The 223,538-nt window shown below is 68.8% G+C and carries 222 protein-coding genes, 3 tRNA genes, 1 other RNA gene, 4 pseudogenes and 2 riboswitches (2 of these 232 cut by a window edge); of the genes and pseudogenes, 122 read left to right on the forward strand and 108 right to left on the reverse strand.

The annotated features are described in order from the left end of the window. Positions 1-57 carry the final stretch of a cytochrome P450 gene (locus RCP80_RS01020; RefSeq protein WP_308480572.1) on the forward strand. Its footprint begins 1,167 nt before the window's first position, so the window shows 57 of its 1,224 coding nt (coding positions 1,168-1,224); its start codon lies beyond the left edge, outside the window; its stop codon occupies positions 55-57. Between the two features lies 1 nt (position 58). On the opposite strand, the gene RCP80_RS01025 is transcribed toward RCP80_RS01020, so the two are convergent. The 5 genes from RCP80_RS01025 to RCP80_RS01045 all read right to left on the reverse strand — a co-directional run bounded on the left by RCP80_RS01025 (position 59) and on the right by RCP80_RS01045 (position 5,416). After that, positions 59-1,429, reverse strand: a complete 1,371-nt coding sequence (locus tag RCP80_RS01025) for a flavin monoamine oxidase family protein (protein WP_308480573.1) — start codon at positions 1,427-1,429, stop codon at positions 59-61. A gap of 138 nt (positions 1,430-1,567) precedes the next feature. Continuing rightward, a complete protein-coding gene (locus RCP80_RS01030) occupies positions 1,568-2,335 on the reverse strand; it encodes an amino acid ABC transporter ATP-binding protein (RefSeq protein WP_308480574.1) in 768 nt (255 codons plus the stop codon). Beyond that, entirely contained in the window at positions 2,332-3,819 is a 1,488-nt protein-coding gene (locus tag RCP80_RS01035) for an ABC transporter permease subunit (protein WP_308480575.1), read from the reverse strand. Before RCP80_RS01035 ends, RCP80_RS01030 begins: the two co-directional genes overlap by 4 nt. 54 nt (positions 3,820-3,873) lie before the next feature. Beyond that, entirely contained in the window at positions 3,874-4,755 is an 882-nt protein-coding gene (gene gluQRS / locus RCP80_RS01040) for a tRNA glutamyl-Q(34) synthetase GluQRS (RefSeq protein WP_308480576.1), read from the reverse strand. 10 nt (positions 4,756-4,765) lie between these two features. Further along, positions 4,766-5,416, reverse strand: a complete 651-nt coding sequence (locus RCP80_RS01045; protein WP_308480577.1) for an MBL fold metallo-hydrolase — start codon at positions 5,414-5,416, stop codon at positions 4,766-4,768. A gap of 138 nt (positions 5,417-5,554) precedes the next feature. Here RCP80_RS01045 and RCP80_RS01050 point away from each other — a divergent pair, with 138 nt between their 5' ends. Together RCP80_RS01050 and ligD are read left to right on the forward strand one after the other, a co-directional pair. Beyond that, positions 5,555-6,613, forward strand: coding sequence for an ATP-dependent DNA ligase (locus RCP80_RS01050; RefSeq protein ID WP_308480578.1), 1,059 nt, complete (start codon positions 5,555-5,557; stop codon positions 6,611-6,613). Beyond that, a complete protein-coding gene (gene ligD / locus RCP80_RS01055; RefSeq protein WP_308480579.1) occupies positions 6,613-7,674 on the forward strand; it encodes a non-homologous end-joining DNA ligase in 1,062 nt (353 codons plus the stop codon). Before RCP80_RS01050 ends, ligD begins: the two co-directional genes overlap by 1 nt. Positions 7,675-7,707: 33 nt before the next feature. Here the strand turns inward: ligD and RCP80_RS01060 are convergent, their stop codons facing one another. The 3 genes from RCP80_RS01060 to RCP80_RS01070 form a co-directional block, all read right to left on the reverse strand. Then, positions 7,708-8,820, reverse strand: coding sequence for a DmpA family aminopeptidase (locus RCP80_RS01060; RefSeq protein ID WP_308480580.1), 1,113 nt, complete (start codon positions 8,818-8,820; stop codon positions 7,708-7,710). Positions 8,821-8,897: 77 nt separating this feature from the next. Then, the gene (locus RCP80_RS01065) at positions 8,898-9,953 is read right to left on the reverse strand and encodes a S1C family serine protease (protein ID WP_308480581.1); all 1,056 of its coding nucleotides are present in this window, start codon (positions 9,951-9,953) and stop codon (positions 8,898-8,900) included. Positions 9,954-10,027: 74 nt separating this feature from the next. Continuing rightward, positions 10,028-11,092: an NAD(P)H-dependent amine dehydrogenase family protein gene (locus tag RCP80_RS01070; protein WP_308480582.1), complete on the reverse strand. Its 1,065-nt coding sequence runs from the start codon at positions 11,090-11,092 to the stop codon at positions 10,028-10,030. A gap of 227 nt (positions 11,093-11,319) precedes the next feature. Here RCP80_RS01070 and RCP80_RS01075 point away from each other — a divergent pair, with 227 nt between their 5' ends. Then, a complete protein-coding gene (locus RCP80_RS01075) occupies positions 11,320-12,021 on the forward strand; it encodes a TetR/AcrR family transcriptional regulator (RefSeq protein WP_308480583.1) in 702 nt (233 codons plus the stop codon). Between the two features lie 105 nt (positions 12,022-12,126). On the opposite strand, the gene RCP80_RS01080 is transcribed toward RCP80_RS01075, so the two are convergent. After that, the gene (locus RCP80_RS01080) at positions 12,127-12,825 is read right to left on the reverse strand and encodes a lipid uptake coordinator LucA (protein WP_308480584.1); all 699 of its coding nucleotides are present in this window, start codon (positions 12,823-12,825) and stop codon (positions 12,127-12,129) included. A gap of 60 nt (positions 12,826-12,885) precedes the next feature. After that, positions 12,886-12,971, reverse strand: a tRNA-Ser gene (locus RCP80_RS01085). A 93-nt stretch (positions 12,972-13,064) separates the two neighbouring features. Between RCP80_RS01085 and ffs the strand changes: the two genes are divergently transcribed. The 3 genes from ffs to RCP80_RS01100 all read left to right on the forward strand — a co-directional run bounded on the left by ffs (position 13,065) and on the right by RCP80_RS01100 (position 16,485). Further along, positions 13,065-13,159, forward strand: an RNA gene (ffs, locus tag RCP80_RS01090) — signal recognition particle sRNA small type. 30 nt (positions 13,160-13,189) lie between these two features. Then, complete coding sequence (locus tag RCP80_RS01095; protein WP_308480585.1) at positions 13,190-14,491, forward strand: aspartate aminotransferase type Ic; 1,302 nt, start codon at positions 13,190-13,192, stop codon at positions 14,489-14,491. Between the two features lie 38 nt (positions 14,492-14,529). After that, positions 14,530-16,485, forward strand: coding sequence for a DNA polymerase III subunits gamma/tau (locus RCP80_RS01100; RefSeq protein WP_308480586.1), 1,956 nt, complete (start codon positions 14,530-14,532; stop codon positions 16,483-16,485). Positions 16,486-16,492: 7 nt separating this feature from the next. On the opposite strand, the gene RCP80_RS01105 is transcribed toward RCP80_RS01100, so the two are convergent. The 3 genes from RCP80_RS01105 to RCP80_RS01115 all read right to left on the reverse strand — a co-directional run bounded on the left by RCP80_RS01105 (position 16,493) and on the right by RCP80_RS01115 (position 19,669). Beyond that, positions 16,493-16,810, reverse strand: a complete 318-nt coding sequence (locus RCP80_RS01105; RefSeq protein ID WP_308480587.1) for a DMT family transporter — start codon at positions 16,808-16,810, stop codon at positions 16,493-16,495. Between the two features lie 11 nt (positions 16,811-16,821). Beyond that, positions 16,822-16,887, reverse strand: a riboswitch (guanidine-III (ykkC-III) riboswitch). An 86-nt stretch (positions 16,888-16,973) separates the two neighbouring features. Next, the gene (locus tag RCP80_RS01110; protein ID WP_308480588.1) at positions 16,974-18,293 is read right to left on the reverse strand and encodes a class I SAM-dependent methyltransferase; all 1,320 of its coding nucleotides are present in this window, start codon (positions 18,291-18,293) and stop codon (positions 16,974-16,976) included. Next, on the reverse strand, positions 18,290-19,669 hold the full coding sequence (locus tag RCP80_RS01115; RefSeq protein WP_308480589.1) for an FAD-binding oxidoreductase: 1,380 nt from the start codon (positions 19,667-19,669) through the stop codon (positions 18,290-18,292). Before RCP80_RS01115 ends, RCP80_RS01110 begins: the two co-directional genes overlap by 4 nt. 87 nt (positions 19,670-19,756) lie before the next feature. Between RCP80_RS01115 and RCP80_RS01120 the strand changes: the two genes are divergently transcribed. After that, on the forward strand, positions 19,757-20,194 hold the full coding sequence (locus tag RCP80_RS01120; protein WP_308480590.1) for an SRPBCC family protein: 438 nt from the start codon (positions 19,757-19,759) through the stop codon (positions 20,192-20,194). 75 nt (positions 20,195-20,269) lie between these two features. Here the strand turns inward: RCP80_RS01120 and RCP80_RS01125 are convergent, their stop codons facing one another. Then, positions 20,270-21,040: an Rv3717 family N-acetylmuramoyl-L-alanine amidase gene (locus RCP80_RS01125; protein ID WP_308480591.1), complete on the reverse strand. Its 771-nt coding sequence runs from the start codon at positions 21,038-21,040 to the stop codon at positions 20,270-20,272. A 110-nt stretch (positions 21,041-21,150) separates the two neighbouring features. On the opposite strand from RCP80_RS01125, the gene RCP80_RS01130 reads away from it, so the two are divergent. Further along, complete coding sequence (locus RCP80_RS01130) at positions 21,151-21,489, forward strand: YbaB/EbfC family nucleoid-associated protein (RefSeq protein ID WP_308480592.1); 339 nt, start codon at positions 21,151-21,153, stop codon at positions 21,487-21,489. A 12-nt stretch (positions 21,490-21,501) separates the two neighbouring features. Beyond that, positions 21,502-22,113 carry a recombination mediator RecR gene (recR, locus tag RCP80_RS01135; protein ID WP_308480593.1) on the forward strand — a complete coding sequence of 204 codons (612 nt, stop codon included), beginning with the start codon at positions 21,502-21,504 and terminating at the stop codon, positions 22,111-22,113. Positions 22,114-22,122: 9 nt separating this feature from the next. On the opposite strand, the gene RCP80_RS01140 is transcribed toward recR, so the two are convergent. Then, positions 22,123-22,830, reverse strand: coding sequence for a type 1 glutamine amidotransferase (locus RCP80_RS01140; RefSeq protein ID WP_308480594.1), 708 nt, complete (start codon positions 22,828-22,830; stop codon positions 22,123-22,125). After that, positions 22,827-24,053: a Mur ligase family protein gene (locus RCP80_RS01145; protein WP_308480595.1), complete on the reverse strand. Its 1,227-nt coding sequence runs from the start codon at positions 24,051-24,053 to the stop codon at positions 22,827-22,829. Before RCP80_RS01145 ends, RCP80_RS01140 begins: the two co-directional genes overlap by 4 nt. 99 nt (positions 24,054-24,152) lie before the next feature. Here RCP80_RS01145 and RCP80_RS01150 point away from each other — a divergent pair, with 99 nt between their 5' ends. After that, positions 24,153-25,139, forward strand: a complete 987-nt coding sequence (locus tag RCP80_RS01150) for a DEDDh family exonuclease (protein ID WP_308480596.1) — start codon at positions 24,153-24,155, stop codon at positions 25,137-25,139. On the opposite strand, the gene RCP80_RS01155 is transcribed toward RCP80_RS01150, so the two are convergent. Together RCP80_RS01155 and leuA are read right to left on the reverse strand one after the other, a co-directional pair. Next, on the reverse strand, positions 25,136-25,528 hold the full coding sequence (locus RCP80_RS01155; RefSeq protein ID WP_308480597.1) for a PLDc N-terminal domain-containing protein: 393 nt from the start codon (positions 25,526-25,528) through the stop codon (positions 25,136-25,138). The two genes, RCP80_RS01150 and RCP80_RS01155, sit on opposite strands and share 4 nt — an antisense overlap. A gap of 114 nt (positions 25,529-25,642) precedes the next feature. Then, entirely contained in the window at positions 25,643-27,496 is a 1,854-nt protein-coding gene (leuA, locus tag RCP80_RS01160) for a 2-isopropylmalate synthase (protein ID WP_308480598.1), read from the reverse strand. Between the two features lie 323 nt (positions 27,497-27,819). On the opposite strand from leuA, the gene RCP80_RS01165 reads away from it, so the two are divergent. From RCP80_RS01165 to RCP80_RS01195, 7 genes are all read left to right on the forward strand, one after another. Then, the gene (locus RCP80_RS01165; RefSeq protein ID WP_308480599.1) at positions 27,820-28,419 is read left to right on the forward strand and encodes an LppA family lipoprotein; all 600 of its coding nucleotides are present in this window, start codon (positions 27,820-27,822) and stop codon (positions 28,417-28,419) included. Between the two features lie 19 nt (positions 28,420-28,438). After that, entirely contained in the window at positions 28,439-30,259 is a 1,821-nt protein-coding gene (locus tag RCP80_RS01170; protein ID WP_308480600.1) for an alpha/beta hydrolase, read from the forward strand. A gap of 60 nt (positions 30,260-30,319) precedes the next feature. Beyond that, positions 30,320-30,769 (forward strand): hypothetical protein, encoded by a 450-nt coding sequence (locus RCP80_RS01175; protein ID WP_308480601.1) that lies wholly within the window; start codon positions 30,320-30,322, stop codon positions 30,767-30,769. Between the two features lie 108 nt (positions 30,770-30,877). Continuing rightward, entirely contained in the window at positions 30,878-32,143 is a 1,266-nt protein-coding gene (locus RCP80_RS01180; RefSeq protein WP_308480602.1) for an aspartate kinase, read from the forward strand. A gap of 6 nt (positions 32,144-32,149) precedes the next feature. Next, positions 32,150-33,196 (forward strand): aspartate-semialdehyde dehydrogenase, encoded by a 1,047-nt coding sequence (locus RCP80_RS01185; RefSeq protein ID WP_308480603.1) that lies wholly within the window; start codon positions 32,150-32,152, stop codon positions 33,194-33,196. A gap of 81 nt (positions 33,197-33,277) precedes the next feature. Next, on the forward strand, positions 33,278-34,372 hold the full coding sequence (locus RCP80_RS01190) for a DUF4185 domain-containing protein (RefSeq protein WP_373693497.1): 1,095 nt from the start codon (positions 33,278-33,280) through the stop codon (positions 34,370-34,372). A 601-nt stretch (positions 34,373-34,973) separates the two neighbouring features. After that, complete coding sequence (locus tag RCP80_RS01195) at positions 34,974-35,372, forward strand: hypothetical protein (protein ID WP_308480605.1); 399 nt, start codon at positions 34,974-34,976, stop codon at positions 35,370-35,372. Positions 35,373-35,386: 14 nt separating this feature from the next. Here RCP80_RS01195 and RCP80_RS01200 read toward each other — a convergent pair whose 3' ends face one another. Both RCP80_RS01200 and RCP80_RS01205 read right to left on the reverse strand, forming a co-directional pair. Next, positions 35,387-35,869, reverse strand: a complete 483-nt coding sequence (locus RCP80_RS01200) for a hypothetical protein (protein WP_308480607.1) — start codon at positions 35,867-35,869, stop codon at positions 35,387-35,389. After that, complete coding sequence (locus RCP80_RS01205; RefSeq protein WP_308480608.1) at positions 35,866-38,274, reverse strand: molybdopterin oxidoreductase family protein; 2,409 nt, start codon at positions 38,272-38,274, stop codon at positions 35,866-35,868. Before RCP80_RS01205 ends, RCP80_RS01200 begins: the two co-directional genes overlap by 4 nt. Positions 38,275-38,411: 137 nt before the next feature. Here RCP80_RS01205 and RCP80_RS01210 point away from each other — a divergent pair, with 137 nt between their 5' ends. The 9 genes from RCP80_RS01210 to RCP80_RS01250 all read left to right on the forward strand — a co-directional run bounded on the left by RCP80_RS01210 (position 38,412) and on the right by RCP80_RS01250 (position 47,351). Next, entirely contained in the window at positions 38,412-39,239 is an 828-nt protein-coding gene (locus tag RCP80_RS01210) for an LLM class F420-dependent oxidoreductase (protein WP_308480610.1), read from the forward strand. Positions 39,240-39,329: 90 nt separating this feature from the next. Beyond that, entirely contained in the window at positions 39,330-39,758 is a 429-nt protein-coding gene (locus RCP80_RS01215) for an organic hydroperoxide resistance protein (RefSeq protein WP_308480611.1), read from the forward strand. Positions 39,759-39,761: 3 nt separating this feature from the next. After that, positions 39,762-40,421: a sensor domain-containing protein gene (locus tag RCP80_RS01220; protein WP_373693428.1), complete on the forward strand. Its 660-nt coding sequence runs from the start codon at positions 39,762-39,764 to the stop codon at positions 40,419-40,421. A 73-nt stretch (positions 40,422-40,494) separates the two neighbouring features. Then, on the forward strand, positions 40,495-41,775 hold the full coding sequence (gene egtA, locus RCP80_RS01225; RefSeq protein WP_308480612.1) for an ergothioneine biosynthesis glutamate--cysteine ligase EgtA: 1,281 nt from the start codon (positions 40,495-40,497) through the stop codon (positions 41,773-41,775). After that, complete coding sequence (gene egtB, locus RCP80_RS01230; protein WP_308480613.1) at positions 41,772-43,043, forward strand: ergothioneine biosynthesis protein EgtB; 1,272 nt, start codon at positions 41,772-41,774, stop codon at positions 43,041-43,043. Before egtA ends, egtB begins: the two co-directional genes overlap by 4 nt. Next, the gene (gene egtC, locus RCP80_RS01235) at positions 43,043-43,744 is read left to right on the forward strand and encodes an ergothioneine biosynthesis protein EgtC (RefSeq protein WP_308480614.1); all 702 of its coding nucleotides are present in this window, start codon (positions 43,043-43,045) and stop codon (positions 43,742-43,744) included. Before egtB ends, egtC begins: the two co-directional genes overlap by 1 nt. Continuing rightward, complete coding sequence (gene egtD, locus RCP80_RS01240; protein WP_308480615.1) at positions 43,741-44,706, forward strand: L-histidine N(alpha)-methyltransferase; 966 nt, start codon at positions 43,741-43,743, stop codon at positions 44,704-44,706. Before egtC ends, egtD begins: the two co-directional genes overlap by 4 nt. A gap of 44 nt (positions 44,707-44,750) precedes the next feature. Beyond that, the gene (egtE, locus tag RCP80_RS01245; RefSeq protein WP_373693498.1) at positions 44,751-45,863 is read left to right on the forward strand and encodes an ergothioneine biosynthesis PLP-dependent enzyme EgtE; all 1,113 of its coding nucleotides are present in this window, start codon (positions 44,751-44,753) and stop codon (positions 45,861-45,863) included. Positions 45,864-45,944: 81 nt separating this feature from the next. Next, positions 45,945-47,351, forward strand: a complete 1,407-nt coding sequence (locus tag RCP80_RS01250; protein ID WP_308480617.1) for a WS/DGAT/MGAT family O-acyltransferase — start codon at positions 45,945-45,947, stop codon at positions 47,349-47,351. On the opposite strand, the gene RCP80_RS01255 is transcribed toward RCP80_RS01250, so the two are convergent. Both RCP80_RS01255 and RCP80_RS01260 read right to left on the reverse strand, forming a co-directional pair. Continuing rightward, positions 47,341-48,003 (reverse strand): class I SAM-dependent methyltransferase, encoded by a 663-nt coding sequence (locus RCP80_RS01255; RefSeq protein ID WP_308482653.1) that lies wholly within the window; start codon positions 48,001-48,003, stop codon positions 47,341-47,343. The genes RCP80_RS01250 and RCP80_RS01255 overlap by 11 nt on opposite strands. Before the next feature lie 25 nt (positions 48,004-48,028). Further along, positions 48,029-49,513, reverse strand: a complete 1,485-nt coding sequence (locus RCP80_RS01260; protein WP_308480618.1) for a glutamate-cysteine ligase family protein — start codon at positions 49,511-49,513, stop codon at positions 48,029-48,031. A 94-nt stretch (positions 49,514-49,607) separates the two neighbouring features. Here RCP80_RS01260 and glpK point away from each other — a divergent pair, with 94 nt between their 5' ends. Next, a complete protein-coding gene (gene glpK / locus RCP80_RS01265) occupies positions 49,608-51,125 on the forward strand; it encodes a glycerol kinase GlpK (RefSeq protein ID WP_308480619.1) in 1,518 nt (505 codons plus the stop codon). Positions 51,126-51,170: 45 nt separating this feature from the next. Here glpK and lfrA read toward each other — a convergent pair whose 3' ends face one another. Genes lfrA through RCP80_RS01280 form a run of 3 tightly spaced genes read right to left on the reverse strand, consistent with a single transcriptional unit; the run spans position 51,171 to position 54,292 of the window. Next, positions 51,171-52,691 (reverse strand): efflux MFS transporter LfrA, encoded by a 1,521-nt coding sequence (gene lfrA / locus RCP80_RS01270; protein ID WP_308480620.1) that lies wholly within the window; start codon positions 52,689-52,691, stop codon positions 51,171-51,173. Positions 52,692-52,726: 35 nt separating this feature from the next. Next, on the reverse strand, positions 52,727-53,287 hold the full coding sequence (locus tag RCP80_RS01275) for a TetR/AcrR family transcriptional regulator (protein WP_308480621.1): 561 nt from the start codon (positions 53,285-53,287) through the stop codon (positions 52,727-52,729). A gap of 12 nt (positions 53,288-53,299) precedes the next feature. Continuing rightward, complete coding sequence (locus tag RCP80_RS01280; RefSeq protein ID WP_308480622.1) at positions 53,300-54,292, reverse strand: RDD family protein; 993 nt, start codon at positions 54,290-54,292, stop codon at positions 53,300-53,302. A gap of 27 nt (positions 54,293-54,319) precedes the next feature. Between RCP80_RS01280 and RCP80_RS01285 the strand changes: the two genes are divergently transcribed. Beyond that, complete coding sequence (locus tag RCP80_RS01285) at positions 54,320-55,312, forward strand: stage II sporulation protein M (RefSeq protein WP_308480623.1); 993 nt, start codon at positions 54,320-54,322, stop codon at positions 55,310-55,312. A 13-nt stretch (positions 55,313-55,325) separates the two neighbouring features. Here the strand turns inward: RCP80_RS01285 and RCP80_RS01290 are convergent, their stop codons facing one another. Genes RCP80_RS01290 through RCP80_RS01310 form a run of 5 tightly spaced genes read right to left on the reverse strand, consistent with a single transcriptional unit; the run spans position 55,326 to position 60,588 of the window. Next, positions 55,326-56,648 carry a DUF58 domain-containing protein gene (locus tag RCP80_RS01290; RefSeq protein ID WP_308480624.1) on the reverse strand — a complete coding sequence of 441 codons (1,323 nt, stop codon included), beginning with the start codon at positions 56,646-56,648 and terminating at the stop codon, positions 55,326-55,328. Next, positions 56,648-57,631, reverse strand: coding sequence for an AAA family ATPase (locus RCP80_RS01295; RefSeq protein WP_308480625.1), 984 nt, complete (start codon positions 57,629-57,631; stop codon positions 56,648-56,650). The genes RCP80_RS01290 and RCP80_RS01295 overlap by 1 nt, the downstream gene beginning before the upstream one ends. Beyond that, entirely contained in the window at positions 57,628-58,782 is a 1,155-nt protein-coding gene (locus RCP80_RS01300; RefSeq protein WP_308480626.1) for a DUF4350 domain-containing protein, read from the reverse strand. The genes RCP80_RS01295 and RCP80_RS01300 overlap by 4 nt, the downstream gene beginning before the upstream one ends. Then, positions 58,779-59,432 (reverse strand): DUF4129 domain-containing protein, encoded by a 654-nt coding sequence (locus RCP80_RS01305; protein WP_308480627.1) that lies wholly within the window; start codon positions 59,430-59,432, stop codon positions 58,779-58,781. Before RCP80_RS01305 ends, RCP80_RS01300 begins: the two co-directional genes overlap by 4 nt. A 10-nt stretch (positions 59,433-59,442) precedes the next feature. Next, a complete protein-coding gene (locus RCP80_RS01310; RefSeq protein ID WP_416223201.1) occupies positions 59,443-60,588 on the reverse strand; it encodes a DUF7847 domain-containing protein in 1,146 nt (381 codons plus the stop codon). A 109-nt stretch (positions 60,589-60,697) separates the two neighbouring features. Here RCP80_RS01310 and RCP80_RS01315 point away from each other — a divergent pair, with 109 nt between their 5' ends. Further along, positions 60,698-61,162 (forward strand): GatB/YqeY domain-containing protein, encoded by a 465-nt coding sequence (locus RCP80_RS01315; RefSeq protein WP_308480629.1) that lies wholly within the window; start codon positions 60,698-60,700, stop codon positions 61,160-61,162. Between the two features lie 17 nt (positions 61,163-61,179). Here the strand turns inward: RCP80_RS01315 and RCP80_RS01320 are convergent, their stop codons facing one another. Together RCP80_RS01320 and RCP80_RS01325 are read right to left on the reverse strand one after the other, a co-directional pair. Further along, positions 61,180-61,380 (reverse strand): three-helix bundle dimerization domain-containing protein, encoded by a 201-nt coding sequence (locus RCP80_RS01320; RefSeq protein ID WP_308480630.1) that lies wholly within the window; start codon positions 61,378-61,380, stop codon positions 61,180-61,182. Positions 61,381-61,432: 52 nt separating this feature from the next. Beyond that, on the reverse strand, positions 61,433-62,227 hold the full coding sequence (locus RCP80_RS01325) for an acyl-CoA thioesterase (protein WP_308480631.1): 795 nt from the start codon (positions 62,225-62,227) through the stop codon (positions 61,433-61,435). A 56-nt stretch (positions 62,228-62,283) separates the two neighbouring features. Here RCP80_RS01325 and RCP80_RS01330 point away from each other — a divergent pair, with 56 nt between their 5' ends. Both RCP80_RS01330 and RCP80_RS01335 read left to right on the forward strand, forming a co-directional pair. Further along, positions 62,284-62,622, forward strand: a complete 339-nt coding sequence (locus tag RCP80_RS01330) for a hypothetical protein (protein WP_308480633.1) — start codon at positions 62,284-62,286, stop codon at positions 62,620-62,622. Continuing rightward, entirely contained in the window at positions 62,619-62,924 is a 306-nt protein-coding gene (locus RCP80_RS01335; protein WP_308480634.1) for a hypothetical protein, read from the forward strand. Before RCP80_RS01330 ends, RCP80_RS01335 begins: the two co-directional genes overlap by 4 nt. On the opposite strand, the gene RCP80_RS01340 is transcribed toward RCP80_RS01335, so the two are convergent. Then, positions 62,896-64,497 (reverse strand): FAD-dependent oxidoreductase, encoded by a 1,602-nt coding sequence (locus RCP80_RS01340; protein WP_308480635.1) that lies wholly within the window; start codon positions 64,495-64,497, stop codon positions 62,896-62,898. The two genes, RCP80_RS01335 and RCP80_RS01340, sit on opposite strands and share 29 nt — an antisense overlap. 139 nt (positions 64,498-64,636) lie before the next feature. Here RCP80_RS01340 and RCP80_RS01345 point away from each other — a divergent pair, with 139 nt between their 5' ends. After that, a complete protein-coding gene (locus RCP80_RS01345) occupies positions 64,637-64,930 on the forward strand; it encodes a hypothetical protein (RefSeq protein ID WP_308480636.1) in 294 nt (97 codons plus the stop codon). 258 nt (positions 64,931-65,188) lie between these two features. Here the strand turns inward: RCP80_RS01345 and RCP80_RS01350 are convergent, their stop codons facing one another. The 11 genes from RCP80_RS01350 to RCP80_RS01400 form a co-directional block, all read right to left on the reverse strand. Beyond that, the gene (locus RCP80_RS01350) at positions 65,189-65,494 is read right to left on the reverse strand and encodes a hypothetical protein (protein WP_308480637.1); all 306 of its coding nucleotides are present in this window, start codon (positions 65,492-65,494) and stop codon (positions 65,189-65,191) included. Positions 65,495-66,236: 742 nt separating this feature from the next. Further along, the gene (locus RCP80_RS01355; RefSeq protein ID WP_308480638.1) at positions 66,237-67,076 is read right to left on the reverse strand and encodes a phage major capsid protein; all 840 of its coding nucleotides are present in this window, start codon (positions 67,074-67,076) and stop codon (positions 66,237-66,239) included. Positions 67,077-67,203: 127 nt separating this feature from the next. Next, positions 67,204-67,725 carry a hypothetical protein gene (locus tag RCP80_RS01360; protein WP_308480639.1) on the reverse strand — a complete coding sequence of 174 codons (522 nt, stop codon included), beginning with the start codon at positions 67,723-67,725 and terminating at the stop codon, positions 67,204-67,206. 2 nt (positions 67,726-67,727) lie between these two features. Continuing rightward, positions 67,728-67,991: a hypothetical protein gene (locus tag RCP80_RS01365; RefSeq protein ID WP_308480640.1), complete on the reverse strand. Its 264-nt coding sequence runs from the start codon at positions 67,989-67,991 to the stop codon at positions 67,728-67,730. Further along, positions 67,988-68,191, reverse strand: coding sequence for a hypothetical protein (locus RCP80_RS01370; RefSeq protein ID WP_308480641.1), 204 nt, complete (start codon positions 68,189-68,191; stop codon positions 67,988-67,990). The genes RCP80_RS01365 and RCP80_RS01370 overlap by 4 nt, the downstream gene beginning before the upstream one ends. A gap of 283 nt (positions 68,192-68,474) precedes the next feature. Then, positions 68,475-69,923: a hypothetical protein gene (locus RCP80_RS01375; protein ID WP_308480643.1), complete on the reverse strand. Its 1,449-nt coding sequence runs from the start codon at positions 69,921-69,923 to the stop codon at positions 68,475-68,477. 170 nt (positions 69,924-70,093) lie between these two features. Then, on the reverse strand, positions 70,094-70,396 hold the full coding sequence (locus RCP80_RS01380; RefSeq protein WP_308480644.1) for a DUF2742 domain-containing protein: 303 nt from the start codon (positions 70,394-70,396) through the stop codon (positions 70,094-70,096). Between the two features lie 170 nt (positions 70,397-70,566). Continuing rightward, positions 70,567-71,040 (reverse strand): hypothetical protein, encoded by a 474-nt coding sequence (locus tag RCP80_RS01385; RefSeq protein WP_308480645.1) that lies wholly within the window; start codon positions 71,038-71,040, stop codon positions 70,567-70,569. Beyond that, on the reverse strand, positions 71,037-71,498 hold the full coding sequence (locus RCP80_RS01390; protein WP_308480646.1) for a hypothetical protein: 462 nt from the start codon (positions 71,496-71,498) through the stop codon (positions 71,037-71,039). The genes RCP80_RS01385 and RCP80_RS01390 overlap by 4 nt, the downstream gene beginning before the upstream one ends. Positions 71,499-71,500: 2 nt before the next feature. Next, the gene (locus RCP80_RS01395) at positions 71,501-71,662 is read right to left on the reverse strand and encodes a hypothetical protein (RefSeq protein WP_308480647.1); all 162 of its coding nucleotides are present in this window, start codon (positions 71,660-71,662) and stop codon (positions 71,501-71,503) included. Then, complete coding sequence (locus RCP80_RS01400) at positions 71,662-71,874, reverse strand: helix-turn-helix transcriptional regulator (protein WP_308480648.1); 213 nt, start codon at positions 71,872-71,874, stop codon at positions 71,662-71,664. The genes RCP80_RS01395 and RCP80_RS01400 overlap by 1 nt, the downstream gene beginning before the upstream one ends. Positions 71,875-71,967: 93 nt before the next feature. Here RCP80_RS01400 and RCP80_RS01405 point away from each other — a divergent pair, with 93 nt between their 5' ends. Both RCP80_RS01405 and RCP80_RS01410 read left to right on the forward strand, forming a co-directional pair. Continuing rightward, positions 71,968-72,573, forward strand: coding sequence for a helix-turn-helix domain-containing protein (locus tag RCP80_RS01405; RefSeq protein WP_308480649.1), 606 nt, complete (start codon positions 71,968-71,970; stop codon positions 72,571-72,573). Beyond that, positions 72,560-73,783: a tyrosine-type recombinase/integrase gene (locus tag RCP80_RS01410; RefSeq protein WP_308480650.1), complete on the forward strand. Its 1,224-nt coding sequence runs from the start codon at positions 72,560-72,562 to the stop codon at positions 73,781-73,783. The genes RCP80_RS01405 and RCP80_RS01410 overlap by 14 nt, the downstream gene beginning before the upstream one ends. Before the next feature lie 51 nt (positions 73,784-73,834). Here RCP80_RS01410 and RCP80_RS01415 read toward each other — a convergent pair. The 4 genes from RCP80_RS01415 to ponA2 form a co-directional block, all read right to left on the reverse strand. Further along, positions 73,835-73,908 (reverse strand) — tRNA-Pro (locus RCP80_RS01415). Between the two features lie 237 nt (positions 73,909-74,145). Further along, positions 74,146-75,240, reverse strand: coding sequence for an L-cysteine desulfhydrase Cds1 (gene cds1, locus RCP80_RS01420; RefSeq protein WP_308480651.1), 1,095 nt, complete (start codon positions 75,238-75,240; stop codon positions 74,146-74,148). Positions 75,241-75,244: 4 nt separating this feature from the next. Beyond that, positions 75,245-76,204, reverse strand: a complete 960-nt coding sequence (locus RCP80_RS01425; RefSeq protein ID WP_308480652.1) for a metallophosphoesterase — start codon at positions 76,202-76,204, stop codon at positions 75,245-75,247. A 27-nt stretch (positions 76,205-76,231) separates the two neighbouring features. After that, positions 76,232-78,658 carry a transglycosylase/D,D-transpeptidase PonA2 gene (gene ponA2, locus RCP80_RS01430; protein ID WP_308480653.1) on the reverse strand — a complete coding sequence of 809 codons (2,427 nt, stop codon included), beginning with the start codon at positions 78,656-78,658 and terminating at the stop codon, positions 76,232-76,234. A 278-nt stretch (positions 78,659-78,936) separates the two neighbouring features. Here ponA2 and RCP80_RS01435 point away from each other — a divergent pair, with 278 nt between their 5' ends. Beyond that, a complete protein-coding gene (locus RCP80_RS01435) occupies positions 78,937-79,290 on the forward strand; it encodes a WhiB family transcriptional regulator (RefSeq protein ID WP_373693429.1) in 354 nt (117 codons plus the stop codon). A 69-nt stretch (positions 79,291-79,359) separates the two neighbouring features. Here RCP80_RS01435 and bagB read toward each other — a convergent pair whose 3' ends face one another. Together bagB and bagA are read right to left on the reverse strand one after the other, a co-directional pair. Continuing rightward, positions 79,360-80,475, reverse strand: a complete 1,116-nt coding sequence (bagB, locus tag RCP80_RS01440; RefSeq protein WP_308480654.1) for an ATPase BagB — start codon at positions 80,473-80,475, stop codon at positions 79,360-79,362. Then, positions 80,475-81,494 carry an ATPase BagA gene (gene bagA / locus RCP80_RS01445; RefSeq protein ID WP_308480655.1) on the reverse strand — a complete coding sequence of 340 codons (1,020 nt, stop codon included), beginning with the start codon at positions 81,492-81,494 and terminating at the stop codon, positions 80,475-80,477. Before bagA ends, bagB begins: the two co-directional genes overlap by 1 nt. A gap of 49 nt (positions 81,495-81,543) precedes the next feature. Here bagA and RCP80_RS01450 point away from each other — a divergent pair, with 49 nt between their 5' ends. The 3 genes from RCP80_RS01450 to RCP80_RS01460 are packed head-to-tail and all read left to right on the forward strand — an operon-like array spanning position 81,544 to position 82,968. Beyond that, positions 81,544-81,705 (forward strand): Sp36 family protein, encoded by a 162-nt coding sequence (locus RCP80_RS01450; protein ID WP_293004278.1) that lies wholly within the window; start codon positions 81,544-81,546, stop codon positions 81,703-81,705. Further along, positions 81,702-82,157 (forward strand): RidA family protein, encoded by a 456-nt coding sequence (locus tag RCP80_RS01455; protein WP_308480656.1) that lies wholly within the window; start codon positions 81,702-81,704, stop codon positions 82,155-82,157. The genes RCP80_RS01450 and RCP80_RS01455 overlap by 4 nt, the downstream gene beginning before the upstream one ends. A 40-nt stretch (positions 82,158-82,197) precedes the next feature. Continuing rightward, on the forward strand, positions 82,198-82,968 hold the full coding sequence (locus RCP80_RS01460) for an MBL fold metallo-hydrolase (RefSeq protein ID WP_308482655.1): 771 nt from the start codon (positions 82,198-82,200) through the stop codon (positions 82,966-82,968). Positions 82,969-83,020: 52 nt separating this feature from the next. On the opposite strand, the gene crp is transcribed toward RCP80_RS01460, so the two are convergent. Continuing rightward, complete coding sequence (gene crp, locus RCP80_RS01465; RefSeq protein WP_308480657.1) at positions 83,021-83,695, reverse strand: cAMP-activated global transcriptional regulator CRP; 675 nt, start codon at positions 83,693-83,695, stop codon at positions 83,021-83,023. A 101-nt stretch (positions 83,696-83,796) separates the two neighbouring features. Continuing rightward, positions 83,797-84,099 carry a hypothetical protein gene (locus tag RCP80_RS01470; RefSeq protein ID WP_308480658.1) on the reverse strand — a complete coding sequence of 101 codons (303 nt, stop codon included), beginning with the start codon at positions 84,097-84,099 and terminating at the stop codon, positions 83,797-83,799. Positions 84,100-84,247: 148 nt separating this feature from the next. Between RCP80_RS01470 and nth the strand changes: the two genes are divergently transcribed. The 4 genes from nth to marP are packed head-to-tail and all read left to right on the forward strand — an operon-like array spanning position 84,248 to position 87,549. Beyond that, positions 84,248-84,928, forward strand: coding sequence for an endonuclease III (nth, locus tag RCP80_RS01475; protein WP_308482656.1), 681 nt, complete (start codon positions 84,248-84,250; stop codon positions 84,926-84,928). Between the two features lie 8 nt (positions 84,929-84,936). Beyond that, a complete protein-coding gene (locus tag RCP80_RS01480; protein WP_308480659.1) occupies positions 84,937-85,590 on the forward strand; it encodes a TlpA family protein disulfide reductase in 654 nt (217 codons plus the stop codon). A 13-nt stretch (positions 85,591-85,603) separates the two neighbouring features. Next, on the forward strand, positions 85,604-86,365 hold the full coding sequence (locus RCP80_RS01485) for an NUDIX hydrolase (protein WP_308480660.1): 762 nt from the start codon (positions 85,604-85,606) through the stop codon (positions 86,363-86,365). Continuing rightward, the gene (gene marP, locus RCP80_RS01490; RefSeq protein ID WP_308480661.1) at positions 86,362-87,549 is read left to right on the forward strand and encodes an acid resistance serine protease MarP; all 1,188 of its coding nucleotides are present in this window, start codon (positions 86,362-86,364) and stop codon (positions 87,547-87,549) included. Before RCP80_RS01485 ends, marP begins: the two co-directional genes overlap by 4 nt. Before the next feature lie 122 nt (positions 87,550-87,671). Here marP and RCP80_RS01495 read toward each other — a convergent pair whose 3' ends face one another. Genes RCP80_RS01495 through RCP80_RS01505 form a run of 3 tightly spaced genes read right to left on the reverse strand, consistent with a single transcriptional unit; the run spans position 87,672 to position 90,130 of the window. Beyond that, a complete protein-coding gene (locus RCP80_RS01495) occupies positions 87,672-88,655 on the reverse strand; it encodes a bile salt hydrolase (RefSeq protein WP_308480662.1) in 984 nt (327 codons plus the stop codon). A gap of 10 nt (positions 88,656-88,665) precedes the next feature. Next, the gene (locus RCP80_RS01500) at positions 88,666-89,616 is read right to left on the reverse strand and encodes an alpha/beta fold hydrolase (RefSeq protein WP_308480663.1); all 951 of its coding nucleotides are present in this window, start codon (positions 89,614-89,616) and stop codon (positions 88,666-88,668) included. Between the two features lie 7 nt (positions 89,617-89,623). Next, positions 89,624-90,130, reverse strand: coding sequence for a phage holin family protein (locus RCP80_RS01505; RefSeq protein ID WP_308480664.1), 507 nt, complete (start codon positions 90,128-90,130; stop codon positions 89,624-89,626). Between the two features lie 142 nt (positions 90,131-90,272). Between RCP80_RS01505 and RCP80_RS01510 the strand changes: the two genes are divergently transcribed. Next, entirely contained in the window at positions 90,273-90,944 is a 672-nt protein-coding gene (locus RCP80_RS01510) for a S1 family peptidase (protein ID WP_373693499.1), read from the forward strand. Positions 90,945-91,024: 80 nt separating this feature from the next. Here RCP80_RS01510 and acs read toward each other — a convergent pair whose 3' ends face one another. Then, complete coding sequence (acs, locus tag RCP80_RS01515) at positions 91,025-92,989, reverse strand: acetate--CoA ligase (RefSeq protein ID WP_308480665.1); 1,965 nt, start codon at positions 92,987-92,989, stop codon at positions 91,025-91,027. A gap of 82 nt (positions 92,990-93,071) precedes the next feature. Here acs and RCP80_RS01520 point away from each other — a divergent pair, with 82 nt between their 5' ends. Both RCP80_RS01520 and RCP80_RS01525 read left to right on the forward strand, forming a co-directional pair. Beyond that, entirely contained in the window at positions 93,072-94,715 is a 1,644-nt protein-coding gene (locus tag RCP80_RS01520) for a peptide ABC transporter substrate-binding protein (protein ID WP_308480666.1), read from the forward strand. Between the two features lie 44 nt (positions 94,716-94,759). After that, positions 94,760-95,530, forward strand: coding sequence for a Fic family protein (locus tag RCP80_RS01525; protein WP_308480667.1), 771 nt, complete (start codon positions 94,760-94,762; stop codon positions 95,528-95,530). Between the two features lie 465 nt (positions 95,531-95,995). Here RCP80_RS01525 and RCP80_RS01530 read toward each other — a convergent pair whose 3' ends face one another. Next, positions 95,996-96,856 carry an HAD-IB family hydrolase gene (locus RCP80_RS01530; RefSeq protein ID WP_373693430.1) on the reverse strand — a complete coding sequence of 287 codons (861 nt, stop codon included), beginning with the start codon at positions 96,854-96,856 and terminating at the stop codon, positions 95,996-95,998. Between the two features lie 432 nt (positions 96,857-97,288). Between RCP80_RS01530 and ssd the strand changes: the two genes are divergently transcribed. The 7 genes and pseudogenes from ssd to RCP80_RS01565 all read left to right on the forward strand — a co-directional run. Further along, positions 97,289-98,365 carry a septum site-determining protein Ssd gene (gene ssd / locus RCP80_RS01535; protein ID WP_373693500.1) on the forward strand — a complete coding sequence of 359 codons (1,077 nt, stop codon included), beginning with the start codon at positions 97,289-97,291 and terminating at the stop codon, positions 98,363-98,365. Beyond that, entirely contained in the window at positions 98,362-99,528 is a 1,167-nt protein-coding gene (locus RCP80_RS01540) for a TadA family conjugal transfer-associated ATPase (protein WP_308480669.1), read from the forward strand. Before ssd ends, RCP80_RS01540 begins: the two co-directional genes overlap by 4 nt. Continuing rightward, a complete protein-coding gene (locus RCP80_RS01545; protein ID WP_308480670.1) occupies positions 99,525-100,313 on the forward strand; it encodes a type II secretion system F family protein in 789 nt (262 codons plus the stop codon). Before RCP80_RS01540 ends, RCP80_RS01545 begins: the two co-directional genes overlap by 4 nt. Next, on the forward strand, positions 100,310-100,882 hold the full coding sequence (locus RCP80_RS01550) for a type II secretion system F family protein (RefSeq protein WP_308480671.1): 573 nt from the start codon (positions 100,310-100,312) through the stop codon (positions 100,880-100,882). Before RCP80_RS01545 ends, RCP80_RS01550 begins: the two co-directional genes overlap by 4 nt. 24 nt (positions 100,883-100,906) lie before the next feature. Then, positions 100,907-101,110 (forward strand): DUF4244 domain-containing protein, encoded by a 204-nt coding sequence (locus tag RCP80_RS01555; RefSeq protein WP_308480672.1) that lies wholly within the window; start codon positions 100,907-100,909, stop codon positions 101,108-101,110. Positions 101,111-101,163: 53 nt separating this feature from the next. Beyond that, positions 101,164-101,445, forward strand: a complete 282-nt coding sequence (locus RCP80_RS01560) for a TadE family type IV pilus minor pilin (RefSeq protein ID WP_308480673.1) — start codon at positions 101,164-101,166, stop codon at positions 101,443-101,445. Positions 101,446-101,455: 10 nt separating this feature from the next. Next, positions 101,456-101,788: pseudogene (locus RCP80_RS01565) on the forward strand (Rv3654c family TadE-like protein); the annotation flags it as partial. Here the strand turns inward: RCP80_RS01565 and RCP80_RS01570 are convergent. Further along, a pseudogene (locus tag RCP80_RS01570) lies at positions 101,778-102,413 on the reverse strand (PAS domain-containing protein); the annotation flags it as partial. The pseudogenes RCP80_RS01565 and RCP80_RS01570 sit on opposite strands and share 11 nt — an antisense overlap. A 256-nt stretch (positions 102,414-102,669) precedes the next feature. After that, positions 102,670-105,006 carry a DNA 3'-5' helicase SftH gene (locus RCP80_RS01575; RefSeq protein ID WP_308480674.1) on the reverse strand — a complete coding sequence of 779 codons (2,337 nt, stop codon included), beginning with the start codon at positions 105,004-105,006 and terminating at the stop codon, positions 102,670-102,672. Between the two features lie 217 nt (positions 105,007-105,223). Here RCP80_RS01575 and RCP80_RS01580 point away from each other — a divergent pair, with 217 nt between their 5' ends. From RCP80_RS01580 to topA, 3 genes are all read left to right on the forward strand, one after another. Further along, positions 105,224-105,427, forward strand: coding sequence for a cold-shock protein (locus RCP80_RS01580; protein ID WP_005138711.1), 204 nt, complete (start codon positions 105,224-105,226; stop codon positions 105,425-105,427). A 71-nt stretch (positions 105,428-105,498) separates the two neighbouring features. After that, on the forward strand, positions 105,499-106,089 hold the full coding sequence (locus RCP80_RS01585) for a hypothetical protein (RefSeq protein WP_308480675.1): 591 nt from the start codon (positions 105,499-105,501) through the stop codon (positions 106,087-106,089). Positions 106,090-106,202: 113 nt separating this feature from the next. Further along, positions 106,203-109,019 carry a type I DNA topoisomerase gene (gene topA / locus RCP80_RS01590; protein ID WP_308480676.1) on the forward strand — a complete coding sequence of 939 codons (2,817 nt, stop codon included), beginning with the start codon at positions 106,203-106,205 and terminating at the stop codon, positions 109,017-109,019. On the opposite strand, the gene RCP80_RS01595 is transcribed toward topA, so the two are convergent. After that, positions 109,016-110,575 carry an adenylate/guanylate cyclase domain-containing protein gene (locus tag RCP80_RS01595; protein ID WP_308480677.1) on the reverse strand — a complete coding sequence of 520 codons (1,560 nt, stop codon included), beginning with the start codon at positions 110,573-110,575 and terminating at the stop codon, positions 109,016-109,018. The genes topA and RCP80_RS01595 overlap by 4 nt on opposite strands. A gap of 135 nt (positions 110,576-110,710) precedes the next feature. On the opposite strand from RCP80_RS01595, the gene RCP80_RS01600 reads away from it, so the two are divergent. Together RCP80_RS01600 and RCP80_RS01605 are read left to right on the forward strand one after the other, a co-directional pair. Beyond that, a complete protein-coding gene (locus RCP80_RS01600) occupies positions 110,711-111,925 on the forward strand; it encodes a DNA polymerase III subunit delta' (protein WP_308480678.1) in 1,215 nt (404 codons plus the stop codon). Positions 111,926-111,953: 28 nt separating this feature from the next. Further along, positions 111,954-112,029, forward strand: a tRNA-Thr gene (locus RCP80_RS01605). A gap of 12 nt (positions 112,030-112,041) precedes the next feature. On the opposite strand, the gene RCP80_RS01610 is transcribed toward RCP80_RS01605, so the two are convergent. The 6 genes from RCP80_RS01610 to RCP80_RS01635 are packed head-to-tail and all read right to left on the reverse strand — an operon-like array spanning position 112,042 to position 121,734. Further along, positions 112,042-112,431: a carboxymuconolactone decarboxylase family protein gene (locus tag RCP80_RS01610; RefSeq protein ID WP_308480679.1), complete on the reverse strand. Its 390-nt coding sequence runs from the start codon at positions 112,429-112,431 to the stop codon at positions 112,042-112,044. Positions 112,432-112,452: 21 nt separating this feature from the next. After that, the gene (locus RCP80_RS01615) at positions 112,453-114,240 is read right to left on the reverse strand and encodes a hypothetical protein (RefSeq protein WP_308482659.1); all 1,788 of its coding nucleotides are present in this window, start codon (positions 114,238-114,240) and stop codon (positions 112,453-112,455) included. Then, positions 114,230-115,207: a UDP-glucose 4-epimerase GalE gene (gene galE, locus RCP80_RS01620; RefSeq protein ID WP_308480680.1), complete on the reverse strand. Its 978-nt coding sequence runs from the start codon at positions 115,205-115,207 to the stop codon at positions 114,230-114,232. Before galE ends, RCP80_RS01615 begins: the two co-directional genes overlap by 11 nt. Before the next feature lie 25 nt (positions 115,208-115,232). Then, positions 115,233-116,486 (reverse strand): polysaccharide biosynthesis protein, encoded by a 1,254-nt coding sequence (locus RCP80_RS01625; RefSeq protein ID WP_308482660.1) that lies wholly within the window; start codon positions 116,484-116,486, stop codon positions 115,233-115,235. After that, positions 116,483-117,829 carry a M1 family metallopeptidase gene (locus RCP80_RS01630; protein WP_308480681.1) on the reverse strand — a complete coding sequence of 449 codons (1,347 nt, stop codon included), beginning with the start codon at positions 117,827-117,829 and terminating at the stop codon, positions 116,483-116,485. The genes RCP80_RS01625 and RCP80_RS01630 overlap by 4 nt, the downstream gene beginning before the upstream one ends. Then, on the reverse strand, positions 117,826-121,734 hold the full coding sequence (locus tag RCP80_RS01635) for a Pls/PosA family non-ribosomal peptide synthetase (RefSeq protein WP_308480682.1): 3,909 nt from the start codon (positions 121,732-121,734) through the stop codon (positions 117,826-117,828). The genes RCP80_RS01630 and RCP80_RS01635 overlap by 4 nt, the downstream gene beginning before the upstream one ends. Positions 121,735-121,970: 236 nt before the next feature. On the opposite strand from RCP80_RS01635, the gene RCP80_RS01640 reads away from it, so the two are divergent. Both RCP80_RS01640 and RCP80_RS01645 read left to right on the forward strand, forming a co-directional pair. Next, entirely contained in the window at positions 121,971-122,945 is a 975-nt protein-coding gene (locus RCP80_RS01640; protein ID WP_308480683.1) for a TerC family protein, read from the forward strand. 59 nt (positions 122,946-123,004) lie between these two features. Then, on the forward strand, positions 123,005-123,433 hold the full coding sequence (locus RCP80_RS01645; protein WP_308480684.1) for a hypothetical protein: 429 nt from the start codon (positions 123,005-123,007) through the stop codon (positions 123,431-123,433). Positions 123,434-123,462: 29 nt separating this feature from the next. On the opposite strand, the gene RCP80_RS01650 is transcribed toward RCP80_RS01645, so the two are convergent. The 4 genes from RCP80_RS01650 to RCP80_RS01665 form a co-directional block, all read right to left on the reverse strand. Continuing rightward, on the reverse strand, positions 123,463-124,566 hold the full coding sequence (locus RCP80_RS01650; protein WP_308480685.1) for a PDR/VanB family oxidoreductase: 1,104 nt from the start codon (positions 124,564-124,566) through the stop codon (positions 123,463-123,465). Between the two features lie 2 nt (positions 124,567-124,568). Next, entirely contained in the window at positions 124,569-125,468 is a 900-nt protein-coding gene (locus RCP80_RS01655) for a metal-dependent hydrolase (protein WP_308480686.1), read from the reverse strand. A 75-nt stretch (positions 125,469-125,543) separates the two neighbouring features. Next, positions 125,544-126,059 carry a 2-oxo-4-hydroxy-4-carboxy-5-ureidoimidazoline decarboxylase gene (locus RCP80_RS01660; protein WP_308482661.1) on the reverse strand — a complete coding sequence of 172 codons (516 nt, stop codon included), beginning with the start codon at positions 126,057-126,059 and terminating at the stop codon, positions 125,544-125,546. A gap of 66 nt (positions 126,060-126,125) precedes the next feature. Further along, positions 126,126-126,614 (reverse strand): inorganic diphosphatase, encoded by a 489-nt coding sequence (locus RCP80_RS01665; RefSeq protein WP_308480687.1) that lies wholly within the window; start codon positions 126,612-126,614, stop codon positions 126,126-126,128. Positions 126,615-126,707: 93 nt separating this feature from the next. Between RCP80_RS01665 and dacB the strand changes: the two genes are divergently transcribed. The 5 genes from dacB to RCP80_RS01690 are packed head-to-tail and all read left to right on the forward strand — an operon-like array spanning position 126,708 to position 132,867. Next, positions 126,708-128,093, forward strand: coding sequence for a D-alanyl-D-alanine carboxypeptidase/D-alanyl-D-alanine endopeptidase (gene dacB, locus RCP80_RS01670; RefSeq protein WP_308480688.1), 1,386 nt, complete (start codon positions 126,708-126,710; stop codon positions 128,091-128,093). Then, the gene (locus RCP80_RS01675; RefSeq protein ID WP_308480689.1) at positions 128,090-129,100 is read left to right on the forward strand and encodes an Rv3626c family coenzyme F420 biosynthesis-associated protein; all 1,011 of its coding nucleotides are present in this window, start codon (positions 128,090-128,092) and stop codon (positions 129,098-129,100) included. The genes dacB and RCP80_RS01675 overlap by 4 nt, the downstream gene beginning before the upstream one ends. After that, positions 129,079-130,053, forward strand: coding sequence for a tRNA lysidine(34) synthetase TilS (gene tilS, locus RCP80_RS01680; RefSeq protein ID WP_308480690.1), 975 nt, complete (start codon positions 129,079-129,081; stop codon positions 130,051-130,053). The genes RCP80_RS01675 and tilS overlap by 22 nt, the downstream gene beginning before the upstream one ends. Before the next feature lie 44 nt (positions 130,054-130,097). Next, positions 130,098-130,667 (forward strand): hypoxanthine phosphoribosyltransferase, encoded by a 570-nt coding sequence (hpt, locus tag RCP80_RS01685; protein ID WP_308480691.1) that lies wholly within the window; start codon positions 130,098-130,100, stop codon positions 130,665-130,667. Positions 130,668-130,686: 19 nt separating this feature from the next. Further along, entirely contained in the window at positions 130,687-132,867 is a 2,181-nt protein-coding gene (locus tag RCP80_RS01690) for a molybdopterin-dependent oxidoreductase (RefSeq protein ID WP_308480692.1), read from the forward strand. 239 nt (positions 132,868-133,106) lie between these two features. Here RCP80_RS01690 and RCP80_RS01695 read toward each other — a convergent pair whose 3' ends face one another. After that, positions 133,107-133,844 (reverse strand): SIMPL domain-containing protein, encoded by a 738-nt coding sequence (locus RCP80_RS01695; protein WP_308480693.1) that lies wholly within the window; start codon positions 133,842-133,844, stop codon positions 133,107-133,109. Positions 133,845-133,990: 146 nt separating this feature from the next. Here RCP80_RS01695 and RCP80_RS01700 point away from each other — a divergent pair, with 146 nt between their 5' ends. Beyond that, on the forward strand, positions 133,991-134,221 hold the full coding sequence (locus RCP80_RS01700; RefSeq protein ID WP_308480694.1) for a hypothetical protein: 231 nt from the start codon (positions 133,991-133,993) through the stop codon (positions 134,219-134,221). A 12-nt stretch (positions 134,222-134,233) separates the two neighbouring features. On the opposite strand, the gene RCP80_RS01705 is transcribed toward RCP80_RS01700, so the two are convergent. Then, positions 134,234-135,136, reverse strand: a complete 903-nt coding sequence (locus RCP80_RS01705) for an alpha/beta fold hydrolase (RefSeq protein WP_308480695.1) — start codon at positions 135,134-135,136, stop codon at positions 134,234-134,236. A 132-nt stretch (positions 135,137-135,268) separates the two neighbouring features. On the opposite strand from RCP80_RS01705, the gene ftsH reads away from it, so the two are divergent. The 13 genes and pseudogenes from ftsH (at position 135,269) to lsr2 (ending at position 147,238) form a co-directional block, all read left to right on the forward strand. Then, positions 135,269-137,572, forward strand: a complete 2,304-nt coding sequence (gene ftsH / locus RCP80_RS01710) for an ATP-dependent zinc metalloprotease FtsH (RefSeq protein ID WP_308480696.1) — start codon at positions 135,269-135,271, stop codon at positions 137,570-137,572. Between the two features lie 18 nt (positions 137,573-137,590). After that, positions 137,591-138,199 carry a GTP cyclohydrolase I FolE gene (gene folE / locus RCP80_RS01715; protein WP_308480697.1) on the forward strand — a complete coding sequence of 203 codons (609 nt, stop codon included), beginning with the start codon at positions 137,591-137,593 and terminating at the stop codon, positions 138,197-138,199. Beyond that, positions 138,196-139,047 (forward strand): dihydropteroate synthase, encoded by an 852-nt coding sequence (gene folP, locus RCP80_RS01720; protein WP_308480698.1) that lies wholly within the window; start codon positions 138,196-138,198, stop codon positions 139,045-139,047. Before folE ends, folP begins: the two co-directional genes overlap by 4 nt. Continuing rightward, positions 139,040-139,405: pseudogene (gene folB / locus RCP80_RS01725) on the forward strand (dihydroneopterin aldolase); the annotation flags it as partial. The gene folP and the pseudogene folB, both read left to right, overlap by 8 nt. A 95-nt stretch (positions 139,406-139,500) precedes the next feature. Further along, positions 139,501-140,043: a 2-amino-4-hydroxy-6-hydroxymethyldihydropteridine diphosphokinase gene (folK, locus tag RCP80_RS01730; protein ID WP_308480699.1), complete on the forward strand. Its 543-nt coding sequence runs from the start codon at positions 139,501-139,503 to the stop codon at positions 140,041-140,043. Continuing rightward, positions 140,021-140,512, forward strand: coding sequence for a DUF3180 domain-containing protein (locus RCP80_RS01735; protein WP_308480700.1), 492 nt, complete (start codon positions 140,021-140,023; stop codon positions 140,510-140,512). Before folK ends, RCP80_RS01735 begins: the two co-directional genes overlap by 23 nt. Positions 140,513-140,566: 54 nt before the next feature. Next, positions 140,567-141,994 carry a DUF6779 domain-containing protein gene (locus RCP80_RS01740; protein WP_308480701.1) on the forward strand — a complete coding sequence of 476 codons (1,428 nt, stop codon included), beginning with the start codon at positions 140,567-140,569 and terminating at the stop codon, positions 141,992-141,994. Positions 141,995-142,103: 109 nt separating this feature from the next. Then, positions 142,104-143,024, forward strand: coding sequence for a Rossmann-like and DUF2520 domain-containing protein (locus RCP80_RS01745; protein WP_308480702.1), 921 nt, complete (start codon positions 142,104-142,106; stop codon positions 143,022-143,024). After that, on the forward strand, positions 143,021-143,956 hold the full coding sequence (panC, locus tag RCP80_RS01750; RefSeq protein ID WP_308480703.1) for a pantoate--beta-alanine ligase: 936 nt from the start codon (positions 143,021-143,023) through the stop codon (positions 143,954-143,956). The genes RCP80_RS01745 and panC overlap by 4 nt, the downstream gene beginning before the upstream one ends. After that, positions 143,956-144,381, forward strand: a complete 426-nt coding sequence (gene panD / locus RCP80_RS01755) for an aspartate 1-decarboxylase (protein ID WP_308482662.1) — start codon at positions 143,956-143,958, stop codon at positions 144,379-144,381. Before panC ends, panD begins: the two co-directional genes overlap by 1 nt. Further along, a complete protein-coding gene (locus tag RCP80_RS01760) occupies positions 144,381-145,196 on the forward strand; it encodes a type III pantothenate kinase (protein ID WP_308480704.1) in 816 nt (271 codons plus the stop codon). Before panD ends, RCP80_RS01760 begins: the two co-directional genes overlap by 1 nt. Before the next feature lie 87 nt (positions 145,197-145,283). After that, positions 145,284-146,777 (forward strand): lysine--tRNA ligase, encoded by a 1,494-nt coding sequence (lysS, locus tag RCP80_RS01765; RefSeq protein WP_308480705.1) that lies wholly within the window; start codon positions 145,284-145,286, stop codon positions 146,775-146,777. 122 nt (positions 146,778-146,899) lie between these two features. Next, positions 146,900-147,238: a histone-like nucleoid-structuring protein Lsr2 gene (gene lsr2, locus RCP80_RS01770; RefSeq protein WP_308480706.1), complete on the forward strand. Its 339-nt coding sequence runs from the start codon at positions 146,900-146,902 to the stop codon at positions 147,236-147,238. 27 nt (positions 147,239-147,265) lie between these two features. Here the strand turns inward: lsr2 and RCP80_RS01775 are convergent, their stop codons facing one another. From RCP80_RS01775 to RCP80_RS01790, 4 genes are read right to left on the reverse strand one after another with little or no spacing between them, the layout of a single operon-like run. Continuing rightward, positions 147,266-147,913 carry a TetR/AcrR family transcriptional regulator gene (locus RCP80_RS01775; protein WP_308480707.1) on the reverse strand — a complete coding sequence of 216 codons (648 nt, stop codon included), beginning with the start codon at positions 147,911-147,913 and terminating at the stop codon, positions 147,266-147,268. 11 nt (positions 147,914-147,924) lie between these two features. Next, a complete protein-coding gene (locus RCP80_RS01780; protein WP_308480708.1) occupies positions 147,925-148,704 on the reverse strand; it encodes an SDR family NAD(P)-dependent oxidoreductase in 780 nt (259 codons plus the stop codon). Beyond that, the gene (locus tag RCP80_RS01785; protein WP_308480709.1) at positions 148,701-150,011 is read right to left on the reverse strand and encodes an acyl-CoA dehydrogenase family protein; all 1,311 of its coding nucleotides are present in this window, start codon (positions 150,009-150,011) and stop codon (positions 148,701-148,703) included. Before RCP80_RS01785 ends, RCP80_RS01780 begins: the two co-directional genes overlap by 4 nt. A 36-nt stretch (positions 150,012-150,047) precedes the next feature. Beyond that, the gene (locus RCP80_RS01790; protein ID WP_308480710.1) at positions 150,048-150,815 is read right to left on the reverse strand and encodes an SDR family NAD(P)-dependent oxidoreductase; all 768 of its coding nucleotides are present in this window, start codon (positions 150,813-150,815) and stop codon (positions 150,048-150,050) included. A gap of 289 nt (positions 150,816-151,104) precedes the next feature. On the opposite strand from RCP80_RS01790, the gene RCP80_RS01795 reads away from it, so the two are divergent. The 8 genes from RCP80_RS01795 to RCP80_RS01830 all read left to right on the forward strand — a co-directional run bounded on the left by RCP80_RS01795 (position 151,105) and on the right by RCP80_RS01830 (position 159,090). Next, the gene (locus RCP80_RS01795) at positions 151,105-153,654 is read left to right on the forward strand and encodes an ATP-dependent Clp protease ATP-binding subunit (protein WP_308480711.1); all 2,550 of its coding nucleotides are present in this window, start codon (positions 151,105-151,107) and stop codon (positions 153,652-153,654) included. A gap of 255 nt (positions 153,655-153,909) precedes the next feature. Then, complete coding sequence (locus RCP80_RS01800; RefSeq protein WP_308480712.1) at positions 153,910-154,125, forward strand: CbtB domain-containing protein; 216 nt, start codon at positions 153,910-153,912, stop codon at positions 154,123-154,125. A gap of 30 nt (positions 154,126-154,155) precedes the next feature. Then, complete coding sequence (locus RCP80_RS01805; RefSeq protein WP_308480713.1) at positions 154,156-154,977, forward strand: CbtA family protein; 822 nt, start codon at positions 154,156-154,158, stop codon at positions 154,975-154,977. Between the two features lie 18 nt (positions 154,978-154,995). After that, entirely contained in the window at positions 154,996-155,541 is a 546-nt protein-coding gene (locus RCP80_RS01810; protein ID WP_308480714.1) for a histidine phosphatase family protein, read from the forward strand. Between the two features lie 43 nt (positions 155,542-155,584). Then, a riboswitch (TPP riboswitch) is annotated at positions 155,585-155,696 on the forward strand. Next, positions 155,690-156,328: an ECF transporter S component gene (locus tag RCP80_RS01815; RefSeq protein ID WP_308480715.1), complete on the forward strand. Its 639-nt coding sequence runs from the start codon at positions 155,690-155,692 to the stop codon at positions 156,326-156,328. Its footprint overlaps the riboswitch before it by 7 nt. Then, positions 156,325-157,803, forward strand: a complete 1,479-nt coding sequence (locus RCP80_RS01820) for an ABC transporter ATP-binding protein (protein WP_308480716.1) — start codon at positions 156,325-156,327, stop codon at positions 157,801-157,803. Before RCP80_RS01815 ends, RCP80_RS01820 begins: the two co-directional genes overlap by 4 nt. Then, positions 157,800-158,579, forward strand: a complete 780-nt coding sequence (locus RCP80_RS01825) for an energy-coupling factor transporter transmembrane component T family protein (protein ID WP_308480717.1) — start codon at positions 157,800-157,802, stop codon at positions 158,577-158,579. The genes RCP80_RS01820 and RCP80_RS01825 overlap by 4 nt, the downstream gene beginning before the upstream one ends. Then, positions 158,566-159,090, forward strand: coding sequence for a nucleoside/nucleotide kinase family protein (locus RCP80_RS01830; RefSeq protein WP_308480718.1), 525 nt, complete (start codon positions 158,566-158,568; stop codon positions 159,088-159,090). Before RCP80_RS01825 ends, RCP80_RS01830 begins: the two co-directional genes overlap by 14 nt. A 13-nt stretch (positions 159,091-159,103) precedes the next feature. Here the strand turns inward: RCP80_RS01830 and RCP80_RS01835 are convergent, their stop codons facing one another. After that, entirely contained in the window at positions 159,104-160,465 is a 1,362-nt protein-coding gene (locus RCP80_RS01835) for a serine hydrolase (RefSeq protein ID WP_373693432.1), read from the reverse strand. After that, positions 160,428-160,745: a mycobilin-forming heme oxygenase MhuD gene (gene mhuD, locus RCP80_RS01840; RefSeq protein WP_308480720.1), complete on the reverse strand. Its 318-nt coding sequence runs from the start codon at positions 160,743-160,745 to the stop codon at positions 160,428-160,430. The genes RCP80_RS01835 and mhuD overlap by 38 nt, the downstream gene beginning before the upstream one ends. Before the next feature lie 21 nt (positions 160,746-160,766). On the opposite strand from mhuD, the gene RCP80_RS01845 reads away from it, so the two are divergent. Beyond that, positions 160,767-161,528 carry an alpha/beta fold hydrolase gene (locus RCP80_RS01845; RefSeq protein WP_308480721.1) on the forward strand — a complete coding sequence of 254 codons (762 nt, stop codon included), beginning with the start codon at positions 160,767-160,769 and terminating at the stop codon, positions 161,526-161,528. On the opposite strand, the gene RCP80_RS01850 is transcribed toward RCP80_RS01845, so the two are convergent. Next, entirely contained in the window at positions 161,525-161,755 is a 231-nt protein-coding gene (locus RCP80_RS01850) for a hypothetical protein (RefSeq protein ID WP_308480722.1), read from the reverse strand. The two genes, RCP80_RS01845 and RCP80_RS01850, sit on opposite strands and share 4 nt — an antisense overlap. 71 nt (positions 161,756-161,826) lie before the next feature. Between RCP80_RS01850 and RCP80_RS01855 the strand changes: the two genes are divergently transcribed. Beyond that, positions 161,827-162,795 carry a GlxA family transcriptional regulator gene (locus RCP80_RS01855; RefSeq protein ID WP_308480723.1) on the forward strand — a complete coding sequence of 323 codons (969 nt, stop codon included), beginning with the start codon at positions 161,827-161,829 and terminating at the stop codon, positions 162,793-162,795. Positions 162,796-162,876: 81 nt separating this feature from the next. On the opposite strand, the gene RCP80_RS01860 is transcribed toward RCP80_RS01855, so the two are convergent. After that, positions 162,877-163,767: an iron-sulfur binding domain-containing protein gene (locus RCP80_RS01860; RefSeq protein ID WP_308480724.1), complete on the reverse strand. Its 891-nt coding sequence runs from the start codon at positions 163,765-163,767 to the stop codon at positions 162,877-162,879. A 25-nt stretch (positions 163,768-163,792) separates the two neighbouring features. Here RCP80_RS01860 and RCP80_RS01865 point away from each other — a divergent pair, with 25 nt between their 5' ends. Continuing rightward, on the forward strand, positions 163,793-164,455 hold the full coding sequence (locus RCP80_RS01865; protein ID WP_308480725.1) for a carbonic anhydrase: 663 nt from the start codon (positions 163,793-163,795) through the stop codon (positions 164,453-164,455). A gap of 82 nt (positions 164,456-164,537) precedes the next feature. Then, on the forward strand, positions 164,538-165,311 hold the full coding sequence (locus RCP80_RS01870) for a hypothetical protein (RefSeq protein WP_308480726.1): 774 nt from the start codon (positions 164,538-164,540) through the stop codon (positions 165,309-165,311). A gap of 10 nt (positions 165,312-165,321) precedes the next feature. Here RCP80_RS01870 and disA read toward each other — a convergent pair whose 3' ends face one another. From disA to RCP80_RS01885, 3 genes are read right to left on the reverse strand one after another with little or no spacing between them, the layout of a single operon-like run. Continuing rightward, positions 165,322-166,428, reverse strand: a complete 1,107-nt coding sequence (disA, locus tag RCP80_RS01875; protein WP_308480727.1) for a DNA integrity scanning diadenylate cyclase DisA — start codon at positions 166,426-166,428, stop codon at positions 165,322-165,324. Beyond that, the gene (gene radA / locus RCP80_RS01880) at positions 166,425-167,915 is read right to left on the reverse strand and encodes a DNA repair protein RadA (protein ID WP_308480728.1); all 1,491 of its coding nucleotides are present in this window, start codon (positions 167,913-167,915) and stop codon (positions 166,425-166,427) included. The genes disA and radA overlap by 4 nt, the downstream gene beginning before the upstream one ends. Before the next feature lie 59 nt (positions 167,916-167,974). Further along, positions 167,975-168,547 (reverse strand): copper chaperone PCu(A)C domain-containing protein, encoded by a 573-nt coding sequence (locus RCP80_RS01885; RefSeq protein WP_308480729.1) that lies wholly within the window; start codon positions 168,545-168,547, stop codon positions 167,975-167,977. A gap of 309 nt (positions 168,548-168,856) precedes the next feature. Here RCP80_RS01885 and carD point away from each other — a divergent pair, with 309 nt between their 5' ends. From carD to rlmB, 5 genes are read left to right on the forward strand one after another with little or no spacing between them, the layout of a single operon-like run. Further along, entirely contained in the window at positions 168,857-169,345 is a 489-nt protein-coding gene (carD, locus tag RCP80_RS01890) for an RNA polymerase-binding transcription factor CarD (RefSeq protein WP_308482663.1), read from the forward strand. Between the two features lie 5 nt (positions 169,346-169,350). Then, the gene (gene ispD, locus RCP80_RS01895) at positions 169,351-170,016 is read left to right on the forward strand and encodes a 2-C-methyl-D-erythritol 4-phosphate cytidylyltransferase (RefSeq protein WP_308480730.1); all 666 of its coding nucleotides are present in this window, start codon (positions 169,351-169,353) and stop codon (positions 170,014-170,016) included. Next, entirely contained in the window at positions 170,013-170,495 is a 483-nt protein-coding gene (gene ispF, locus RCP80_RS01900; protein ID WP_308480731.1) for a 2-C-methyl-D-erythritol 2,4-cyclodiphosphate synthase, read from the forward strand. Before ispD ends, ispF begins: the two co-directional genes overlap by 4 nt. 38 nt (positions 170,496-170,533) lie before the next feature. Beyond that, complete coding sequence (gene cysS / locus RCP80_RS01905; RefSeq protein WP_308480732.1) at positions 170,534-171,952, forward strand: cysteine--tRNA ligase; 1,419 nt, start codon at positions 170,534-170,536, stop codon at positions 171,950-171,952. After that, complete coding sequence (rlmB, locus tag RCP80_RS01910) at positions 171,952-172,896, forward strand: 23S rRNA (guanosine(2251)-2'-O)-methyltransferase RlmB (RefSeq protein WP_308480733.1); 945 nt, start codon at positions 171,952-171,954, stop codon at positions 172,894-172,896. Before cysS ends, rlmB begins: the two co-directional genes overlap by 1 nt. A 4-nt stretch (positions 172,897-172,900) precedes the next feature. Here the strand turns inward: rlmB and RCP80_RS01915 are convergent, their stop codons facing one another. Both RCP80_RS01915 and RCP80_RS01920 read right to left on the reverse strand, forming a co-directional pair. Further along, a complete protein-coding gene (locus tag RCP80_RS01915) occupies positions 172,901-173,821 on the reverse strand; it encodes an MBL fold metallo-hydrolase (protein ID WP_308480734.1) in 921 nt (306 codons plus the stop codon). Then, the gene (locus tag RCP80_RS01920; protein ID WP_308480735.1) at positions 173,821-174,579 is read right to left on the reverse strand and encodes a LamB/YcsF family protein; all 759 of its coding nucleotides are present in this window, start codon (positions 174,577-174,579) and stop codon (positions 173,821-173,823) included. Before RCP80_RS01920 ends, RCP80_RS01915 begins: the two co-directional genes overlap by 1 nt. An 85-nt stretch (positions 174,580-174,664) precedes the next feature. Here RCP80_RS01920 and RCP80_RS01925 point away from each other — a divergent pair, with 85 nt between their 5' ends. The 4 genes from RCP80_RS01925 to RCP80_RS01940 are packed head-to-tail and all read left to right on the forward strand — an operon-like array spanning position 174,665 to position 178,434. After that, a complete protein-coding gene (locus tag RCP80_RS01925; protein ID WP_308482664.1) occupies positions 174,665-175,639 on the forward strand; it encodes a metal ABC transporter solute-binding protein, Zn/Mn family in 975 nt (324 codons plus the stop codon). Then, positions 175,626-176,417 carry a metal ABC transporter ATP-binding protein gene (locus tag RCP80_RS01930; RefSeq protein ID WP_308480736.1) on the forward strand — a complete coding sequence of 264 codons (792 nt, stop codon included), beginning with the start codon at positions 175,626-175,628 and terminating at the stop codon, positions 176,415-176,417. The genes RCP80_RS01925 and RCP80_RS01930 overlap by 14 nt, the downstream gene beginning before the upstream one ends. Continuing rightward, on the forward strand, positions 176,414-177,319 hold the full coding sequence (locus RCP80_RS01935) for a metal ABC transporter permease (protein WP_308480737.1): 906 nt from the start codon (positions 176,414-176,416) through the stop codon (positions 177,317-177,319). Before RCP80_RS01930 ends, RCP80_RS01935 begins: the two co-directional genes overlap by 4 nt. Before the next feature lie 11 nt (positions 177,320-177,330). Continuing rightward, entirely contained in the window at positions 177,331-178,434 is a 1,104-nt protein-coding gene (locus RCP80_RS01940) for an Rv3575c family transcriptional regulator (RefSeq protein WP_308480738.1), read from the forward strand. Here RCP80_RS01940 and otsB read toward each other — a convergent pair. Both otsB and kstR read right to left on the reverse strand, forming a co-directional pair. Further along, on the reverse strand, positions 178,431-179,186 hold the full coding sequence (otsB, locus tag RCP80_RS01945; protein ID WP_308480739.1) for a trehalose-phosphatase: 756 nt from the start codon (positions 179,184-179,186) through the stop codon (positions 178,431-178,433). The genes RCP80_RS01940 and otsB overlap by 4 nt on opposite strands. A gap of 5 nt (positions 179,187-179,191) precedes the next feature. Continuing rightward, complete coding sequence (kstR, locus tag RCP80_RS01950) at positions 179,192-179,863, reverse strand: cholesterol catabolism transcriptional regulator KstR (protein ID WP_308480740.1); 672 nt, start codon at positions 179,861-179,863, stop codon at positions 179,192-179,194. 218 nt (positions 179,864-180,081) lie between these two features. Between kstR and RCP80_RS01955 the strand changes: the two genes are divergently transcribed. Then, complete coding sequence (locus RCP80_RS01955) at positions 180,082-182,211, forward strand: acyl-CoA dehydrogenase family protein (RefSeq protein WP_308480741.1); 2,130 nt, start codon at positions 180,082-180,084, stop codon at positions 182,209-182,211. A gap of 118 nt (positions 182,212-182,329) precedes the next feature. On the opposite strand, the gene RCP80_RS01960 is transcribed toward RCP80_RS01955, so the two are convergent. Then, entirely contained in the window at positions 182,330-182,908 is a 579-nt protein-coding gene (locus tag RCP80_RS01960) for a hypothetical protein (RefSeq protein WP_308480742.1), read from the reverse strand. 24 nt (positions 182,909-182,932) lie between these two features. Further along, the gene (locus tag RCP80_RS01965) at positions 182,933-184,003 is read right to left on the reverse strand and encodes a ferredoxin--NADP reductase (RefSeq protein ID WP_308480743.1); all 1,071 of its coding nucleotides are present in this window, start codon (positions 184,001-184,003) and stop codon (positions 182,933-182,935) included. 218 nt (positions 184,004-184,221) lie between these two features. Between RCP80_RS01965 and hsaA the strand changes: the two genes are divergently transcribed. The 5 genes from hsaA to RCP80_RS01990 all read left to right on the forward strand — a co-directional run bounded on the left by hsaA (position 184,222) and on the right by RCP80_RS01990 (position 188,716). After that, positions 184,222-185,412 (forward strand): 3-hydroxy-9,10-secoandrosta-1,3,5(10)-triene-9,17-dione monooxygenase oxygenase subunit, encoded by a 1,191-nt coding sequence (gene hsaA, locus RCP80_RS01970; RefSeq protein ID WP_308480744.1) that lies wholly within the window; start codon positions 184,222-184,224, stop codon positions 185,410-185,412. Beyond that, positions 185,412-186,299 carry a 4,5:9,10-diseco-3-hydroxy-5,9,17-trioxoandrosta-1(10),2-diene-4-oate hydrolase gene (hsaD, locus tag RCP80_RS01975; protein ID WP_308480745.1) on the forward strand — a complete coding sequence of 296 codons (888 nt, stop codon included), beginning with the start codon at positions 185,412-185,414 and terminating at the stop codon, positions 186,297-186,299. The genes hsaA and hsaD overlap by 1 nt, the downstream gene beginning before the upstream one ends. Then, entirely contained in the window at positions 186,299-187,201 is a 903-nt protein-coding gene (hsaC, locus tag RCP80_RS01980; protein WP_308480746.1) for an iron-dependent extradiol dioxygenase HsaC, read from the forward strand. The genes hsaD and hsaC overlap by 1 nt, the downstream gene beginning before the upstream one ends. 3 nt (positions 187,202-187,204) lie before the next feature. Next, complete coding sequence (hsaB, locus tag RCP80_RS01985) at positions 187,205-187,771, forward strand: 3-hydroxy-9,10-secoandrosta-1,3,5(10)-triene-9,17-dione monooxygenase reductase subunit (RefSeq protein WP_308480747.1); 567 nt, start codon at positions 187,205-187,207, stop codon at positions 187,769-187,771. 126 nt (positions 187,772-187,897) lie between these two features. Next, positions 187,898-188,716 carry a DUF4344 domain-containing metallopeptidase gene (locus tag RCP80_RS01990; protein ID WP_373693501.1) on the forward strand — a complete coding sequence of 273 codons (819 nt, stop codon included), beginning with the start codon at positions 187,898-187,900 and terminating at the stop codon, positions 188,714-188,716. 525 nt (positions 188,717-189,241) lie between these two features. Here RCP80_RS01990 and RCP80_RS01995 read toward each other — a convergent pair. From RCP80_RS01995 to fadD3, 6 genes and pseudogenes are all read right to left on the reverse strand, one after another. Continuing rightward, positions 189,242-189,481, reverse strand: a pseudogene (locus tag RCP80_RS01995) (alpha/beta hydrolase); the annotation flags it as partial. A gap of 136 nt (positions 189,482-189,617) precedes the next feature. Beyond that, a complete protein-coding gene (locus RCP80_RS02000; RefSeq protein WP_308482665.1) occupies positions 189,618-190,736 on the reverse strand; it encodes a pyridoxal phosphate-dependent aminotransferase in 1,119 nt (372 codons plus the stop codon). A 44-nt stretch (positions 190,737-190,780) separates the two neighbouring features. Further along, complete coding sequence (ipdE2, locus tag RCP80_RS02005; protein ID WP_308480750.1) at positions 190,781-191,749, reverse strand: acyl-CoA dehydrogenase IpdE2; 969 nt, start codon at positions 191,747-191,749, stop codon at positions 190,781-190,783. Continuing rightward, positions 191,746-192,705: an acyl-CoA dehydrogenase family protein gene (locus RCP80_RS02010; RefSeq protein WP_308480751.1), complete on the reverse strand. Its 960-nt coding sequence runs from the start codon at positions 192,703-192,705 to the stop codon at positions 191,746-191,748. The genes ipdE2 and RCP80_RS02010 overlap by 4 nt, the downstream gene beginning before the upstream one ends. Continuing rightward, entirely contained in the window at positions 192,702-193,847 is a 1,146-nt protein-coding gene (locus RCP80_RS02015; RefSeq protein WP_308480752.1) for an acyl-CoA dehydrogenase family protein, read from the reverse strand. The genes RCP80_RS02010 and RCP80_RS02015 overlap by 4 nt, the downstream gene beginning before the upstream one ends. Beyond that, the gene (fadD3, locus tag RCP80_RS02020; protein ID WP_308480753.1) at positions 193,847-195,430 is read right to left on the reverse strand and encodes a 3-((3aS,4S,7aS)-7a-methyl-1,5-dioxo-octahydro-1H-inden-4-yl)propanoate--CoA ligase FadD3; all 1,584 of its coding nucleotides are present in this window, start codon (positions 195,428-195,430) and stop codon (positions 193,847-193,849) included. Before fadD3 ends, RCP80_RS02015 begins: the two co-directional genes overlap by 1 nt. A 103-nt stretch (positions 195,431-195,533) precedes the next feature. Here fadD3 and ipdE1 point away from each other — a divergent pair, with 103 nt between their 5' ends. The 3 genes from ipdE1 to RCP80_RS02035 all read left to right on the forward strand — a co-directional run bounded on the left by ipdE1 (position 195,534) and on the right by RCP80_RS02035 (position 198,749). Next, positions 195,534-196,700, forward strand: a complete 1,167-nt coding sequence (ipdE1, locus tag RCP80_RS02025) for an acyl-CoA dehydrogenase IpdE1 (RefSeq protein WP_308480754.1) — start codon at positions 195,534-195,536, stop codon at positions 196,698-196,700. Between the two features lie 11 nt (positions 196,701-196,711). Then, positions 196,712-197,500: a (5R,7aS)-5-hydroxy-7a-methyl-1-oxo-2,3,5,6,7,7a-hexahydro-1H-indene-carboxyl-CoA reductase gene (ipdF, locus tag RCP80_RS02030; protein ID WP_308480755.1), complete on the forward strand. Its 789-nt coding sequence runs from the start codon at positions 196,712-196,714 to the stop codon at positions 197,498-197,500. A gap of 67 nt (positions 197,501-197,567) precedes the next feature. Continuing rightward, the gene (locus RCP80_RS02035) at positions 197,568-198,749 is read left to right on the forward strand and encodes a zinc-dependent alcohol dehydrogenase (RefSeq protein ID WP_308480756.1); all 1,182 of its coding nucleotides are present in this window, start codon (positions 197,568-197,570) and stop codon (positions 198,747-198,749) included. Between the two features lie 59 nt (positions 198,750-198,808). On the opposite strand, the gene RCP80_RS02040 is transcribed toward RCP80_RS02035, so the two are convergent. Continuing rightward, the gene (locus RCP80_RS02040) at positions 198,809-200,179 is read right to left on the reverse strand and encodes a hypothetical protein (RefSeq protein WP_308480757.1); all 1,371 of its coding nucleotides are present in this window, start codon (positions 200,177-200,179) and stop codon (positions 198,809-198,811) included. 692 nt (positions 200,180-200,871) lie between these two features. On the opposite strand from RCP80_RS02040, the gene RCP80_RS02045 reads away from it, so the two are divergent. The 3 genes from RCP80_RS02045 (at position 200,872) to fadA6 (ending at position 203,211) form a co-directional block, all read left to right on the forward strand. Beyond that, complete coding sequence (locus RCP80_RS02045; protein ID WP_308480758.1) at positions 200,872-201,258, forward strand: hypothetical protein; 387 nt, start codon at positions 200,872-200,874, stop codon at positions 201,256-201,258. A 146-nt stretch (positions 201,259-201,404) separates the two neighbouring features. Continuing rightward, positions 201,405-202,043, forward strand: coding sequence for a TetR family transcriptional regulator KstR2 (gene kstR2, locus RCP80_RS02050; protein ID WP_308480759.1), 639 nt, complete (start codon positions 201,405-201,407; stop codon positions 202,041-202,043). Between the two features lies 1 nt (position 202,044). Continuing rightward, entirely contained in the window at positions 202,045-203,211 is a 1,167-nt protein-coding gene (fadA6, locus tag RCP80_RS02055) for a steroid 3-ketoacyl-CoA thiolase FadA6 (protein WP_308480760.1), read from the forward strand. 73 nt (positions 203,212-203,284) lie between these two features. Here fadA6 and RCP80_RS02060 read toward each other — a convergent pair whose 3' ends face one another. The 7 genes from RCP80_RS02060 to echA20 all read right to left on the reverse strand — a co-directional run bounded on the left by RCP80_RS02060 (position 203,285) and on the right by echA20 (position 209,401). Beyond that, positions 203,285-204,400, reverse strand: coding sequence for an NDMA-dependent alcohol dehydrogenase (locus tag RCP80_RS02060; protein ID WP_308480761.1), 1,116 nt, complete (start codon positions 204,398-204,400; stop codon positions 203,285-203,287). A 76-nt stretch (positions 204,401-204,476) separates the two neighbouring features. Further along, on the reverse strand, positions 204,477-205,208 hold the full coding sequence (locus tag RCP80_RS02065; protein WP_308480762.1) for a hypothetical protein: 732 nt from the start codon (positions 205,206-205,208) through the stop codon (positions 204,477-204,479). Further along, positions 205,205-205,855 (reverse strand): SatD family protein, encoded by a 651-nt coding sequence (locus RCP80_RS02070; RefSeq protein WP_308480763.1) that lies wholly within the window; start codon positions 205,853-205,855, stop codon positions 205,205-205,207. The genes RCP80_RS02065 and RCP80_RS02070 overlap by 4 nt, the downstream gene beginning before the upstream one ends. Before the next feature lie 43 nt (positions 205,856-205,898). Then, positions 205,899-206,972, reverse strand: coding sequence for a (3aS,4S,5R,7aS)-5-hydroxy-7a-methyl-1-oxo-octahydro-1H-indene-4-carboxyl-CoA dehydrogenase (gene ipdC / locus RCP80_RS02075; protein ID WP_308480764.1), 1,074 nt, complete (start codon positions 206,970-206,972; stop codon positions 205,899-205,901). A gap of 31 nt (positions 206,973-207,003) precedes the next feature. Beyond that, a complete protein-coding gene (ipdB, locus tag RCP80_RS02080) occupies positions 207,004-207,750 on the reverse strand; it encodes a cholesterol ring-cleaving hydrolase subunit IpdB (protein ID WP_308480765.1) in 747 nt (248 codons plus the stop codon). Next, on the reverse strand, positions 207,747-208,649 hold the full coding sequence (gene ipdA / locus RCP80_RS02085) for a cholesterol ring-cleaving hydrolase subunit IpdA (RefSeq protein WP_308480766.1): 903 nt from the start codon (positions 208,647-208,649) through the stop codon (positions 207,747-207,749). The genes ipdB and ipdA overlap by 4 nt, the downstream gene beginning before the upstream one ends. After that, positions 208,646-209,401, reverse strand: coding sequence for a (7aS)-7a-methyl-1,5-dioxo-2,3,5,6,7,7a-hexahydro-1H-indene-carboxyl-CoA hydrolase (gene echA20, locus RCP80_RS02090; protein ID WP_308480767.1), 756 nt, complete (start codon positions 209,399-209,401; stop codon positions 208,646-208,648). The genes ipdA and echA20 overlap by 4 nt, the downstream gene beginning before the upstream one ends. Positions 209,402-209,471: 70 nt before the next feature. Here echA20 and RCP80_RS02095 point away from each other — a divergent pair, with 70 nt between their 5' ends. Further along, positions 209,472-210,251: an SDR family oxidoreductase gene (locus RCP80_RS02095; RefSeq protein WP_308480768.1), complete on the forward strand. Its 780-nt coding sequence runs from the start codon at positions 209,472-209,474 to the stop codon at positions 210,249-210,251. A gap of 29 nt (positions 210,252-210,280) precedes the next feature. Beyond that, positions 210,281-211,186, forward strand: a complete 906-nt coding sequence (locus RCP80_RS02100) for an SDR family oxidoreductase (RefSeq protein WP_308480769.1) — start codon at positions 210,281-210,283, stop codon at positions 211,184-211,186. Positions 211,187-211,390: 204 nt separating this feature from the next. On the opposite strand, the gene RCP80_RS02105 is transcribed toward RCP80_RS02100, so the two are convergent. Genes RCP80_RS02105 through RCP80_RS02115 form a run of 3 tightly spaced genes read right to left on the reverse strand, consistent with a single transcriptional unit; the run spans position 211,391 to position 213,432 of the window. Beyond that, complete coding sequence (locus RCP80_RS02105) at positions 211,391-211,870, reverse strand: nitroreductase family deazaflavin-dependent oxidoreductase (protein ID WP_308480770.1); 480 nt, start codon at positions 211,868-211,870, stop codon at positions 211,391-211,393. A gap of 9 nt (positions 211,871-211,879) precedes the next feature. Then, positions 211,880-212,269 carry a DUF8021 domain-containing protein gene (locus RCP80_RS02110; RefSeq protein WP_308480771.1) on the reverse strand — a complete coding sequence of 130 codons (390 nt, stop codon included), beginning with the start codon at positions 212,267-212,269 and terminating at the stop codon, positions 211,880-211,882. Next, positions 212,269-213,432: a steroid 3-ketoacyl-CoA thiolase gene (locus RCP80_RS02115; RefSeq protein WP_308480772.1), complete on the reverse strand. Its 1,164-nt coding sequence runs from the start codon at positions 213,430-213,432 to the stop codon at positions 212,269-212,271. Before RCP80_RS02115 ends, RCP80_RS02110 begins: the two co-directional genes overlap by 1 nt. A 177-nt stretch (positions 213,433-213,609) precedes the next feature. Between RCP80_RS02115 and RCP80_RS02120 the strand changes: the two genes are divergently transcribed. From RCP80_RS02120 to RCP80_RS02150, 7 genes are all read left to right on the forward strand, one after another. Beyond that, positions 213,610-214,860: a cytochrome P450 gene (locus RCP80_RS02120; protein ID WP_308480773.1), complete on the forward strand. Its 1,251-nt coding sequence runs from the start codon at positions 213,610-213,612 to the stop codon at positions 214,858-214,860. 53 nt (positions 214,861-214,913) lie between these two features. Continuing rightward, entirely contained in the window at positions 214,914-215,918 is a 1,005-nt protein-coding gene (locus tag RCP80_RS02125; RefSeq protein ID WP_308480774.1) for an acyl-CoA dehydrogenase family protein, read from the forward strand. Further along, on the forward strand, positions 215,919-217,082 hold the full coding sequence (gene fadE29 / locus RCP80_RS02130; protein WP_308480775.1) for an acyl-CoA dehydrogenase FadE29: 1,164 nt from the start codon (positions 215,919-215,921) through the stop codon (positions 217,080-217,082). A 28-nt stretch (positions 217,083-217,110) separates the two neighbouring features. After that, positions 217,111-218,058: a bifunctional MaoC family dehydratase N-terminal/OB-fold nucleic acid binding domain-containing protein gene (locus RCP80_RS02135; protein ID WP_308480776.1), complete on the forward strand. Its 948-nt coding sequence runs from the start codon at positions 217,111-217,113 to the stop codon at positions 218,056-218,058. Further along, the gene (locus RCP80_RS02140) at positions 218,040-218,450 is read left to right on the forward strand and encodes a MaoC family dehydratase (RefSeq protein ID WP_308480777.1); all 411 of its coding nucleotides are present in this window, start codon (positions 218,040-218,042) and stop codon (positions 218,448-218,450) included. Before RCP80_RS02135 ends, RCP80_RS02140 begins: the two co-directional genes overlap by 19 nt. Then, complete coding sequence (locus RCP80_RS02145; RefSeq protein ID WP_308480778.1) at positions 218,450-219,607, forward strand: 17-hydroxy-3-oxo-4-pregnene-20-carboxyl-CoA lyase; 1,158 nt, start codon at positions 218,450-218,452, stop codon at positions 219,605-219,607. Before RCP80_RS02140 ends, RCP80_RS02145 begins: the two co-directional genes overlap by 1 nt. A 180-nt stretch (positions 219,608-219,787) precedes the next feature. Further along, a complete protein-coding gene (locus RCP80_RS02150) occupies positions 219,788-220,624 on the forward strand; it encodes an endonuclease domain-containing protein (protein WP_308480779.1) in 837 nt (278 codons plus the stop codon). 75 nt (positions 220,625-220,699) lie between these two features. Here the strand turns inward: RCP80_RS02150 and RCP80_RS02155 are convergent, their stop codons facing one another. Beyond that, positions 220,700-221,560 carry an enoyl-CoA hydratase ChsH3 gene (locus RCP80_RS02155; protein ID WP_308480780.1) on the reverse strand — a complete coding sequence of 287 codons (861 nt, stop codon included), beginning with the start codon at positions 221,558-221,560 and terminating at the stop codon, positions 220,700-220,702. A gap of 1 nt (position 221,561) precedes the next feature. After that, positions 221,562-223,283: a 3-oxosteroid 1-dehydrogenase gene (gene kstD / locus RCP80_RS02160; RefSeq protein WP_308480781.1), complete on the reverse strand. Its 1,722-nt coding sequence runs from the start codon at positions 223,281-223,283 to the stop codon at positions 221,562-221,564. A gap of 71 nt (positions 223,284-223,354) precedes the next feature. Here kstD and RCP80_RS02165 point away from each other — a divergent pair, with 71 nt between their 5' ends. Beyond that, positions 223,355-223,538: the 5' portion of a 2-keto-4-pentenoate hydratase gene (locus RCP80_RS02165; RefSeq protein ID WP_308480782.1), read on the forward strand. It continues 602 nt past the right edge of the window; the window shows 184 of its 786 coding nt (coding positions 1-184); its start codon is at positions 223,355-223,357; its stop codon lies off the right edge, out of view.

Raw genomic sequence — 223,538 nt, forward strand, 5'->3', positions numbered from 1 at the left:
GCCTACAAGCCCAACGTGACGTTGCGGGGCATGTCGAGCCTGCCGCTGACGGTGTGAGTCAGGACAGCTCGGCGACGACGGCCCGGGCCGCCCGTTCGCCGGCCTCCACCGCCCCCTCCAGGTAGGCGCTCCACTGGGTGGCGGTATCGGTTGAGGCCCAATGGATCACCCCGATGGGTTCGGCCAGCGCCGGGCCGTAGCCGGTCCAGCCCAGCGGCCCGAAGTTGGCGTTGTAACAGCCGCGGGTCCACTGCCGCTCGGACCATTCGCCGTCGACGTAGCACTGCGGGTCGGCCGCCCGCGGGCCGAAATGCCGCACCAACTCCGCGGTCAGCGCCGCCCGCCGCTCGGCCTCGGGCCACGATCCGTACCGCCGGGCCTGCGCGCCCTCCAGGAACAACAGGATGACGCCATGGTCGGCGCCCGGGAGGCAGCTGTCGTTGGACATGCGGGCCGGGCCGAGGTCGGAGATCACCTGACCGTTGAGGCCCTCGGCCCGCCAGAACGGTTCGTCGTAGACGAAGAACGCCTTCATCGCGGCGCCGTTCGGCAGCCGCTGGGTCAGCTGATCGCGGCGGCCGGGCAGCGGCGGGTCGTACATGATGCGCCCGGCCAGCGCCGGCGAGATCGCGACGATGACCCGGCGCGCGCGGGCCACCAGGCCGCCGCGGCAGTGCACGGTGACACCGTCGGGCCCGTGCTCGATCAGTTGCACCGGCGCGCCCAGCACAATGTGCTCGCCGATCAGCGCCGCCAGCCGCCGCGGGATCTCGCCGGTGCCGCCGACAAACCGCGTCGTCTGCGCGCCGCCCTCGGATTCGGCGAACAGTTCGGCGCCCACCCCGCAGGTCTGGATCGTGAACAGCAGATGCAGAAAGGACACCTCGACGGTGGGGACGGACAGGATGCCGACCGTGCAGATTTCCAGCAGCGTGCGGGCCACCGGCGACAGCCCTTGCCCGTCGTACCAGGCCCCGGCGGTGATCGCGTCCCACTGCGCGGCCCGCGGCGCCAGCCAGGGCGCCTCCGGCGGCACCTCGGCGGCCAACTCGTCGAGCAACCGCAGCACCCGTTCCAGCTCGGCGAGTTCCGCGCCGAATCGCGCGTGAAAGTCCCTCTCCCGCAGCACACCCGAACCAACCAACTCGTAGGAGGTCTCGCCCTCGTCGTACTGCGGGAAGGTCGGCACCCCCAGCTCATCGGCCAGGGCGAACATCCGGTGGTGGGTGTCGCCGATCCACTGGGCCCCGATCTCGACCGACACCCCCGGCAGCGCCTCCTCGGTGAGGATGCGCCCACCCACCCGGTCGTCGGCCTCCAGCACCAGCGGGCGCAGCCCCGCCGCCAGCACCGTGCGGGCCGCGATCAACCCCGAAAGACCGGCCCCGACCACGACAACGTCCGCCTCGCGTGGCGTGGCACCTGTCATGAAAGACACTGTCGCACCCCACCCCCAACGCGAGCGTGCGAGTCCCCGCCCGACACGCCGACGAAATCGGCGGGACTGCGCACGCTCGGCGATGCAGTGAGGCTCGGGACTGCGCGCGCTCGGCGCGGCTGCGATCCGCTACAGCGGGTTGAGGATTCGCTGCAGGAACTGCCGGGTCCGCTCCTGCTGCGGATTGCCGATCACCTCCGCCGGCGACCCCTGCTCCAGGATCACCCCGCGGTCGGTGAACAGCACCTGATCGGAGACCTGCCGCGCGAACTGGATCTCGTGGGTCACCACCACCAGGGTCCAGCCGTCGACCGCGAGGTCCTTGATGACCGACAACACCTCGCCCACCAGTTCCGGATCGAGCGCGGAGGTGGGCTCGTCGAACAGCACCACCTTCGGCTTCATCGCCAGCGCCCGGGCGATCCCGACCCGTTGTTGTTGACCGCCGGACAGTTGGTAGGGGTATTGGTCGCGCTTGTCGGCCAGACCCACCTGGCGCAGCAGTTCGAGTCCCTCGGCTTCGGCCTCGGCGCGGGGACGCTTCTGCACGACCAGGGGCCCCTCGGTGACGTTCTCCAGCACCGTCTTGTGTGGGAACAGGTTGTGCGATTGGAACACCATGCCGCTCTGGGCCCGGTAACGGCGCAGCTGATCGGCCGAAATGGGTTGGGCGAAGTCCAGTTCGACGTCGCCGACCTGGATGGTGCCCTTCTCAGGCCGGTCGAGGGCGTTGAGCGCCCGCAGCAGCGTCGTCTTACCGGAACCGGAGGGGCCGATGATCGTCGTCACCGAACCCTGCGCCACGCTCAGCGAGACACCCTTGAGAACCTCGTTGTCGCCGAACGCCTTCCACACATCGTGGGCGGCCACCCGGATCTCGTTCGATGCAGTGCTCACTTGGCGATGAACCTTTCCAGTCGATGTTCGACTCGACCCTGACCGAAGGACAGCGCCAGGCAGATCACCCAGTAGTAGGCGGCGGCGGTGCCGTACAGCGCGAAGAACTCGAACGTGGGGGCCGCGGCGATCTGGGCGGTGCGCAGCAGTTCGGTCACCAGGATCGTCGAGGCCAGCGAGGTGTCCTTCACCAGGGAGATCAGCGTGTTCGACAGCGGCGGCACGGCCACCCGGGCGGCCTGCGGCAACACGATGCGCTGCAGGGTGGTCGAGTACCGCATGCCGATGGTCTCGGCGGCCTCCCACTGGCCCTTGGGGATGCTCTGGATGGCGGCCCGGATGATCTCGGCCGCATAACCGCCCACGTTGAGGCTGAACGCGATGATCGCGGCCGGAAACGGGCTGATCTTCACCCCCAGTTCGGGCAGCGCGTAGAACACGATGAACAACTGCACCAGCAGCGGGGTGCCCCGGATGATCGAGATGTAGAGCCGGGAAGCATTGCGCAGCAACCGGTTCGTCGAAAGCCGCGCCAGCGCGACCAGCAGCGCGAGCACCAGGCCGATGGCGAAGCTGATGATCGTCAGCGGAATCGTCATGGTGATGGCGGCCTTGGCCAGCGGCCACAGGTTGGCGCCGATCAGCTGCCACACCGACCGCGGCGCAGCGTCGGCCGCCGCTGCCGCTGCCGTCGTGGCGTCTGCGTTCAGATACTTCTGCGATATCGCGCTGAGCGTCCCGTCCGCGCGCAACTCGCTCAGCGCCGCGTTCAACTCCGGCAGCAGACCGCTGTCCTTGCGGGCGGCGAACCCCTGTTCGCTGGTCTCACCCGTGGTGGCGGCGATCTTGACCCCGGTGTCGCCGGTTTCGGCGAGGTAGGCGTACACCGCGATGCTGTCGTTGATCACCAGGTCGACCCGGCCCTGGCTGAGCAGCTTGATGGCCTGGGTGAACCCCTCCACGGCCTCCACCCGGGCGCCGTTGTCGCGGGCCACCTGCGCCCAGTTGCTGGTCACCGTCTCGCCGGCGAGCCTGCCCTCGATGTCCGCCAAGGACGTGATCGAGGCGTCGTCGGCTCGGGTGACGATCACGCCCTCGCCGACGGCGTAGGGCTCCGACAGGTCGTAGCGGGCTTGGCGCTCGGGTGTGATGGTGACCTGGTTGGCCACCACATCGAAGCGGTTGGCCTCCAGCGCGGCGAAGATCGAATCCCAGGGGGTCTCGACGAATTCGACGCGCACACCCAGGCGCTCGCCGACCGCCTGCGCCACCTCGACGTCGTAGCCGGCGAGCGCACCGGTGGCGGGATCGTGATAGCTGAACGGGGCGTAGACGCCCTCGGTGCCGACCCGCAGGACGCCGGCGGACGCGACGGGGTTGTCGCTGTTCGTCGGGGCGGACCCGCACCCGGCCAGCAGCGCGGTCAGGAGCGCGACGAGCACGACGATCGGCAGCAGCGCTGTTCGCCGCGCGGAGTAGCTCACGGGCGGACCGTAACAACCGGGGCCGACCGCGGGAAGGGTTCCGCGCAAGCAGAGTCAGCCGGGCCGGTAGATCCACGGTGCGCGCGGCAGCCGCCCCGGGTCGAATTCGGCCAGCATGTCCGGCAGCGTCGCGGCCCGGTATCCCAGCGAGTCGGCGATCTGGCGCAGCGCCCGCTCGACGCCGATGTCCGCGAGTGTCACGGCGCCGTCGCGTTTGGCCAGCCGCTTGCCCTCGTGGTTGAGGACCAGCGGGACGTGGGCGTAGCTGGGGGTCGAAAATCTCAGCAGCGCACCGAGATACGCCTGCCGCGGGGAGGACGACAGCAGATCGTCGCCGCGCACCACCTGATCGATGCCGTCGGCGGCGTCATCGACCACCACGGCCAGGTTGTAGGCCGGCACCCCGTCCCCGCGGCGCAGCACCAGATCGTCGACGACACCGGTGTAGCTACCGTGCAGCACGTCGGTGACGGTGTACTCGGTCACCGCGGCCCGCAGCCGCAGCGCCGGCGGCCGCCCCGCGGCCCGGCGCTGCTCGCGCTCGGCCGGCGTCAGCTCCCGGCAGGTGCCCGGATAGGCCCCGGCCGGGGCGTGCGGGGCCCGCGGCGCCGACTGGATGTCCCTTCGGCTGCAATAGCATTCGAAGGTCAGGCCGCGTTCGCTCAAGCCGGCGATCGCGTCGTCGTAGCGGCTCAGGTGAGCGCCCTGATACCGCGTCGGCCCGTCCCAGTCCAGCCCCACGGCTTCCAGGTCGGCCAGCTGCCGGCCGGCCACGTCCGCGGAAGCCCGGTCGTCGAGGTCCTCGACCCGCAGCACGAACCGCCGCCCCGTGGCGCGGGCGAACAGCCAGGCCAGCATCGCGGTGCGCAGGTTGCCGATGTGCAGGTCGGCCGACGGGCTCGGCGCGAACCGGCCCGCGCCGGGGGAGCGGGACACGCGGTGAAAGTTACCCGACCCGCGCGGCCGCCAGGCCCTCGAGCGCCTCCTCGACGCACTCGGTCCACCGCCGCTCGCCCAGTTCGTGTGCGCCGTCGGTGCCGGCGAACGCGCTGGAGATCACGACGTCGGGTGTCAGGGTCGCCAGCAGGCGCAGACTTTCGGCCAGCGGTTCGGCCTGGCTGACCGGGGCGATGAAGCCGGCGAACCACCGGCCGTCCGCGCCGAGCAGCACGGTGTCGCCGGTGAATAGGTAGCGGGCTCCGCCGGCGCCGGGGACCAGGTAGCAGGTGCTGCCCGGGGTGTGCCCCGGCGTCGGGATGACCTCGATGCCGTTGGCATCGACATGGCGGCTTGCCAGCGGCACCCCGATGCGCGCGTGCCGGCCGATGTCGGCCCGTTCGACGTCCGGGGCGTGCAGTTGCGCACCGAAGTGCTCGGCGATGGTGGCCAGCATGGGCCCGGCCTCGTCGCGGTGGGACAGGTATTGGTGGGCCGCCCCGCCGAGGCGGTCGATCTCGGCGAAGTCCGCATCGGTCAAAGTCGAGTAGAACAGCACGTTGCCGCTGGGGCCGCCGGTCCACAGATAGGCGTGGGTGGTGAGACCGGGAAACGGGGAGTCCGCGCGGGTTTCCCAGAGGTCAGGTCGAAGCTGTCGCATGGTTCCTCCTGGTGTTGGCGGTGTGCGATCCACCGTGGCACCTGAAGCAATGTTGAGGTCAAGAGGTCGATGACTTTCGCCGCGCGGCCGGGTCTGAATACGGCCGGGTCTTCTCAGACCGGGCCATTTCGATGGAGGATGGTTGGCGTGGACCTGCCCGTAGTAGCCCCCGTGGACCCGATGCTCGCCAAGGCCGTCACGTCGGTGCCCGACGACCCGGGCCGCTGGTCCTACGAGCCCAAGTGGGATGGCTTCCGCGCGCTGGTGTTCCGCGACGGCGACGACGTGGTGCTGCAGTCGCGCAACGGCAAGGACCTGGGACGCTACTTCCCGGAGCTGCTCGAGGCGCTGCGCGCCGAGGTCGCCCCGCGTTGCGTGCTGGACGGCGAGATCGTCGTCCCGCGCGAAATCGACGGCCGGACCCGGCTGGATTGGGACTCATTGTCGCAGCGCATCCACCCCGCGGCGAGCCGCATCGCGATGCTCGCCGAGCAGACGCCCGCGCACTTCATCGGTTTCGATGCGCTGGCCCTCGGGGACAGCTCCCTGATGAACCAGCCGTTCCGGGATCGTCGGGCAGCGCTCGTCGAAGCGGTCAAGCCCGCCGGGTGGTGCCATGTCACCCGCACCACCGAGGACCCCGAGCTGGCGACGCACTGGCTGACGACGTTCGAGGGGGCCGGCCTCGATGGGGTGATCGCCAAACGGCTCGACGGCGTCTACCTGCCGGGCAAGCGCGACATGGTCAAGGTCAAACACGCCCGCGACGCCGACTGCGTGGCCATCGGCTACCGCATCCACAAGAGCGGCGAGGGCGTGGGTTCCATTCTGCTGGGTCTCTATCGCGACGACGGCGAGTTGCAGATGGTGGGCGGGGCCGCGTCGTTCACCGCCAAGGCGCGGCTGGCGCTGCTCGCCGAACTCGAACCGCTGCGCAAGGCCGACGATCTGGTGTACGACGGCGAACCCAGCCGGTGGAACGCCGCGGCCGACAAGCGCTGGATCCCGATCCGGCCGGAGAAGGTCGCCGAGGTGGCCTATGACCAGATGGAGGGCAACACCGATGCCTGGCAACGCTTTCGGCACACCGTGAAGTTCGTCCGGTGGCGCCCGGACCGCGATCCGCGCAGCTGCACCTTCGATCAGCTCGACGTCCCGGTGCACTACGATCTGTACGACGTGTTGGAGTCCGTCTGATGGCCGGCAAGGCAACCGAACTCGACGTCGACGGGATCAAGGTCCGGGTCACCAGCCCGGACAAGCCGTTCTTCCCCAAGCTCGGCGCCGACGGCGTCAAGGGCCGGCTCGTCGACTACTACCGCACGGTGGCCCAGGGTCCGCTGCTGGATGCGCTGCGGGACCGACCCACCCATCTACAGCGCTTCCCGGACGGCATCGACGGCGAAGAGGTGTACCAGAAGCGTCTTCCGCAGAAGCGGCCCGACTACCTCGAATCCTGCACCGTCACTTTTCCTTCCGGACGCACCGCCGATGCGCTGAAGGTGACGCATCCGGCCGCGGTCGTGTGGGCGGCGCAGATGGGCACCGTGACGTTGCATCCGTGGCCGGTGCGTTGTCCGGACACCGAACATCCCGACGAGTTGCGCATCGACCTCGACCCACAGCCGGGTACCGGATTCGTGGAGGCCCGCACCGTGGCCGTCGACGTGCTCAAACCGCTGCTCGACGAGTTGGGTCTGGTCGGCTACCCGAAAAGCTCCGGCGGCCGCGGCGTGCACGTCTATCTGCCGATCACCCCGGACTGGGACTTCATCGCGGTCCGCCGGGCCGGCATCGCGCTGGCGCGCGAGATGGAGCGACGCGCTCCCGAGCAGGTCACCACGTCGTGGTGGAAGGAGGAGCGCGGCAGACGCATCTTCATCGACTTCAACCAGAACGCGCGGGACCGCACCATGGCCTCGCCGTACTCGGTGCGCCGCACCCCGATCGCGACGGTGTCGATGCCGCTGGCCTGGGACGAACTGCCCGACGCCGACCCCGACGACTTCACCATGCTGACCGTGCCCGACCTCGTCGCGGCGCGCGATGACCCGTGGGCCGACATCGGCGACCGCGCACAGTCGCTGCAACCGCTGCTGGACATGGTCGCCGCCGACGAGGAGCGCGGCCTCGGGGACCTGCCGTACCCCCCGAGCTACCCGAAGATGCCGGGCGAACCGCCGCGCGTGCAGCCCAGCAAAAAGGTGGCCGCGCACTGGGATTCCGACGGGAATCCGGTGGACGAACGCCAGGGGTGACCCGTCACGGGTTTGGCTACCGGCCGGTCGCGTTCATCGTTTCACGGCCGCATCCTCAGGCCGATGGCGTTGGACCAAGGCGGCGGCCTCCTCGCGTGGCAGCGCGGTCACCACGAATCCGTTGGGCCCTTCCATCGTCTCGGCGGCGAACATCGCGTTGATGATCGCCTCCTCCGTGGCTTCGATTGCGGCATAGAATAATCCGTCGATCAGACGGTTCGCCAGCACCCTCACCTCCGCCACGTCGGGCCCCGGTGTGGCCGCAAAGTCGCCGGTGATCCGGTTGCCCGTGGCGAAACAGAACGCGATGTCACCGCTGCCGTTCTCGCCGGCGCCGCCGGTGCGGGCGATGCCCAACGCCGCCCGGTGCGCCAACCGGGCACACTGCGTCGGGATCAGCGGGGCATCGGTGGCCACCACCACGATGATCGACCCGGTACCCTCCGGCGGCTGACCGGGCATGACCGCCGCTGCCGGCGGCGCCGGCAGCAACCGGCCGACCGGTACCCCGTCGATCACCAGGCGTGCCCTGGCCCCGTGATTGGCCTGCACCAGTACCCCGACGGTGTAGTCGCCGACCACCCGCGACGAGGTCCCGATACCGCCCTTGTAGCCGTGCGCGATCATGCCGGTACCGCCGCCGACCGCCCCCTCCGCGACCGGACCGTCGACAGCCGCCGCGATGGCTTCCTCGACGTGTTCGGGGCGAACGTGAAACCCGTTCAAATCATTGAGGATTCCATCGCAGGTCTCGCCGACCACCGGCAGGGAGAAGAAGAACTCGTCGCCGCGCACGCTCTTCTCGTGCGCAATCAGCGCGTCGCGCACCACCCCGACGCTGTGCGTGTTGGTCAGGCCGATGTAGCTGGTGAGCTGTCCGGCCTCGGCAACCCATTGTTGGCCGGTGAGTTCGCCGTTGCCGTTGAGCCGGTGCGCCGCGGCGAACATCGGCCGCTGCCACGGGGATTCACCCGGGATCACCACGGTGACGCCGGTGCGGACCGGCCCATTGCCGGGGTCGCGTGGGCCCGATCCCGAGACCAAGGTGGCGTGTCCGACGCGTACCCCGGCGACGTCGGTGATCGCGTTGAACGGGCCGGTCGGCAGGTCTCCGATCACAATGCCGTAGTCGCGCGCACGTCCCATGACAGCAGCTCCTCAGCTCCACGAGGGTCGGAACCGCCAAATGTAGCCGAGTTCTACCCGGGTAACAGCGGAATGCGTCAGGTCACCGGTCCGGGCACCAGCACCACCTTGCCGTTGCGCGGAATCCCGTTGGGCTCAAGCCAGTTCACATCGATGACATCGCCCGGATAGCGCGCATCCAACAGCCGCGTCAGCTCGGTGGCGGAGGTGATGGGCACCCCGTCGATGGTGACGATCAGGTCGCCGGCGCGCAGGCCGGCCTGCTCGGCGGGGCCGCCGCGCAGCAGTGACCGGATCGGCAGTCCGCGAGCGTTGCCGCGGCCGTTCGCGTCGACACCGATTCCCAGCATGGCCGACGGACCGATGTGCACCTCGGACGAGGCCATGCCGGAGCGGATCTGGTTGGCGATGTTTATGGCCCGGTTGATCGGGATCGCGAAGCCCTGTCCGCCGGGCGTGACCTCGCCGTCGAGTCGGAAGTTGACGGTGGCCGCGGCATTCATCCCGATGACCTGCCCGGCGCTGTTGACCAGGGCGCCGCCGGAATCCCCGGACCGCAGGTTGGTCGACGATTCGATCAGGCCGCCCAGCGCATGCGAGCTGCCGGTGAGTTCGTCCTCGGCTTCGATGGTTTTGGCCAGATCGGTGACCGCGCCTTCCTCGTGGGTCATCGGCGCGCCGGTGCCGTTGGCGTTGCCGATGGTCATCACCGGATCGCCGACCGACACGGTGTCGGAGTTCCCGACCGGGGCGACCGGCAGGCCCGCCGCGCCGCGCAGGCGCAGCAGCGCGACGTCGTCGTTGCGGTCGTAGCCGATCACGTCGGCGTCGAAGCCCTCCCCGGTGCCGGCGCTGGTGGCCCGGATGATGTTGGCGCCCTGCACCACGTGGTGATTGGTCAGCACGATGCCGTCGGAGCTCAGCACAATCCCGGTGCCGTTACCGATGACGCCCTGGAAGTCGTTCATCGTGGTGATCTGCACGAGCGACGGCTCCACCTGTGCGATCGCCAGCGCCGGGTCGAGCGGAGCTGCCTGGGCCGAGGTGGGGAGCGTCAGTGGCGCCACCAGTGCGAGCAGGAGTGCGCTCAATACGCACAGCACGGCTCGATGGGCGCGGCGGATAGCTGCCATGACTTGCCTCTCGGCTGAAGGGTCCCGTTCGTTACCCCTATCTTGCCTGGCCGAGCGGATTTCAAACGAAACGTTTACGCGGACGTCACTCCGCGCGGCAGGATCAGCGGCAGATCGTTGTAGGTGACGATGCCAGGCGCGGCGGCCACCACGGCCGGAATCGCGTTCAGCGGCGGGGTGGCGGTCATGATGTGTCCGAGCACCATGAACTCCTCCAGCGTGGTGGCCTCGAAGTCCGGCGGCGGCAGGAAACCGACCTTCATCGTGACCGTCGGCCGGCCCGCGACCTCGATCACCCAACCGTCCTGATCGATCTGCCAGTCCGGCTGCAGGGTTTGGCCCTTGCGCCAGCGCAGATTGATCTCGACGACGGTTTTGCCGTTGACCACGCCCTTCCAGCTGGCGTAGACGCCGGCCACACAGCCCGCCGGGATGGTCCAGGAGCCCAGGTCGAGGTCCTCGGTGGTCTCGGCGTATTCGGCGTCGCAGCGCACCTCGTCCAGGTCGACGCCCAGCGCATCGGCCATCAGACGGACCGCCTCGCCGAACACCCCGGTGCCGTGGGCGGTCATCGCCTGCAGGTCGGGGCTGTCGATGGGCTGGCCGAAGCCCACCGGCTTCTCGGTGGCGGGGGAGTCGTAGAACGTGGTGTCGGCGGCCTCGTGGATGGAGATCTTGTCGACGCGGTCGCAGATGCCGGCGGCCACCACCGCGAGTTGGTTGACGTAGCCGGGGCTGATTCCGGAGCCGAACATGCTCGAGCCACCCCGCCGGCAGGCGTCGACGATGCGATCGCGGCCGGCGCCCTGGTTGTGGCCGGTGATGAACGACGCGGTGGCGACGACGTTGATGCCGGCTTCCAGGATCCGGACGAGTTCGTCGACGTCGATCCACATCGGGTTGTAGACCACGACGTCGGGCTTGAGCGCCAACAGTTCGTCGATGTTGTTGGTGGCCGCCACCCCCAGCGGTGCGATGCCGGCCAGCTCGCCGACGTCGCGGCCGGCCTTGTCGGGCGACCAGGCGTAGCAGCCCACGATCTCGTAGTTGGGATTGGTCGCCAGCGCGGCCACCGAACTCTTGCCGACGTTGCCGGTGGTCCACTGGACGACGCGATAGGGCGAGGCGGCTTTCGACACAGGCAAGAACTCCTTTGAGGGATTTGTGGCGCAAACGGACACTTTTCCACGAACGTTGGAAACGTAACACGCCTGTGGTGCGCTTCACAAAGGTCCGCGGTGCGGGACTACCCAACATTCTCCGGTAGTCCTCACATCGGTCGTGCCCAACCCTCGAGGTGGGTTCGGCTGCGAACCCGCAGGCGCGCCGCGGGTCCATCGCGTCCAGGGCCGCTATCTTGGCGGTGGTGACACGACGACGGGACGACCCCGCTGCCCCGCATGCCGCCGCCACCGGCGGGGAGACGCGGCGTCGCGGTCGACCCCCCAAAATCGACCACGCCCAGATCGTCGCGGCGGCGCGCAGCATCGCGCCGGCCGATTTGACGATGAAGGCGGTCGCCGATGCCCTGGGCGTGGACCGCACCTCGCTGCACTACTACGTCGGCGATCGTGACGGACTGCTGGAGCTGGTGGTCGCCGACCTCTTCGAGACCGAGTTGGGCCGCACCGAACTGCCCGAGGACGGCAGCTGGCCGGATGTGGTGCGGGCCTACGCCAAGGCGATCCACCGGGGCGTGCTCAACGTGCACGCCACCGGCACCCACTTTCGGCTGCGTGGCACCGGCAGCCTGGCGCTGGCGGAGCGCGTGTTGCATGCGCTGACCGCGGCGGGCTTCGGTGTCGACGACGCCGGCCGCATCCTGACTCTGGTCTCCGGCATCGCCTTCTCGGCGGCGCACGACCTGCTGGGCGGGGAGCAGTCCAAGCTGCACCAGCATCCCGAGGTCGCGCGCGCGCTCAACGAGTTGGCCGACGCCGATTTCCCGCTGCTGGGTGCGGTGGTGGCGAATCGGGCCGCGCTGGAGGCGGCGGCCGACGACTTCGACTTCGGCCTGGACGTGGTGATCGCGGGACTGCAGCAGAAACTGGCCGCGAACCGGGGATAGCGCCCGTCCAGCGTCCGATGGCACGACGCTGGTGATGAAACTCGATGCGAATGGCGCCGAATGCAGGTGAGGGTCGTGGGACGCGGGCGGGCAGCCGGTGCGGCCTCAGCCCTCGGTGGCGGAAGCCCCGGAAGTCTTGCGGGGACGCCGGTTACGCAGGCCGGGCTTGGCGTCCTTGGATTCCGAATCCTCGGTGGCTGCCGCGGCGTCCGCCTCGGTTTCCTCGTCAGACTCGTCAGACTCGGCAGACTCGGTGGCCTCGTCAGACTCGTCCGCCTCGGAATCCTCGACGTCCGCCTCGGAATCCTCGTCCTCGATGGGAGCGACGGCGTTCTTGCGGCCGCGCTCACGCTTGGGCTTGAGCGGTTTCGGCGCTGGCGGGGGCAGTTCGGCGACATACGCGAGGTAGAACGCCGCGGCACCGAGCAGGGCGATGGCCGCGGCGGCACCGTAGACCGCGAACAACCCGCGACCGAAGGTGTCGAGGTCGAGCCAGATCTCGGTGATCGCGGTGATGACGATCAGGGCCCCGGCCGCGACGTGGCCGATGATCGACCAGTTCCGCAGGGTCAGCGCCAACTGCGGGGTGCCGAACTCCGGCTTGCGGGACTTGGCCAGCGTGAGCACCACCGGCAGGGCGGTCAGCGCGAACAGCAGGCCGGTCGCGACTCGCGCCGCGGTACCCACCCCGTGCGGCCAGCTGCCCAACAACTCCCACCAACGGGGCATCACGAAAACGAAGTACAGGGCCGCAGCGGCCAGGAATGACAACAAGTGCCATGTCACCGCAACGCTGCGCCGCATACCCCTCCTCGACCTGAACGGTCGGGGTGCCGGCGGACGGCCGGCACCCCGGACCGAGTGCGGAGGATAGGGGATTTGAACCCCTGAGGGCTATTAACCCAACCCGCGTTCCAGGCGAGCGCCATAGGCCACTAGGCGAATCCTCCGTCGGCAATGGTAACCGAGGACACCGGCAAGCCCGAACCGCCGCCGGTTTCCGCCGGGCAGCGAGCCCGCCGGGGCCGCGTACTACACTCGCCCGTGGACCCCGCGCGGCGTCTACCCTGTGAACTCCCCCAGGGCCGGAAGGCAGCAAGGGTCAACGGGCTCTGTCGGGTGCGCGGGGTCCCCTGAATTTCTGGCCCCGGCTTGCGAAAGGCGCAGCGTGTCGTTTTCCTCCCTCGGCCGCGCGGAACTGCAGGCGGAGCATGAGCAGCAGTCGCGCCGGTACGCCGAGCTGCAGGCCAAGGGGCTCAAGCTGGATCTGACGCGGGGCAAGCCCTCGCCCGAGCAGCTTGATCTGTCCAACGCCCTGCTGTCGTTGCCGGGCGACGAACCGAACTCCTACCGGGATGCCGAGGGCACCGACACCCGCAACTACGGCGGGTTGCACGGCCTCCCGGCGTTGCGGGAGATCTTCGGTGAGTTGCTGGGCGGGATTCCGGTGCAGAACCTGGTGGCGGGGAACAACGCCAGCCTGGAGATCATGCACGACATCGTGATGTTCTCGCTGCTGCACGGCGGGGTGGATTCGCCGCGGCCCTGGATTCAGGACCTGCGGGACGGCTCGGGGGTGAAGTTCCTCTGCCCGGCCCCGGGCTATGACCGCCACTTCGCGATCACCGAGACCATGGGGATCGAGATGATCACCGTCCCGCTGCTCGAGGACGGGCCCGACGTCGACCTGATCGAAGAACTCGTCGCGGCCGATCCCGCGATCAAGGGCATGTGGTGCATCCCGGCGTTCTCCAACCCCACCGGCACCGTCTACTCCTGGGAAAATGTCCGTCGCCTGGTGCAAATGCGTACGGCGGCAACGGATTTCCGATTGTTCTGGGATAACGCCTACGCCGTGCACACCCTCACCCACGACTTCCCGCGGCACGTCGACGTGCTGGGGCTGGCGGCAACCGCCGGCAATCCGAACCGTCCGTACGTGTTCGCGTCGACCTCGAAGATCACCTTCGCCGGTGCGGGCGTCAGCTTCTTCGGCGGATCACTGGGCAACATCGCGTGGTACCTGCAGTACCTCGGCAAGAAGACGATCGGGCCCGACAAGCTCAACCAGCTGCGGCACCTGCGGTTCTTGGGCGACGCCGACGGCGTGCGGCTGTTGATGCAGAAACACCAGCAACTGCTGGCGCCGAAGTTCGCGTTGGTCGCCGAGATCCTCGAGTCACGGCTGGGGGATTCGAAGGTGGCCTCCTGGTCGGACCCCAAGGGCGGCTACTTCGTCAGCCTCGATGTGCTGCCGGGCACCGCGAAGCGCACCGTGGCGCTCGCAAAGGACGCCGGCATCGCCGTCACCGAGGCCGGTGCGTCGTTCCCGTATCGAAAAGACCCCGAGGACAAGAACATTCGGATTGCGCCGTCGTTCCCCTCGGAGTCGGATCTGCGGGCAGCGATCGACGGTCTCGCGACGTGCACGCTGCTCGCGGCGGCCGAGTCGCTGCTGCAGGCCCACTAGCGCGCCGCGCTGTCCGAGTGAGTGGGTAACCTGCTGGCGTGGCTCTCTACCGCAAGTACCGACCGGCGACGTTCGCCGAAGTTGTGGGCCAGGAGCACGTCACCGAACCGTTGTCGACGGCGCTGCAGGCCAACCGCATCAACCACGCGTATCTGTTCTCCGGCCCGCGCGGTTGCGGTAAGACGTCCTCGGCGCGCATCCTGGCCCGCTCGCTCAACTGTGCGCAGGGGCCCACCCCGGACCCGTGCGGGGTCTGTGATTCGTGTGTGGCGTTAGCACCCAATGGCGGCGGCAGCGTCGACGTCACGGAATTGGACGCCGCGAGCCACGGCGGTGTGGACGACACCCGCGAACTGCGGGACCGGGCCTTCTACGCGCCGGCGCTCTCGCGCTACCGCATCTTCATCATCGACGAAGCGCACATGGTCACCACGGCCGGTTTCAACGCGCTGCTCAAGATCGTCGAGGAGCCGCCCGAACATCTGATCTTCGTCTTCGCGACCACCGAACCGGAGAAGGTGCTGCCGACCATCCGGTCGCGGACCCACCACTATCCGTTCCGGCTGCTGGCCCCGCGCACCATGCGGACGCTGATCGAGAAGATCACCGCCGCGGAGAACCTCAACGTCGACGACGCGGTGTATCCACTGGTGATCCGCGCCGGTGGCGGTTCGCCGCGCGACACCCTCAGCGTGCTCGACCAACTGCTTGCCGGAGCCGACGGCGACCACATCGGCTATCAACGCGCACTGGCGCTGCTCGGTGCCACCGACATCGCGCTGATCGACGACGCGGTGGAGGCGCTGGCCGCCGGCGACGCGGCAGCCCTGTTCGGCGCGGTCGAGGCCGTGATCGACGCCGGTCACGATCCGCGCCGCTTCGCCACCGACCTGCTCGAGCGCTTCCGCGACCTGCTGATCCTGCAGGCCGTGCCGGACGCCGTGACCAGCGGTGTGGTGGACGCGCCCCAGGACGAGCTGGAGAAGATGCTGGATCAGGCGAGCCGGATCGGGCCGGCCACCCTGACCCGCTACGCCGAGGTCGTGCACGCCGGTCTGGGCGAGATGCGCGGCGCCACCGCACCGCGCCTGCTGCTCGAGGTGGTGTGCTCGCGGCTGCTGCTGCCGTCGGCCAGCGATACCGAGTCGGCGTTGTTGCAACGCATCGAGCGCATCGAGACCCGACTCGACATCTCCATTCCGGCGGCGGAGGCCGGCGAGGGCGCCGCGGGGCGCGCGCCGCGACAGTTCGTCCGTCGCACCCAGCAATCCGGCCCGGACGTGTCCGCCGAGCCCGCTCCGGCAGCGCAGGCTCCGGCCGCGGCCGTGCCGGCTGCGCCCGCGGTCGCGCCCCCGGCGCAGCCCGCTCCGCCCGCAGCGGCGCCGCCGCCACCGTCCCCGCCGGCGTGGGAGCCCCCGCCGGAGCCCAGGCCCGCCCCCGAAGCGCCGGCCCCGCCGCCGCCCCCGGCCCCGCCGACGCAGCAGGCCCCCGCGGCCCAGCACCCCGCGCCGGCTCCGCCGGCTCCGACAGCCACGCCGGGTGAGCCCAACGCCACCGCGGTGCGCAGCATGTGGCCGACCGTTCGGGAGAAGGTCCGTAATCTGCGTCGGCCCACCGACGTCATGCTCGACGGCGCCACGGTGCGCGCCGTCGAGGGCGATCTGCTGATTCTCAGCCATCCGGCGGCACCGCTGGCCAAGCGCCTGAACGAGGACCGCAACGTCGAGATCATCCGCGAGGCGCTCAAGGATGCCCTCGGGGTGAACTGGCGGGTGCGCTGCGAAGCGGGCGGTGCCGAGACGCCGCCGCCGCCGGTGGTCGCGGCGGTCGACTCGGAGCCGGCGGCCCCGGCCGTCGATCAGCGTGCCGAAGAGGAGAGCATGCTCGCCGAGGCCGCGGCCGATGATTCCGACGCGGGCCCGCGCCGCGATCCCGAAGAAGTGGCGCTGGAGCTGTTGCAGACGGAGTTGGGCGCCCGCAGGATCGCGGACTGAGCGGCGCTCAGCTGCCGACGAGCTTCAGGCCGACCACGCAGCCGATGATGCCCAGGATCAGCAGAATCTTGACCAGCGAGACGCTTTCGGTGCCGGTGATCATCGCGTAGGCCACCGTCAGCGACGCGCCGATGGCCACCCACACCGCATAGCTCGTGCCGGTGGGTAGATCCCGCATCGCGATGGCGAGGCCGCCCATCGAAATCACCGCGCCGACGAAGAACACCAGCGTCGGCACCAATCGGGTGAATCCGTGTGACATGCCGAGCGCGGTAGCCCAGACCGCCTCGAAAACCGCTGAAACCACAAGAATCAACCAGGCCATGGCCCACCTCCGTGGCCCCGTCTTGTCGCTGGCCGGGTACGGAGGCCCCCTCGTCCGGTGTCACCTGCTGACGGCTTCCAGGCTAACACCGACGGGGTGGATCATTTGGTGAGCTTGGCCACCATCTGGTCGCCCACCGACTCTGGCCGTGGCACAGGCGATTTCAGGCTCGCCACCACGGACGCAGCGGAAGGCCGCCGTTGTTGCCACGGTTGTCGAGTTTGGCCGCCAACACCTGATGCAGCTGCACCACATTGGATTCGAAGCCCAACCGCGAGCCGGCCATGTACAGGCCCCACACCTTGGCGGTCGGCAGGCCCACCTCGGCGACAGCCTCGTCCCAGTGCTCGACGAGGTTGCGGCACCAGTCCCGCAGCGTCAGCGCATAATTCATCCGCAGGTTCTCCTCGTGCAGCACCTCCAGACCGCCGACGTCCTGCATCTCGGTGATGATGCGGCCGGAGCCGGTCAGCTCACCGTCCGGGAACACGTACCGGTCGATGAAACCGCCGGCCGTCGGCCCGGTGCGGTTGTTCGGACGCGTGATGCAGTGGTTGAGCAGCAGGCCGCCCGAGCGCAGCTTCGAAGTGAGGAAGCCGAAGTAGGCGGGGTAGTTGGCCACTCCGACATGCTCGGTCATGCCGATCGAGGACACCGCGTCGAATCCGGTTTCGAGCACGTCGCGGTAGTCGCTGTGGCGCACCTCGGCCAGCTCCGACAGGCCCTCGTCGCGGATCTTCTGCTGCGCCCAGGCGGCCTGCTCGGCCGACAGCGTCGCGCCGACGGTCCGGACGCCGCGACGCGCGGCATAGCGCACCATGCCGCCCCAGCCGCAGCCGACGTCGAGCAGCCGATCGCCCTCCTTGAGCCGCAGCTTCTCGAACACCAGCCGGTATTTGTTCTCCTGGGCCTCCTCGAGGGTGGCGTTGGGGTCCGGATAGCAGGCGCAGGTGTAGGTCATCGACGGGCCCAGCACCAGTTCGTAGAACCGGTTGGACACGTCGTAGTGGTGGTGGATGACCTCGGCGTCGCGAGTCTTGCTGTGCCGCAACCCCTCTGCGATGCGTCGCCAACGCGGCAGGGCCTCCTGCGGGGGTGGGGGAATGGGCTTGAGCCGTTCCACCCCGATCGACCGGATGATCTGGGCGAGCGTCCGCGCGGACGGCCGCCTGAAGTTCAGCTTGTGCGCCAACGCCGTGAGAAGGTCGTAGGGATCGCCCGGGTGCACGCCGTAGGCCTCTAGATCGCCGGAGACATAGGCGCGGGCCAGGCCCAGGTCGCCGGGCGCGGTGGCCAGATAGGTGGTGCCGCGGGGAGTCAGCAGCGTCAGGCCGACCGGGGCGTCGTCCGGACCGGCCGAGCTGCCGTCGTACGCGGTGAACCGCAACGGCAGGCCGTCGTCGCCCGCGGTGAAGATCTCCAGGATCTCCGCGAGTTTGAGCTTGCCGTTGCTGGTGGCCGGTTGCTCCTTGAACGTGGTCATCGCCGCTGTACCGCCTTTGCGTAGAGATCCAGTAGACGTGCGTCGGGGTCGTGGGTCTTCTTGACCGTCTTGTAGGTTTCGCCGCCGTACAGGTCGTCGAACTCCTCTGCGGAATAGTAGGAATCGGAATACAGCGACTTGTGTCCGTCGAGTTCGGTGATCTTGGTTTCGATCATGCGGTTGGTGTACCCGGGGCTGGGGCCCACCGGAACCGACGACCAGAAGCCGACGTTGACGTAGCTCAAATCGGGTTGGATCGGATACAGCGGCCAGCGATGCCGATCGCGTAACCGCAACGGGCACAACCAGATCGGATCGATCGGAATGGTATCCAAGAACCACTGCAGGAATTCGGCGGTCCGTTCGATGGGAACCTCGACGTCCTGGACCACCCGTTCGCGCGGCGGGCGGCCCTTGCGCTGCTCGATCCGGTCGGCGATGTTGAACCGTTGGTCGTAGCCGATCAGCTTCCAGTAGAAACTGCTGCGCCGCAGGCGGCGCGGCCAGAACCGCCGAATGCCGGGATGCTGTGCACCGAAGGCCCGCGAGCACCAGAACCAGTCGGTGTCCCAGCGCCACAGGTAGTCGTGGATGGTCAGCCGGTCGTGTTTGGTCTCGCCGTCGTGCTGGATCGAGCGGTAGTAGATCTGGCTGCCGGTGTAGTCGCTGACCGGGCCGGTGGTGGCGGTCTGGCGCCCCAGGCACAGGTAGGACTCGTCGGCGCTGAACACCACCCCGTCGAGGTAGTCCACCCGGGTCCCGTTGTGGCCGCCGGTCTCGATGATGCGGTCCAGCGCGGCGATGAGGTCGGCCAGCGACCGGAAGCGCAGATGCTCCAGCGCCACGAACGGTGCCACCGACTCCAGTTCGATCCGCAGCCGCACGGCGTAGCCCAGCGTGCCGTAGGAATTCGGGAAGCTGCGGAACAGGTCGCTGTGCTGCACCGGACTGGCGGTCACCACCTCTCCGGCGCCGGTGAGGATGTCCATTTCGAGCACCGATTCGTGCGGCAGGCCGTTGCGGAACGAGGTCGACTCGATCCCCATCCCGGTGACGGCGCCGCCCAGCGTGATCGTCTTGAGCTGCGGCACCACCAGCGGCGCCAGGCCGAACGGCAGCGTGGCGGCAACCAGATCCTCATAGGTGCACATGCCGGCCACGTCGGCGGTGCGGGCCGCGGCGTCGACGCTGATCACCCCGGTCAATCCCGACACGTCCAACCCGGGGGCGTCACTGCGGGCGCGGGCGCGGAACAGGTTGGAGGTGGGCTTGGCCAGCCGGACCGTGGCGCCCGGCGGGATGGCGCGGTAGCTCGCGAGAAGGCGTTCGACGCCGCTGGCATGGGCCGAGAGTGCGTCAGTTTCGGGAACGGACACACATATACGCTAGTCGCAGAGCGCGGTCGATGCGACCGCTCGGCGGGCGAGTCCCCCGGACAATCACTGGAGCGAGGAGTTTTTGCCATGGGACAGGTCAGTGCGACCAGCACGGTTCTGGTCAACGCCACCCCGGACGAGGTGCTGGCCGCCGTCGCCGACTACAACGAGGTGCGGCCCAAGATCCTGTCCTCGCAGTACAGCGACTATCAGGTGCTGCAGGGCGGGGTCGGCGCGGGCACCGTGGTCAAGTGGAAGCTGCAGGCCACCAAGTCGCGGGTCCGGGAAGTGCAGGCCAACGTCGACATCGCGGGGAAGACCGTGATCGAGAAGGACGCGAACTCCACGATGGTCACCAACTGGACCGTCGCCCCGGCCGGGCCCGGGGCCTCGGTCACCGTCAAGACCTCCTGGACCGGTGCCGGCGGCGTCAAGGGCATCTTCGAGGGCATCTTCGCGCCGCTCGGATTGAAGAAGATCCAGGCCGAGGTCCTGAAGAACCTCAAGAACCAGCTGGAGCGCTGACTTCGCGCGCCGAGTTGCTTTGTTCGCGGGGTTAGTCGCGAAACGGGTACAACAACCCAACTTTCGGCGGCCCGCTCAGGTCGTCGCCGGCTGGGTGGCCAGGTAGGCGACGATGCCGCGGACGACGGCACTCGCGTACTTCTGCCGCCCGGTGTCGGTGGTGATCAGGCCCGAGTCGGCCGGATTCTTCATATTGCCCAGCTCGACCAGGATCGCCGGGTACTGCGCCAGGTTGAGCCCGGCGATATCGGAGCGCGGGTTCAACCCGTTGGTGCCGATGTAGTTCGCGGCCGGGATGCCCGAGGCCACCAGTTGGTCGCGCATGGTCTGGGCCAGCCGCACCGCCGGGCCGGCCTGCGCCTGGTTCAGCGGCGGGTTCGAGTACAGGATGTGGAATCCGCGTCCCGAGGCCGGACCGCCGTCGGCGTGGATCGAGACGATGGCGTGCGGACGCACCGAGTTGGCCAGCGCGGCCCGCTGATCCACGCACGGCCCGGCCGAACTGTCGTCGCCGCGGGACATCGCGGTGCGCACGCCGTGGCGCATCAACTCGGCGCGGATGCGCAGCGTGGTGTCCCAGGTGAAGCTGTGTTCGGGGTAGCCGTCATTGGTGGCGCTGCCGCTGGCCTGGCAGTCCTTGGTGCCGCCGCGCCCGGTCGGGACCTGGCGGCTGTTGTGGGCCGACTCGTTGACCGCGTTGTGACCGGGATCGAGGAACACGATCTTGCCGGCGACCGACGGCACGGCCTGCGCGACCGGGGCAGTCTGCGGTGCGATGAGCGAGGACGCGAGGACGACGACGGCGGCCAGTGGGGCCCCGACACGCAGGCAGGCAGGTACGTGCACTGGGCCAACGTAGCCCGGCGCCGTCTACCCTTGAAGAGGCGAAAGCGTGAATCGCCGATGCGCAACCAAGTCGAGACCCAGCCGAAACAGATACGTGAAGGGGACCAGTCATGCAACCCGGTGAAGGCGCACCCGACATGTCGGCACTGCTGGCACAGGCTCAGCAGATGCAGCAGCAGTTGATGGAGGCGCAGGAACAGCTCGCGAACACCGAGGTGCACGGTCAGGCCGGCGGCGGGCTGGTGCAGGTCACCGTGAAGGGCAGTGGCGAGGTCGTCGGCGTGGCCATCGACCCGAAGGTGATCGATCCCGAGGATCCCGAAACCCTGCAGGACCTCATCGTCGGAGCGCTCGGCGACGCGGCCAAGCAAGTGACGATCATGGCGCAGTCGCGGCTGGGGCCGTTGGCCAGCGGCATGGGCAACGCTCTGGGAATGCCGGGATTCTGACCTTGGACCACCATGTTTGAGGGCCCCGTCCAGGATCTGATCGACGAGTTGGGCAAGCTGCCCGGCATCGGTCCGAAGAGCGCGCAGCGCATCGCGTTCTACCTGCTGTCGGTGGAGCCACCGGATATCGATCGGCTGACCGCGGCGCTGGGCCGGGTGCGCGACGGGGTGACGTTCTGCGAGGTGTGCGGCAACGTGTCCGACGCCGCGCGCTGCCGGATCTGCGGCGACCCCCGCCGCGACGGCACCCTGGTGTGCGTGGTCGAGGAGCCCAAGGACGTGCAGGCCGTCGAGCGCACCCGCGAGTTCCGCGGCCGCTACCACGTCCTCGGCGGCGCGCTGGATCCGCTGTCCGGGGTCGGACCGGAGCAGTTGCGAATCCGTGAGCTGCTCAACCGCATCGGCGAACGCGTCGACGGAGTGGACATCGCCGAGGTCATCATCGCGACCGACCCCAACACCGAGGGCGAGGCCACCGCGACCTACCTGGTGCGCATGCTGCGCGACATCCCCGGCCTGAGCGTCACCCGGATCGCGTCGGGCCTGCCGATGGGCGGCGACCTGGAATTCGCCGACGAGCTGACGCTGGGCCGCGCCCTGGTCGGCCGCCGCGCAATGGCCTGAGGGGGCGGCCTAGACGCGGCGGGGGGCGGCCAGGCGTTCGCGGCGCAACTGCTCCACCTCGGCCAGCTCCAACGGTGCCAGCGGGCCCACCACCTTCGCGAGCAGATGGTCGGCCAGCTCGGGGTTGCGGGCCAGGCAGCAGCCGTGCAGGTAGGTGGCCACCACGCTGCCCTGCACCGCGCCGTCGTACCCGTCGCCGGCGCGATTTCCGGCGCCCTTGGTGACCCGCGCCAACGGCTGCGAGGCGGCGCCCAGAACCGTTCCGCCGCGGTGGTTTTCGAATCCCGTCAACGGCTGGGTCAGACCGTCCACCAGGGGCGTCGCCGCCACCTCGCCGATGCTGCGGGTCTCCTGCGGGCTGGTGGTGACGTCGAGCATCCCCACGCCCTCGACCCGTTCCCCGGCCGAGGTCTCATACCAGTGCCCGAGCACCTGGATCGCCGCGCAGATCGCCAGCACCGGCGCCCCGCGCTCGGCGGCGCGCTGCAATCCCGGATAGCGGATCAGATGCTTGGTGGCCAGGCGCTGCGCGTAATCCTCGGCGCCACCCAGCGTGTAGAGATCCAGCGATTCTGGCACCGGGTCGGCCAGCGTGATCTCGACGATCTCGGCGTCGATGCCGCGCAGCCGCAACCGCTGCCGCAGCACCACCGCGTTTCCGCTGTCGCCGTAGGTGCCCATGACATCGGGCAGCACCAGCCCGATCTGCACGCTCATGCCAGCCGCCGATTCAACTGCAGCATCGCCGTGTAGTTGGCGACGACCTCGACGTGTCCGGGCGGGCACGAGGCGATCGCCGCCACCGTGTCGTGCACGAGGGTGTGCTCGACCCCGGCGTAACCGAGTCGGACCGCGAGGTCGGTGCCGCGCTCGCCGGCGGCCACCACGGGAAAGGCCGGGTCCACGAAATGCTCGAAGTTCACGTCCCACAACCAGGACAGGTCCTCGCCGTCGGGAACCTGCCCGTTGACCGCGATCACGACACCGGCCGCGGCGGAATCCACCATCGACAGCGCCTCCTGCCAGCCCGCGGGGTTCTTGGCCAGCAACACCCGTGCGGTGTGCTCGCCGACCCGCACCGTGCGGTAGCGCCCGGCCACCTCGTCGACACCGGAGACGGCGGCCACCGCGGCCACCGGATCGGCGCCGAGGGTCACGGCCGCGGCGACGGCCTGGGCCGCGTTGCCACGGTTGACCGCACCCGGCAGGGCCAGCGTCATCGGCACGGACAGGCCGTCGGGACCGTAGAGGTGGTCATCGTCGAACCACCATTGCGGACTCGGCCGCTTGAAGTCGACGCCGGTGGAGAACCAGTCGGTGCCTTCCCGCACGATGATCTCGCCGCTGCGCGGACAACTGACCGAGTCGCCCGACCAGCCCGCCCCGGCGGCCACCCACACCACGTTGGGGCAGTCGTAGGCGGCCGAGGTCATGAGCACGTCGTCGCAGTTGGCGACGACGACGGCGGCGGGATGGCGCGCCAGGCCCGCGCGCAGGGTGCGTTCGATGTGGTTGATCTCACCGACGCGGTCGAGCTGATCCCGCGACAGGTTCAGCAACACGATGACCTCGGCGGCCACGGCGTCCAGGACATGCGGGACGTGCATCTCGTCGACCTCGAGGGCCGCCAGCTCGGCGTCGTGCCCGGCGGCCAGGGCCGCGATCAGGCCCGCGTCCATGTTGGCGCCCTCGGCGTTGGTGGCGACCGGGCCCAGGGTCGCCAGTGCGGCCGCGACCATGCCGGTGGTGGTGGATTTGCCGTTCGTCCCGGTCACCACGACCGCACGCCGGTCCGCACCGAGTTGGCGCAGCAGCGACTTGTCCAGGGTCATCGCGACCAAACCGCCGATCATCGCCCCGGCGCCGCGGCCGGTGACGCGGGAGGCCCAGCGCGCGGCCGAGCCGGCGGCCAAGGCAAGACGTCCCCGGGTGGTGATCACCGCAAGAGTTTATGTCCTGTCCGGTGCGCCGTGTCGACACGGTTTTACACAGCGCCGCCAACGCCCGGGATTGTCACCGGTGCGTGCCATTCTGAGGTCGTGAGCCACTTCTGGGGTCGACCAGCTGCCGAATCCGGGCACGGGTGGGCGGTCGTCGACGTGGAGACGTCCGGATTCCGGCCGGGGCAGGCCCGGGTCCTCAGCATCGCGGTGCTGGCGCTGGGCCCGGACGGCCAGGTCGAACAGTCCCTGGCCAGCCTGCTGAACCCGTGTGTCGACCCGGGGCCCACACACGTGCACGGCATCACCGCCGAAATGCTGGAGGACCAGCCGACCTTCGCCGACATCGCCCCCGAGGTGGCGAACCTGCTCAACGGCCGCACCCTGGTCGCGCACAACGCGGCCTTCGACTACTCGTTCCTGGCGGCCGAGGCCGAACTGGCCGCCACGGCCCTGCCGATCGACACCGTGATGTGCACCGTGGAGCTGGCCCGCCGCCTCGAGCTGGGGCTGGACAACCTTCGGCTGGAGACGCTGGCGCGGCACTGGGGCGTGGCGCAGACCCGCCCGCACGACGCCTTCGACGACGCGCTGGTGCTGTCCCGGGTGTTGGCGCCGGCGCTGGCGCGGGCCCGCGACCGGGACGTGTGGATCCCGGTGCGTCCGGTGACCCGTCGCCGTTGGCCCAGCGGACGGATCACCCACGAGGAGCTGCGCCCGCTGAAGATGCTGGCCTCGCGGATGCCCTGCCCGTATCTGAACCCGGGCCGCTACGTGCGGGGAAAGCCGCTGGTCCAGGGCATGCGGGTGGCATTGTCGTCCGATTGCACGCGCACCCATGAGGAACTCGTCGAGCGGATCCTGCACGCCGGATTGGCGTACTGCGACAACGTCGATCCCGAGACCTCGCTGGTCATCTGCAACGAGACCGTGCCCGAACACGGTAAGGGCTACGCCGCGCGCGAACTCGGTGTGCCGGTGGTTCCCGACACCGAGTTCATGACGCATGTGCGCGACGTAGCCAGCGGTACCGGGATCGACGAGTTCGTCGACGCCGTCGACGGCGGCCAGTTCGCGCTGTTCTAGGCCAGCGCCTTGACCTTCAACGCGTCGAATTCCGCCTGGGTGATGGTGCCCGTTTCGAGCAGGTTCTTCGCGTCGGCGATCTCCTGCGCCGGGGACCGGCCGGCGGCCTGGCGGATGTAGTCCTCGGTCTGCCGTTGCGCCGACATCGCGGAGTCCCGGGCGCGTTCGGCCATGCCCTTGCCGCGGGAGATCAAGTACACCAGCGCGGTCAGGTACGGGAACACGATCAGGAAGATCACCCAGATCGCCTTCACCCAGCCCGAGGTTTTGTGGTCCCGCCAGAACAGGTCAACGATGATGTTGAACAGGATCAGCAGATACGCGATGAACGCGAAGATGACCAGCGAGTACCAGACCAGACCCCAAAACGAGTCCCAATCGAATTCCATGCGAAGCTCCTTGTCCCCGAGAGCGTCGAAATTGACGCCAGCGGGAGAGTAACCCCGGTCAGGGCCCGCTAGGGGGGCAACCGGCGGCGCTGTGGCCCAGTCGTGACGTGGTCGTTAGCTGGACCGGGCCGCCCGGTTGACCGCCGAGACCACCGCGCGCAGCGACGCCGTCGTGATGGAGGTGGCGATTCCCACGCCCCAGACGGTCTGGCCGCCGATCGAGGCCTCGACGTAGGCGGCGGCCTGGGCCTCCTCGCCCGCGGACATCGCATGCTCGGAGTAGTCCAGGACGTTGACGTCGTAGCCCACCGCGGCCAACGCGTCGATGAACGCGGCCAGCGGACCGTTGCCGGTCCCGACGATCTCGCGCTCGACGCCGTCGACCTTGACCACCGCGGTGACGGTGTCGGTGCCGCCGTCGACCTCGGCGGCGTCCACCTTCTGCCGGACCCGCTCCAGCGGTGTGACCGGCGCCAGATACTCGTCGAAGAAGGCGTCCCACATGACCTTGGGTGAGACCTCGCCGCCCTCGTCGCCCGCACCCTCGGCGATCGACTGGATCGCCCTGCTGAACTCGATCTGCAGTCGTCTCGGCAGCGCCAGCCCGTAATCGGCCTTCATGATGTAGGCGACGCCGCCCTTGCCGGACTGCGAATTCACCCGGATCACGGCCTCGTAGGTGCGGCCGACGTCCTTCGGGTCGATCGGCAGATACGGAACCTGCCACAGGATGTCGTCGACGTCAGCGTCGGCGGCGTCGGCCGCCACCTTCATCTGGTCCAGGCCCTTGTTGATGGCGTCCTGATGGCTGCCGGAGAACGCGGTGTACACCAGATCGCCGCCGTAGGGATGCCGCTCGGGAACCGGCAGCTGGTTGCAGTACTCCACCGTGCGGCGGATCTCGTCGATGTTGGAGAAATCGATCTGCGGGTTCACGCCCCGAGAGAACAGGTTCATGCCCAGCGTCACCAGGCACACGTTGCCGGTGCGTTCGCCGTTTCCGAACAGGCAGCCCTCGATCCGGTCGGCACCGGCCTGGAAGCCCAATTCCGCTGCGGCAACGGCAGTTCCGCGGTCGTTGTGCGGGTGCAGGCTCAGGATGATGGAGTCCCGACGCGCCAGGTTCCGGCTCATCCATTCGATCGAGTCGGCGTAGACGTTCGGGGTCGCCATCTCGACGGTGGCCGGCAGATTGATGATCAGCGGAGCTTCCGGCGTCGGCGCGATGACCTCGGAGACCGCGTCGCAGACCTGCTTGGCGTACTCCAGTTCGGTGCCGGTGTAGGACTCGGGCGAGTACTCGTAGCGCCAGAACGTGTCGGGGTACTTCTCGGCCTCGGCCAGGCACATCCGGGCCCCGTCGGTGGCGATCTTCTGCACCTCGTCACGCTCGGCGCGGAACACCACGCGGCGCTGCAGGATCGAGGTGGAGTTGTAGAAGTGCACGATCGCGCGGGGGGCGCCCTGGCAGGCCTGGAAGGTCTTTTCGATCAGCTCCGGGCGGCACTGGGTCAGCACCTGGATGGTGACGTCGTCGGGGATCGCGTGCTGCTCGATGATCTCCCGCACGAAGTCGTAGTCGGTCTGGCTCGCCGACGGGAAGCCGACCTCGATCTCCTTGTAGCCCATCCGGACCAGCAGGTCGAACATCCGGCGCTTGCGGGCCGGGCTCATCGGGTCGATCAGGGCCTGGTTGCCGTCGCGCAGGTCGACCGCGCCCCACAGCGGTGCGCGGTCGATGACCTTGTCCGGCCACGTGCGGTCGAACGGTGCGCCGGGCGCTCCGCCCGGTACTTCCAGCGCGAAGCTGCGGTAACGGTGCACTGGCATCGACGAGTTGCGCTGGGTGTTCCAGGCGGGCTGGTCGGCGGGGGACGGGTCCGACGGCGTAGTGATGGTGCGCCCGGTCGACGACCAGGAGAACGCGTCGGGAGAGTCCAGAGAAGAAGAGTCGGGATAGCTGGTCATGATGGTGGCTCCGAGGGTCTAGGGGAATTCAGACCGGCGCATCGCAAAAGACCCGCGACGGGAAGCCAGTCCGGATCAGACCCCGTCGCGGCGCCCGAGGAGGAGCACACGCTGCACGGCAGTCACTGTACTCCGGTGCGGTGGCGTGGCCAAAACCCGGTGGAAAGCCCGGCACCGGCGGCGACCGGTCGGAAGCACGGGCGCGCCGGCAGCGCCATTCCGGAGCCCGCCGTCGTTGCTCGGCATTTTTCCGCATCGAAGCTTGGTCGGAGGTCGATAGGATTTCGGGACGGTCGGCAGATGCCGGTGCAGAAGGGGGCGGGGTGGGTCGGAAGCGCAGCGCGACACGTCGGCCGGCCGTCGGGGTTCGGGTCCTGGCCGCCGTACTGGCCCTGGCGGTAGTGGGCGGCTGCCAGCAGCCGTCGTCCCGCCCGGAGATCTCGTTCGAGGAGAAGGCACCCACGATGGATCAGGCGCAGCTGCCGACGCTCAGGCAAACCCAGGCCCAGTTGCTCGAGTTGATCTTCGCGATCGAACGCGAGATCTCGCAGCTGGTGCCCGCCCTCAAGCCGTGGTGGTGGAACAACAAATACAGCACGCTGCGGTGCCCGGACGGGGAAAAAGGGATGGGGCTGGCGTTCCCCAGCCTGGTTTCCCGGCACGGCCTGTCGGATGCCGAGTGGGAGCTGCTCTATCCGGTGGTGCGACGGCTTGCCGCCGAGGCCGGGCTGACCTCGGCCGGCGCTTTCCAAAACAAGGCGGGCAACCACGATGTCCGGATCCACAGCGGCGACGGGCGGATGTTGATGTTCGGCAGCCGCGAGGCCACGCAGCTCACCGCCGACATCTCGTGCCGGCGTACTGACGACGGGCCGGTCTGGGTGGGCAACGAGATCCCGATGCCGCCGAACCCGCAGCCCTGACGCTGGCGAGGATCGGCACATGACGATGTGGCTCAGCCAGATCGAATCCTGGGACGTCGGGTCGTTGCGCACCATCGCCGACGAGCTCACCACCGAACTCGGGTCCGCCCGCCGCGCCGCCGATCAGCTCGGGCAGGTGGCGCTGCTGCCGGGCTGGGAATCACCGGCCGCCGATGTCGCCCGGGAGCGGGTGCGCACGGCCAGAGCGCATGTGCTCGACGACGCCGCGGTGCTCGGCGCGGTGCAGCAGTTGGCCGAGGAGACCGCCGCGGCGGTGACCAAGCTGCAGAACGATCTGGCCGCGATACGTGACGAGGTCGCGGCCTCCGACGGGTATCTGCGGTTGTCGGACTCCGGGCGCGTCACCATCATCGGCACCGCCAAGGAGATCGAACAGTGGCAGGGCAAAGCCGACGACATCGAGGCGCGCGCCCAGGCGCTGCTGCGACTCGCCGACGACATCGATGCCGACGGCCGGGAGGTGTTCGGCAACATCGAGGCCGGGAAGGTCACCGCCGCCGGTGCCCCGGATTACGACAGCGCCTACCGCGCCGGTGAGCAGCAGTCCGGGCTGTCGGCCCCCTACCCGCCCGAGGGGGACGGCACGCAGCCCCGCGACGTCACCGCGTGGTGGAATTCGTTGACGCCGGAGGAACAGGCGAAAGTCCAACTCGAGCACCCGGATTGGCTCGACCGCGACGGGGTGCCCGCCCCGATCCGGCACGGGACGAACCTGCCGGCGATGGAACGGGATCTGGCCGCGGCGCAGGCAGCGTTGGACGCCCATCCCAGCTTCGAGCAGTTCCGCGCCGCGCGTCCCGACCTCTCGGAAGAAGCGGCTCGGGCTGCGCATTCCACCTTGGTGTTGCCGGAAACCGAGCGGCTCAACGAGATCCGCGGCGTGCACACCGCCCTGCTCATGGACCCCGACCGCCCCGAACTCGGGTTTGACCCCGACAAGTTCCTGATGCACTACGAGCCCGGCGAACACGAGGTCCTCGCGGTCATCGCCACCGGAAACCCCGACGAGGCCACCCACGTCACGGTCGCCACCCCCGGGATGAACACCCACGCCGACAGCTTGCCGGCCATGGTCGGTGAGGCCGGGGCCCTCAAGACCGAGATGGAGCGCCAGTTGAACATGGCGGGCAAGTTCGGGGAGTCGGTGTCGACGATCGCCTGGTTCGGTTACGACCCGCCCGACACCAGCGACCTGAGCGTGTTCGGCGCGGCGAGCGAGGACCGCGCCAACGCCGGCGCCGTCGATTTGGCCAGCTTCTACCGCGGGATCAACGCCACCAACGTGCACGGGTCCGACGTGCACCTGTCGGCGTTCGGGCACTCCTACGGTTCCACGACCACCGCGCAGGCGCTCAACGAACTCGGCGAGAAGGGCGTCGTCGACGACGCGGTGTTCTACGGCTCGCCCGGGCTGGGCCACGCCAACGAGAAAATCCTCGGGGTTTTCGGCACCTTCATCAACGACGAGGACGACCTGTTCCTCGACCAGGGCCGCGGGTATGTGATGTCGGCCGACCAGGACTGGGTGTCGCAGGGCGGGACGCTGGGTGGGGTCCCGCTGCCCGGCCTGGCCGACGTCGGCACCCACGGGCCCAGAACGACCACGTTGCCGCTGGAACAGCTCAGCACCGCGGCCACCACCACTCCAGACGGGGTGGCCCGCGACGGTGCGGTGGGGCATTCGGAGTATCCGCGCACCTTCGAGGTGCAGCGCCCCGACGGCACCCAAGAGCAGCTCCTCCGCACCACCGGCTACAACCTGGCGATCGTCGGAGCGGGGTTGGCCGACGAACCCGATGACCTCTTGGTCCGCAAGTAGCGGCGGCCCCGCGACGGTTGCGGCGGCCACCGGCCGATACCCCGGCTACAGTTTCCGACGATGGGCTTCAAACGGCGCGTGTGGATATATCTCGCAGTGGTGGTGCTGGCGGTCGGCGCGCTGGTGTTGTCCGAGACGGTCTTCAACCAGACTTCCGAAGAATGCGTTCCGGTCCGTGAGCTGCTGGAGTTCAACCAGGCCCAGGCGAAGGAAATCGAGGAGCTCGAGGAAACCTCCGGGACCGATGCCGGCGTCATCGAATACCAGGAATGGGCCGACGGGTTGGCCCAGCGCGCCGGGAAGGTCACCGACCCCGAGCTGGTCTCCAGCGCGATCCGGGTGGCCCAACTCGCATCGCAGTTCGCCACCAAACTCCCCCAGCTGCGCGCCGAGACCGGCGAGGGCGCGGCCACCGGGCAGAAGACCCCGCCGATCGTCTACGAGATGTACTTGGTGAACGCGCAAATCACCGAGGAGATCAACAAATTGCTCCAGGCTTGCCCCGACTGAAACGGGCCGCCGCTCACGGGGCCCGGAAACCGCGTGCGTGTCTCCCCTATCCTTGACATGGCCGAATATTCGGGAATTGCCCGGAAAAACGTTCCGAAAGGGTTGACAGTGGCGCTCGTCGTGCAGAAATACGGCGGATCCTCGGTGAGTGACGCCGAGCGTATCCGGCGCGTCGCCGAGCGCATCGTCGAGACCAAGAAGGCCGGCCACGACGTCGTAGTGGTGGCCTCGGCCATGGGTGACACCACCGACGACCTGCTTGACCTCGCCCAACAGGTGTGCCCGTCGCCGCCGGCCCGCGAACTCGACATGCTGCTGACCGCCGGCGAACGCATCTCCAACGCGCTGCTGGCCATGGCGATCGAATCGATGGGGGCCAACGCGCGGTCGTTCACCGGATCGCAGGCCGGTGTCATCACGACCGGCACCCACGGCAACGCCAAGATCATGGATGTCACGCCGGGACGGCTGCGCACGGCCCTCGACGAGGGTCAGATCGTGCTGGTGGCCGGCTTCCAGGGCGTGAGCCAGGACACCAAGGACGTCACCACGCTGGGCCGGGGCGGCTCCGACACCACCGCGGTCGCCGTCGCCGCCGCCCTCGGCGCCGACGTGTGCGAGATCTACACCGACGTCGACGGCGTCTACACCGCCGACCCGCGCATCGTGCCGGACGCGCGCCGCCTCGAGACCATCTCGTTCGAGGAGATGCTCGAGATGGCCGCGGCCGGCACCAAGGTGCTCATGCTGCGCTGCGTGGAATACGCCAAGCGCTACAACCTGCCGATCCATGTCCGCTCCTCGTACACGGACAAGCCCGGCACCCTCGTCAAAGGATCGATGGAGGACATCCCCATGGAAGACGCCATCCTCACCGGAGTCGCGCACGACCGCAGCGAGGCCAAGGTCACCGTGACCGGCGTCCCCGACGTGCCGGGCTACGCCGCGCAGGTGTTCCGCGCGCTGGCCGACGTCGACGTCAACATCGACATGGTGTTGCAGAACATCTCGAAGGTCGAGGACGGCAAGACCGACATCACCTTCACCTGCTCGCGGGAGAGCGCACCCAGGGCGGTCGAGAAGCTGACCTCGCTGCAGGACAAGATCGGGTTCACCCGGGTGCTCTTCGACGACCTGATCGGCAAGGTGTCGCTGATCGGCGCCGGCATGCGCAGCCACCCGGGCGTGACCGCGACATTCTGTGAGGCGCTGGCCGAGGCCGGTATCAACATCGATCTGATCTCGACCTCCGAGATCCGGATCTCGGTGTTGATCAAGGACACGGAACTGGACCGGGCCGTCGCCGCGTTGCACGAGGCATTCAATCTGGGCGGCGAGGAGCAGGCCGTCGTCTACGCAGGAACAGGACGGTAGCGGGTCATGGTGAACATCGGTGTCGTCGGCGCGACCGGCCAGGTCGGCCAGGTCATGCGCGCAATGCTGGAGCAGCGCGACTTCCCGGCGACCAGCGTCCGGTTCTTCGCCTCCGCACGGTCCCAGGGCAAGAAGCTGCCGTTCCGCGGCCAGGAGATCGAGGTCGAGGACGCCGCGACCGCCGATCCCAGTGGTCTGGACATCGCGCTGTTCTCCGCGGGTGCCACCATGTCGCGGGTACAGGCGCCGCGGTTCGCCGCCGCCGGCGCGATCGTCGTCGACAACTCCTCGGCCTGGCGCAAGGATCCCGAGGTCCCGCTGGTGGTCAGCGAGGTCAACTTCGACTCCGAGGTTGCCGGCCGCGCCCGGTCGCTGCCCAAGGGCATCATCGCCAACCCGAACTGCACCACCATGGCCGCGATGCCGGCGCTGAAGGTGCTGCACGACGAGGCGCAGCTGGTCCGGATGATCGCCTCGACGTATCAGGCGGTCTCCGGTAGCGGGCTGGCCGGCGTGGCGGAACTCGCCGGGCAGGCGCGCGCGGTCATCGCCGGCGTGGAGCAGTTGGTGAGCGACGGTTCGGCGCTGGACTATCCGGCGCCCAACACCTATGTGGCGCCGATCGCGTTCAACGTGGTGCCGCTGGCCGGCGCGCTGGTCGACGACGACTCCGGCGAGACCGACGAGGATCAGAAGCTGCGCAACGAGAGCCGCAAGATCCTGGGCATCCCGGAGCTGGCGGTGTCGGGTACCTGCGTGCGGGTGCCGGTGTTCACCGGCCACTCGCTGTCGATCAATGCCGAGTTCGCGAGGCCGATTTCGGTGCAGCGCGCCGAGGAACTGCTGGCGTCGGCGGCCGGGGTGAAGCTGGTCGATGTGCCGACGCCGCTGGCGGCCGCGGGCATCGACGACGCGCTGGTGGGACGCGTCCGCCAGGATCCGGGCGTGCCGGACGGCCGCGGGCTGGCGCTGTTCATCTCGAGCGACAACCTGCGTAAGGGCGCGGCGCTCAACACGATTCAGATTGCCGAGCTGCTCATCGCCCAACTCTGACCCGCACCAATGCGCCGAAACGTGAGTTTGGGCCGCAAAGTGCGAGTGGGTTTCGGCATTCTGGCAATCTCGGCGCTGTGGTTGGCCGTGGTGTGCGCGCCGGGCGCGCATGCGACTCCTGATGTTCCGGTGCAGCCGCTGCAGCCCGGGCAGGTGATCCGTGTCGGTCCCATCGCCGGCACCGGGACGCCGACGCGCGATTACGGGATCGGCGCGACCGACCTGTGCGAATTCATGGAGTTCCCCACCGAACTGCTGCAGGTGTGCGGCGACAGCTTCGCCGGTCAGGGCGTGGGGTTGGGTCGGTGGTTCTCGCCGATTGCGATGCATGTGGACCGCGCGTCACTGGATGCCCCGGAGGGGATCCGCTACACCGGCGTCACCGGCGTGGACCAACCGCTACTGGCCGAGCCGACGCGGCCGGGCTTCTCGCAGTTGCCGTCGGGGGTGGTCGAGATCAACCGGCAGAATTACCTGCTGATCACCACCACGCACCGGTTGGTCCCGCAAGGGTCGCGGCTGGTGAAAGCCGAAGCCGCACAACACGGTTGGCAGACCGTCCCGGGCTCACAGCGCCCGGCCGACTACGCGGCGGGCCGGCAATCCCAAGTCAGCGGCTACTACGACCCGATCCCCACCGCGGACTCCGTCACGGGCTGGGTGTACATCGTCGCCAACAGTTTCGACCGCAGCGCCCCGGTGTCGCTGTATCGCGTGCCGCCGGCGGACTTCACCGACCGCGCCAAGTGGCAGGGCTGGTCGGGGTTACCGGGCGCCGACGGCGGCTGGGGTAAGCCCCCGACCCCACTGTGGCCCGATCTGGTGGGCGAGATGAGCATCCGGCAGATCGACGGCAAGACCGTGCTGTCCTACTTCAACGCCAGCACCGGCAACATGGAGGTGCGGGTCGCCGACAATCCGACGCAGTTGGGCAGCGCACCGGTGACCACCGTGGTGCGCGCCGACGTCTGGCCCGAACCGGCCGAACACCTGCCGGCGCCGGAGGACAACCGGCTGGCCCAGCCCTATGGCGGCTACCTTTCGCCGGCGTCGAGCCTCGAGGACGTCCGGGTGTTCGTCAGCCAGTGGAACACCGAGTCGCGGGACCGCTCGCCGTATCGGGTCATCCAGTTCGCGGTGCACCCGTTCAAGCCCTGGTCGGGCGGGTTTTTTTAGCCGTGCGTGACGGCGAGGCTCGCCGCAGTACATTCCGCAGCGCGATGCCGCGGAATTCACCAGTAACACGCGTTCGAGTGGGATTCCCCACGAGAGCTGCGGGCGTGTGCCCATGTGATATCCGGTTGCCACCGAAGTTTCTGCTTCGTATACCCACTGTGTGTCCAGAACGCGGTGTTCCCGGTCCAGTAGTAGTGCGAATGCGATTTGCCGTCGCACCGTGCATGCGCCGATGCCGGGCTCGCCACAACACCCACGTTCACGCCGACAAGCAGGCCTACCAAAACGACGCTCCCCGATGCCCGTGCCATCGCTACCCGCAACGAGCCACCCAGTTTCGGATGATGTGTGATGTTCATGGTCTTCGCCCTTTCCGTTGTTTGCTGGGAAGGAAAGCGTCGCTCAATGAGCGCCGCTCGACATGAGTAGTTGACTACGTGCAAATCGAGGCGCACCCCGGCCGCGCGCGCAGCTTCGCCGTTGAATACCTGGGGGCGTAGCCGGAACCGCACTTGCGCCGCTGGGGGCTACCCGTGCTTCACAGCGAATTCATAACCCCAACCCAGTCGAGGCATCGTCTGCGCCAGGGATCATGGTCGCTATGAGTGAAACCCCCGAACACGCCAACGAACCCACGGGTCCGCTGGACCCCGCGTCGCCACCTCGCCCACGCCCGCCGCAACCAGTCGTGGCGGCGGACCACCACCGACCCAACCGGCTCTACCAGGTCGCGGCGTGGGTCGCGATCGTGGCCGGTGTGCTGGTCATTGCCGGGACCGTCTTCTTCGCCGGCTTTGTTCTCGGCAGGGCCTCCGACGGCGGACACGGGCACTTTCGGCACCACCCGGGGATGATGATGCAGGACCGGGGCGGGCCGATGGCGCCGCCGATGCTGCGCCCGGACGGCGTCCGCGAAGGCCACATGTGGCCCGGGCCCGGAAACGCTCCCGGCGACCCGGCGCCCGGCGCAGGACCGAGCACCACCGCGCCGGGCCGCTGAGCGCACCCCGCACCTCAGGTGCTCAGAGCCTGGGGCGAAAGCTCCTTCAGCATCGCGTTGGACCACCGCATCTGACGCAGCGACTGCGGGTGGCAGCGTGCGGTCAGCGCCAACAACTCGTGGTTCTTGGTGGCCTGGGCGGCCTGACCGAGAAGCTCCCAATCCAGGGACACTCCCGCAGCCGCCCGGTGGATCCGGCGCAGATCGGCCAGTAACAACAGGGCCGGTTCCGGACGCCGACGCAACGCCGCGCTGATCCGCTCGGTGAATCCGGGGCTCAACCACAACCGGCGTCGGCGCGCCGACAAGCGCAGCCCGTAGTGGCGGCCGTGGTCGGCCAGTTCCTTGACGTGGTCGTCCGACCATGCCGCCAGGTCCTGGGCGAGATGGCTGATGTCCTGGTCGCTGTGATGGCGCGCGGCGGTGGCGCGCAACGCACGCGCCAGCACCCGCTCGCTGCGGTGCAACTCGGCGATGGCCAGGGCGACCTTGCTCATGATCCGTCGGTCCCCTCGACATCCTCGATCACCGCGGCCGTCGGGCCGCCGACGGGACCCGGTGCCGGTCCCCGCCCGGGCCCGACTCTGCGCAGTGCGGCCGCCGCAGTCTTGAACACCGGCTGCTTGGACACCGGATCCCAATCGGTGAGCGTGAGTTCGTTGGCGGCCCGGTGATGTCCACCCGCCTGGGAAGGACGGTCCCAGTAACCGTAGTGGAACGGCAGAAAGACCACGCCGGAACGGATTTCGGTGATCCGTGCCGCCGCCAGGACGCAACCGCGCGGAGTGCGAATCTCCACCAGATCGCTAGCGGCGATCCCGAGCCGCCGAGCATCGGCGCCTGAGATCTCGACCCAGACCTGCGGGGCGGCGGCGTTGAGTTCCGGTGTTCGGCCGGTCTTGGTGCGGGTGTGGAAGTGATACACGGTGCGCCCGGTGATCAGCGCAAACGGATACTCCGAAGACGGCCGCTCATGCGCCGGGACGTACTCGGCGGCCTTGATGATCGCCTTGCCGTGCGGATTCATCGCGCGGTATTCGGTGGGTTCCAACGGGGCCCCGGTGATCAGGTCCTTGCCGTAGGCCTCGCAGTAGTCCGGTGCGGCCCAGAACTTTCCGTCGGCATACAACCGTTCGGTACCGTCGGGATGTTCGTCGTTGCAGGGCCATTGGATGCCGCTGCCGCCGCGCAACTTTTCATAGCTCAGTCCGGTGTAGTCGCAGGGACGCCCCGCACTGCAGCGCTTCCACGCCTCGAAAGCCTCCTCTGCGCTGTTCCAGGCCGGTAGTGGGCCGCCGTCCTTGTCGCGAAAATCCATCCGGCGCGCGTAGTCCAGGAAGATCTCCAGATCGCTGCGCGCTTGACCCGGCGGGTCGATCGCCTGCTCCGAAATGTGCACGGTGCGATCGGTATTGGTGAAGGTGCCGGTCTTCTCGGCCCATGCCGCGGCGGGCAGCACCACATCGGCGAGTTCAGCGGTCTCGGTCAAGAAGATGTCCTGCACCACCAGGAACAGTCGCGGTTGGGCCAGGATGCGCCGGATCCGGGACAGTTCCGGAAGTGACACCGCGGGGTTCGTCGCGGTCACCCACAGCATGCGCAGCGTGCCCTCCTCGGCGTAACGCAGCATCTGCATGCAGTGCGTCGGCGGGCCGTAGTGCGGGATCTGGAGCGGCTCGAGGTTCCACAGCTCGGCCAGTTCCGCGATGTGGGAGTCATTGGCCCAATTCCGGAATCCCGCCAGGTCGCCATCGGCGCCGCATTCCCGGGTGTTCTCGGCGGTGGGCTGGCCGTTCATCTGCAGGATTCCACACCCGGGTTTGCCGAGCATCCCGCGCACCAGATGCACGTTGTTCACCTGGACGGCAGCGGCGGTGGCCTGGTGTGATTGGTAGAACCCCTGCAACACCGTCGAGAGCAACCGCTCGGCGGTGCCGATGATCTCGGCGGCGCGTTGTAGCTCGGCGGCCTCGATCCGGCAGATCCGCGCGACGCGCTCGGGCGGGAATTCCGCTACCCGCTTGCGCAGTTCGTGGTAGCCGACGGTGTGCGCCTCGACGTAGGCATGGTCCACCCAGTCGTGGCGAAGGATCTCGTGGAGCAGCCCGTTCATCAGAGCGACGTTGGTGCCGGGCAGCGGCGCCAGATGGACGGTGGCGCGCGCAGCGACGGGCGTGGGCCGCGGATCCACACAGACGATCGCCGGCGGATCGGTGCCCGCCAACCGGTCGAGCATGCGCATCCACAGCACGGTCTGTGTTTCGGCGACGTTGTGTCCGTAGAGCGCAATGACGTCGGCGTGGTCGACGTCGGCGTAGGAACCGGGTTGGCCGTCGCAGCCGAACGACTCTTTCAGTGCCTCGCCCGCGGTGGCGGTGCACAGCCGGGTATTGCCGTCGACGTGGTTGGTGCCGATCGCCCCGTGCGCGATGACACCCTGGGTGTAGTACTCCTCGAGGAACAACTGCCCAGAGGTGTAGAAGCCGATCGAGCTGGGCCCGTGCTCGCTCAGCAACCGTCGGCTGTGACCGACGATGTCGTTCATCGCGGTGTCCCAGTCGGATTCGACCAGCCGCCCGTCGCGGCGCACCAAGGGAGTGGTCAACCGGTCGCGCGCGGCGTTGGCCTGCCAGCCGAACAGGTCCTTCACGTCCACGCGGCCGTGGTTCACTCGGTCCACAGCGCGACCACGCACACCGACGATGCGGCCGTCGCGGACCGCGATGTCGATCCCGTCACCATTGGAATGCAGCACCGCCGCCGATTGCACCCACCGCTGCACCTGGTCCGGTCGGACGCCCTCCTGCAGATGGGTGTCGACCCGCTGCGGCCAGGTCTCACCTCTGCCATAGGGCGTTCGGCTGCCCCACGGTTCAACGATGCCGTCTCTGGTTTCCGTCATGCTGTTCCCACCGTGCGCTCGGATACCCGTGGCCCGGAATCACGAAACGCGGGATTAGCCTGGGTCCGGCGGGCGTTGCATCGTCGAGCACGCTGGCGGCCGCCACGGCAGACCACAGAACAGATGCGGGTGCACCCATGAAGTTCGGAATCTCCACGTTCGTCGCCGACGACGGAATCGACCCGGTATCGCTGGCCCGCGCGATCGAGGAGCGAGGCTTCACGGCGCTGTCGGTCGCCGAGCACACCCAGATCCCGGCGCGGCGGGAGTCGCCGTTCCCGGGCGGCGGCGAGATGCCCGCGAAGTACTACCGCAGCCTGGATCCGTTCGTCACGCTCGCGGCCGCGGCGGCGGTGACCTCCACGATCGAACTGATCACCGGCGTCGCGCTGCTCATCCAGCGCGACCCGATCATCACGGCGAAGGAGGCCGCCAGCATCGACCTGGTCTCCGGCGGCCGGTTCGTCCTCGGTGTGGGCGCCGGCTGGAACCTCGAGGAGATGCGCCAGCACGGCACGAATCCGAAGACGCGGGGTGCGCTCCTGGATGAACGGATCGAGGCGATCAAGGCGCTGTGGACCACCGAACCCGCCGAATATCACGGCAAGCACGTCGATTTCGAGCCGCTCTACATGCGGCCCAAGCCGGTCCGGCAACCACATCCGCCGATCTTCATCGGCGGTGGTTCCGACGCCACGGTCCGGCGGGTGATTCGCCATGGTGCCGGTTGGATTTCCAATCCGTTGCCGCCCGAGCGACTGGCCACGCTCATCGACGCGATGCGCGACGGCAGCGGTGGCGACGTGCCACTGGCCATGTTCGGCGCGCCGATCGATCCCGAATATTGGCGTGCCGCAGAGGAACTCGGATTCGATCAGCTGGGCCTGATGTTGCCGACCGTACCGCGGGATGAATCGCTGCGGCTGCTCGACGACTACGCCGCGCGGGTCGCGCAGTACCGCTGAGCGATCCCCCGCGGGGCCCTGCCACCGGACGTCGCGGCTGGCATGATCGGAAGCGGACACTCGTCGTCGACCACGAACAGGAGTGCACGCATGAGCATCGATGTCGTTTACACCGCGGAATCCACCGCGTCCGGCGGCGGGCGGGACGGCCACGTCAGATCCACCGACGGACAGATCGACCTGGACACCCGCGCGCCCAAGGAGATGGGCGGCAGCGGCGAGGGCGTCAACCCCGAACTGCTGTTCGCCGCGGGCTATGCGGCCTGCTTCCTGAGCGCGCTGCGCCTGGTGGCCAAGGGCGAGAAGGTCGCGCTCGACGATGCCAGCGGCATCACCGCCCGGATCGGCATCGGCAAGGACGCCGAGGGTGGCTTCGGGCTGACCGCCGAGCTGGTCGGCTACCTGCCCGGCCTGGAGCAGCAGCACGCCGACGAGCTGATGCGCAAGGCCCACGGCGTGTGTCCGTACTCCAAGGCCACCCGGGGCAACTTCGACGTCACGCTGCTGGCCAAGGTCTGATCGGTGCGGACCACCCTCCGGCGCGCCCTGACTCTGACCCTGGCCCCGGCGCTCGCGCTCGCCCTCACCCCGGCGGTGGCCGCGCACGCGCGCCCCTCCGATCCGGGCGTGGTGAACTACGCGGTCCTGGGCAAGGGATCGGTGAGCAACATCGTGGGCGGACCGATCCGGACCGAGTCGGTGTTCGGTGCGCCGTTCCAGGCCTTCTCCGTGGACGTCCCGGCCTGCAACAACTGGGCCGACATCGGCCTGCCCGAGGTCTACAACGACCCCGACCTCGCCTCGTTCAACGGCGCGACCGCGCAGACCTCGCCGACCGACGAGACCCACTTCGTCAAACAGGCCCTCGGTGTCTTCGCCAACTCGGACGCGGCGAATCGGGCCTACCACCGCGTCGTCGACCGCAGCGCCGGCTGCGACGGCCAGACCGCCACCATGCGACTGGACAACGGCGCGGTGCAGGTGTGGACCTTCAACGGGGCCACCGCGGGCGCCGCGGACACTGCCTGGGTCAAGCAGCTCGCCGGCGCCGATCGTCGCTGCTTCGTCCAAACCAGGCTGCGGGAGAACGTCGTGTTGCAGGCCAAGGTGTGCCAATCCGGCAACGCCGGCCCGGCCGTGAACGTGCTGGCCGGGGCCATGCAGAACAGCCTGGGCCAATAATTCGGGAAGCCCGCGCCCAGCTTTCCGTCGATAATGGCGGGCGCTTGTCGGTGCCATCGTCGAGGATGGACCCATGACGTTCGTCGTCGCACCGCCCGGCGAGGCACGCGACCGGCACGACGCATACGAGCTTGTGGGGTCGGCCGAGGCCGCGCAGTACATCAGCGCGGCCAGCCTCGTCGACGGGCAGGTCGGTCGGGTCGGCCTGGAGACCGAGGCGCACTGCATCGACCTGTCCGATCCGCAGCGCCGGCCGTCCTGGTCCGAGATCGGCGCCGTGATCGCCGACATCGGTCCGCTGCCGGGCCGAAGCCGGATCACCCTCGAACCGGGCGGGGCCGTGGAACTGTCCGGACCGCCGGCCGACGGACCGGTGGCCGCGATCGCCGCGATGAGCGCCGACCGCGCGGTGTTGCACGCGGCGTTCGCCGAGGCCGGGCTGGGCTTGCTGTTGCTGGGCGCGGACCCGTTGCGTCGCCCGCAGCGGATCAACCCGGGCGACCGCTACGCGGCCATGGAGCAGTTCTTCGCGGCCAGCGGTACCGCGGAGGCCGGCGACGCGATGATGACGTCCACGGCGTCGATCCAGGTCAACCTCGAGGCGGGCCCGCGTGAAGGCTGGGCCGGAAGAGTAAGGCTCGCGCACGCGTTGGGACCGACGATGATCGCGATCGCCGCCAACTCGCCGCTGCTGTCCGGGCGGTTCACCGGCTGGGCCTCCACCCGCCAACAGGTCTGGGGACGGCTGGACTCGGCGCGGTGCGGGCCGGTCCTCGGCGCCAGCGGGGTGGATCCGGCCACCGACTGGGCGCGCTACGCGCTGAAGGCGCCCGTGATGCTGGTGCGCGACCCCGCGGCGGTGCCCGTCGTGGACTGGGTGCCCTTCACCGACTGGGTCGACGGCCGGGTGCTGCTCGGAGGTCGCCGGCCCACCACCGCGGACCTGGACTACCACCTGACGACGCTGTTCCCGCCCGTGCGGCCCCGGGGCTGGCTGGAGATCCGCTATCTGGACGCGGTCCCCGATGCGCTGTGGCCCGCGGTGGTGTTCACCCTGACCACCCTGCTCGACGACCCCGACGCCGCCGCGGTGGCCGCCGAGGCGGTCGCGCCGGTCGCGACCGCCTGGGACACCGCGGCGCGCCTCGGGCTGCGGGACCGGCACATCTACGACGCCGCGGTGGCCTGCGTGGCGGCGGCGGCGGCGCTGGCGCCGCCGGAACTCGCCGGGGCGATGAACCTGCTCGTAGACGCCGTCGACCGCGGCCGCTGCCCTGCCGACGTCTTCGCCGACACCGCCGTCCAGATCGGCATCGGACCCGCCACCGTGGCACTGGCGCAAGGAGACCCGTGAGCACCCACCAGCATCTCGCCGACGGACTCACCCGGGCCCGGGACCGGACCCTGAGCCTGGCGCGCTTCGACGACGACGAACTGCACCGGCAGTACCACCCGTTGATGAGCCCGCTGGTGTGGGACCTCGCCCACATCGCCCAACAGGAGGAACTCTGGCTGCTGCGCGACGGCCGACCGGAGGTGCCGGGGTTGCTGGACCCCGGGATCGAGGGCCTCTACGACGCCTTCGTCCATCCCCGCGCCAGCCGTGCCGACCTGCCGCTGCTGACGCCGCGGCAGGCGCACTCGTATCTGAAGACCGTGCGGGAACAGGTTTTCGACGTTCTCGACCGGCTGCCCGAGGACGACCCGGCCTTCGACTTCGGCCTGGTGATCAGCCACGAGAACCAACACGACGAGACCATGCTACAGGCGCTGAATCTGCGCACGGGCGCGCCGATCCTGCCCGCGGGAGACCCGGTTCCGGGGGCCCGACCCGGAGTGGCCGGCACGTCGGTGCGGGTTCCCGGCGGACCGTTCGTGCTCGGCGTCGACGCCGCCGCGGAACCGCATTCGCTGGACAACGAACGGCCCGCGCACGTCGTCGACGTGCCGGCCTTCCGCATCGGTCGGGTGCCGGTCACCAACGCGGAATGGCAGCAGTTCATCGACGACGGCGGCTATCAGGAACCGCGGTGGTGGACGCCGCGCGGTTGGGCGCACCGCACCGAGGCGGGTCTGCGCGCGCCCCAGTTCTGGAGCGGCGGCCTGCGGACCCGGTTCGGTCACATCGAACCCATCCCCGCCGACGAACCCGTGCAGCACATCACGTATTTCGAGGCGCAGGCCTACGCCGCGTGGGCCGGTGCGCGGCTGCCCACCGAGGTGGAATGGGAGAAGGCCTGCGCGTGGGACCCGCACACCGCGACCCGGCGGCGCTACCCGTGGGGGGACGCAGCACCGGATGCGACGGTCGCCAACCTCGGTGGCGCGGCGCTGCGGCCGGCCCCGGTGGGCGCCTACCCGGGCGGGGCGTCGGCCTACGGGGCCGAGCAGATGCTGGGCGAGGTGTGGGAGTGGACCAGTTCGCCGCTGCGGCCGTGGCCGGGTTTCACCCCGATGGTCTACGAGCGCTACAGCCGGCCCTTCTTCGACGGCGACTACCGCGTGCTGCGCGGCGGGTCGTGGGCCGTCGCCGCCGACATCCTGCGACCGAGCTTCCGCAACTGGGACCATCCGATCCGGCGGCAGATCTTCGCCGGTGTGCGACTGGCCTGGGACAGCTGATGTGTCGGCATCTGGGCTGGCTGGGCGCGCCGGTGTCGGTGCATTCGCTGGTGCTGGAACCGCCCAACGGCCTGCTGGTGCAGTCGTATGCGCCGCGCCGGCAGAAGCACGGGCTGATGAACGCCGACGGCTGGGGCGTCGGGTTCTACTCACCCGACCTGCCCGCGGGCGGGCCGGCCCGGTGGCGCAGCGCCGCCCCGCTGTGGGGCGACGCGTCGTTCGCCTCGGTGGCGCCCGCGTTGTCGAGCGGCTGCGTGGTGGCCGCGGTGCGCTCGGCGACCATCGGCATGCCGATCGAATCCTGCGCCAGTGCCCCGTTCAGCGACGGCCGCTGGCTGTTGTCGCACAACGGGATCGTCGACCGCGCGGTGCTGCCGGCGTCCTCGGCCACCGAGTCGGTGGTCGACAGCGCGGTGCTGGCCGCGCACCTCTTCGCGCGCGGCCTGGACAATCTCGCCGACACCGTCGCGCAGGTCGGTGCCGACGATCCGAATGCGCGGCTGAACATCCTGGCCGCCGACGGCTCCCGCCTGCTGGCGACCACCTGGGGTGACACCCTCTCGGTGCTGCGGCGCCCCGATGGGGTGGTGCTGGCCAGCGAACCCTACGACGATCACCCGGATTGGACCGACGTCCCCGACCGCCACCTCGTCGAGGTTCACGACGGACAGGTGACGCTGACCGCGCTGAAGGGATCATGACGGTGCTGCTCTCCAATCACCTGCCCGCCGACCACGCCGCCCGCGAGCTACGCAACGATGTCCGCGACGGCCTGACCGGAACGCCGAAATCGTTGCCGCCCAAGTGGTTCTACGATGCGGCCGGCAGTGAGCTGTTCGACCGGATCACCCGGCTGCCCGAGTACTATCCCACCCGCACCGAGGCGGCGATCCTCGCCGAACGCGCGGCCGAAATCGCCGCGGTCAGCGGCGCGGACACCCTGGTCGAGCTGGGCAGCGGCACCTCGGAGAAGACCCGCATGCTGCTCGACGCGCTGCGGGCTGCCGGCACGCTGCGGCGCTTCGTCCCCTTCGACGTCGACGCCACGATCCTGGCGCAGGCCGGCGCATCGTTGCAGCAGGCGTATCCGGGACTGGAGATCAACGCCGTCTGCGGCGACTTCGAACGCCACCTCGACGAGATACCCACCGGCGGAACCAGATTGGTCGCCTTCCTGGGCTCGACCATCGGCAACCTCACCCCCGGTCCCCGGTCGGCGTTCCTGGCGGCGGTGGCCGAGAACCTGCGACCCGGCGAGCGGCTGCTGCTGGGCACCGATCTGGTCAAGGACACCGCGCGCCTGCTGCGCGCCTATGACGACAGCGCCGGGGTGACGGCGGCGTTCAACCGCAATGTGCTCGCCGTGATCAATCGCGAGTTGCGCGCCGATTTCGACCTCGCGGCCTTCCGGCACGTCACGCGCTGGAACGCGGCGGCCCGCCGGATCGAGATGTGGCTGCGGGCCGACCGCGCACAGCGGGTTCACATCGCGGAACTGGATCTCGCGGTCGACTTCGCGGCCGACGAAGAACTACTGACCGAGGTGTCCTGCAAGTTCACCGAGGACGGGATCGGCGCCGAACTGGCCGCCGCGGGCCTGACCCGGACCCATTGGTGGACCGATCCGGCCGGGGATTTCGGCTTGTCGCTGGCGGTCAAGTGAGCGAACAGGAGCTGCCGCGGAACTGGCGGGCGGCCCGGCCGGCGATGGCCGGCGTGCACCTGGACTCGGCCGCCTGCGCACGGCAATCGCATGCCGCCATCGAGGCGGCGGCCCAGCACGCCCGTCATGAGGCCGAGGTCGGCGGCTATGTGGCCGCCCAGGCCGCGGCGCCGGCGCTGGATGCCGGGCGCGCCGCGATCGGGGCGCTGACCGGGATGTCCGCGGCCGACGTCGTGTTCACCACCGGGTCCTGCCATGCGCTGGATCTGCTGCTGGCGGCCTGGCCGGGGCAGCGCACGCTGGCGTGCCTGCCCGGGGAGTTCGGGCCCAACCTGGCATTGATGGCCGCGCACGGCTTCACCATCCGTGCGCTCCCGGTCGAGCCGGACGGCCGACTGCGGGTGACCGAGCTGGCGGGGGAGCTGCGGCGCGATCCGCCGGCCCTGGTGCATCTGGACGGCGTGGCCAGCCATCGCGGCATCGCCCAGCCGATCGCCGAGGCGGCGCAGGTGTGCGCGGCGCACGGCGTCCCGCTGGTGATCGACGCCGCCCAAGCGCTGATCCAGCTGGACTGCGCCGTCGGTGCGGCCGCGGTGTATTCGTCGTCGCGCAAGTGGTCGGCCGGCCCGCGCGGGGTCGGATTCCTTGCCGTGACGCCCGAGCTCGCGCAGGCCCTGGTGCGGCGGGTCCCGCCGGCGGACTGGGACATCCCCGGCGGCGCGTGGGAGTCGTTCGAGCACGTCGAGGCCAATCTGGCTGCCCGGCTGGGGTTTTCGGTGGCCATCGGCGAGATCATGGCCGCCGGTCCGGCGGCGGTGCGGCGGCGCCTGGCCGCGGTGGGCGCGGCCACCCGTTCCGCGCTCGACGGCGTCGCCGGTTGGCGGGTGGTGGAACGCGCCGACGAGCCGACCGCCATCACCACGCTGCTCCCGCCCGACGGCCTCGACCCCGCCGCCATCCGCGCCGCGCTGATCGCCGAACACGGCATCGTCACCACCGCGGCCGAGGCGGCCCGGGCGCCGTTCGAGCTGACCGGACCCGTGCTACGGCTGTCCCCGCACGTCGATGCCACCGTCGAGGACCTCGAGCAGGTGGTCGCGGCGCTGACGGCGCTCACCCCGGGGAGCTCGGGCAATACACCAACGCCGCGCAGCTAGGGACTTCTGGCCCTGCCGCCGCGCCACCTCCGCGGCGGATGCTGGTACCGAACGTCACACATAGTTCGGAGGTGGTCGGCCATGAACACTTTGACGACCCTGGATGCGGGTTTCCTGCAAGCCGAGGACTCCGACCCGCACGTCAGTCTGGCCATCGGCGGCTTGGCCATTCTCGAGGGGCCGCTGCCCGATCCCGCGGCGCAGCTGGCGACGCTGGCCGAACGTATCCGCGCCTGTCCCCGATTCATGCAGCGGTTGCGTCGGTGGCCCTTCGACCTGCGCGCACCCGAGTGGGTGGACGACCCGGACTTCAACCTGGACAACCACGTCCGGCGCATCGCGGTGCCCGCGCCCGGCCGCGACCGGGAGCTGTACGACCTGGTCGCACAGGTGATGTCCTGGCGGCTGGACCGCAGCGGCCCGCTCTGGGAGATCTGGGTCATCGAAGGCCTGCGCGACAACCGCTGGGCGATGCTGATGAAGGTCCATCACTGCATCGCCGACGGCATCGCCACCGTGCACATGCTGACCGGCCTGTCCGACGGTGGTGTTCGCGACAGCTTCGCCGGCCGGCGCCGGGCCGCCGAGGAAACCTCGATGGCCGGGCTGCGGACGCCCGCCGACATCACCGCGCTGGCGTGGCTCGGCGGGATGTGGGGTGCGTCGGGAGCCCTGACCACCGCCGCGCTGCGAACGGTACGCGGCACCGCCGAACTCGCCACCGGCCTGCTGCGACCCAGCCCGTCGTCGTTGAACGGTCCGCTCTCGGGGCTGCGGCGCTACGGCGCGGCGCGGGTGGCGCTCGACGACGTCCGGCAGGTGTGCCAGGCCTTCGACGTCACGATCAACGATGTCGCGCTGGCGGCGCTCACCGAAAGCTATCGCGCCCTGCTGGTCCGCCGCGGCGAACAACCGGCGCCCGACTCGCTGCGCACCCTGGTGCCGGTGTCGCTGCGCGCGGCCGACGCGTTCGACCAGACCGACAACCGGGTCTCGCTGATGCTGCCGTTCCTGCCCGTCGACGAGGCCAACCCGGTCGAGCGGTTGCGCCAGGTGCATGCCAGGCTGACCCGGACGAAGAGCACCGGCCAGCGTCAGGCCGGCAGCGCCCTCACCGCGCTGGCCGACCGCGTCCCGTTCCCGCTGACCGCGTGGACGGTGCGGCTGCTGGCCCGATTGCCGCAACGCGGCGTGGCCGCGGTGGCGACCAACGTGCCCGGACCGCGTGAACCGCTACAGATCATGGGCCGCAAGGTGATCGGGGTGCTGCCGGTGCCGCCGATCGCGATGCAGTTGCGCACCGGGGTCGCGATGCTCAGCTACGCCGACCATCTGTATTTCGGCATCCTCGCGGACTTCGACGCGGTACCCGAACTCGACGAGTTCGCCCGTGGCGTGGAGGACGCGGTGGCCCGGCTGGTGGCCGGCAGCAAGCGGCCGCGGGCCGCCCGCGATCACCGCGGATTGTCGCTGGTGGTCAGCGGCTGACCGGCTTGTGCGCGCTGAGCAGGAACGCGGGCATCTGCACCCGGCCCTTGTCATCGCGCGGGAACGGCGGCACCGGCATGCCGGGGATGTCCGGCATGTTGGCGTGAATGGCGGCCGGCCGGATCTCGTCGATCTCCCAGTACTTTTCGACCGCAGCGCGTAGTTCGGCCTCGTCGACCTCGTTGGGCTTGGTCTCGACATCCGGCGGGAACGCGCCCTTGGCGAACACCAGGATGTAGTACCGGGCCCCCGGTGCGGCGGCCCGGTACACCGAGCGCTGATAACCGTCGCGGCCCTCGATGGGCAGCGAGTGGAACAGCGTGCTGTCGACGATCGTGTCGAACTTCTCGTCGAACCCGGTGAAGGTGGTGATGTCGTCCTGCACGAACGTGGCCGTCGTCAGCCCGCGCTCCTCGGCGGTCTTGCGGGCCGCGGCCACCGCCGTCGGGGTCAACTCGATGCCGACCACCGTCATCCCCCGCGCCGCCAGGTCCAGCGACAACTCGGCGTGGCCGCACCCGGCGTCCAGCACGGTGCCGGTGATCTTGCCCTGCTCGATGAGCGCGGCCAGCTCGGGCTGCGGTTCGCCGATGTTCCACGGCGGCGGTCCCGGAAAATCGCCCTCTTCGCGGTAGACGCTGTCCCAGTCCATGCCTTCCAAGGTCATGGATTCCACGTTACGCGGGGGCGGGCCCGTCCCAGGTGTGCACGGGAGCGTTGCTGTGCATGCGCTCGCAGTACAGCCGCAGCATCTCGGCCAGGGCCTGGGGCCGGGTCAGGCCGCGTTCCTGCAGGGCGCGCACCGTGGCCACCTGCCAATTGGCCCCGGTACGACCGGACTTGGCGCGCCCCTCGATGACACCCAGATAGCGATCCCGGACCTCGGCGGCCACCCCGCGGCGCCGCAGTCCTTCGTGCGCCATCGGCAACAGTTCCCGCAACACCAGTTCGTCCGCGGTCACCGACCCCAGTCCCGGCCAGTACAGTTGCGCGTCGATGCCGTCGCGGGCGCCGGCCACGAAATTCGCCTCCGCCGCAGCAAAACTCATCTTCGTCCAGATCGGGCGGTCTTCCTCGGACAGGGTCCGCAGCACGCCGTAGTAGAAGGCGGAGTTGGCCATCATGTCGATCACCGTCGGCCCGGCGGGCAGGACCCGGTTCTCGACCCGCAGGTGCGGGCGGCCGTTGACGACGTCATAGACCGGCCGGTTCCACCGGTACACGGTGCCGTTGTGCAGGCGCAGTTCCGACAGCGCGGGGGTGCGGCCCGCTTGCAGTTCGGCCAGCGGGTCCTCGTCGGAGACCTCGGGCAGCAGCGACGGGAAGTAGCGCACGTTCTCCTCGAACAGATCGAAGATCGAGGTGATCCAGCGTTCCCCGAACCAGACCCGGGGCCGCACGCCCTGCGCCTTGAGTTCGTCGGGCCGGGTGTCGGTGGCCTGGGCGAACAGCTCGATGCGGGTCTCGGCCCACAGCTGATGGCCGAAGAAGTACGGCGAATTGGAGCCCACCGCCAGCTGGGCGCCCGCCAGCGCCTGCGCGGCGTTCCAGTTGTCGGCGAAGCCGGACGGCGACACCTGCAGGTGCAGTTGCATGCTGGTGCAGGCGGATTCCGGCGCGATGGTCTCGGCGTGCACCGAGAGCCGCTCCGGACCGTCGATGTCGATCAGGATGTCCTCGCCGCGCGCGGTGAAGATCGAATCGTTGAGGGCCTGGTAGCGGGTCGACTCGCTCATCCAGCCCTGCGTCAGGTGCTCGGGCATCAGCGTGGGCAGGATGCCGATCATGACGATGTGTGCGCCGCTTCGGGCGGCCTTGGACTCCGCGGCGTTGAGGCTGGCACGGACCTCGTTCTCCAGCTCCAACGCGGATTGCCCGGGCAGCGGACGCGGCGGAACGTTGAATTCGATGTTGTAGGCGCCCAATTCGGTCTGATAGGCCGGATCGGCGATCGAGGCCAGCACATCGGTGTTGGTCATCGCGGGCTGGTAGTCGCCGTCGACCAGGTTGCACTCGATCTCCATCCCGGTCAGCGGCCGGTCGAATTCGAAACTCGACTGCGCAAGCATGGTTTCGAAGACGTCCAGGCACAGTTGCACCTTGCGCCGGTACTGCTGACGATGTGCGCGCGTGTAGTTCGCCTTCTTGACTTCTTCGCCCACACGTCGATGGTATGGGCTGATGTGATGGTTGCGGGCCATTCGAGGGCCCCGGTGGGCGATCATGGACCGGGCACCGACTGCGGTAGGAGAGATGTTGGCTGATTTTGTTGCGTCCATCGACCAGGGCACCACCAGCACCCGCGCGATGATCTTCGACCATTCCGGGCGCGAGGTCGGGCGGCACCAACTCGAACACGAGCAGCTGCTGCCGCGGGCCGGCTGGGTCGAACACAATCCGGTGGAGATCTGGGAACGCACCGCCTCGGTGTTGGCCACCGCGCTCAACAACACCAAGCTGCGGGCCCGGGACCTGGCCGCACTCGGGATCACCAACCAACGTGAGACCGCGCTGGTGTGGGACCGGCACACCGGACGCCCGCTGTACAACGCGATCGTCTGGCAGGACACCCGCACCGACCGCATCGCGACGGCGCTGGACCGGGACGGCCGCGGCGATGTGATCCGGCGCAAGGCCGGGCTGCCGCCGGCCACCTACTTCTCGGCCGGCAAGGTGCAGTGGATCCTGGAGAACGTCGACGGCGTCCGCGCCGCCGCCGAGCGCGGCGATGCGATCTTCGGGACACCGGACACCTGGGTGTTGTGGAACCTGACGGGTGGGCCGCGCGGCGGGGTGCACCTCACCGATGTCACCAACGCCAGCCGCACCATGCTGATGGATCTGGAGACCCTCGACTGGGACGACGAACTGTTGTCGTTCTTCGACATCCCGCGGCAGATGCTGCCCCGGATTGCGCCATCATCGTCGTCGGAGCCGTACGGCGTCACCCAGGGCGGCGGACCGCTGGCCAGCGAGATACCGATCACCGGCATCCTCGGCGATCAGCAGGCCGCGATGGTGGGGCAGGTGTGCCTGACCGCGGGGGAGGCCAAGAACACCTACGGCACCGGAAACTTCCTGCTGCTCAACACCGGCGAGAAGATCGTGCGGTCCGACAACGGTCTGCTCACCACGGTGTGTTACCAGTTCGGTGACGCCAAACCCGTTTACGCCCTGGAGGGTTCGATCGCCGTCACCGGTTCGGCCATCCAGTGGCTGCGCGACCAACTCGGCATCATCTCCGGCGCGGCCCAAAGCGAGGCGCTGGCCCGCCAGGTCGAGGACAACGGCGGCGTGTACTTCGTGCCGGCCTTCTCCGGGCTGTTCGCGCCGTACTGGCGCTCCGATGCCCGCGGCGCGATCGTCGGGCTGTCGCGATTCAACACCAACGCGCATCTGGCCCGCGCGGCGCTGGAGGCGATCTGCTATCAGAGCCGGGATGTGGTCGACGCCATGGCGGCCGACTCAGGGGTGCATCTGGAGGTGCTGAAGGTCGACGGCGGTATCACCGCCAACGATCTGTGCATGCAGATCCAGGCCGATGTGCTGGGCGTGGAGGTGGTGAAACCCGTTGTGGCGGAGACGACCGCGTTGGGCGCGGCGTATGCGGCCGGGCTCGGCGTGGGCTTCTGGTCCGATCCCGAAGAGTTGCGGGCCAACTGGCTGGAGGACAAGCGTTGGGCCCCGGCCTGGACCGACGAGCAGCGGGCTACCGGATACGCGGGCTGGCAGAAGGCCGTGCAACGCACCCTGGACTGGGTCGACGTGCAGTGATTTCGGTGCGCTGGGAGGCGCTGAGCGCCGCTGAGCGCACCGAAATCACTTGAAGGCGAACGCCACTGCGATCGCGGCCGCGGCGGTCAGTGCGGCGGCGATCGCCGCGGTGGGGGCGATGCCCGAGTCGAAGGCCACGCGGGCCGACTCCAGCAGTTGCTCGCCGAGGGCGGGCGGCAGTTCTTCGGCCACGGCCACCGCACCGCCGATGCTCTCGCCGGCGGCGTTGGTCTGGGCCGTCGACAGGTGTGCGGGCACGTCGACCTGGGCGCGGTAGAACGCGGTGAAGATGGTGCCCAGGGTGGCCATCCCGACCACCGCGCCCAGCTCGTAGGCGGTCTCCGAAACAGCCGACGCGGCACCGGATTTCGCGGCCGGGACCGAGCTGACGATGGTGTCGTTGGACACCGTCTGGGACACCCCGACGCCGAGTTCGAGCACCACGAACGACGCGATGACCGCCACCACCGTCAGGTCGTGCCGGAACAACAGGATCAGCAGGAAGCCGACCGAGACCAGCGTCAGCCCCGCGATGATCAACGTCTGCGGCGAGAAGTGCCGGGCCAGTCGCACCACGGCGAGGCCGCCGACCACCGACATCAGCGCGCCGGGCAGCGTGACCAGCCCGGCGGTCAGCGGCGAAAGCCCCAGGACCAGCTGCAGGTGCTGGGAGATGAAGAACAAAAAGCCGATCAGTCCGACGATGGATAGGAAGTTGGCCAGGATCGAGGAGCTGAACGGGCCGTAGCGGAACAGGCTCATGTCCAACATCGGTGTCTGGCTGCGGTTCTGCCTGCGCACGAACAGCGCACCCGAACCGATGCCGAGCACGAACGCGGCAGCGGCCGCGATCGACGGGCCGTCGTGGGCGAGGCTCTTGATGGCCCAGACGAACGGCAGCATGGCGGCGAAGGCCAGCGTCACGCTGAGCAGATCCAGCGGGCCCGGGTTGGGGTCCCGCGATTCGGGAACCACCCGCGGCGCGAAGATCAGCAGCGGCAACAGGATCGGGATCGCCACCAAAAACACTGCACCCCAGTGGAAATGCTCCAGCAGGGCGCCGCCGACAATCGGACCCAGCGCCGAGCCGGCGGTGAAGCAGGACGCCCAGATGGCGATGGCCAGGCGGCGGTCGGTGGCGTCGGTGAAGATGTTGCGGATCAGCGACAGGGTCGGCGGCATCAGCATGGCCCCGAACACGCCGAGCAGGGCGCGCGCGGCGACCAGCGCTTCGGCGGTGGGGGCGAAGGCGGCCACCGTCGAGGCGATCGCGAAGCCGGTGGCGCCCCACAGCAGCAGGCGACGTCGGCCGATCCGGTCCCCGAAGCTGCCCATCGGCACCAGCAGGGCGGCCAGCACCAGGGAGTAGACGTCGACGATCCAGAGCTGGGTGGTGGCCGGTGGCCGGAAGTCCTCGGCGATCGCCGGCAGCGCGAAGGCCAACACCGTGTTGTCGATCGCGACCAGCAGGACCGGCAGCATCAGCACCGCCAGCGCAAACCAGGCGGTGCGCGGGGTGGACGGCGGCGTTGCCGTGGGTTCGGTGGCCTTGAGCCGGGCGGACATGGAAAGGACTCCTGATTACAGCTGTGCCGGGGGGCTCAGCCGGGGTTGATGGCGCCCTCGGTGAGGGTGGCCATGATGGCGTCGACGATCTGGTGGCGGGGGGTGCCGTCCTGCTGGGCCGATTCGAAGCCGGCCTGCAGCAGCGCCCAGAAGGCGCGGCGCACCCATCCGGGCGGGGTGTTCGCGCGGTCGGCGCCGGCGCGTTCCAGCACTTCGATGACGGCCTCGTCGCCGGTTTCGAGGTGCGCGAGCAGGTCGGGGTCGCCGATGACGGTGGGGTCCACGTAGATGTAGGCGACGATCGGGCCCAGGTCGAGCTGGGATTCGACCACCCGGCGCAGGGCCGCCCCCGGTGGCCCGCTCGCGGGATCGGCGGCCGCGATCGCCGCATTGCTGATCGCATGGACGTGCAGCGCGAGGGCGCGGATCAGGTCGGCGCGTTCCGGAAAGTACCGGTGCACAGTGCTGCGGCCCACCTCGGCGGCGTCGGCGATGTCGGTCAGCGGGGCCGCGGGGTTTTCGGACAGCACTGACATCGCGGCGTCGAGGATGGCCTTCCTCGTGCGTCCGCGCACCCCGCTCTCCGTACCGATCACCGGGAAAATGTATCAGAATTGGGCCAAAATAGGACATTGGTGTCCCATTTCACGCCGGCGAGGGGCGCGCGCGGTCAGGACGGCGGGGTGAAACCGGTGGGCGGCGGGGTGGGGGCGCCGCGCTCCCCCGAGCGGCGCCGGCGGGCCGCCGTAGCCGTAGCCGGGCGCCGGCGGTGCGCCATACCCCGGACCGGGCGGCACGTGCGGTGCGCCGTACCCCGGCGCATTCGGCGGGCCGTATCCGGGCGCGCGAGCGGTCAGTCGGGCCAGTTCGCGGCGATGCCGCTCGGCCAGCACCGCGGCCAGCAGGTGCTGCGGCGGGGTGCCCGGCGGGGGCGGCGGCGAGATCCGGGCGGCGATCTCGCCGGCGATGCGGGCCGCCATCTGATCGCGCAGCATCGGCTCGAGCTGATTTGCCCGGGAAAGGAATTGGCGGGCCAGCTCGGCCTGTTCGGGACCGAGTCCGGACAGTTGCAGCGTGCTCGCCCACCAGGCCAGCTGGGGCGGCATCACCGGCGGCGGCGCCAGCTTGGGGCCGCGTTCGCTGATCACCACCGTCCCGGCGAAGATGTCCCCGATTCGTTTCCCTTTGGGGGACAACAGACTACAGATCACCGCCGGGGCGCCGGTGAACATCCAGATTTCCACGACGCTGGAGAGCGCGCGAAACAGCGCCTGCCGGAATCGTTCCGGGCCGCCGTCCTCGGACACCACGCGCAGCCCCATCGCCATCTTGCCCAGCGTCCGGCCCCGCGTCGCGGTCTCGAAGATCAGCGGGTAGCCCACCAGCACCAGCACCGTGAAGATGATCAACACCGACGCCGACAGCGCGGGGTCGAACTGCAGCAGCGTGACGGCCCACAGACCGACGCCGAGCAGATACCCGAGCATCATCACCGTGACGTCGATCAGCGTGCTGATCGCGCGCACCGGCAACTGCGCGACTTGCACGTCGAGGACCACCGCGTCACCGGTGACCACCGCGCCCGTAGGTGTGCCGACCATTGTCCCGACGCTACTAGACTTCGCCGGGTGGACGTCGACGCATTCGTGGTGGCACACCGCCCCACCTGGGATCGGCTCGAATACCTGGTCAAGCGTCGCAACAAGCTCTCCGGCGTCGAGGTCGACGAGTTGGTCGACCTGTATCAGCGGGTCTCCACGCACCTGTCGATGGTGCGGTCGTCGTCGTCGGATTCGGCTCTGGTCGGGCGGCTTTCGACGCTGGTGGCGCGGGCCCGGTCGGCGGTGACGGGCGCGCACGCGCCGCTGTGGAGCGAGTTCCTCCGATTCTGGACGGTGTCGTTTCCGGTGGTGGCCTACCGATGCTGGCGCTGGTGGCTGGGTTCGGCGGTGGGATTCCTCATCGTCGCGGTGGCGATCGGCATCTGGGTGGCGCACAACCCCGAGGTGCAGGCCACGATCGGCACCCCCAGCGATATCGAGCAGCTGGTCAACCACGACTTCGAGTCCTACTACAGCGAGAATCCGGCGGGTTCGTTCGCGCTGCGGGTGTGGGTGAACAACTCCTGGGTCGCCGCGCAGTGCATTGCCTTCGCGGTGCTGCTGGGTCTGCCGATTCCCTATGTGCTGTTCCAGAACGCGGCCAACGTGGGTGTCGCGGGCGGGTTGATGTTCGACGCCGGCAAGGGCGATCTGTTCCTGGGCCTGCTCGCCCCGCACGGCCTGCTGGAGTTGACGGCGGTGTTCCTGGCCGCGGCCGCGGGCATGCGGCTGGGCTGGTCGGTGATTTCACCGGGGGACCGGCCCCGCTCCCAAGTGCTGGCCGAGCAGGGCCGCGCCGTGGTCTCGGTGGCGGTCGGGCTGGTGGCGGTGCTGCTGGTGTCGGGGCTCATCGAGGCGCTGGTGACGCCCTCGCCGTTCCCGACGTGGGTGCGCATCGCGATCGGGGTGCTCGCCGAGGTGGCGTTCCTGGCCTACGTCGTGCACTTCGGTCGACGGGCGCTGGCCGCGGGCGAAACCGGCGACATCGCCGACGCCCCCGACTTCGTCCCCACCCGGTGACGCGAGCCGGAGCTCAGAGCCGGCCGCTGGCCTTCATCGCCAGGTAGCGGTCGGCCAGGGCGGGAGCCAGGTCCTCGGGGGCGGCGTCGACCACCTCGACGCCGCTGCGCCGCAGCCGCGCCGCCAGCGCACCGCGGTCGTTGCGGGACTTCTCCGCGGCCGCGGCGTCGTAGATCTGGGCGGCATCGGCGCGACCCTGCGCCAGGGCGTCGACGCGCGGATCGCTGACCGCGGCCACGATCAGCTGATGCTTGGCCGTCAGCTGGGGCAGCACCGGCAGCAGGCCCTCGTCCAGGGCCGAGGCGTTGAGGTCGGTCAACAACACCACCAGGGCCCGGCGCCGCACCCGGCGCTGTATCGCGGAAACCGTTGCCGTGAAATCGGATTCCACCAACGCGGGTTCCAGCGGTGCCATCGCCTGCACCAGTCGCGCCAACAACTCGGTGCGCGAGGCTCCGACGACCGCGGCGCGGCTGACCCGGTCGTGGGCTAGGAAGTCCACGTGGTCACCGGCGCGGGCGGCCAGCGCCGCCAGCAGCAGCGCGGCGTCCATGGACCAGTCCAGCCGGGGCCAGCCGCCCGGGTCGCCGGCGGTGGGATCGACCCCGACGCGCCCGGCCGAGGTGCGGCCGGTGTCCAGGACGATGACCACGCGCCGGTCCCGCTCGGGCCGCCAGGTGCGGACGACGACGTCGGCGCGGCGGGCGGTGGCCCGCCAGTCGATGGAGCGGACGTCGTCGCCGATGACATATTCACGCAGCGAATCGAATTCGGTGCCCTGCCCGCGGATCAACACCGGCACCATGCCGTCGAGTTCACGCAGCTTGGCCAGCCGCGACGGCAGGTGCTTACGAGACAGAAACGGCGGCAGGATCCGCACGGTCCACGGCGCCGGATGTGAGCGCTGCCGACCGGCCAGCCCCAGCGGGCCCAGTGCGCGCGCCGTCACCACCGCCGAGGTCTGATCCCCGCGCCGGACCGGACGCAGCCGGGTCTGTACGAGTTCGCTGTGCCCGGCCGCCATGTCGACCGCGCAGCGGGCCGGTTCGGCGCGCGCACTGGGCGGCCAGGCGTCGCGCACCCAGCCGCGGAACCGGCGGGCACCGCTGTTGTGGATCCGAAGCTCGACCGGTACCGGTTCGCCCAGGCGGGCCGAGGTATCGCCGCCGCGCGACAGCGTCAGCGCCCGGGGGCTGGCCGCCAACGCGACGTCGGCCACCACGGCGACCAGCAGACCCGCCAGCAGTACGACGAAAGCCGTTGCCGGCCAGGGGGACAACGCGATGGGCAGCACGCAGAGCAGTGCCACCAGGCCGGCGCGACCGGTCAGAATCACTAGCGTGGGACCGGGACGGCCGCCAAGATTCCGTCGAGGACACCGTCGGGTGTGGCGCCCTCGAGTTCGGATTCGGGCCGCAGCGCGATCCGGTGCCGCAGGGTGGGCCGGGCCATGGCCTTGACGTCGTCCGGGCTCACATAGTTGCGGCCGGACAGCCACGCCCAGGAGCGGGCGGTGTTGAGCAGTGCCGTCGCGCCGCGCGGCGAGACGCCCAGTTGCAGCGCCGGCGAGTGCCGGGTGGTGCCGACGATATCGACGATGTAGCCGAGGATTTCGTCGGCGACGTACACCTCGCGGACGGCTTCGCGGGCGGCGGCGAGGTCGGCCGGCCCGGCGACGGCACGCAGCGACGACAGGTCCCGCGGGTCGAAGCCCTGCGCGTGGCGGGTCAGGATGGCGACCTCCTGATCCCGCGGCGGCAGCGGCACATTGAGCTTCAGCAGGAACCGGTCCAGCTGGGCCTCGGGCAACTGATAGGTGCCCTCGTACTCGATGGGGTTCTGGGTGGCCGCGACGATGAACGGATCGGGCAGCAGCTGGGCCTCGCCGTCGACGCTGACCTGGCGCTCCTCCATGGCCTCGAGCAGCGCGGCCTGCGTCTTGGGTGGGGTCCGGTTGATCTCGTCGGCCAGCAGCAGGTTGGTGAACACCGGGCCGGGCCGGAAGGTGAACGCCGTGGTGCGGGCGTCGTAGATGACCGAGCCGGTGACATCGCCGGGCATCAGGTCGGGGGTGAACTGGACGCGCTTGAACTCCAGTTGCAGGGCCGCGGCCAGGGCGCGCACCAGCAGCGTCTTGGCGACCCCGGGCACGCCCTCGAGCAGGACGTGGCCGCGGCACAGCAGCGCGACCACCAGCCCGCTGACCACGGCGTCCTGCCCGACGACGGCCTTGGCGATTTCGGCGCGCAGATCCAGCAGCGCCGAGCGGGCGGATTCCGCGGCCGCGGACTGGGCGGGCGCCTGGGTGGGCTGTGTCACGAGTGTGCGACCTGCCTTTCGATGTCGTCGAGGGCGTGAGCCAGATGTACCAGATCTTCGTCGCCGGCCGGGACCGGCCCGAACAGCGCATGGTGGACCAACTGCGGATCCAGGCTCGTCGCGCGTCGGGCGGTGTGCTGCGCGATCGCGGCCACCAGCGCCGCGGGGTCGGTGCCGGGACCCAAACCCAGGCGTGGGGTCAGCCGCTGCAGCGTCGCGGTGCGCAGCGCGTGGGCGGCCTGACCGCGGGCCCGCCGGGACCGGTACAGCCGGCCGCGGCCCTCCACGGTTTCCGAGGCGCGGACCACCACGGGCAGCTTCTCGGCGACCAGCGGCCCCAGCCGGCGGCCCTGCCACAGTGCGACGAGGGCGACGACGAGGCACAGTTGCCAGACGATCCAGTGCACCCGGTCGGGGATCAGGTCGGTGATGCTGGCGGCGCCGCCGCCGTGCTCGCCCTCGGGTTGCTGCGGCGCGTACCACACCAACCGCGGATGCGCGCCGACCAAATTCATTGCCAGCGCGGCGTTGCCCTCGCGCAGCAGCGTCGAGTTCGTCATGAAGTCGGCGGTGCTCACGACGGTGATGGTGCGGTCCCCGTCGGCATAGCGCACCAGGGCGCCCTCGTAGCACCGGGTGAGGTCGACACCGCCGTCGGCGGCCGTATATACCGCGGTTGGACCGAGGCGCGCGGAGCCGGCCCGATTCGCCTCGCGCAGATCGCAATTCGGCTCACCGCTCAGGAACGACTCGGTGCCGGTCTCGATTCCCGGGGCCAGCGCTTCGCGGGTCCGCGAGGTGGGTTCGACCAGCAGCAGGTCGCCTCGGGCCTCGGCCAGCGTGTCCAACAGTGCGTCATCCCACAGGTAGTAGGTCTGCGCGACCAACAGCAGCGAATTCGGCCCGGCCAACTCGGCGGCCTCGGCCGCGGTGTCGGCGACCTCGATTCGCACGCCCTGCTCGCGCAGCAGCGTGATCAGGGCGTGCGCCCCGTCGGGTCCGGTGGCGTCCGGGTCCATCCGGCCACCCGCACGCGGCGCCGTCAGCCATGCGGTCAGGGCGGCGAGCACCACGATGGCCACGACGGCGAGCGCGATCCAACGCCAGGTGCGACCGCGCCGCGGCGGCGCCTCGGTGATGGTGGCGGTCATCGGATCTGGGCCCACGTCGGGTCGGCCGGCGCACCCGGCACCGGGCGGCGCGCACCGGCGGGCCGGGACCGAAGATGGTCGTCGAGGTCGGCGACCTGTCGGTAGGCCTCGGGGGTGCCGGGCCGCTCACCGAAGGTCACGTCGTTGAATGTGGTGGCCCCGTCGACGAATTCGCGGGACAGGTCGGGCATGGCCGATCCGGCGGCGCGCGCCAACTCGAGCGAGGTCCGTCCCGGTACGGCGTCGAGCACCCCGGTCTCTTCGAGGTGTCGGGCCACCGCGCGCAGCCGGTGCCGGATGGCCGCGGCCCAGTCCCCGCCCGCGGCGCACTGTTCGGCGGTCGCGCGGTGCTGATCGGCGCTCATTACGGTGGACCCGAACAGCGGCTGGTCCGCACTTCGATTGGTGGGCATGGTGTTTCGGGCGATACGCACGGCGACCACCACCGCCACGGCGACCAGGATCGCCAGCAGCGTGAGGGTGAACCAGCCGCCCGGAACGGTGGACCCCGCCGACACGATCCGATAGATCGCCTCGTCGAGCCAGTTGCTGAGTTGTTCGGACAGGGCGGGTTTGGGGTAGATCGGGCTGCTCAACTCGCGCTGGGCGAGCTCGTGTGCGGTGTCGCGGTCGATATCGATGGTGGGCACAGCGGACACCTCAGCGGCTCCACCAGAGGTGGTCGGTGGATTGCGGGTCGGCCGGGTTGGTGGTTGCGCCGGTGCGCAGCACCAGGTCGAAGGCCTCGGCCCGGATCCGGCGATCGGTGTAGAGCAGCACCGTGACGCCGGCGGTGAACGGCGTGGTGATGATCTGCCCGACGATCGCGCCCACGGTGGCCAGCAGCGCCGCGACGGTGATCGCCGTGCTCGAGGCGCCCACCAGGCCGCCGGCGATCACCGCCGCCAGCATGAACGGCACCGCGACGGCCATGGCCACCAGGTAGGTCACCACGCGGGTGAGCAGCCAGATGCCGAGCACCCGCCAGAAGTCGCCCCGGATCAGGGCGTAGGACCTGGCGAGCGACGCCAGGATCGGTTGCCGCTCCAGCACCACGATGACGGGGGCGAACGCGGTCACGACGGAGATCCACAGCATGGCCGCGACGGCCACCAACGCCAGCGGTATGCCGATGAGTGCCGCCGCCATGGTGCCGGCGGCCGCGGCCAGCGCGGCGATCACCACCACGGCGACCAGGATCAGCACCACGTAGGCGAGCGAGACGAGCAGCGTCACGCCGATCAGCGCCAGGATGCGGTCCCGGATGCGGTACCAGGTCTCCCCGATGCTGATGGGCGAGCCGAAAACGGCCCGGCCGACCACGACGGTCAGCATGCCGGTGAGCACGATCGCGGCCAGGGCGCTGATCAGCATGCCCGGTAGTTCGGTCCAGACGCTGTCCACGAAAGCGGTGCCGAAGGCGGTGCTTTCCGGGTCGGCGGTGGCCAGTTGTTGCATGGGCCCGAGTTGCAGGATCAGCGCGAGGGTCTGGGTGAGGATCACGACGATGGCGGTCAGGCCCAGGCTGGCCTTCGGGTTGGTGCGGATGAAGCCGACCGCACCGTTGTAGAGGTCGCTGAGGGTGAGCGGCCGCAGCGGGATGACGCCCGGTCGCAGTTCCATCGGCTGCTGCGGGTAACCCGGGGGTGGGCCGTAGTAAGGCGCTGGGCCGTACCCGGGAGGTGGGCCGTAGCCGGGTGGTGGGCCGTAGCCAGGGGGTGGGCCGTAGCCGGGAGACGGGCCGTACCCCGGCGGCACGCCCTGCGGAGGCTGCGGCGGCGGCCAACCCTCTCCGATAGGCGGCATGCTCACCGGGCTGTTCCCCTGTCGTCGTTCCTCGTTGGCGTTCCGACCAGTCTGGCATGCCGAGGCCAAGCCGGTCACAGCAAATGGTTCGGCGGCGTAGCGTCAGGGCATGGCCGAATTGAAGAGCCGGTTGCGCGCCGATCTGACCGACGCGATGAAGTCGCAGGACAAGCTGCGCACCGCAACCCTGCGAATGTTGTTGGCCGCGATCCAAACCGAGGAGGTCTCGGGGAAGCAATCGCGGGAGTTGACCGACGACGAAGTGATCAAGGTGTTGACGCGCGAGGCCCGCAAGCGCGGGGAAGCCGCGCAGATCTACGTCAGCAACGGGCGAGGCGAGCTGGCCGCCAACGAGCGCGCCGAGGCCAGCGTCATCGACGAGTACCTACCCACCCAACTCAACGACGACGAACTGGCGTATGTGGTCAACACGGCCATCGCTCAGGTGGCCGAGGCCAATGGTGATGCCCCGGGCGTGAAGCAGATGGGGCAGGTGATGAAGGCCGCCACGGCGATCGCCGATGGAAAGGCCGACGGCGGCCGCATCGCGGCGTTCGTCAAAGACCGCCTGTGATCGGCTGACCGGGCAGGTCAGGCCATCGCGTGCGACAGCTCGGCGACTGCCCGACGTTCGACCAGAAGTGGGACGAAGTCGCGGATCTTGCTGCCGGTGAAACGGTCCCGTGCCTGCCAGACCGCGGCGGAGACCACGTCGTCGGGGAGTTCGGAAAACTCGTTGGCAAGGCGCCGCTGAACCTCCGTCAGCAACTCTTCCTCGGTTCTTTTTGACACCTGCAAAGTATCGGTCACCGCGCGTGCAAGGACAAACATTTTGACCGGGGTGTCATGAACGCCACAACGCCTCCTGGGATGTCGTCGCGATCAACGCAGCGTCGGTGCTGTACAGGGCGCCGCGCACCAAACCCCGGGAGTCGCTGTTGTTCAGCGAGTGCACGTCGTAGCGATGCCACGCGCGCGGGTCGAACGGGCGGTGGAACCACACCGAGTGGTCCAGGCTCGCGGCGAATCCCGCACTCGGATCCGATGGCATGTCGGCTGGTCGCGCCACCGGCACCGGGCCGAAATCCGACATGAAGACCAGGGCGCAGCTGCGCACCAGCGGATCGTCTTCGATGACGTCGCGGGTCCGGATCCAAAACGGCGGAATGGCGAACTCCGAGGTGTCCCCGGGCATGGTCCGCATTTCGAAGCGGTCGGCGAACTCAACGCTGGGTTCCTTGACCACGGCGTCGTCGAGTCCGACGGTGACATCCGCCGGCGGGTGCCGGTCGGCGCCGGGTTCGGGCAGGTGAAATGAGGCGATCATCTCCAGGATCACCGCGCCGTTCTGGATCGCGGTGACCCGGCGGGTGTCGAAGGAGCGGCCGTCGCGGGTGCGTTCGACCTGGAATTCCACGTCCACGCTGTAGACGCCGCCGCGGACGAAGTACAGGTGCAGGGACTGGGGGTGCTTGGCGGGGTCGACGGTCGCGCCGGCGGCACCGAGCGCCTGGGCCGCGATCAGGCCGCCGAACAGCCGCTCGCCGGGCCCGGCGTGTGTCTGGGGTGGGACGAACGAGTCGCCGTCGCGCTCGAATTCCAGCAGCCGTGCGATCCAGCTCTTCTTGACACCTGTCACGCTGCGACCCTAGCGGGTGAATTGCGCGCCTGATCGTGCGCCATAGGCTTTGGCGGGTGGGGGAGATCCGGTTGACATCTTTCGCGATTCTGCGAAATCTCGACTCCGCATCCTGGCGTACCGCGACATGGGCCGCGCCATTCGCGGCCCAGCTCGTCTTGGGAATCGTCATCGTCGTCTATTGGCGGCTGGGGAAATCGCCCTTCGAGCTACGGGAATACCCGGCGCTTCTAGCTGGTGCCGCGGTTGCTCTACTTTTGTCGGCGGTGGTGATGTTCCCGTTGTTGAAGTCACGATCCCCGCGGCACCACGCACTCGCCTTGGCAATCGTCGGTTCCAACGTGGTGGTCCTTGTCGGAGGGATCCTCTTCGGGTGGGTGTACTTCCAGTGGTGAGCGAGACGGTGCCCGACCCAGCCGGACAGCGTTACAGCGCAGCGACTTTCCTGGCTTCGATGGGCAGCGTGCTGGTGGCGGGTGTCGGCGCTTGGACCTTTATCCCGTGGTGGCCGCTGGGGATATTGGGTTTGCCGCTACTGCTGATCGATCTCGTGGTAGGTGTCATTCTTGTGACCCGACCTGGCACATTGGGGCAAGTTGGACGTGGAATGCTGATCGGCTTGCTGGCTGCGCCGGTGACCCTGCTGATCTTCTTTCCCGGACTGATCGTCAGTGATCAGTTGGGCCTTCTGGGCTGACGATCGGCGGGCGTTCGTCATGGGATGCCGCCGGCGATCCAACAACCAACTGATGCGCCGCGATCGCGGATCGCAGCTGTGCTGAGTCAACCCCGCTGCCCCACAACGGAATCGATGCGGCAACGAATTGGTCGGGTCGGACGAGGTACAAGCGGTCGGAGCGCAGCCGGTGCTGCTCATCGGGGCCGAACGCGTGCGGGCCTTCGACCCAGGCCGGCACGTCGGGCCGCGCGACGTCGCCGGCGCGGTAGGTGTGCAGTTGCCAGGCCATGGTGTCGAGGGCCTGCTGATTGTCGGCGACCGGCGGCAACCGGCGACCCACTGCCGGGTCCTGCTCCCAAAGCGGGCGGTCGTCGGCAAAGTGGTAGTGGATGCGGTACTGCCCGACCAGGCCGCCCAATCGCCCGCCCAGCGCGGTTTTGCCGAGCAGCGGAATCGCCCGGGATCCGAAGGCGGCCATGCCTCTTCGCAGCAGCGCCGGGAACACGCTGCGGCGTCCGACGACGCCGAAGGCCCGGTCGGTCACATTGATCAGGGTCAGCGCCACCGGTCGGCGCTCGCGCTCGAAGCGGTCCAGCGCCCCGGCCGCCCTGCGACCCTGGATCACGTCGGCCAGCAGCATCGCCAGGTTGTGCGCGTCCTGCAGACCGGTGTTCATGCCCTGGCCGCCGACTGGGGAATGCACGTGCGCGGCGTCGCCGGCCAGAAACACCGAGCCGACGCGGAACTTGGTGGCCACCCGGTGGTGCACCCGGTAGGTCGCAAACCAGTCGACCGCGCCGTGGGTCAACCCGAAGTCGGCGTCGGCGGCCGCCAGCGCCTCTTCCTGGGTGATCGCGTCCTTGGGTGCCAGCGCCACCAGTCGGGTGTGACCGCCGGGCCCCAGCGGGAAGATGACCGCGAAGGTCGATTTGCCGATCCGTAGGTTCACCGCGCCCTCGGGCACCCCGTGCACGTCGTGCACGTCGGCAACCCAGAACGTGGCGTCGTCGGTCGTGCCCTCGAACGGCAGGTTGAGCTGCCGTCGCACCGCGGAGGAAGCGCCGTCGGCACCGATGCAGAAGCGTGCGCGCACCCGAAGCAGCCCGCCGCGGTCATCCTCGAGCAGGGCGTCCACCCGGCCGTCGGGTTCGGCGGTGCGGTCGACCAGATCGACCAGCCGGTGCCGCCAGCGGATGGCCCCGTCGCCCGCGGCCAGCGCCTCGTTGAGCAACTCCTCGTTGTGGCTCTGCTCGAAAATCTGCACCCCCGGGAATCGGGTGGCCCCGGTCTGCAGCAGCGAGATGTCGGCGCCATCGCCGCGGTCGGACGCGCCGACCTGGATGCGTGTCGCGGGGTTGGCGCGCGCCAGCACGGTCTCGGCCAGGCCCAGCTGGTCATAGATCTCCATGGAGCGCGCGTGCACCGCCAGCGCCCGGGACTCCCGGGTGGGACCGGCCTTGTGATCGACCACCACGGCGGCGACCCCCCGGCGGTTGAGGACCAGCCCCGCCATCAGTCCGGTGGGGCCCGCCCCGACGACCAAGACATCGGTGTCGAGTGCGGGCAGATCGGCGCGGGGAACGGCGTTCATCAGGGCATCCTCGGTTCCGGGGCACGGTCCACGGCGGTGAATGCCGCCCAACCTGCCTCTTTAGTAACGGAAGTCACAATCATCGCCGAATTCCCGCAAGTTCGATACCCGTCGGTAACAATGGCGTGACGGGTGTGGGATGGCTCAGGGGGTAGCCGTGAATATCAGTGAGGGTAGGCGCGTTGGTGCGCTCGATTCGACTTCGATCATCGACGGGCGAATCGACAGACTTCTGGCGTTGATCGCCGAACACAGTCTTGACCCGGTGATCAGCCAGCGAGCCCAGGAGTTGCGCCTGGGCCCCGAGCCGGAAGACGATGGGTCACAGCGGGCGCTGCAGGCCTTCCACGACATGGCGGTCTTTTTCAGCACGAGCAGCCCCCGCAACGCCCACGACGTCGAGCAGCAGCTGGGGAACGAAAAGACCCGCTGAGTGCGGTAGCCCGGAAAAGCAAGAAGGCCCTGAACTGGTGAACCAGTCAGGGCCTTGCTCACATTGTCGGGGTGACAGGATTTGAACCTGCGACCTCTTCGTCCCGAACTCCACGTACTGGACGTTTGTGTCTATTGACGGTGTTGGGCCGGACGAATAATGCGAGGTCAGATCGTTGGTGACGTTGACCGGCGAGGGCGGTTGGTGAACCTACTGCGGACGCACTGCGGACGCTTCGGTGGAGATCTGGTTGTACCGTTACGCCAACGCGAGTTTGCGCGTCGACAGGACCTCGTGGCCACCGGCAATGTCGGCATCAACGCCAACCGCTGCGAGCGCTGTCTGAAGGGCAGTCAAGCCCGCAATAAGTGCGCCTTCTGAACCATCGGACACGTCGATAGTGAACGTAGCTTCAAGTGCCGATGCCACCGCTGAGTAGTCGACGTCGAAGCCCTGCTTCGCGAACTCGTCAACTACTGCGTCGAGAAAATGCTCAAATCGAACGGGGTCTCTGTCGCCATCAGAGGCGAAGAACCGCATCTCGATTTCAACCATGCCTGCCATCGCTACTCACCTCCTTGGCTGTCCCAGCATGTCGCGCGTGAGAGCTGATTGCGCAACTGCTGCTCATAGTACGGATTCGACGGGCTGAGTTTTACCGTCTTGATGTGCAAACCGTCACAAGGGCATTTCATCTTAAAGTACCTGCTCGGCCGCTTTTCTACTCGCCAACCCTTTGCTTCCGCTTCGCGCAGGACTTTCTCTAGCTCCTTCGTTGGGTGTCTCGGCCGTGTCACCGAGCGGCCCATCCCTGCAGTTGCATAACGCAGCAACCTACCGTGTCCATCCCAGGCGATGCCCGCACTCGACACCTTTCGGGGGGTGGGTGGCAGTCGCGGGACTCACCCGCGACCTGACCCCTACCCCAGTCAGGACCCTCGGTCTGTACGGGGTCTGGGACCTTTGCCGATATATCGCTCAGCTCTCCAGGCGCGGTCAAAATCCCCCAGACCCGTACACATCGCGACTCTTGACTGGGGGCGGGGTCAGGTGGGGTGAGCGGGTGGGGGAGGCACCCAGGCCCCGGCTTCCGTCGCCCCTCGGGTCATAGGCAGCCCTCCCCCGAACACCCCCTCCCCCCAGTGGTCCCAAAAAGAAAAATGGAATGGGGGGTATCGCCTATGACCCGGAGGGGCGGGGTGGGCACCCGTTGGGGTACCTCCCCCACCCCCCAAACGCCGAGGTCAGCGTCGGTTTCAAACAGGGCTCGGTCGGCCGGGTCGATCATCACCGCCGGACATCAGTGTCAGCTGCCGAGTTCGAGGGTGCTGAGCTTGGCCACGCGGTCGGGGTGCATGACGTTCCAGCCCAGACGCCAGGTCAGCCGTACGCCGATTACGTCAGCAGAGAAATAGGCGTCTTCGGAGCGGGCCAGTCGGACGAGGGACTGTGCGGCGACGATGGCCGAGCGGTCGCCTACGAGGATTTCGTGGCTGGGCATATCGGGTGTCACGAACACCGGCAGGCTCAGCAGTGCGCGCTCAGCGGCCACAGTGCCCGCTCCCACCAAGCTCTCGTTGCTGGTATCGGCACGCTTGAGTTTGGACAGCGATGCCCACGCGTCGGGTGCGGCGATGATGTGGGTTGCCGTGCCACCTGCGGCTTCGATGCCGGCCACCGCGTCGACCACGGCGTCGAGGTCGGGTCCGATGACGCCGCCGTTGGTGATGCCCACGATATTGAGCAGGCCGGTCGGCCCGTCGGCAATGGCGGCGTTGCCGAGGTAGGCGGCGTTGGCCTTGCGGATGACGTTGCGGCTCAGCGACTCCACAACGAGGCGGGCGGCTTCTGGCTGTTGCAGCGTCTCGTAGCTGTACTTGCCCAGTGTGGCGATCTTGCCGGTGAGCACGACCACTTCGTCGAAGTCCTGATCGGCGTCGGGGATCGTTGCGCCCTCGGCGACGAATCCGACGGTGCCGTCGTTGGCGACGAACGGCACGCGCACGGCAGGCTCGTCGCCTTCGATGCTGCCGACCACGGTCGAGGTGGTGAGCAACAGTGCATCGGGGATGACATCGCCGGGCACGTAGGCGGTCTGGTCGGGCGCCCACGCTTTGGGGCTGGTCGGGGTGGTGTGTGTAGCCATGATTCCTCCAGGAGGTAACGGGGTGGTTGTTGTTCCGCTGGCCTACGAGGCTCGAGCGGTGGCCCTCCTGGGGCGGCGTGCGCCGGGGTGCTCCCGCGGGGAGTGTGGCCCCGGCGCACTGCCCAGTCTAATCGTTGCTGCCCATAACCGCGGCGGTCATGGCGTCACGGCCCGTCCGGCGTGCGGTCCTGGGGTTGCGGCCCTCTCCCGCGACGTGGTTGCGCCGCGGTGGTGGCACGCCGAGGGTTTCGCGTGCGGTCTCGACGGCCTGGGCGACAGCCTCGGTGGACACGGTGCCGTCCTCGGCCAGCAGGTCGTCGAGTTTGGCGGCGGCCCACAGTGCGGCGGGTTTGAGTTGGGCGGCTTGTGCTTGGCGTTCGATTTCGTTGCGCTGCATGGCTTCGAGGCGTTCGGCGAGCTGGTCGCGTTCGGCTTCGGCGGTGCGCAGCTTGCGCCGGTATTTGGCGGCGTCGCGGCCGCCGCGGTCCTCGGCGGGGTCGCTGTCGTTGTCGTCGTCCTCGGTGGCCTCGGGGTCAGATTCCAGATCGACTCCTGTTGGCTCGGTGGTCTCACTGGTGGCCTCGGTGTCGAGGTTGTCGACCGTGGTGGTGTCGACCTCGGTTGCGTCGGTGGTGGTTTCGTCGGTCATGGTTACTCCTTGTCGTCGTTCATGGTTTGCATCATGCGGGCCATGTCTTGCGGGGTGGCGTTGGCGGTGTCGAGGCAGGTCGCACCGAGTGCACGAACCTGGCTGATGGTCAGGGGTGCGACGATCTGGCCGAACTGTTCGGTGTCGAGTACCAGGGCGGTGCCCAGGGTTCTGTCGTCGAGTGGGTAGGCGATCAGTGAGACGTTGCGGCAGTCGAGGATTGCGGCCTCGGACAGGTTCAGCCGGGGATTGGGGGTGTCGGTCATGGGGTTTCCTTTCCGGTCACCTTCGGGTCGATCAGGTTTTCGACGGCGGGGATGTGTGGGCAGTTGGGGAATGTGGTGTCGTCGCAGTCGCACGACCACCCGGCGGTGGGGCGCCACCGCACGACGTGGTCATCGGCCACGGCGACGACGGCCGGCGATTGGGAGCGCTGCCCGAGGACGCGGAGGAACTGGATCTTCATGCGTGGGCCTTTCTTGGTCTGCCGCGGTGGGATTCGTTGATCTGTCCGGCGACGACACCGGCGGGGCGTTGCGTCGGGGGCAGCGAGTCGAACCACTGCGTGCATGACGCGAGGGCGGTGCAGTGTTGACACAGTCCGAGGGCCTGGGCGTGGCGCTGCTCGGCTACCTCGGCGGGTTCGTCGCGGCCGGCCTCGTCAAAGAGCACGCTTTTGCCGCGACATCTCGCACCGGGTAACGCTGGAGCACCAGCGAGAGCGGCCAGGAGATCCTGCATGGTGTTGCTCATGCGGTCTCCCGTGGTGTTTGCCGAGGCGGGTGTCCGTTGGGGGCTTGGAGGTGGTAACCGCTGCCGCCGAGGCCGCCGTCACGCTTGGCGATCTGGCCGCTGTGGACGACGTGCATCTGCCGCTCGGGTCGCTGCTTGGTCTTCGTGATCGGGGCTGGTGCGCCGTCGCAGTCGTCGCACAGTGCGCGTGTTGCAGCTGCGGGTAGGGCTACGTAGCAACGTGCACAGGCTGTCGGTCGGGGTAGCTTCATGGTGTCCTCGGGAGTCGGTAGCGGCGGCCGATGTTCGTCATCTGCCTGATGGTCGGAATCGTCTGACCTGGCGGTATCGACATCGTTGGCCATTGCAGAGTGGTCACCCTGACCAACGTGGTCGGGGTGGTTGACCTGCGCAAAGGCACCCTGACCGTCGTGGTCACCCTGACCACCTGTCCGATAGCGGGTGCCCTTCTGTAAACCAGGCATCGAAGTCACCAGACCGGCGGCTTCCAGCAAAACGATGGCTTGGTCGAATAGCTCGCGCTTCTCTTTGCGGCCGAGCCGAGAGCGGAGCACGTTGCCCTGCTGTTCTCCGTCGCGCTCCAGCATCCGCAGTATTGAGCGTTTGACGGTCTCCAGGCGACTGGCGTCGTAGAAGTCCTCGCCCGCTGCACGGATAGCCGCGCGCTCTCTGACCTTTGCTCGGGCTGCCTGTCGGTCGTACTCCAGCACAGACTGTCGGGTTGCGTCGGACTTCGCCATGACGACCTCAGACAGCTGCCAATCCAGGTCGGAGATGACCGAACGGTGGTCCACGATGGCGAGGGCTGCGGCGACCTTGAGCCGGGTCAAGGTCCGGTGACCGTCGATGGCGTCGAGCTCGCCGCGCTGGTTGGCCAGCAGCCCCGCCGCGACGTATTCAGCGATATCCGGGGTGCCGTACTGAATCAGCACCTGTTTGTCGGCCAGCGCCCACGTCGGCAGCTTCGTGTCCAGTACCCGGTCGGGTTCAGGGCCGGGCGTATCTGGAATGGAGGGGTCGGTGACCGATCCCCAGACCATGCGTTGGGGCGTTCCACCACTTACGTCATCGAGCAGTACTGCGGTGTGGCCGTATTGCGCGCTGATCGACAGACCCAGCCGGTAGGAGTCGGCCGGAACAGATCGCGTCGTGGCCGCGGACGCACCCTTGCTGCCCAACCGGTCACCGGTCAGTCCGGCCTTGAGGGCGGCGAGGGTGTTGTTCTCCCGGCCGGATGCCAGCGCGGCCATGTGGTCGATCTCGGAGACGGTGAACAGTGCGCGCGTGACCCGGTCGTCAGGGTCCTTCGTCTCCTTGAATAACTCGTGGATGCCCTGACCGGAACCAAGTCCTTCCTCGTGAATGGACGCGGGCCAGACGATGCGCGCCAGCTTGTCGGTGACGCCTTTACCGGAACCGGATCGGCCGATGAGCACGATGGCCATATTCAGGGAAGCTGGTGCTGGCGGGCCGGGCAGCATCACACGGTGACCGGTGGACACGATTGCCCGCAGTAGGACCGCAAGCAGCAGCGCCCACGGTGCTACGTACCTGGCGCGTGCCCATTGGTGGATCAGCTTGAGTTGGTCGGTGGCCGACCAGAATTCGTCTTCTGTCACGATGCCGCCTTTCGTCGTTCGATGTAGGCGCTGCTGCGGCCCTGCGCGACTCGCTGAGCGAGCGCAGACCACGGAGCGGCGCTGGAGATTTCGCGGCTGGATTCGGCCATCGCCTCTTGGCGGGTGTCCTCGGATAGGCACCACCAGATCGCGGCCCACAGCACGGCACGCCATTTGTCGGGATGGTCGTCGGGCAACAGTTGCCACGCTGGGGTTCCAGGCAGCACCGCCGGCTTGTCTCCGAGCTGGTGTCGCAGGAACTCATAGACGGTTACGTAGTTGATCTGACGGTTACCCATCGGCTGCCGCCCTAGCTCGGCACTTCGGCCCGATACGATCCCGCACGGAATCGTTCGCCACGACCCACGATCCGCAGACCTTGCAGCGGACTGCGACCCGAGATTCTTCGTCGCGGTCGAGCGGAGTGCCCGCCCCACGATCGGGGCGGGCCTCCTCCATCTCGTGCTGATCAGTCACCGGTACCGCCGAGCAGGTCGACCGCCGCGCGCAACACCTCGGCCAGCTCCAGGGCTTCGGAGGGGTACAGGCCGAGCATCGTTTCGCTCCATTTTTCGTTTTCGAATCGAGCGATGCCGAGATAGACCTTCCTGGTTCCGCTTTCCCACAGTTCCGCGAGGACGTTCACGTGCGCGGGGCTCATGAGGCCGTCCTTGTTGCGTGCGTCGGCGCAGCCTCGGGCCGTCACGACTGCGCGCTCAGAGCGGTAGGCCGTTCCGAATGGCGATTTGCCTATGTGATCGCTGTCTTCCACAGCCCACTCTGGCCGGGGGAATTCCAGCACCTTGGATGCATCGCCGTCGTGGCAGATCATCCAGTCCCGGTCAGCAAGTTCCTGCCAGCGCACCAGCGCCGGGTCCGGCGGGTCCAGCTCGACGGGCTGCAAGTCGACCTGCTCGACCTCGACCTTCTTCTTCGCGCTCATCGGGTCACCGCCTGGGCGGCGTCAGCGATGCTGTCCAGTGCGGCGATCACGTACGAGTCGGCGTTGCCGGGCAGCATCCGCACTGCGGCAAAGACCCGCTGCAGCTCGTCACGGGCACCGATCAGCAGCTCCTGCAGGTCGGGTTTCTTGCCAACCCACTGGTCCGCCAGATCCGCAGCCGTAGTGAGCGCCTGAGCCAGTGCCCGCGCGCTTTCGATCGAGTAGTCGGCGCCACCGAGGTAGATCAGCGGGCGGTCTTCCGGCTCGTCGACGATGCCGCCGTCGGTACGTTGGGACACGACAACACGAACGTCCTCGGCGGCCAACTCATCGGGTAGCGGCATCGGGTGCGACCAGACCAATCGGCAGGTGCACCCGTCGTGCGTTTCCCACGGGTTCACATCGGTGGTGTCCGCACCGGCCGGCAGCGGCGGGTAGACGGTTTCGGATACAGTCATCGCTAGAGCTCCTGTTCTTGGGTGAGTGGGTTGTTCTGATCGCCCTCGGCGGTGTTCGCGCACCAGCCGGGGGCATTTCTCTTTCCGGGCCGAAGATCCTCGGTCCGGTCCTGATCGGGCACCAGGCCCAGGTCGCAGTGATCCTGCTGCGGAAGCTCCCGCATTAGGCCGTCTCCCGGCCGCCGCGTTTCGTCGCTTGCTCCTGCTCCGAGAGCCAGCGTTCAACTTCGCTGCGCCGGTACACGACCCGGCCGCGATGACCGAGGGTGAACGAAGCCGGTCCTTGATCGGTGGACCGCCAGAACCTCAGCGTCCCCGCGTTGATCCCGTACTCCTGCTCCACCTGCTTCGTGTGAAGCAGCTCGTCGCCCGACATGAAAACTCCAATCTGGTTTGATGAGTAAGACGGATATAGATTAACACCGGATTGGATTGCGTCAAGACGACGATGCGGATTAATGTTGGCGGCGTGTCGCTAGATGAAGCGCGGTTCGCCGCCAACGTGAAGTCCGTCAGGGAGGCGCTAGGCATGACACAAGCCGGACTCGCCAAGGAGATGTCCGCCCGAGGCTTCCGATGGCACCAGGCGACCGTCTACAAGGTCGAAAACGGAGACCGCCAGATCCAGCTCGGCGAAGGGATCGAATTGGCGAAGCTACTCAAATCGAGCGTTGAAGAACTAGCCGGCAACCTTGATGCACCGGCCGATGCTGCCCGGCTGCGCAGAGAGTACGAACACGCTCAACAACTTCGGCGTAGCCTGCTGGAGCTGCTTCGGTTTTACATCATGGCCAGCGATTCTGTGACGCGCCTCGTCAGCGAGGCTGAGGACCGGCCCTCAATGCCAGGTCTGGACCAGATTGAGGCAGAAGCTGCTCGGTTCGCCACATTGCGACCACTGTTTGTCACTGTGTACGCATCCCTTCGCCCGGATTCAGATGCAGAGAATCTGACCCAGGAGGAACGGGACGACCTTGCGCAAACCCTCGCAGAGTTGTCGGCGGTAGCGGACGCCTTCTACAAGAGAAATTACTCCACGCCAGACATACCGCCGCCGAACTATGCAGACGCGTAACCGCCGCGCGGGTGTCGAGGACCGTTGGACAAAGACGGTCCGGCTCCCCGATGGCACAACTGAGACTGTCCCGTCCGCGGCACACGGCAAGGGGAAGCGTTGGCGGGCGAGGTATGTCGACGCCGACGGCCGGGAGATCGCCAAGGGTTTCGCGCGGAAAGCCGATGCCACCAAATGGCTTGAGGACATCACTTCGACGATCGTCACCGGCACCTATGTGGCACCCGGCGCCGGGGCGGTGACGGTCGGGGAGATGCACAAGCAGTGGCTCAAAACCCAAGCCCACGTGAAGGACTCGACCAAAGCGGCAAGGGCATCGGCCTGGACGGTTCACGTGGAGGACCGCTGGAAATCCGTTGCCGTCGCCGACGTACAGACCTCGGCGGTGCGCGCGTGGGTCGATGAGATGCACGAGGGCGGGTCGGAGGCCCCGACGATCGAGAATGCCCTCGGCGTGTTGCGGATGATCCTTGCGTTGGCCGTCGAGGATCGCCGGATCCCGCGGAACCCCTGCGATTCGGTGAAGGCGCCAAGGCGTAAGCACTCGCAGCGGGCCTACCTGACACACCAGCAGGTCGCCGAGCTGGCCGCCGCTATGGCCCGCGACGGCCTGGTGGTGATGTTCCTGGCCTACACCGGCCTGCGATACGGGGAGATGGCGGCGCTGAAGGTCCGCGACTTCGACATGCTGCGGCGTCGGGTCAACATCCGTGAGTCGGTCACCGAGGTCGTCGGCAAACTGACCTGGTCGACGCCGAAGAACCACGAACGTCGATCAGTGCCGTTCCCTCGGTTCCTTATCGAGGATCTCGCCGCCCAGATGCAGGGCAAGGGCCGCGACGATCTGGTGTTCACGGCGCCCGCCGGCGGGGTGCTCCGCATCGCCACCTTCCGTACCCGCGTGTTCAATCCGGCCGTCGACAGGCTGCGTGGCCTCGACGACGACGGCAAGGCGACTACCGACTGGCCCCGCCCGACGATGCATGATCTGCGGCACACCGCGGCCTCCTTGGCGATCAGTGCCGGGGCCAACGTCAAGGCAGTACAGACGATGCTCGGACACAAGTCCGCAGCACTGACCTTGGACACCTACGCCGACCTGTTCCCGGACGATCTGGAGGCCGTTGCGGACGCATTCGACGCGGCGGTTGCAGCCATGAGGAAATCTGCTGCGGACGCACTGCGGACGCAGGGCGGGCCGGCCTCGTAATGGAAAAAGGACCCGACCAGGTTATCCCTGGCCAGGGCCTTGCTCACATTGTCGGGGTGACAGGATTTGAACCTGCGACCTCTTCGTCCCGAACGAAGCACGCTACCAAGCTGCGCCACACCCCGCGATGAAGCCACGACAGCGTATCGCACCACGGGGCCGGGAAGCCAAACGAGTACCCCCGCCGGGGTCGGGATGAATATCGCGGGCCCGTGCGGTTGTACAGCCTGAACCGCCGGAAGCTGGAATGACGGGAGAGGCTCAACTATGACCGCGCTGGGTGCCGCCCTCTACGGAGGATTTTTCGGACTTGCCGCGCTGTGGCTGGTCCTCACCGGTGACGACGCCGTCGATACCGACGATCAGCGCGCCGGGCACGACCGCTCGAACTCCATCAACTGCGCGGCGGCCTCGGACAGGTCTAGTCCGATGCTGCTGACCCACGCGTCGCAGAAGTAGGTGTCCGCGTAGCGATCCCCGCTGTCGGCCAACAACGTCACCACCGAACCGCTGTGCCCCTGCGCGACCATCTCGGCCAGCAGATCGAACGCGCCCCAGATGTTGGTCCCCGTCGACGGGCCGACCCGCCGTCCCAGTACCGCGCTGACATGGCGGGCCGCCGCGACCGAGGCCGCGTCGGGCACCTGGATCATCCGGTCGACCACATCGGGCAGAAACGACGGCTCCACCCGCGGGCGGCCGATCCCCTCGATCCGTGAGGACTCGTCGATCACGACCTCGCGGCCCTGCTGATAGGACGGGTAGAACGCCGAGTTCTCGGGGTCGACGACACACAGCCGGGTCTGGTGGCGCCGGTAACGGATATACCGTCCGATCGTCGCGCTGGTGCCGCCGGTGCCCGCCCCGACGACGATCCACGCCGGCACCGGATGCGGCTCCTCGCTGAGCTGCGAAAAAATCGACTCGGCGATGTTGTTGTTGCCGCGCCAGTCGGTGGCGCGCTCGGCGTTGGTGAACTGATCGAGGTAGTGGCCGCCGGTCTCGGCGGCCAGCCGCTCCGCCTCGGCGTACACCTCGGCCGAGTTGTCGACGAAATGGCAACGGCCGCCCTGGGATTCGATCAGCGCGATCTTGGAGGGACTCGTCGACTCCGGCATCACCGCAATGAACGGAAGTCCTATCAGCGCGGCGAAATACGCCTCGGAGACCGCGGTCGATCCCGAGGACGCCTCGACCAGGGTGGTCCCCGGACCGATCCAGCCGTTGCACAAGCCGTAGAGGAACAACGAGCGCGCCAACCGGTGCTTGAGGCTGCCCGTGATGTGGGTGCTCTCGTCCTTCAGATACAGCTGGACGTCGTGCGCGTCGCTCCAGGCCGACGGCAACGGATAGCGCAAGAGATGCGTGTCGGCGCTGCGCCGGGCGTCGGCCTCGATCAGCCGCACCGCGTTGTCGACCCAGGCCCGGTCGGGGCTGCGGTCGCAGACCGGGCTCACCGCGTCAGTGCACTGCCGCGGTGGGATGCGAGTGGTCGATCTGGCGGCTCGGGTCGTGTCCACCGGTCGGCGCCGCGACCAACGTCAGCAGCGTGGCCTCGGGCCGGCAGCAGAACCGCACCGGCGCGAACGGCGACGTGCCCAGGCCCGCCGACACGTGCAGCGCCATGTCGGCACCCCACTTCGACACGCCCTTGGCGCGCGACGTGTCCAGATCGCAGTTGGTGACCAGCGCGCCCTTGAACGGCAGGCACAACTGGCCGCCGTGGGTGTGGCCCGCCATCACCAGCTGATAGCCGTCGGCGGCGAAGCGGTCCAGCACCCGGGTGTACGGCGCGTGCACCACGCCGAGGCGCAGGTTGGCCGCGGCGTTGGCGGGCCCGGCGATGGCGGTGTAGCGGTCCCGGTCGATGTGCGGGTCGTCGACGCCCGCGGCCGCGATGGTGACCCCGGCGACCTCGAGTTCGCGGCGGGTGTGGGTCATATCGAGCCAGCCGCGCTCGGTGAACGCCGCCCGCAGGTCCTGCCAGGGCAGTGGGTTCCCGTGCACGCGGTGGTCGCTGTCGGTGAGGTACTTCGCCGGGTTCTTCAACGTCGGTGCGAAGTAGTCGTTGCTGCCGAACACGAACAGGCCGGGCACCGACAACAGGTCGCCGAGCGCCTGGACGACCGCCGGGACCGCCTTCGGGTGCGACAGGTTGTCGCCGGTGTTGACCACCAGATCCGGCTCCCAGTGCGCCAACTCGCGCAACCAGGCCTGCTTGCGCCGCTGGGCCGGGCGCATGTGGAGGTCCGAGAGGTGCAGCACCCGCAGCGGCGAGGAACCGGGACTGAGCACCGGCATGGTCACTTCCCGCACCACGAACGCATTGCGCTCGATCAGTGACGCGTAACCGACCCCGGCGATGGCCGTGCCGAGCGTCACCGCGGCGGTGCGCTTCAGGACGGGCAGGACTGCAGACATATTGGCAGGATACTGCCCGTCCCTGGGTTAGGGAGGCGGAGGCGGTACGAGCACCGGCACCGTGATCGGGGGCAGACCGGGAATCTCAACGACGGTCTGCCCGAAGGCCGGCGGCGGCGGTAGTCCCGGCGGGCCCTCCGGCCGCGGCGGCGGCGCCGGCGCCACCCCGTTGCTCACCAGGATCGTGACGATCGAGCCGGGAATGGTCTGCCCGCTGGGGGAGGTGCCGACGACGGTGCCGTAGGACGAACTGCTGTTGACCGACGAGGCCTGTTCGGCGACCTGGAAGCCGGCCGCCGTGAGGCGCTGGCGGGCGCTGTCCTCCTTCAGGCCGGAAACGCTGGGGACCCGCGAGTTCGGGCCGCCGTCGACATACCGCGGATCGGTCGGCGGCAACACGACCTCGCCGAAGTTGGTGGCGATCGGCTTCATGGCCGCGAACCAGGTGCTGGCGGGCTCGTTACCGCCGTACAGGTTGCCCGATCCGCACTGCCGCAGCGGGAAGGAGCACAACTCGCTGGGCGCGTTGGAGTCGTCGTAGACGTAGCTGGCCGCGGCGAGTTGGTTGGTGAACCCCAGGAACCCCGACGAGCGGTTGGCCTCGGTGGTTCCGGTCTTGCCCGACATCGGCAGGTCCCAGCCGACCGAACCCGCCGCACCCGCCGCGGTGCCGGCCCCCTTGTCGTCCTCGCTCATCGCGTTGGCCAGCGTGTTGGCCAGTCCCTCCGGCACCACCTGCTCGCAGGTGGAGGTGGTCACCGCGATTTCCTTGCCATGCCGGTCGAAGACCTTGTCGATCGGGCTGGGCGGGCACCACACCCCGCCGGAGGCCAGGGTGGCCCCGACGTTGGACAACTCGAGCGCGTTGACCTCGATCGGCCCCAGCGTGAACGATCCGATGTTCTGCCGTTTGACGAAGTCGGCCAGGCTTTCGTTGCTCTCCGGGTGGTAGTCGCGGGCCGTGCCGGGCTCGGCGTAGGACCGCAGCCCCAGCTTGACCGCCATGTCCACCGTGCGCTGCACACCGACCTGGGAGATCAGCTTGGCGAACGCCGTGTTGGGAGACGTGGCCAGCGCGTCGGTGACGTTCATCGGGGAGCGGTAGCCGCTGACGTTCTGCACGCACCAGGTGTCCTTGGGGCAGCCGCGGGCGCCGCCGCTGCCCAGCCCCTTGGCCTCGAAGCGGTTCGGCACGTCGAGGTTCATGTTGATGCCCATGCCCATCTCGAGGGCGGCCGCGGTGGTGAAGATCTTGAACACCGACCCGGCACCGTTGCCCACCAGCGCGAACGGCTGCGGGTGCATGGTTTCACCGGCCTCGAGGTTCAGCCCGTAGGTCCGGTTGCTGGCCATCGCCAACACCGGGTGGCTCTCCTTGCCGGGCCGCACGACGCTCATCACGCTGGCGACGCCCGGGACATCCGGGCGGGCGTAGCGGTCGACGCCCTGTTTGACGGCCGCCTGGACGTCGGGGTCCAGCGTGGTGCGGATCAGGTAGCCGCCCTTGGCCACCTGCTCCTTGCTGATGCCCGCGCGCGCCAGGTACTCCTGGACGTAATCGCAGAAGAACGCGCGGTCGCCGGCCGCGATGCAGCCGCGGGGCAGTTCGTTGGGCACCGGCAGCACCCCGAGGGGCTGCTGCTTGGCGGCGCGCAGCACGTCGGCCCGGTCGGGCAGGTTCTCGATCATCGTGTCGAGCACGATGTTCCGGCGGGCCAGCGCACCCTCGGGATTGACGTAGGGGTCCAGCGCGCTGGTGGACTGGACCAGCCCGGCCAGCATGGCGGCCTGCTCCCAGTCCAGCTCGGAGGCGTCGACCCCGAAGTAGGTCTGCGCGGCGTCCTGGATGCCGTGCGCACCGTTGCCGAACGAGACCAGGTTGAGGTAGCGGGTCAGGATCTCCGCCTTGGTGAGCGTCTTGTCCAACGTCAGCGCCATCCGGATCTCGCGGAGCTTGCGCGCTGCCGTCGTCTCGATCGCGGCCCGCTTCTCGGCGTCGGTCTGGGCCACCACCAGGAACTGATAGTTCTTGACGTACTGCTGTTCGATGGTCGATCCGCCGCGGGTGTCGAGGTTCCCGGACAGGTAGCCGGACAGCCCGGTCAATGTTCCCTGCCAGTCCACACCGTTGTGTTCGGCAAACCGCTTGTCCTCGATCGAGACGATTGCCAACTTCATGGTGTCGGCGATCTGCTCGCTCGGCACCTCGAAGCGTCGCTGCGAGTACAGCCACGCGATCACGTTGCCTTTGGCGTCCACCATCGTGCTGACCGCCGGGATGTCGCCCTCCACCAGTTGGGCCGATCCGTTGGCGACGACGTCGGAGGCGCGGTTGGAGATCAGGCCGGCGCCGCCGACGATCGGGAACAGCAAGGCCGCGGCGAGGACGGCAGCGAGCAGGCAGCACCACGCCAGCTTGATGACCGTTACTGCAACCGGGGGGCGGTCTGACATGCGTACAGCGTAACGATGCCGCTGAGCGGGGCGAATACCGAGCGGGGCTGACGGGACACATCCGACGGCGCCAGTTCCGGCTGCCTTTCATGATCGGACTGCACGCCCGTCCCAAAATGATGAGCCGCCAAGTGTTGCGCAAATGGGACCTGACCACCTAACTTATACACACAGTGCGACGTAGGTAACACCTCTCGGAGCAATGTGGCGTAGATCGCAACAGGGTCTACACCGGAGGTCAGTGCCGCTGAAGCGGACCGAGCGAAGGGGAATCGCTGGTGTCAAGTACTCGGCTCGAGGAGCGTAGGACGATCACAGCACCGTTGGCTGCACCCGTACCGGGCGCAGAGGGGGAAGCTCGAATCGCATGGGTTTCCAAGGCGAGGTGCCGAGGCGCTGACCCCGATGAGTTGTTTGTCCGCGGAGCGGCCCAGCGCAAGGCCGCGGTGATCTGTCGGCACTGCCCGGTGATCGCGGAATGTGGCGCCGACGCGCTGGACAACCGGGTGGAGTTCGGGGTCTGGGGCGGCATGACCGAACGGCAGCGCCGTGCCCTGCTCAAGCAGCACCCCGAGGTGGTCTCCTGGGCGGATTTCTTCGCCGCGCAGCGCAAGCACCGCAGCGTTAGCTAATACTGCCGCAAACGTCAGTTCGTCGCTGAGGGTGTGGATGCCTGGGCATCCGCACCCTCAACCCATTTTTCAGGCCGTGATCTGATCGGCGATCGCGCGCAGCGCCTCGAGGTCCGCCACGTCGAACGGCAGCGACGGCACCCCGACGATCGGCACATCCGGATTGGCCCCGGTGAACCGCGACAACAACCGGACCTCGCGCTTGGCGGTCAACCCGCGATCGGCGTGCACTCGCAGCACCGCCGCGGTCAGGCTCTCGGGGTCTTCGGCCTCCAATTCCACCGCGCCGTCGACGGCGCGTTCCACCGTCAGTGGGCACAGCGGAGGATGGGTGCGGTTCAGGATGAGGCCGGCCAGCGGCATCTTCTCCTGAGAGAGCCGGTCGACGAAGAAGGCCGCTTCGCGCAGCGCGTCCGGCGCCGGCGCGGACACCACGACGAACTGCGTCCCGCGCCGCTTCAACAGCGCATAGGTGCGGTCCGCCTTTTCCCGGAACCCGCCGAACGTCGAATCCAGCGACTGCACGAATGCCGAGGCGTCGGAGAGCATCTGCGAGCCCAGGACGGTCGACAACGCCCGCATCGCCAAGCCGACGGCGCCGGTGACCAACTTGCCGATGCCGCGCCCCGGGGCCAGCAACAGCCGCCACAGTCGGCCGTCCATGAAGCTGCCGAGCCGCTTGGGTGCATCCAGGAAATCCAGCGCGTTGCGCGACGGCGGGGTGTCCACCACGATCAGGTCCCAGCGATCCTGAGACAGCAGCTGTCCCAGCTTCTCCATCGCCATGTACTCCTGCGTGCCGGCCAACGACGTCGCCACCGTCTGATAGAACTGGTTGTCCAAAATCGCTTGCGCGCGTGCAGGATCCGAGTTCTCGATGACCATCTCGTCGAAGGTGCGGCGCATGTCGAGCATCATCGCGTGCAGCTCACCGGTGACCTCTGGATCCAGCGGCACCCGCTGCGGGGTGTTGCCGAGGTCCTTGATTCCCAACGCCTGGGCCAGCCGACGGGCCGGGTCGATGGTCAGCACCACCACGGTGCGGCCGTACTCCGCGGCCCGCAGCGCCATGGCCGCGGCCGTCGTGGTCTTGCCGACCCCGCCGGCGCCGCAACACACCACGACGCGGTTGGAGGTGTCTTGCAGAATCGACGCCATATCGAGCGCCGGGGGTTTGGTGCTCATCAGCGGACTCCCTGGTGGGCAAGCGCATCGGCGAGTTCGTAGAGACTGCCGAGGTCGATGCCGTCGTTGATGGATGGCAGTTCCAGCCGGGGCACATGAATCTCGTCGAGCCGCTCGGCCGTTTCGGCCCGGGACGTCACCCGGGTGGCGTGTTGGATGGTCTCGGTGAGCAGACCCGCGAAATCGCTGTCGGGCATGGTGATTCCGATCCTGTCCAGATCCGCCCGGATCGCGTCGGCGTCGATGTCGCCCTCGGCGGCCTTGGCCAGATCGTCGGCCGGCAGGAAATTCGGGATGTTGCGGTTGACGATCACGGCGCCGATCGGCAGGCCGATCTCCTCGAGTTCCTCGATGGCCTCGACCGTCTCCTGGATGGGCAGCGACTCCAGCAGCGTCACCAGGTGGATCGCGGTTTGATCGGACCGCAGGATGTTGACCACGCCCTCGGCCTGGGAGTGCACCGGTCCGCCCTTGGCCAGATCCGACACCGCGCGCGTGACGTCCAGGAACCGGGCGATCCGGCCGGTGGGGGGTGAATCGACGACGATCGCGTCATAGACCGGCTGCTTGTTGCGGTCGACGCGGATCACCGCCTCCTTGATCTTCCCGGTGAGCAGCACGTCGCGCAGGCCCGGTGCGATCGTGGTGGCGAACTCGACCGCCCCGATGCGTTTCATCGCCCGGCCGGCCAGACCCAGGTTGTAGAACATGTCGAGGTACTCCATGAACGCGGCCTCGATGTCGATGGCCAGCGCGTTGACCTGCCCACCCCGCTCGGCCGTGGCGATCTTGAGTTCCTCATAGGGCAGCGGCGGTACGTCGAAAAGCTGCGCAATCCCTTGCCGCTCTTCGACTTCCACCAACAGAACTTTGCGGCCACCGGCGGCCAGCGTCAGCGCCAGGGCGGCGGCCACCGTGGACTTGCCGGTACCCCCCTTGCCGGTGACGAAATGAAGTCGGGCCTTGGCCAAACGGGAGGGCCAGCCGACGGTTCGTCCGCCGCTCGGTGTGGTCGCCATGAACTGATGCTAACGAACGCCTTGAGCCGACCGACTAAGCTCTTCACGTATGAGTCAACCCACCACCTGGGAGTACGCCACCGTGCCGCTGCTCACCCACGCCACCAAGCAGATCCTCGATCAATGGGGCGCAGATGGATGGGAGTTGGTTTCGGTCTTGCAGGGGCCCACGGGCGAACAGCACGTGGCGTACCTGAAACGACCCAAGTGAGCGCTACCGCGCGCCTGGCCGAGCTGGGGCTGACCCTGCCCGCCGTCGTCACTCCGCTGGCGGCCTACGTGCCGGCCGTGCGGACCGGTGACCTGGTCTACACCTCCGGACAGCTGCCGATCGCCGACGGCGAGCTCAAGGGCCGCGGCAAGGTCGGCGATGCCGTCAGCCCCGAGGACGGCCGGGAGCTGGCCCGGCTGTGCGCGCTGAACGCGCTGGCCGCGGTCGACGCGCTGGTTGGCCTCGACAACGTCGCCAGGATCGTCAAGGTCGTCGGATTCGTGGCCTCGGCCCCGGGATTCAACGGTCAACCCGAGGTCGTCAACGGCGCCTCGGAATTGCTCGGCGAGGTGTTCGGCGCGGCCGGCACCCATGCGCGCTCGGCCGTAGGCGTCGCCGAACTGCCGCGGGACGCCCCGGTCGAGGTCGAACTCATCGTCGAGGTGAACTGAGCTGAGCGACGCGGGCCGGGCATCCGAGGCGGGGAAGGTGATCAGCCACCCCGCCTACGGGCTGCTGCGGCCCGTCACCGCCACCGCGTCGGTGTTGCTGTGCGACAACCCCGGCATCATGACCCTCGACGGCACCAACACCTGGGTGCTGCGCGGGCGCGGGTCCGACGAACTCGTGGTCGTCGACCCCGGTCCCGACGACGACGCGCACCTGGAGCGGGTGGCCGACCTCGGCAAGATCTCGTTGATCCTGATCAGTCACCGCCATGGCGACCACACCGACGGCATCGACCAACTCGTCGACCGCACCGGTGCGGTGGTCCGATCGGTGGGTAGTGGCTTCCAGCGCGGCCTGGGCGGACCGCTGGTCGACGGCGAGGTCATCGACGCCGCGGGGCTGGCGATCACCGTCATGGCCACTCCGGGCCACACCGCGGACTCGGTGTGCTTCCTGGTCGACGACGCGGTCCTGACCGCCGACACGGTGCTGGGCCGCGGGACCGCCGTCATCGACAAGGAGGACGGCAGCCTGCGGGACTACCTCGACTCGCTGCGCCGGCTCCGGGGTCTCGGTTCGCGACGTGTGCTGCCGGGACACGGCCCGGACCTCGGCGACCTGCACGACATCAGCGAGATGTACCTGGCGCACCGCGAGCAGCGGTTGGATCAGGTCCGGGCAGCGCTGCGCGAGCTCGGGGACGATGCCACCGCGCGGCAGATCGTCGAGCACGTCTACACCGACGTCGACGAGAAGCTGTGGGAGGCCGCCGAGTCGTCGGTGCAGGCCCAACTCGACTATCTCCGGCAGTGATTTCGGTGCGCCTGGCGGCGCTGGGCGCCTCCGAACGCACCGAAATCGCTGGCTAGCGGGCCCGGCGGGCCAGCCGTTCGCTGTCGCTGATCAGCACGCTCTTGCCCTCGAGGCGGATCCATCCACGGTGGGCGAAGTCGGCCAGCGCCTTGTTCACCGTCTCGCGGGAGGCGCCGACGAGCTGCGCGATCTCCTCCTGAGTCAGGTCGTGCGTGACGCGCAGCGCCCCGCCTTCCTGGGTGCCGAAGCGCTGGGCCAGCTGCAGCAACTGCTTGGCGACCCGGCCCGGAACGTCGGTGAAGATCAGGTCGGCGAGGTTGTTGTTGGTCCGGCGGAGCCGCCGTGCCAACACCCGCAACAACTGGTCGGCGATCTCGGGGCGGTCCTTGATCCACGCCTTGAGCGCGTCACGGTCCATCGAGACCGCACGCACCTCGGTGATGGTGGTCGCGCTCGAGGTCCGCGGACCCGGGTCGAAGATCGACAGCTCGCCGAACATGTCGGACGGGCCCATGATCGTCAGCAGGTTCTCCCGGCCGTCCGGGGACCGCCGACCGATCTTCACTTTGCCCGAAATAATGATGTACAGGCGGTCACCGGGTTCGCCCTCAGCGAACACCGTGTGCCCACGCGGGAAGTCGACCGGCTGTAGCTGCTTGGTGAGTGCAGATACGGCACTGGGTTCGACTCCCTGGAAGATTCCGGCCCTGGCCAGGATCTCGTCCACGTTGCCCCTCTTAATTCTTTAATGGTCTGATGCGCGCTGACCAGCCTCTATACGGTTAGCGTGATTAGTCTAGAGGTAGACCCATCCGCGACAGGCCAACGCTACACACGATTGACGTGGCGAGTCGGCTGAAATTGCGGATTCGGATTGAGCGTTTGGCAGATTCGGGTCGGCAAATCAGGCTCGTCGTCGAGATTGATCGGCAGGATCGGCGATGGCGCCGAAACCCGGACGCGCGTCCGGTCGGTGCGGGCCCGCGCGCTGTCGGAGGCGACCCGATCGATCAATGCCGCCAGGGCGTCGTCGTCGGCCGTCGGCTCGTCGATCGCCGTTTCGAGTCGCTCCAGCCCGAACGTTGCCATCATGAGCAACGCGGGAATGGAAACTGCCAACAACCAGGCCACACGACGAAGTAAACACGGACAAGGTCTCAGCGGGATCACGAATTGCCATCCGCTACGCGGCTACCCTGTGGGGGTGGCGGGCAAGCGGAAACGAAACCGTAATTGGGATGAGGAAACTCAGTTGGGGCTGGTTCGTCGTGCCCGCCGGATGAACCGGACGTTGGCGACGGCGTTCCCCAACGTCTACTGCGAATTGGACTTCACCAACCCGCTGGAACTCACCGTGGCGACCATCCTGTCGGCGCAGAGCACCGACAAGCGGGTCAATCTCACCACCCCGGCGCTGTTCGTCAAGTACCGCACCGCGGCCGACTACGCCCACGCCGACCGCACGGAACTCGAGGAACTGATCCGGCCCACCGGGTTCTACCGCAACAAGACCACGGCGCTGATCGGCCTGGGTCAGGCGCTGGTCGAACGCTTCGACGGCAAGGTCCCGGCCACGCTGGAGGAACTGGTGACGTTGCCCGGCATCGGCCGCAAGACCGCCAACGTGGTGCTCGGCAACGCCTTCGACATCCCGGGCATCACGGTCGACACGCACTTCGGCCGTCTGGTCCGGCGCTGGCGCTGGACCGACGAGGAGGACCCGGTCAAGGTCGAGAAGGTCGTCGGCGACCTGATCGAACGCAAGGAGTGGACGCTGCTGAGCCACCGGGTGATCTTCCACGGCCGCCGGGTCTGCCATGCCCGACGGCCCGCCTGCGGGGTGTGCGTGCTCGCCGACGACTGCCCGTCGTTCGGTCTCGGCCCCACCGAACCGCTGCTGGCGGCTCCGCTGGTGCGGGGCCCGGAAACCGAACATCTGCTGGCGTTGGCGGGACTATAGCCGCGCGGATGACCAGATCAGCGAAATGGACGCTGGTGATCGCGGCGGCCATCGCCGTGGTCCTCGGCGGCTTCGTCGTCGAACTGCGCGGTGCCGGCCCCGACGAACCCGCGGCGCAGCAGTCCGGCGGCGCGCTCGACGACACCGCGCGGGACCGTCGCGCCGCCGACACCGCCGAGGCGCTCGCCGGTCCGCGCCGGCTGGCCGATCTGCGGCCGTGCCCGACCGGCGGCGACGCGCCCGGTCCCGAGGCGCTGCGCTCGGTGGTCCTCGAATGCGCGTCGGACGGCGTCCCGGTCGACGTGGCGCGCGCGGTCGCCGGCCGGCCGGCCGTGCTCAACCTGTGGGCCTATTGGTGCGGACCGTGTACTGACGAACTGCCGGCAATGCAGGAGTATCAGCGTCGGGTCGGCCCGGACGTGACGGTGCTGACCGTGCATCAGGACGCCAACGAGGAGGCCGCTCTGTTGCGGCTCGCCGACCTGGGCGTGCGGCTGCCGACCCTGCAGGACGGCCGGCGCCGGGTGGCCTCGGCGCTGCGGGTGCCGAACGTGATGCCAGCGACGGTTGTGCTGCGTGCGGACGGTAGCGTGGCCAAAATCCTGCCGCGGGCATTCGCCGACGCCGACGAGATCGAGGTGGCGGTGGGTGACCTGCGATGAGAGGGGAGCCGTAGTGAGCGCAGCGGTACCGCTCACGCCGGAGGCGGGCCCCCCGTGGTTACGGCCCCTGCTCGACAATGTCGATGAACTCCGCGGGATCTACCGCCGCCACGTTCCCCCCGAGATCCTGGCCACGATCAGCGACGCCAATACGCACGCCGCGGCGACCGGGACCCGACGGGATGCCGCGGTGCTCGTGTTGTTTTCCGGGCCGCAGCACGCCGCCGCCGACGGCCTGCCCGACGAGGCGCGGTTGTTGGTGACGGTGCGCGCCTCCACCCTGCGGCATCACGCCGGTCAGGCCGCGTTCCCCGGTGGCGCCAGCGATCCCGGCGACGCCGGCCCCGTGGGCACCGCGCTGCGGGAAGCGTGGGAGGAGACCGGCATCGAGACCTCCCGGCTGCAACCGCTGGTGACGCTCGAGCGGATGTTCATCCCGCCGTCGAACTTTCATGTCGTCCCCGTGCTGGCCTACTCGCCGGATCCGGGTCCGGTCACTGTGGTCGACGAGGCCGAGACCGCCCTGGTGACGCACGTGCCGGTGCGGGCGTTCGTCAACCCGGAGAATCGGCTGACGGTCTACCGGGCCGAGCGCGGTCGCCGCTACGCCGGCCCGGCGTTTCTGCTCAATCAGATGCTGGTGTGGGGCTTCACCGGGCAGGTGATCTCGGCAATGCTCGATGTTGCCGGCTGGGCTCAGCGGTGGAACAGCGACAATGTCGTGGAACTGGATGAGGCGATGGCCATGGTGCCGACGACGGGTGGGGGATTATGAGTTCGTCGCAGTGGCTGGACATCGCAATCGTGGCGATCGCGTTCGTGGCGGCCGTGTCCGGATGGCGTTCCGGCGCGCTGGGTTCGCTGATGTCGTTCGTCGGGGTGGTGCTCGGCGCGGTCGCGGGCGTGCTGCTCTCGCCGCACCTGGTGGACCGCATCGATGGGGCGCGCACCAAGCTGTTCGTGGCGCTGTTCTTGATCCTGGCCCTGGTGGTGATCGGCGAGATCGCCGGCGTCGTGCTCGGCCGCGCGGTGCGCAGCGCGATCCGAAGTCCCGGACTGCGTTTCGTCGATTCCATCATCGGGGTGTGCACGCAGGTACTGGTGGTGCTGATCGCCGCGTGGATGCTGGCCACGCCGCTGACCTCCTCCGATCAGCCGAATCTCGCTGCCGCCGTGAAGGGTTCGAAGGTGGTCAGCGAGGTCGACGGGTACGCCCCGGAGTGGCTGCGGGCGGTGCCCAAACGCCTGTCCGCGCTGCTGGACACCTCCGGCCTGCCCGATGTGCTGCAGCCGTTCGGCCGGACGCCGATCGTCGCGGTGGACCCCCCGGATGCGACGTTGGCGAACTCCACCGTGGTGGAGGCGGTGCGGCCGAGCGTGGTGAAGATCCGCGGGGTGGCACCGGGTTGCCAGAAGGTGCTGGAGGGCACGGGATTTGTCGTCGCCCCCAACCGGGTGATGTCCAACGCGCACGTGGTCGCCGGATCGGACAGCGTCACGGTCGAATCCGACGGGCAGACCTACGAGGCCACCGTGGTCTCCTACGACCCGAACGCCGACATCTCGGTCCTGCAGGTGCCCGATCTACCGGCCCAGGCGCTGCCGTTCGCCGAAGAGCCCGCCATCAGCGGGACCGACGTGTTGGTGGTCGGCTACCCCGGCGGCGGCGAGTTCGCCGCGACCCCGGCGCGCATCCGCGAGATCATCGAACTCAACGGCCCCGACATCTACCGGACCACCACCGTCATGCGCGAGGTGTACACGATCAGAGGGACCGTGCGGCAGGGTAATTCGGGTGGTCCGCTGATCAACCGCAGCGGTCAGGTGCTCGGGGTGATCTTCGGCGCGGCGGTCGACGACACCGATACCGGCTTCGTGCTCACCGCCAACGAGGTCTCCGCGCAGTTCGCCAAGGTCGGCAACACCGAACGGGCGCCGACGGGTTCCTGCGTTACCTAGCTCGCCGGGCTATGCTCCTCCGCGGTTCGCTACGCAAGCTCCGCGAACCGCTGCGTCATCCGACGGGACCCGATGGTCGGACTCCTCCGCGGTTCGCTACGCAAGCTCCGCGAACCGCTGCGTCATCCGACGGCGAGGAACGGGAACGGATCGGCCGCCCGGAACTGGCCGCTGGCATCTCCGGCGTAGACCGTTTTCTCGCCTTCGCCGAGTTCGAGCTTCAGCGTCGGGGCGCCCGCGCTGAAGTCGAGTTTGTCCAGGTTGACCCAGAAGGTGTTGGGCGCCAACGCCGATTCGAAGAAGTAGCGGCGGTCCTTGTGGTCAACCGCGGTGCGCCAGCGCGTCGAGGAGATGTTCGGCTCGTCGGCGGTGGTGATGCCGTAGGGGACCGAGGCGTTGCGAATGACGCTGAGCACCGCGGCCACCGAGACCTGACGATCATCGGTCTTGGGAATGGCGTTGACGTAGAACGACGCCCGCACAAAACGGTCGGCGGCGCGATTGGTGCCGGGCAACATCACGACGCCGCCGATCTGGTGCCAGTACTCGTTGATGGCCAACTGCTTGTCGAAGGTCGGCGAGTTGGTCATCACCTGATAGTCGCGCCCGTGGTGGATGACCTGCGCACCGTCGATGTACTCGATGATGGCGCTGTCGCCGGTGGGATCCGACATCGACAGGTGCAGCGTGGCCAGCCGGCCCTCGCCGGGCACCTCGGCGGTCACCACCCGGATCGGGTTGGCGGACAACGCCGTTACCGCCTCGGCGACGGTCGCGAAGTTGTCCAGCACGTACTGGCCCCACAGCGCCAGCGAGATGCCGGGCCGGTCGTCGACGCTCTGGGCGTACTCGGACTCGGCCAACCACAGCAGGTTCATCGCCAGCCCGGCCTCGTTGAGACCGTCGGTGGTGCAGATGTCATAACCGGTCGCGACGACGCTGCCGTACTTCGAGGTCCATGTCGCCGAGCCGGCGCCGGCCAGGCCGGTGCGCTCGACTCCGCGCGGCAACGACCACAGGTTGGTGCCGATTTCGGCCTTCCAGTCCATCGAACGACCCGTGATGATGCGATCGCCACTGCCCAGGTATACGACGCGGGTGCACATGGGCTAGAGGTTAGCCGTTGGCCTGCTCGAAGAAGCGCATCAGGTGTTCATTGACCGCCGTCGGTGCCTCTTCGTGACCGAAATGGCCTGCCCCGGGCAGCGATACGAACCGACCGTGCGGCACATAGGGCTGGGTGCGGGCCACCGGGTCGGCCAGCACGTAGGGGTCGGCGTCGCCATGCAGGTGCAGCACCGGAATGCCCAGCGGACGGTCCATCGCGCGCATGAAGCGACGGCCCTCCGAACGGAACTGGCTGCGCACCGCCCACCGCTGGTATTCCAGGGCACAGTGTGCCGCGCCCGGAATCCGGAAGGCCTGTCGCAGATGACCGATGCTCTCCGAGAAGTCCTCGGAGGCCAACCACTTGTCGGAGGCCCGGCTGCGGATCACGGCCTCCAGGGCCGCGGCGTCGTGGCGGGTGAGGGCACGTTCGGGTCGCATCGGAACCTGATACGACAGCAGCGACGGCAGCAGCGCGCGCGCCTGCTCGCGGTGCGTCAGCGCCGAACGGCGCAACGCGATCGGATGCGGTGAGCTCACCAGGCCGATGGCCCGCACCAGCCGCGGATGCAGCACCGAGGTCGCCCAGCACACCAGCCCGCCGTCGGCGTGACCGATCAGCGTCGCCGAGCGGTGCCCGAGCGCCCGGATCAGGCCCGCGGTGTCGCCGGCCAGGGTCCACCCGTCGTAGCCGCGGGGCGGTTTGTCGCTGCCGCCGTAGCCGCGCAGGTCCATGGCCACCACGCGGGCCCCGCTCAGGCCGCGCAGTTGGTGGCGCCAGGACCACCAGAACGATCCGAAGCCGTGCAGCAGGATCACCAGCGGGCGGTCGGTGGCCGGTGCGTCGTTGGGTTTCGAATGCGCCTCCACCACCTGGAAGCGAATGCCGTTGGCGTGCACATCGAGGTGCCGCCAGGGCCCGGCGATGCGCGTTACGGACGGGTCGGGCCCGGCCGCCATCAGGCCATCACCACCCCGACGGGTCGGGCACCGCTGCCTTGTCCGCGGTGCCGGGGGCGCCGTGGTGATCGCCGCCGGTGAGCGCCGAGCGGGTTTCCTTGACGGATTCGATGGTCTTCTGCGGTCCGCGGATGCGGCGGACCTTGAGATAGCCGATCAACGCGAGCACCGCGGTGACCACCACCATGATCCCGAAGACGATCAGGTAGGCCACCCAGCTCCACAGCCAGGTGTCGAGCAACTCGGCCAGGAAGAAGAAGAAAAAGAACGTCGAATAGAACAACACCACCAGTGCGGCGATGAAGAAGATGCTGCCGGTCACGCCCTTCTTGACGTCCCGGGTGATCTCCGCTCGCGCCAGCTCGACTTCGGCCCGCACCAGCGTCGACACCTGCGAGGTGGCGTCCTTGACGAGGTCGCCGATGGAGGCGTTGGCGGGCACGGCGTGCGGGTCGACCAGCGGGATCGAGGTCACGGTGGCTGGGACGCCGTTCTTCTGATCACCTTTGCTCACGGCAGCCATGTTGCCATGTCTGCCATGGCCAGCACGACCCGATGATGCCGGTGTTGCTGATGAGGTGTGGATAGACTTGCCCGACGAGTCGGGGCTCGAGCAGCTAGGAGACCTATTGATGACCGGGCACCGCTGGCGGGGGATGGTGGCAGGAGTCTGCGCGGCGCTCGGGTTGTCGATGCTCCTCGCCGGTCCCGCCGTCGCTGCGCCGGTCACCCTGGGCGGTGGCGCGGGCATCGTCGTCAATGGCGAGTCGTTTTGCACGCTGACGGCGATCGGCACCGACAACCGCGGCGATCTGGTCGGCTTCACCTCGGCGCACTGCGGCGGACCCGGGGCGACGGTGGCCGCCGAGGGCGCCGAAGCGGCCGGCCCGGTGGGCACCATGGTCGCGGGTAACGACGAACTGGACTATGCCGTCATCCGCTTCGACCCGGCCAAGGTCACGCCGACCAACACCGTCAAGGGATTCGTGATCAACGGCCTGGCGCCGGACCCGGCGTTCGGCGACGTCGCCTGCAAGCTGGGCCGCACCACCGGCTATTCCTGCGGGGTCACCTGGGGGCCGGGCAAGGATCCGGGCACCATCGTCAACCAGGTTTGCGGTCAGCCCGGTGATTCGGGCGCGCCGGTGACGGTCGACAACAAGCTGGTCGGCATGCTGCACGGCGCCTTCACCGAAGGGCTGCCGACCTGCGTCATCAAGTTCATTCCGCTGCACACCCCGGCGGTGACCATGTCGTTCAACACCCAGCTGGCCGATATCGTCGCCAAGAACCGCCCGGGCAGTGGTTTCGTCCCGTTCGGGGCCTGACCAACCAACGCGAGCGCTCACCCCGGTACGCCGCCGCCCGGCGTGTCGGGTACCCACGTGGCCGCTCGCGCGGCGGCGGGCTACTTGGTGGCGCGGATCGCCTCGAACACCCCGGGGTCCACCAGGGTCGAGGTGTCGCCGAGTTCGCGGCCCTCGGCCACGTCGCGCAGCAACCGGCGCATGATCTTGCCGCTGCGGGTCTTCGGCAGCTCCGGCACCACATGGATCTCGCGCGGCTTGGCGATCGGCGAGATCTCCCGGGACACCTCGGCGCGCAGGGCTTCGACCATCTGCTCCTGCGAGATCTTGGCCGCGTGGGCCTTGAGGATCACGAACGCGCAGATCGCCTGCCCGGTCTGATCGTCGGTGGCGCCGACGACGGCAGCCTCGGCCACCCCGGAGTGTCCGACCAGCGCCGATTCCACCTCCGCGGTCGAGATCCGGTGACCGGAGATGTTCATCACGTCGTCGATGCGGCCCAGCACCCAGGTTTCGCCGTCGCTGCCGTAGCGGGCGCCGTCACCGGCGAAGTACCAGCCCTTGTCGGCGAATCGGGACCAGTAGGTGTCCCGGTAGCGCTCCGGGTCGCCCCAGATGCCGCGCAGCATCGCCGGCCACGGCTTGTCGATCACCAGGTAGCCGGTGGTCTGCTCGCCGTGCTCGGAGGCGGGCTCGAGTTCGTTGCCGTCGTCGTCGACGACCTTGGCCGAGATCCCGGGCAGCGCGCGCATGGCCGAGCCCGGCTTGGCCTCGGAGACCCCGGGCAGCGGGGAGATCATGATGGCCCCGGTCTCGGTCTGCCACCAGGTGTCGACGACGGGGGTGCGGTCGGCGCCGAACACCAGCCGGTACCACCGCCACGCCTCCGGGTTGATGGGCTCGCCCACCGAGCCGAGCAGGCGCAGGCTGGACAGATCGTGCTGGAAGGCCAGCTCGCGGCCCCACTTCATGAACGTGCGGATCAACGTGGGGGCGGTGTAATAGATTGTGACACCGTACTTTTCGATGATCTGGAAGTGCCGGTGCTCGTCCGGCGAGGCCGGGGTGCCCTCGTAGACCACCTGCGTGACGCCGTTGGACAGTGGCCCGTAGACGATGTAGGTGTGTCCGGTGACCCAGCCGATGTCGGCGGTGCACCAGTACACGTCGGTCTCGGGTTTGATGTCGAACACGTAGTGGTGGGTATAGGACGCCTGGGTCAGAAACCCACCGGTGCTGTGGATGATGCCCTTGGGCTTGCCCGTGGTGCCGGAGGTGTAGAGCAGGAACAGCGGATGTTCCGAGTCGAACGCCTCGGGGGTGTGCTCGGTCGAGGCCTTCGACACGACCTCGTGCCACCACAGGTCGCGGCCCGCGGTCCAGGGCACCTCGATCCCGGTGCGCTGCACCACGAGCACGTGCTCGACGGGACTGTCGGCACCGAGGCCTTCGATCGCCTCGTCCACGCCGGTCTTCAACGACACCGCGGTGCCGCGGCGGTACTGCCCGTCGGTGGTGATGACGACCTTGGCCTTGGCGTCGTCGATCCGGGCCCGCAGGGCCGAGGCGGAGAACCCGGCGAACACCACGCTGTGCATGACACCCAGGCGCGCGCAGGCCAGCATCGCCACGATCGCCTCGGGCACCATCGGCATGTAGATCGCGACCCGGTCGCCGGCGCTCAGACCCAGCTCGGTCAGCGTGTTGGCGGCCCGGCAGACCTCGTCCTTGAGTTCGGCGTAGGTGATGTCGCGGGCATCCCCGACGGGTTCGCCCTCCCAGTGGATCGCCACCCGGTCGCCGTTGCCCGCCTCGACGTGGCGGTCCACGCAGTTGTAGGCGACGTTGAGCTTGCCGCCCACGAACCATTTCGCGAACGGGGCCTCGGACCAGTCCAGCACCTCGGTGAACGGGGTCTCCCAGGACAACCGTTCGGCTTGTTTGGCCCAGAACGCGAGGCGGTCGGCCTCGGCCTCGTCATACAGCGCTGCGGTCGCGTTGGCCTGCGCGGCGAACTCCGCCGACGGCGGATAGCATGACGGAACTTCAACATGCGTCTCAGTCATGGAAGTGAGCCTAGTCACCAACGGTGGCACCGCAATTGTCAACCCACACACGATTCGGCAGACGGCTGTCAAGGAGGCTGGTTTGGATCGGATCCGCGTTGCGGTGACCCGATTGACGGCCCTCCTGGTGCTCGGCACGTTGGTGCCGGCCTGCGGCGGCCCGGGCGGTTCCCCCAGCGGCGGCGGCCTGGTCGCCGTCAACGCCGGCGAGCCGCAGAACCTCCTGATCACCACCGATAGCGACGGGACCGACGGTGCCCGGATCCTGGACCGGTTGTTCGCCGGGTTGATGTCCTATGACGCCGACGGCATGCCGACGCCGGAGGTGGCCGAGTCCATCGACACCATCGACAATCGGACGTACCGGATCACACTCGAGCCGGGGTGGACGTTCACCGACGGCTCACCGGTGACCGCCCGGTCGTTCGTCGACGCCTGGAACTACGGCGCCTTGAGTACCAACGCCCAGGCGCTGCGGGGTTTCTTCGCCCCCATCGAGGGTTATGACGCGCTGGCCGCGGCCGAGCCCACCGCCGCGGCGATGTCGGGACTGGAGATCCACAGCGACACCGAGTTCACCGTGCGCCTCAAGGCACCCAGCATCGATTTCATCCAGCGACTCGGATTCACGCCGTTCTATCCGCTGCCGCCGGTGGCGTTCGAGGACATGGCGGCGTTCGGCGCGCATCCGATCGGCAACGGCCCCTACGTGCTGGCCGCCGGCCCCGGCGGCGGTCCGCCGTGGCGGCGCGGCGTGGGCATCGACGTGGTGCCCAACCCGGACTACCGCGGTAACCGCATCCCCGCAAACCGGGGCCTGCGCTTCGTGTTCTACGACGACCCGGAGCGGGCCTACCGGGACCTGTTGGCCGACGAACTCGACGTGCTCGACACCATCCCGACCGGGAAGCTGCCGGCCACGTTCAAAGAGGACCTCGGCGACCGGGCGCTGGCCGGGCTGGTGCCGCAGAATCAGACGCTGAGCACGCCGCTGTGGTTGCCGCACTTCGGCGGCGAAGAAGGCCGGCTGCGTCGACTGGCGCTCTCGGCGGCGATCGACCGAGACCGGATCTGCGAGCTGAGATTCGCCTCAACGTGTTCTCCGGCAAGGGATTTCACTGCTGGGTCGATGCCCGGGTTCGATGCGGAACTGCCAGGCAGCCGGGCACTGGAGTACAACCCGCCGCTGGCCCGGCAACTGTGGGCGCGCGCCGATGCCATCTCGAAGTGGCGGGGTGGGTACCCGATCGCCTACAACGCCGACGGCGGGCACCGAAACTGGGTGGCGGCGGTGGCCGAGAGCATCAGCGACGCGCTGGGGCTCGAGGCCCAGGCGGTGGCCGTGCCGACGTTCGCCCGATTGCGCACCGAGGTCGCCGACCGCGCCGTGGACTCCGCGTTTCGGGCCGGGTGGCAGGCGGACTATCCCTCGATGCTGGCGTTTCTGGAACCGGTCTTCGTCACGGGCGCCCGCGGCAACGACGTCGGCTACTCGAACCGGGACTTCGACGGTGCCCTCGCCGTGGCGCAGTCCGCGCCGACGTTGGCGGAGTCGTACGCGTTGACCAACGCCGCGCAACGCATTCTGCTGCGCGATATGCCGGTGATTCCGTTGTGGAGCTATCTGGTGGCCGGCGGTCACTCCACCAAGGTGGGCGAGGTTGCGATCGGCTGGAACGGGCTGCCGGACTACGAGCGGATCACCAAGGACCAGCGCACCGCCTGAGCAACTGGCCGGTGGGCGCGGGCGCCACTGTAAGGTGAGCCGCCGTGGCCGCCGATCCGCTTGCTCCGTTGCTGGCGCTGCCCGGCGTGGCCGTGGCAGCCGAAGAGACGCGGGAGGCGCTGGGGCGTGCGCACCGCCATCGCGCCAACCTGCGCGGCTGGCCCGTCACCGCGGCCGAAGCCTCGCTGCGCGCGGCCCGCGCGTCCTCGGTGCTCGACGGCGGGATTTTGCAACTCGACGAGAACGCCGGCAGCGATCCGGTGTTCGCGGGGGCGCTGCGGGTGGCCCAGGAGTTGGAGGGTGGCACCGGCACCCTGATCGGGGTGTGGCGCCGCGCCCCATTGCAGGCGCTCGCGCGTTTGCATTCGCTGGCCGCCGCGGACCTGGTCGAGGACGACCGGCTGGGCCGACCACGCGCGACCCCGGAGATCTCGGCTCGTTTGGACCTGGTGACCAGGTTGGTCACCGGCACCTCCTCGGTACCGGCGCCGATCTTGGCCGCGGTGGCGCACGGCGAGATGCTGGCCCTGTCGCCGTTCGGCAGCGCCGACGGGGTGGTGAGCCGCGCGGTCTCCCGACTGGTGTCGATCGCCACCGGATTGGACCCGCGCGGCCTGGCAGTGCCGGAGGTGTACTGGATGCGCCGGGCCGCCGACTACCGCAGCGCCGCGGCCGGCTTCGCCGCGGGCACCGAGCGAGGATTGACCGATTGGCTGCTGTTGAGCTGTCGGGCCATGCAGGAGGGCGCGCGGGAAGCGCTCGCCATCGCCGACGCCAAAGACCAGGCCGGCAAGTCCAAACCGGCGGACGACTAGATCGGTCATTTGTTCGGAAGGGCCGCCGGCGCAAGGCCTTACACGGCAAAGCGGGCGGCGTTCCGATTCCTCGGATCGCCGCCCGCTAGCACGGAACTCGGTTACCAAGCGTGCAACGGTGGGCTGCGTGGGTTGGCCTCGGCGTATCTGCGCTGCGTTACGGTGGCGACCCCACCCAAAGGGTTGCGATCCGTCCGCTCTTCGCAAATTCCGCAGGCCCGCAACACTTCTGCCAATATCGCGGCTGTAGCTCCGCGTGGGTGCCGGGTGCCGTGCTGGGTTGCCCGCTTCGGGAGATCGAACCCTTCTCTTCCGAGTCGATCTTGGCCTCGTGGGCTTCCGTGCCTCCTTTGTACTACGTGATCTCGATCACAGCAAGTCCGAACCGCCGAGAAGTGCCCAACTCGACCTCGGATCGTGATCGGCGACGGCCCGCAGGCGTCAAAACCGCTGTCAAAGTTGGGCTTAACGCAGCACGAAGCGGCGCAACAGCGAGAACGTCAGGGCGCCCGCGCTCAGCGCCGTGATGCCGACCGCGGCCGTGGTGGCGATCGCGGCGCCCGACGGTGCGGAGAACCGGTCGCGCAGCGACACCGGCTTGGAAAAGGTCAGCACCGGCCAGTTGCGGGCGACGGCTTCCTTGCGGAAGTTCCGGTCCGGGTTGACCACCGCGGGATGGCCGACCAGTTCGAGCATCGGCAGATCGGTCATCGAGTCGGAGTAGGCGTAGCAGTGCTCCAGCAGGTAGCCCTCGCGGGCCGCCAGTTCGCGAATGGCCTCGGCCTTGCCCTCGCCGAAGCAGTAGAACGCGATGTCGCCGGTGTACTTGCCGTCCTCGACGACCATGCGGGTCGCCATCGCGTGGGTGGCCCCGAGCGCGCGGGCGATCGGCGCCACGACCTCCTCGCCGGACGCCGAGACGATCACCACGTCGCGGCCGCACAGCTTGTGGTCGGTGATCAGCGTCGCCGCCTCGGCGAACACCAGTGGGCTCACGATCTCGTGCAGGGTTTCCTCCACGACGGACTTGACCTGTTCGACGTCCCAGCCCGTGCACATGCTCGTCACATACGAGCGCATGCGGTCCATCTGGTCGTAGTCGGCCCCGGACATCAGGAATACGAACTGGGCATAGCTGGATTTCAGGACGGTGCGGCGGTTGAGCAGTCCCTGCGCGAAGAAGGGTTTGCTGAAGGCCAGCGTGCTGGACTTGGCGATGACCGTCTTGTCGAGGTCGAAGAAGGCCGCGGTGCGTGGGGGTCCGTCGGGCGCCGGCGCCAGCCGAGCGTTCGTGGGTGCGGCGTCATCCGGAACGGGGGCGGTCACCCAGCCAGGATAGGTCGCCCGTGACACCTGTCGGCGAACTGTTCAAAATGGCAGTTCAAGCCAGGTGTCGCAGACTGCAATTCTGCAGTCCGGGACGGCCTCTGGCATTCGTGTCGACACTTGCACCGGGGCGCTCCGTCGTGTGTATAGTGAGTATTACTCGGCTTATGCCGGGTGTGCATCAGCCCGACCCCCCGGGGCTGATACACGACGACCTCCGCCTCCTCCCCCCCTGGCGGGGGTCGTCTTTTTTGTGGGGAAAGTCGGCTGCGCCTTCGCTGGCGAATCGGTATGCGCCGGAATCACATTCTCGAAGGCCGTCCGTCCGTCCACAGTCCAGCGCCGATCCACAGTTCGGGTCTATCGCGGTGGCGTAGCCCGTGCGGTCTGCCGCACGGTGAACCCGTGACCGAACACTCTGGATTGCTGGCGCTGCTCGCCGACTCGGCGCTGCGCGATGAGGTCGACCGGATCGCGGCTGCGGTCGGAACCGGGGTGGTGCGGCTGTCGTCGCCGACGGCGTTGGGCCGCACGGCCTGGTCGGCGGCGCTGGCGGTGGTGGTCGACGAGGGCGGCGCGGCGCGTTGTGCGGCCATGGGGCTGCCGCGGCGCCGGGCGGTCTTCGTGCTGGCCCCCGCCGAACCGACGGCGACCACGTTCCACGCCGCGATGGCGGTGGGAGCCCAGTCGGTCCTGATGCTGCCGGCCCAGGCCGACGAGCTGGTGCGGGCGTTGACCGCGGCGCTCGAGGACGGCCGCGGCGAAGCTCGCAGCGGCGCCCCGGGCGGTGCCGTGGTCGCGGTGATCGGGGGACGCGGGGGCGCCGGCGCCTCGGTGCTGGCCGCCGCGCTGGCCCTGCGGGCGCCGGAGTCGCTGCTGATGGACCTGGACTCGTTCGGTGGCGGCATCGACCTGCTGCTCGGGGCGGAATCCTCGACCGGCCTGCGCTGGTCGGACATCGCGGTCCGCAGCGGCCGGCTCAACTGGGCGGATCTGCGCCAGGCGTTACCCGCCCACGGCGGGGTCACGGTGTTGTCGGGTGACCGACGCGGCTTCGAAATCGACTGCGGAGCAGCCGAAGTCATCCTCGATGCGGCCCGCCAGGGCGGCGCGACGGTGGTGTGCGACCTGCCTCGGGGATTGACCGACGCCGCCGTGGTGGCCCTGGAACAGGCCGATCTGGCCGCGGTGGTGTGTCCCAGCGACGTCCGGTCGTGCGCGGCCACCGCGGCGCTGGCGCCGACGCTCAACGCGGTGAACCCCAACGTGGGCCTGGTGGTGCGGGGGCCGTCGCCGGGCGGGTTGCGCGCCGTCGATGTCGCCGAAATCGTGGAGTTGCCACTGCTGGCGGCGATGCGCCCCGAACCCATGCTCAGCGAGCACTTGGAGCGCGGCGGTGTGCGGCTGCGCCCCCGCTCCCCGTTGGCGCTCGCGGCGACCGCGGTGCTGGACCTGCTCGGGCGCCGGCCGGGGCGCGGCGTGGGTCGCCACCCCGGGGCGGCGGCATGAACGCATCGTTGATCGACCGCGTCCGGGAACGCCTTGCCACCGAATCGGGCCCGCTGCGTGCCAGCCTGGTCGCCGAGGCCATCCGGGCCGAATCCGGCGGGGTGCTCGGCGACACCGAGGTGCTCACGACCCTGCGGGTGCTGCAGACCGAGCTGACCGGCGCCGGGCCGCTCGACCCGTTGCTGCGGATCCCGGAGGTCACCGACGTCCTGGTGGTTGGGCCGGATTCGGTGTGGAGTGACTCGGGAACGGGCTTGCAGCGCAGCGCCATCCGGTTTCCCGACGACGCCGCGGTGCGCCGGCTGGCGCAACGGCTGGCGTTGGCGGCCGGCCGGCGCCTCGACGACTCCCAGCCATGGGTCGACGGGGTGTTGCCGGGATTGGCGGCCGGCGCCGCCGCGGTGCGACTGCACGCCGTGTTGCCGCCGGTCGCGGTCGGTGGGACCTGCATCTCGCTGCGGCTGCTGCGCCCGGCGACCCAAACCCTGGCCGGTCTGGTGACGATCGGGGCCATCGCGCCGGCGGCGGAACAGCTGCTGCGCGATGTGGTCGCGGCCCGGCTGGCCTTCCTGGTCTCGGGCGGTACCGGCGCCGGTAAGACCACCCTCCTGGCGGCGCTGCTCGGTGCCGTCGAGCCCGGCGAACGCATTGTGTGCGTCGAGGATGCCGCCGAACTCCGGCCGGCCCATCCGCACGTCGTGCGCCTGGTGGCGCGCGGCGCCAACGTCGAAGGGACGGGCGAGATCACGCTGCGCCAGCTGGTGCGGCAGGCCCTGCGGATGCGTCCGGACCGCATCGCGGTCGGCGAGGTCCGCGGCGCCGAGGTGGTGGACCTGCTGGCGGCACTGAACACCGGTCACGACGGCGGCGCCGGCACCGTGCACGCCAACAGCACCGCCGAGGTGCCGGCGCGGCTGGAGGCGTTGGCGGCCACCGGGGGACTGGACCGCAACGCACTGCACAGTCAACTCGGCGCGGCGGTGCAGGTCCTGCTGCACGTCGACCGGGCGCCCGGACATCGTCGCCTCGCCGAGGTGGCCGTCCTGCGTCGGGCGGGTGCCTCGGGGCTGTGCGAGCCGGTCCCGGTCTGGCAGGCCGACCGCGGCTTCGACGGTGGAATGGCCGAATTCCGCGATCTGCTGGCGCGCAGGCGCACCGCGTGAGCGCCCTGACCGGGGCGGCGCTGAGCCTGGCCGCCGCGCTGGTGATAGCGCCCGACTCGCCGCGGCGCCGCTTGGCGCCGCACCGCGCTCGGACCGCCCTGCGCCGCGCCGGGCGCGTGGTGGTGCCGGTGTCGGCGGGCGCGGTGCTGGTCTGGGCCGGGCCGTTCATCGCGGTGGCGGCCGCGCTGCTCGGTGGCACCCTGTGGATCCGGCGTCGGCGCCGCAGCGCCCAGCGGCGGTATCTGCGGGACGGCACGGCGATGGCCGAGGCGCTGGAAATGCTCACCGCCGAACTGCGGGTGGGCAGCCACCCCGTCCAGGGGTTTGCCGCGGTGGCCCGCGAGGCGGCCGGTCAGGTAGGCGCGGGCTTTCAGGCGGTGGCTGCCCGGGCGCTGCTCGGGGCCGACGTCAGCGCGGGATTACGTGCCGCCGCGCAGCATTCGGCGCGCGGGCGGGACTGGGAACGGATGGCGGTGTTCTGGGCGTTGGCCGCCGATCACGGCCTGGCGGTCGCCGCCCTGATGCGGGCGGCCCAGCGCGACATCATCGAGCGGCAACGGTTCGACGCTCGGGTCGAGGCCGGGATGGCCGGAGCGCGGGCCACCACGGCGATCCTGGCCGGGTTGCCGGTCGTCGGGATCCTGCTCGGTCAGGCGATGGGCGCGGCGCCGGTGGCCTTCCTGATCGGCGGCGGCGCCGGGGGTTGGCTGCTGGTCGGCGGCGTGGTGTTGGCGTGTTGCGGGTTGCTGTGGGCCGACCACATCACCAGCGGAGCCGTGGCATGACGGTCGCGGCGGTGGCGTTGGCGCTGGCCTTGCTGCTGAATCCGGCTGCGGCAGTGCGTCGATCACGCGTTGTCGGCCCGGTGCTGCGGCCGAGCGAACGGGGCCCGCGGGCCGATGACCCGTTGGCCACCGCCTCGAGCCTGGATGTGCTGGCGGTCTGCCTGAGCGCGGGGATGTCGGTGGCGGCCGCGGCGCGGGCGACGGCGGCTTCGGCGCCCCCGGAGTTGGCGGGGTTGCTCGGGCGGGCCGCGGACCTGATTGCGCTGGGGGCGGATCCGGGCACCGCGTGGGCGGCCACCGCGGAGGTCACCGACGAGCACTGCATCGCATTCCTGCGCCTGGCCCGGCGGTCCGCGGTCTCGGGCGCCGCGCTGGCGCAAGGTGTCACCGAACTGGCCGAGCAATCCAGGCAGGCCGCGGTCCATCGCGCCGAGGCGACGGCCGAGCGCGCCGCGGTCGTGATCGCCGGCCCGCTGGGGCTGTGCTTCTTGCCGGCGTTCGTGTGCCTGGGTGTGGTGCCGGTCGTCGCGGGCCTCGCGGCCGAGGTGCTGGGTCCGGGGTTGCTGTGAAATCACCGAGGAAAGGGAAACATCATGTTGGACAGGCTGTTACCGACGATACGGACCCGGCTGACGCTGCTCGTGGTGGACGAGTCCGGGATGTCGACGGTCGAATACGCGATCGGTACGGTGGCCGCTGCGGCCTTCGGGGCGATTCTCTACAGCGTCGTCACCGGCGATTCCATCGTGGGGGCGTTGACCAACATCATCAACCGGGCGCTGAACACGGGCGCCTGAGCGGCGATGCGGGCATCGGCACGGTCGAGACCGCGCTGGCCCTGGTCACCCTGGTGGCGGTCCTGGTGTTGTGCGTCGGCGGACTGGCCGCTGTCATGGCGTCGGTGCGCTGCACCGACGCCGCCCGCGAGGCGGCCCGGTTGGCCGCCCGCGGGGACCAGGCCGCGGCCGCCGCGGTGGTGGGGGCCGTGGCGCCGGCCGGGGCGGAACTGCGGTTGCGCAGCGAGGGCGGCTTCGTCATCGCCACGGTCAGCACCGCCGTCCGGACGCTGCCGGGGATCACGATCAGCGCGCGGGCCGTCGCGGCGCTCGAACCCGCCTCGGCTTCGGGGTGACGCGGGGGCGGCGACGGTGCTGGCCGCGGCCATGGTGCTCGCATTGCTGCTGATCATGGCGGCAGTGCTGCGCGTCGGCGCCGCCGTGGTGGCGCGTCATCAGGCCCAGAGCGCGGCCGATCTGGCGGCGCTGGCGGCGGCCGCCGCGCTGCCGGCCGGCCGCGAGGCGGCGTGTGGCCGGGCCCGGGAACTGGGCACGGCGATGCGGGCGGAGGTCGTCGGCTGCGACGTCGACGGCCTCGACATCACGGTCCGGACCACGGTGCGGGTCGTCATCGGCGCCGCGAGCGCCGCCGCGCGGGCCGGTCCGGTGCGCGCCGGCGGGGCTAATCCGCCGGGGTGACCGGTTCGCTGCGCCAGTTCATGGCACGGGCGATGACATGGTCACGCCCGCCGCCGGCCGGTTCCAGGCCCACCCGGGTGACGAAACCGATCGCGATCGGTTCGCCACGCCAGTCGTTGACCTCCCAGGTCGCGCAGTAGGTGGTCCCGGGCTCGGCCTGCGCGGCACGGGCCAGCACGCGGCTTTCCCGGCTGCTCAGGTCCCGCCCCGGCAGGTCGTCGGCGAAGGCCCGACCCGCCGTGACCCCGACGTCCGGGTCCAGTCCGCTGTTGAGTAGTGACTCCGGCGTGTCGACGGCCACGCCGGTGCTGAGGTCCCAGAACAGCGGCCCGGGGATCATCCGTTCGGGCGGTTCGGATTTCGCCGACCCCACCCACACGTGCACGCCGTGCACGACGCCGTCGGTCATCCGCACGGGTTCGGTCCGGATCACCCGATTGCCCTTGGGCGCCAGGCTCACCAGGCTGCTGGCGGTGCTGACCGTCTCGGTGATCGCGGTTCGGATCGCCGCCAAATGCGGGCTGCGGCGACAGAATGCGCTGACCGGGACGAAGTCCTTCGGTTCCCGACCGTCCGCGACGACGACGGGTTCCGCGCCCAACGTCTCTACCAGCAGCCACTGCATGTGCGCTGATTCTAGTGAGCACCGGCCCGAGAGGCCATTTGCTGGTGAATGCGAACCCGCACAGAATTGACACCCTGTCAGGGTGAGACGGTTCGCCCGTTGCGTTCAATCCGGTTGCGTGACCCCCTCGCGCGGGGTAATTTTCCGGTGCGCCCGACCGCCGGGAGGGGAGCGGATTCCCTGTAGTGGACCGGTTCTCGGCAGGGGGCGTCGTTGGCCGCCCACCTGGGAGGTCGACCGTTCGAGGGGTCGGTCGTCACCCCAGTCTGGCCAGCACGGTGCGCAACACCGTCACGGCGCCTGCCTTGTCCAGCGGATCGTTGCCGTTGCCGCACTTCGGCGACTGCACGCACGACGGGCATCCGTGCGGGCATTCGCAAGCCTGGATCGCCGCGGCCGTCGCACCCAACCACTGTGCTGCGCGGTGGAAGCCACGTTCGGCAAACCCGGCCCCGCCGGGATGGCCGTCGTAGACGAACACCGTGGGCAGACCGTTCTCCGGGCCCGCCGCGGTCGAGACCCCGCCGATGTCGCCGCGATCGCAACTGGCCACCAGCGGCAGCAACCCGATCGCGGCGTGCTCGGCGGCGTGCAGCGCGCCGGGAATCCGGAGTGTGTCAATGCCGTTGGCAATCAACAACTCCGGAGGCAGCGAGTACATCACGGCGGTGGTCGCCAAGGTCTGGGTCGGCAGGTCGAGCTCGATGAAGTCGATGACCTCGCCGGCCAGCGTGCGACGCAGATACCCCACCACGGTGTGCGACACCGCGACCGGGACGAACCCCAGGGTGACCTGATCCGGTTCGGTCCCCAGCTCCATCCGCTCGCCCGGCCCGGTCACCGTGATGTCGGTCAACTCTCGCGAAAACGTGGTGTAGCCGGGATCCTCGGCGTGCACGAACGCGACGCCGTCGTCCAACTGCAACGCGTCGACCAGATAGGTCTCGCCCTGATGCAGATACACCGCGCCGGGGTGCACGGTGGCGGGCGCCTGCCCCGCGCCCACCCCGCCGAGCAGCCGACCCGTCTCGCTTTCGACGATCGAGACCTGCCCGCCGATCGCGCCGCGAATATCCACCGCCTGGTGCGGGTTGAGCCCCGGCGCCGGAAAGTACCGGCCGGCCCGGCGCCGCAGCAGCCCGTCGTCGATCAGGGCGGCGGCCACCGACTCCGCGCCCCAGCCGCGTACCTCGGCCTCCTCGACGGGCAGTTCGGTGGCCGCGCAGAGCAACTGCGGCCCCAGCACATACGGGTTGGTGGGGTCGATGACCACCCGCTCGATCGGCTTGTCCAGCAGCGCCTCGGGATGGTGCACCAGGTAGGTGTCCAGGGGGTCGTCGCGCGCGATCAGCACCACCAGCGCGCTCTGCCCCCGCCGCCCGGACCGCCCGGCCTGCTGCCAGAACGAGGTCACCGTGCCCGGAAAACCGGCCAGCACGACCGCGTCGAGGCCGGCGATGTCGACGCCGAGTTCGAGCGCGTTGGTGGTCGCCAGGCCCAGCAGCCGGCCGTCGGCCAGGGCCCGCTCCAGCTCGCGGCGGTCCTCGGCCAGATATCCGGCCCGGTAGGACGCCACCTTGTCGACGAGGTGCGGCGCGATGTCGCTCAGCCGGGCGCGCGCGCCGAGCGCGGTCAGTTCGGCACCGCGGCGCGACCGCACGAACGTCAGCGTCCGGGCCCCCTCGACCATCAGATCGGCCATCAACCGGGCAGCCTCGGTGCCCGCGGCACGGCGCACCGGTGCGCCGTGCTCCCCGGTGACGTCGGTGCGCATCGCCGGTTCCCACAGCGCCACGGTGCGCGCGCCCTGCGGGGAGCCGTCCTCGGTCACCTCGAGCACCGTCTGCCCGATCAGCTCGGCGGCGGTCTCGCCGGGCGCGGCGGTGGTGGCGCTGGCGAAGATCACGGTGGGCTGCCGGGCCTCGGCCGCGGCATACCGCTGGGCCAGCCGCAGCAGCCGGCGCAGCACCATCGCCACATTCGAACCGAACACACCGCGGTAGTAGTGGCATTCGTCGACCACGATGTAGCGCAGGCCGCGCAGGAACACCGCCCAGCGGGCATGGTTGCGCAGCATCGACAGGTGAATCATGTCCGGGTTGGAGAACAGCCAGCGCGACCGTTCCCGTGCGAAGCGGCGCACTTCGGTGGGGCTGTCCCCGTCGTAGGCGGCGGGTGCGACGTCGGCCAACCGCGGCACCGCCGCGGTCAACGCGTGCGCCGCGCGCAGCTGATCGTGACCCAACGCCTTGGTCGGCGACAGGTAGAGGACCCGGGCGCGGGGGTCGGCGGCCAGCGTCGCCAGCACCGGCAGCTGATAGGCCAGCGACTTGCCCGACGCCGTCCCGGTGCTGATGACGACATGGCGGCCGTCGTACGCGTACTGCGCGGCGCGCACCTGATGGCGCCACGGGGTGGCCACGCCGCGCTCGGTGAACGCGTGCACGACGTCGGCGTCGGCCCAGTCGGGCCAGCGGTCCGGAACCCCGGTACGGGCCGGCAGTTCGGCAACGTGACGAACCGGGTGCTCGGCGCCGTCATGGTCGCCCGCGAGGGCAGCGGAGAGCAGCTCACTGCCAAAATTCGTCTTCACAGAGGCAATTGTTCACGAGTTCGTAGCAACGAGACTGTCGCTAACCGTCCGATCATGATTGGATGTGGGTGGTCGCAGCTTCTGTGTGGTGTCAAAGCTTTCGCAGGATCGACGTTGCGGTCGCGGTTCCTGCGAAGGATGTGCGGTCACAACGGGCCCGGTGCACTGCAACGGTGGTGTACCGCACCCGGTAGGAAAAGTAAGGAAAGATCGAAAGATGCCACAGGGAACTGTGAAGTGGTTCAACGCGGAAAAGGGCTTCGGTTTTATTGCGCCGGAGGATGGCTCCGCGGATGTGTTCGTCCACTACACGGAAATTCAGGGGTCCGGATTCCGCACCCTCGAGGAAAATCAGCGTGTGGAGTTCGAGGTCGGCCAGAGCCCCAAGGGCCCCCAGGCCACCGGCGTTCGCGCCGTCTGAGAATTCATTGACATAAACGCCCCGGGTGGTCTTGCCGCCCGGGGCGTTTTGTCTGGCTTACTGTCGGTGTCGTGAGCCAGCTGTCCTTTTTCTCCGCGGAAGCCATACCGCCCGCGGCATCCGACCTGACCGGGCTGCTGGCCACGTCGGGTCAGGTGGTGCTGGTGGGCTCACCGGAGGTGGTCGGCGCCCGGCTGTCGGTGGTCGTCGACCGGCCGTGGCGCGCGCAGGCACTGGCCACCATGATCGAGGAGTCCGGATTGCAGCCGGAGATCAGCCGCACCGACGAAGACACCCCGCTGGTCCGCACGGCCGTCGACCTCCGCCTGGTCGCTGTTGCCGCCCAGTGGACGCGTGGGGCGGTCAAGACGGTGCCCGCACAGTGGCTGCCCGGGCCGCGCGAACTGCGCGCCTGGACGCTGGCGGCCGGCTACGCCGACGGCGACCGCTACCTGCTGGGTTTGGACCCACACGCGCCTGACACGCACTCGCCGCTCGCATCGGCGTTGATGCGGGTGGGAATCGCACCTACCCTCATCGGCACCCGCGGCACCCGTCCGGCCCTGCGAATCAACGGCCGCAGACGGCTATCACGGCTGGTAGAGAACGTCGGGGAGCCCCCCGATGACGTCGAGGCGCAGGCGCAGTGGCCCCGTGTCTGACAGCACATCGGATGCGGTCCAGTTTGCTTCGGTGGGTACACAATGCAAAATTGGCAGTTGCTCGCAGGCACGATGTCCTGTGAGAGCAATGAAGAAGTGGAGCGTAACCCCAGTTGGCTGGCGATAACGGCAAAGCAGGCGTCCGGCGACTCGTCATCGTCGAGTCGCCGACCAAGGCGCGCAAGATCGCGGGCTACCTCGGCTCCAACTACATTGTCGAGTCCTCCCGCGGCCACATCCGTGACCTGCCGCGCGCCGCCGCCGACGTGCCGGCCAAGTACAAATCCGAGCCGTGGGCCCGACTCGGGGTCAACGTGGACGCCGACTTCGAGCCGCTCTACATCGTCAGCCCCGAGAAGAAGGCCACCGTCACCGAGCTCAAGGGCCTGCTCAAGGACGTCGACGAGCTCTACCTCGCGACGGACGGTGACCGCGAGGGTGAGGCCATCGCCTGGCACCTGCTCGAGACGCTCAAGCCCCGCATCCCGGTCAAACGGATGGTGTTCCACGAGATCACCGAGCCGGCGATCCGCGCCGCCGCCGAAAACCCGCGCGAACTGGACATCGATCTGGTCGACGCCCAGGAGACCCGGCGCATCCTGGACCGGCTCTACGGCTACGAGGTCTCGCCCGTGCTGTGGAAGAAGGTGGCGCCGAAGCTGAGCGCCGGCCGCGTCCAGTCGGTCGCCACGCGCATCATCGTGCAGCGCGAACGCGAGCGGATGGCGTTCCGCAGCGCCACCTACTGGGACATCGTCGCCGAACTCGACGCCAGCGTGTCCGATCCGAACGCGCATCCGCCGGTGTTCAACGCGCGGCTGGTCAACGTCGACGGTCAGCGCGTGGCCACCGGCCGCGACTTCGACTCGCTGGGCACCGTCAAGAAGCCCACCGAGGTGGTGGTGCTCGACGAGGCCGGTGCCGGCAACCTGGTGGAGGGCCTCAGCGGTGCCTCCCTGGCGGTCTCCTCGGTCGAGGAGAAGCCCTACACCCGCCGGCCGTACCCGCCGTTCATGACCTCCACGCTGCAGCAGGAGGCCGGCCGCAAGCTGCGCTTCTCCTCCGAGCGGACCATGAGCATCGCGCAGCGCCTCTACGAAAACGGCTACATCACCTACATGCGTACCGACTCGACGACGCTGTCGGCGTCGGCGATCAACGCCGCGCGCAACCAGGCCGCCCAGCTCTACGGCGAGGAATCCGTCTACCCGACGGCGCGGCAGTACACCCGCAAGGTCAAGAACGCGCAGGAGGCCCACGAGGCGATCCGGCCCGCCGGCGACACCTTCGCCACCCCCGACGCGGTGCGTCGCGAACTCGAATCCGACGAGTTCCGGCTCTACGAGCTGATCTGGCAGCGCACGGTCGCCTCGCAGATGGCCGATGCCCGGGGCACCACGCTGAGCCTGCGGATCACCGGCGAATCCGCCGGCACCGACGGCGTCGGCCGCGCCGTCACCTTCGCGGCCAGCGGCCGGACCCTGACCTTCCCGGGTTTCTTGAAGGCCTACGTCGAGACCGTCGACGAACTCGCCGGCGGTGAGGCCGACGACGCCGAGCGGCGGCTGCCGAACCTCACGCAGGGCCAGCAGGTCCGGGCGCAGAAGCTGACGCCGGACGGCCACGCCACCAACCCGCCGGCCCGCTACACCGAGGCCTCGCTGATCAAGGCGCTCGAAGAGCTCGGCATCGGTCGCCCGTCGACCTATTCGTCGATCATCAAGACGATCCAGGACCGCGGCTACGTGCACAAGAAGGGCAGCGCCTTGGTGCCGTCCTGGGTGGCGTTCGCCGTGATCGGGCTGCTGGAACAGCATTTCGCGCGGCTGGTCGACTATGACTTCACCGCGGCCATGGAAGACGAGCTCGACGGCATCGCCGCGGGCACCGAGCAGCGCAGCAACTGGCTGTCCAACTTCTACTTCGGCGGCGAGGACGGCGTCGAGGGGTCGATCGCGCGGTCCGGCGGCCTCAAGAAGCTGGTGGGTGGCAACCTCGAAGGCATCGACGCGCGAGAAGTCAACTCGATCAAGCTCTTTGACGACGAAGAGGGCCGGGCCGTCAACGTCCGGGTCGGCCGCAACGGCGCCTACCTGGAGCGGATGGTCCTCGGCGAGGACGGTGAGCTGACCCCGCAGCGGGCCAACCTCAACGACGAACTGACCCCCGACGAGTTGACCCTCGAATTGGCGGAGAAGCTGTTCGCCACCCCGCAGGGCGGCCGCAGCCTCGGCATCGATCCCGCCACCGGCCACGAAATCGTGGCCAAGGACGGGCGTTTCGGCCCCTACGTCACCGAGGTGCTGCCCGAGCCGGAAACCCCCGACGACGACGGCACCGCCGGAACGCCGGCGAAGAAGGGCAAGAAGCCGACGGGTCCCAAGCCGCGCACCGGTTCGCTGCTGCGCAGCATGGACCTGGAGACCGTGACCCTCGAGGACGCGCTGCGGCTGCTGTCGCTGCCACGGGTGGTCGGGGTGGACCCGGCCTCCGGCGAGGAGATCACCGCGCAGAACGGTCGTTACGGCCCATATCTGAAGCGCGGCACCGACTCTCGCTCGCTGGCCACCGAGGAGCAGATGTTCACCATCGACCTCGACGAGGCGCTGAAGATCTACGCCGAGCCGAAACGGCGGGGCCGCCAGGGCGCCGCCACGCCGCCGCTGCGGGAGTTGGGTGTCGACCCGGTGTCGGAGAAGCCGATGGTGATCAAGGACGGCCGCTTCGGCCCGTATGTCACCGACGGTGAAACCAACGCGAGCCTGCGCAAGGGTGACGACGTGCTGTCGATCACCGACGAGCGGGCCTCGGAGTTGTTGGCCGACCGGCGCGCGCGAGGCCCGGTGAAGAAGAAGGCCGCCGCCAAGAAGGCGCCGGCCAAGAAGGCCGCGAAGAAGGCCCCGGCCAAGAAGGCCGCGAAGAAGGCTTAGCCCGCGGCGGCGTCCGCCGGCTCCGGGGTCTCGGCCAGCTTGATCGGCCGCGCCAGCTGCGTCGGTGCGACGCGCCCGCGCAGTTCCACGATCTCGCCGACGTTCCAGGCCAGCGCCTCGGAGTCCAGCGCGCCGCTGACCGCCTGCGCGGAGGCCAGCACGCGGCCCTCCTCGTGCTTGGCCAGTTCGGTCAGCCGCGCGGCCTCGTTGACCGGGTCGCCGATCACGGTGTACTCGAAGCGGGCCCGGGCGCCGATGTGTCCGGCGATCGCGCGGCCCGCGGAGACCCCGATGCCGAATTCGGCGCTGCCGAGGACCGGCAGCAACTCGTCGTGCAGGCCGCGCGCGGCGGCCAGCGCGGCGCCGTAGGCGTCGGGATGCTCGATCGGCGCGCCGAAGATGCACAACGCCGCGTCACCCTGGAACTTGTTGACGAAGCCGCCGTGCTTGGCGACCGTGCCCACCACCACGCGGAAGAACTCGTTGAGCAGGTTCACCACCTCGCTGGGTGGACGGGTCGAGGCCAGCTGCGTCGATCCCACCAGGTCGACGAACAGGACCGCGACATCGCGTTCCTGACCGCCCAGTTCGGTGCCGCGCTCCAGGGCGCGCCGCGCCACGTCCTCGCCGACGTAGCGGCCGAACAGGTCGCGCAGCCGCTGGCGTTCGGACAGGTCGCGGACCATGTCGTTGAATCCGGCCTGCAGCAGCCCGAGTTCGCTGGCGTCGTAGATCTGCATGTGCGCGTTGTAGTTACCGCGCTGCACCTCGCCGAGCGCCCACCGCAGCTGCCGCAGCGGGTCGGCGATCGACATGGCGGCCAGGACGGTGCCGGCCAGCCCGATTCCCAGCGCGGCCAGCGCCATCAGCAGGATCGGGGTGAACAACTGATCGGCGGAGGTCTGCAGGATCGCGAACTTGCTCGCGACGATGGACAGCACGATCGCCAGCAGCGGCACCCCGGTGCCGAGCGCCCACGTCAGCAGCAGCCGCAGGATGACCCCGGGCGCCCGGAAGTTCTCGGGCGATCCGCTGCGCAACGCGGCCACGGCGACGGGCCGCAGGGTCCGTTCGGACTGCAGGTAGCCGATGATCGCCGTCGCGGCGGCACCCAACCCGGTCGCGACCGCCAGCACCGGGGCCGAGTGGCCGGCCACCGGCCAGGCGGCGGCGATGAACACGACGCCCCCCAGGCACCAGTTGGTCAGGCTGATCGCGGTGCGGTAGATCGGCATCCGCAGCGCGCGCACCCGCGCCAGGTCGGTGGCCACCGGGTCGGAGTCCGACAGCAGGCCGTCCCGGCGCTGCCACCGGAACACCGGCACCAGCAGTCGCAGGCTGACGTAGGCGCCGATGCCGAACGAGATCAAGAGGTAGCCCACGAAGATCGCGAGATTGAGCTGCGGCAGGTCCTGCAGCTGGATGCGGTCCTGCGTGGGCAGGCCGAACCGCAGGAAACTCAGGACGAACAGGGCGCCGATGATGTCGGCCTGCACCATCCCGAGCGTGAAGACCGGCCATGGGGTGCGCACGACCCAACGGACGAATGCACCCATTCGCCCGGGCGTTACCTCCCCAGTGGTCACCCGTTCACCGTATCCGGCAAGGGCGGCCAATCCGAACCGTTGCCGTGGCCGGTTCTGTGACCGCGAAGTCGGCGATGTCGCCGGTGAGCACTAGTCTTGCCGGTGATGTCCGGGGTTTTTGCACGCTTGGTGGGCCAACACACGGTCGAAGCCGAACTCGTCGCGGCCGCGCGGGCCGCGCGGGGTGACGCGATTCACAGCGCTGCGAGCGGTCCGTCGATGACACACGCGTGGTTGTTCACCGGTCCGCCCGGGTCGGGGCGCTCGGTGGCGGCGCTGTGCTTCGCCGCCGCGCTGCAGTGCACCGGCGAGGGGGTGCCGGGCTGCGGCGAGTGCCGGGACTGTACGACGGCGATGGCCGGCACGCACGCCGATGTCCGGCGGGTGATCCCGGAGGGGCTGTCGATCGGGGTGAGCGAGATGCGGGCGATCGTGCAGATCGCCTCGCGGCGACCGAGCACCGCGCGCTGGCAGATCGTGGTGATCGAGGACGCGGACCGACTCACCGAAGGCGCGGCCAACGCGCTGCTGAAGGTGGTCGAAGAACCGCCGCCGTCGACGGTGTTCCTGCTGTGCGCGCCCTCGGTGGATCCCGAGGACATCGCGATCACGCTGCGCTCACGGTGCCGCCACGTCGCGCTGGTGACCCCGGGGGTCGACGCGATCGCCCAGGTCCTGATGGACTCCGACGGGCTGGGCGCCGACGACGCCCGCTGGGCCGCCTCGGTCAGCGGCGGTCACGTGGGGCGCGCGCGCCGGTTGGCCACCGATCCGGAGGCCCGGGAGCGCCGCAAGCGCGCGCTCGGCCTGGCGCGCGACGCCGCGACCCCGTCGCGGGCCTACGCCGCGGCCGAGGAACTGGTCGCCGCCGCCGAGGCCGAGGCCAAGGCGCTGACCGAAGACCGCAACGAAGTCGAAACCGACGAACTGCGCACCGCGTTGGGCGCCGGTGGCACGGGCAAGGGCACCGCGGGCACCATGCGCGGCGCCGCCGGTGCCATCAAGGAACTGGAAAAGCGGCAGAAGTCCCGTCACACCCGGGCCTCGCGCGATGCGCTGGATCGCGCCCTGATCGACCTGGCGAGCTATTTTCGCGATGCGCTGCTGGTGTCGACCGGCAGCGGCGGGGTCACGCCGAATCATCCGGACATGGCCGAGCGGATCGCGGCGATGGCCGCCCACGCGTCCCCGGACCGGTTGTTGCGTTGCATCGAGGCGGTGCTGCAATGCCGCGAGGCCCTGGCGGTCAACGTGAAGCCGAAATTCGCGGTCGATGCCATGGTGGCCTCGGTGGGTCAGGCACTGCGTAGCGACCTGTAGACTCTCCTGCGCCCGGGCAACCGGGCACGCCGCCCTAGCTCAGTCGGTAGAGCAATTCACTCGTAATGAATAGGTCAGGAGTTCGATTCTCCTGGGCGGCTCCACGTGAACGTGCCTCAGATCTGATGTTCTCGGCTGAAGGCCTTCAGCGCCGCGTGCTTGGCGGTGTTGGCCGCCGGGAAGCCGGCGTAGCCGGAGCTGTGGTAGACGACCTCGGCCAGTTCGTCCTCGGTCAGGCCGTTCTGCAGGGCGATCTGGAAGTGTGACTCCAGCTCCTGCTCGGCGCCCAGCGCGATCAGGATGCCCAGGGTGAGCAGGCTGCGGTCCCGTCGGGACAGTCCCTCGCGGCTCCACAGTCGACCGAAGATGCCCTCGATGCCGATTTCCATCAACTCGGAGGCGAAGCCGGTGCCGAAGCTGACCTTCTCATTAGGCAGGTTCTCCGGCAGGACGCCGGGCAGCATTTCGCGGAACACGTTCAGGCCCTCGTCGCGCAAGTTAGTCATACGAACTACTCTGACACAGCCTCAGCGCCTGGGCGCGAGGTGGCCCACCGGCCCCGAGGCCAGGCACACCGACAGCGCGGCGGTCTGCGCCTGCGCCGTGATGGACCCGCCGGCGCCGGATAGCCGCACGTAGACGCGGTTGAGGCCCGGTCGCACCGGCACCCGCACCTCGGTGCCCTCATCGAGGGTCATGGTCATCGAGCCGTCGCTGTTGGCCAGGTAGTTGATCTCGGCGGTCCATTCCGCGGGCAACAACGGCCCGTCCAGCGGCATCTGCACCGGCTGGTCGGGCTGGGTGAGATATCCGCAGTGCGGGGTGGGGCCGGGTAGCACCGTTCGCACCCAGGTGACGTTCGCGTCGACGACGTGTCCGCCGGCATCCAGCATGCGTAATTCCGTTGTGGAGGAGTCGAATTCGGGTCGGTCCGGCAACAGCGCGAACATGTGGCTGGCCAGGTTCTCCGGCCAGGCCATCCGCTGCAGAATCAGTGGATCGACCTCCTGATCCAGCAGCGGTGCCGACGACTCCGATTGCGCGACAGCCAGACTCGCCCGAGCGGTCTGCAGATAGGACTTGGTCGGATTGTCGCGCCAGCTGGTGAGGAAGGTCGCCGTCGAGTACAGGCTGCTGGCGACGAACAGCACCGCCGCGGCGGCCGTCGCGATGCTGCGCGTCCTGGAGGCGTCCAACCAGGCCGCGCCGGGACGATTCGGCGCGCTCAGTCCGACCGCGGCCAACAGGGCCGCCACCACCACCAGATCCGGCAGATAGCGCAGCGTCTGCGCCAGTTCCAGCGCCGTGAACTGTGAGGACCGCATCAGGTAGATCGGGATCTGGCAGGCCACCGCGTAACCGAGGGCGACCGCCCACACCGGGCCGATCCGTTGTTTACGGATCAGCGAGACCGCCAGCACGACGGCCAGCGCCACCCAGCCCAGCGCCATCACCGTCGTCGGCGGGACCCCCCAGGGGGAGGCCGGGGCCCACCGCTGCCATTCCCACGGGCCACCCACCAGGCCCGGCACGATGCCGTGCGTGAATGAGCGCCGCAGCAGATCCCACGTCATGGCCAGATCGGAACTCCACCGCTGCTGGTCGACCACCACCAGGTACAGCCCGACCCAGGCCGCGGTCAACGCCAGGGCGGCCGCCCACAACCGCAGGCCGCGGCGCCAGACCGTGCGGATCGGCTGGTGCTCGCCCTGGACGTGCGCCAGCAGCACCGCGACGGTGAACGCCACGAACGGGATGACGGCGGCCTTCTCGAAGAACAGCAGACCGCCGAGGAACATCGCGGCTCCGGTGACCGCATACCGTTGCCGTCCGGTGCGTACCAACAGGATCGCGTCCGCGCACACCCAGGCGAGCGCGGCCAGCATCGGCAGGGAGTTCAACCCGGCCGCCCACCAGGCGTAGCCCGGCACGCCCAGCGGCGTGAACAGTGCGAAGGTCAGCGGGATCAACAGCACCGGCCGCCAACCCAGGATCACCCGCAGCGCCCGCAGCAGCGCCAGCGAGGCCAGTACCTGCAACAGCACCAGCGACAGGGCCGGTCCGAACCAGTTCAGCGGGGCCAACCGGGTGATCAGGCCCCCCAGTAGGAACCCGCCCGGCATCACGTGGCCGTCGTGGTCGTCGAAGAGGTAGCCCGGCGACAGCAGGTGCTGGGTGCCGGCGCGTCCCACCAGGATCAGATCGTCCCAATAGAAGTAGCCGCCGAACGCCAGCACCGCCCGGACCGCAAGCGCCACCCCGATCAGGGCGACTGCGACCAGGGCGACGCGGGACTGCGCAGCGTTAGCCCGGATACGCGTCTCCGGCCTGCCGGCGAGCCTGCCACGCGGAGGCCACCATGTCGGTGATGGTGTGGCGCATCTGCCAGTCCAGGTCGCGGGCGGCCAACTCCCCGGCGGCGACAATCCGCGCGGGGTCCCCGGGCCGCCGGTCGGCGACCTCCGGTTCGAAGTCGACGCCGGTGACCGAGCGGATGGCGGTCATGATCTCGCGGACCGACGTCCCGGCCCCGCTGCCGAGGTTGTAGACCGGCTCGACCGGCAGACCCTCGTCCAGTCGGCGGGCGGCCGCGACGTGGGCCAGCGCCAGATCGGCGACGTGGACGTAGTCGCGCACGCAGGTGCCGTCCGCGGTCGGATAGTCCGCGCCGTTGATGCGCGGCGTCTGGCCGCGGTGCAACATCTCGAACACCTTGGGGAACAGGTTGAATGGGCTGACGTCGAACAGTTCGCTGGAGCCGGACCCGACCACGTTGAAGTATCGCAGGCTGGTGTGGCGCAGCCCGGTGGCGGCACCGACGTCGCGCAGCAGCCATTCGCCGATCAGTTTGCTTTCGCCGTACGGCGACTCCGGCGCGGTGGGGGTGGTCTCGTCGACGAGGTCGGTGTCCGGGGTGCCGTAGGTGGCGGCGCTGGACGAGAAAACGAACTTGTCGATCCCGGCGGCTGTCACTTCCTCCAGCAGGGTGACCATCGCCGACACGTTCTGGCGGTAGGTGTGCAGCGGCCGGCGCACGGATTCGCCGGCGTACTTGTATCCGGCGATGTGGATGACCCCGGTCACCCGATGGAATTCGAGTATCAAGCGCACGGTGTCGGCGTCGAGCAGATTCGCCGGCACCAGCGGGACGTCGCCGGGCAGGAACTGGGCCAGGCCGGTGGACAGATCGTCGATCACGACCACGGCTACGTCGGCCTCCCGTAATGCGCGCACCACATGGGAGCCGATGTAGCCGGCGCCGCCAGTCACAAGCCAGGTCATGACCGCCGATGCTACCGATGGGCACTCAGCCCCGGCTGCCCGCCGCCAGCGCGAACAGGTGCACGGCGATGCCGACCACCGGCCCGCACAGCAGCGCGATGACCGTGCGTGTTTCCAGCGGCAGCGGCAACGTCAGCACCCCGGCGGCGACGACGGTCGCCCCCACCCACCCCACCGAGTAGGCGCGATGCAGCGCCGCCGCCACGGTCGCGGCGCCGGTGACGGTCAGCACCGCGATCGCCACGGCGCCCGCGGTCAGCCAGGCGAGCAGCCCGCCGGTGGTGACGTAGTCGGGTCCGAAGCCGACCCGCAGCAGCCACGGCCCGGCGCCCCACGCGAGCCCGACGCCCACCGCACCGATCACCGTGACGATCGCGATGGGCGCCAGCAGGGCCCGGAGCCGGCGTTGCCGCTGGTCGACGAAGTACGCGATCAGGTTGCCCTGCATCGCGGTCAGCGGGACCAACAGCGGCGCGCGGGTAAGGGTGACCGCCAGGATCACCACGCCGCCGGTGGCGCCGAGGTCACCCGAGGTGGCCTGCAGCAGCACCGGGAAGCCCATGACCAGGATGGCGCTGGCGCCCGCGGCGGCGATCGCGTGCGAGGCGCCGCGCAGGAAGCTGCCGGTGTCCTGGTGGGCGACCAGGGCCGCGGTGGCCCGGGCCACGGGCGAGGCCGCGAGCAGCAGCAGCCAAGCCATCGCGCCGCCCACGGTGGCCCACAGGAAGCCGACCAGGCCCCAGCCCACCAGCACGGTGGCCCCGGCGATCAGCACCCGGGTCACCGCGTCGGTCACCATCAGGGCGCCGTATTGCGACCAGTGGTTGGCGCCGGCGAGCATGCCCAGCAGGGTGGCGTGCAGGCAGAACCCGGCCAGTCCGACCGCGAGCAGAATCACGGAGAGCCAACGGGATTCCACGAAGACATGCGAGGACCACAGCGTCGCGGTGGCGACGATCGCCGCCGCCGACAACACCCCGACGATGGCGGCCACCCGCAGCGGCCGCGTGATCGGACGGTGCTCGGGCAGCACCGTGCGCGCCATCCGGATCTCGCGGGTGCTCTGCTGCAACAACCCGTTGGCCGCGCCGGTCACCAGCCCGAACGCGCCCCAGAACACGGCGAACACCGAGAAGCCGGCCGGGTCCAGATCGCTCGCGGCCAGGTACAGCACCGCGTACCCGCACACCGCGGTGACGGCGGTCGCGACACCCACCCGGGCCACCCCACTGCGGGCGATGGGCCCGGCGGGCCCGGTGGGTACCGCGGCGTCGGTCACAACTCCGGGACCGCGGTCGAGTACAGCCACGCCTGCCACAGCGGACGCAGCGAGACCTCGGCATACTGCGCCGCCAACCCGGTGAAGTCGTCGGTGACGACCGTGGCGTGCCGGTACCGCGCGGCCCAATCACGAAGCAGTTCAAAGAATTTCTTGTCGCCGAGCGCGGCGCGCAGCGCATGCAGGGTCAGCGCGCCGCGCTTGTAGACGCGGTCGTCGAACATGTCCTTGGGGCCCGGATCGGCCAACAGTAGATCCTGCGGCGAATTGCGCAACCGATCGTGGTAATGCCGTGCCCACTGCTCGGTGCTGCGCCCGCCGGCCGCTTCCGACCACAGCCATTCGGCGTAGCAGGCGAAGCCCTCGTGCAGCCAGATGTCGCGCCAGCGCCGCGCCGTGACGCTGTTGCCGAACCACTGGTGTGCCAATTCGTGGGCGATCAACCGCTCGGAGCTGCCCGTGCCGTCGCAGTGGTTGGCGCCGAATATCGAAATCCCCTGCGCCTCCAAGGGAATCTCGAGTTCGTCGTCGGTGACGACAACGGTGTAGCCGCCGGCCAACGGGTAGGGGCCGAACAGCTTCTCGAACAGCTTCATCATCTGCGGTTGCTTGGCGAAGTCGTGGTCGAAGTTGCTCTTCAGCCGTTCGGGCAGCGCCGCCTGCATCGGCACGTCGGACTTGGGGAGGTGGTGCACCGAGTAGTCACCGATCTGCAGGGTGGCCAGGTACGTCGAGGTCGGCTCGGGCAACTCGTAGGTCCACGTGGTCATGCCGGCGCGGACGCGGCGAGACAGCAACTCGCCGTTGGCAATCGCGCGGTAGGGGCTGTCGGTGCTGACCTGGATCCGGTAGCTTGCCTTCGAGCTGGGGTGATCGTCGCAGGGGAACCAGGAGGTCGCCCCGTTGGGCTGGCCGGCCACCAGCACACCGTTGGTGAGTTCCTCGAAACCGACTTCGCCCCAAGGGGTTCGGATGGGCCTGGGATTACCGCCGTAGCGGACGGCGATGTGCAGGGCCGCACCGGCCGGCAGCACGTCGCCCAGCGTGATGTCGAGCTTGCCCTTGGACCGGCTGAAGCCCCGCGGGCGCCGGCCGTTGACGGTGACCTTCGAGACGGTCAGGGCGTCGGAGAGGTCGAGGGAGAACGTGCGCAGCGCAGCCAGGGTGGCCGCGGTGATCGTCGCCGATCCGGCCAGTCGGTTGGCCGCGACCTTGTACTCGAGATCGAGTTCGTAGCGCGATACCCGATAGCCGAAGTTGCCGGAGCCGGGCAGATAGGGATCGATCACCGGCGGTGTGGCCGGGGCCCGCCGTTTGCCGTTGCTGTTCTTGGCCTTCGTCATGAGCGCCGACCCTTCTTGCGTGGAACCGGCCACGGCGCAATGGGATTGCCCTGCCACCGGGTCGACGCCGGAACCTCGTCTCCGCGCATCACCAGCGACGCCGGGCCCACGGTGGCGCCGGCGCCCACCCGGGCGGCGGGCAGCGCCACACAGTGTGGGCCCAGGGTGGCGCCGTCCTCCAGGACCACGGTGTCCATCCGCATGATGCGGTCGTGGAACAGGTGGGTCTGCACCACGCAACCGCGGTTGACGGTGCTGCCGCGTTCCAAGGTCACCAGGTCGGCCTCGGGCAGCCAATAGGTTTCGCACCAGACCCCGCGGCCGATGTCGGCGCCCAGGCCCCGCAGCCAGATGTTCATCACCGGTGTGCCGCTGGCCGAGCGCGCGAACCAGGGTGCGGCCACGGTCTCGACGAACGTGTCGGACACCTCGTTGCGCCACACGAACGACGACCACAGCGGATGCTCGACGGCCCGGATGCGGCCCACCACAACCCATTTCGCGATCACCGAAACGGTGCCGGCCACCGCGCCGGCGGCCAGCAGCACCAGGCCAGCGGCCAGGGCCGCCCACCCCCAGCCCAGGTGCAGCACCAGCGCCTGCAGGGCGCCGAGCACCGCCACCCCGATCGCGAACGTCACCATCACCGGGATCAGCCGGCAGGTCTCGACGATGCCGCGCATGATCTTCAGCGCCACCGACGGCGCGAAGGTGCGCTGCGCGTCGGCCGCAGCGGCCTGGCGGCGCAGGCGAACCGGCGGGCTGCCCAACCAGGACGAGCCGCGCTTGGCCTTGCGTGGGGTCGCCGACAGGACCGCAACCAGACCGTCCTCGGGCACCCGACGGCCGGGCTGCGTGATGCCGGAGTTGCCGAGGAACGCCCGCTTTCCGACGGTCGCCGTGGCCACGTGGATCCAGCCGCCGCCCAGTTCGTAGCTGGCGACCATGGTGTCGTCGGCCAGGAAGGCGCCGTCCTCGATGACCGTGAACTTCGGCGTGAGCAGGGCCGTGGAAATCTCGGTGCCCTTGCCGACCTTCGCCCCGAGCAACCGCAGCCACCACGGCGTCAACAGGCTGGCATAGACCGGGAACAGGTAGTTGCGGGCGCCGTCCATCAACCGTTCGGTGGCCCACAGCTGCCACCCGATCCGGCTGCGCACCGGGTGATAGCCCTCCCGCAGGCCGATCGCCAGCAGTCGCACCAGCACCGCGGTCAGCACCGCGTACACCGCCAGCGCCACCAGGGTGGCGACCGGCAACCAGATCAACGCCGGCACCACGGCCTGCGACAGCGAGGCGGTCCCGCGCGTCGCGTAGGCGATCACGGCGAGCCCGGCACCCAGGGCGGCCAGCGGCAGCGCGCCCAACAGCAGTGACGTCAGCCCATAGGTCAGCACCCAGGCCGGCGCGCGCGGCGGCCGGTGGTCGGGCCACGGGTGGCGGGCCTTACCGGATTTCACCGCCGGCGAACCCTTCCAGTACTGCTTGTTCTTGACCCTGCCGACCACCCCGGACCCGGCCGCGACATCGGCGTTCTTGCCCACCACCGCTCCCGGCAGCAGCGTGGTGCGGGCGCCCACGGTGGCATCGTTGCCGATCGAGATGGAACCGACGTGGAAGATGTCGCCGTCGATCCAGTGCCCGGACAGATCGACCTCCGGCTCGATGGAACTGCGATGGCCCAGCGTCAGCATCCCCGTCACCGGGGGTGCCGAGTGCAGGTCGACGCCCTTGCCGACCCTGTTACCCAGCGCGCGGGCGTAGTACACCAGCCACGGTGCGCCGGCCAGATTCTCCGCGCCGCTGGCCTCCGACAACCGTTCGGCCAGCCAGACCCGCAGATGCTCGCCACCGCCGCGGCGATAGCTGCCCGGCTGCAGATTCGACAGCAGCATTCGCGCGCACAGCACCGCGACGCCCATCCGGCCCAGCGGCGTGACGAACACCAGGACTGCCGCGATCACCCACCACCAACTGGTCGGCGCCAGCCAGGCCGGTGCCAGCGTCGCCGGCAGCAGCGCTGCCGCGACGTTGTTGGCCACGGCCAGCCAGGTCACCCATTGCGCTGCGGCCAGGGTGGCCAGCGGCAGCGAGAGCAGCACCTGCAGCGCCTGCGCCCCCACCGGCGTCGGCTCCACGCGGCGCGGTTCGACCTTGGCGGTCGGGTCCAGCTCGTCGAGGTAGCCGGCCAGCGATCCCAGCCGCGGGTGGTCGTAGAGCTGCGCGACGGTCAGCTGCGGGTAGCGCTCGCGCAGCGCGACCACGAGCTGGGCCGCGGACAGGGATCCGCCGCCGAGCGCGAAGAAGTCCGCCTCGGGGCCGTCGATCTGCGCGCCGAGCACGTCCCGCCACAGGGTGGCCAGCCAGCCCATGGTGCCCTCGAGCGTGGTCTCCTCGGTCGGGTCCGCGCCCGGCGGTGGCCACGGCAGCGCATCGCGGTCGACCTTCCCGGAGGTACGGGTGGGCAGCTCGTCGACCAGCACCAGCCGCGGGATCAGCGCCGCGGGCAGCGACGCGGCCAGGGCGGCACGGGCCACGTTCACGTCGAAGTCGGGGTCCGCGCTGGCCAGATAGCCCACCAGCAGCGGGGTTCCGGTGGCCGTCTTGCGCACCGCCGCGGCCGCGCCGGCTACCCCGGGCAGGTTGACCAGCGCGGTGTCGACCTCGCCCAGCTCGATCCGCCGGCCACCCACCTTGACCTGGTCGTCAGCCCGGCCCTGGAAATACAGTCCGTCCGGTTCCAGCCGAACCAGGTCACCGCTGCGGTAGGCACGCTGCCAGCGCCCGGCCGGCTCCAGCAGCGGCATCGGCGCGTATTTCTCGGCGTCCTTCTCGGGGTCGAGGTATCGGGCCAGTCCGACGCCGCCGATCACCAGTTCGCCGGTTTCGCCGTAGCCGACCTGACGCCCCTGGCTGTCCACGACGGCCAGATCCCAGCCGGGCAGCGGCAACCCGATGCTGACCGGGCCGGTGCCGTCGAGTTCGGCCAGGCACGCCACCACGGTGGCCTCGGTGGGGCCGTAGGTGTTCCACACCTCGCGACCCTCGACCGCCAGGCGTTCGACGAGTTCGGGCGGGCAGGCCTCGCCGCCGAAGATCAGCAGCCGCACCTGTTCGAGCGCCTCGGCCGGCCACAGCGCCGCCAGCGTGGGCACGGTGGAGACCACCGAGATGTCCCGGGACACCAACCACGGACCCAGGTCCATCCCGCTGCGCACCAGCGATCTCGGCGCGGGGACCAGGCACGCGCCGTGCCGCCAGGCCAGCCACATTTCTTCACAGGACGCGTCGAAGGCCACCGACAACCCGGCCAGCACCCGGTCATCGGGTCCAATCGGATTGTCCTGCAAGAACATCTGCGCTTCGGCGTCGACGAACGCGGCGGCGTTGCGATGCGTGACGGCCACGCCCTTGGGGGTTCCGGTCGAGCCCGAGGTGAAGATGATCCACGCGTCGTCGCGGCCCAGTGGTGCGCCGGCTCGCCAGCCCCGCGAGGATCCGGGCCCGCGCACCAGGCCCTCGCCGGTGATGATGGCAACCACCTGCGCCTCGCCGAAGACGAGCTCGGCGCGCTCGTCGGGATCGTCGGCGTCCACCGGCACATAGGCCGCGCCGGTGGCCAGCGTCGCCAGGATCGATACGTAGAGCGCGTAGCTGCCGGACGGCATCCGGATCCCGATGCGGTCCCCGCGGCCGATGCCGCGGGCCGCGAGCCAGGTCACGCTGTCCTCGATGTCGGCGATCAGCTCGCTGTAGGTGAGCTGAACCGTGCCGTCGTCGATGGCTGCGGCGTCGGGGTAGCGCGCCGCGGTGTCATAGAGAATGTCGATCAGCGTGCGGGGAGCGGGTGCGTGCTCGGCTAGTAGGTATTGAGCGGGAATCTCGTGGTTCGGTTCCGCTGTCACAGCTCGAAGATACTAAGCGGGTCAGCTGACGGCCGGGTGGCCGCTGTGCTGGGCGTTCGCGCCCGGCTTCTCATTTTCGGCCGGGAGCTGACAGACTGTCGGGCAGAGGGGAGTACTCCTTCGCTGCGGAGTCGTCATCACGTCGACCGTCATCGGACGACCGGCGCCGTGGATCGCTCCGAGCTTGCCGAGCGGTGGAAGAGACCTCTGGTGCTTTGACGACCGGAGGTCCTGCTTTGAACGTCACCCAGCTCGAATGGATCGTCACCCTCGGGGTGACGATCGCCATCCTGCTCTTCGACGTCGTCTACATCGCCCGCAAACCCCACGAGCCGACGATGCGGGAATGCGGCATCGCCCTGACGGTCTACGTCGGCCTGGCGATCGCCTTCGGCCTGTGGACCTGGAACTTCCACGGCGAGCAGTACGGGCTCGAATTCTTCGCCGGCTGGCTCACCGAGTACAGCCTGTCGATCGACAACCTGTTCATCTTCATCATCATCATGGCCAGCTTCAAGGTGCCGAGGAAGTTTCAGCAGCAGGCACTGATGGTCGGCATCATCTTGGCGTTGATCTTCCGCGGCATCTTCATCGCGCTCGGTGCCGTCGCGATCGAGCGGTTCTCCTGGATTTTCTACGCCTTCGGGGCGTTCCTGGTCTACACCGCGGTCAAGCTGGTGCGCGACACCAGCCACGACGACGACGGTGAGAACCGGATCGTCAAGTTCGCCCGCTCGCATCTGAACTTCACCGACAAGTGGGACGGGCTGAAGCTCTGGATGAAGGACGGCACCGGCAAGCGGCTGATGACGCCGATGTTCCTGGTGATCGTCGCGCTGGGCACCACCGACCTGATGTTCGCGCTGGATTCGATTCCGGCGATCTACGGCCTGACCCGCGAGCCCTACATCGTGTTCACCGCCAACGTCTTTGCGCTGATGGGCCTTCGGCAGCTGTACTTCCTGCTCGGTGACATGCTCAACCGGCTGGTGTACCTGTCGCAGGGGTTGGCGTTCATCCTGTTGTTCATCGGCGTGAAGCTGATCCTGCACGCCCTGCACGAGAACGAGTTGCCGTTCATCAACGGTGGCGAGAACCTGCCGGTCCCGGAGATCCCGACGCTGTGGAGCCTCGGGGTGATCATCCTGACGCTGTTCATCACGATGATCGCCAGCCTGATCCGGGCCAGGGTGGTGGCGCGGGAGCGCTGATTCGATTCCCGCTGAGCGCAACCGGCGACGGATCCGGCCGGCGTTCCTACCGTGGCGGTATGTCCAACCCGAGAGTGTTCATCGACGTGGCGGCCGGCGCGACCGACGACTGGACGGAGCTGACCGACGACGATCGGCCCGCGGTGCGGTTGCAGGCGCGCGACCTGCAGCATGCGCAGCGGGTCAGTCGTCGGCTCCGCGCCGACACCGGCGCGGCGGCGGTGCTCGACGTCACGGTGTTGGTCGCCGAGGACGGCCGCGCGGCGCGCGGGCTGCTGGCCGCGGCCGGCTCCTATCGCGGCGCGGTGCACTATGTCGGGACGGTGGCGGGCCTGGCCGGGTTGGTCGACGACATCTACACCGCGGGCGTGGCCGACGGCGTCACGTTGATCCCCGCCGCCGAACAGCAGGACGTGCGGGCGGTGGGGGAACAGGCGTTGGCCCGGCTGCGGGTCGGCGCGCAGCGGTCGGGCCCGCACGGCGGCTGAGGGTGCGGCCTCGCCCGCGGTGGGCGGGCCTACAGGTCCAGCGTCAGGGGGGTGCCGGCCACCGACCGCGACACGCAGACCAGCATCTGATCGGCCCGCTCCGGCGCGGTGAGTAGCGTGTCGCGATGGTCGACGTCCCCGGCGAGGACCCGGGTGCGGCACGTCCCGCAGAAGCCCTGCTGACATGAATACGGTGCTGCGGCACCGGCTTTGGTGAGTGCGTGCAGCAGGGTCTCGTCGGCCGCCACCGGCACTGTCGTGCCGCTGGCGGCCAGCCTCGCCTCGAACGCCACCCCGTCGAGCACCGGTGCCGCCCCGAACCGTTCGTAGTGCAGTTCCACCTGGTCGCGGCCGGCCAGCGCGGCGCGCACGGTCGCCAGCAGCGGGGCCGGACCGCAGGCGTACACCGCGGTGCCGTCCGGGCAGTCGCCGAGCAGGGCATGCGCCGACGGCACGCCGTGGACGTCGTCGGTGCGGATCTGGACCCGGGGCCCGAACCCGGCGACCTCATCGAGAAACGGCAGGCTGTCGCGGCTGCGGCCGACGTAGCTCATCGACCAGTCGACGCCCAGGCGCTCGGCGACGGCGAGCATCGGCAGGATCGGCGTGATGCCGATGCCGCCGGCGATGAACCGCACGCGCCGGGTCGGTGATCCGTAGCCGGGGACCGCGAACGGGAACGCGTTGCGGGGGCCCAGCGTGGTGACGGTGGCGCCCACCGGCAGCCGGTCGTGGATCTCGACCGACCCGCCCCCGCCGTCGGGAATGCGGCGGACCGCGATGCGGTAGTGGTCGCGGGCGGCCGGGTCGCCGCACAGCGAGTATTGGCGGACGGTGCCGCTGGGCAGGTGCACGTCGATATGCGCGCCGGGGTGCCAGCGCGGCAACGTCGGGCGATCCGCCGGCACCAGCCGCAACTCGACAACGTCCTGGTTGTGGGCGGCGACCCTGCGCTCGGCCACCGACAGCGGCAAGACTTGTTCGGGAATCGCCGAAACCGGTTTGCGGACAACAGCTCCGGACACCGTCCACAGGCCGCTGATGGCCAGGTCCGCCAACCGGATCAGGGGGTCGTGCCGGAACGTGCCGGACACGCTGGGTGGGGTCTGGCGCAGCCGCTGGCGGAGCTTCATCTTCACTCCAACGCGGCCCGCGCCGCGGGGGACGCCGCCAGATAGGCCACCGCCTGCGCCGTCGAACCCATGTGCTCGGGGGAGTACCGCGGGGCGAAGTAGGTCAGCGTCTGGGTCCCGAACAGGTGGTGGAACTTCGGCAGCAGGCCGCGCTTGGAGTCCCGCATCCGCTGCCGGTTGTACTGCCACCAGCTGAGCTCGATCCGCGGATCCTGCTTGACCAGGTACCAGGTGCCCTTCTGGAAGAACCCGGCCATCATCGGAACCACCACCGCCATGGCCCGGATCCGGGCCAGGTAGCTGTCGTTGAAGTAGACCGCGACGTCATGGGCCACCGAACGGTGTTCGACCTCCTCGCTGCCGTGCCACCGGAACAGGTCGACGATCACGGGGTCGGCGCCGTGGTCGTCCCAGGCGTTGTTGAGGGCGAAGTCGCCCAGCACCGCCGTGTAGTGCTCGATGGCCGCGATCAGCCACAGCCGCTCGCGCAGGTGATTGAAGCGGCGGCGGTCGTGGGGCGAGGTGCTGGGCGCCAGCACCGTGCCGAACAGGTGCTCCACCAGGTCCAGGATCGGGTCGGGATCCAGGCCCTGGTCCCGCAGCAGGGTGTCCAGCACGTGGTCGTGGGCGCCGGCGTGGATGGCCTCCTGCCCGATGAAGCCGCGCATGTCGGCGGCCAGCCGTGGGTCGCGCACGTGCGGCAGGGCCTCGTTGAACGCCTGCACGAACCAGCGCTCGACCGGGGGCAGCAGCACATTGAGCAGGCTGCCCATGTGCGAGGCCACCGGGTGGCCGGGAATCCAGTGCACGGCCACCCCGTCGACGTCGAATTGCACGTCGCGGGCGTGGATCTGGACTGGACCGGGATCGATCTCGCGCTCGGGTCGGTGTGGGCGCAGCATTCGAACACCTTTCTTGCTCGAATGCGTACTGTAGCGCGTAGCCAGTACTGGCGGTACCGGTTACCGGTACCGCACTCACCAGTTCAGGTAGCCGCCCTCGGGGCCCAGCATCCGCTCCAACCGGGTGCGGTTGATCCGCGCCAGCTCGTTGCGGACCACCTTGAGTTCGGTCTCCCGGTCGTGGTACAGCCGATCGGTGACGGTCGCCAACACCTCGCGCGCCGACAGCCCGGCGCAGCACATCACGAAGCCGAAGCCGAACTGCTCGAGATAACGCTGCGACGCGCGCTGCAGGCAGGCCATCACCTCGGCGTCCTCGTCCCAGATCGCGCATTGTTCGGCGTGGGATCTGAGACTGCGCGGTCGGCGCCCGATGTCGGGGTAGGCGACCATGATCTGATCGATCGCCTGATCGGACATGCTGAACAGCAGCTCGTCGGCGTGCCGAAACAACGCGTCGTGGCTGTCGTAGGGCCGGCCCGCGACCAGGTCGTGCGCCAGGATCACGCTGTTGCAGCACTCATAGAGCGCATGCACGGCCCTGCGCTCGGGCAACGCGTTGAACGCGTCGAGGCCCATCCCCTGATGCATCAGCACACCGGCATCATGAAGAACGGATGGGACAGCCGCGTTACCGCGTGTTACGGCGCTGAAAAATCAGTGCCCGCTGGTCTTGAAGCGCTCGATCGAGCGTTGCACCTCGGCCTCGGCCTCGGCCCGGCCGACCCAGTCGGCCGCCTTGACGAACTTGTTCGGCTCAAGGTCCTTGTAGTGCACGAAGAAGTGCTTGATGGCCTCGAGTTCGAAGCTCGAAACGTCGCCGATCTCTTGGACGTGGTCCCAGCGGACGTCCCCGGCGGGCACGCACAGCACCTTGTCGTCGCCGCCGGCCTCGTCGACCATCTTGAACATCCCGACGGGGCGGGCCTCGACGATCACGCCGGGGAACACCGACTGCGGCAGCAGCACCATGGCGTCCAGCGGATCGCCGTCCTCGCCCAGGGAGTCCTCGATGTAGCCGTAGTCGGCGGGGTACGCCATGGAGGTATAGAGGTAGCGGTCCAAGCGGATCCGACCGGAATCATGGTCGATCTCGTACTTGTTGCGCTGCCCCTTGGGGATCTCGATGGTGACGTCAAACTCCACCGGCACGTCTCCTTCGCATGGCTGATCGTCGAATCGTCGGACGTCACACTAGCGTGGGCGGCCCGGGCCCGGCGGGGCGATACCCTGCACTACATGCATCCGAACCGGTGGCGCCGTTCGACGCACCTGGCGATAGGTGCCGTGGTGCTCGTGGCGGTCGTCGCGGTGGTCACCGCCGCGCTGCTGTTCGTGGGGGACCGCCGCGCCGTCGAAGCGCTCGGTGCCACCCGGCCCGCGCCGGTGCTGGCCGACCCGGGGATCGTGCCCGTCGCGGCGGATTCGGAGGTTCCCACCGAGGCCGGGATGAGCGCCACCCTGGCCGCGCCGCTGGCCGACCCGAATCTCGGCATCCTGACCGGTCGGATCAGCGACGCCATGACGGGGGAGCAGCTCTGGGAGCAGGGCGACGACGTGCCCATGCAGCCCGCCTCGACGAACAAGGTGCTGACCGCCGCGGCGGCGCTGCTGACCCTGGACCGCGACGCCAAGGTGTCCACCACGGTGGTCGCCGCCGCCGACGGCCGCTCCAGCGGCGTCGTCGTGCTGGTCGGCGGCGGGGACACCACACTGTCGGCCGCCCCGCCCGGGGTGAACACCTGGTACAAGGACGCGGCCCGGATCAGCGACCTCGCCGGGCAGGTCCGCCGCAGCGGATTCACCCCGACCGCGGTCCAGGTCGACACCTCGCTCTACAGCGGCCCGGGGCTGGCCCCGGGCTGGGACCCGGCCGACATCGACGGCGGCGACATCGCGCCCATCGAGCCGGTGATGCTAGACGGTGGCCGCACCCAGCCGACCACCTTTGATTCCCGACGCTCCCCGACCCCGGCCCTCGACGCCGGTCGCGCCCTCGCGGTCGCGCTGGGGGTCGACCCGGCGACAGTCACCACCGTGCCGGGCCCACCGACCGGGCCGGAGCTGGCCAAGGTCGAGTCGGCGCCGCTGATCGAGCGGCTGCGGCAGATGATGGTGAACTCCGACAACGTCATGGCCGAGAGCATCGGCCGCGAGGTCGCGGCGGCGTCGCACCGGCCGCTGAGCTTCGCCGGTGCCGCGGGCGCGGTGTGGTCCCGGCTCGCGGCCGAGGGCATCGATCTGACCGGCGCCAAGCTGCTGGACTCCAGCGGCCTGTCGGTCGACAACCGTCTCACCGCGATCACCCTCGACGAGGTGATCGGCGAGGCGGCCGGCCCCAACCACGCCGAACTGCGGCCGCTGTTGGATCTGCTGCCGGTCGCCGGCGGTTCGGGCACGCTGTCGGAACGCTTCCTGGACCCGGTCACCAACCGGGCCGCGGCCGGCTGGCTGCGCGCCAAGACCGGTTCGTTGACCCGCACCAACGCGCTGGCCGGCGTCGTCACCGATCGCAGCGGCCGGGTGCTGACCTTCGCGTTGCTGTCCAACGAGGCCGGACCGACGGGACGGCTGGCGATCGACGCGCTGGCCGCGACGCTGCGCAGCTGCGGGTGTGTCCGATGAGCCCGGCGAGCATCGGCGGCGCCGTCGACTGGCAGTTCGCGGCCGCCGTCGGGGCGCGGTTGGCCCGGTCGGCCCCGCCCACCACCGACTACACCCGCAATCAGGCGATCGGGGAGCTGGCCGAATCCTCCCGCGCCGCCGAGCCGCCCGTCCGGGACGTCACGCGCCTGCACACCGACGGGCCCATCCCGGATGCCCGCATCGTCGACCGTCCCGAATGGATCCGGGCCGCAAGCGAATCCATGCGTCTGATGACCGGCGGGGGCGAGCAGCCGGACGGGTTTCTGGCGGGCCGGATCAGCGGCGCGCAACTGGGCGCGGTACTGGGGTTCGTGTCTTCCGGGATTCTCGGGCAATACGATCCGTTCACGCCCGACGGCGGCAAGCTGCTGCTGGTCTACCCCAACATCATCGCCGTGGAGCGGCAGTTACGGGTGGTGCCCAAGGACTTTCGGCTCTGGGTGTGCCTGCACGAGGTCACCCATCGGGTGCAGTTCACCGCCAATCCGTGGCTGGCCGGTTACATGACCGACGCGTTGGAGGTCCTTACCGTCGACGCCGGTGAGGAGATGGCCGAGGTGATCGGCCGACTCGCCGACTTCGTCCGCGACCGCCAGGACGGGATGATCGGTTTCATGCGCGCCGTGCAATCCGAACCGCAACGGCAGGCGCTGGACCGGTTGCTGGTGCTCGCGACCCTGCTCGAGGGGCACGCCGACCACGTGATGGACGCCGTCGGCCCCACGGTGGTGCCCTCCGGGACCACCATCCGCCGCCGCTTCGATGAGCGACGGCAGCGCAAACAGCCACCGCTGCAACGGATCATGCGGATCCTGCTCGGCATCGACGCGAAGATGTCCCAGTACACCCGCGGTAAGGCCTTCGTCGATCATGTGGTCGGCCGGGTCGGGATGGACCGGTTCAACACCGTTTGGACCGGCGCCGAGACCCTGCCGTTGCCCGACGAGATCGATGAACCGCAGCGATGGATCGATCGAGTCCTGTAAGACGGCTTCGGCAGGCCGTCGCGGCGTTCGCCCGGGAGCATCTCGGTGACGCGGACCGCTGGTGTGTGGCGCTCTCGGGCGGGGCGGATTCGCTGGCGCTCACCGCGGCCGCGGCCGACGTGCTGCCCACCACGGCCCTGATCGTCGACCACGGCCTGCAGGCCGGCTCGGCCGCGGTGGCGACCTCCGCGCAGCGTCAGGCTATTCAGCTGGGATGTGTTGGGGCGCAAATTATCCCGGTGGTGGTGGGGGTCGACGGCGGCCCGGAGGCGGCGGCGCGGTCCGCCCGTTACGCGGCGCTGGAGAGCGCCCGGTCCGGGGCTCCGGTGCTGATCGGACACACCCTCGATGATCAGGCCGAGACGGTGCTGCTGGGCCTGGGCCGCGGTTCGGGGCCGCGTTCCATTGCGGGGATAAGGCCCTACGACCCGCCGTGGTGTCGGCCGCTGCTGGAGATCCGTCGCACGGTCACCGAGGCGGCCTGCGTCGCGCTCGAGCTGGACCCCTGGCGCGATCCGCACAACCACGACCCGCGCTTCACCCGAACCCGGCTGCGTCATGAGGTGCTGCCGCTGCTCGAGGAGGTGCTCGGCGGCGGGGTCGCCGAAGCGTTGGCGCGGACCGCCACCGCGCTGCAGGAGGACGGCGACGTGCTCGACGACCTGGCCGCCCGCGCCCTGGCCGAGGCCGGCGGGGCGGCCGCGGATTCGCCGGGGCTCGCGGTGGCCGCGGTGCTGGGGCTGCCCCGCGCGGTGCGGCTGCGGGTGATCCGCGGCTGGCTGCTGGCCGGTGGGGCGCGCAACCTGACCAGCAAGCAGATTCGCGGGGTCGACGAGTTGGCCAGCGCCTGGCGCGGTCAGGGCGGGGTGGCGGTCGGTGGCGGCCGGGCCGGTGCGCGGTTGTTCGCGCAACGCCGCGACGGCGTGCTGGTGCTGCGGCACGAGCAGCGCTGAGGGGCTGTTTGGCCACCCTGACGACAACATGGCACGCTGGGCACGTGCCAGCGAAATCTGCCGAGCTGTACCCGGGAGACATCAAGTCGGTGTTGCTGTCTGAGCAACAAATTCAGGACAAGACCGCCGAACTGGCCGCCACGGTCGGGGCCGACTACGCGGACTGCGGCGAGGACCTGCTGCTGGTCACGGTGCTCAAGGGCGCCGTCATGTTCGTCACCGACCTGGCGCGCGCCATTCCGGTGCCCACCCAGCTGGAATTCATGGCGGTGTCGTCCTACGGTTCCTCGACCTCGTCGTCGGGTGTGGTGCGCATCCTCAAGGATCTCGACCGCGACATCAGCGACCGCGACGTGCTGATCGTCGAGGACATCGTGGATTCCGGGCTGACCCTGTCCTGGCTGCTGCGCAACCTGGCCAGCCGGCGCCCTCGCTCGCTGAAGGTGTGCACGCTGTTGCGCAAACCCGACGCCGTGCGCGCCGATGTCGACATCTCCTACGTCGGCTTCGACATCCCGAACGAATTTGTCGTCGGATATGGGTTGGATTACGCCGAACGCTACCGCGATCTGCCCTACATAGGCACTCTGGAACCGAGGGTTTACACGCCCTGACTTTCCTCGGGAGGACGCCATGACCACGGACCTTCGCATCTGTCCCATCTGCGAGGCCACCTGCGGGCTGACCCTCACGATCGAGGACGGTCGGGTGACCGGCGCGCGCGGTGACGCCGAGGACGTCTTCAGCGCGGGTTTCATCTGTCCCAAGGGCGCGAGCTTCGCCGAACTCGACGGCGACCCGCACCGGCTCACCGGCCCGCTGGTGCGCCGCGACGGGCAACTGGTCGAGGTCAGCTGGACCGAGGCGTTCGACGCCGTCGCCGAGGGACTGGGGGCGGTGCTCGCCGAGCACGGTGGCAAGTCGGTCGGGGTGTACGTGGGAAACCCGAACGCGCACACCGTCGCCGGCGCGCTGTACGGGTCCATGGTGATCAAGGCGCTGGGAACCCGCAGCGTCTTCTCCGCCAGCACCCTGGATCAGATGCCCAAACAGGTCGCGCTGGGGCATCTGCTCGGCAACCCGTTTGCCTTCGCGGTCCCGGATCTGGACCGCACCGAGCATCTGGTGATCATCGGCGCCAATCCGCTGGTCTCCAACGGCAGCCTGGCCACGGCGCCGGACTTCCCGGGCAAGCTGAAGGCGCTGCGCAAGCGCGGCGGCAAGCTGACCGTGATCGACCCCGCGCGGACCCGGACCGCGGCACTGGCCGACTGGCACCTGGCGCCGCGGCCCGGCACCGACGCGGCGCTGCTGTTCGCCGTCGTGCACGTGCTCTTCGACGAGGACCTGGTGGCCGAGGATCTGGGCGGCATCGCCGCGCATGTCCGTGGGGTCGACGAGGTGCGCACCCTGGCCGCCGACTTCCCCCCGGAAGCTGTGGCGGCCTACTGCGACATCGCGGCCGACGACATCCGCACGCTGGCGCGCGAGATCGCCGCCGCCCGCAGCGCCGCGGTGTACGGCCGGATGGGCACGACGACGGTCGAGTTCGGCACCGTGGGCAGCTGGCTCATCGAGGTCATCAACGTCCTCACCGGCAACCTGGATCGACCCGGCGGCGTGCTGTTCCCGCTCTCGGCAACGGCGGCCAAGCCACGCCCGCCGCGCCCGGGCCGGGGCTTCGCGACGGGCCGCTGGCACAGCCGGGTGTCCGGCCACCCCGAGGTGGCCTCGGAACTGCCGGCGGCCGCGCTGGCCGAGGAGATCGACACCCCCGGCGACGGACAGCTCAAGGCGCTCATCACCATCGCGGGTAATCCGGTGCTCTCGGCGCCGGACGGGGAGCGGCTGACTCGCGCGCTGGCCGGCCTGGGCTTCATGATCAGCATCGACCCGTACCTCAACGCCACCACGCGGCACGCCGACGTGATCCTGCCGCCGCCACCGCCGTCGCAGAGCCCGCATTACGACTTCGTGCTGAACAACCTGGCGGTGCGCAACAATGCGCGGTACTCGCCGCCGGTGCTGCCGCTTGACGGGCGGCCCGACGAGACCGAGATCCTGGCTCGGATCGCGCTGCTGATCTTCGGGGTGGGGGTGCACGCGGATCCGGCGTTGCCCGACGAGCAGGTGATCCGCGGAGCGCTGACCAAGGAGGTCGCGGACCCGGATTCGCCGGTCGCGGGCCGCGACGTCGACGAGCTGATCGCGATGCTCGCCATTGGACCGGGCTATGAGCGACGGCTGGACATGATGCTGCGCCTCGGCCCCTACGGCGACGGGTTCGGCGCGGATCCGGCCGGCCTGACGCTGCAGCGGCTGCTCGACGCGCCGCACGGCGTCGACCTGGGACCGCCGCGGCCGCGGTTGCCCGAGGTGCTGCGCACCCCGTCCGGCCAGCTGGAACTGGCGCCGCTGCCGCTGGTCGCCGACACGCTGCGGCTGCGGGAAGCGCTGGATCGGCGCGCCGACGGTCTGCTGTTGATCGGTCGGCGGCAGCTGCGGTCCAACAACAGTTGGATGCATCTGCCCGGCGGTACCAACCGCTGCACGCTGCAGATCCACCCGGACGACGCCGCCGAGCTGGGGTTGACGGATGTGGCCGTGGTGAAGGGCCCGGGCGGCGAGCTGTTGATCCCGGTCGAGGTCACCGACGGCATCCGGCCCGGGGTGGTGTCGATCCCGCACGGCTGGGCTGAGGCCAACGTCAACCGTCTCAACGACGGCAGCGTGCTGGATCCGTTGTCCAGCACCTCGGTGCTCAACGGCATCCCGGTCGAGGTGTCGGCCGTGGACCCGGTGCCCAGCGGTTGATCATGGGTTGAGGGCGAGCAGCAATCGCACCAACTCGGCCTATCGGTGGGTGCCGGTCTTGTCGAAGATGTGCTGCAGGTGGGTCTTCAGGGTGGACGTCGACAGCGAGCGCTCGAGATTGCACTGGTGGCCCTGGGATTGAGCTGACGGCGAGAATTCGCGCGCATTCGCGCACTGGGGACAACCTCAGGGCCGTGGATGCAATGTCGGCACCGGGGCCGCCGCCAGGCCCAGGTGGCTCAGCGCAGCGTCCACACGACGGTCACCGAGAAGCTGACGGTCTGCTCGCCGGGGGACAGCGGCACATCGGAGGCCATCGCGCGCGGCATCGGGGTGGGCGACGGCGGGGTGGGTTCCTGGCCGGTCTCCGAAATCGAGATCACGTCGCCCAGTTGCGACCCGGACAGCTCCGCATACTGTTCGGCGCGATTGCGAGCGTCCTCGAAGGCGCGGGCGCGCGCGTCGATCACCAGCTGGGAATCGTCGTCGATGGCGAAAGCCACCGAGTTGATGCGGGTCGCGTCGCCGCCGATGCTGGTGATCAGCGCCAGCGCCCGCGAGGCCGCGCTGACGTCGCGAATGGTGACATCGACGGTGTTGGTGGCCTCGTAGCCGGCGGCCGTGCTGCCGTCGGGATCGAGACGCGGCTGCAGGCGCACCTGGCTGGTGGCGATGTCCTCGCGGTCCACCCCGGCGCCCAGCAGGGCGTCGACGACCGCCCGCTGCCGCTCGTTGGTCTGGTTCAGCGCCGTGGTGGCGTCGGCCGCGACGAAGCTGATGCCCACATTGGTCGTCAGGGTGTCGGGGGTGCCCTCGACCTGGCCCGAGCCGACCACGGTGACCTGACGGCCGTTGTCGCCGCCGCCGACACCGACGCTGGGGGCCGCGTCGCAGGCCGCGAGTGCGACGACCGCCAGGGGCGCGATCAATGCAATGGACAGGCGGCGCAGAAGTTTGGGGTTCCCGACTGTGGGCATGGTGGGCACCTTACCGGCGGCGCCTGGGCACCCCTGCAGACGAGTAGCCGATTACGCGTGTCCCACGCCCCCGGGCCGGGCGACGCTTTTCAGGTGTCCCGCGGACTGCCAATAGCCCGCAGACCACCGAAACGGGGTGAACCATCATGACCACCAACTCAGCACACTTCGGCGACTATCCGTTGGGTCGGCCGCTGTCGTTGCCCGCGCCCAGATTTGAGCATTGGGCGGCGATCACCGCGACCATCTCGCGGGTGTTCGGCAAGCTCGCGGCGGCCGCGACAATGGAAGCTGCAGACCCGAGCGGCAGGCCCCGGCGGGCCCGGGCCGCGTATCTGGACCAGTCCACGATGTCGCGCGAGATGTTCCGACTGTGAGGCCCTGGCCGGCTAAGCCCCGGTCAGGAAATCCAGCAGTATCTGGTTGATCTCGGCCGGCCGCTCCTGTTGGAGCCAGTGGCCGGCGCCCGGCACCCAGACCTCGCGATAGGGACCGGCGACGACCTCACCGGCGCGCTCCGGCCGCATGGTGCCGCGGATCGGGTCATCGGTGCCACCGACGAACAGGGCGGGAACGGTGATCCGGCGGTCGGTCAGATGCGCCGTCGCCGCCCAGTTGCGGTCGTAATTGCGATACCAGTTCAGCGCCCCGGTGAATCCGGTCCGGCTGAATTCCTCGACGTAGACGTCGAACTCCTCGGCCGAGATCCACTGCGGCAGCCCGTCGGTTCGGCCTTCGGCGAACATGTCCCGCATCGTGGCGGCCACGTCGGCCGCCAATTCGGCGTCCGCGACGCCGGGCTGCTGGTAGCGCAGCATGTAGAAGTCGGGACCGAATTTCTCCAGCCACCGCTCGGTGGGGCGCGAACGTGCCCGCGGGATCGGCGGCACGCTCAGACCCGCGACGGCCCGCACCCGGTCCGGATGCAGCAGCGCGGTGTGCCACACCACCATCGCGCCCCAGTCGTGGCCGACGAAGAACGCCTGCTCGACCTCGATGTCGTCGAGCAACCCGACAAGGTCCGAGGTCAGGGCGACAATGTCGTAGGCCTCGACCGCGGCCGGCCGCTGCGACGGCAGGCCCGAGCCGCCGTAGCCGCGCTGATCGGGTGTCAGCACCCGGTAGCCGGCCGCGACCAGCGCCGGGATCTGGTGGCGCCAGGAGTACGCCAACTCGGGGAAGCCGTGCGCCAGCACGACCACGGGTTGGTCCGGCCCACCGCGGTCACCCTGGTCGATGACGCGTAGCCGGACGCCGTTGAGGTCGACGAATCGCTCTCCCGATGTGAGCACGATCTCACCAAAGCACACCGTCGGGAACCGGCGTTCGTTGGACTAGCGGTAACCTGGCTTGACCCTGTTTGCACCCTTTGCACCCTGCCCGGACCTCGGAAGGAACCAGACCGGTCGACGGTCGATGCTCGAATGAAGCGAAAAAACGTAATCCGCACGCTGACGGCGATCGGTGTCCTGCTGTTGCTGGTGTGGTCGTTCTTCTACTTCAGCGACGACACCCGGGGCTACAAACCGGTGGACACCTCCGTCGCGGTCGCGCAGATCGACGCCGGCAACGTCACGAGCGCGCAGATCGACGACCGCGAGCAGCAGTTGCGACTGGACCTCAAAGAGGGCAAATCGGAGACCGAGGACTCCGACAAGATCATCACGAAGTTCCCCACCGGCTATGCGGTGCCGCTGTTCGACGCGTTGCAGAGCAAGGACGCGAAGATCAACACCACGGTGAACCAGGGCAGCGCGCTGGGAACACTGCTCATTTACATGCTGCCGCTGCTGTTGCTCATCGGCCTGTTCGTGATGTTCTCCCGGATGCAGTCCGGCGGCCGGATGGGATTCGGCTTCGGCAAGTCGAAGGCCAAGCAGCTCACCAAGGACATGCCCAAGACCACCTTCGCCGACGTCGCCGGCGTCGACGAGGCGGTCGAGGAACTCTACGAGATCAAGGACTTCCTGCAGAATCCCGCGCGGTATCAGGCGTTGGGCGCCAAGATCCCCAAGGGCGTGCTGCTCTACGGCCCACCGGGAACCGGTAAGACGCTGCTCGCGCGAGCCGTCGCGGGGGAGGCCGGCGTGCCGTTCTTCACCATCTCCGGTTCGGACTTCGTCGAGATGTTCGTCGGTGTCGGCGCCTCCCGCGTCCGTGACCTGTTCGAACAGGCCAAGCAGAACAATCCGTGCATCATCTTCGTCGACGAGATCGACGCCGTCGGTCGCCAGCGCGGCGCCGGTCTGGGCGGCGGCCACGACGAGCGCGAGCAGACCCTGAACCAGCTGCTGGTCGAGATGGACGGCTTCGGTGAGCGCCAGGGCGTGATCCTGATCGCCGCCACCAACCGGCCGGACATCCTGGACCCGGCGTTGCTGCGGCCGGGCCGCTTCGATCGTCAGATCCCGGTGTCGGCCCCCGATCTCGCGGGCCGGCGGGCGGTCCTGGCGGTGCACTCACAGGGCAAGCCGATTGCGCCCGACGCGGACCTGGAGGGGCTGGCCAAGCGGACGGTCGGCATGTCCGGCGCCGACCTGGCCAACGTGATCAATGAGGCTGCCCTGCTGACCGCGCGCGAGAACGGCACGGTCATCACGGCCGCGGCGCTGGAAGAGGCCGTCGACCGGGTGGTCGGCGGGCCGCGCCGCAAGAGCCGGATCATCAGCGAGCACGAGAAGAAGATCACCGCCTACCACGAGGGTGGCCACGCGTTGGCGGGCTGGGCGATGCCCGACATCGAACCCATCTACAAGGTCACCATCCTGGCCCGCGGCCGCACCGGCGGGCACGCGATGTCGGTGCCCGAGGACGACAAGGGTCTGATGACCCGCTCGGAGATGATCGCGCGCTTGGTGTTTGCGATGGGCGGCCGCGCCGCCGAGGAGTTGGTGTTCCGGGAGCCCACCACGGGGGCGTCCTCGGATATCGACCAGGCCACCAAGATCGCCCGTGCGATGGTCACCGAGTACGGCATGAGCGCCAAGCTCGGCGCGGTGCGGTACGGCACCGAACACGGCGACCCCTTCCTGGGCCGCACCATGGGCACTCAGGCCGACTACAGCCACGAGGTGGCCCGGGAGATCGACGAAGAGGTGCGCAAGCTCATCGAGGTCGCCCACACCGAGGCCTGGGAGATCCTCACAGAGAACCGCGACGCGCTGGACCGTCTCGCCGGGGAGCTGTTGGAGAAAGAGACCCTGCACAAGGCCCAACTGGCCGAGGTGCTCGCCGACGTGCGCAAGCGCCCGCGGATCACCGCGTTCAACGACTTCGGTGGCCGGATCCCGTCGGACATACCTCCCATCAAGACTCCGGGTGAGCTGGCGATCGAGCGTGGCGAGGAATGGCCCAAACCGGAGCCCGAGCCCGCGTTCAAGTCCGCCATCCGAAACGCCAACGGCGCCAACGCTTCCAATGGTGTCAACGGCGCGCCGCCGGAGAACGCCGGCGCCACCCAGCCCGACTACGGAGCCCCGGCCGGCTGGCACGCGCCCGGTTGGCCGCCGGGCGGCCCGGGTCAGGCGCAACCCGGCTGGTACCCGCCGCCGCCGCACCAGCAGCAGCCGCCGCCACCACCCCAGCAGCAGGGGGGATGGCCGCCGCCGCAGCACTATCCGGGTCAGCACCACCCGTATCAGCCGTATCCTCCGCAGCCTCATCAGCAACCTGAAGGTGAGCCCCGCGGCGACGATGCGAACCGGTCCATACCGCCGGGAAACGGTTGATGACGAACGGAGTCTTGAATGGTGCAGCCGGACCTACTCGCGGCTACGGTCGACGTTCCGGTGTTTGATCAGGGACGTGCCGAGGCAGCGGTCAGAGAGCTGCTGTACGCGATCGGCGAGGACCCGGACCGACACGGTTTGGTCGACACGCCGTCCCGGGTCGCCAGGGCGTTCGAGGAGATGTTCGCCGGGCTCTACCTCGATCCCGACGAGGTGCTCAACACCACCTTCGACGAACAGCACGATGAACTGGTGTTGCTCAAGGACATTCCGATGTACTCGACCTGCGAGCATCACCTGGTGGCCTTTCATGGGGTGGCCCATGTCGGATACATCCCCGGCCACGACGGCCGCGTGACCGGTTTGTCGAAGCTGGCCCGCGTCGTGGATCTGTACGCCAAGCGTCCCCAGGTCCAAGAGCGGTTGACCGCGCAGGTGGCCGACGCGTTGATGCGCAAGCTCGACCCGCGCGGCGTCATCGTGGTGGTGGAGGCCGAGCACCTGTGCATGGCGATGCGCGGCATCCGCAAGCCGGGAGCGATCACCACCACCTCCGCCGTGCGCGGACAGTTCAAGACCGACAAGGCATCTCGGGCCGAGGCGCTGGACCTCATCCTGCGTAGATGACGCCACGGCTGGAATCCGGCTTGCAGGTGATGGGCGTCGTCAACGTCACCGACGACTCGTTCTCGGACGGGGGTCGGTACCTCGACCCCGAGCGCGCGGTGGCCCACGGCCTGCGGCTGGTCAAAGAGGGCGCCACCATCATCGACGTGGGCGGCGAATCCACCCGTCCGGGCGCGGTGCGCGTCGATGCCGTGGTCGAATCGGCGCGTGTCGTTCCGGTTGTGAAAGAACTTGCCGCTCAGGGCATCACGGTCAGCATCGACACCATGCACGCCGAGGTGGCCCGCGCCGCGCTGGAAAGCGGTGCCCGGATCGTCAACGACGTCTCCGGCGGCCGGTCCGACCCGGGCATGGCCGCGCTGGTGGCCGAGGCCGGGGTCCCGTGGGTGTTGATGCACTGGCGCTCGGTGAAAGCCGATCAGCCGCACCAGGTTCCGCACTACGACGACGTGGTGGCCACCGTGCGCGCCGAGTTGCAGGCCGCGGTGGACGACGCGCTGGCCGCCGGTGTCGCCGAACGTCAGCTCATCATCGACCCGGGGCTGGGATTTGCCAAGACCGCGCAGCACAACTGGGAGTTGCTGCGGGCGCTGCCGAGTTTCGCGGCCGCCGGGTTGCCGGTGCTGATCGGGGCCTCACGCAAGCGGTTCCTCGGGGCCGTGCTGGCCGATGATCGCGGTGAACCCCGCCCCCCGGACGGTCGCGAAACCGCGACGGCGGTCATCTCGGCCCTGGCGGCCATCCACGGCGCCTGGGGCGTGCGGGTGCATGACGTGCGGGCAACGATGGACGCGTTGCGGGTGCTGCAGGCCTGGGAGGGCGCAGGCAGAAAGGGTGTCGATGGCTGACCGGATCGAGTTACGCGGCTTGGCGGTTCGCGGGAACCACGGGGTTTTCGACCACGAGCGCCGCGACGGCCAGGACTTCATCATCGACATCACGGTTTGGCTCGACCTGTCGCGGGCCGCGGCCAGCGATCAGCTGTGCGACACCTATGACTACGGGGTGCTGGCCCAGCGCGCCGCGGCGATCGTCGGCGGCGAACCCCGAAACCTCATCGAGACCGTGGCCGGCGAGATCGCCGACGACGTGCTGGCCGACGACCGCGTCCATGCCGTGGAGGTGGTCGTGCACAAGCCGCAGGCGCCGATCCCCCTGGATTTCGCCGACGTCGCGGTGGTGGCGCGACGATCGAGGCGTGCCGGCGGCACCGTGATACCGGCCAGTTCGACGAGCGGTGTGGTTCCGGGGGCGACAACCGATCCCGCCGGCGATCCCGGTAACGAGGAGGTGGCCCCGCTGTGAGTCGGGTGGTGTTGTCGATCGGTTCGAATCTCGGCGACCGAATGGCGCGGCTGCAGGCGGCCGTCGACGCGCTCGGGGACCGGGTGGTGGCGGTGTCGCCGGTCTTTCAGTCCGACCCCTGGGGTGGCGTGGAGCAGGGCCCGTTCCTCAACGCGGTGATCGTCGCCGAAGACCCCAGCCTGGACGGGGCGGACTGGCTGGACTTCGCCCAGCGACTGGAACGCGAGGCCGACCGGGTGCGCGGACAGAAGTGGGGCCCACGGACCCTCGATGTGGACCTGATCACCGTGCACAACGAGGCGAACCCGGACAGTCCCGAGGAGTTCTCCCGATCGGACGGGCTGACGTTGCCGCATCCGCTGGCGCATCTGCGGGCCTTCGTGCTGATTCCGTGGCTGGCGGCGGACCCGGACGCCTGGCTCACCGTGGCCGGTGTGCGCCGAACCGCGGTGCACTTGCTGGATCAAATCGACGCGGCCGAGCGCGCCGGTGTGCATCGCTTCGATGCGGAGTTGCATGGGCCCGACCAGAAAGCGTGACCTCGCGGCGGCCGTGCTGGTCGCCGGCGTCCTCGGCTATCTCGCCGTCCTGCTGCTGTATCGGTGGTTTCCGCCGCTGACGGTGTGGACCGGGATGTCGCTGGCGGCGGTCGCGGTGGCCGAGGCCGCCTGGGGCTGGCAGGTGCGATCGAAGATCGCTTCCGGACAGATCGGGCTGGGTGCCGACCGGTTGAATCCGCTCGCGGTGGCACGGACGGTGGTGATCGCGAAGGCCTCGGCGTGGGTCGGGGCGCTGGTGCTCGGGTGGTGGCTGGCCGTCGTGGTCTATCTGTTGCCGCGGCGCGCGATGATCCGGGTCGCCGAGGCGGACACCGCGGGCGCCGTCGTCGCCGCCGGTTGCGCGCTGGCGCTGCTGGTGGCCGCGCTGTGGTTGCAGCACTGCTGCCGATCCCCGTCGGATGACTTCGACGGAAACGGGGATTCGGACCGCGAACCGGCTCCGGATTGAGAATCGCCGAAGAGCCCGACACGCGGACTGACCTCCCGCAGGTACAGTCGGCCCATGACCGTTCTGTCCCGCGGCGCCCGGGCTCGGCGGGGCGGCCGCAGGCCGGGTTGGCTCCTATTGACCGTGTTGCTGGTCCTCGCTATTGCGGCCAGTTCCGCGTTGGTTTTCACCAACCGTGTCGAGCTGTTGAAGCTCGCCGTGATCCTGGCGCTGTGGGCGGCGGTGGTGGGGGCATTCGTGTCGGTGATCTACCGGCGCCAAAGCGATGCCGACAGCGCCAAGGTGCGGGATCTGAAGCTGGTCTACGACCTTCAGCTGGACCGCGAGATCTCCGCGCGCCGCGAGTACGAGTTGACGGTGGAAACGCATCTGCGCCGCGAGATCGCGTCCGAGTTGCGGTCGCAGGCCGCCGACGAGGTTGCCGCGCTGCGGGCCGAACTCGCCGCGCTGCGAACCAATCTCGAGATTCTCTTCGATGCCGACCTGGCGCAGCGGGCCGCCCTGGAATCCGACCGGCGTCAGGAGCGCGCCCACAGCGAATGGGTCCGCACCCCGGAGCCGGTCCGCTCCGATCGCGTGGTCAGTAGTCGTTACACCCCGGTGCACGACGACGACATGACCCGCACCAACGAGAGTCCGATCATCGACGTCCCCGAAGAACCGGCGCCACCCCCACCGCCGCCCCCACCGCCGCGGCCGGCCGCGGCCTCGACCCCCCCGCGCCGGCGTCGCCGTCGTGCCGAGGAGGCTGCCCGGGAGGACGATTACCGCGGATCGCATCGGCGTCCGTGGCAGGAGGAGAGCTGGGCACCGCCGGTGGCGGCGCAGCCCGAACCGCCGCAGCCGGAACCGCCGCGCCCCGAACCGCCGCGCGCCCAACCGCCGCGGCCCGAGCCACCGCGCGCCGAGCCCCCGCCCCCGCCCCGGCCCGAACCCCAGCAGCCGTGGCGCGAGACGCAGTCGGACTGGGACCCGCTGAACACCTGGAAACCGCAGGCGACACCGCCGCCGCCCGTGCCGCCGGTGAGCCCGCCGCGGGTGGCCCCGCCGGAGCCACCGGTGCCCGCGCCGGCCGCAGCCGCTCCCGAGCCGCCACCGCCGGTGCCGTCCTACCGCGACGAGCCGCCCGCCGAGCCGGCCTGGACACCGCCGTCCCCACCCACCGAGGGGCGACGGCGCCGCGGGCGGCACGCGAGCGCGTCCGATCCGGTCCTCCCACCCCCGACCCCGGCGCCCGAACCCGAGCCGGAACCGGTGGATCGGCGCGGCCGGCACTGGGCGCCACCGGCCGAGCCCGAGGATCCGCTCGCAGCGCCGTACCGGCCGCCCACCCCGGAACCGGACAGCGAACCGGCGGCGCGCCACCGCGGGCTCGACGACGAAGAGCCGGTCCGGCCGCGCGGACAATCGGCCGCCGAACTGCTCGCCCGATTCCAGGCCACCCCCGGTGGCGGCGGCCGCCGGCGGCGGCGCGAGGACTGACCGGCGACGGCGGCGAGCGCGATTTCCGCTAAAGTTTGGCTCTGACCGTCCGGTACCCGCAGCGCGGGACTGGAACGAACGAAGAGAACTCGCGAGGGGTCGTCCTCCGATGATGCAGTCGGAACAGCTCGATGGTCTGCGCCCGGCCCGCCTCAAGGTGGGCGTCATTTCCGCGGGCCGGGTCGGGACCGCACTGGGCGCCATGCTGGAGCGCGCCGACCACGTGGTGGTGGCCTGCAGCGCCATCTCCAATGCGTCCCTGCGGCGGGCCGCCAGCCGGCTGCCCGACACCCCGGTCCGGCCCATCCCCGACGTCGCCGACGCCTCGGAGCTACTGCTGCTGGCGGTGCCCGACGCCGAGCTGGGCGGGCTGATCTCCGGGCTGGCCGCCACCGGCGCGGTGCGGGCGGGCACCATCGTCGTGCACACGTCCGGCGCGAACGGCATCGGCATCCTGGCGCCCCTGACCGAGCAGGGCTGCCTGCCGCTGGCCATCCACCCGGCCATGACCTTCACCGGCGCCGACGAGGACCTCACCCGGCTGTCCGAGGCGTGTTTCGGGATCACCGCGGCCGACGAGATCGGCTACGCGATCGCGCAGTCGCTGGTCCTCGAGATCGGCGGGGAACCGGTCCGGGTCCGCGAGGACGCCCGCACCGTCTACCACGCCGCGCTGGCCCACGGCAGCAATCACGTCGTCACCGTGATCGCCGATGCCCTCGAGGCGCTGCGGTCCGCTCTGCAGGGCCAGGAGCTGCTGGGACAGGAACTCGTCGATGACGCGCCGGGCGGGATCGCCGAACGCGTGCTGGCGCCGCTCGCGCGCGCCGCGCTCGAGAACGCCCTGCAACGGGGTCAGGCCGCGCTCACCGGCCCGGTCGCGCGCGGCGACGCGCCGGCCGTCGCCGCGCACCTCGCGGCCCTGGGCGAGGTGGACCCCGCGCTCGCCGAGGCCTACCGAACCGCCTCGCTGCGCACCGCGCAGCGCTCCCACGCCGCCCCGGAGGTATTCAAGGTGCTCAACCCATGACCCAGCCCCGCGCGAAGTTCGCGGCCGGCGAGCTCAACGTCTACACCTCCCCGGCGGAGGTCTCCAGCGTCACGCGCGCGCTGCGGCACACCGGCCGGCGGGTGATGCTGGTACCGACCATGGGCGCACTGCACGAGGGACACTTGAGCCTGGTCCGAGCGGCCAAGAAGGTGCCCGGCGCGGTGGTGGCGGTGTCGATCTTCGTCAATCCGCTGCAGTTCGGTGCCGATGAGGATCTCGAGGCCTATCCGCGCACCCTGGACACCGACCTGCAGATGCTGCGCGAGGAGGGCGTCGAGATCGCGTTCACGCCCAACGCCGCGGCGATGTACCCGGCGGGCCCGCGCACCACCGTCCAACCCGGGCCGCTGGGCGCCGAACTCGAAGGTGCCGCGCGTCCCACACACTTCGCCGGGATGCTGACCGTGGTGCTCAAGCTGCTGCAGACCATCGAGCCGGACCGGGCGTTCTTCGGCGAGAAGGACTATCAGCAGCTCGTTCTGATCCGCCAGATGGCCGACGACCTGAACCTCGCGACCCGCATCGTCGGTGTCCCGATCGTGCGGGAGGGCGACGGACTGGCCATGTCGTCCCGCAACCGCTACCTCGACGCCGGGCAGCGCGAGCACGCGTCCGCATTGTCGGCGGCCCTGCTGGCCGGGCGCTACGCGGCGGGCAACGGCGCCATGGCCGCGGTGGCGGCAGCGCGCGCGGTGCTGGCCGAGGTGCCCGGCATCGAGATCGACTACCTCGAGGTGCGCGGCCCGTGGCTGGAACCCGCGCCCGCCCACGGCACCGCCCGGCTCCTGGTCGCCGCGCGGCTGGGCAGCACCCGCCTGCTGGACAACATCGGGGTGGAGCTGGGTAATGCCAGCGCCGACGGCGCCTACGCCGGTTCGGACTCCCACCGTGAATCACCTTGGAGGAACTGATGTTACGGACCATGCTCAAGTCCAAGATCCACCGCGCCACCGTGACGCACGCGGATCTGCACTACGTGGGTTCGGTCACCATCGATGCCGATCTGATGGACGCCGCCGATCTGCTGGAAGGCGAGCAGGTCACCATCGTCGACATCGACAACGGGGCCCGACTGGTGACCTATGCGATCACCGGGGAACGCGGCAGCGGAGTCATCGGGATCAACGGTGCTGCAGCGCATCTGGTGCATCCGGGGGATCTGGTGATCTTGATCGCCTACGGCACCATGGAGGACGCCGAGGCCAAGCGTTATCAACCCCGGATCGTCTTCGTCGACGCCGCGAACCGTCAGGTCGACCTCGGCGCGCACGCCGCGGACCCGGCCTACGTTCCCGACGACGCCGGCGAACTGCTCTCGCCCCGGGGGCTGCGCTAGTGCTGCTGGCCATCGACGTCCGCAACACCCACACCGTCGTGGGACTGATCGCGGGCACCGGTGATCACGCGAAGGTGGTGCAGCAGTGGCGGATCCGCACCGAGCCGGAGGTCACTGCCGACGAACTCGCGCTGACCATCGACGGTCTGATCGGTGACGACTCAGATCGCCTCACCGGCGCGGTGGCGCTGTCGACGGTTCCGTCGATTCTGCACGAGATCCGGATGATGCTCGAACAGTATTGGGGCGCGGTGCCGCACGTGCTGATCGAGCCGGGTGTCCGTACCGGGGTGCCGCTGCTGGTGGACAACCCCAAAGAGGTCGGGGCCGACCGCATCGTCAACTGTCTGGCGGCGTTCCACAAATACTCCGCGCCCTCGATCGTGGTGGACTTCGGTTCCTCGATCTGCGTGGACGTGGTGTCGGGCCGGGGCGAGTTTCTCGGCGGTGCCATCGCCCCGGGCGTGCAGGTGTCCTCGGACGCCGCGGCGGCCCGGTCCGCGGCGCTGCGCCGCGTCGAGATGACCCGTCCACGGTCGGTGATCGGCAAGAACACCGTCGAGTGCATGCAGGCCGGCGCGGTCTTCGGATTCGCGGGCCTGGTGGAGGGCATCATCCGCCGCATCCGCGAGGACATCGACGGGTTCGCCGGTGACGACGTCGTGGTGGTGGCCACCGGTCACACCGCGCCGCTGCTGCTGCCCGAGCTGCACACCGACGCCCAGTACGACCGGCACCTGACCCTGGACGGGTTGCGCCTGGTGTTCGAACGCAACCGCGACGGCGGGCGTGGGAAACTCAAGACCGCCCGCTGACCTTGCTCCACCGGCGGCCCGAAAGTCGGCGTCTGGGGTCCCTTAGCGAAATGGGCTTATTGCGCGCAGTCCTTTAGGCTGCGCCACGTGAGCGAGGCCGATCTTCCCGAACAGTTCCGGATCCGCCAGGCCAAGCGTGAGCGGCTGCTAGCCGAGGGCCACGACCCATATCCGGTCGTGGTGCCGCGTACGCACTCGTTGGCGCAGATTCGGGCCGCTTATCCGGACCTGGAACCCGATTCCCAGACCGGCGAGGTCGTCGGCGTCGCCGGCCGGGTGGTATTCGCCCGCAATTCCGGCAAATTGTGTTTTGCGACACTGCAGGACGGCGACGGCACCCAGTTGCAGGCGATGATCAGTCTGGCCTCGACCGGGCAGGAGGCGCTGGACGCGTGGAAGGCCGATGTCGACCTCGGCGATCTGGTGTTCATCCACGGCGAGGTGATCAGTTCGCGCCGCGGCGAACTCTCGGTACTCGCGGACCGCTGGCAGATGGCGGCCAAGGCGCTGCGCCCGCTGCCCGTCGCACACAAGGAACTCAGCGAGGAGTCCCGGGTCCGGCAACGCTACGTGGACCTCATCGTGCGGCCACAGGCACGCGATGTGGCCCGCCAGCGCATCGCGGTGGTGCGCGCGGTCCGTGCGGCACTGGAGCGGCGCGACTTTCTCGAGGTCGAAACCCCAATGCTGCAGACCCTGGCCGGCGGTGCGGCCGCGCGGCCCTTTGTGACGCATTCCAACGCGCTGGACACCGATCTGTACCTGCGCATCGCGCCGGAACTGTTCCTAAAGCGGTGCGTTGTGGGCGGTCTGGACCGGATCTTCGAGCTGAATCGCAACTTCAGAAACGAAGGCGCGGATTCGACCCATTCTCCGGAATTCTCAATGCTGGAGACATACCAGGCCTACGGCGACTACAACGATTCGGCGTTGGCCACCCGGGAAGTTATTCAAGAAGTCGCCGAGGAAGCGTTAGGCACGCGACAGGTGCTGCTGGCCGACGGCACGGAGTACGACCTCGACGGGGAATGGCAATCACTACAAATGTACCCGTCTTTGTCGGAAGCGTTGGGTGAGGAGATCACCCCGCAGACTTCGGCCGAACACCTGTGGGGCATTGCCGACCGCCTGGGCGCCGAAATCCCCCGGGACCGCGGCTACGGTCACGGCAAGCTGGTGGAGGAACTCTGGGAGCACACGGTGGGGGACGCCCTCTGGGCGCCGACCTTCGTGCGGGATTTCCCGGTCGAGACAACGCCTTTGACGCGGCAGCACCGCAGTGTCGATGGCGTGACCGAGAAATGGGATCTCTATATTCGCGGATTCGAGTTGGCTACCGGTTACTCCGAGCTCATCGACCCGGTGATCCAACGCGAACGATTCGCCGAGCAGGCCCGCGCGGCCGCGGCCGGCGATGACGAAGCGATGGAACTCGATGAGGATTTTCTTGCCGCGATGGAGTACGGGATGCCGCCTACTACCGGCACCGGAATGGGTATTGACCGGCTGTTGATGGCGTTGACCGGACTGTCAATTCGAGAGACGGTTTTGTTCCCGATTGTTCGTCGACACTCCAACTGAAGCGGTCTGCAGATCTCAAGTTGTTGAATGCGTCGGAATCCTGTGGCACATTGGATACCGACGGGTAAGTTGCAATCAGCGCCTCGCCCGGTAAACGCAATCGAAGAAGGGTCAGTGAGCTAATGGCGAGGAAAGTTACCGTCACCTTGATCGATGATTTCGACGGTGAAGGCTCAGCTGACGAAACTGTGGAATTCGGCCTCGACGGGGTGACCTATGAGATCGACCTGTCCACCAAGAACGCCGCAAAACTCCGTTCGGATCTGAAGAAATGGGTGGAATCGGGCCGCCGCGTCGGTGGTCGTCGCCGCGGTCGCACGGCCGGCAAGGGCGGCCGCGGAACCATCGACCGTGAGCAGAGCGCCGCAATTCGCGAATGGGCCCGCCGCAACGGCCACAACGTGTCCACGCGTGGCCGCATCCCCGCAGATGTCATCGAGGCGTTCCACGCGGCTTCCTGAGGTTGGGCAACTGCGCGCCGCGGTCGGCTACCGGCGCCTGCGCAGTTCCTCCGACGTCGCGGCGCTGATCGGGGCCGTCAGCATCGCCACCACCAGGTCGGTAAGCGACGCCGAGATCAGCGGCAGGTCGGGCTCGTTGGTGTTACGCGCCCACCGCGCCAGCTCGGTGGTGACGTACAGCATCGCCGCATAGCGTCGGTGCAACCGACGCTGTTGCGCATTGAGCTTGGGGTCGACGAGGGCGCGCCATCTCTCGATGCTGCCGGGTGCGCCGTCGAGGGCCGTCGGGATCAGGGGGCGCGGCCGATTGACCAGCTCGGCGAAGATCCGCAAGTAGTCCCGCCCACCGTCGTCGTCGACCAGGCATTGGGCCCACGGGTCGACGAGGGCGGCGGCCAACGCCTGCAACGGCGGATCGCCCCCGTCGCCGGATTTTTCCAGGCATTCGTCGAGCATCTGGTGCCGCCGCGCCTCGATCCGCACCTGATGCTTCTGCAAGATCGCCTGCAGCAGCCCGTCGCGGTCGGTGAAGTGGTGCTGCAGCGCCATCACGTTGCGGGCACCGGCCGCGCGGCTGAGTTCGCGCAGGCTGACGTTGTCGATGCCGCGTTCGGCGAACAGGCGCTCCCCGGCTGCGATGAGCCGGTTGCGCGCGGGAACTGGTGAGGGTGGCACGGAATCGCCGCTCAGGCGTTGCGGACGGTGAGCCCGCCGTCGACCGCCAGCACCGCGCCGGTGATGTAGGACGCCGCGGGCAGCAGCAGGGACAGGGTGGCGTGCGCGACCTCTTCGGGGTCGCCGTAGCGGCGCAGTGCCGTTCGGCGCCGGGCGAACTCGGCTTTGGCCTCGTCGGGGATCGGCGCGGTCATGCCGGTGTTGATCGGGCCGGGACAGATGCAGTTGACCGTCACCCCGGCCGCACCCAACTCGACGGCCAGCGACCGGGTGAGCCCGACGACGCCGTGCTTGGAGACCGTGTAGGGCAGCTGCCGGGCGGTCGCGCCGAGGGCTTCGGTCGAGGCGACGTTGACGATCCGACCAGCGCGCAGGCGCCGCAGATCGGCCAGTGCGGCCCGGATGAACGCGGCGTACGCGGTCAGGTTCACCGCCAGGCTCGCCGCCCAGTGGGCCTCGAAGTCCTCGTCGTCGATGCCGGTGCCCGTTGCGATTGCCGCGTTGTTCACCAGAGCGTCGATCGGTCCGAGTTCGGCGCGGATCGCGGCGATCGCCGACGCCGGCGCGCCCGGCGTCGCCACGTCGACGGCCACCGCGTGGGCCCGGGCGCCGGCGCCGAGGAGTTCGTCGGCTGCCGCCGTCAGCGGCTCCTCGGCGCGGTCGACCAATCCGACCAGGGCGCCCTCGTCGGCGAGCAGCCGCGCCGTCGCCAGCCCCATCCCGCTCGCCGCGCCGGTCACCACGATGACCTGGCCGGCAACCGAGCGGCTGAGCTTGCTCAGCCGCGTCATCGCTGTCCGGGGTCGTCGTTGCCGACGGCGTGTTCGAGGTACTCGGCGTAGCGGCGCCGGGCCTCGTCGCGCTTGGCGGGCAGGTGCGTGGTCGGGAACAGCCCCGGCGCCGGGGTGTAGGTCTTGAGCAGTTCCTTGGCGAGCGTGACCTGGTGAACTTCGGTCGGCCCGTCGACGAGCGCCATCACCTCCGAATCGAGCAGCATGGCCGCGAACGGCATCTCGTTGGACACCCCGAGCGCTCCGTGTAAGTGCATGGCGCGCAACGTGACATCGTGATAGACCTTCGGCATGGCGGCCTTGACTGCCGAGATGTCCTTGCGGACCTTGCGGTAGTCCTTGTGCTTGTCGATCAACCACGCCGTGCGCAGCACCAGCAGCCGGAACTGCTCCATCTCGATCCAGCTGTCGGCGATGCGCTCCTGGGTGATCTGCAGCTCGCCCAACGTCCCGGTTCGGGTCTGTCGGGAGACCGCCCGTTCGCACATCATGTCGAAGGCGCGCCGCACCTGGGCCAGCGTCCGCATGGCGTGGTGGATCCGGCCGCCGCCGAGGCGGGTCTGCGCCACCCCGAATGCACCGCCCTCCTCGCCGAGCAGATGGTCGGCGGGCACCCGCACATCGTTGTAGCGCACGTAACCGTGCGAACTGTGGTGATCGCCGATCCCGACCTCGACGTCCCGCACGATTTCCAGGCCCGGGGTGTCGGCGGGGACCAGGAACATCGACATGCCCTTGTAGGCGCTGACGTCCGGATCGGTGACCACCATGACGATGAACAGCGATGCGACACTGGCGTTGGAGTTGAACCATTTCTCACCGGAGATCACCCAATCGTCGCCGTCGCGGACCGCGCGGGTGGTGAACAGGGTGGGATCGGAGCCGGCGTGCGGTTCGGTCATCGAATAGCACGACGATATCTGGCCGTCGAGCAGCGGCGCGAGATAGCGCTCCTTCTGCTCCGGCGTGCCGTAGTGCGCCAGGATCTCGGCGTTGCCGGAGTCGGGTGCCTGGCAGCCGAAAACCGTGGGGGCCCAGCGGGACCGGCCCAGAATCTCGTTGAGCAGTGCCAGCTTGACCTGACCGTATCCGGGGCCGCCGAGCTCCGGCCCCAGGTGGCAGGCCCACAGCCGGCGGTTCTTCACCTGTTGCTGCAGCGGGCCGACGATCGACATCGCGACTTCGTCGGATTTGTCGGCCGGGTCGTTGAGAATGAGATCCAGCGGTTCGACCTCGTCGCGGACGAAATCGGAGACCCAGTCCAATTCCTGCTGGAATTCTGGGTCGGTTTCGAAATCCCAAGCCATGAGCGTCCTTTCAAACAGAGAGTGGGAAGGTCCCAGTCAGTCGGTGGCGCCGCCGTCGAGGCGCAGAATCGTGCCGGTGCAATAGCTGGCCGCCGGTGACGCGAAATAGAGTGCAGCGCCGACGATTTCGTTCGGCTCTCCGACGCGCTGCAGCGCGATGCCGGTCTTGGCCGCCTCGTTGACCGCATCGAGATCCCACGCCTTGGCGATATCGGTGCGGAAGCGTCCGGCCATGATGCCGTTGACCCGCACGGTCGGACCGAATGCCCGCGCGAACCCCTCGGTCAACGTGTTCAGGCCCGCCTTGGCGGCGGCGTAGGGCAGGAATTCCGGTCGGGGCCGGATGGCTCCGACCGAGGAGATGTTGATGATCGAGCCACCCTCGCCGGCGGCCATCCGGGTGCCGATCGAGGCGGTGAGCCGAAACGGACCCTTGAGGTTGATCGCGATGACCTTGTCGAACAGGCTCTCTTCGACGGCGTCCAGGCTCGGATACAACGGCGACAGTCCGGCGTTGTTGACCAGGACATCGACGCGTCCGAAGGCGTCGTAGGCGGCCTCGACGAGGTTGTCGCAGTCCTGCCAACTGCTGACGTTGGCGGCAATGGGCAGCGCACGGCGGCCGAAGCGGTCCGAGATTTCGGTGGCCACCGCCTCGCAGGCGTCGAGTTTGCGGCTCGCGACAATCACGTCTGCTCCGCGCTCGGCGTACGCGATGGCCATCTCGCGGCCCAGGCCGCGGCTCCCGCCGGTGACCAGGGCAACTTTTCCGGTCAAGCCGAACAGTGGGTCAGAGATCGTCATGCGCCGACGATATGATGCAACTGCATTACATGTCAAAATGCTGTCGATGCGGCCGTGGTGATCTGGCGGAAAACAATCGAAGTACGCGTTTAGCGTCATTTTCGTTCGCTAGCGGCGAACCAAATAGGAAACGATTCGCGATATTCCGACGTTGGTCTGTATACGTCCATGGCGGACGGGGGACCAAGGTATGCCCCCACCCAGCTTCGCCCACTACAGTGGACGGCAGGCAAAGCGCACCGCCCGCGGGTGGGCGACGTTGCTCTATTGAGGAGAGCAGGTAACCACGATGTTCGAACGATTCACCGACCGAGCACGTCGGGTTGTCGTCCTGGCTCAAGAAGAAGCCCGGATGCTGAACCACAACTACATCGGCACTGAGCACATCCTGCTGGGTCTTATTCATGAGGGTGAGGGCGTAGCGGCGAAGTCGCTCGAATCCCTGGGTATTTCACTGGAAGGCGTGCGCAGCCAGGTCGAGGAGATCATCGGACAGGGCCAACAGGCGCCGTCCGGTCATATCCCGTTCACGCCGCGCGCCAAGAAGGTGCTCGAACTGAGCCTGCGCGAGGCGCTGCAACTCGGCCACAACTACATCGGCACCGAGCACATCCTGCTCGGCCTGATCCGTGAGGGCGAGGGGGTGGCCGCGCAGGTGCTGGTCAAGCTCGGCGCGGAGCTGACGCGGGTGCGTCAGCAGGTCATCCAGCTGCTGAGCGGTTATCAGGGCAAGGAGACCGCGGAAGCCGGTACCGGCGGCCGCGGTGGCGAGGCGGGTAATCCGTCGACCTCCCTGGTGCTCGACCAGTTCGGCCGGAACCTGACCGCCGCCGCGGTGGAAGGCAAGCTCGATCCCGTCATCGGCCGCGAGAAGGAAATCGAGCGGGTCATGCAGGTGCTGAGCCGCCGTACCAAGAACAACCCGGTGCTGATCGGTGAGCCGGGCGTCGGCAAGACCGCCGTTGCGGAGGGCCTGGCACAGGCCATCGTCAACGGTGAGGTGCCCGAGACGCTCAAGGACAAGCAGCTCTACACGCTGGACCTCGGTTCGCTGGTGGCCGGCAGCAGGTACCGCGGTGACTTCGAGGAGCGCCTGAAGAAGGTGCTCAAGGAGATCAACACCCGCGGCGACATCATCCTGTTCATCGACGAGCTGCACACGCTCGTCGGTGCCGGCGCGGCCGAGGGTGCGATCGACGCCGCGTCGATCCTCAAGCCCAAGCTGGCCCGCGGTGAGCTGCAGACGATCGGCGCGACCACGCTCGACGAGTACCGCAAGTACATCGAGAAGGATGCCGCGCTGGAGCGTCGGTTCCAGCCGGTGCAGGTCGGCGAGCCGACGGTCGAGCACACCATCGAGATCCTCAAGGGTCTGCGCGACCGGTACGAGGCGCACCACCGCGTCTCGATCACCGACGGTGCGATCGTGGCGGCCGCCACCCTGGCGGATCGCTACATCAACGACCGCTTCCTGCCGGACAAGGCCATCGACCTGATCGACGAGGCCGGCGCCCGGATGCGGATCCGTCGGATGACCGCTCCGCCGGACCTGCGCGAGTTCGACGAGAAGATCGCCGACGCGCGCCGGGAGAAGGAGTCCGCGATCGACGCGCAGGACTTCGAGAAGGCCGCGCGGCTGCGGGACCAGGAGAAGCAGCTGGTCGCACAGCGCGCCGAGCGCGAGAAGCAGTGGCGCTCCGGTGACCTCGACGTGGTCGCCGAGGTCGATGACGAGGAAATCGCCGAGGTGTTGGGCAACTGGACCGGAATCCCGGTGTTCAAGCTGACCGAGGCGGAAACCACTCGGCTGCTGCGCATGGAGGAGGAGATCCACAAGCGGATCATCGGCCAGGAGGACGCGGTCAAGGCCGTCTCCAGGGCGATCCGTCGCACCCGTGCCGGGCTGAAGGACCCCAAGCGGCCCTCGGGCTCGTTCATCTTCGCCGGCCCGTCCGGCGTCGGTAAGACCGAGCTGTCCAAGGCGCTGGCGAACTTCCTGTTCGGCGACGACGACGCGCTGATCCAGATCGACATGGGCGAGTTCCACGACCGCTTCACCGCCTCGCGGCTGTTCGGTGCCCCGCCGGGCTACGTCGGCTATGAGGAGGGTGGCCAGCTCACCGAGAAGGTGCGTCGTAAGCCGTTCTCGGTCGTGCTGTTCGACGAGATCGAAAAGGCCCACCAGGAGATCTACAACACCCTGTTGCAGGTGCTGGAGGACGGCCGTCTCACCGACGGTCAGGGTCGCACGGTCGACTTCAAGAACACCGTGCTGATCTTCACCTCGAACCTTGGGACATCCGATATTTCGAAGGCAGTCGGCCTCGGGTTCACCCAGGGCGGCGGTGAGAACAACTACGAGCGGATGAAGCTCAAGGTCAACGACGAGCTCAAGAAGCACTTCCGCCCGGAGTTCCTCAACCGCATCGACGACATCATCGTCTTCCACCAGCTCACCCCGGACGAGATCGTCAAGATGGTGGACCTGATGGTCGGTCGCGTCGGAAACCAGCTCAAGGCCAAGGACATGGAGATGGTCCTCACCGACCAGGCCAAGTCCCTGCTGGCCAAGCGCGGATTCGACCCGGTGCTGGGCGCGCGGCCGCTGCGTCGCACGATCCAGCGCGAGATCGAGGACGCGTTGAGCGAGAAGATCCTGTTCGACGAGATCAGTCCCGGACAGCTCATCACGGTCGACGTGGAGAACTGGGACGGCGAAGGAGCCGGCGAGGACGCCCGGTTCACCTTCTCCGGTGCCCCGAAGGCGAAGTCGGTGTCCACCGACGAACCGGACCTTGCCGGCGCCGGGGCGGCGGGCGCCGCGACCGGGGCCGAATAGGCGAGACACGCACAACGGGCGGTCACCCTGCGGGGTGGCCGCCCGTTGGCGTATCCGCCTCAGGAACGGTCGGCACCGAGCATCGAGGTTGAGGTTACGACGCCACCGCTTGGGCCCTGCGCATATGATGCGTCCTGTAATCGACGGGCCGAGGAATCTGGTGAGAGTCCAGAACGGTCGCGCCACTGTCCATAGTCAGACCCATACGCCCGTCACTGCAACGACCCGGACGCGTTATCCCGGAAAGGACCCCGAATGACCACACCCGACGCTCATCGGACCCGTGTTCCCGCCATCGACCTCTCGGCCAGCAAGGCCATCGGCTGGCTCACGCTGACCGCCTTCCTGGCCTTGGTGCTGCTGTACTGCGTGGGCATGGATCAAGGTGCCACCTCGGTGTTGGGCAACAACACCTACGTGCACGAATTCGTCCACGACGCCCGCCATCTGCTCGGCTTCCCCTGCCACTGACCAGCGCAAGCGGAAGAGAGCCAATCGAATATGGAAAAGCAGGTCATCTGGCGCGGCATCCTGGCCGGCGCCCTGGCGGGGGTGTTGGCATTCGTCTGGGCGCGCATCTTTGTGCAACCGGTGATCGATCGGGCCATCGACTACGAGGACGGCGTCGGCGCCGCGCGTGAGGCGCTGCACAGCGCCGCCGAACACGCCCACCAGCACGGCCACAGCCACGGCGAAGAGGGCGCGGCCATCACCCGCGCGGTGCAGGCCAATATCGGCATGGGGCTGGGACTGCTGGGGTTCAGTGTGGCAATGGCGGCGCTGCTGGCGATCGTGTTCTGCGTGCTGTACGGCCGCGCGCAGCTGTCCGCGCGGTTGCTGTCGGTGCTGATCGCCGGGGGCATGTTCGTCGCGCTGTGGTTGGTGCCGGCGCTGAAGTATCCGCCGAACCCGCCCGCGGTCAGCCTCGACGAGACCATCAACCAGCGCACGCTGCTGTACCTGCTGCTGGTCGCGTTGTCGGCGGTGCTGTTCGCCGCCGCCGTCTACCTCGGTAGCCGGTTGGCGCCCAAGCTCGGCGCCTGGAACGCGACGTTGGCCGGCGCCGCCGGATACCTGGTCGCGGTCGCGATCGTGATGCTGATTCTGCCGACCATCGACGAGACCCCGGGACCCATCGTGGATGCGGCCGGCACCATCGTGTTCGACGGCTTCCCCGCCGACGACCTCTACGAGTTCCGGTTGTTCTCGCTGGGCACTCAGATCGTGATGTGGGCCGCCATCGGGCTGGTCTTCGCCGCGTTGGTGTCCCGGCTGCTCGAGGGCAAACGGCAGCAGAGCACCGTCGGCGGCACGAGCGCGTAGCGCGCGCATCGAGTCGCCATGACTGAAGTCGTCCGGCTGACGCTGGTGTCGCACGCAATGACCGACGCCACGTCAGCCGGACGCTTCGCGTTGGATGAGCCACTGTCCCGGCTCGGGCGACGCCAACTCGAATCCGGCTCTGGCCCTGATGATTTCGAGTACGCACTGTGCGGACCGGAGTTGCGTACCCGAGAGACCGCCGAGCTGGCCGGGCTCCCCGCCGAACCCGAGCCGGCCCTGGCGGACCTCGATGTCGGCCGGTGGAGCGGCGTCGAACTGGCCGCCGTCGATCCGCATGATCTCGATTGTTGGCTGACCGACCCCACCGCGGCGCCGCACGGCGGCGAGTCGATCGTCGAGCTGGTGGTGCGGGTGCGGGCCTGGCTGGCAGGGTTGGTCGAGCGACCCGCCCGGATTTGCGCCATCACCCATCCCGCGGTGATCCGCGCCGCCGTCGTCGTGGTCCTGGACGCCCCGCCGGCGTCGTTCTGGCGCATCGACGTGGCCCCGCTGAGCCGGACGGTGCTGCATCACCGGACCGCGGGGTGGACCCTGCGCCGCTGACTGCAGGGCGCGAACGCCCTCGCGACTGCGCTACCTTGGTTCGGTAAACCCACGCGGGAGTGCACGCTGAAGTGCGCTGAGAGGACGGCTGAGCGCCGTCGACCGTATGCACCTGTCCGGGTAATGCCGGCGTAGGGAGTGTGATCCGATGACCAACGTTTCCGAACCCGATTTCGTCGGCCGCGGCGCCACCAACCGGGTGTATCGCTGGCGGGTGGTCGACATCGTGGTGGCCAGCGTGCTCGCCGTCGCCGCCGGATTGGTCTTCGTGCTGTGGAACATCGCCTCCAACCCGCTGACCGCACCGCTGGGCGCGCTGCTGCCCGGCCTGCAGGCGTTGGCCGGCGGTGGCTGGCTGTTCGCGGGGGTGCTGGTCGCGATGGTGATCCGCAAGCCCGGCGCTGCGATCTACGGTGAACTCGTCGCGGCCACGGTCTCGGCGCTGGTCGGCAACCAGTGGGGCGTGTTGACGCTGGTTTCCGGGCTGGTTCAGGGCCTGGGCGCCGAACTGGTGTTCGCGATCTTCCTGTATCGGGTGTGGAACCTGCCGGTCGCGGTGCTCGCCGGTGCGGTCGCCGGCGTCGCGATGGCGGCGAACGACCTCGTGCTCTGGTACCCCGGGGCCGCGGCGGCATTCGCCGTCACCTACACCGTCGCCGGGATCGTCTCCGGGGCGGTCATCGCCGGCGCCCTGTCCTGGTACGCGGTGCGCGGGCTCGCCAAGACCGGCGCGCTGTCGCGGTTTGCCTCGGGCCGGACGGGGTCGCGCAGCGACCTCACGCGGTGAGCACGATCGGACCCTCGAGCGGTGCCGCCGTCGCCGCGCGCGGCTGGTCCTGGCGGCATGCGGGCCGGCCCCGCTACGCGGTGCGCGACCTCGACCTCGATATCGCCGCAGGCGAACGGGTATTGCTGCTGGGGGCCAGCGGGTCCGGCAAATCCACGCTGCTGCAAGGGCTGGCCGGTCTCTTGGGGGGTCACGAAGAAGGTGACGAGGGCGGTCGGTTGCTGATCGACGGCGCACCGCCGGGTGAGCGCCGCAGCCGCATCGGCATGGTGCTGCAGAATCCCGCCTCGCAGGTCATCCTGTCCCGAGTCGGTGACGACGTGGCGTTCGGAATGGAGAACTTCAACGTCGCGCCGCAGCTCATCTGGCCGCGGGTGCGACGGGCGCTGGCCGCCGTCGGCCTCAGCGCCCCGTTGCAACACGACACCGCCAAACTGTCCGGCGGACAACAGCAACGGCTTGCGCTGGCCGGTGTGCTGGCCATGAATCCCGGCCTGATCCTGTTGGACGAGCCCACGGCCAACCTGGATCCGGCCGGCGTCGTGGAGGTCCGCGACGCGGTTGCCGCGGTGGTGGAGCAGACCGGCGCTACGCTCGTGGTCGTCGAGCATCGCACCGAGGTGTGGCTGCCGGTGGTGGACCGGTTGGTCGTGCTGGGCGCCGCCGGCGACGTCATCGCCGACGGGGCGCCGGCCGACGTCATCGCCACCCATCGCGACGGACTGACCCGCGCCGGAGTGTGGGTGCCCGGAGTCGCACTGCCGCAGGTCTCCCGAACCGGCCCGGTGGGCCGACCGTTGTTACGTGCCAGTGCGCTCTCGGCCGGTTACTCATCCGGGACACCAACGGACGCCATCGATTTCGACATCAGTCGCGGCGCCACCACCGTCATCTCCGGCCCCAACGGCGCGGGCAAGTCCGCGCTGGCATTGACCCTCGGCGGCCTGCTCCCGCCCCGCGCGGGCCGGCTCGAGGCCTGCGGCGGATTTGCGCCGGCACCGCAGCGCCCCGAACCCATCCGGTGGCGGTCCCGCGAACTGCTCACCCGCGTCGGCAGCGTGTTCCAGAACCCCGAGCACCAATTCCTCACCGGCAGCGTGCGCGACGAACTGGCGTGCGGACCCCGTGCCCTCAAGACGGCTGAGGCCGCAGTGGCCAAACGCTGTGACGACCTGCTGGAGCGACTGCGGCTCACGGGCTTGGCCGAGGCGAATCCGTACACGCTGTCCGGGGGCGAGCAGCGCAGGCTGTCGGTGGCGACCATCCTGGCGACACAGCCCGACGTGATCATCCTCGACGAGCCCACCTTCGGCCAGGACCGCAATACCTGGGCCGAGCTGGTCGCCCTGCTCGCCGAGATGGTCGGCGAGGGCACCGCTGTCGTCGCCGTCACCCACGACCTGCACTTCGCCGAACTGCTGGCCGACCGGCGCATCGAGTTGCGGGCCCCGGACGTCACGAAGTCCGGGCGATGAGCAGCGCGACGGCCGTGGCGGTGCAGCGGGCCGCAATCAATCCGGTCGCGAAACTGATTGCGGCCCTGGTGATCGCGCTCGGCCTGGTCTCCAGTCTGGACTGGGTTTCGGCACTGACGGCACTGGTGCTCGAGCTCGCGTTGGTTTTGGTGCTCCGAGTCCCGTTGCGACAGATTTTGATTCGCGGTGCACTGCTGGCGGTCGTGGCCGCGCTCACCGCGGTGACGATACTGCTGTACGGACAATCCAGCGGCACCGTGCACTGGCACTTCCTGTTGATCACCATCAGTGACGGCTCAATCACGTTGGCCTTGGCCACCTTTCTGCGCGTCCTCGCCATCGCCCTGCCGTCGGTGCTGCTCTTCATCGACACCGATCCGACCGAGCTCGCCGATGGCCTCGGACAGGTGCTTCGGCTGCCGTCCCGGTTTGTGTTGGGCGCGCTGGCCGGGCTGCGGTTGGTCGGGTTGCTCGGGCAGGACTGGCGGTATCTGGGTTATGCGCGCCGTGCCCGGGGGGTCGCGGACCGGGGTCGGCTGCGGCGCGCGGCCGGCCAGGCGTTCGCGTTGCTGGTGTTCGCGATCCGACGCGGCTCGATGTTGGCGACCGCGATGGAGGCCCGCGGCTTCGGCGCCTACCCGACCCGGACCTGGGCGCGGCCCGCCCGATTCGGCGGCCGCGACCTCGCATTGATCCTCGCGGCGTTCGGCATCGTCGCCGTCGCGGTCGGGATGTCGATCGGAACCGGCCACTGGAGCTTCATTGGAAATCTCTGAGCTGGTGCGCCGGCTACCCGCCGGCGCCAGAACCGTGTTGATCGACGGCCGATCGGGTGCGGGCAAGACCGATCTGGCGGCCGCGCTGCAACGCGCCTGGGCCGACAGCGCCGTGATCAGCCTCGACGACATCTACCCCGGCTGGGACGGGCTGTCCTGGGCCGGCGAACACATCCGCGGCGCGCTCTTGGAACCGCGCGCGTCGGGGCGGCCCGGTCGGTGGCGACGCTGGGACTGGGCCACCGACGCGCCCGCCGAATGGCACACCGTCGCGCCCGGGCAACGCGTGATCGTGGAGGGCGTGGGGACGCTGACCGCGGCTAACCGGGCCCTGGCGGACCTGGGGATCTGGGTGGAGGCATCGGACGCCGACCGCAAGCGCCGGGCGCTGCTGCGCGACGGTGACACCTATGCGCCGCACTGGGACCGGTGGGCGCGGCAGGAACGGGACTTCATCGCTGCGCACGATCCGCGCACGGTCGCCGATCTCATTTTTCCGAACCCGGCGTAACCGTGGCCGCGGGTCACCCGACGGGGATCAGCCCGAACATCTGCTTGATCGTCATCATCAACCACCCCGCGGTGGCCGGGCTGTGATAGCGCGGCCAGTTCATCTGCAGGCTCAGCACCCAGGGCTGGCCGGTGCGGTCGACCGCGTACCAGCTGAACGTCAGATCGCCGGGCAGGTTGCCGGCCTTCGCCGCAATGTAGGGCCACTGCTCGCGGTCGAGATCGATGCCCGGAATCGCCGAGACCAGGTCTTTCACCGGGGCGGTGGGCCCGGTCGCCCCGGACTGCAGCCCGGCGTGCACCCGGCAGATGTCCTCGGCGCTGCCGTACCACTCCGCGCCGAACGGCGAGGCCGGCGAGTGGGTGCGTTCCGGATCGGGCTGGTACGGGCGGGATTTGGCATCCCGCAGCATCTGGGCGCGGCCCTCGCGGGAGGCGTGCTTCCATTCCTCGCGGACATCCGGTTGGCCCCAGCCGACCGAGAACAACTCCCGCATGGTGGGGAACGGGGTCATGCTGGCGGGATCGTGATGGCCCGCGTCGACGAGGGCCTGCTCGACCGCGTGGGTGCCGACGCGGTGGATCAACAGGTCGGTGGCCATGTTGTCGCTGTTGGCGATCATCTTCTCGGCGAGGTCCCGTACCGGCACCTTCGAACCCGGCGGGAGCTTGTCGAAACCGGAGGATCCGACGGCCTTGGTGGCCTCGGTGATCACCAGTTCCTCATCCCACGACAACGCCCCGGCCCGCACCTGCTCGGCCACGGCGAAGAGCACGTAGAGCTTGAAGATCGAGGCCAACGGCAGGGATTCGGCGGTGTTGGCGCCGGCCAACTGTCGGCATTGCCCGTCCACGATCCGCGACACCCGATACGAGTACCGCGCGCCGGTCTTGGACAGCACGTCGTCGACGTCGTCCCAGGACGCGATCTCGGGCGCGTGGTTGACGACCTTGAACCGGTCCACCAGGCCGGCGTCATCGGTATCGAGTTCGATGTCTTGACGCGCGCCGTACGACGTCACCAGGTGCAGCGTCGCGGAACCGGCGCCGAAATCGACCCCGCTGAGCGTGTAGGGCCGGTCCCACCACAGCCCGTCCATGGTGGTGACCACGGCGTCGACCTGATCCGGTGCGGCCAGGGTCTTGACCCCGACGTGACCGATGGGCCAGTCCGAGTTCAGCATGTCCATCACCTGCTGGGCGCGGACACCCTGCGGCGTGCCGGTGCTGATGTGGACATCGGCCTTGCCGGCGAGCTCCGACGGCACCCCGGCGGGAGCGCACCCACCCGCCGAGACGATCACCAGAGCGGCAGTCAAACCCAGTGCCGCGCGCGCCTTAACTCTTTGCGGCAGGCCCGGCAACGTCCAGCACAACCTCGAATTCGAGCAGCGACGCGCCGGTGGCCACCGGATTGCGTTGCTGCCCCTGATGCGCCTCGATCGCCGGCCCGGTGGCCCAGGCCTGGAAGGCCTCCTCGGACTCCCACTGGGTCACCACGAAGTAACGCTCCTCGCCCTTGACCGGACGCAGCAGCTGAAAGCCCAGGAAACCGGGCTGGCTGTCGACGGCATGGGCGCGATTCGCAAACCGCTTCTCCAGTTCGGGGCCTGCGTCGGCGGGAACTTCGATTGCATTGATCTTCACCACGGCCATGGCGCTAGGCTACCGCTTCGCATGGCAAACGATTCTCTGACGTACCGCGGCGGCGTGGGGCGTCCGCTGGTGCTCGTGCACGGCCTGATGGGCCGGGGCAGCACCTGGGGACGGCAGCTGCCGTGGCTCACCGAGTTGGGCGCGGTCTACACCTACGACGCGCCCTGGCACCGGGGCCGCGACGTCATCGACCCGCACCCGATCAGCACCGAACGTTTCGTCGACGACCTCGGGGCCGCGCTGCGGCGCTTCGCTGCGCCGGTGCCGCTGATCGGCCATTCCATGGGCGGACTGCACTCGTGGTGTCTGGCCGCGCAGCGCCCGGAGCTGGTGGCTGCCGTCGTCGTCGAGGACATGGCACCCGATTTCCGCGGCCGTACCACCGGGCCGTGGGAGCCGTGGGTGCACGCGCTGCCGGTCGAGTTCCCCACCGAGCAGGCGGTTTTCGATGCCTTCGGGCCCATCGCCGGCCAGTATTTCTTGGACGCCTTCGACCGCACGGCGACCGGTTGGCGGTTGCACGGGCAGCCGCAGCGCTGGGTGGAGATCGCCGCCGAGTGGGGCACCCGTGACTACTGGGAGCAGTGGCGGGGGGTGCGGGCGCCCACCCTGCTGCTCGAGGCCGGGGACTCGGTGGCACCGCCCGGCCAGATGGCGAGGATGGCCGAAACCGGGCAGCGGAGCACCTATGTCCGGGTCCCCGGGGCCGGGCACCTGATCCACGACGACGCGCCGGCGATCTACCGCGAGGCCGTGCAGACGTTCCTGGGCGGTCTGGGCTAGCGCCGTTCGCCGCGCGCGCCGGACTCCGGCCACGCCGGCCGGCGTCGGAACCGTTCCCGGATGCCGTCGTCGTCCAGCGGGCCCACCAGCGGGGCCGACAGCCGGAACTGGTCGAGCCGCAGGCGCAGCTTCCCGCTGCGGTGCGAGCCCGCCGCCAGCGCGGCCACCAGGCCGAACGGGGCCAGCAGGACGAACGCCAAGAGGAGAAAGACCCATGCAGTAGCCATGGCAGCAATTATTTGCTGGGGAATATCCGGCCAACAGTGGCAGGACGGTCCTTGTCCGCTAAAATACTGCCATGATCCGGACAGTCTCAACTTTGGCGCTGGACGGCCTGGCGATTTTCGAGTTCGGGGTGATCTGCGAGGTCTTCGGCATCGACCGCAGCAGCGACGGCGTGCCCAGCTTCGACTTCAAGGTCTGCGGGCTGGAGGCCGGGAAGCCGATACAAACCTCGGTGGGCGCCACGCTGACCCCCGAGCACGGCCTGGGCTCGCTGGCGGGGGTGGACCTGGTGGCGGTGCCGGCCATCGCCGGCCCGGAGTATCCGCCCGAGGCGTTGGGGGCACTGCGCGCCGCCGCCGACTCGGGCTCGATCATCTTGACCGTCTGCTCGGGTGCCTTCGTCGCGGGGGCGGCCGGCCTGCTCGACGGGCGGTCCTGCACGACGCACTGGATGCACGCCGACGAACTCGCCCGCCGGTACCCCACCGCCAAGGTGGACCGCAACGTGCTCTTCGTCGACGACGGCAACCTGATCACCAGTGCGGGCACCGCGGCCGGCATCGACGCCTGCCTGCACCTGGTGCGCCGGGAACTCGGTAGCGCCGTCACCAACAAGATCGCTCGGCGGATGGTGGTGGCCCCGCAGCGCGACGGCGGACAACGGCAGTACATCGATCAGCCCATTCCGGTGAATTGTTCGGACAGCTTTGCCCCGCAACTGGATTGGATTCTCTCGAATCTCCACATTCGGCATTCGGTCGACTCGCTGGCCCGCCGGTCCAATATGTCCGCCCGGACCTTCGCGCGCAGGTTCGTCGAAGAGACCGGCACCACGCCCATGCAATGGGTCACCGATCAGCGGGTGCTCTATGCGCGCCGACTGCTCGAAGAGACCGACCTGGACGTCGACCGGATCGCGGATCGGGCCGGCTTCCGCACCGCCACCCTGCTGCGGCACCACTTCCGTCGGATCATCGGGGTGACCCCGTCGGATTACCGACGCACCTTCGCTTGTGAGCCAGAGCGTGCCGAAAGCGCTTGAGCGGCTTTCATTCGCGAGCGGCCACCGTTGTGCGCCAAACCTCGCGAAATGCGTACCAGACTGAGCGCTCGCGCAGTGAGATCACTCGCCCTCACCGCAGAGCGCGAACCGGCCGTCGTCGGTCTGCTCGATCAATCCATCGACCAACAGTGAATCCAGCGCACGGTCACGCTGCACGGTATCGCTGAGCCAGGCCAGGTCCAGTTGCGCGCGGGCCACCGGAACGGTGCTGCCGCGCAGCACATCCAGCAGCTTGCCGCGGACCTGGCGATCGGTTCCGGCGTACTTCTGGACCCGCTTTCGGACCGGCTCGCCGGCCGGGTGGCCGGCCTGCCGCCAGGCGCACGAACTGAGCGGGCACCGCCCGCACTGGGGCGCCCGGGCGGTGCAGATCACTGCGCCCAGCTCCATCAACGCCGCCGAAAACGTGGGCGTCGTAGCATCATTCGGTAGCAGCGCGGCCACCTGCGCCTCGTCGCGGTTGGCCGAGGGTGATCCGGCCTCGGCCTGTCCGTGCACGGCCCGGGCGACCACGCGGCGAACGTTGGTGTCCACCACCGGAACCCACTGGCCGTAGGCGAAGCAAGCGACGGCGCGAGCGGTGTAGCTGCCGATGCCGGGCAGCGTCAGCAACGTTTCGACATCCGCGGGCACCACATCGTCGTATTCGTCGGCGATGACGGCCGCGCACTCGTGCAGGCGTTTGGCGCGGCGCGGATAGCCGAGCTTGCCCCAGGCGCGCAGCACCGCGGCCGGGCCGGCCGCCGCGGTCGCCGACGGGGTGGGCCAGCGGGCCACCCAGTCCAGCCAGATCGGCAGTACCCGGGCCACCGGGGTTTGTTGCAGCATGAACTCGCTGACCAGGATCTGCCAGGCGCTCACGGCCGGGTCGCGCCACGGCAGATCCCGGCCGTCCCGCTCGAACCAGGACACCAGTTCGGCCGCATCGATGGTGGTCACCGCAACCGCCATCGCGGCGGGGTGCACAATGTCAGGTATGCCGAGTACCAGTCCCGTGACCGCTTGGAAGGCACTCAAGGAGGGTAACGAGCGCTTCGTAGCGGGTAAGCCCCAGCATCCGAGCCAGAGTATCGAGCACCGAAACAGCCTCGCCGAGACGCAGACGCCCACCGCGGTGGTGTTCGGCTGCGGCGACAGTCGGGTGGCCGCCGAGATCATCTTCGACCAGGGCCTCGGGGACATGTTCGTGGTTCGCACCGCCGGCCACGTCATCGATTCCGCGGTGCTCGGGTCGGTGGAGTACGCCGTGTCGATCCTGGACGTGCCGCTGATCGTGGTGCTCGGGCACGACAGTTGCGGCGCCATCGAGGCCGCGATCGCCGCCCTCGACCATGGCGAGGTCCCGGGTGGCTACGTTCGCGACGTCGTCGAGCGGGTGACCTCCTCGATCCTGCTGGGCCGCCGGGACGGCCTCAAGACGGTCGACGAATTCGAAGGACGTCACGTCGTCGAGACCGGTGTCCAGCTGGTTGCGAGGTCATCGGCGATCAAGGAGCGGATCGATGACGGCCGGTTGGCGATCGTCGGCGTGACCTACCACCTGTCCGACGGGCGCGCCGCGCTGCGCGCCCAGGTGGGGGATGTCGGCGAAGAGGGTGTGGACGAAGAACTGGTCCGCAGCGCCGAGGGCATCGGCTAATACCTCCTACCAGGCAGGGTTGGGCGGCGACACGCCGACTCGGGTCGAACACGTTGTGGTGACCTGCCCTTACCGTTAGTCCGTGTTGGATTTAGAACCGCAAGGCCCCCTGCCGCCGGAGATCTACCGGCGTCGCCGGGCATTGGCGATCGGCGTTGCGGCTCTGGTCTTCGTGATCGTGGTCGCAATCGTGATCTTGGTGGTCAGCAGCGGCGGTGGCGCCGAGACCGACCAGGCCGCCGACGGCGCGGCGAACACCTCCGAGGGCCCGCTGGCGCAAGCGCCCGCCCCGGACGTCAAGACCCCGGTGGTGCCGCCGGCCGAGGAGGCCCCGCCCCCGACCCCGACTCCCACCGCCGCCGTCGAACCCCCGCCGGTGCTGCAGGACGGCGACGACTGCCCGGACTCGACCCTGGCCGTCAAGGGCATCACCAACGAGCCCCGCTACACCATCGGTGACCAGCCCACCTTCACCATGGTGGTGACCAACATCGGGCTGGTGGCCTGCCAGCGCGATGTCGGTGCCGCGGTGCTCTCGGCCTATGTGTACTCCCTCGACAACGCGCGGTTGTGGTCCAACCTGGACTGCGCGCCGTCCAACGAGACGCTGGTCAAGACCTTCCGGCCCGGCGAGCAGGTCACCACCGAGGTCACCTGGACCGGGATGGGCTCGGAGGCGCAGTGCCCGCTGCCGCGGGAGCCGATCGGGCCCGGCACCTACAACCTGGTGGTTCAGCTGGGTAACCTGCGATCCGCCTCGGTGCCGTTCATCCTCGCCGAGGCCGGTGAGCCGCCGGCTCCACCGCCGGCCGACGCGCCACCCGGGGACGCTCCGGCGCCCGCGCCCGCCGGCTGACGCCCCGAGGTCACGCGAGTCGGTCGGCGATGGTCGACTCGGCCAGCTGGGACAGTCCTTCTCGGACATGACGGGCCCACATGGCCCCGATGCCCTCCACCGACTGCAGATCGGTGGCGCTCGCGGCCAGCAGGCTCTGCAACGACCCGAACGTGCGCACCAACAGGTCGACGTGAGCGAACTGCAGCCGCGGTATCTCGGCCATCGCGCGGTAGCCGCGGGGACTCAGCGCCGAGTCCTGGGCGTCCATGGTCGGCGGATAGCCCAGCACGCGCGCCAGGGCGGTCGCGTCGAGCAGTTCGGTGTCCGAGAGTGTGTCGAGCTCGTCCAGTGTCTCCGCCACTTGCGCCTTGGTTGGCGGGTCGGGGTTGGCGTGGTAATCCAGCACGATCAGTTCCCGCGAGGTGTCGTTGCCGCCGAGCAACTCCTCCAGCTGCAGCCGGAGCTGACGGCCATCGGTGCCGAGTTCGACTGTGTCGGAGTCGATCTCGAGACCGATGCGGCGGACCATCTCGAGCCGCTGCACCACGGTCATCACATCGCGCAGCGTGACGAAGTCCTCGATCTCGGCCGCCGACAGCTGCCGGCTCACCTCGGTGAGCCGGGCCTTGTAGCGCTCGAGCGTCGCGATCGCCTGATTGGCCCGCGAGAGGATCATCGCCGAATCGGCCACCACGTGCCGCTCGCCCGCCACGTAGACCGTGACGATGCTCATCGAGTGGCTGACCGATATCACCGGGTAGCCGGTTTGAATGGCGGTCCGCTCGGCCGAGCGGTGCCGGGTGCCGGATTCGTCGGTCGGGATGGTCGGATCCGGGACCAGCTGGACATTGGCCCGCACGATGCGGCCCCCGTCGCTGGAGAGCACCACCGCACCGTCCATCTTGGACAGCTCCCGCAACCGGGTGGGCGCGTAGCGGACATCCAGCGAGAACCCGCCGTCACAGATCGCCTCGACGCTCTCGTCGTACCCCAGCACGAGCAACGCTCCGGTCCGCCCGCGCAGAATGCGCTCCAGACCGTCACGCAGGGCGGTCCCGGGGGCCAGCCGGCCGATGGTCTCCCGCAGGGTGGGGCGCGAGCGCACTGCCCCGATTGCGGTGATGCTGGGTGTCACAGCTGTCTATTGTCCCCTGTCGACGGCTCGCCCGGCGGTACGTCCACCAGTTTGAGTTCGGGCCGCGGCGGTGCCGTGACCTCCGGTGGTTTGCTGCCGGGCCGCGCGGCGATGCTGAGCAGCGCCTTGAGCGCCTCGCCGATGGTCGCGACCTCCAGGGTGCGCAGCCCCGGTGGAATCGACTTGGCGCCGGGCGGGATCAACGCGGTGGTGAACCCCAGCCGGGCGGCCTCGGTCAAGCGGCGTTCGATGCCCGTCACCCGCCGCAGGTCCCCGGCCAGGCCGACCTCGCCGATCACCACCGTGGACGCGGGCAGGCACAGCTCGGCATACGAGGACGCGATGGCCAGCGCGACCGCCAGATCCGAGGACGGATCGGTCAGCCGCATCCCGCCCACGGTCGACAGATAGATGTCGCGTTGGCCCAGCGCCAACCCGGATCGGTTCTCCAGGACGGCTGCCGTCATCGCCGAGCGGGACTGGTCCAGGCCGCTGACCGCACGCCGCGGTGACGGCACCGAGGCCATCCCGACCAGGGCTTGGATCTCGCCGATCAGCGGTCGCTTGCCGTCCATGGTGACCGTGACCGCGGTGCCCGGTACCGGCTCGGGGCGCTGATCCATGAACAGCCCGGACGGATCGGCCACACACTCGATTCCGTTGTCGTGCAACATGAAACAGCCGACCTCGTCGGAGGCGCCGAAGCGGTTCTTGACGCCCCGGACCATACGCAGCGCGCTGTTGCGATCGCCTTCGAAGTGCAACACCACGTCCACCAGATGCTCGAGCGAACGGGGTCCGGCAATGGCGCCGTCCTTGGTCACGTGGCCCACCAGGACCATGGCGACCGCCGGGTTGCTGGCCGCCTTCGCATAGCCGGTCAACGCGGTCGTGACCGCGCGCACCTGGGTCACACCGCCGGTGACGCCGTCGTTGTCGGTGGTCGACAACGTCTGCACCGAGTCGACGATGACCAGCGTCGGTTTGACCGCCTCCAGATGTGCGAAGACGGTGTCCAGATCGGATTCGGCGGCCAGGTAGACGTCGCTGTGCGTGCAGCCGGTGCGCTCGGCGCGCATCCGGATCTGGCCGGCCGACTCCTCACCGGAGATGTACAGTGCGCGGCGACCGGATTCGGCCCAGCGGTGCACGACCTCGAGCAACAGTGTGGACTTCCCGACCCCGGGTTCGCCGGCCAGCAGCGTGACCGAACCCGGCACGATGCCGCCGCCGAGCACCCGGTCGAGTTCGCTGACGCCGGTGGGGAAGTGCCGGGTGGAATCGGCTGCGATCGCGCTGATGGACACCGCCGCCGACGCGGGCGCGACGGCGCGCTGGGTGCGCCCGCCCATCGCGGTGAGTACCGGGGCCTCCTGCACGGTGCCCCAGGTGCCGCATTCCGGGCAGCGGCCGACCCACTTCGCGGTGACGTGTTCGCACTCGGTGCAGCGATGCTGCGCCCGGACTTTCGACGATGACCTGCTCACGTCGTGACGGTATCGACCGGCTACGACAGAACCCGACAGGCTCGCGGCGAATGCGTCTCCTAGTGGTTTCCGGAGCCGCCCTGACGCGGCGCATCGCCCGCCGAGATCGGCACGGCCACAGTGGCCTCCCCGGCCCGCTGGAACTCGAAGGTGAAGTCGTAGGTCAACCCGTTGCGGATCGGCTGGTTCAGCGCGACGGTGGCCTCGGCGCGGTCCGCCGCCTCGATCTGGCTGAGCTCGGCCGCCCCGTCCGGGGTGCCGACGGCCAGGATCCCGGCGACGGGCACTTCACGGTTTCCGGTGATGGTGACCTCGCCGACCTCGGAGGTGACTCGGACCAGCCGGTCGGCTTGCTCCTGGGACTGATTGGTGGCGGTGAAGATCAGGTCGACCTCCTGGCCCGGCTCCAACGCATCGCCGGTCTCCACGGCCTGGATGTGGATGTTGCGCACGGCGATCTCGCCGATCGTGACGAGGCTGCCGTTGACGGCCGGCTCCTGGACCGCGGTCTGGGAGACCTGACCGGCGCTGCAGCCGGCGATGGCCGCCGCGGCCAGCAGGGCGCCCGCCGCGAGTCCGAGCCGTCGACCAGCACGCACTGGGTTGGCCCGGTTGGCATCAATAGAGATCACGGAAAGCCTCCTGCTCGCGACCGGCACAAGTTCGACTATGCACAGTAGTAGGTGGCGGAAGGACGCGGTAGCCGAGGGCGGCTGCCGGCGCCGACCGCGCCCCGATGCGGGCTCGGACAACGTCGCGACCGCGCCGCGCGCGGCCCGGGAAAGGCGCTCCGGCCCTGTCACTTTGGGGCTCGCCCGTTGCACGTATTGCTAGCCCTGTCAACCCCCCTGCTTCAGCTGTTGTGCCCCTGACCTGCACCGTTGTTCTGTGTGCTTGGGAACACCGTGCTATTATGGGGGAGTGAAAGGGGCTCGAATCTGATGATTTTCAAAGTCGGTGACACCGTTGTTTATCCACACCACGGTGCTGCGTTGATCGAAGCGATCGAAACCCGAACAATCAAAGGCGAGCAGAAAGAATATCTCGTCCTCAAGGTTGCCCAGGGTGATCTCACCGTACGAGTTCCCGCAGACAATGCCGAATATGTCGGTGTCCGCGATGTCGTCGGCCAGGAAGGGCTGGACAAGGTCTTCCAGGTGCTGCGCGCGCCGCACACCGAAGAGCCGACGAACTGGTCGCGACGGTACAAGGCCAACCTCGAGAAGCTGGCTTCCGGCGACGTGAACAAGGTCGCCGAAGTCGTTCGCGACCTGTGGCGCCGCGATCAGGAGCGTGGGTTGTCCGCGGGGGAGAAGCGGATGCTGGCCAAGGCTCGACAGATTCTCGTCGGTGAGTTGGCGTTGGCGGAGAACACCGATAGCGCCAAGGCGGACATCATCCTCGACGAGGTACTGGCAGCCGCCTCCTAACGGCCATGAGCACAGTCGCCATCGTCCCGGCGGCCGGATCGGGCCAGCGCCTCGGCGCCGGGATACCCAAGGCGTTCGCGAAGCTGGCCGGTAAACCCATCGTCGAGCACGCCATCGCGGCGCTGCTGGAGTCCGATGCCGTCGACCGGATCGTGGTCGCGGTCCCGCGGGAACGCACCGATGAAGCCAAGCTGATTCTCGGCTCGGAGGTCATTGTCGTCGCCGGTGGTGACGACCGCACCGACTCGGTGCGGCTGGCCCTGCAGGCGGTGGGCGAGCCCGACTACGTCCTCGTCCACGACGCCGCCCGCCCGCTGACGCCGGCCGTGCTGATCGCACGGGTGGTGGCAGCGCTGCGCGAGGGGCACGCCGCTGTCGTACCGGCCTGCGAGGTCGTCGACACCATCAAGGTCGTCGACGCCAACGGTGCGGTGATCGCCACCCCGGAACGTTCCGGTCTGCGCGCCGTCCAGACCCCGCAGGGTTTCCAGACCGAGGTCTTGTTGCGCGCGTTCGCGCGTGCCGAAGGCGCGGCGTTCACCGACGACTCCTCCATGGTGGAGAACATCGGCGCCCAGGTGCAGACCGTCGAAGGCGATCCGCTGGCGTTCAAGATCACCACGCCGCTGGATATGAAGCTGGCTGCGACCCTGCTGGCCGACCGCGCGTGACCGCTCTGCCGAGGGTCGGCCTGGCCTCCGACGTCCACCCGATCGAACCCGGGCGGCCCTGCCGACTGCTGGGCCTGCTGTTCGAAGATGCCGACGGCTGCGCCGGCCACTCCGACGGTGATGTCGCCGCTCATGCGCTGTGCGACGCGCTGCTGTCGGCGGCCGGGCTCGGCGACATCGGCGCGGTGTTCGGCGTCGACGATCCCCGCTGGGCGGGCGTCACCGGATCGGACATGCTGACCCACGTCCGCGGTCTGCTCACCGAGAACGGATACCGGATCGGCAATGCCGCGGTCCAGGTGATCGCGAACCGCCCCAAGATCGGACCACGACGCGACGAGGCACAGGAGCGGCTGTCCGGGCTGCTGGGTGCGCCGGTGTCGGTCTCGGCGACCACCACCGACGGGTTGGGTCTGACCGGTCGGGGCGAGGGTCTGGCGGCAATTGCCACCGCTTTGGTGGTGGCCGACCAGGGCTGAGTCGGTTTCGCCCGCTCAGGCCGGTAAGCTGGCCCGTCGTGACCGACCGCGGTAGCCAACTCGAGGGCTTGAGGCTGCACGACACCATGACGGGTGCCGTGCGAGACTTCGTCCCAGTGCGTCCCGGGCACGCCTCCATCTACCTGTGCGGCGCCACCGTGCAGGGGCTGCCGCACATCGGTCACGTGCGCAGCGGGGTGGCCTTCGACGTCCTGCGCCGCTGGTTGCTGGCCAAGGGCTACGACGTCGCCTTCATTCGCAATGTCACCGACATCGACGACAAGATTCTCACCAAGGCCGCTGCCGCGGGCCGGCCGTGGTGGGAGTGGGCTGCCACCCACGAGCGCGCCTTTTCGGCCGCCTACGACGCGCTGGGGGTGCTGCCGCCGTCGGCTGAGCCCCGCGCCACCGGCCACATCACGCAGATCGTCGAACTGATCGAGCGCCTGATTGATAAGGGCCACGCCTACGCCGGCGGCGGCGACGTCTACTTCGACGTGTTGAGCTGCCCCGAATACGGGGCGCTGTCGGGACATCGGATCGATGACGTGCACCAGGGCGAGGGCGTCGCGACCGGCAAGCGCGATCAACGTGACTTCACCCTGTGGAAGGGCGCCAAGCCCGGTGAGCCGTCCTGGCCCACCCCGTGGGGTCGGGGGCGGCCTGGTTGGCATTCCGAGTGCGTGGCCATGGCCCACGAATACCTGGGTTCCACCTTCGACATCCACTGCGGCGGCATGGATCTGGTGTTCCCGCATCACGAGAATGAAATCGCCCAGGCCTGCGCGGCCGGCGACGGCTTCGCCCAGTACTGGCTGCACAACGGCTGGGTCACCATGGGCGGCGAGAAGATGAGCAAGTCGCTGGGCAACGTGTTGTCCATTCCTGCGGTGCTGCAACGGGTCCGGCCCGCCGAACTGCGCTACTACCTGGGCAGCGCGCACTACCGGTCGATGTTGGAATTCTCCGAGCACGCGCTGCAGGATGCGGTCAAGGCCTACGCCGGTGTCGAGGACTTCCTGCACCGGGTCCGGGTCCGGGTCGGCGCGGTCGCCCCGGGTGATTGGACCGACCGGTTCGCGGCCGCCCTCGATGACGACCTCGCCGTGCCCATCGCGCTGGCAGAGATCCACAACGCCCGCGCCGACGGGAACCGCGCGCTGGACGCGGGTGACCATGACGGCGCCCTGGCGCAGGCCGCCGCCATCCGGGCCATGATGGGCATCCTGGGCTGCGATCCGCTGGACGAGCATTGGGTGTCCCGCGACGAGACGTCGGCGGCGCTGGCCGCGGTCGACACGCTCGTGCACTGGGCGCTCGAGAGCCGCACCGAGGCACGCGCGCAACGCGACTGGGAACAAGCAGACCGGATCAGAGACCGCCTCAAAGAGGCCGGTATCGAAGTGACCGACACCGCTGACGGTCCGCAGTGGTCTCTGGTGGACAGGAATACATGATGGCCGGCAACTCACAACGGCGCGGCGCGATCCGCAAGGCCGGAACCAAGAAGGGCCCCACGGTCGGCTCGGGTGGCGTCCGCCGCCGTGGCCTCGAGGGGCGCGGGGCGACACCGCCGGCCCACAAGCGGCCCCACCACCCCGCGGCCAAGAAGGCCAACCGAGTCGCACGGCAGCAACAGGGCCGGCCCAAGAAAACCGACGACACCGAGATTGTCCTGGGCCGCAACCCGGTGCTGGAATGCCTGCGCGCCGGGGTTCCGGCCACCGCGCTCTACGTCGCCGTCGGCACCGAGAACGACGAGCGGCTCACCGAATCCGTCAGCCGCGCCGCCGATGCCGGGATCGCGATCCTCGAAGTCGCTCGCATCGACCTGGACCGGATGAGCACCAACGGCCTGCATCAGGGCATTGCCCTGCAGGTGCCGCCCTACGCCTACGCCCATCCCGACGATCTGTTGCGGGCGGCGTCCAGCGACTCCGAGCCCGCGCTGTTGGCGGCGCTCGACAACATCTCCGATCCGCGCAACCTCGGCGCCATCGTGCGATCGGTCGCGGCCTTCGGCGGCCACGGCGTACTGATTCCGCAGCGACGCTCTGCATCGGTGACCGCGGTGGCCTGGCGTACCAGTGCCGGTGCGGCCGCGCGCACGCCGGTGGCGCGGGCAACGAATCTCACTCGCACCTTGAAGGATTGGGCCTCCTCCGGTCTGCAGGTGATCGGTCTGGATGCCGAGGGCGACATCACCGTCGACGAACTCGACGGCAGCCGTCCGACCGTCGTGGTGGTGGGCTCGGAAGGCAAGGGGCTGTCGCGTCTGGTGCGGCAGAACTGCGACGCCATCGTCTCGATCCCGATGGCCGGGCCCACCGAATCGTTGAACGCGTCGGTGGCCGCGGGGGTCGTGCTCGCCGAGATCGCGCGCCAGCGCCGCCGCGCCTGACCCGTCAGCGCCAGGGGTCCGCGCGCCGCCACACGTTGGGCAGGTGCAGGGCAGCCTGGTCCTCGGCCGCCAGTGCGCCCAGCACCCGCAGCGAGACATCCAGATCGTCAACGGCGTAAGGCAAGGCGCGCAACGGCTTCGACAACGGTCGGAAGAAGTCGTCCCAGTGGATGCCGATCACGGTCCGGGCTCCGACGGCCCGAACCGTCTCCTGCCAGTACTGCCGCAGATAGGACTCGGGCTGTAGGCCCAGCTGGCCCAGCCCCAGATAGGCGACCTCCGCGCGGTGTCCGGCGAGCGCACCGACCCGATAACCGGCGCTGCCCTGGATCAGACAGCGTCGTCCGGTGCGCCGGTGCGACACCAGTGTCGACCAGGTCTCCCCACAGCGATACGCCGACACCCGCACCGGGGGATGCACCGGTGCGGTGATCTCGCCCGGATACCGATCCGGCGGACAGTGCTGCGATTCGACGAGCGTCACCTCGAAGTCGCCCACGAGGAGCGGATCGCCGGGCACCGCGACGGCGATCCGCTCGTCGGGTAGGCCATGGCCGCGGCCGACGTGCGCGGTGGACGCGCCGCCGATCAGCAGGGCGCCGGTGCGCGCGGCGACCACCGCCGAATCCAGCACGTGGTCGTAGTGGCTGTGTACCGGCAGCACCGCCGCCAACCGCTGCACCCCCAGCCTCGCCAGGCAGCCGTCGATTCGCGCCTTCGACGGCGCGATCCGTCCCAACCCCACCCGGGCCAGGCTGGGTCGGGAAAAGAACCCGTCGGTCAGCACCGCGGTGCTGCCGTCGTCGATGAGCAGCGTCGAGACACCCAGCCAGGTGATCGTCAGTTCGGAGTCGGCCGTCGCGGTGGGAACCGCGAACCGCTCGGAGTGCCGCCGCAGATCGGGACGGCCGGGCTTGAGGCGCATCAGACGAACGCCGAGACGTCGATGCCCTCGCCGACCAGTCGGCCCCGTACGGCGTGCGCGATCTGCACGGCATCGGGTGAATCGCCGTGCACGCAAATGGATTCGACGTCGGCGGCAATCGACGATCCGTCGATCGCGATGACCCGCCCGGTCCGGACCATCGAGATTATCCGCTCGGCGATCTCGGCGCTGTCGTGCAGCACCGCGCCGGGTTCACGACGGGAGACCAATCGGCCGTCGGGCCGGTAGGCCCGGTCGGCGAAAACCTCGGCTACGGTCCGCAATCCGAGCTCGCGGGCCTCGGCGAAGAACGCCGAGCCGGACATCCCGAGGACCGGGAGTTCCGGGTCCACCGCGTGCACCGCGCGGGCCACCGCGCGCGCCTGCTCCTGATGGGTGACTATCGAGTTATAGAGCGCGCCATGAGGTTTGACGTACCGCACCGATGTCCCGGCGGCGCGTGCCAGAGCTTGCAGCGCGCCAATCTGGTAGATGATGTCGGCGGTCAACTCGTCGGGTTCCACGTCGATGAAGCGGCGGCCGAAACCGGACAGATCCTGGTAGCTCACCTGGGCGCCGATCGACACCGCGCGGTTGGCCGCCGCGGCGCAGACCTGCGCCAGCCGCGCCGGGTTGCCGGCGTGGAAACCGCACGCCAAGTTCGCACTCGAGACCACGTCCAGCATCGCGGCATCGTCACCGAGTTCCCAGATGCCGAACCCCTCGCCCAGATCGGCGTTGAGATCAACTGCGCCCATGCTCCCCAGCGTAAGGCGCGATGTCTTGCCGGGGACCCTCCGCTCGCGATCCTTATTGCAAACGGTTATCGTTATCGCCATGCGGATGACGAAATCCTCGAAGCTGGGTGCCGCCGCGGTGGTGGCGCTGCTGACCCCGGGGCTGCTGGCGGGGTGCGGCGCGGACAAGCCGTCCGCCACCGGCGCCGACGCTGCGGGCGACTGCCCGACCTCCCCGGTCGACGTCCTGGTCAGCGTGGATCAATGGGGCGACATCGTGTCCCAACTCGGCGGCGACTGCGCGCAGGTGCGGACCGTGCTCGCCGGCTCGTCGGCGGATCCACACGATTACGAACCCGCCCCCTCGGATGCCATCGCCTTCGAGGGAGCCCAGTTGGTGGTCGTCAATGGCGGGCACTACGACGCTTGGGCCGCGAAGCTGGCTGCGTCCTCGGCCCCCGATGCCCCGCTGATCAGCGCGGTGGATCTGGACAGCGACGACACCGATCACGACCACTCGCACGACGGTGCGCACGACCACGACCACGCGGGGAATCCGCACGCGTGGTATCGGCCGGCAGCGGTGACGGCGCTGGCCGACGCCGTCACCGCGGAGTTGAGCCGGCTGTCCCCCGAGGCCGAAACCTACTTCGAGGCGCGCCGCACCGAGTTCGACGAACGGCTGCGCGACTATCACGCGCTGATCGATACGCTGCGGGCCGAGGCCGCCGGCAAGACCTACGCGGCCACCGAGACGGTGTTCGACGAGATGGCGGCGGCGGCGGGGCTGCAGGACCGCACCCCGGCCGGGTACCAGGCGGCCGCGAGCAACGAGACCGACCCCTCACCGGCGGACCTGGCCGCGCTGTTGGGCCTGCTCGAAGGCGGCGGCGTCGACGTGCTGATCGTCAACACCCAGACCGAGGGTGCGGTACCCGATCAGGTGCGCGGCGCCGCGCGGGCCGGCGGCGTCCCGGTGGTCGAGGTCACCGAAACGGTGGCGCCGGGCTCGGATTCGTTCCAGGCTTGGCAGGTGGATCAACTCACTGCACTGGCCGAGGCCCTCGGTGTCCCCGCCTGACCCGGGCGCGGACCGCACGCCGGCGCTCTCGTTCGATGACGTGAGCGTGGTTCGGGGTGGACGACTGATCTGGTCCGAGGGCACCTTCGAGGTACCCGCCGGCGGCATCACCGCGATCATCGGCCCCAGCGGATCCGGGAAGACGACGCTGCTGCAGGTGTTGTTGGGCCTGTTGCCGGTGGCCTCGGGAACCGTGCGGGTGCTGGGTGAAGAGCCGGGTGAGGCCACCGGTTCCATCGGATACGTACCGCAGAACTATGCGCGCGCGGCGGGTAATGCCATCCGTGCCTGTGACGCTGTGCTGCTCGGGTTGACCGGACCCCGCTGGGGATTCGGCCGCACGACCGCAGCACAACGCACCCGGGTGGACGAGGTGCTCGCGGCGTTGGACGCCGAATCCTTCGCCCAGCGTCGGCTGTCTCAACTGTCCGGTGGGCAGCGCCAACGCATCGCGATTGCGGAGGCGTTGGTGACCAGGCCGCCGTTGCTGATCCTGGACGAGCCGCTCACCTCGCTCGACATCCGCAACCAGCGCGACATCGTGGGGTTGTTGGCCCGGGTGCGCGACAACTTCGGCGTCACGATCCTGGTGGTGGCGCACGATCTGAACCCGCTGCTGAGTGTGCTGGACAGCGCGATCTATCTGCTCGACGGGCACGCGCACTTCAACACCATGGACGAGGTGGTCGACGACCACCTGTTGAGCCATCTGTACGGCACCTCCATCCAGGTGGTCCACACCCCGCAGGGCGAGCTGTACGTGCGAAGCATCGGATGAATACTTCCGTGATTGCCATTGGCTACCAACAGCAGTGGTGGGACATCCTCACCTCGCACTTCATGCAGAATGCCCTGCTGGGCGGCACTTTGGTGGCGTTGTCGGCCGGTCTGATCGGGTACTTCACCGTCGTGCGCAACAGTGCCTTCGCCGCACATGCCCTGGCCCACATCGGATTTCCCGGGGCCACGGGTGCGGTGCTGCTCGGCCTGCCGGTCACCCTCGGGCTGGCGGTGTTCTGCATCGGCGGCGCCCTGGTGATCGGCGCGCTGGGCAAGCGCGCCGACGACCGCGAGGTCGCGACCGGCACGGTGCTGGCCGCGGCCACCGGCCTGGGCTTGTTCTTCGGTTCGCTGGCGACCAAGGGCAGCAGCACCGTCACCAACGTGCTGTTCGGCAACCTGCTGGCCGTGACCGATGAGCAGCTGCTGGTGTTCGCGGCTGCCGTCGTCGTGCTGGCCGCGGTGATCGCGTTCGTCTACCGCCCCCTGCTGTTCGCGTCGGTCAACGCCGAGGTCGCCGAGGCCAAGGGCGTTCCGGTGCGACTGCTCTCGGTGATCTTCATGGTGCTGCTGGGTCTGGCGGTGACCATGGCCGTGCAGGCGGTGGGGACGCTGCTGCTCTTCGCGTTGGTGGTCACCCCGGCCGCCACGGCGATCATGCTGACGGCCCGTCCCGGGGTGGCGATGGCGCTGTCCACCGCGCTGTCGGTGTTCTCGGTGTGGCTCGGGTTGACCATGTCGGCGATGTTCAACCTGCCGCCGAGCTTCGTGATCGTGACCATCGTGACCCTGATCTGGCTGCTGGTCTGGGCGGTCGCGCACCGCACCGACGGCAGCCGCCGAACTCCCGGCGCCGGCCAGGGCGTCGGCTCTGCAACCGAGGGGTCGGCAATCGGCTAGCCTCACCGAGCATGGCCAGAAGTCCCACGCCCCGGCGCCGGGCCACGCTGGCTTCGTTGGCCGCCGAGCTCAAGGTTTCGCGGACCACGATCTCCAACGCCTACAACCGGCCGGACCAACTTTCGGCCGATCTGCGGGAGCGGATCCTGGCGACGGCCAAGCGACTCGGCTACGCGGGACCGGATCCGGTGGCGCGTTCGCTGCGTACCCGAAAGGCCCGCGCGGTCGGACTGGTGATCACCGAGCCGCTGACCTATGCGTTCAGCGACCCGGCGGCGCTGGACTTCGTGGCGGGCCTGGCCGATACCTGCGAGGAGATGGGGCAGGGCCTGCTGCTGGTGGCCGTCGGCCCCAGCCGCAGCATCGAGGAAGGCTCGGGCGCCGTGTTGGCCGCCGGGGTCGATGGCTTCATCGTCTACGCCGCGGCCGACGACGACCCCTATGTCGAGCTGGTGTTGCAGCGGCAGCTGCCGGTGGTGCTGATCGACCAGCCGAGTGCGGTGCCCGGTGCCTCGCGCGTCGGCATCGACGACCGAGCGGCCATGCGGGAGCTGGCCGACTACGTCATCGGGTTGGGTCACCGCGAGATCGGCCTGTTGACCATGCGGCTCGGGCACGAGCGTCGATCCGGTGACACTCGGCAGGCGGCGTTGGTCAGCGCGGATCGCCTGCGGGACACCCGTTTTCGGGCCCAGGGTGAACGGATCGGCGGGGTGCGCGACGCAATGGCCGAAGCCGGCCTCGAGGTCGACAGCCTCACGATCGTGGAGAGCTTCGCGCACGACGCGGTCGCCGGCGGCGCCGCGGCCGAACTCGCGTTGGCCGCCAATCCGCGGATCACCGCGCTCATGTGTACGGCCGATGTGTTGGCCCTGTCGGCCATGGATTACTTGCGTGCGCGCGGCATTTATGTGCCTGGGCAGCTCTCGGTCACCGGCTTCGACGGCGTATCCGAGGCGCTCAAGCGAGGTTTGACCACCGTTGCGCAGCCGAGCTTCGAAAAGGGCAGGCGCGCCGGGAATCTGCTGCATGACCCGCCCCGATCCGGGCTGCCGGTACTCGAGGTCCTGCCGACCGAGCTGCTCCGCGGGCGCACCGCGGGCCTGCCCGGCTAACTGGCTGAGCGCCGCTCGGCCAGCAGCAGTTCCAGCGACGTCGACACGTCGGTGGGGGCGTCTATCCGGTAGCCCGCCAGGGTGTCTCCGGGGCCGACCTTGATGCCGACGTCGCCGTCGCGCAGCCGACGAAAGGCCTTCTCGTCGGTGACGTCGTCGCCGAAATAGATGACCGCGGTCGCGCCGGCGCGCTCGCGCAGGATGTCGAGGGCCTCGCCTTTGTCGGTGGTGATCACGGCGAACTCGAGGACAGCCTTACCCGCGGTGGCCTCGGCGTCCCAGAATTTCGCGGCGGCCTCCGCGGCCGCCAACGCCGCCGCACCGTCTTCGGGGGTCGCGTTGCGCACGTGCAGGGCCACGCTGGCGAGCTTGGGCTCGACCGTCACCCCCGGGTGACGCGCGGCGATCGCGGTCAACTCGGACTTGATGGTCGCCAGCGCGTCGGCGTCGATGTCCCGGATGAAGCCGGTGTTGAATTCGGCGCCGTGGCTGCCCACCAGCTGCACCGTGGGCGGCATCCCCGACAGCCTCGCCAGGTCGGTCAGCGCGCGGCCGGAGACCAGGGCGGCGGTCGTGCGGGGCAGTTCGGCGAGCGCCTGCAGTGCGGCGGCGGCCGCCGGCAGCGGCCGAGCGTCCGGCGGATGGCTGACGATCGGTGCCATCGTCCCGTCGAAGTCGCAAGCCACCAGCAGTTCCGGCGCCTGCGCCGCGGCGCGGAGCGCGGCGGAGACCTCGAGGGGCAGCTGGCTCACCCGTCTCAGACCGCGGTCTGGGGCTCGGGCTGGTCGTCTCCGATGAGGAGTCGCACCGCGAGATCCAGGCGTTTGCTGACGTCGGTGGCCGAGGCGCGCCGGGTCAACCAGGCCAGCAGGTTGGACAGCCACACATCCGAGATCACCCGGGCGATGTGGTACTGATCCTCGGTCGGGTCGCCGTCGGCCATCGCCCTGGCGAACATCGAGTCGATGATCTTCTCGACGTGGTCGACCTCACCGGCCGCCGACGCATCGGCGAACACGTAGGCCCTGGTCATGGCCTCGGTGAGCAACGGGTTGCGCTGCATTGCCCGGTTGAGCTTGCTGACCATGAAGTTCAGTCGCTGGTAGGGCGTGCCACCGGTGAGCGCGGTGCGATCGGTCTTGGCGTCGATCCGCTCGAACTCGCGCGCCAGCGCCGAGACCAGCAGGTGCACCTTGGACGGGAAGTAGCGGTACAGCGTGCCCACGGCCACATCGGCACGGTCGGCCACCGCGCGCATCTGAACCGCCTCGTAGCCGCCCTTCGATGCGATCGCCATGGTCGCGTCGAGGATGCGCTTGCGGCGTTCGCGCTGGGCATCGGAGCCGAGTTCGGACTCGGCCAGCACAGCCACGGTCATGACCTCACGCGGTTGTGAACCGGTAGGTGTTGACTGCGAGTTGGCTGACATCGGGCCGCTGGCTCCTTAGCTATGCGAATCTTCGGCAAACGATACTCGCGACAGACCCTCATCTCGTACCTCCGGCCCTCCCCGAGTGTCCCGGCGGGAGCAGTCAGCGGCGCTGCCGCGCTGGCATTCGACTTGACTACCGAACACTGGCAATATTAGAACACGTTCTAGTGGGCCACACGGCCTCGAACCTGCCGAATGAGGATTCAGGGGTCTTTGTGACGTCCAAAGCAAGTGTCTCCGAGCAGTCTGCCGCCCGTGAACTGGTGCGTAGTTGGGCCGGCGGGTCCGGCGGGATCGAGGCTATCCGCGCGGTGGAACAAGGCGAGTCCGCTGCGTGGCGGCCGGTCTACGCCGGGCTGGCGGAACTGGGCCTGTTCGGTGTGGCGGTGTCGGAGGAGGCCGGCGGCGCCGGGGCGTCGGTCGTCGACCTGTGCGCGATGCTCGACGAGGCCGCCTACGGCTTGGCGCCCGGACCGGTGGCCGGCACGGCGCTGGCGACGCTGATCGGCGACGATCCCGAACTGTTGGAAGCGTTGATGACCGGGGAGCGCACCGCCGGGTTCGCGCTGCAGGCGCAGCTGGACCTCGACGGCGGCCGGGTCAGCGGCACGGCCGCGGGTGTCCTGGGTGCGACACCGGACGGTTGGCTGGTGTTGCCGGCCGGGCAACAGTGGGTGCTGGTGGACGCCACCGCCGACGGTGTGACCGTAGAACCGCTTGCCGCCACAGACTTTTCGCGTCCGCTGGCCCGCGTGCGGTGTGCCGACGTCGCGGCCACCACGCTGCCGGTTCCGGCGGCCCGGGTCGAGGATCTGATCGCCACCGTGCTCGCCGCCGAGGCAGCCGGAGTCGCCCGCTGGGCGCTGCAGACCGCCGCCGAGTACGCCAAGGTGCGGGAGCAGTTCGGCAAGCCGATCGGCAGTTTCCAGGCCATCAAGCACCTGTGTGCCGAGATGCTGCTGCGCTCCGAACAGGTGGCAGTGGCCGCCGCCGACGCCGCGGTCGCCGCCCAGGCCGCCCGCGAGGCAGCCGGGTCCGATGCGGATCGGCAGCTGTCCATCGCGGCGGCCGTCGCCGCCGTCGCCGGTATCGCGGCGGCTGAGGCCAACGCCAAGGACTGCATTCAAGTGCTCGGCGGCATCGGCATCACCTGGGAACACGATGCGCATCTCTACCTGCGCCGGGCCTACGGGATCGCCGCCGCCCTCGGTGGCCGCCGTCGGTGGTTGCGGCGCGCTGCGGGACTGACCCTCGACGGCGTGCGTCGCACGCTGGACATCGACCTGAGTTCGGTCGAACCGGTACGCCCGGAGATCGCCGCAGCCGTCGCCGAGATCGCCGCGCTGCCGGTCGATCAGCGGCAGCGCGCGCTGGCCGAGGCCGGCCTGCAGGCGCCGCACTGGCCGCGCCCGTACGGCCGGGACTCCTCGCCGGCCGAGCAGTTGCTGATCGACCAGGTGCTGGCCGAGGCCGGCGTGGAGCGCCCGGACCTGGTGATCGGATGGTGGGCCGCGCCGACTGTCCTCGAACACGGCAGCCCCGAGCAGGTGCAGCGCTTCGTGCCGGCCACCCTGCGCGGCGACGTGGTGTGGTGTCAGCTGTTCAGCGAGCCCGGGGCCGGCTCCGACCTCGCCGGGCTGCGCATGAAAGCCGTTCGGGCCGAAGGTGGTTGGCGTCTGACCGGCCAGAAGGTCTGGACCTCCGCGGCGCAGAAGGCGCACTGGGGTGTGTGTCTGGCGCGCACCAATCCCGACGCGCCCAAGCACAAGGGCATCACGTACTTCCTCATCGACATGACCTCGCCGGGCATCGACATTCGGCCGCTGCGCGAGATCACCGGCGACGATCTGTTCAACGAGGTGTTCTTCGACGACGTGTTCGTGCCCGACAAGATGGTGGTCGGCAACGTCGACGACGGTTGGCGGCTGGCGCGCACCACGCTGGCCAACGAGCGGGTCGCGATGGCGCAGGGCACCGCGCTCGGCAACCCGATGGAAGAGTTGCTGCGCACCGTCGCCGAACGTGCGGTGGACCCCGCGGACCTGGATCGGCTGGCCGAACTGATCACGTCGGCGCAGGTGGGCTCGCTGCTGGATCAGCGCATCGCCCAGTTGGCGGTCGGCGGCACCGATCCGGGACCGCAGGCCAGCGCGCGCAAGCTGATCGGGGTGCGTTACCGCCAGGAGCTCTCGGAGTTCCGGATGGATCTCTCGGACGGTGCCGGCGCCGAGTTCTCGCCGCGGGTGCATGAATTCCTCAACGCGCGCTGCCTGACGATCGCGGGCGGCTCCGAGCAGATCCTGCTCAACCTGGCCGGCGAGCGGCTACTGGGCCTGCCGCGCTGACGCCGGAGCCCCGCCCGCACGCCGCGCCCCACCCCGCGAAAGTGCGGTTTCATCCGCGACGCGCCGCGCGGACGGACGATTTCGCACTCTCGCGTCGATCGGCCGCGGTGTCGGCGGGCTAGAACTTGGTGTGCGCGCAGGCGTTCGGGGACGTGATGTTCACCGCGCCGTAGACGACGTGGATGGTCGAGCAGGCGATGAAGTCCGAGCCGGTGGCCGGTCGGCCGCTGGTCCAGTCGGTGGGCACCGAGCTGCCGTCGACCTGGAAGCGCTCGAAGGAGCCGCCACCGAAGTAGGTGACGGAAATCTCGACGTTGTTGAGCGATCGCAGCATCTTCGACAACACGTTGTCGTGATTGGCGCCCTTGGTGCTCCGCGGCGTGTGGGCCGGGGCGCTGTATTCGGCTTCCTGCCACACGTTGCGATCCATGCTGCGCAGCGTGATCGTCTGTCGGGCCCAGGTGTCCGGCGGCAACGGGATCGGACCGTCGGGGGTCAGCAGGTTGGCCCGGGTGTTGAAGAAGCACCGGCCCTCGGCCAGCACGCAGTCGGCGTTGATGTGCTGCTCCAACTGCGTCACCGGGTCGACGGGAATCGAGCTCACCGCGCCGTCGCTGGCCGCCGTCGCGGTGGCGGGCACCATCAGGCTCCCCAGGAGCAGCAGGCCCGCGAGGGCCGAGGTCAGTCGCCGTTGCATGGTCACTGAACGTAGTCCCGTCCGCTATTCGTCGTAGGTGACTTCGACCGAATCGGACTTCGGACGCGCCTGGCAACCCAGGATCAGCCCTTCGTCGAGATCCGATTGCTCCAGGACGTCGTTGACGTCCATGTCGACTGCGCCCTCCTTCAGCAGCACCGCGCAGGCGCCGCAATGGCCCTCGCGGCAGGAGAACGGGGCATCCAACCCCTTGTCGAGAAGCACGTCGAGCAGCTTGGCCGAACGGGGCCAGCTGAGCTCGTGGGTCTGCCCGTCCAGGGTCACCACCGCGGTCGCCGGCGGTTGGTCATCGTCGGCGCCGCTGTCGATGACGACTTTGGCGAACGGATCGCTGTCCAGCGACTTGAACACCTCGACGTGCACCTGGTCGCCGGGCACCTCGAGCGTATTGAGCGCGTCTTGGGCGGCCGCCATGAACGGTCCGGGCCCGCAGATGAAGACCTGCCGCGTCGTATACGGGGCGGCCAAGTGGGCCAGGGCCGGCGCACCGGGCAGGCCCTGGACCGACTCCAGCCAGTGCACCACCGTCAACCGGTCGGGGTATTCGGCGGCGAGTTCGCGCAGTGCGGCGGCGAAGATCACCGACTTCTCGTCCCGGTTGGCGTAGACCAGCGTCACCTGGCCGGACCCCTGCGACAGCACCGACTTGCAGATCGCCATCATCGGCGTGATGCCGCTACCGGCGGCCAGCAACAGGAAGTCGCCGTCCAGTGACTTGGGCACGAAGGTGCCCGACGGGGCCAACACATGGATGCGCATGCCGGCATGGGCGTTATCGCAGAGCCAGTTCGATGCGTAGCCGTCGACGGTGCGCTTGACCGTCACCGTCAGGTCGTCGTCGGTGAACGGCGAGCTGCACAGCGAATAGCAACGGGCCACCGACCCGGTTCGATCGCTGGGCACCCGCAGCGTGAGGAACTGTCCGGGCGCGTAGCGCAGCCGCTCGGCGGGGATCTCGACGGCGCCCGGACCGTCCGGGACCCGCAAGACCAGCGAGCGCGCGTCCTCGGTCTCCGTGATGACATCGACCACCTGCAGTTCCAGCACGTGGCTGCCGAGCGGCTCGTCGGTCACCGGTACACCCTTTCAAGCCGTGCCGCCGAGCACAAACGGCGGCACCGCGATTCCGAAATCAGGAGCTAACTAGAACAGGTTACAGAAATGACCCCCTGCAGGTCCAGCCGTTGCAGGCATGGGCTACTCGACATGAATCGTAACGTGTTCTAGTCTTGATTGATCTCGACTCACCCTCGAGCAGCGTTCTCCGATCAGCCCGCCTGGGAGGCAATCCAGTGACGACCATTCAACAGCGTGACGCGCAGTCGGTCCTAGCCGGCATCGACGAATTGCTGCCCGCCCTGCGTGCGCGCGCCCAGGAGACCGAGGATCTGCGCAGGCTGCCCGACGAGAACGTCAAGGCGCTGCAGGAGGTCGGGTTCTTCAAGTTGCTGCAGCCCGAGCAGTGGGGCGGCCTGCAGTGCGATCCGACGGTCTTCTACGAGGCGGTGCGACGGCTCGCGAGCGCCTGCGGATCGACCGGCTGGTGCGCCGGCATCGTCGGCGTGCACAACTGGCACCTGGCGCTGTTCGACCAGCGGGCTCAGGAAGAGGTCTGGGGCCAGGACACCAACGTGCGCGTGTCGTCGTCGTATGCCCCGATGGGCGCCGGCACCGTGACCGAGGCGGGCGACGGCTACATCGTCAACGGGTCCTGGAACTGGTCCTCGGGTTGCGACCATGCGACCTGGGCCTTCCTCGGCGGACCGGTGATCAAGGACGGCCGCCCCGTGGACTTCGGCAGCTTCTTGATTCCCCGCACCGAGTACGAGATCGACGACGTCTGGCACGTGGTCGGTCTGCGTGGCACCGGCAGCAACACCGTCGTCGTCAAGGACGTGTTCGTGCCGCGGCACCGCTTCCTGTCCTACAAGGCGATGAACGACGGCACCGCCGGCGGTTATGCGACCAACACCGCGCCGGTCTACAAGATGCCTTGGGGCACAGTGCATCCCACCACCATTTCGGCACCGATCGTCGGGATGGCTTACGGCGCCTACGACGCCCACGTCGAGCATCAGGGCAAGCGCGTGCGGGCAGCCTACGCCGGGGAGAAGGCCAAGGACGACCCGTTCGCCAAGATCCGCATCGCCGAGGCCGCCAGCGACATCGACGCCGCCTGGCGACAGCTGATCGGCAACGTCGGCGACGAGTACGCCCTGCTCACCGAGGGCAAGGAGATCCCGTTCGAGTTGCGGGCCCGCGCCCGCCGCGACCAGGTCCGCGCGACCGGTCGCGCAATCGCCTCCATCGACCGCCTGTTCGAGGCCTCGGGAGCCACCGCGTTGGCCAATGACGCGCCCGTGCAACGGTTCTGGCGTGACGCGCACGCCGGCCGGGTGCATGCGGCCAACGACCCGGAGCGGGCCTACCTGATCTTCGGCAACAACGAGTTCGGCCTGCCACCCGCCGACACCATGGTCTGATGACGGAATTCGCCACCGAAGCTGCCCAGCAGCACGAGATCACCTTCGAGTCCACATCCCGGTTCGCCCAGGTGCGACCGGACATGCGGTTGCACTACCACGAGGCCGGCGATCCGTCGGCGCCGCCGGTGGTGCTGCTGCACGGCGGCGGACCCGGCGCGTCGAGCTGGTCGAACTTCAGCCGCAACATCGCGGTGCTGGCCCGCCAGTTCCGGGTGCTCGCCGTCGACCAGCCCGGCTATGGGCATTCCGACAAGCACACCGAACACGAGCAGTACAACCGCTACAGCGCCACCGCGCTGCTCAACCTGTTCGACCAGCTCGGGATCGAACGGGCGCCGCTGGTGGGCAATTCGTTGGGCGGCGGCACCGCAGTGCGGTTTGCGCTGGACAATCCCAAGCGCGCCGGCCGGCTGGTGCTGATGGGTCCGGGCGGACTGTCCACGAACCTGTTCGCGCCGGACCCCACCGAGGGGGTGAAGCTGCTGGGCAAGTTCACCGTGGAACCCACCCGGGAGAACCTCGAAAAGTTCCTCCGGATCATGGTCTACGACCAGAAGCTGATCACCCCGGAGCTCATCGACGAACGGTTCGCGATCGCCAGCGCCCCGGATTCGCTGGCCGCCGCCAAGGCCATGGGGAAGTCCTTCGCCGGGGCCGACTACGAGCTCGGGATGATGTGGCGCGATGTCTACAAGCTGCGCCAACCAGTGTTGCTGATCTGGGGTCGCGAGGATCGGGTCAACCCGCTCGACGGCGCGTTGGTCGCGGTCAAGCAGATTCCGCGGGTACAACTGCACGTTTTCGGGCAATGTGGACATTGGGCGCAGTTGGAGAAGTTCGATGAGTTCAACAAGCTCACGATCGATTTTCTGGGAGGTACCTGATGAGCATCCGTTCGCTGGGGTATCTGCGCATCGAGGCCACCGACATGGCGGCCTGGCGCGAGTACGGACTCAAGGTGCTGGGCATGGTCGAGGGGACCGGCAGCACCGAGGGTGCGTTGTATCTGCGGATGGACGAGTTCCCCGCGCGTCTGGTGATCGTGCCGGGTGAGCACGACCGGTTGCTGCAGTCCGGCTGGGAGGTCGCCAACGCCGCAGGGCTGCAGGAGATCCGGCAGCGCCTGGACGTGGAGGGCACGCCCTACAAGGAAGCCACCGCCGTCGAGCTCGCCGATCGGCGGGTCGATGAGATGATCACGTTCGACGACCCCTCCGGCAATACGCTCGAGGTGTTCCACGGCGTGGCGCTCGAACATCGCCGGGTGGTCAGCCCGTACGGACACAAGTTCGTCACCGAGGAACAGGGCCTGGGGCACGTGGTCCTGACCACCCGCGACGACATGGAATCGCTGCACTTCTACCGCGACGTGCTGGGATTCAAACTGCGCGACTCGATGCGGCTACCGCCGCAGTTGGTGGGTCGGCCCGCCGACGGTGATCCGGCGTGGCTGCGGTTCTTCGGCGTCAACCCGCGTCATCACAGCCTGGCGTTCATGCCCGGCGAGACCCCCAGCGGCATCGTCCACCTCATGATGGAGGTGGAGGGCAGCGACGACGTGGGACTGTGCCTGGATCGCGCGTTGCGTCGCAAGGTGCCGATGTCGGCGACGCTGGGCCGGCACGTCAACGACAAGATGCTGTCGTTCTATATGAAGACCCCAGGCGGGTTCGACGTCGAATTCGGTTGCGAAGGGCTCGAAGTCGAGGACGATGACGCTTGGGTCGCCCGGGAGAGCACCGCCGTCAGCCTGTGGGGCCACGACTTCAGCATCGGGTTCAAGTAACTGATGGCCGGTGCCGAGATCGATCCGAGGGCGTTCCGCAACGCCCTCGGCCAGTTCTGCACTGGAGTCACGATCATCACGACGGTGCACGAGGACGCGCCGATCGGATTCGCGTGCCAGTCGTTCGCGGCACTGTCGTTGGACCCGCCGTTGGTCCTGTTCTGTCCCACCAAGGTTTCGCGGTCCTGGACGGCGATCGAGGCCAGCGGGCGGTTTTGCGTCAACATCCTGCACGAGAAGCAGAAGGACGTCTCGGCGCGGTTCGGATCCCGTGAGCCCGACAAGTTCGCCGGTATCGACTGGAGTCCGTCCCCGCTGGGTGCACCGATGATCAAGGGCGCGTTGGCACACCTCGATTGCACGGTGGCTTCGGTGCACGAGGGCGGCGATCATTTTGTCGTCTTCGGTGCGGTGCATTCGTTGTCCGAGGAGTCGAAGAAGAAGCCGCGGCCGCTGCTGTTCTACCGCGGTCAGTACACCGGGATCGAACCGGACAAGAACACCCCGGCCGATTGGCGCAACGACCTGGAGGCGTTCATCACCGCCACCACGGCCGACACCTGGCTGTAACCCGACTCGCCGCACCGCCGTTCGGAAATTCTGAAACGTCGATCGCGTCCGTGTCATTCTGTGGGCGTGCTGTTTCCACGCCCCGCGCGAGTATCCCTCGGCGTCTCGACCGCTGTGCTGACCGCGATGGCGATGGCCGGATGCGCGGCCGACCGGGCCGCGCCGGCCGCCGAACCGGCGCCGGTCGAGTCGGCGGAAGTGTCCGCGGCGCCGGTCGAGTCCGTCGAGTCGGGGGAGATGTTCGTCGTCTATGAGGACGCCGACTCCGCCGAGGCGGTGCAGGGCCGTGCGTTGCTCACGACGGCGAACCTGCTCGAGGCCCTGGCCGACGATGTCAACGACATGCTGCTGTTGCCCGTGGATGTGCCGGTGACCGGGCAGCAGTGCGACGAGGCCAATGCGTTCTGGAGCCCGAGCGAGCAGGCGATGACGATCTGCTACGAAGACGCCGAGTTGAGCAACCGCATCTTCGAAGCGGCCGGCGACGAGGATCCCGTCGGGTCCACGCTCGGTGCCGAGCGCGCCACGTTCTACCACGAACTCGGTCACGCGGTGATCGATCTCTACGACCTGCCGTTCACCGGGCGGGAGGAGGACGTCGCCGACCAACTCGCGGCGGTGTTGCTGCTGCAGCCCGACGATGACGGGCAGGTCGACCCGGAGAACATCCGTGCGGCGCAGGCCTACGCCAGGATGTTCCAGGGGTACAGCGAGCAGGACGGCGGCGGCGCCGAGAACTTCCCGTTCTGGGATGTCCATGAGTACGACCTGGCGCGGATGTACAACTTCCAGTGCTGGATCTATGGCTCAGACCCCGAGGGCAACGCCCACATGGTCGATCAGGAGCTGGTGCCCGAGGATCGTGCCGACTCCTGCGAAGGCGAGTTCGACCGGATGTCGCGGGCCTGGTACGAGATGCTGGAACCACACCTGCGCGACGAGTAGCGAGCGACTAGACACACCCCATCGCACACACGTCGGCGGGTATTTGATGTTCGTTGTCGATCGTGGCGGGCGGCTGCTGCTGCGTCAGGTCGAGGTCGCCCTCGAGCTCGGGCATCATCGGCACCATGCTGCACACAAATCCCAGCGGACCCTCGCACGGTGGTCCGTTTGGATCTGCGGCCGCGGGGGAACTGAGGAAAAGAGCGCCCGCTGCAGCGACGGTCCCGAGGATGGCCCACTTGCCGGCGGTACGCATGAGGTTGACGATACTCAATCGCCAATCCAACCCCTGCTGGACTCCGGTAATAACATCCGTGTGATTCATCCCCACTGTGGATAACTCCTGTGGATAACTTCGGTTGGGTTCGGTCCCGGACTTGCGGAGACAACGCCTAGCGCTGGCATCCGTAGCTAGCGTCGGCCACTACAGCCACATGAGCATCATCTGTTTCTAGCGGGTTGGTGATACTCGTTGCGCGGCGTCATCAAACGGTGACGAGAACGAAGCACCAGCACTGGTTGGGCTCAGCTGTGCTGGGCGACGAAGTCGATCACGGCGGCTGTGGCCTCCCGGTGGTCCGTGTCGTTGAGGACGTCGTGGCGCGCGCCCGCGAATTCGCGATACTGCAGTGCGTCGATCTGCTCGGCGTAGGCGCGCACCGCTCCCGGTGCGGCGATGGGGTCAGCACTGCCGTGGACGGCCAGCGTCGGCACCGTCAGGCCCGGCAAGTCCGCGCCCATCCGATCCCAGGCGGCGTCGAGTTCTCTGGCGAGGGCCGAACTGTCGGCGTCGGCTGAGCTGGGGTCGAGGCCCCGACAAGGCGGACGTCATCATTGCTTGACGCCCCGCGACCGAAACAGGGTCCGGAGACGGTACAAGTGTGGCGGCAGTGACTGCAGCTCAGCGCAGCCACTCGCCGATCCGGCCCACCGCCTCGTCGATATCGGAGGTCGGACCGGCGAACGACAACCGCACGTAGGTACCACCGCGTACGGGATCGAAATCGATGCCCGGAGCAATCGCCACGCCGGTATCAGCCAGCAGCTTCTCGCAGAAACCCAGGGAATCCGTGGTGAACTCCGAGACGTCGGCGTACACGTAGAAGGCCCCGTCGGTGGGCGCCAGCCGGTCCAGGCCGATCGCTCGCAGCCCATCCAGCAGCCGGGTGCGGTTGGCGCTGTAGTGCACAAGATGGCCCTCGGACTCCGCGACCGACTCCGGGGTGAACGCCGCGACGGCCGCAACCTGGGACAGCACCGGCGGGCAGATGGTGAAGTTCCCGGTCAGTCGGTCCACCGCCCGCTGCAGCGACTCGGGCACCAGCAGCCAGCCCAGCCGCCAGCCGGTCATCGCGTAGTACTTCGAAAAGCTGTTGGCCACCACGGCATTTCGAGACGTGCTCCAGGCGCAGCTGGTTGCCGGGGCGCCCGGGTACACCAGGCCGTGGTAGACCTCGTCGCTGATCAGCCGTACCCCGGTCTCGTCGCACCAGGCAGCGATCGCGGCCAGTTCGGCCGGCGGGATCACCGTCCCGGTCGGGTTGGCCGGGCTGGCGACGACGACCCCGGACAGCGGCGCCTCGGCATGGGCCGCGGCCACCATCGCAACGGTCGGCTGGAAGCGGGTGTCGGGGCCGCACGCGATGTCGACCACCTCGCAGCCCAGCGCCGACAGGATGTTGCGGTAGCAGGGATAACCGGGGCTGCTGACCAGCACCCGGTCGCCGACGTCGAAGCAGGCCAGGAAGGCGAGCAGGAAGCCGCCGGAGGATCCCGTCGTGATCACCACGTCCGCGGGGTCCACGGCAATGCCGTGGGCGCTGTCGTAGGAGCGGGCGATCGCCTCGCGCAATTCGGGAATGCCCAGGGCCACGGTGTAGCCGAGCTGGTTGGCCGCCAGTGCGGCGGCCGCGGCGGCGCGCACCGGCTCGGGTGCCCCGGCGCTGGGCTGGCCAGCCGACAGGTTGACCAGGTCGCCGTGGCTGCGCTGCCGCTCGGCTGCCGCCAGCCAGACGTCCATGACGTAGAACGGCGGGATGCCCGCTCGCAACGCGGTCTTCACGGTTACGAGGTTACGTGGGCGGCCAAGGCCTCGGATTCCAGGCTGCGCAGGTACTCGATCGGCTGCCCGAGCAACTGCGCGCAGGCGTGGGCGCGTTTGAAATACAGCTGGATGTCATGCTCCCAGGTGATGGCGATCCCACCGTGCATCTGGACGGCCTCGGCGGCGACGTCGACGAAGGCCTCGGTGGCGGCGATGTGCGCCAGCGCCGCGGTGGTCGACGACGGATTGGCGACGGCCTCGTCGACGACCGCGCCGGCGGTCTGCACCTTGACGTAGAGGTCGGCCATGCGGTGCTTGAGGGCCTGGAAGCTGCCGATCGGCCGACCGAACTGCACCCGTTCCTTGGTGTACTCGACGGTCAGCTCCAAACAGCGCGCTGCCGCCCCCACCGATTCGGCGGCAAGCAGGATCGCGGCGGTGTCGGCCAGCCCCGGATCGACGCCCAACGGTTCGGTCCTGGTCGGCTGCACCCGGGCCAACCGGCGCGTCAGGTCCATCGTGGGGTGCGCGGTGGCGGTGAATTCGGTCCACCGGCTCAACCCGTCCGCGCCCAGCCCCACGACGACGTCGGCGACGTCGCCGTGCAGCACATAGTCGGGGTCCAACGCGACCGCGCCGACCAGCGCACCGGCGGCCAGTTGTTCGAGTGTCTCGGTATCCGGCTGGTCGGCGGCCAGCAGCGCCAGTTCGGTCAGCGTGGTGCCCAGCAGCGGCGACGGCACCAGGGCGCGGCCCAGTTCGGTGATGACCGCCGCGGCGTCGGCCAGTTCACCGCCGGCGCCGCCGAACTCCTCGGGCACCACCAGGGCCGCGACACCGACCTGTTCGCACAGCAGCGTCCACAGCTTCCGGTCGAAGCCGGCCTCCGCTGCCATGGCGGTTCGAACCTGTTCGGGCCCGGCGTGTTTGGCGACCAGGTCGCGCACCGTCTGGACCAGCAGCGTGCGTTCCTCGTTGGTTGTACTCACAGCGCCTCCAGTACGCGTCGGCGATGATACGCGGGATCTCCCCAGGCCGAGCGCAGCGCCTGCGCGCGGAGCAGCAGCAGACCCAGGTCGTGCTCCTGAGTGAATCCGATGGCGCCGTGGGTCTGCAGCGCCGAGCGCGCCGCCAGCAGCCCGGCCTCGGCGGCGGCGGCCTTGGCCGCGCTGACATCGCGGGCGGTGTCCAGGCTCCGGTCGCCGAGCGACAACGCCGCGCCGTACACCAGCGGGCGGGCCAACTCCAGGGCGATGTGCACGTCGGCAAGCTTGTGCTTGATGGCCTGATACGAACCGATCACGCGGCCGAACTGGGTGCGCTGCTTGGCGTATTCGACCGAGGCGTCGAGCATGGCCTGCCCCGCGCCGATCAGTTGGGCGGCCGTGATCAACGCCCCGAACTGCGATGCGCGTTCGAGGTCGGCGTCCCATCCGGGGCCGGATGCCGTGACATCGAACAGCTTTCGGCTGGGATCGACGGACTCGTGGCCGGTGCCGACACTGCCGTCGCGGACCTGGCCGTCGACCACCAGGGTCAGTCCGGCGAAATCGGCATTGACCGCGCGGGGTTGCAGCGGGGCGCTGACGGTGGCGATCAGCCCGCCGGCGGCCAACGCGGCACTGCGCTCGGCGCCGTCTGGGCCGGCGGCCAGCAGCACCGGCGCCACGGCCACCGATTCGGCGACGGGCCCGGGCACACACCAGTAGCCCAGCCGCTCACCGGCGACGACCATGTCCACCGGGTGCGCGCCGATGCCGTCGTGCTCCTCGGCCACGTTGAGCGCGGTGACGCCGAGGTCCGCCAGCGTGGACCAGACCTTGCGGCCGGGGGCCGTGTCCCCGGTGGACCAGGCCCGCACCGCGGCCGGCAGGTCGGCCGCGCCCAACGCCGCGTCGATGCTCGCCGCGAAATCGCGCTGCTGATCGTCCAGATCGAACTTCACTTCTTTGCCTCCCGGGGCAGACCCAGCAGCCGCTCGGCGATGATGTTGCGTTGGATCTCGTTGGTTCCGGCGTAGATGGGGCCGCCCAGGGCGAACAGGTAGCCGTCGGTCCAGTTGTCGGCCAACTCGCCGTCGGCGCCGCGCAGATCCAGTGCGATTTGGTGCAGGTCGACGTCGAGCTCCGACCAGAACACCTTGGTCACCGAGGATTCCGCGCCCAGCTCACCGCCGGCGGCAACCCGGGTCACGGTGCCGAAGGTTTGCAGCCGGTAGGCCTGCGCCTTGATCCAGGCATCGGCCACCCGGCTGCCGAACTCGTCCCGAATGCCGGCGTCGGGCTGGGACTTCCACAGCTGCACCAGCCGGTCGGCGGCCGCGGTGAAGCGCGCCGGGCTGCGCAGCGACATGCCGCGCTCGTTGCTCGACGTGCTCATCGCGGCCCGCCAGCCCTCGTGCGGTGCGCCGATGACGTCCTGGTCCGGGACGAAGACGTCGTCGAGGAAGATCTCGCCGAATCCGGTGTCCCCGCCGAGCTGGGCGATGGGCCGCACCGTGACGCCGTCGGCCTTCAGATCGAACATGAAATAGGTCAGGCCGTGATGGCGCTGCGCCTCCGGGTCGGACCGGAACAGCCCGAAGGCCTTCTCGCCGAAGGGTGCGCGGGAGCTCCAGATCTTCTGGCCGTTCAGCTTCCAGCCGCCATCGGTCTTGGTCGCGGTGGAGCGCAACGAGGCCAGGTCGCTGCCCGATTCGGGCTCCGACCAGGCCTGCGCCCAGATCTCCTCGCCGCTGGCCATTTTCGGAAGAATGCGCTCGAGTTGTTCCTCGGTGCCGTGCGCGAACAGGGTCGGCGCCAGCATCGAGATGCCATTGGCGCTGGCGCGCCCCGGCGCGCCGGCGTGGAAGTACTCCTCCTCGTAGACCACCCATTCCAGCAGCGAGGCGTCGCGGCCGCCGTAGCGTTGCGGCCAGGTGATCACCGACAAGCCGGCGTCGTAGAGAATCTTGTCCCAGCGGCGGTGCTGTTCGAATCCTGCTGCGGTGTCGTAGGACTCGGTGGGGAAGTCGGCGCGATGAGCCGCCAGGAAATCCCGGACCTCGACGCGAAACGCCGCGGTCTCCTCGGTGAACTGAAGATCCATCAGACCCTTTCCCTCAGCTGCGGTTTGACCACCTTGCCGCCGGGGTTGCGCGGCAGGGAGGCAAGGAATTCCACGGATCGGGGCACCTTGAAGTTGGCCAGCTGGGCACGGGTGTAGTCGAGCACCGCCCGCTCGTCGAGGTCGGCGTCCGGCAGCGCGACGACAAAGGCCTTGCCGACTTCGCCCAGGCGCTCGTCGGGGACGCCGATCACGGCGGCCTCGGCCACGCCGGGCAGGCGCGCCAGCACCTGTTCGATCTCGGCCGGGTAGACATTGAAACCGCCGCAGATGTACATGTCCTTGAGACGGTCGGTGATGCGCAGATTGCCCGCGGCGTCAACGGTTCCGATGTCGCCGGTGTGCAACCAGCCGTCGGCGTCGATGGCGCCCGCGGTGGCCTCCGGATCGTCCAGATAACCCAGCATGACATTCGGTCCGCGCAGCAGCACCTCGGCCGCACCGCCCGGCTCCGGGTCGCCGTCGATGCGCAGTTCGAACCCGGCGATGGGCCGACCGCACGTGGTGGCGACGGTGACCGCGTCGTCGGTCGCCCGGCACATCGTGCCGAAGCCGCTGGCTTCGGTCAAACCATAGGCGGTGAGCACGATGTCGATGTCGAGTTCGGACTGCATCCGCTCGATCAGCACCACGGGCACGACCGCCGCGCCGGTCACCGCGAACCGCAGCGACGACAGGTCGTACTGGTCGCGGTTGGGGTGATCGAGCAGGGTCTGGTAGATGGTGGGCGGTCCGGGCAGCACCGTGGCGCGGTGGTCACGCACCGCACGCATGGTCTGTTCGGGATCGAAGGTCAGCTGCGGGATCAGGGTGGCGCCGGTCTGCAGGCAGGCCAGGATCCCGGCCTTGTAGCCGAAGTTGTGGAAGAACGGGTTGATGCACAGGTAGCGATCGGTGGACGCGACCTGACCGCAGGCCGCCCATGCGGCCGGGCCGGCCAGCGACTGCCGGTGCGCGCACAACACACCCTTGCTGCGGCCGGTGGTGCCGGAGGTGAACAGGATGTCGGAGACATCGTCGGGGCTGACGGCGCCGGCACGGGCGTCGGCGGCCTCGACGCGAGTCGGATCGGCGCCGCGCGCCATGAACTCATCCCAGGTGCCGTCGTCGGCGTCGACCGGGACCCGGACGATGTGCCGCAGCGCGGGCAATGCGGAGCGGTCCAGTTCGGCGACCCGGTCGGTGCCCAGGAATTCGCCCATCGCGATCAGGACCGGCGCCTCGGTGCGCGCCAGGATGTCGGCGGCCTCACCGGCGGTGTAGCGGGTGTTCAGTGGGACCACGACGGCACCGGCCCAGTGCGTGGCCAGGCACGCCACCACCCAGTGCCAGGTGTTCGGTGACCAGAGCGCCACCCGGTCGCCGGCGCCGACGCCGAGGTCGATGAACGCCGCGGCGGCGCGGCGGACCTCATGACGCAATTCGGCATAGGTCAGCGTCAGATCCTCGGTGACGACGGCGGGGTGATCGGGCAGCGCGCGCGCAATGCGGTCCAGCACCGCGGGCGTGGTCTGCGTAGGGCCGGACCCCGGTTCGCCACGTCCCTGCCCGCCGGGTGTCGACATCGTGCTCCTCTGGGATTCATGCCAGGCTCCGCGCCGCGTGATCGCGCTGCGCTCATCGACGACCGGTCACCAAAGCAAGTGCTTGGTAGGTTAGCCTACAGGGATGGAGGAGGTCCAGAAGTTCAGGGCGGAGGTCCGTGAGTGGCTGGCCGACAACCTCGTCGGCGAATTTGCAGCACTCAAAGGCCTCGGTGGCCCCGGCCGTGAGCACGAGGCATTCGAAGAGCGACGAGCCTGGAACCAGCACCTGGCGCAGGCGGGCCTGACCTGCCTGGGCTGGCCCACCGAGCACGGTGGCCGGGGCCTGTCGGTGGCGCATCGGGTCGCGTTCTACGAGGAGTACGCGCGTGCGGACGCCCCGGACAAGGTCAATCACTTCGGCGAGGAACTGTTGGGGCCGACGCTGATCGCGTTCGGCACCCCCGAGCAGCAGCAGCGCTTCCTGCCGCGGATTCTCGACGTCACCGAACTGTGGTGCCAGGGCTACTCCGAACCCGGTGCCGGCAGCGACCTGGCCAACGTGGCGACGACCGCGGTCCGCGACGGGGACCAATGGGTGATCAACGGTCAGAAGGTCTGGACGTCGCTGGCGCATTGGGCCCAATGGTGTTTCGTGGTCGCCCGCACCGAGAAGGGCTCCAAACGCCACGCCGGCCTGTCCTACCTGCTGGTCCCGCTGGACCAACCCGGCGTGCAGATCCGCCCGATCGTCCAGTTGACCGGCGACTCCGAGTTCAACGAGGTGTTCTTCGACGACGCCCGCACCGATGCGTCGCTGGTGGTCGGCGAGCCCGGCGACGGTTGGCGGGTCGCGATGGGCACGCTGACCTTCGAGCGCGGCGTCTCGACGCTGGGGCAGCAGATCCGCTACGCCCGCGAGCTTTCCGGAATTGTGGCGCTGGCCCAGCGCAACGGCACCATCGACGACCCGCTGATCCGGGAGCGGCTCACCCGGGCGTGGGCGGGGCTGCGCGCGATGCGGTCCTACGCACTGGCCACCATGGACGTGGAACGCCCCGGGCAAGACAACGTGTCGAAACTGTTGTGGGCCAACTGGCATCGCGGTCTGGGCGAGCTGGCCATGGATGTGGCGGGCAAGTCCGGGCTGGTGCTCGAGGACCCGCCGGCCGGCGGGTCACCGGACTTCGACGAGTGGCAGCGGCTCTACCTGTTCTCCCGTTCCGACACCATCTACGGTGGCTCGAACGAAATCCAGCGCAACATCATCGCCGAGCGAGTGCTCGGCCTGCCCCGGGAGGTGAAGGGCTGACGCCCGAACCGATGAGTCTTTCCGAAGCCCCGAAAGAGATTGCCGGACACGGACTTCTGACCGGAAAGGTGGTGGTCGTCACGGCCGCGGCCGGCACCGGGATCGGGTCCGCCACCGCCCGGCGCGCGCTGCTCGAGGGCGCCGACGTAATGGTCTCCGATCACCACGAGCGTCGGCTCGGCGAAACCCGCGACCAATTGGCCGCCCTGGGGTTGGGGCGGGTGGAAAGCGTGGTCTGCGACGTCACCTCGACCGCTCAGGTGGACGCCCTGATCGCCTCCACCACGGCCCGGCTGGGCCGGGTCGACGTGGTGGTCAACAACGCCGGGCTGGGTGGCGAGACCCCCGTCATCGACATGGACGACGAGGAATGGGACCGAGTCCTCAACGTCACCCTCACCTCGGTGATGAGATCGACCCGCGCCGCGCTGCGCTATTTCCGCGAGGCCGGCCACGGCGGCGTCATCGTCAACAACGCCAGCGTATTGGGTTGGCGGGCGCAGCATTCCCAGTCCCACTACGCGGCGGCAAAGGCGGGCGTGATGGCCCTGACCCGGTGCAGCGCCATCGAGGCCGTCGAGTACGGCGTGCGGATCAACGCGGTCTCGCCGAGCATCGCCCGGCACAAGTTCCTCGAGAAAACCAGCTCGGCCGATCTGCTGGACCGGTTGTCCAGCGATGAGGCGTTCGGACGCGCGGCCGAGCCGTGGGAGGTCGCGGCCACGATTGCGTTCCTCGCCAGCGAGTACTCGAGCTACCTCACCGGTGAAGTGATCTCGGTGTCCAGCCAGCGCGCCTGACTGTCGGAGGTTTCGACGCGTCCTTCCCGGGTAGACGGCTTTGCAAGCCGAAGTGGAAGGAACTGCGATGCGAGCCGTGACCTGGCAGGGCAGACGTGACGTTCGGGTCGACACCGTGCCCGACCCCAAGATCGAGGAACCCACCGACGCGATCATCGAGGTCACCTCGACGAATCTGTGCGGATCCGATCTGCATCTCTACGAGGTGCTCGGGGCGTTCATGAATCCGGGCGACGTCCTCGGGCACGAGCCGATGGGCATCGTCCGCGAGGTCGGCGGCGCGGTGACCAACCTGGCGCCCGGGGATCGGGTGGTCATTCCCTTCCAGATCTCCTGCGGTCACTGTCATATGTGTGACCACCAGCTCTACACCCAGTGCGAGACGACCCAGGTCCGCGAGCACGGGATGGGCGCGGCACTGTTCGGCTACTCGGAGCTCTACGGCAGCGTCCCGGGCGGGCAGGCCGAGTATCTGCGGGTGCCGCAGGCGCAGTTCACCCACATCAAGGTGCCGGACGGACCGCCCGATTCGCGATTCGTCTACCTGTCGGATGTGCTGCCCACGGCCTGGCAGTCGGTGGCCTACGCGGACATTCCCGATGGCGGTTCGGTGACCGTGCTGGGCCTCGGCCCGATCGGAGACATGGCGGCGCGCATCGCCCACCACCTCGGCTATCGGGTGATCGGCGTGGATCGCGTCCCCGAACGGTTGGGCCGGCTATCGGTCCGCGGCATCGAGACCCTGGACCTGAACTCCCTCGACGGATCCGTCGGCGACGCGGTGCGGGAGTTGACCGGCGGCCGCGGCACCGACGCGGTGATCGACGCGGTGGGGATGGAAGCCCACGGCTCGCCGATCGCCCAGGCCGCCCAGCAACTCACGAGCCTGCTGCCGGATGCGTTGGCCCGGCCGATGTTGCAGAAGGCCGGGGTCGACCGGCTGGACGCGCTGTACTCGGCCATCGACACCGTGCGCCGCGGCGGCACCATCTCGCTCATCGGCGTGTACGGCGGGATGGCCGATCCGATGCCCATGCTGACGCTGTTCGACAAGCAGGTCACGCTGCGGATGGGGCAGGCGAATGTGAAGCGCTGGGTCGACGACCTCATGCCGCTGCTCACCGACGACGACCCGCTCGGCGTGGACAGCTTCGCCACCCACGTGCTGCCGCTGGAGGAGGCGCCGCACGCGTACAAGATCTTCCAGAAGAAGCAGGACGGTGCGGTCAAGGTCGTGTTTCAGCCGTAGGGCCGGTCCGCAGCGGGTGGCCCCCTCCGGTGTTGCGAAGGGGGCCACGCGGGCTGCGGTCAGCCGTCGCTGCCCGAATCGCCGCCCGAGTCAGCGTCCGAGCTCTTCGTGGAGTCGCTCGCCGACCCGCCGGAGGTGGCGCCGGCCGAGGCGCGGCCGGCGCCATCGGGGGTGTCGGAGTCGCCGCTCGTGGATTTGTCGGATCGACCGCTCAGCCCCTTGAGCGATTTCTTGATGTCACTGCGAACGCCCTTGAGGCCCTTGCTGACCTCATCCGTCGCGCTCTTCAGCGACGCGCGCAGCTGTTGGGCGGGCTTGGCCGAGGTGGTGCCGGCCTCGCTCAGCTCGGCCTTGTCGTCGGCGTCTGGTTCGACCGCGTCGAGGGCGCTGGATCCCTCGATCAAGGCTGGTGGAGCCGCGTCAACCGCAGCGTCGACCTCGACGACGGTCGCCGCCGATGAGCTGTCAGACGGGGTAAGAGCCAGTGCGGTATCCACCCGCGGGGTGAGATCCAACGTGACCGTCTTAGCGACCGTCGTGTCGGGTGCCGCTTCGAGGGCTGGCGACACCGTGCCGAAGCCAGGCAGGTTTGGCAGGCTGCCCAGCAGGTCATGGCGATCGGTACCGGGAGTCTTGATCGCGTCTGCGATGCCCGCCAATGCGGACAGCATCGTCGCGACGGCGCCGCCGGGCATCCAGCCCTGCGCCGGCGTCAGCAGGCCGGCGGACAGTGAGCCATATACCTCGTATCCGTTGAGCAAGGCGCCGGTGAGGATTGCGGGTGCGTCGACCACGGTGTTGACGAACTCCGCAACATCAGCGGTTGCCGCGGCGGCGACCAGGGCCTCCAGGGTGTGCCCGCTGGCCGCGGCCACCGCGACCAACGGGGATATCACCCCGTTCACGATCAGCGCCGGCAGGCTGACCGGCAGTTGCTTGATCAGCTCTGCCGTATTCGCGAAGGGCTGTGCGATAGCGGGCCAGGCCTGGGACACGCCGTCGATGAGCGGCAGCCCGAGCAACAGGAAGCTCGACGCCACGCCAATAAAACCTGCTTCGTATTGTCCCGCCGCGATCAGGGCGATGGCCTCCTGCAGCGCCGCTGGAAAGCTCGTCCACCCTTCTGGCGCCAACGCGGCCTTGAACCCGTCCGCGGTCGCTTTCGCAGCACCGGCCAAGATATCGGCACTGTGCAGCTGGTTCGCGATGATCTGGGTGAGGATCGGTGCCGGGTCCGCCAGCCACGATTCGCCCAACGCCCCGATGTTCCCGGCCGCCGCGCCGAGCACCTCGCCCCATAGCTGCAGCGGGTTGGTGACCGCCGAGAGCTCGACCGAAGCGGAGGACGCCTGGAGTGCCGGAAGCTGCACCTCTGTGGTTGACGCGGTGATGGAACTCATCGCAATCGCGCCGGCGCCGACCAGTGCCACACCGGCGGTCAAATGGGAACGAACAGAAACTTGCATGGAATCTCCTTACGGGGGGTGTAAATAGGCCGGAGCGAAAGTTACTCGGGAGTAGGTTCCTTGTTCGCAAATTCCCCGAACTTGCTCAGGTTCGGGGATCGACGCCGACGTCGCCGCAAATTGCGGGCGTGGCCCTGAAAGGTGCTGGTAGAAGGCTTGGCTAGGTTGAGGCGATAGAAGGGCGGGCTGCTTCGCGCGCGCACATTCACGGCTCTAGCAAAGCTGAAAAATTTCTAGCATGGTGTTGCTGGACGGCGCCCGCGGCGATAAGTCGAGTTGTGTTACCAGCGTTAAGGCGGGCTCGCGGCCGTCGGATCGGTTAGCCAGCTCACACGCCAGTCGGGAGCATCTGGCGCACGGTAGCGGGTCCGGGCCGAGCCGGGCTTGCCGCCCGACCGGTCCACAGCTGCCGGGGTGTGCCGGCGCCATTCTGTGCGCCAGCAATGAGATGGCACGATGAGCCACTTTTCAGGATGCAACTCGCGGTGTCACTTTCGCCGCCTGCTGGTCGGGCGGCGGCTTCGCAGCGTCTGAAGGCTGACGGCTCGGGTAGGTTTGGGGACGATCAAGAACGACTGACCTGGTCGGGCGGGCATGTAGCGGTTTGTACCGTCCTGGCCACCAGAGTTCGCCATTGTCTTGGAGAGGACTGTTCGGTGACGAAGTTGACCCTGTGGATCGGTGGCCTGTTGGTCGCCACCGGCGTCATTGCCTACATCGCTTCCGCAGCGGCCAGCGTCACGGCGCTGATTCCGGCGTTCGTGGGAATCCTGCTGGTGGTCGCGGGCCTGATCGCGCGCAACCCCAACGCGCACCGGCACGCCATCCACGCCGCGCTGGTGATCGCGCTGGTCGGTGCGCTGGGATCGTTGATGAATGTCGCCAAGATCGGCGACCTGTTCGCCGGCACCGCCGAACGCCCAGCCGCGATCATCGTCAGCGCGATCATGCTCGTGCTGCTTCTCGTCTACGTCGTCGCCGGCGTGCGGTCGTTCATCGCAGCCCGGCGCGCGCGGGACGCCGGGGCCGACGCCGCCGCCTGAGTCGCCTGATCCCACCCCTTTCCTGCGCGAGCGTGCGTGCCCCCGGCCGACACGCCGCACTTTTACCCGGTTCCCCGCACGCTCGCCGGCGGCGTCGCCGCATCGCCCGGTACAACCGAGCAAGCGCTTGGTTGTAGGATGGCCCCATGGGGTCCGATCCGCCCGGCCAACCCGCAAGCCGGCGCGATGAACTGCTCGCGCTCGCCGCGACGATGATGGCGGAGCGCGGTCTGCGTGCCACGACGGTCCGCGATATCGCTGATGCCGCGGGCATCCTCTCGGGCAGCCTTTATCACCACTTTGCCTCCAAGGAGCAGATGGTAGACGAGGTGCTGCGCACCTTCCTGGACTGGCTGTTCACCCGCTACCAGGAGATCATCGACACCGAGCCGAACCCGCTCGAGCGGCTCAAGGGCCTGTTCATGACCTCGTTCGAGGCCATCGAACACCGCCACGCGCAGGTGGTGATCTATCAGGACGAGGCCAAGCGGTTGTCGTCGCAGCCGCGGTTCGCCTATGTCGACGAGCGCAACCGTGAGCAGCGCAAGATGTGGATCGATGTGCTGCACCAGGGTGTGAGCCAGGGCTGTTTCCGTCCGGATCTCGATGTCGACCTGGTGTACCGGTTCATTCGCGACACCACCTGGGTTTCGGTGCGCTGGTATCAGCCCGGCGGCGAGCTGACCGCCGAACAGGTCGGCGCGCAGTACTTGGCCATCGTGCTCGGCGGAATCACTGTCGATCCCAATAACCCTGCAAGCCAAAAGAATTCAAAGGAGAACTGATATGGCGGCCAACGAAGCCTACGTCATCGATGCCGTGCGCACCGCGGTCGGAAAGCGCGGCGGTGCCCTGGCCGGCGTGCACCCGGTGGACCTGGGCGCGCTGGCCTGGCGCGGTCTGCTCGATCGGGTCGATGTCGATCCGGCCGCCGTGGACGACGTGATCGCCGGCTGTGTGGACGCCATCGGTGGCCAGGCGGGCAACATCGCGCGGCTGTCCTGGCTGGCGGCGGGCTACCCCGAAGAGGTGCCCGGAGTCACCGTCGACCGTCAGTGCGGTTCCAGTCAGCAGGCCATTTCCTTTGGCGCCCAGGCGATCATGTCCGGCACCGCCGACCTGATCGTGGCCGGTGGCATGCAGAACATGAGCCAGATCCCGATCAGCTCGGCGATGATCGTCGGCGAGCAGTTCGGTTTCACGTCACCCACCAACGAATCCAAGTCCTGGCTGCACCGCTACGGCGACCAGGAGATCTCGCAGTTCCGCGGCTCCGAGATGATCGCCGAGAAGTGGGAGCTGTCCCGCGAGGAGATGGAGGAATTCTCGTTGAACAGCCACGAGAAGGCGTTCGCCGCGATCCGTGGCGGCAACTTCGACAACGAGGTGCTCACCGTGGACACCGAAAGCGGCCCGTTCCGTGTCGACGAGGGGCCGCGCGAATCCACGCTGGAGAAGCTGGCCGGACTCAAGACGCTCGTCGAGGGCGGCCGCCTGACCGCGGCGATGGCGAGCCAGATCTCTGACGGAGCCAGCGCGGTGCTGCTGGCCTCGGAAGGCGCAGTGAAGGCGCACAACCTCAAGCCCCGCGCGCGGATCCACCACATCAGCACCCGCGGCGCCGACCCGGTGCTCATGCTCACCGGGCCCATCCCAGCGACGCGTTATGCCCTGGAGAAGACCGGACTTTCGATCGACGACATCGACACGATCGAGATCAACGAGGCGTTCGCGCCCGTGGTGATGGCCTGGCTCAAGGAGACCAAGGCCGACCCGGCGAAGGTCAACCCCAACGGCGGCGCGATCGCGCTGGGCCACCCGCTCGGGGCCACCGGCGCCAAGCTGTTCGCCACCATGCTCAACACCCTGGAGCGCACCGGCGGTCGCTACGGATTGCAGACGATGTGCGAGGGCGGCGGTACCGCCAACGTCACCATCATCGAGCGCCTCTGACCGTCCGGCCCAAACTCACCTTTGGGCCACTTGGTGCGAGCAGGTTCCGGCATTTCGCCAATCTCGGCGAAAGCTAGGAATGGTCGTGCAGCACGACCCCGCGGATGTTGCGGCCGGCCCGCATGTCCTCGTAGCCCTCGTTGACCTCGGCCAGCTTGTATTCGTGGGTGACGGTCTCGTCGAGCAGCAGCTGACCCTCGCGGTACAGGTTGAGCAGCCGCGGGATGTCGGCACGCGGATTCGCCTCGCCGTAGAGACTGCCCAGCAGCCGCTTTTGGAACAGCGTGAACATCATCATCGACAGTGTCGGGGAGGTGTCGGCCATCGTCGAAAGGGCGGTCATCACCACCGCGCCGCCCTTGCGGATGATGTTGGCCGCCTCCTCGACCTGGGCGCCTTCCAGCAGGCCCATGGTGAGAATCGCCGAATCGGCCATCACCCCTCGGGTCAGCTCCGCGACCGCCGCGGTGGCCTCGGCCATCGACGCGAAAAAGTGGGTGGCGCCGAACTGTAAGGCCTGTGCGCGCTTGGCCTCGACGGGTTCGACGACGACGATCTTCTCGGCGCCCGCGAGGCGGGCGCCCTGGACTGCGCCGCTGCCGATGCCGCCGAATCCGATGACGACGACGGTGTCCCCGGGCCGGACATCGGCGGTGTTGACCGCCGATCCCCAACCGGTGGTGACCCCGCAGCCGAGCAGGCACGCCCGGGACAGCGGGATGTCGTCGTCGATCTTGACGATCGAGGCCTCGGGCACGGTGCCGTACTGCGAAAAGGTCCCGACCAGCGCCATCACCCCGATGTCCTGCCCCCGGGCGTGCCGGCGGTAGGTGCCGTCGAGTTGGGTTCCGGCCATGATCATCGCGCCGAGGTCGCACAGATTCTGGTGGCCCGTCGAACAGAATCGGCACCGGCCGCAGGCGGGCAGAAACGAGGCCACCACGTGGTCGCCGGGGCTGAGATTGGTGACGCCGGGCCCCACCTCGCGCACGACGCCCGCGCCCTCGTGGCCGCCGATCAGCGGTAGCGGCGCGGGCAGATCGCCGGTGCGAATGTGTTCATCGGAGTGGCACAATCCGGTGGCCTCCCAGGACACCAGCACCTCGCCGTCCTTAGGCGGATCGAGGTCGATTTCCTCGACGGTCCAGTCACCGCCGTACTCCCAGAGAATTGCCGCGTTGGTTTTCATGGTGCCTCCTGAGAGCCGAGTTCCCGATGGCCTGAGTCTAGGAAGCCGGCCGAGGGTTGCAGCGGTTTCGGCGGGATCAGTGCAGCGCCAACACCAACCCGGCCATCGCGATGAGCCAACTGGCGAAACTGCCCACCAGAAAGTACTCGGTCACCTCGTCGATGCCGGCGCCCTCGTTGGCGTCTTTACGTTGTGCGTTGAGTTCCGGGAAACGGATGATGCCCTTCGCGGCGACCACTGCGGAGGCCGCCCCGATCTGTCCACCCACTCCCAGTCCGACGATCAGTAGCCGCTCCATGGGACCGAGGAGTCGACCGCCCTTGAGCCGGTCCGACGGCTGCGGCTGACCGGCCGGGCGGACCGCGCCGACGGCACCCAGTATCAACCGCACCAACTGGTTTGCAGTCACCAGTTGCAGCAGTACGACCGCGAAGATCAGCAGGGCCCGGGTGGGTTCGATGTCGCCGAGGTCGATCCAACGCAGCCAGCGGGCGATCACGCCGGCGACCGGGGACGTCCACCCGGCCAGCGCGATCAACACCGCCGCGGTGGCGCCGAACACCGTCAGCGCCCGGCCCTCGCGGGTGCCGGTGCGCTCGGCCGCCGACCCGAGCCGTACCCAGGCCACCGAGGCCACCGCGGCGATGGTCAGCAGGACGATGTCGCCGAGGCGCCACAGTCCCGCGAGCAGGGCCGCGACGAGGACGACGAGCGGACCGGTCGCCAACGGCAGCCACCGGTGGGTCGTGAGCTTGCGGCAGATGTCCGCGAGCCCGACGGCGGTGAGGAACACCGCGAGCGCGCTCACCGGACCTGCCGAAGTTCCCGGGCGGCCGCGGCGATCAGGTCCAGGCCGTCGCGGCGGGCGCGCTGCGACACCGCCGAGGCACTGATCCGCTCCGCCATCGCCAACTCCTTCTTCGACTGCCCGGCGCGCAGTCCTCGCAGGATGCGCAGCGCTCGTTCGTCCAGCGATCCAAGCAAATGGTCCCGACACATCAGCGCGGCGTTGACCGCATTCGGATCGGCGCCGGTGGGGGTGGCGTTGCGAAAGGCCGTCCGCAACCGGGCGAACCCCGATTGCTCCTGTTCGGCGGCAACCCACTCGATGGCCTCGCGGGCGGCCCACCAGCCGGGCCCGTCCTGGATGCCGGACTGCGGGTCCAGTTTGGTGACGGCACCCCACCCGATGCCGAACCGGATGTCGATCTCGGGTGTCAGGGTCAGCCGCAGCGAGAATGCCGCGTCGATGGCCAGGCCGACGGTCGGGAAGGTGCCCTGGAACTCGTCGCCGACGGTGAGCGCGGGCGCGTCGGTCGCGGTGTGGGCCAGCGTCGCCAACCCGGCGGCGAGGCGTCGGTGCAGGTCGCGGCGGTCGGGGAAGTCCCGCGAGCCCACCACGTCACCGATCAGGGTGGCGGCCAGCGATGAAGCTGATCCCTTCGCATCCGGCATATGAAGATAATAGCTTCATTTCAGCCGAATGAAGCATATAGGTTCAGTCGACGATCAGGTTCGAGGTCGATCGGAGTTGTGCCACCGCCTGGGCCACGATCGAATCGATCAGTTCGGCGCACGACGGCAGGTCCTCCAGGATCCCCGCCACCTGCCCCGACGCCAGCACCCCGGCTTCGGTGTTGCCCTCCACCAGGCCGGCCTTGAGCAGCATCGGCGTGTTGGCCGCCATCACCACCTGCGACCACGTCAGATCTTTGCCGCGCCGCATGGCCAGACCGTCCTTGACGATCGACCGCCAGGTCATGCCCGTCATCTTCTTGAACTTCTGGGCGTTTCCGACCGCCGCGGTGAAGCCTCGCACCGGCGAACCGCTCTCGAGCTTTTCCACCAAACCGGTGCGCAACACGCGGTGCGGCATACCGTCGACGCGGGTGGAGACCACGGTGCCGTCCAGGCCGGCCTGCAGATAGCGCTGCTTGACCTCATCGGGGACGGTCGAATCCGCGGTGAGCAGGAACCGGGTGCCCATCGCAACACCGGCAGCACCATAGGACAGCGCGGCCGCCAGGCCCCGGCCGTCGAAGAAGCCGCCCGCCGCGATCACCGGCATCCCGGTGTCGGCGACGGCGTCGAGCACCGACGGCAGCAGCAGCGTGGTGGCGATCGGACCGGTGTGCCCACCGCCCTCGCCGCCCTGCACGATCACGGCGTCGGCGCCCCACGCCGCGACCTTCTTGGCGTGCTTGGCCAACCCCACCGACGGGATCACCACGACGCCGGCATCCTTGAGCTTCGCGATCAGATCCGGCTTTGGGGCCAGGGCAAAGGAGGCGACCTTGACGCCTTCCCGGATGAGCAGGTCGACGCGCTCGCCCGCGTCCCCGGCGTCGGCGCGCATGTTGATGCCGAAGGGCTTGTCGGTGGCGGCCTTGACCTTGTCGACGGCGGTCTGCAACTCCGCCAGCGTCATCGTCGCCGATGCCAGGATGCCGAGACCGCCCGCGTTGGAGGTGGCCGCCACGAGCCGGGCGCCGGCCACCCATCCCATCCCGGTCTGGACGACGGGATGTTTGATGCCGACGAGTTCGGTCAGGGGAGTTTTCAAGAAGGTCACTCGCTGTGTCCTCGGCTCTTCGCGCAAGCGCTCATCGCACTTCCTTGTCCCGCAGTGACTTCGGGTCGAGCACCTCGCGCAGCAGCTCGAGTTCCTCGACCTCCGGCATCCGGGTGACCTCGGCCGTGTCGAGGCCGTGCACGTCGAAAGCGGTGTTGTCGGCGACTTGATCGGCCTCCACCCCGGGATGCAGCGACAGCGCCCGCATGGTGCGGTCGGGGCCGCCGAAATCGAACACGCCGAGGTTGCTCACCACGCGGTAGATGTTGGCGAACCGGTACGCCGGATTGTCGGAATCGACCTTGTCCCAGCCGATCCCGGAGACGATATCCACCGAATCGGTGAAAACCCGCGTCGTATGGTTGCCCACCCAGTAGCTGGTCGCGTGGTTGATGCTGTTGCCGGGTGCGCCGCGCACGCCGAACATCTGCCGGGTGGGGTGCTGGATCGGACCGAACGCCGACAGGTTCTGGTTGCCGAACCGGTCGATCTGGTTGGCGCCCATCACCACATGGCGTCGCCCCCAGGACAGCGTCTCGAAGACCCGCCCGAACGGCATCCAGCCCTCGACCTCCACCGGGGCTCCGATGGCCGGCGTGTTCGCGATCAGCCGGGCCTCACCGTCGGTCAACAGGATGTCCGGCGAGAAGGTCAACCGGGCCAACCGCGCACCGATCGAGGCAAGCGTTGTCATTGGACTGACCATGATCTCGCCCGCGTCGCGGAACAAGTCGGCGCAGGCCACCGCGCAGACATCAGCGCGACTCACGGTAATCATTTCTTCCCCTCCTTGGCGGCCGCAGTGAACTTCTCGACCGCGGCCTGGTAGTCGGCTTCGCTGCCCGACAGGTACGTCGTGACGAACTGTTGCCACGTCTCTTCGGAACCGGCCGCCTCGGCGTAGTGCCGCTGGAACCTCTCGTCGCGGCGGTAATCCGGCTCGGCGGTGGTGAAGTGGGCGCCGCCGGGCGCCTCTACGACGGCATCCACCATCATTCGATTCACCAGGAGGGCCTGGGGTGGAACGGCTTTCACCAGCTCCTCGGTGGAAACCACCTGCTCCACCGAGAGCAGGCGGCGTTCGGCGGACATCAGGAACAGATCGTCGAAGTACGGGTCGATCCCGGTGTAGGCGGCGTTGCCCTGCGCGTCGCCGAGGTTGAGGTGCACGAATGCGACGTCGAGGTTCAACGCCGGCATGGCCAGCAGCTCCTCGTGACCGGCAGCGGCGCCGGAACCGGTGGGGTAGGGCGAGCGCACGGTCTTGAGCTCGTCGCCCCAGAAGCGGCGCACATCGCTGCCGAGCCCGGCCCGAATGGGCAGGAAGGGCAGGCGTTGTGCGGCGGCCTGCAGCCCGCAGCGCAGCATGCCCTCGTCCATCTCGCGGGCTTCGATCGCACCGGAGGTACGGGCCTTGGCGAACCACGGGTCATAGAACGGCGGTGAGTCCAGGGACACGAACCCGTAATAGGCCCGCTTGACCTTGCCGGCCGAGCAGAGCAGGCCGAGATCGGGACCGCCGTAGGTGACCACGGTCAGATCGGTGATGTCGGTGCGCAGCAGGGCGCGCACGAACGCCATCGGCTTCCGTCGCGATCCCCAGCCGCCGATGCCGATGGTCATGCCGCTCTCGACGGACGCGACGGCGTCATCGAGAGTTGTTGTCTTGTCTGTCATTTCGTCCCCTTGTCGGTGCCGGCGAAGGCGTCGCGGTGCTCATCGGACACGCCGGCCAGGTTCAGTTCGAACGTAAAGCCCTGCTCCATGCGGTACCTGGCGTTGACCGGTTGCACGTCGATGAAGTTCAGGGCCTCCTTGGCGGCCCGGATCACCCGGGTGTCCTTGGCGGCGATGTCGCGGGCCACCCGCAGCGCGGCCTCGTCGAGGTCGGCACGTGGCACCACCTCGTGCACCGAACCGAAGTGGTGCAGCGTGGCCGCGTCGACGGTGGCGGCGGTGAAGAACAGTCGGCGCATCATGTGTTGCGGCACCAGACGGGACAGATGGGTGGCCGCGCCGAGGGCGCCGCGTTCGACCTCGGGCAGCCCGAACGTCGCATCGTCGGAGGCGACGATCACATCGGAGTTGCCCACCAGGCCGATCCCGCCGCCGACGCAGAAGCCGTTGACCGCCGCCACCACCGGAACGGCACATTCATAGACCGCCCGGAATGCCTCGTAGCAGCCACGATTCGCATCGATCAGGGCGGTGAAACCCTCGGTGCGCTGCATCTCCTTGATGTCCACGCCGGCGTTGAAGCCGCGGCCCTCGGCGCGCAGGATCACCACGTGGGTGCTGCGATCGCGACCCGCGGCGGTGATCGCGTCGGCGAGTTCGAACCAGCCCGCCGAGGGGATTGCGTTGACCGGTGGATAGTCAACGGTGACCGAGACGATGCCCGGTTCCAGAGTCTTGGATGTGATCGTCATTGCGCGTCTCCCTTGGCCCGTCGAACGGGGCCGGTTACCTAAGCAAGCACTTGCTTGGTACGCTAGCACAGTGACCGATGAGGCTGACAAGAATCCCATCCGGCTGGGCCTGGCCGGTCGAGTCGTGCTGGTCACCGGCGGCGTACGCGGAGTCGGTGCCGGTATCAGCGCCGTCTTCGCCGAGCAGGGCGCCACGGTGATCACGTGCGCGCGCCGACCGGTCGACGGGCTGCCCTATGAGTTCCACTCCTGTGACGTCCGCGACGACGAGTCGGTGGCCGCGCTCATCGCCGCCATCGTGGAACGGCACGGACGCCTCGACGTGGTGGTCAACAACGCGGGCGGCTCGCCCTACGTGCCGGCCGCCGAGGCCTCGGCGAAGTTCAGCACCAAGATCGTCGAGCTGAACCTGCTTGGCCCCCTGTCGGTTTCGCAACACGCCAATGCCGTCATGCAAACCCAGGACGGTGGCGGTTCGATCATCAACATCGGCAGCGTGAGCGGACGGCGGCCGACGCCGGGCACCGCCGCCTACGGCGCCGCGAAGGCCGGGATGGAGAGCATCACCAGCACACTGGCCGTCGAATGGGCGCCGAAGGTGCGGGTCAACTCCGTGGTGGTCGGCATGGTCGAGACCGAACAGGCCGACCTGTTTTACGGTGACGCCGACTCGATCGCCGCCATCTCGGCAAACGTGCCGTTGCGCCGGCTGGCTCAACCCTCCGATATCGGTTGGGCGGCAGCCTTTTTGGCATCGGAGGCCGCGTCCTACATCAGTGGCGCGTCGTTGGAGGTGCACGGCGGGGGCGAACCGCCGCACTACCTGGCCACCACCACCGCGATCAAGTAACCGCACCACAAACGAAGGAGACACAGGACATGGGAGTTCTCGACGGCCGCGTCGTCATCGTCACCGGAGCGGGCGGCGGTCTCGGCCGGACCCACGCGCTCGCCGCCGCCGCCGAGGGCGCGCGGGTGGTGGTCAACGACATCGGCGTGGGCCTGGATGGTTCGCCCGCCGGCGGCGGCAGCGCGGCCCAGAGCGTGGTTGACGAGATCGTTGCGGCCGGCGGCGAAGCCGTCGCCAACGGGTCCAACGTCGCCGACTGGGAGCAGTCGCAGGCCATGATCCAGACGGCCGTCGACACCTTCGGCGGGCTCGATGTCCTGGTGAACAACGCCGGTATCGTGCGCGACCGGATGTTCGCCAACACCACCGAGGACGAGTTCGACGCGGTGGTCGCGGTGCACCTCAAGGGTCACTTCGCCGCGATGCGGCATGCCGCCGCGTACTGGCGGGCGAAATCCAAAGCCGGCGAAACCGTCGACGCGCGGATCATCAACACCAGCTCCGGAGCGGGGCTGCAGGGCAGCGTCGGTCAGGCCAATTACAGTGCCGCCAAGGCCGGAATCGCCGCTCTGACGTTGGTGGCCGCCGCCGAGATGGGTCGCTACGGCGTCACCGTCAACGCGATCGCACCGTCGGCGCGCACCCGGATGACCGAGACGGTGTTCGCCGAGATGATGGCGACCCAGGGCGACGAGTTCGACGCCATGGCGCCGGAAAACGTGTCCCCGCTGGTGGTGTGGCTGGGCAGCCCGCAATCCCGCGACGTCACCGGTCAGGTGTTCGAACTCGAAGGCGGCAAGATTCGGGTCGCCGAGGGCTGGGCGCACGGCCCGCAGGTGGACAAGGGTGCGCGGTGGGATCCGGCCGAGCTGGGACCGGTGGTCTCCGACCTACTGGCCAAGGCGCGTCCGGCGGTGCCCGTCTACGGGGCCTAATGGGAGGTCCGGAGACCGCGGAAAGGCAATCGGCCCCCTCGTGCTCGAGGGGGCCGACGCATCTCGTGCTGGCTTAGGGGTCAGGCTGGGCTGACGTGCAACAGCTCACACCCTGGTCGCTGTGTGAGCACCACCACACTAACAAACGCGCACGCCGTTGCGGACGGCACCCCGAGAAGTCCAGCGGAACCTGGGCGGGATGGGCTAGGGCCGCGGATCGCAGAGGACGATCGGGATCTCCCGATCGGTCCAGGACCGGTAGTTCGCGAAGTCCGGGTAGATCGCGTCGAGCTTGGGCCAGTATTCGGCCCGCTCGGCGGCGGTCGCGTCGCGCGCCGTGAGCTTCAGCTTTTCGCTCTTGATCTGGAACGTCACCGCCGGATTGGCGCGCAGATTCAGATACCACATCGGGTTGGTGGCGCGCCCGCCCTGCGAGGCGACCAGAACCACCCGGTCGCCCTCGCGCAGGAACAGCAGCGGGCTTTCCCTGGCCTCACCGGACTTGCGGCCGATCGTCGTCAGGATGCCCACCGGAGGCGGTGCGGAAAAACGATTGGAACCGCCGCGCCACTTGGCCCCCAGCCGCCCGCCGGTGGCGTGAAAGGCCCACGTGTTGAAGCGCGACATCCACTTGATGATGACGCCGGCTGATTTGGAGTTGAGCCCACTGGGCGGATTGGCCATGGCGGCACCCTATCGCGTGAGAAACGGCCGGATACTGGCCCGAATGTGGTGGATCTGCGCTCGTCCGGTCGGACTGTCGGCGGGAATGAGGAATGTCTCGTCGACGCGCGCGCCGATCTTGCGGCCGAACAACCGCGGTGTGGTCGACAGCTCGAATTGCGCCCGCACCGTGTCGCCGAGGACGGTGAACTCCGGGGTGCTGACCGACTGGATCACGCGGTACTGCAGACCGCCGTTGAGACTGCGCCGCAGGTGGTTTCCGGAGAACCCGGTCTTGATCCCCAACTCGGTGCGGGTGCAGTCCGGCGCGAAGGGCACCGCGTCGGCCTGGTGGCTGGCCAATGCCTCGATGTAGGCCCGGGCCGCGGCGATGCGGTCCGCTTCGGGAACCGGGGCCACTAGATCCGCTCGATGATGGTTCCGGTGGACAGCGCCCCGCCGGCGCACATGGTGATCAGTGCGGTGCTCTTGTCCGTGCGCTCGAGCTCGTGCAGGGCGGTGGTGATCAGCCGGGCGCCGGTGGAGCCGACGGGATGACCCAGCGCAATGGCGCCGCCGTTGACGTTGACCCGATCCATGTCGGGCTCGTGCACCCGCGCCCAGGACAGCACCACCGAGGCGAAGGCCTCGTTGATCTCGACGAGGTCGATGTCGCCGATCTTCATCCCGGCCTTCTCCAGCACCTTCGCGGTGGACTGCACCGGGCCGTCGAGGTGGTAGTAGGTCTCGGAGCCGACGTTGGCCTGGGCCACGATCCGGGCGCGCGGCTTGAGGCCCAGGGCCTTGGCCTTATCCTCGTCCATCCACAGCACCGCGGCCGCGCCGTCGGAGATCTGCGACGACGTGCCCGCGGTGTGCAACCCGCCCTCGGCCACCGGTTTCAGCGCGGCCAACCCTTCGGCGGTGGTATCGCGCAACCCCTGGTCGCGGCTGACCAGGCCGAGTTCGGCGGTCGGCCGCTTGTTCTCGTCGAGTACCGGTGCCTGAATCGGCGAGATCTCCCGGTCGAATCGGCCTTCGGCCCAGGCCGCCTTGGCCTTCTGCTGCGAGGCCAGGCCGAAGGCGTCGAGGTCGGCGCGGGTGATGCCGCGGCGCTTGGCGATCCGCTCGGCGGCCTCGAACTGGTTGGGCATGTCGATGTCCCAGGACGCGGCTCGGATGATGGAGCGGTCCGGTCCGGCGTTGGCGCCGAGTCCGACCCGGCTCATCGCCTCGATCCCGCACGCGATGCCGATGTCGATGGCACCGGTGGCGATCAATCCGGCGACCAAGTGATTGGCCTGCTGGGCGCTGCCGCACTGGCAGTCGATGGTGGTGGCGCCGACGTGCTCGGGCAGTCCGGCGGTCAGCCAGGCCACCCGGGAGATGTTGTTGGACTGCTCGCCGTACTGCGTGACGCAGCCGCCGATGACCTGCTCGACGTCGGCCGCGTCGATACCGGCCTTCTCGACGACAGCTTTTTGGATCGCGCCCAACAGTTCGGTGGCGTGTAGACCGGACAGCCAGCCATTGCGCTTGCCGATGGGGCTGCGGGTGGCTTCGACGATGACAGGATTACCCATACTCCTCAGGCTAGAACACGTTTCATTACTCTGACAAGCGATGATGCATGACCACCTTTGATCTGCGGTCAAGCCGTGTTTCAATGGGGACAATCGGAACTAGACCACGTTGTGTCAGGTTGCCTGCGCAGCCGCTGCTCACGGCGAAAACCTGCGACCAACACGAGGAGTAAGCACATGGCCGCCCCGAATATCCCCAGCGACTTCGACTTCCTTGACTCCGACGTCAACCTCGCCGGGGTGCCGGTCAAACAGCTCGCCGAACTGCGCAAGTCCGAGCCGGTGCACTGGGTGGACGTGCCCGGCGGAACGGGCGGATTCGGCGACAAGGGTTACTGGCTTGTCACCAAGCACGCCGACGTGCGCGAGGTGTCGCGGCGCAGCGATGTGTTCGCCAGCTCGATCGACGGCGCCATCCCGGTGTGGCCGAAGGACATGACCCGCGAGGCCATCGATCTGCAGCGCAACGTGTTGCTCAACATGGACGCACCGCACCACACGCGGCTGCGCCGGATCATCTCCCGCGGTTTCACCCCACGTGCGATCGGACGGCTCGAGGCCGAGCTCAACGAGCGGGCCCAGAACATCGCCAAGACCGCGGTCGCCGGCGGTATCGGCGACTTCGTCGAGCAGGTGTCCTGCGAACTGCCGCTGCAAGCCATCGCGGATCTGCTCGGGGTGCCCCAGGACGACCGCGACAAGCTGTTCCGGTGGTCCAACGAGATGACCTCCGGCGAGGATCCGGAGTATGCCGACGTCGATCCGGCGATGTCCTCGTTCGAGGTCATCACCTACGCGATGAAGATGGCCGAGGAGCGCACCAAGAACCCCGGTGACGACATCGTCACCCAGCTGATCCAGGCCGACATCGAGGGCGAGAAGCTCACCGACGACGAGTTCGCCTTCTTCGTGATCATGCTCGCGGTGGCCGGCAACGAGACCTCGCGCAACTCGATCACCCACGGCATGATCGCGTTCTCACAGCATCCCGACCAATGGGAGCTGTACAAGCGCGAGCGGCCGCAGACCGCGGTCGACGAGATCATCCGCTGGGCCACTCCGGTGTCGGCGTTCCAGCGCACCGCCGCCGAGGACACCGAACTCAGCGGGGTGCAGATCAAGAAGGGCGAGCGCGTGGTGATGTCCTACCGCTCGGCGAACTTCGACGAAGAGGTCTTCGAAAACCCGGAGACCTTCAACATCCTGCGCGACCCGAACCCGCACGTGGGTTTCGGGGGCACCGGGGCGCACTACTGCATCGGCGCCAACCTGGCCCGGATGACCGTCGGGCTGATCTTCAACGCGATCGCCGACCACATGCCGGATCTCACCCCGCTCAAGGAGCCGGAGCGCCTAAAGTCGGGGTGGCTCAACGGTGTCAAGCACTGGCAGGTGGACTTCACCGGTCAGGCCTCGGCCGGGAAGTGAGCTCGGGGCGGTTCGCCCGCACGCGAGTTTGAGTCGAATCAAGGAGGATTCGGGTGGATTTCAGTCCGGACCCGGCGCAGCAGGCTGTCGCCGACGTCGTCACCTCCGCCCTGGGGCGTGACAACAACTGGCAGGCGCTCGTGGACGGCGGTGTGACCGCGCTCGGCATCCCCGAGCGACTAGGCGGCGACGGCGTCGGTCTGGCGGAGATCGCGACCGCGCTCACCGAAATCGGTCGGCACGGCACCGTGAGCCCCGCGTTGGCGACGCTCGGCTGGGGCTTGTTGCCGCTGCTGGACCTGGCCTCCGACGAACAGCAGGACCGCTATCTGCCCGAGGTGGCCAAGGGCGGTGTGGTGACCGCGGCCCTCAACGAGCCCGGCGCTTCGTTGCCCGAACAGCCCGCCACCACCCTGCGCGATGGGCGACTCTCGGGCACGAAAGTCGGTGTGCCCTATGCCGAGCAGGCGCAGTGGATTCTGGTTACCACCGACACCGCGGTGGTGGTGGTCGCCGCCGACTCCGAGGGCATCACGGCCACCAAGACACCGACCTCGAACGGGTCCGACGAGTTCGTGCTGGCGTTCACCGATGTCGCGGTGGACGACACCGACGTGCTGGCCGGAGCGCAGCCCCGCCGGCTCAATGAGCTGGCGCTCGCCGCCACCGGAGCGTTCGCCGCGGGGCTGGTCGCCGGGGCGCTGCGGCTCACGGCCGATTACGTGGCCACCCGCGAACAGTTCGGCCGCCCGCTGTCGACGTTCCAGACCGTCGCAGCGCAACTGTCGGAGGTGTACATCGCCTCGCGCACAATCTCGTTGCTGTCGACCTCGGTGGTGTGGCGGCTCGCCGAAGGTCTCGAGGCCGATGACGATCTGGCCGTCCTCGGCTACTGGTTGACCTCGCAGGCGCCGCCGGCCATGCGGATCTGCCACCACCTGCACGGCGGCATGGGGATGGACATCACCTATCCGATGGACCGCTTCTACTCCTCGATCAAGGATCTGACCCGGCTGCTGGGCGGTCCAACGCATCGTCTCGACTTGGTGGGAGCGTAAATGTTCATCGACCTGACAGCCGAGCAACGCGCGCTGCAAGCCGAACTGCGCGAGTACTTCTCGACCCTCATCACCCCCGCTGAGGCCGCGGCCATGGCGTCCGACCGGCACAACGAGGCCTACCGCGCGGTGATCAAGCGGATGGGTTCGGACGGCAAGCTCGGGGTCGGCTGGCCCAAGGAGTACGGCGGTCTCGGATTCGGTCCCATCGAACAGCAGATCTTCGTCAACGAGGCGAACCGAGCGGATGTGCCGCTGCCGATGGTCACGCTGCAAACGGTGGGGCCCACCTTGCAGGTACACGGCACCGAGGCGCAGAAAAATAAGTTCCTGCCCGGAATCCTGTCCGGCGACGTGCATTTCGCGATTGGCTATTCGGAACCCGAGGCCGGCACCGACCTCGCCTCGCTGCGCACCACCGCGGTGCGCCATGGTGACGAATACATCGTGAACGGGCAGAAGATGTGGACCACCGGCGCCCACGACGCCGACTACATCTGGCTGGCGTGCCGCACTGATCCGAGCGCCGCCAAACACAAGGGGATCTCGATCCTCATTGTCGACACCAAGGATCCGGGCTATTCCTGGACGCCGATCATCCTCTCGGACGGCGCACACCACACCAATGCGTCTTATTACAACGACGTCCGGGTCCCCGCCGACATGCTCGTCGGTGAGGAGAACGGGGGTTGGAAGCTCATCACCACCCAGCTGAACCACGAACGGGTCGGGCTGGGTCCGGCCGGCCGCGTGGCCGGCATCTACGAACGGGTCCGGGCCTGGGCCGCCACGCCGGGAGGAGACGGTGCCGCGCCACTCGAGCAGGCCGGGGTGCAGCGACTACTGGCCCAGATCAAGGCGATCTGGCGGATCAACGAACTGCTCAACTGGCAGGTTGCGGCCGCCGGCGAGACGATCGCCGTCGCCGACGCGGCGGCGACCAAAGTCTTTTCCACCGAACGGATTCAGGACGTCGGTCGGCTGGCCGAAGAGGTGGTGGGCTGCTACGGCAATCCGGCCGATCCGCACACGGCCGAGTTGCTGGACTGGCTGGACAAGATGACCAAGCGCAACCTGGTGATCACCTTCGGTGGTGGTGTCAACGAGGTGATGCGCGAAATGATTGCGGCCGCCGGTTTGAAGGTGCCGAGGGTGCCGCGGTGATCAGGACTCGCGGGAAGAACGGACAACCATGACCGATCTGCAGGCCGGTATCGAACGGCTCACCTCGTTGGGTCGCAGCAAACCGCGGCTGGGGCGCGACCCGGTGAACCAGCCGATGATTCACCACTGGGTGGACGCCCTCGGCGACCGCAACCCGATCTACGTCGACGACGACGCGGCCAAGGCCGCGGGACATCCGGGCACGGTGGCACCGCCGGCGATGATCCAGGTGTGGACCATGTTGGGCCTCAGCGGAATCCGTCCCGACGATGACCCGCTCGGCGACATCATGGACCTGTTCGACGAGGCCGGCTACGTCGGTGTGGTCGCCACCAACTGTGAGCAGACCTACCACCGCTACCTCCGCCCGGGCGAAGAGGTGGCGATCGCCGCCGAGGTCACCGACATCGTCGGTCCCAAGCAGACCGCACTGGGCGAGGGTTACTTCGTCAACCAGCGGATCACCTGGACCGTCGGCGACGAAGAGGTCGCCGAAATGGACTGGCGAATAATGAAATTCAAGCCGACGGAGGGACCGGCGTCGGCGGTGCCGGCGGACCTCGACCCGGACAAGCTGATGCGACCGGCGTCGTCGAAGGACACCCAGTTCTTCTGGGATGGCGTCAAGGCCCATGAGCTGCGAATCCAGCGTCGTCCCGACGGCAGCCTGCAGCATCCGCCGGTTCCGGCGGTCTGGGCCGACAAAGCGGCCCCCGTCGACTACGTCGTCGCGGCCGGGAACGGCACCGTGTTCAGCTACGTCGTGCACCATGCGCCGAAAGTGCCGGGTCGCAGCCTGCCGTTCGTGATCGCCCTCGTCGAACTCGACGAGGGGGTACGAATGCTCGGCGAACTGCGCAATGTGGACATCGACAAGGTGTCGATCGGAATGCCGGTGCGGGCCACCTTCATCGACTTCCCGGACAGTGACGTCAGTCCGGCATGGACGCTGTACGCATGGGAGCCCAGGGCATGACCGCAGTCGAAGTGGGCACCAAGCTGCCCGAGCTCGCCATCTACGGTGACCCGACCTTCATCGTTTCCACCGCGATCGCGACCCGTGACTATCAGGACGTGCATCACGACCGGGACAAGGCGCAGGCCAAGGGGTCCAAGGACATCTTCGTCAACATCCTCACCGACACCGGGTTGGTGCAGCGGTACCTGACGGACTGGGCGGGGCCGTCGGCGCGGATCAAGTCGATCCGGTTGCGCCTCGGGGTGCCGTGGTACGCCTACGACACCGTCACGTTCGCCGGTGCGGTCACCGAGGTCGACGGCGCGCTGGTGACCGTCAAGCTGACCGGGGCCAACAGCCTGGGTGATCACGTGATCGCCACCGCCACACTCACTTTGGGGGACCACTGATGCTCTCCGGCAAGGCGGCCATCGCCGGTATCGGCGCCACCGACTTCTCCAAGAACTCCGGTCGCAGTGAGTTGCGGCTGGCGGCCGAGTGCGTGCTGGACGCGCTCGACGACGCCGGGTTGGCGCCGTCGGACGTCGACGGTCTGGTGACGTTCACCATGGACTCGAACCTGGAGACGGCCGTGGCCCGCTCCACCGGCATCGGAGATCTGCGGTTCTTCAGCCAGATCGGTTACGGCGGCGGCGCGGCCGCCGCGACGGTGCAGCAGGCCGCTCTCGCGGTCGCAACCGGTGTCGCGGAATGTGTGGTGGCCTACCGCGCCTTCAATGAGCGGTCGGAGTTCCGCTTCGGGCAGGTGTCGACCGGGCTGACGGCTAATGCGGACTCACGCGGCGTGGAGTACAGCTGGTCCTACCCGCACGGGCTGAGCACGCCCGCGGCGTCGGTGGCGATGATCGCCCAGCGGTACATGCACGAATACGGCGCGACGAGTGCGGATTTCGGTGTGGTGTCGGTGGCCGATCGCAAGCATGCGGCGACCAACCCGAACGCGCATTTCTACGGTAAGCCCATCACCCTCGAGGACCATCAGAACTCGCGCTGGATTGCCGAGCCGCTGCGGCTGCTCGACTGCTGCCAGGAGACCGATGGCGGCGTGGCCATCGTTGTCACCACGCCGGAGCGGGCCAAGGACCTCAAGCACCGGCCGGCGATCATCGAGGGGGCCGCCCAGGGCGCCGGCGCCGACCAATTCACCATGTACTCGTACTACCGAGACGAACTCGGACTGCCCGAGATGGGGCTGGTGGGTCGCCAGCTCTGGGAGCAGAGCGGGTTGTCGCCGGCGGACATCCAGACGGCGATCCTCTACGACCACTTCACCCCGTACACCCTCATCCAGCTAGAGGAGCTCGGCTTCTGCGGCAAGGGCGAGGCCAAGGACTTCATCGCCGACGGCGCCATCGAGATCGGCGGCCGACTGCCGATCAACACCCACGGCGGCCAGCTCGGTGAGGCCTACATCCACGGGATGAACGGGATCGCCGAGGGGGTGCGGCAGCTGCGCGGAACCTCGGTGAATCAGGTCGACGATGTCGAGCACGTGCTCGTGACCGCCGGCACGGGTGTGCCGACGTCGGGGTTGATTCTCGGTTGAGGGTTCTAGCGGGGTACGACGGCAACCCGACCGCGTCCACGCCGGGGAGTTTTCCCGCCGAACGTGAAGAAATTTCGGCGCTCGGCGTCGGAGGCCAAGAAACATTCACACTCGCGGGTGGACATGCGGGCCTGTTGATCGTTGTCCGCGGCCGGGGACGCTGGGCGGCAGACTGCCGACATGGCTCAACCATTCATCGGTAGTGAAGCCGTCGCCAATCGCCGCTTGACCACCTACGCGCTGGCCCGCCGATATGACCGACTGTTCCGCGATGTCTACTGTCCACGTGACAGCGCTACGGCGCTGGTGCGCGCCAAAGCTGCGTGGTTGTGGTCCAAGCGCCGGGGAGTTGTGGCGGGTTTTTCTGCTTCGGCGCTGCACGGCAGCAAGTGGATCGACGCCTCCCAAGCGGCGGAACTCATCTATTCGAACCGTCACCCCCAGCCCGGGCTCCTCGTCCACGGCGACCGGCTGGCTGAGGATGAAGTCCTGGTCATCGACGGTATGAAGGTCACGACACCGGAGCGGACGGCGTTGGACCTGGCCTGTTGGCATTCGTTGTCGCAGGCAGTGCCGACGATAGACGCACTGATGCGGGCCACCGGCATCAGGGCCGCGGATCTGGAGTTCCCGGTCGCTCGCTACCCTGGGCGACGCGGCATCGTTTCCGCGCGTGCAGCGATAGGACTCGTCGACGCCGGTGCCCAATCACCCAAGGAGACCTGGCTGCGTCTATTGCTCGTCGACGCGGGATTGCCGCGACCGCATACTCAGATCCCAGTAGCCAATGAGTTCGGTGAACCGATCGCGTATCTCGACATGGGTTGGCCGGAGCTGAAATTGGCGGTCGAGTACGACGGGGATCACCATCGGACTTCACGCTCTCAGTACAGTTACGACCGTCGACGACTGGAGATGCTGCGCCGCAAAGGCTGGCTCGTGGTCGTGGTTACCGCTGACGATCGTCCCGCCGATGTCTTGCGGCGCGTGCGCGAGGCGCGGTCAGCGCGAAGCTAGCTTCACGCTCGGCCTCGAATGTCCAGGTGGGTTCCCGCTCCGACTGGGCCCACTGGGGACGCCCAGCCCAGCGAACTATCGGGGGGTGAACTCCACACCAGCGAGCACAACTTCGTCCCCACGCTCCGGTGCGGTGACGACGCCGAGGTAGCCGCCGTCGTTCTTCCACGCGCTGACCCGGAGCGTCTCGCCCGGGAAGACCACCCCGGCCATGCGTGCGCTATAGGAACCGACCGCGGCCACGTCGGCGTCCAGAACGCGGTCGACCAGTGCCTTGCAGGTCATGCCGTAGGTGCACAGGCCGTGCAGGATCGGCTTCGGAAAGCCTGCGGCCGCGGCGAACTCGGGATCGGAGTGCAGCGGGTTGCGGTCGCCGCACAGCCGGTACAGCAGCGCCTGCTGCGGCAGGGTCGCGACGTCGAGTTCTAGATCTGGTGCGCGGTCGGGCGGCGTGTTCGACGTGGACGGGCCGCGGTCGCCGCCGAAGCCGCCCTCGCCGCGGGCGAAGATGGACCGCTTCTGGGTCCACAACAGTGTCCCGTCGGGCGCGGTGGCGGTGGTCTCGGACCAGATGACGGCGGCCTTGCCCTTGTCCCAGATCTCGGTGAAGCGGGTGACCGCGGTCGCGGTGCCCGCCGGCGGGATGGGGCCGGGCACCGAGATGCCCTCGCTGGCGTGCAGCACCTTGCTCAGTTCGATGTCGATCCCCGGGAACTGGACCGTGGGCGGTTCGGTCAGGTGGAAGCTCTGCGCGACGTTGCCGAACGTCGGCAACACCTGCGGGGTGTTGTCGGTCAGGTAGCGCAACTCGCGCGGATCCAGCGGCGCGGCGCCGGCTCCCAGGCCCAGGTGGTAGAGCTGGATATCGCTACTGGTCCAAGAGAATTCGACGGGGTCGAGTTCGGCGCCGAGGGCCTCGTCGAGGTTGATGGGCATGTCAAGCCTTTCCGGAGTCCGATGCCGCCGGTCGCGCGGCGCCCGCGAGGTGGAGCGCCGCGAGATAACCGAACGTCATCGCGGGACCGATGGTGCCACCCGGTCCGGGGTAGGTGTGCCCCATGACCGGCGAACTGACGTTACCGGCTGCGTAGAGTCCCGCGATCACCGAGTCGTCGTCACGCAGCGCCCGGCCGTCGTTGTCGGTGCGGATACCGCCCTTGGTGCCGAGGTCGCCCGGCACCATCTTCGCGGCATAGAACGGCCCCTGGCTGATCTCGCCCAGGTTGGGGTTGGGCTTGTTGGTCGGGTCGCCGTAATAACGGTCGTAGGCGCTCTCCCCGCGGTGGAAATCCTCGTCCACGCCCGTGCGCGCGAACCCGTTGAACCGCTCCACGCTGGCCTTGAACTCGTCCGTGGGCACCCCGGCCTTGACGGCCAGTTCGTCCAGGGTCGGCGCGGAGATGATCACGCCGGATTCCAGCCACTTCTTCGGAATCCGCTGGCCCGGCTGGAGGCCGGCAAAAATGTAGCGGTCGCGGTACCGCTGGTCGAAAATCAGCCAGGCCGGGATGTTCTCGCCCGGACCCGATCCCTGTCCGTACTGGCCGCCGTACATGTGGTGGCAGGCCTCGACGTAGGGCATCGATTCGTTCATGAACCGCTTGCCGGACATGTTGACGATGATGGAGCCCGGTGAGTTGCGTTCGGACAGTGCGAACCACGGCGCGTCGATCAGCGGCACGGTCGGGCCCCACCAGGAGTCCTCCATGATCTCCAAAGCCGCCCCGAGCTTCTCGGCGGCCAGGATGCCGTCACCGGTGTTGGCCTTGGCGCCGACAGTCCACTCCGTGGAAATGGGCGCACGCTGGTACTTCACCCGCATCTGCTCGTTGTGTTCGAAGCCGCCACTGCACAGAATCACCCCTCGCCGAGCCCGAATCAGCTGGGGCTCTTCAGATTCTGATGCCTGCGTGTTCCGAACGTAGATGCCCCGGACCACACCGTCCTCGAGGTAGAGGTCGGTCAGTGCGGTGTTGAGCTGCACCGGGACGCCGGCGTCGCGCAACGCGAGGCGTAACGGAGCAATCAGCGCGCGCCCCATCCCCACCAGGTTCTTGCCGGTGGCCTGCGCCCACATGGTGCGCGCACCCACCTTCAGGCTGCGCAGCACGCCGCGCGGATGCCGCTTGAGCTGGTTGAGCCGCACATAGTCCTGCTGCATGACGACGACGTTCAGCGGCACCTTGCCGTACGGCGGCTCCAGGCCGGGCAGGTCCGGGCCGAGCTTCTTGGCGTCGAACGGCTTGGGCTCCACCGATCGCCCGCCGGCGCGCCCGCCCGGGGTCTCCGGGTAGTAGTCGGAGTAGTTGGGCACCCAGCACAGCTTCAGCGGCGAGTGCTCGAGGACGAAGTCGAGCATTTCTGGACCGCGGTCCAGGTACGTGTCGATCTTGTCGGCCGGCACCACGTCGCCGATGATCGCGTGCAGGTAGGTGCGGGCGGCTTCGCGGGTGTCGTTGACGCCGTCGCGCTTGAGGACCCGGTTGTTCGGAATCCAAACCCCACCACCTGACCGCGCAGTGGAACCCCCATAGTGCGGGGCCTTCTCAACGACTACCGTTGAGAGGCCCTGATGGGCAGCGGTGAGGGCAGCAACCATGCCGGCCCCGCCGCTTCCTACCACGACTACGTCAAACACGCCGTACTCCTGACCAGTCATGTAGAACACGTTATAGAATTGCCGGGTCAATGGACAACTGCCCCGGTCACAGAAGCGAGGGGACTTCACAAATGCTCGATGCTGACACCCGTGCCCGGCTGGCCGCAGATCTGGCCGAGGCAGAGCGCAGCAGGACCGCGCTGGACCCGCTGACCGCGGCCCAGCCGGGTATCGACGTCGTCGACGCCTACGAGATCCAGCTGATCAACATCCGGCAGCGGGTCGCCGAGGGCGCCAGGGTCATCGGCCACAAAG

The organism is Mycolicibacterium sp. MU0053 (assembly GCF_963378095.1).
GTDB classification, from domain to species: Bacteria; Actinomycetota; Actinomycetes; order Mycobacteriales; family Mycobacteriaceae; genus Mycobacterium; species Mycobacterium burgundiense.

What these genes read in the sequence shown, in the direction of transcription:
- leuA (WP_308480598.1), bottom strand. Translation starts at nt 27,496, where the DNA reads ATGACCAGCTATCCCGACTCTTCTTCTCTGGACTCTCCCGACGCGTTC.
- RCP80_RS01205 (WP_308480608.1), bottom strand. Translation starts at nt 38,274, where the DNA reads ATGACGGAAACCAGAGACGGCATCGTTGAACCGTGGGGCAGCCGAACG.
- RCP80_RS01365 (WP_308480640.1), bottom strand. Translation starts at nt 67,991, where the DNA reads ATGACCGACACCCCCAATCCCCGGCTGAACCTGTCCGAGGCCGCAATC.
- RCP80_RS01370 (WP_308480641.1), bottom strand. Translation starts at nt 68,191, where the DNA reads ATGAAGATCCAGTTCCTCCGCGTCCTCGGGCAGCGCTCCCAATCGCCG.
- RCP80_RS01385 (WP_308480645.1), bottom strand. Translation starts at nt 71,040, where the DNA reads ATGAGCGCGAAGAAGAAGGTCGAGGTCGAGCAGGTCGACTTGCAGCCC.
- RCP80_RS01700 (WP_308480694.1), top strand. Translation starts at nt 133,991, where the DNA reads ATGACCACCAACTCAGCACACTTCGGCGACTATCCGTTGGGTCGGCCG.
- RCP80_RS01120 (WP_308480590.1), top strand. Translation starts at nt 19,757, where the DNA reads ATGGGACAGGTCAGTGCGACCAGCACGGTTCTGGTCAACGCCACCCCG.
- echA20 (WP_308480767.1), bottom strand. Translation starts at nt 209,401, where the DNA reads ATGACGATCACATCCAAGACTCTGGAACCGGGCATCGTCTCGGTCACC.
- RCP80_RS01865 (WP_308480725.1), top strand. Translation starts at nt 163,793, where the DNA reads ATGCCGAGTACCAGTCCCGTGACCGCTTGGAAGGCACTCAAGGAGGGT.
- RCP80_RS01795 (WP_308480711.1), top strand. Translation starts at nt 151,105, where the DNA reads ATGTTCGAACGATTCACCGACCGAGCACGTCGGGTTGTCGTCCTGGCT.
- RCP80_RS01800 (WP_308480712.1), top strand. Translation starts at nt 153,910, where the DNA reads ATGACCACACCCGACGCTCATCGGACCCGTGTTCCCGCCATCGACCTC.
- RCP80_RS01810 (WP_308480714.1), top strand. Translation starts at nt 154,996, where the DNA reads ATGACTGAAGTCGTCCGGCTGACGCTGGTGTCGCACGCAATGACCGAC.
- RCP80_RS02000 (WP_308482665.1), bottom strand. Translation starts at nt 190,736, where the DNA reads ATGGACGTCTGGCTGGCGGCAGCCGAGCGGCAGCGCAGCCACGGCGAC.
- RCP80_RS01185 (WP_308480603.1), top strand. Translation starts at nt 32,150, where the DNA reads ATGGTGAACATCGGTGTCGTCGGCGCGACCGGCCAGGTCGGCCAGGTC.
- RCP80_RS01355 (WP_308480638.1), bottom strand. Translation starts at nt 67,076, where the DNA reads ATGGCTACACACACCACCCCGACCAGCCCCAAAGCGTGGGCGCCCGAC.
- kstD (WP_308480781.1), bottom strand. Translation starts at nt 223,283, where the DNA reads ATGACTGGTCAGGAGTACGGCGTGTTTGACGTAGTCGTGGTAGGAAGC.
- RCP80_RS01850 (WP_308480722.1), bottom strand. Translation starts at nt 161,755, where the DNA reads ATGGCTACTGCATGGGTCTTTCTCCTCTTGGCGTTCGTCCTGCTGGCC.
- RCP80_RS01350 (WP_308480637.1), bottom strand. Translation starts at nt 65,494, where the DNA reads ATGGCAGGCATGGTTGAAATCGAGATGCGGTTCTTCGCCTCTGATGGC.
- RCP80_RS01175 (WP_308480601.1), top strand. Translation starts at nt 30,320, where the DNA reads ATGGGCTTCAAACGGCGCGTGTGGATATATCTCGCAGTGGTGGTGCTG.
- RCP80_RS01675 (WP_308480689.1), top strand. Translation starts at nt 128,090, where the DNA reads ATGAGCCCGGCGAGCATCGGCGGCGCCGTCGACTGGCAGTTCGCGGCC.
- RCP80_RS01540 (WP_308480669.1), top strand. Translation starts at nt 98,362, where the DNA reads ATGAACGCATCGTTGATCGACCGCGTCCGGGAACGCCTTGCCACCGAA.
- fadA6 (WP_308480760.1), top strand. Translation starts at nt 202,045, where the DNA reads ATGGCGGCCAACGAAGCCTACGTCATCGATGCCGTGCGCACCGCGGTC.
- acs (WP_308480665.1), bottom strand. Translation starts at nt 92,989, where the DNA reads ATGACTGAGACGCATGTTGAAGTTCCGTCATGCTATCCGCCGTCGGCG.
- RCP80_RS01395 (WP_308480647.1), bottom strand. Translation starts at nt 71,662, where the DNA reads ATGCGGGAGCTTCCGCAGCAGGATCACTGCGACCTGGGCCTGGTGCCC.
- ipdF (WP_308480755.1), top strand. Translation starts at nt 196,712, where the DNA reads ATGAGTCTTTCCGAAGCCCCGAAAGAGATTGCCGGACACGGACTTCTG.
- RCP80_RS01855 (WP_308480723.1), top strand. Translation starts at nt 161,827, where the DNA reads ATGATCCGGACAGTCTCAACTTTGGCGCTGGACGGCCTGGCGATTTTC.
- RCP80_RS01500 (WP_308480663.1), bottom strand. Translation starts at nt 89,616, where the DNA reads ATGGCGGCCGGGCCCGACCCGTCCGTAACGCGCATCGCCGGGCCCTGG.
- ligD (WP_308480579.1), top strand. Translation starts at nt 6,613, where the DNA reads ATGGCCGGCAAGGCAACCGAACTCGACGTCGACGGGATCAAGGTCCGG.
- RCP80_RS01340 (WP_308480635.1), bottom strand. Translation starts at nt 64,497, where the DNA reads ATGAACGCCGTTCCCCGCGCCGATCTGCCCGCACTCGACACCGATGTC.
- egtC (WP_308480614.1), top strand. Translation starts at nt 43,043, where the DNA reads ATGTGTCGGCATCTGGGCTGGCTGGGCGCGCCGGTGTCGGTGCATTCG.
- egtD (WP_308480615.1), top strand. Translation starts at nt 43,741, where the DNA reads ATGACGGTGCTGCTCTCCAATCACCTGCCCGCCGACCACGCCGCCCGC.
- folE (WP_308480697.1), top strand. Translation starts at nt 137,591, where the DNA reads ATGGTGCAGCCGGACCTACTCGCGGCTACGGTCGACGTTCCGGTGTTT.
- RCP80_RS01845 (WP_308480721.1), top strand. Translation starts at nt 160,767, where the DNA reads ATGGCAAACGATTCTCTGACGTACCGCGGCGGCGTGGGGCGTCCGCTG.
- tilS (WP_308480690.1), top strand. Translation starts at nt 129,079, where the DNA reads ATGGATCGATCGAGTCCTGTAAGACGGCTTCGGCAGGCCGTCGCGGCG.
- hsaB (WP_308480747.1), top strand. Translation starts at nt 187,205, where the DNA reads ATGGCCGGTGCCGAGATCGATCCGAGGGCGTTCCGCAACGCCCTCGGC.
- RCP80_RS01195 (WP_308480605.1), top strand. Translation starts at nt 34,974, where the DNA reads ATGAGTGAAACCCCCGAACACGCCAACGAACCCACGGGTCCGCTGGAC.
- galE (WP_308480680.1), bottom strand. Translation starts at nt 115,207, where the DNA reads ATGACCTGGCTTGTGACTGGCGGCGCCGGCTACATCGGCTCCCATGTG.
- RCP80_RS01280 (WP_308480622.1), bottom strand. Translation starts at nt 54,292, where the DNA reads ATGGTCGGCACACCTACGGGCGCGGTGGTCACCGGTGACGCGGTGGTC.
- ispD (WP_308480730.1), top strand. Translation starts at nt 169,351, where the DNA reads ATGAGCACAGTCGCCATCGTCCCGGCGGCCGGATCGGGCCAGCGCCTC.
- carD (WP_308482663.1), top strand. Translation starts at nt 168,857, where the DNA reads ATGATTTTCAAAGTCGGTGACACCGTTGTTTATCCACACCACGGTGCT.
- RCP80_RS02015 (WP_308480752.1), bottom strand. Translation starts at nt 193,847, where the DNA reads ATGGATCTTCAGTTCACCGAGGAGACCGCGGCGTTTCGCGTCGAGGTC.
- panD (WP_308482662.1), top strand. Translation starts at nt 143,956, where the DNA reads ATGTTACGGACCATGCTCAAGTCCAAGATCCACCGCGCCACCGTGACG.
- RCP80_RS01065 (WP_308480581.1), bottom strand. Translation starts at nt 9,953, where the DNA reads ATGGCAGCTATCCGCCGCGCCCATCGAGCCGTGCTGTGCGTATTGAGC.
- RCP80_RS01600 (WP_308480678.1), top strand. Translation starts at nt 110,711, where the DNA reads ATGTCCGGGGTTTTTGCACGCTTGGTGGGCCAACACACGGTCGAAGCC.
- RCP80_RS01345 (WP_308480636.1), top strand. Translation starts at nt 64,637, where the DNA reads ATGGCTCAGGGGGTAGCCGTGAATATCAGTGAGGGTAGGCGCGTTGGT.
- RCP80_RS01400 (WP_308480648.1), bottom strand. Translation starts at nt 71,874, where the DNA reads ATGTCGGGCGACGAGCTGCTTCACACGAAGCAGGTGGAGCAGGAGTAC.
- RCP80_RS01105 (WP_308480587.1), bottom strand. Translation starts at nt 16,810, where the DNA reads ATGGCCTGGTTGATTCTTGTGGTTTCAGCGGTTTTCGAGGCGGTCTGG.
- RCP80_RS02150 (WP_308480779.1), top strand. Translation starts at nt 219,788, where the DNA reads ATGGCTCAACCATTCATCGGTAGTGAAGCCGTCGCCAATCGCCGCTTG.
- RCP80_RS01130 (WP_308480592.1), top strand. Translation starts at nt 21,151, where the DNA reads ATGCAACCCGGTGAAGGCGCACCCGACATGTCGGCACTGCTGGCACAG.
- RCP80_RS01300 (WP_308480626.1), bottom strand. Translation starts at nt 58,782, where the DNA reads ATGACCGCCACCATCACCGAGGCGCCGCCGCGGCGCGGTCGCACCTGG.
- RCP80_RS01080 (WP_308480584.1), bottom strand. Translation starts at nt 12,825, where the DNA reads ATGCGGCGCAGCGTTGCGGTGACATGGCACTTGTTGTCATTCCTGGCC.
- RCP80_RS01390 (WP_308480646.1), bottom strand. Translation starts at nt 71,498, where the DNA reads ATGACTGTATCCGAAACCGTCTACCCGCCGCTGCCGGCCGGTGCGGAC.
- kstR (WP_308480740.1), bottom strand. Translation starts at nt 179,863, where the DNA reads ATGTCAGCCAACTCGCAGTCAACACCTACCGGTTCACAACCGCGTGAG.
- RCP80_RS01695 (WP_308480693.1), bottom strand. Translation starts at nt 133,844, where the DNA reads ATGCCCACAGTCGGGAACCCCAAACTTCTGCGCCGCCTGTCCATTGCA.
- RCP80_RS02105 (WP_308480770.1), bottom strand. Translation starts at nt 211,870, where the DNA reads ATGGCCAATCCGCCCAGTGGGCTCAACTCCAAATCAGCCGGCGTCATC.
- RCP80_RS01450 (WP_293004278.1), top strand. Translation starts at nt 81,544, where the DNA reads ATGAGTCAACCCACCACCTGGGAGTACGCCACCGTGCCGCTGCTCACC.
- RCP80_RS01110 (WP_308480588.1), bottom strand. Translation starts at nt 18,293, where the DNA reads ATGACCACGTTCAAGGAGCAACCGGCCACCAGCAACGGCAAGCTCAAA.
- RCP80_RS02100 (WP_308480769.1), top strand. Translation starts at nt 210,281, where the DNA reads ATGGGAGTTCTCGACGGCCGCGTCGTCATCGTCACCGGAGCGGGCGGC.
- ipdA (WP_308480766.1), bottom strand. Translation starts at nt 208,649, where the DNA reads ATGACAGACAAGACAACAACTCTCGATGACGCCGTCGCGTCCGTCGAG.
- RCP80_RS02070 (WP_308480763.1), bottom strand. Translation starts at nt 205,855, where the DNA reads ATGCCGGATGCGAAGGGATCAGCTTCATCGCTGGCCGCCACCCTGATC.
- RCP80_RS01650 (WP_308480685.1), bottom strand. Translation starts at nt 124,566, where the DNA reads ATGAAGCTCCGCCAGCGGCTGCGCCAGACCCCACCCAGCGTGTCCGGC.
- fadE29 (WP_308480775.1), top strand. Translation starts at nt 215,919, where the DNA reads ATGTTCATCGACCTGACAGCCGAGCAACGCGCGCTGCAAGCCGAACTG.
- RCP80_RS01480 (WP_308480659.1), top strand. Translation starts at nt 84,937, where the DNA reads ATGACCAGATCAGCGAAATGGACGCTGGTGATCGCGGCGGCCATCGCC.
- RCP80_RS01025 (WP_308480573.1), bottom strand. Translation starts at nt 1,429, where the DNA reads ATGACAGGTGCCACGCCACGCGAGGCGGACGTTGTCGTGGTCGGGGCC.
- RCP80_RS01860 (WP_308480724.1), bottom strand. Translation starts at nt 163,767, where the DNA reads ATGGCGGTTGCGGTGACCACCATCGATGCGGCCGAACTGGTGTCCTGG.
- recR (WP_308480593.1), top strand. Translation starts at nt 21,502, where the DNA reads ATGTTTGAGGGCCCCGTCCAGGATCTGATCGACGAGTTGGGCAAGCTG.
- RCP80_RS02115 (WP_308480772.1), bottom strand. Translation starts at nt 213,432, where the DNA reads ATGGGTAATCCTGTCATCGTCGAAGCCACCCGCAGCCCCATCGGCAAG.
- RCP80_RS01805 (WP_308480713.1), top strand. Translation starts at nt 154,156, where the DNA reads ATGGAAAAGCAGGTCATCTGGCGCGGCATCCTGGCCGGCGCCCTGGCG.
- bagB (WP_308480654.1), bottom strand. Translation starts at nt 80,475, where the DNA reads ATGAGCACCAAACCCCCGGCGCTCGATATGGCGTCGATTCTGCAAGAC.
- RCP80_RS01315 (WP_308480629.1), top strand. Translation starts at nt 60,698, where the DNA reads ATGGCCGAATTGAAGAGCCGGTTGCGCGCCGATCTGACCGACGCGATG.
- RCP80_RS01780 (WP_308480708.1), bottom strand. Translation starts at nt 148,704, where the DNA reads ATGACGCGGCTGAGCAAGCTCAGCCGCTCGGTTGCCGGCCAGGTCATC.
- RCP80_RS01410 (WP_308480650.1), top strand. Translation starts at nt 72,560, where the DNA reads ATGCAGACGCGTAACCGCCGCGCGGGTGTCGAGGACCGTTGGACAAAG.
- RCP80_RS01255 (WP_308482653.1), bottom strand. Translation starts at nt 48,003, where the DNA reads ATGGACTGGGACAGCGTCTACCGCGAAGAGGGCGATTTTCCGGGACCG.
- RCP80_RS01990 (WP_373693501.1), top strand. Translation starts at nt 187,898, where the DNA reads ATGGCGATGGCCGGATGCGCGGCCGACCGGGCCGCGCCGGCCGCCGAA.
- marP (WP_308480661.1), top strand. Translation starts at nt 86,362, where the DNA reads ATGAGTTCGTCGCAGTGGCTGGACATCGCAATCGTGGCGATCGCGTTC.
- RCP80_RS01310 (WP_416223201.1), bottom strand. Translation starts at nt 60,588, where the DNA reads ATGCCGCCTATCGGAGAGGGTTGGCCGCCGCCGCAGCCTCCGCAGGGC.
- RCP80_RS01250 (WP_308480617.1), top strand. Translation starts at nt 45,945, where the DNA reads ATGAACACTTTGACGACCCTGGATGCGGGTTTCCTGCAAGCCGAGGAC.
- hsaD (WP_308480745.1), top strand. Translation starts at nt 185,412, where the DNA reads ATGACGGAATTCGCCACCGAAGCTGCCCAGCAGCACGAGATCACCTTC.
- RCP80_RS02060 (WP_308480761.1), bottom strand. Translation starts at nt 204,400, where the DNA reads ATGAAAACCAACGCGGCAATTCTCTGGGAGTACGGCGGTGACTGGACC.
- ipdE1 (WP_308480754.1), top strand. Translation starts at nt 195,534, where the DNA reads ATGGAGGAGGTCCAGAAGTTCAGGGCGGAGGTCCGTGAGTGGCTGGCC.
- RCP80_RS01360 (WP_308480639.1), bottom strand. Translation starts at nt 67,725, where the DNA reads ATGACCGACGAAACCACCACCGACGCAACCGAGGTCGACACCACCACG.
- RCP80_RS01550 (WP_308480671.1), top strand. Translation starts at nt 100,310, where the DNA reads ATGACGGTCGCGGCGGTGGCGTTGGCGCTGGCCTTGCTGCTGAATCCG.
- panC (WP_308480703.1), top strand. Translation starts at nt 143,021, where the DNA reads ATGACCCAGCCCCGCGCGAAGTTCGCGGCCGGCGAGCTCAACGTCTAC.
- RCP80_RS01915 (WP_308480734.1), bottom strand. Translation starts at nt 173,821, where the DNA reads ATGCGCCTCAAGCCCGGCCGTCCCGATCTGCGGCGGCACTCCGAGCGG.
- RCP80_RS01815 (WP_308480715.1), top strand. Translation starts at nt 155,690, where the DNA reads ATGACCAACGTTTCCGAACCCGATTTCGTCGGCCGCGGCGCCACCAAC.
- RCP80_RS02120 (WP_308480773.1), top strand. Translation starts at nt 213,610, where the DNA reads ATGGCCGCCCCGAATATCCCCAGCGACTTCGACTTCCTTGACTCCGAC.
- kstR2 (WP_308480759.1), top strand. Translation starts at nt 201,405, where the DNA reads ATGGGGTCCGATCCGCCCGGCCAACCCGCAAGCCGGCGCGATGAACTG.
- RCP80_RS01200 (WP_308480607.1), bottom strand. Translation starts at nt 35,869, where the DNA reads ATGAGCAAGGTCGCCCTGGCCATCGCCGAGTTGCACCGCAGCGAGCGG.
- RCP80_RS02140 (WP_308480777.1), top strand. Translation starts at nt 218,040, where the DNA reads ATGGGAGCCCAGGGCATGACCGCAGTCGAAGTGGGCACCAAGCTGCCC.
- RCP80_RS01555 (WP_308480672.1), top strand. Translation starts at nt 100,907, where the DNA reads ATGTTGGACAGGCTGTTACCGACGATACGGACCCGGCTGACGCTGCTC.
- egtA (WP_308480612.1), top strand. Translation starts at nt 40,495, where the DNA reads ATGACGTTCGTCGTCGCACCGCCCGGCGAGGCACGCGACCGGCACGAC.
- RCP80_RS01610 (WP_308480679.1), bottom strand. Translation starts at nt 112,431, where the DNA reads ATGACTAACTTGCGCGACGAGGGCCTGAACGTGTTCCGCGAAATGCTG.
- RCP80_RS01740 (WP_308480701.1), top strand. Translation starts at nt 140,567, where the DNA reads ATGACCGTTCTGTCCCGCGGCGCCCGGGCTCGGCGGGGCGGCCGCAGG.
- RCP80_RS01425 (WP_308480652.1), bottom strand. Translation starts at nt 76,204, where the DNA reads ATGTCTGCAGTCCTGCCCGTCCTGAAGCGCACCGCCGCGGTGACGCTC.
- RCP80_RS01735 (WP_308480700.1), top strand. Translation starts at nt 140,021, where the DNA reads ATGGGCCCGACCAGAAAGCGTGACCTCGCGGCGGCCGTGCTGGTCGCC.
- RCP80_RS01495 (WP_308480662.1), bottom strand. Translation starts at nt 88,655, where the DNA reads ATGTGCACCCGCGTCGTATACCTGGGCAGTGGCGATCGCATCATCACG.
- RCP80_RS01935 (WP_308480737.1), top strand. Translation starts at nt 176,414, where the DNA reads ATGAATACTTCCGTGATTGCCATTGGCTACCAACAGCAGTGGTGGGAC.
- hsaC (WP_308480746.1), top strand. Translation starts at nt 186,299, where the DNA reads ATGAGCATCCGTTCGCTGGGGTATCTGCGCATCGAGGCCACCGACATG.
- fadD3 (WP_308480753.1), bottom strand. Translation starts at nt 195,430, where the DNA reads ATGTCGACACCCGGCGGGCAGGGACGTGGCGAACCGGGGTCCGGCCCT.
- RCP80_RS01140 (WP_308480594.1), bottom strand. Translation starts at nt 22,830, where the DNA reads ATGAGCGTGCAGATCGGGCTGGTGCTGCCCGATGTCATGGGCACCTAC.
- RCP80_RS01690 (WP_308480692.1), top strand. Translation starts at nt 130,687, where the DNA reads ATGACCACGGACCTTCGCATCTGTCCCATCTGCGAGGCCACCTGCGGG.
- RCP80_RS01375 (WP_308480643.1), bottom strand. Translation starts at nt 69,923, where the DNA reads ATGGCCATCGTGCTCATCGGCCGATCCGGTTCCGGTAAAGGCGTCACC.
- RCP80_RS01170 (WP_308480600.1), top strand. Translation starts at nt 28,439, where the DNA reads ATGACGATGTGGCTCAGCCAGATCGAATCCTGGGACGTCGGGTCGTTG.
- ipdB (WP_308480765.1), bottom strand. Translation starts at nt 207,750, where the DNA reads ATGATTACCGTGAGTCGCGCTGATGTCTGCGCGGTGGCCTGCGCCGAC.
- RCP80_RS01645 (WP_308480684.1), top strand. Translation starts at nt 123,005, where the DNA reads ATGTCCAACCCGAGAGTGTTCATCGACGTGGCGGCCGGCGCGACCGAC.
- RCP80_RS01630 (WP_308480681.1), bottom strand. Translation starts at nt 117,829, where the DNA reads ATGACGAAGGCCAAGAACAGCAACGGCAAACGGCGGGCCCCGGCCACA.
- RCP80_RS02035 (WP_308480756.1), top strand. Translation starts at nt 197,568, where the DNA reads ATGCGAGCCGTGACCTGGCAGGGCAGACGTGACGTTCGGGTCGACACC.
- RCP80_RS01380 (WP_308480644.1), bottom strand. Translation starts at nt 70,396, where the DNA reads ATGGGTAACCGTCAGATCAACTACGTAACCGTCTATGAGTTCCTGCGA.
- RCP80_RS01920 (WP_308480735.1), bottom strand. Translation starts at nt 174,579, where the DNA reads ATGGGCGCAGTTGATCTCAACGCCGATCTGGGCGAGGGGTTCGGCATC.
- RCP80_RS01825 (WP_308480717.1), top strand. Translation starts at nt 157,800, where the DNA reads ATGAGCAGCGCGACGGCCGTGGCGGTGCAGCGGGCCGCAATCAATCCG.
- RCP80_RS01745 (WP_308480702.1), top strand. Translation starts at nt 142,104, where the DNA reads ATGATGCAGTCGGAACAGCTCGATGGTCTGCGCCCGGCCCGCCTCAAG.
- RCP80_RS01925 (WP_308482664.1), top strand. Translation starts at nt 174,665, where the DNA reads ATGACGAAATCCTCGAAGCTGGGTGCCGCCGCGGTGGTGGCGCTGCTG.
- bagA (WP_308480655.1), bottom strand. Translation starts at nt 81,494, where the DNA reads ATGGCGACCACACCGAGCGGCGGACGAACCGTCGGCTGGCCCTCCCGT.
- RCP80_RS01655 (WP_308480686.1), bottom strand. Translation starts at nt 125,468, where the DNA reads ATGCTGCGCCCACACCGACCCGAGCGCGAGATCGATCCCGGTCCAGTC.
- dacB (WP_308480688.1), top strand. Translation starts at nt 126,708, where the DNA reads ATGCATCCGAACCGGTGGCGCCGTTCGACGCACCTGGCGATAGGTGCC.
- RCP80_RS01595 (WP_308480677.1), bottom strand. Translation starts at nt 110,575, where the DNA reads ATGGGTGCATTCGTCCGTTGGGTCGTGCGCACCCCATGGCCGGTCTTC.
- RCP80_RS01660 (WP_308482661.1), bottom strand. Translation starts at nt 126,059, where the DNA reads ATGCATCAGGGGATGGGCCTCGACGCGTTCAACGCGTTGCCCGAGCGC.
- RCP80_RS01510 (WP_373693499.1), top strand. Translation starts at nt 90,273, where the DNA reads ATGGTGGCAGGAGTCTGCGCGGCGCTCGGGTTGTCGATGCTCCTCGCC.
- RCP80_RS01580 (WP_005138711.1), top strand. Translation starts at nt 105,224, where the DNA reads ATGCCACAGGGAACTGTGAAGTGGTTCAACGCGGAAAAGGGCTTCGGT.
- mhuD (WP_308480720.1), bottom strand. Translation starts at nt 160,745, where the DNA reads ATGGCCGTGGTGAAGATCAATGCAATCGAAGTTCCCGCCGACGCAGGC.
- RCP80_RS02135 (WP_308480776.1), top strand. Translation starts at nt 217,111, where the DNA reads ATGACCGATCTGCAGGCCGGTATCGAACGGCTCACCTCGTTGGGTCGC.
- RCP80_RS01215 (WP_308480611.1), top strand. Translation starts at nt 39,330, where the DNA reads ATGAGCATCGATGTCGTTTACACCGCGGAATCCACCGCGTCCGGCGGC.
- RCP80_RS01155 (WP_308480597.1), bottom strand. Translation starts at nt 25,528, where the DNA reads ATGGAATTCGATTGGGACTCGTTTTGGGGTCTGGTCTGGTACTCGCTG.
- RCP80_RS01060 (WP_308480580.1), bottom strand. Translation starts at nt 8,820, where the DNA reads ATGGGACGTGCGCGCGACTACGGCATTGTGATCGGAGACCTGCCGACC.
- lsr2 (WP_308480706.1), top strand. Translation starts at nt 146,900, where the DNA reads ATGGCGAGGAAAGTTACCGTCACCTTGATCGATGATTTCGACGGTGAA.
- RCP80_RS01050 (WP_308480578.1), top strand. Translation starts at nt 5,555, where the DNA reads ATGGTTGGCGTGGACCTGCCCGTAGTAGCCCCCGTGGACCCGATGCTC.
- RCP80_RS01210 (WP_308480610.1), top strand. Translation starts at nt 38,412, where the DNA reads ATGAAGTTCGGAATCTCCACGTTCGTCGCCGACGACGGAATCGACCCG.
- RCP80_RS01045 (WP_308480577.1), bottom strand. Translation starts at nt 5,416, where the DNA reads ATGCGACAGCTTCGACCTGACCTCTGGGAAACCCGCGCGGACTCCCCG.
- nth (WP_308482656.1), top strand. Translation starts at nt 84,248, where the DNA reads ATGAACCGGACGTTGGCGACGGCGTTCCCCAACGTCTACTGCGAATTG.
- lfrA (WP_308480620.1), bottom strand. Translation starts at nt 52,691, where the DNA reads ATGTCCGCCCGGCTCAAGGCCACCGAACCCACGGCAACGCCGCCGTCC.
- RCP80_RS02155 (WP_308480780.1), bottom strand. Translation starts at nt 221,560, where the DNA reads ATGCCCATCAACCTCGACGAGGCCCTCGGCGCCGAACTCGACCCCGTC.
- RCP80_RS01790 (WP_308480710.1), bottom strand. Translation starts at nt 150,815, where the DNA reads ATGACGATCTCTGACCCACTGTTCGGCTTGACCGGAAAAGTTGCCCTG.
- RCP80_RS02145 (WP_308480778.1), top strand. Translation starts at nt 218,450, where the DNA reads ATGCTCTCCGGCAAGGCGGCCATCGCCGGTATCGGCGCCACCGACTTC.
- rlmB (WP_308480733.1), top strand. Translation starts at nt 171,952, where the DNA reads ATGGCCGGCAACTCACAACGGCGCGGCGCGATCCGCAAGGCCGGAACC.
- RCP80_RS01940 (WP_308480738.1), top strand. Translation starts at nt 177,331, where the DNA reads ATGGCCAGAAGTCCCACGCCCCGGCGCCGGGCCACGCTGGCTTCGTTG.
- ponA2 (WP_308480653.1), bottom strand. Translation starts at nt 78,658, where the DNA reads ATGTCAGACCGCCCCCCGGTTGCAGTAACGGTCATCAAGCTGGCGTGG.
- RCP80_RS01960 (WP_308480742.1), bottom strand. Translation starts at nt 182,908, where the DNA reads ATGCAACGGCGACTGACCTCGGCCCTCGCGGGCCTGCTGCTCCTGGGG.
- RCP80_RS01785 (WP_308480709.1), bottom strand. Translation starts at nt 150,011, where the DNA reads ATGGCTTGGGATTTCGAAACCGACCCAGAATTCCAGCAGGAATTGGAC.
- egtE (WP_373693498.1), top strand. Translation starts at nt 44,751, where the DNA reads ATGGCCGGCGTGCACCTGGACTCGGCCGCCTGCGCACGGCAATCGCAT.
- folP (WP_308480698.1), top strand. Translation starts at nt 138,196, where the DNA reads ATGACGCCACGGCTGGAATCCGGCTTGCAGGTGATGGGCGTCGTCAAC.
- ftsH (WP_308480696.1), top strand. Translation starts at nt 135,269, where the DNA reads ATGAAGCGAAAAAACGTAATCCGCACGCTGACGGCGATCGGTGTCCTG.